Source organism: Streptomyces sp. ISL-10 (assembly GCF_018614575.1).
In the GTDB taxonomy this organism is placed as follows: Bacteria; Actinomycetota; Actinomycetes; order Streptomycetales; family Streptomycetaceae; genus Streptomyces.
On record NZ_JAGGOJ010000016.1, the window covers coordinates 111557 to 274916 of the forward strand.

The window sequence follows — 163360 nt, forward strand, 5'->3', positions numbered from 1 at the left end:
GTGTACCGCAGGGCACCGGGCGCGGTCCGCACCGCGCCGAGGAGCGACAGCAGCACGGCGAGGACCAACTGCCAGCCCACCGCGACGTGGTACGGCAGATCGAGGACCACGGGCAGGATCAGCAGTGCGGCCCAGGCCAGGACCAGGGAACCGCAGGCGGCCGCAGGACGGACCCAGGCGGGGAGCGGGACCGGGGCTCCGGCGGCCGCCGGACGCGGACCGGCTTCCGCGTGCTCGGGATCTGGCGTGGCCCGGCCCGGGGTGGTCTGTGTGCCGTTGCCGTCAGGCCCCGCCGGCAGACGGCGGGACACCAGGGCCGCAGTCGCCGCGAGGACCGCGAGCACCAGCGGACTCGCCGCGAGGGCGGGCAGGGGGACGTCCAGGTCCAGCGCCTCCCGCGCCCCCGTCGGTGCCGCCGACCAGATGTCCGTCAGCCGCGTCACGGGGCCCGCCAGGGACACGAGCACCGCCGGCAGAACCGACACCGCGGCCGCCGCCTGCACCGCGACCGACGCCCAGGCCAGGCCCCGTACCACGCGGCCCGGCAAGGAGGCACGAACGGCCGCGAGCAGGGCCGTGGCGCACAGGAGATAACCCAGCGCCGCCCAGCCCTGCGGCACCGTCGTACGGATCACACCGCCGACGGCCGCGACCGCCGCCAGGCCGGCGGTCACCGACACAGCCACCGCGGCGGCCGGCGAACGCCATGCCGCGAACAGGGCCACCGCCGCTGCCGTGAGCAGTAGCAGCGCCGGCTCGGCGGCACCCGCCGGCGAACCGGCGGCCAGCGACTGCCAGAGCCCGGTCAGCACCGCGAGACCGCCCGTGACCGAGGCAGCCACCCCGGCGAACCGGCGGACCACCACCGGCCGGGTCCACAGCGCGGATGCGACATCCAGCACCGCGGTCAGCAGCAGGGCCCACTCCATCGACGGCGCGGCGGCGCCGCCGGCCAGCGCCCACAGCGGCAACGGCAGCTGAGCCGCCACGACCGCCGCCGGCAGCGGAGTGCGCAGCCGCGGCAGGGCCAGGCCGTACGCGGACCACAGCCCGGCCAGCACGGCCGACACACCAGCCGCGTACGCCAGGGCGCCCATGTCCGCCAGGGCCACGCGGTGCAGCGCATACGCGTCGAGGACGAGCAGCACCAGGCCCACCACGCCCACCGACTCGCCCGTCGCGACCAGGCCGCGGCGCAGCAGGACGACCGGCGTGGCCAGGGCCGCCAGGGTCACCGCGCCCAGCACCGCGCCGCGGCCGCCGATGCCCATATGGCCCCAGCTGACCAGTGTGAAGGCGATCGCCGCGACGGCCAGCAGGATGCCCCCGAGCGTCAGCAGCACGTTCTGCACGCTCGGCGCGGATGCCTCGGCCTGCGGCCTCGGGCCCGCCGGCCAGGTGCCCGGTGGTGGGAAGGGCGGTGCCGCGGACGCGGCGACGGGCGGCCGCATCGCGGCCAGCAGCCAGGTGCGCCGCGCCAGCAACTGGCCCCGGCGGGCGTCCAGTTGACGCAGCTCACGGTCGATGACCGCCAGCTCGTCGGCGGGTGTCGGGACGTTCTCCATGGCCGAAGTGTGGCGGGCACCACATGAGCCGGCCATGCGCGCAGGTACTCAGATCCGCCCTGAGTACGCCCAGGACCAGGCCCATGGGGACAGACTGCTCCCATGGACTGGTGCCGCTACCGCTTTCGCAGCGTCTGGGACCTGCCCGCCGCCCCGGAGACCGTCTACCGGGTGCTGGAGCGGGCCGAGGAGTATCCGCGGTGGTGGCCGCAGGTGCGTGAAGTGGACGCGACCGGGGAGGAGTCCGGCACCGCACGCTTCCGCTCCTTCCTCCCGTACGACCTCCGCGTCACCGCCCACGTCCGGCGCCGCGACCCGGACGCCGGCGTACTGGAGATCGCGCTCGACGGGGACCTCGTGGGCCGGCTGCGCTGGACCGTGCGGGCGTCCGGCGACGGAACGCGCGCCCTGTTCGAGCAGGAGGTGGAGGTGCGCAAGCCGCTGATGAGAATGCTGGCGGTGCCGTGCCGCCCGGTCTTCAGGGCCAACCACGCCCTGATGATGCGCGGCGGAAGGCGCGGTCTCGCCGCCTGCCTGGAAGCGGTTTGAAGGAAGGCCGCGACGCCCTGTATGGTTCAGTGCGTTCCCGGGCGATTAGCTCAGTGGGAGAGCGCTTCGTTCACACCGAAGAGGTCACTGGTTCGAACCCAGTATCGCCCACCGGGAGAGGCCGGTCCGTCAGCAGACGGACCGGCCTCACACGTATGTGCGGGCATTGTCCCTACGCGGCGGCGGGCATCTCCGGACGCAGCGGCCACGCCGGATCGACAGGCTCCGGAGCGCCGCTGCGCGCGAACCACGCCTGCAGCCCGCGTGCCTGCGCCGCGTGCCACACCGCCTGCAAGGTGTGCAGCTCTGCCACGGACAGCCGATCGAGCCGGGACGCGAAACGCCGCCCCACCGCCCGTACGACCTCCATCGCCGCCAGCGCGTCGGCGGCCGCGTCATGCGCGCCGTCCAACGTGACCTCGTACTGCGCGCACAGATCGGTGAGCGTGCGCCGGCCCTTGCGGTAGCGGTCCAGATGCTTGTCCAGCACTCGTGGATCCAGCACGCACAGCGGCACGTTCGCCAGGTAGCGCGCCAGAGACGAAGCCCGGTGGCGGCGCAACTCCCGGTCCAGGATGGTCAGATCGAACGGCGCGTTCATCACCACCAGTGGGCGGGAGGCCGCGCACTGCTCGGCCAGCGACCTCGCTATCTCCTCCATCACCGGCGCCGGCCATCGGCCGTTGCGCTGGAGGTGATCCTCCGTCAGGCCGTGCACCTCGGTGGCGGCCGGCGGCACCGGCACTCCCGGATTCACCAACCACCGTGTGATGCGCGGCCGTCCGCCCGGAGTGTCCTGGACGACCACCGCGGCAGACACGATCCGGTCCGCCTCGACGTCCACTCCGGTTGTCTCTGTGTCAAATGCGGCCAGTGGGCCGTCGAACCAGTGCGTCATCCCCGAACTCCTCGCGCGAGCCTGGCAGATGGGCGAAGCGCCCTGCCCGAATCGGTGATACCCGGGCTGTTTGCGCCGTACGCCGCGCGGTGACAACACAGGTGACGGGGAAGGACATTGCCATGGCGCTCGCCCAGCCCGAATCGGGAGGGCTGTCCCCCGCAAGCGGGAGGTGCCCCCAGCCCCAGCGGACCGTTCCGCTGCGCGGAGCGCTCGCCACCACCGCCTGCATGGAGACGCTCCAGGTGGGCTATCTGCACGCGGTCTCCGCCGCGGCCGGCTGCTCACTGTCCCAGCCGTTCCCGGACAACGGCATCGACTGGCACGTCAGCCACAGCTCCGCCCGGCACACGGTGGACGACGAAGTGACCATCAAGGTGCAGCTCAAATGCACCTACCAGATTCCGCCGCACCCACCGGGACCCGCGTTCTCCTTCACCCTCGACAACGACCATCTGGTGAAGCTCGCCCGCACACCGGTCTCGGTGCACAAGATCCTGGTCGTCATGCTCGTCCCCCGGACACAGGACGACTGGCTGCGTGCCGGTCACGACCGGCTCGACCTGAGGCACTGCTGCTACTGGACCAATCTGGCAGGCCACCCGGTGACGGGCAGGCGCCGGACCACCGTGCGGATCCCGACCACGAGGATCTTCGACGACCGCGCGCTCTGCGAGATCATGGCGCGCGTCGGGGCGGGAGGGAAACCCTGATGCACCGGCCCTTCGACGAGCACCTCCACCAGTCCCTCCAGCCCGGCAGCCGCCCCCATCCGACGACCGATCCGCCCGGCCCCTGGGGTGCTCCCGCGGAGCCGGACCCGGCCCGGATCGACCCGGCCGTCCTCGGGGCGCTCCTCGACCGGCACGGCTGGCGCCGCCGCGGCGGGGCCGCCGGGCGCTACACGCGCTGGACCCCGCCCGGCCCCGCCGCCGGCGGTACCAGCCTGCTCGTGCCCGAGAGCCGGGCCTTCCCGGACTACGAGGACCTGCTCGGCGAAGCGCTCACCGCGCTCGCGCGCAGCGCCGTGCCGTCCGCCCGCGACGTCCTCGTCGGGCTCACCGTCCCCAGCGACGAGATCCGCTGGTGGCGCGACGTGCCCCAGGGCGTGTCCGGCACGGCCTCCTGGACCGCACAGGAACAGCTGCGTTCGGCGGCCCGCCAGATGCTGCTGGCCGGTGCCCTCGCCGTACGGGAGCGCGCCGGGTACCACGGCGCGCGCCACCGCAGGCAGGCGCAGGCGTCCCTCGGCGGGGTCCTCGTCGGCCCCGCGCCCGGCGGCCGCACGCTGACCGCCTTCCTTCCCGTGCAGAGCGGCCGGGCCGTCGCCGTGCGGCTGGCCCATGCGCTGCAGGCAGCGCGGGAGGCCATCGACTACCAGCGGGCGGCCGGCGGCATGGACGCGTTCGACACCGCGATCCGGGCCGGCGTCAGCCGGGAGCTGACCGAGGCCCTGGTCGCGCTGGTCCGCGGCTCCGAAGGGGCCCGCATCGCGCTGGCGTGGTCACCGGCGGCCGGGGTGCCGCAGGGCTGCGCCGCCCGGATGGAGCCGGTGGAGTTCTCGGCCGGGGACCTGCCCGCGCTGCGGCAGGCGGGCGCGCGCTATCTCCAGGACGAGCCGTCCGTCCCGGTGCGCATCACGGGCACCGTGGTGCGGTTGCGCCGCTCGGGGCCGCGCGGCTCCGGGACCGTACGGCTGCGGGTGCTGGCCGGGGCCGAGGTGCCGCACGTACGGGTGGCGCTGGAGGAGGAGGCGTACCGCACGGCGGGTCAGGCCCATCTGATGGGGCTGCCGATCCGGGTCGTGGGCCGGCTGGAGAGCCGGGGCGGTTTCCGGCGGCTGACCGGCGCCGCCGGCGTGACCCCGGTGCCGGTCGACGACGCGGAGCGGGACCGGCTGATGAAGTCGCTCCAGGAGAACCTGGACTTCTTCGGGGAAGCGTGCGACGAGGAGGACTGACGGCGGCCCCGGCAACCGTTTCGCGAGTGGCCCCTCCGGCTCGGTACGATTCTGGGTGCGTGCGCCGTACCAGGCCGCGCATCCACCTTCAGTCAGGAGAGACCGGTGTCAGACGTCCGTGTGATCATCCAACGCGATTCCGAGCGGGAAGAGCGCGTGGTGACGACGGGCACTACGGCCGCCGATCTCTTCGCCGGCGAGCGCACCGTCGTCGCCGCCCGCGTCGCCGGAGAGCTGAAGGACCTCGCGTACGAGATCAGGGACGGCGAGGAGGTCGAGCCCGTCGGGATCTCCTCCGAGGACGGCCTGAACATCCTGCGCCACTCCACCGCGCACGTCATGGCCCAGGCCGTGCAGGAGCTGTTCCCCGAGGCCAAGCTCGGCATCGGTCCGCCGGTGAAGGACGGCTTCTACTACGACTTCGACGTCGAGAAGCCGTTCACCCCCGAGGATCTCAAGGCCATCGAGAAGAAGATGCAGGAGATCCAGAAGCGCGGTCAGCGTTTCTCGCGGCGTGTGGTGACCGACGAGGCCGCCCGCGAGGAGCTCGCCGACGAGCCGTACAAGCTGGAGCTCATCGGTATCAAGGGCTCCGCCTCCAGCGACGACGGCGCGGACGTGGAGGTCGGCGCGGGCGAGCTGACCATCTACGACAACCTGGACGCCAAGACGGGCGACCTGTGCTGGAAGGACCTCTGCCGCGGTCCCCATCTGCCCACCACCCGCAACATCCCGGCGTTCAAGCTGATGCGCAACGCCGCCGCCTACTGGCGCGGCAGCGAGAAGAACCCGATGCTCCAGCGCATCTACGGCACCGCCTGGCCGTCCAAGGACGAGCTGAAGGCGCACCTGGACTTCCTCGCCGAGGCCGAGAAGCGCGACCACCGCAAGCTGGGCAACGAGCTGGACCTCTTCTCCGTCCCGGACCAGATCGGCTCCGGCCTCGCGGTCTTCCACCCCAAGGGCGGGATCATCCGCCGGGTCATGGAGGACTACTCGCGCAAGCGGCACGAGGAGGAGGGCTACGAGTTCGTCTACACCCCGCACGCCACCAAGGGGAAGCTCTTCGAGACCTCGGGCCACCTCGACTGGTACGCCGAGGGCATGTACCCGCCCATGCAGCTCGACGAGGGCGTGGACTACTACCTCAAGCCCATGAACTGCCCGATGCACAACCTGATCTTCGACGCGCGCGGCCGGTCGTACCGTGAACTGCCGCTGCGCCTCTTCGAGTTCGGCACCGTGTACCGGTACGAGAAGTCGGGCGTCGTGCACGGTCTGACCCGTGCGCGCGGCTTCACCCAGGACGACGCGCACATCTACTGCACCAAGGAGCAGATGGCGGACGAGCTCGACTCGACCCTCACCTTCGTGCTCAACCTGCTGCGCGACTACGGTCTGACCGACTTCTACCTGGAGCTGTCCACCAAGGACCCGGAGAAGTTCGTCGGCAGCGACGAGGTCTGGGAGGAGGCCACCGAGACGCTGCGGCAGGTGGCCGAGAAGCAGGGGCTGCCGCTGGTCCCGGACCCGGGCGGCGCCGCCTTCTACGGCCCGAAGATCTCCGTCCAGGCCAAGGACGCGATCGGCCGGACCTGGCAGATGTCGACCGTGCAGCTCGACTTCAACCTGCCGGAGCGCTTCGATCTGGAGTACACCGGCCCCGACGGGACCAAGCAGCGGCCGGTCATGATCCACCGCGCGCTGTTCGGCTCGATCGAGCGCTTCTTCGCGGTGCTGCTGGAGCACTACGCGGGCGCGATGCCGCCGTGGCTGGCCCCGGTGCAGGCCGTCGGCATCCCGATCGGCGACGCGCACGTCGAGTACCTGCAGCAGTTCGCCGCCGACGCGAGGAAGAAGGGGCTGCGGGTCGAGGTCGACGCGTCCTCGGACCGGATGCAGAAGAAGATCCGCAACCAGCAGAAGCAGAAGGTGCCGTTCATGATCATCGTCGGTGACGACGACATGAACGCCGGCACGGTCTCCTTCCGCTACCGCGACGGCTCCCAGGAGAACGGCATCCCGCGCGACGAGGCGCTGGCCAAGCTCGTGGACGTGGTGGAGCGCCGGGTCCAGGTCTGACCCCAAAGAGGTGGCGAGGGGCGGTCCCGCGAGGGGCCGCCCCTCGCGGCATGGCGCTTCCGGCGGCGAATATGCTGGCTGGCATGACGACTGAGCCGGAGCAGCAGATCGGAGTCGGCACGCCTGACTCGTTCCAGCGCCTGTGGACGCCTCACCGCATGGCGTACATCCAGGGCGAGAACAAGCCGACCGGCCCGGGGGCCGACGACGGCTGCCCGTTCTGCTCGATCCCGGCGAAGTCCGACGAGGACGGCCTGATCATCGCCCGCGGCGAGAGGGTCTACGCCGTGCTCAACCTGTACCCCTACAACGGCGGCCACCTGATGGTCGTGCCCTACCGCCACGTGGCCGACTACACCGAGCTGGACGAGGCCGAGACCGTCGAGCTCGCGCGGCTGACGAAGCAGGCCATGACCGCACTGCGCGCGGCCTCCGGCGCGCACGGGTTCAACATCGGTCTCAATCAGGGCAGCGCCGCGGGCGCCGGAATCGCCGCCCATCTGCACCAGCACATCGTGCCCCGCTGGGGCGGCGACACCAACTTCATGCCCGTCATCGGCGCGACCAAGGTGCTGCCGCAGCTGCTGGCCGACACCCGCGCGATGCTCGCGGACGCCTGGCCCGTCTGAGCCTCACGCCCTCACGCCCCACGCTCTTCACGCCCTCACGCGTCGTAGAGGTCGGCGTTGCGCGGAGTGGGGTCCTGGACGAATCCGCTGACGACCATCGAGCGGTTGTCGAACTTCTCGGTGCTGACGCCGTTGTCGGCAAGGACCTTCATCGCGGCGGCGTGGGCCACGCGCAGCACCGGCGTGGCGGCGCGCATCGCGTCGTCCGCCATGAACCGGTGCCGCCAGGGCTTCTCCGCCCAGGCGTGCCGCAGCCCGAACGGCTCCGGCAGCACCAGCTTGCCGCCGAGGAAGTCGAGCAGCGGCGGGTACCAGGTGAACGGGGCGCGCACCGCGAGGCGTACCACCTCCGGTGCGTCCACGAGCGGCAGCACCCGGTCGACGGTCTCCCAGAACCTGACGGTCTTGCTGACGGTGACGGTCTTGGGCTCGGGCTTGGTGGTGAACAAGGAGTGCACCGGGCCGAGCGCATGCCCGGTGACCTCCACACGCAGGGTCTCGTGGAGCACGGTCACCGTGATCATCATGGTGATGACCAACTGGCCGTCCCACAGGGTGAACTGGACGCCGAGATAGTGCCGGTTGCCGCCGCCGAACTGCTGGTGGTTGCAGATGCGCTGTATCTCGTGCCCCTTGACCTGGAAGGTCTCCACGTCCTGGCCGTCGGGCCTGGTGACCGCCGCTGCGTTCTCGCCGACCGGGGAGACGATCCAGTGTTTGACGGACGGGGTCGGGAAGCCGCCGGAGTTCAGCGGGCCGCGCTCCAGCAGTTTGAGTTTGTCGTGGATGGCCCTTATGACGTCCCAGCTGCGGAACTGGTTGATCTCCTTGCCCGGTTCACCGGAGACGAGCTCCTCGGCCATCTGCCAGCTGCCCCAGCGGGTGCCCATGCCCAGTATTCCCTTGGGGCCCGCGTAGAAGACGACGTTGGAGTGCTGTTCTGCGGTGAGCTTCTGCAGTCCCTGGCGCAGCTGCTCGCGGGCAGTCTCGTCGGGGTTGCCCGGCACGGCCTCGGGGATCTTGGCGCCGATGCCGCCTCCGGACAGGAGACTGTCCCAGCGCTGGCGCATGTCCCTCGCGGTGGACTCGCAGATCCTCTTGGCGAGCACCCAGCCGACGACGGGGGCGACGATCATGCCGCGGATGTAATAGCCCCAGAAACCGCTGAACGGCAGCCGCAGCAGCACGATCACGGCGAGGGCGCCGATGCCGACGAGCAGAAGCGTGCCGAGGGCTCCGGCGCGCCTGTTCGCGGCGCCGGCGAGGGTGCGGCGCAGCTGGAACACGCCCAGCCACAGCAGGAGTCCGGGCAGGAAGAGCAGTCCGCACAGGGCCATGACCGCGGTGAGCTTGGCGTCCCGTTCCTTGCGGATGCGGGTGGCGGCCAGGCAGTGCTCCACCACGGCCTGGGGCTCGGTGCCGAAGGACTGGATCAGCGCGTTGCGGGCGCCGCCGAGCATCCGCACCTGGACGGCACGGGCGAACGCCTCGCCGAGGTTCGGTTCGAAGAGAGAGAACTTGCCCGGCGTCACCTGGGACTTGTGCCACTCGCTGTTGGCCTTGAGGATGTCGGCGACCGGACTGTCGCGGTACGCCGCCGAGGCGAGCGCATGGGTCGCCGCGGTCTGCCCGGCCGACCCCATGAGCGGGACCTGGGCCCCGGGTGTGAAATCGAATCCGTCTGTCACTACCGCCCCCATCGCCGCAAGCATCCGCACTGCGGCCTGTTCCCAACTACCGTGTCCCGCACACCTGGTGAGCTGGACACCTCAGCGTATCGGGGGTCGGGCCGCCGCGGCAGTGGACATCGCACGTGCCGTCCGCCGGCGATGTGCGCCGGCGGACGGCCCCCGGCAGCTCAGACCTTCTCCGCCGCCATTTCGCGCATCCGGTCGGCGACCTGCTGCGGCATCGGCTCGTGCCGTGCGTAGGTGCGGCCGAACCGGCCCGTGCCGTGCGAGATGGAGCGCAGATCCACCGCGTAGCGCCCGATCTCGATCTCCGGCACTTCCGCCCGCACCAGGGTGCGGCCCCCGCCGGCCTGTTCGGTGCCGATCACCCGGCCGCGCCGGCCCGACAGGTCGCTCATCACCGGGCCCACATATTCGTCCGGGACGAGCACCTGCAACTCGGCGACCGGCTCCAGCAGGTTGATCCGTGCCCCGGCCGCCGCCTCGCGCAGGGCGAGGGCGCCTGCCGTCTGGAAGGCCGCGTCGGAGGAGTCCACCGAATGCGCCTTGCCGTCCCGCAGGATGACCCGTACGTCGACGAGCGGATAGCCCGCGGCGACACCGCGCGCGGCCTGGGCGCGCACCCCCTTCTCCACGGACGGGATGAACTGGCGTGGCACCGCTCCGCCGACGACCTTGTCGACGAACTCGACTCCGGAGCCGGGAGGCAGCGGCTCGACGTCGATCTCGCAGATCGCGTACTGCCCGTGCCCGCCGGACTGCTTCACATGGCGGCCGCGCCCCGCGGAGCCGGCGGCGAACGTCTCGCGCAGCTGCACCTTGTGGGGGACGACGTCGACCTGGACCCCGTAGCGGGTGCGGAGCCGTTCCAGGGCGACGTCGGCGTGCGCCTCGCCCATGCACCACAACACCACCTGGTGGGTGTCCTGGTTCTGTTCGAGCCGCATCGTCGGGTCCTCGGCGGCGAGCCGGGTCAGCCCCTGGGACAGCTTGTCCTCGTCCGCCTTGCTGTGCGCCTGGATGGCGAGCGGCAGCAGCGGGTGGGGCATCGTCCAGGGCTCCATCAGCAGCGGGTCGTCCTTGGCCGACAGGGTGTCGCCGGTCTCGGCGCGCGACAGCTTCGCGACGCAGGCCAGGTCCCCGGCCATGGCGTGGGGGAGCGGTCGCTGCTGTTTGCCGAAGGGGGCGGACAGGGCGCCGATGCGTTCGTCGACGTCGTGGTCCTCATGCCCCCGGTCGGCGAGGCCGTGACCGGAGACGTGCACGGTCTCGTCGGGCCGCAGGGTCCCGGAGAAGACGCGGACCAGGGAGACACGGCCGACGTACGGGTCCGAGGCGGTCTTGACCACCTCGGCGACGAGCGGGCCCGCCGGGTCGCAGCTGATGGCCGGCCCCGGGGAGCCGTCGGGGGTCGTGACGTCGGGCGGGGCCGTCTCGAGCGGGGTCGGGAAGCCGCCGGTGATCAGGTCCAGGAGCTCGACGGTGCCGAGCCCCTGCCGGCCGCCGTCGGCCGCCGGGGCTGCGGCGAGGACCGGGTGGAAGGTGCCGCGTGCGACGGCCTTCTCCAGGTCGTCGACGAGCGTCTTGAGGTCGATCTCCGCACCGCCGAGATAGCGGTCCATCAGGGTCTCGTCCTCGCTCTCCGCGATGATGCCCTCGATGAGCCGGTTGCGGGCCTCATCGATCAGAGAGGTCTGCGAGGGGTCGGGTGGCAGCTCCTTCCGTTCGCCCGCCGAGTAGTCGAAGACCTTCTGCGTCAGCAGTCCGACGAGGCCGGTGACCGGTGCGTGGCCGTCGGGCTGCGGGGGCCCGTACTGCGGCAGGTACAGCGGCAGCACGGCATCGGGGTCGTCGCCGCCGAAGATGCGCCCGCAGACGGCGGTCAGCTCCTCGAAGCCGGTGCGCGCGGTCTCCAGATGCGTCACGACGATGGCGCGCGGCATGCCGACCGCCGCGCACTCCTCCCACACCGCGCGGGTGGCGCCCGCCACGGCGTCGGCCTCCTGCGCGGCCGAGACGACGAAGAGGGCCGCGTCCGCTGCTCGCAGACCGGCCCTCAGCTCCCCGACGAAGTCGGCGTAGCCGGGAGTGTCGAGAAGATTGATCTTGTACCCGCCCCATTCGAGAGGGACGAGGGACAGCTGTACGGAACGTTGCTGGCGGTGCTCGATCTCGTCGTGGTCCGAGACCGTGGCGCCGTCCTCGACCCGGCCGGCCCGGTTGACCGCCCCCGCGGTCAGTGCCAGTGCCTCGACCAGTGTCGTCTTGCCCGACCCGCTGTGGCCGACCAGCACCACATTCCGTATGGATGCGGGATGGTCGGCCGTCACTGCTCTGCCGGCGGCTCCGGGGTGTGCATGCGACTTGTCGCCCATGATCGTGCCTCCCGATCGATTGCGCGGCGAGGAGGGTTGTCCGCGGGCGCGGGAAGCCGGGACGGTGTCCCGAATCGTCGTCCGGGGCAGCTCCGGCGATGCCCGCGGTGGTCTTTCGAGCTTTCCACTGTCGTCATGGTGCGTCCATACGTCGGACGCCGCAGCACCTGTCCGGGTCCCGACGGTACGCCGCGACGGTCGTGGCTACGATGGGCCAGCCGGTGGCCGTAGGGGCCACTCGGCCCACCGAACCCTCGGGAAGGCCATGCTGAACAAGTACGCGCGTGCATTCTTCACGCGTGTTCTCACACCGTTCGCCGCATTTCTGCTCCGCCGCGGGGTGAGCCCCGACGCCGTCACCCTCATCGGCACGGCCGGAGTCATGGCGGGAGCGCTGGTCTTCTATCCCAGGGGCGAGTTCTTCTGGGGCACGATCGTCATCACACTGTTCGTCTTCTCCGACCTCGTCGACGGCAACATGGCCCGGCAGGCGGGGATCTCCAGCCGCTGGGGCGCGTTCCTGGACTCCACTCTCGACCGGGTCGCCGACGGGGCGATCTTCGGCGGCTTCGCGCTCTGGTACGCGGGCAAGGGCGACGACAACCTGCTCTGCGCCGTCGCGATCTTCTGCCTCGCGAGCGGTCAGGTCGTGTCGTACACCAAGGCCCGCGGAGAATCGATCGGACTGCCCGTCGCCGTCAACGGACTCGTCGAGCGCGCCGAGCGGCTCGTCATCTCCCTGGTGGCCGCCGGCCTCGCCGGTCTCCACGGCTTCGGTGTGCCCGGCATCGACGTCCTGCTGCCGATCGCCCTGTGGATCGTCGCCGTCGGCAGTCTGGTGACGCTGGGGCAGCGGGTAGTCACCGTCAGGCGGGAGTCCGCCGAGGTGGAAGCCGCGACGGGCCCGGCCGGCGAGACCGCGCCGTCGGAGCCCGCGACCGGCCTGCCCGGCGAGACCGCGCCGTCGGAACCCGGGCAGCGGGAGGCGGGGGCATCGTGATGCGCGACCGTCTGACCGACGCCCTGTACGGACTGGGCTGGGGAGCCGTCAGGATGCTGCCCGAGCCGGCGGCCGCCGCACTGGGCCGCACCATCGCCGACGCCGCCTGGAAGCGGCGCGGCAAGGGCGTGCTGCGGCTGGAGTCCAACCTCGCACGCGTGGTGCCCGGCGCGGGCCCCGAGCGCCTGGCCGAACTCTCCAAGGCGGGCATGCGCTCGTACATGCGCTACTGGATGGAATCCTTCCGGCTGCCGAGCTGGACCCAGGAGCGGGCGCAGCACAGCTTCGACCCCAAGGACATCCACCTCCTCACCGACGCTCTCGCCGCCGGCCGGGGCGTCGTCCTGGCCCTGCCGCACCTGGCCAACTGGGACGTCGCCGGGATCTGGGTCACCCGGGCGCTCGGCATCCCGTTCACCACGGTCGCCGAACGCCTCAAGCCGGAGTCGCTGTACGACCGGTTCGTCGCCTACCGCGAGAGCCTCGGCATGGAAGTGCTGCCCCACACGGGCGGGTCGGCCTTCGGCACGCTGGCCCGGCGGCTGCGGGACGGGGGCCTCGTCTGCCTGGTGGCGGACCGCGATCTGTCGGCCTCCGGCGTCGAGGTGTCCTTCTTCGGCGAGACCACCAGGATGCCCGCCGGGCCCGCGCTCCTCGCCCAGCAGACCGGGGCGCTGCTGCTCCCGGTGACGCTCTGGTACGACGAGACGCCCGTGATGAAGGGCTGGGTCCATCCGCCCGTCGAGGTGCCGGAGTCAGGCACGCGCGCCGAGAAGACGTCCTCCATGACGCAGGCCCTGGCGGACGTCTTCGCCAGGGGCATCGCCGAGCATCCGGAGGACTGGCACATGCTGCAGCGCCTGTGGCTCTCGGACCTCGAAGCCCGGGAGGACCACGCGTGAGAATCGGCATCGTCTGCCCGTACTCCTGGGACGTGCCCGGCGGGGTGCAGTTCCACATCAGGGACCTGGCCGAGCATCTGATCCGGCTCGGGCACGACGTCTCCGTCCTCGCGCCGGCGGACGACGAGACGCCGCTGCCGCCGTACGTGGTCTCCGCGGGCCGCGCCGTGCCCGTGCCGTACAACGGCTCGGTCGCCCGGCTCAACTTCGGCTTCCTGTCGGCGGCCCGGGTACGGCGCTGGCTCCACGACGGCACCTTCGACGTCATCCACATCCACGAGCCGGCGTCGCCGTCCCTGGGACTGCTCTCCTGCTGGGCCGCGCAGGGGCCGATCGTCGCCACATTCCACACGTCGAACCCGCGCTCCCGTGCCATGATCGCGGCGTACCCGATCCTGCAGCCCGCGCTGGAGAAGATCAGCGCCCGGATCGCCGTCAGCGAGTACGCCCGCCGCACGCTGGTCGAGCACCTCGGCGGGGACGCGGTTGTCATCCCGAACGGCGTGGACGTCGGCTTCTTCGAGAAGGCCGAGCCGAAGGCGGAGTGGCAGAACGGCACGATCGGCTTCATCGGCCGCATCGACGAGCCCCGCAAGGGCCTGCCGGTGCTGATGAAGGCGCTCCCCGCCATCTTCGAGGCCTGCCCGGACGCGCGGCTGCTGGTCGCGGGGCGCGGCGACGAGGAGGAGGCCGTCGCCTCACTGCCCGAGGAGATGCGTACCCGGGTCGAGTTCCTCGGCATGGTCAGCGATGAGGACAAGGCGCGGCTGCTGCGCAGCGTGGACGTGTACGTGGCTCCCAACACGGGCGGCGAGAGCTTCGGCATCATCCTCGTGGAGGCGATGTCGGCGGGTGCGCCGGTGCTGGCCTCCGACCTGGACGCGTTCGCGCAGGTGCTGGACAAGGGCGCGGCGGGGGATCTGTTCGCGAACGAGGACGCGGACGCGCTGGCGGCGGCGGCGATCCGCCTGCTCGGCGACCCGGACCGGCGCCGCGAGCTGCACGAGCGGGGCAGCGCGCACGTGCGGCGGTTCGACTGGTCGACGGTCGGCGCGGACATCCTGGCCGTGTACGAGACGGTGACGGACGGCGCGGCCTCGGTGGCGGCGGACGACCGCCCCGGGCTGCGCGCCAGATTCGGCCTGGCGGCACGCGACTGACGCCGCTGAGGGGGGCCGGGGGGCCGGGGCTCTGCTTCCCGGCCGGGTCCGGCACCGGAGCCAGCCCCCGCACAGCACCCTGCCCGGTGCCCGCCGGGCGGCCCGGTAGCCTTGCCGCCCGTGACCACCCTGATCTGGATCGTCGTCGCCCTCGTGGCCATCGGCATGTACCTCAGCTGGACCGCCGGGCGACTCGACCGGCTCCACACGCGGATCGACGCCGCCCGCGCCGCGCTCGACGCGCAGCTCCTGCGGCGCGCGTCGGTCGCACAGGAGCTCGCGACCTCCGGGGTGCTCGACCCGGCCGCCTCGATCGTGCTGTACGAGGCCGCGCACGAGGCCCGGCAGGCGGAGGAGGAGCACCGCGAGGTCGCCGAGAGCGAGCTCAGCGCCGCCCTGCGGGCCGTGTTCGGGGAGCCCGAGCAGATGGAGGCGCTGCGGGCGGTGCCGGGCGGCGAGGAGGCCGCGGGGGAGCTCGCGCAGGCGGTTCGCCGGGTGCCCATGGCGCGCCGGTTCCACAACGACGCCGTCCGCGCGGCACGCGCACTGCGCCGGCACCGCACGGTGCGCTGGTTCAGGCTCGCGGGCCACGCCCCGTTCCCCCTGGCCTTCGAGATGGACGACGAGCCCCCGACAGCGCTCGCGGACCGGCCCGCTTGAAACGATCAACGGCAATGGCAACGGCAACGGCCCACGGCAACGACGCACGGCGACGCGCGGGGAACGATGCACGGGGAACGATGCACGGGGAACGATGCACGGGGAACGATGCGGGACCCAAAACGGTCCATGGCGACGATCACGCCAACCATCCGCGACCCAAAACGATCCACGGGGTGAATATTGGCCCTTGATGTGGACTGGTCCGGCGATGTTCCATCGGTGACGCATCACAACGTCGTCATCGAGTGAGGTCCATCCGTGTCCAGCACCACCACCCCACAGACCCCCGAGACCGGTACCGCCCGCGTCAAGCGCGGCATGGCCGAGCAGCTCAAGGGCGGCGTGATCATGGACGTGGTCAACGCCGAGCAGGCGAAGATCGCCGAGGATGCCGGCGCCGTGGCCGTCATGGCCCTGGAGCGCGTGCCCGCCGACATCCGCAAGGACGGTGGCGTGGCCCGGATGTCCGACCCGAACATGATCGAGGAGATCATCGACGCGGTCTCCATCCCGGTGATGGCCAAGTCCCGCATCGGCCACTTCGTCGAGGCCCAGGTCCTGCAGTCCCTCGGCGTGGACTACATCGACGAGTCCGAGGTCCTGACCCCGGCCGACGAGGTCAACCACTCCGACAAGTGGGCCTTCACCACCCCGTTCGTCTGCGGCGCCACCAACCTGGGCGAGGCCCTGCGCCGTATCGCCGAGGGCGCGGCCATGATCCGCTCCAAGGGCGAGGCCGGCACGGGCAACGTCGTCGAGGCCGTCCGCCACCTGCGCCAGATCAAGAACGAGATCGCCAAGCTGCGCGGCTTCGACAACAACGAGCTGTACGCCGCCGCCAAGGAGCTGCGCGCCCCGTACGAGCTCGTCAAGGAGGTCTCCGAGCTCGGCAAGCTGCCGGTCGTGCTGTTCTCCGCCGGTGGCGTGGCCACCCCGGCCGACGCCGCGCTGATGCGCCAGCTCGGCGCGGAGGGCGTCTTCGTCGGCTCCGGCATCTTCAAGTCGGGCGACCCGGCCAAGCGCGCCGCCGCCATCGTGAAGGCCACGACCTTCTACGACGACCCGAAGATCATCGCGGACGCCTCCCGCAACCTGGGCGAGGCCATGGTCGGCATCAACTGCGACACCCTGCCCGAGGCCGAGCGCTACGCGAACCGGGGCTGGTGATGACGACCCCGGTGATCGGTGTCCTGGCCCTCCAGGGCGACGTACGGGAGCACTTGATCGCCCTGGCCGCGGCGGACGCCGTGGCCAGGCCGGTGCGGCGGACCGAGGAACTGGCCGAGGTCGACGGCCTGGTGATCCCCGGCGGCGAGTCCACGACCATGTCCAAGCTCGCCACGCTGTTCGGCGTTCTGGAGCCGCTGCGGGAGCGCATCGCGGCCGGCATGCCCGTCTACGGCACCTGCGCCGGACTGATCATGCTCGCCGACAAGATCATCGACCCGCGGTCGGGCCAGGAGACGCTCGGCGGCATCGACATGATCGTCCGCCGCAACGCCTTCGGCCGGCAGAACGAGTCGTTCGAGGCGACCGTCGAGGTGTCCGGGGTCGGACCCGTCGAGGGCGTGTTCATTCGCGCCCCGTGGGTGGAGTCCATCGGCGCCCAGGTCGAGGTGCTCGCCGAACACGACGGCCACATCGTCGCGGTGCGGCAGGGCAATGCGCTCGCGACCTCGTTCCATCCCGAACTGACCGGTGACCACCGGGTGCATGGCCTGTTCGTCGACATGGTGCGCACGGTGGGCTGAGACGATCCCGGTAGGATCTCTGGGGTTCGTTGAAGAAATTGGTTACGCGAAGGAGACAGGCAGATGTCCGGCCACTCTAAATGGGCTACGACGAAGCACAAGAAGGCCGTGATCGACGCCAAGCGCGGCAAGCTCTTCGCGAAGCTGATCAAGAACATCGAGGTCGCGGCCCGTACCGGCGGTGCCGACCTGGATGGCAACCCGACCCTCTTCGACGCCGTGCAGAAGGCCAAGAAGAGCTCGGTTCCGAACAAGAACATCGACTCGGCGATCAAGCGCGGCGGCGGCCTTGAGGCCGGCGGCGTCGACTACGAGACGATCATGTACGAGGGCTACGGCCCGAACGGTGTCGCGGTGCTCATCGAGTGCCTCACCGACAACCGCAACCGCGCCGCCTCCGACGTGCGCGTCGCCATGACCCGCAACGGCGGCTCCATGGCCGACCCGGGTTCGGTCTCGTACCTGTTCAACCGCAAGGGCGTTGTCATCGTCCCCAAGGGCGAGCTGACCGAGGACGACGTCCTGGGCGCCGTGCTCGACGCGGGCGCCGAGGAGGTCAACGACCTCGGTGAGAACTTCGAGGTGCTCAGCGAGGCCACGGACCTGGTCGCCGTCCGCACGGCGCTCCAGGAGGCCGGAATCGACTACGACTCGGCCGAGGCCAACTTCGTCCCGACCATGCAGGTCGAGCTGGACGAGGAAGGCGCGCGCAAGATCTTCAAGCTGATCGACGCGCTGGAGGACAGCGACGACGTGCAGAACGTCTTCGCCAACTTCGATGTCTCGGACGACGTCATGGAGAAGGTCGACGCCTGAGCCACGCTCGTACGACGGGCAGACAGGGCCGACGGGGACACATCCCCGTCGGCCCGTCGCGTTGTCGGTGGCAGCCGATAGCCTGCACAAACAGCTGAGCGAAGGAGGGGTGGGGCGCGTGCGCGTTCTCGGCGTGGACCCTGGACTGACCCGGTGCGGTGTGGGCGTCGTGGAGGGCGTGGCCGGCCGTCCGCTGACGATGCGTGGCGTCGGAGTCGTCAGGACCCCGTCGGACGCCGAGTTGGGCCACCGGCTGGTCGCGATCGAGCAGGGCATCGAGCAGTGGCTCGACGAGTACCGCCCCGAATTCGTCGCGGTGGAGCGGGTGTTCAGCCAGCACAATGTGCGTACGGTGATGGGCACGGCCCAGGCCAGCGCCGTCGCCATGCTCTGCGCGTCCCGGCGCGGGATCCCCGTCGCCCTGCACACGCCCAGCGAGGTCAAGGCGGCAGTCACGGGCAGCGGACGGGCCGACAAGGCGCAGGTGGGGGCGATGGTCACCCGACTGCTGCGGCTCGACGCACCGCCGAAGCCGGCCGACGCGGCCGACGCGCTCGCCCTTGCCATCTGCCATATCTGGCGCGCCCCCGCGCAGAGCCGCCTCCAGCAGGCGGTCGCCGCCCATCACGCAACGAAAGGCCGGACCGCATGATCGCCTTTGTGAGCGGCACAGTGGCCGCCCTCGCCCCGACCACGGCCGTGATCGAGGTCGGCGGCGTCGGCATGGCCGTGCAGTGCACACCGAACACTCTGTCGGAGCTGAGGCTCGGTCAGGAAGCCCGACTGGCCACCTCCTTGGTGGTCCGCGAGGACTCACTGACGCTGTACGGCTTCGCCGACGACGACGAGCGCCAGGTCTTCGAGCTGCTCCAGACAGCGAGCGGGGTGGGACCGCGTCTGGCCCAGGCGATGCTCGCCGTGCACACACCGGACGCGCTGCGCATCGCCGTCTCGGCGGGGGACGAGAAGGCGCTGACGGCGGTGCCGGGCATCGGCAAGAAGGGCGCGCAGAAGCTGCTCCTCGAGCTGAAGGACCGCCTCGGCTCGCCGATCGGCTCCGCACCCGCCGTCGGCACCCCGGTCAGTCAGTCCTGGCGGGACCAGCTGCACGCCGCGCTGATCGGCCTTGGCTACGCCACGCGCGAGGCGGACGAGGCGGTCGGCGCGGTGGCTCCGCAGGCGGAGACGATGGGCCCGTCCCCGAAGGTGGGCCCGCTGCTGCGGTCAGCGCTCCAGACCCTGAACCGCACGCGGTGACGTGTCCCGTAACCGGGGCCCTGCGCCCCCGGACCGCCGCTACGGCCCGGCGGCCGTTTGGGAGGGCTCCCCAGCTACGGTCGGGCTGGCGTGGGGACCCCCAACGACGGCCGGGCGGCCGTCGCTGGGGGTCCCCCGGCTACGGCCGGGCGGCCGCGTGAGGAACCTCCAGCCTCTACGGCCCGGCGGCCGTAGAGGTGCCCGCGGCCACGGCCCGGCGGCCGTAGAGGGTGCCCGCGGCTACGGCCCGGCGGCCGTGGAAGGGGCCTCACCTACGCCCTGCGGGCTCGGGGACCCCAGCGCCTCAACCTCCTCCCTACGACCTGGCGGCCGTGGGAGGTACCCCCGCCGGGGCTGGATTTCGCTGCGCGAGAATCAGCCCGTCTGGGCCCGGGCGGAGTCCAGGCGGCGGTTGAGGACACTCCCCGTACCGCCTGGCGGCCGTGGGCGGGGGTCCGCCGGGGCGAAGCCAGGGGGAATCCCCCCAGGCGGGTACGGAGTCTGGGGCGAAGCCCCGGTTTCGGAAGTGGGCGTCCCCCACGACCGCCAGGCCGTAGGGGCGTGTAGCGGAACGGGCCCGCCCCGGCCCGACGCCCCCGCCCCACCACCCACCCGCACCGACCCACCCAAGAAGGCAGACACCACGTGAACTGGGACGACGAGACCACCGCCGAGGCGGAACCGCGGCTGGTCGGCGGGGCCGCCGACGGCGAGGACCAGGCCGTCGAGGCGGCCCTGCGGCCCAAGTCGCTGGACGAGTTCGTGGGCCAGGAGCGCGTGCGCGAGCAGCTCGACCTCGTGCTCAAGGCGGCCCTCGCCCGCGGCGCCACCGCCGACCACGTCCTGCTCTCCGGCGCCCCGGGCCTCGGCAAGACCACCCTTTCGATGATCATCGCCGCGGAGATGAACGCCCCGATCCGCATCACCTCCGGCCCCGCCATCCAACACGCGGGCGACCTCGCCGCCATCCTCTCCTCGCTCCAGGAGGGAGAGGTCCTCTTCCTCGACGAGATCCACCGCATGTCCCGGCCCGCCGAGGAGATGCTCTACATGGCGATGGAGGACTTCCGCGTCGACGTGATCGTCGGCAAGGGCCCGGGGGCCACCGCCATCCCGCTGGAGCTGCCGCCGTTCACCCTGGTCGGCGCCACCACCAGGGCCGGTCTGCTGCCGCCGCCGCTGCGCGACCGCTTCGGTTTCACCGCGCACATGGAGTTCTACGAGCCGGTCGAGCTGGAGCGCGTCATCCACCGGTCCGCACAGCTGCTCGACGTCGACATCGAGGCGGAGGGCGCCGCCGAGATCGCCGGCCGCTCGCGCGGCACGCCGCGTATCGCCAACCGTCTGCTGCGCCGCGTGCGCGACTACGCCCAGGTCAAGGCGGACGGGTTCATCACCCGGGAGGTGGCCGCGGCGGCCCTTGGTGTGTACGAGGTCGACACCCGCGGCCTGGACCGGCTGGACCGGGCCGTGCTGCAGGCGCTGCTGAAGCTGTTCGCCGGCGGCCCTGTCGGCCTGTCCACGCTGGCTGTGGCGGTGGGGGAGGAGCGCGAGACGGTGGAGGAGGTGGCCGAGCCCTTCCTCGTACGGGAAGGTCTGCTGGCCAGGACGCCCCGGGGACGGGTGGCCACGCCGGCGGCATGGGCGCACCTCGGGCTCGTGCCGCCGCGGCAGGGCGCAAGTGGACAACCGGGCTTGTTCGGGGCGTGACGGCGAGGAGACTCGTCCATGAGGAACCACGGTGGGATGCTGGGCGTTGTTCCAGTGATGCGGACTCGCTTAGACTCCGCCGATGCCGCCCTTCCAGGGCCGGCGTGCCCACCCCCGTAGACCAGGCCGTTCATCAGCGCGGTCGTGCGAAGGAATTCCCCGCCGTGGATATCTTGACCCTCCTCCCCTTCATCGTCCTCATCGGGGCCATGTTCCTGATGACCCGCTCCGCCAAGAAGAAGCAGCAGCAGGCCGCGCAGATGCGTGACCAGCTCCAGCCCGGTACCGGCGTGCGGACCATCGGTGGCATCTACGCGACCGTCAAGGAGGTCAACGACGACACGGTCCTCGTTGAGGCCGCTCCCGGCGTCCACCTCGTGTTCGCGAAGAACGCCATCGGCGCGGTCCTCGCCGACGACGAGTACAACCGCATCGTCCACGGTGACGACGATGTCAAGGTCGACGGTTCCACCGTCGTTCCGGAGGACGCCGGCTCGCTGAGCGGCGACGCCGCGGCCGATGAGGCCACGGACTCTGACAAGATCGATCTCGGCAAGAAGGCCGAGGCGAAGGACGCCGACGCGGACGACGTCGAGGCGAAGGACGCCGACGCCAAGGACGCCAAGGACGGCAAGACCGACGGCGAGGCCGACGCGAAGTAGTCACGATCGGGGACCGCGGCGGCGCCCACCGGCGCCGGGCGGTCCCCCGGTTGTGCCGACTGACCTTCGGGGGCAGGTCCCCACAACACTTCGTGGCCGCCTCGGCGCACACCCGGCGCGGGCGGTTGGACAGGGAGAAACGAGAAGGTGGCAGCACCGAACAGGGGCCGAAGGCCCGCGGGGGCTCAGGGCAAGCCGGGGCGTGCCCTGGCTCTGATCCTGATCGCCATGGTCGCGCTCACGGGCGGCATGTTCTGGGCGGGGCAGCTCACGCCGCGTCTGGGCATCGACCTGGCGGGCGGTACGACCATCACGCTCGAGGCCAAGAGCGAGCCCGGCAAAGAGAGCGCCGTCAACGAGACCAACATGAACACCGCGGTCGGCATCATCGAGCGCCGTGTCAATGGTCTGGGCGTCTCCGAGGCCGAGGTTCAGACCCAGGGCGACCGGAACATCATCGTCAACATCCCCAAGGGGACGAATTCCGAGCAGGCCCGTGAGCAGGTCGGCACCACCGCCCAGCTCTACTTCCGGCCCGTGCTGACGGTCGCCCCCGGCGCCCCCATCGCCCCCCAACCCTCCCCGAGCGCTTCCCCCAGCGGCAAGCCCAAGGGCGACAAGGCGACGGACAATCCGGAAGCCAACGCGCCGTCCGGCTCCCCTTCCGCCACCCCGTCGGCGAGTGCGACCACACAGGGACGCGCCGTGACCGAGGGTCTCAAGGCCCCGGCGGCGAGCCCCACGCCGTCTGCCTCGGACAAGCCGAAGGCCTCCGAGAGCCCCAAGCCGTCGGGCAGCCCCGAGCCGACGCCGTCCAGCGACCCGGCCTCGGCCGCGCTGGAGAAGCAGTTCACCGCTCTGGACTGCTCGGACGCCAAGGCCCGCGGCAGGCTCGGTGACAACGTCAAGCCGGCCGACACCACGGTCGCCTGCGGCAAGAACAGCGCGAACGAGTGGGAGAAGTACATCCTCGGCCCGGCCGAGGTGGACGGCAAGGACGTCGACGACGCCAACGCCACCATCGACCAGCGCAACGGTCAGTGGATCGTCCAGATGGAGTTCACGGACAAGGGTTCCAAGAAGTTCCAGAAGATCACGGGCCGTCTGTCGGCGCAGCAGGCGCCGATGAACCAGTTCGCCATCGTGCTCGACGGCGAAGTGGTCTCCGCTCCCGCGGTCCGCACGACGCTGAGCGCCAACGCCGAGATCTCCGGCAACTTCACCCAGGAGTCCGCCCAGGAACTGGGCAACATCCTGTCCTACGGTGCGCTGCCGCTCTCCTTCGAGGAGCAGAGCGTCACCACGGTCACCGCCGCCCTCGGCGGCGAGCAGCTGAGGGCCGGTCTGATCGCCGGTGCGATCGGCCTCGCGCTCGTGGTGATCTACCTGGTCGTCTACTACCGTGGTCTGTCGCTCATCGCGATCGTCAGCCTCATGGCCTCGGCGCTCCTGACCTATACGATCATGGCCCTGCTCGGCCCGGGTATCGGCTTCGCGCTGAACCTGCCCGCCGTCTGCGGTGCCATCGTGGCGATCGGTATCACCGCCGACTCGTTCATCGTCTACTTCGAGCGCATCAGGGACGAGATCCGCGAGGGCCGCACTCTGCGTCCGGCCGTGGAACGTGCCTGGCCGCGCGCGCGGCGCACCATCCTGGTCTCCGACTTCGTGTCGTTCCTCGCCGCCGCCGTGCTCTTCGTCGTCACCGTCGGCAAGGTCCAGGGCTTCGCGTTCACGCTGGGTCTGACGACCCTGCTCGACGTGGTGGTCGTCTTCCTGTTCACCAAGCCGATCATGACGATCCTCGCCCGCAAGAAGTTCTTCGCGAACGGCCACTCCTGGTCCGGACTGGACCCGAAGCGGCTCGGCGCCAAGCCCCCGCTGCGCCGCTCCCGTCGCGTCTCCGCCCCCACCGACCCGAAGGAGGCGTGAGATGTCACGACTCGGAAACCTCGGTGCCCGGCTGTACCAGGGCGAAGTCGGCTACGACTTCGTCGGCAAGCGCAAGATCTGGTACGGCGTCTCGATCCTGATCACCATCACGGCGATCCTCGGCCTGGTGGTCCAGGGCCTCAACATGGGCATCGAGTTCAAGGGCGGTGCCGTCTTCACCACGCCGAAGACGAGCGCGTCGGTCGCCCAGGCCCAGGACGCTGCCGAGGAGGCCTCCGGGCACCCCGCGATCGTCCAGGAGCTCGGCACCGGCGGTATGCGCATCCAGGTCAGCGAGCTGGACACGCAGCAGGCCGACAAGGTCGCGACCGAGCTCTCGAAGACGCTCGACGTCGACGCCGACAAGATCAATGCCGAGCTGGTCGGCCCCAGTTGGGGTGAGCAGATCGCCAACAAGGCGTGGACCGGTCTCGGGGTCTTCATGATCCTCGTGGTGATCTACCTCGCGATCGCCTTCGAGTGGCGCATGGCCATCGCGGCCCTGATCGCGCTCATCCACGACATCACGATCACCGTCGGTGTCTACGCCCTCGTCGGCTTCGAGGTCACGCCGGGCACCGTGATCGGTCTGCTCACGATCCTCGGTTACTCGCTGTACGACACGGTCGTCGTCTTCGACTCCCTCAAGGAGGGGTCGAAGGACATCACCAAGCAGACCCGCTGGACCTACAGCGAGGTCGCCAACCGCAGCATCAACGGCACCCTGGTGCGATCGATCAACACCACGGTCGTCGCGCTGCTGCCGGTGGCGGGCCTGCTGTTCATCGGTGGCGGTGTCCTCGGCGCCGGCATGCTGAACGACATCTCGCTGTCCCTGTTCGTCGGTCTCGCGGCCGGTGCGTACTCCTCGATCTTCATCGCCACTCCGCTGGTCGCCGACCTCAAGGAGCGCGAGCCGCAGATGAAGGCCCTGAAGAAGCGGGTGCTCGCCAAGCGCGCGGCCGCCGCGGCCAAGGGCGAGTCGGGCGAGGCGGGGGAGCCGGAGCAGACCGACGGCGCCGACGACGTGGCTCCCGCGGCGGCCCCGGCGGGTGCCGTGGTGGGCCCGCGCGGGCGCGGGCGCGGCCGGCCCTCGAGCAGGCGCCGGTGACCGCCGCCGACATCCGGGAGCTGCTGCTCAGCCGCATCCGTGACGTGGCCGACTATCCGCAGCCGGGAGTGATGTTCAAGGACATCACGCCCCTGCTCGCGGACCCGGTCGCCTTCACGGCGCTGACGGACGCGCTCTGTGAGCTCACCGTCCGCCATGGGGCGACGAAGATCGTCGGACTGGAGGCGCGCGGCTTCATCCTCGCCGCACCGGTCGCCGTCCGCGCCGGCATCGGGTTCATCCCGGTGCGCAAGGCGGGCAAGCTGCCCGGGGCGACGCTGGGACAGGCGTACGAGCTGGAGTACGGCACCGCCGAGATCGAGGTGCATGCCGAGGACCTGAGCGCGGGCGACCGCGTCATGGTCATCGACGACGTCCTGGCCACCGGCGGAACCGCCGAGGCCTCGCTGGAGCTCATCCGGCGGGCGGGCGCGGAGGTCGCCGGCATCTCGGTCCTGATGGAGCTCGGCTTCCTCGGCGGCCGTTCGCGGCTGGACTGCTCCCTGCGAGGGGCGCCGCTGGAGGCGCTGATCACGCTCTGACGGCCTGCGGCCGCAGGCAGGACGACGGCACACGACGGGTGCCCCGGAATCACTCCGGGGCACCCGTTCCGTCGTTCCGGGCGCCGCGACGGTTCCGGCGGTCCGGTGCTGCAGTTCCGCCGCCTGACCGCCGCCGGGTTTCCGCCGCCGGTGCCGCGACCCTCCCGCGTCCTCCGGTGCCGCGACGGCTCGGCGTTCGCCGGTGCCGTTCCGGCGTGTGACCGCCCGGTGCCCGGTGCCGCGACCGCTCAGGCGTCGGTTGCTGTCGTTTCCACTGCGTCGCCGCCGCGCCCCGTGGTCCGCCGGTGCCGCGACGGCTCCGTCGGTCCGGTGCTGCCGTTCCCGGCGCGGGACCGCCCCCGGCGTTCACGGTGCCGCGATCCGCGTCCCCCCGGTGCCGTTACCGGCGCGCAACCGCCCCCGGAGTCTGGCGGTGCCGTGATCCCTCCCGCGTCGCGATCGCCCCGGCGCGGGCCCCGTGTGGCACATGCCTCTCCACCGCCTCGTGCGCACCGGGACAGCCAGGTCGATACCATGGGCTTTCCGGGCCTGACCGGGGGACCCGGAACCGCACGAGGAGTGCTCTTGCCAGACGAGGCCCAGTCCGCCGCCGCGCAGCCCGACCAGAAGGCCGAAAAGGCCGCGGCAGCCCCTGTCACGCCCGAGCCGAAGCCGGCCGAGAAGCCGCAGCCCCCCGCGCCCGAGCGCGTGAGTCCGGTGCCCGTTTCCGCGCCCAAGCCCGTGCCGTCCGTCGCACCGCGGTCCGGCGGCTCCTCGAACCGCGTACGCGCCCGCCTCGCCCGTCTCGGAGTGCAGCGCTCCTCGCCGTACAACCCGGTGCTCGAACCGCTGCTGCGGATCGTCCGCGGCAACGACCCCAAGATCGAGACGTCCACGCTCCGCCAGATCGAGCGTGCCTACCAGGTCGCCGAGCGCTGGCACCGCGGCCAGAAGCGCAAGAGCGGCGACCCGTACATCACCCACCCGCTGGCGGTCACCACCATCCTCGCCGAGCTCGGTATGGACCCGGCGACGCTGATGGCGGGCCTGCTGCACGACACGGTCGAGGACACCGAGTACGGGCTCGACCAGCTGCGCCGGGACTTCGGCGACCAGGTCGCCCTGCTCGTCGACGGTGTCACCAAGCTGGACAAGGTCAAGTTCGGAGAGGCCGCGCAGGCGGAGACCGTGCGCAAGATGGTCGTCGCCATGGCCAAGGACCCGCGCGTCCTGGTCATCAAGCTCGCCGACCGCCTGCACAACATGCGCACCATGCGCTATCTCAAGCGGGAGAAGCAGGAGAAGAAGGCCCGCGAGACGCTGGAGATCTACGCCCCGCTGGCACACCGGCTGGGCATGAACACCATCAAGTGGGAGCTGGAGGACCTCGCCTTCGCGATCCTCTACCCCAAGATGTACGACGAGATCGTGCGCCTCGTCGCCGAGCGTGCACCCAAGCGCGACGAGTACCTCGCCATAGTGACCGACGAGGTCCAGTCCGACCTGCGCGCCGCCCGCATCAAGGCCACCGTCACCGGCCGTCCCAAGCACTACTACAGCGTCTACCAGAAGATGATCGTCCGCGGCCGTGACTTCGCGGAGATCTACGACCTGGTGGGCATCCGCGTCCTCGTCGACACGGTCCGCGACTGCTACGCGGCCCTCGGCACGGTGCACGCGCGGTGGAACCCGGTTCCCGGCCGGTTCAAGGACTACATCGCGATGCCGAAGTTCAACATGTACCAGTCGCTGCACACGACGGTCATCGGCCCCAACGGCAAGCCCGTCGAGCTGCAGATCCGCACCTTCGACATGCACCGCCGCGCCGAGTACGGCATCGCGGCCCACTGGAAGTACAAGCAGGAGACCGTCGCCGGCGCGTCCAAGATCCGCACGGACGTCCCCAGGGCGGGCAAGGGCACCGCGGGCCAGGACACGGTCAACGACATGGCCTGGCTGCGCCAGCTCCTGGACTGGCAGAAGGAGACCGAGGACCCCAGCGAGTTCCTGGAGTCCCTGCGCTTCGACCTGTCCCGCAACGAGGTCTTCGTCTTCACGCCCAAGGGCGACGTCATAGCGCTTCCCGCGGGCGCCACCCCCGTCGACTTCGCCTACGCCGTTCACACCGAGGTCGGTCACCGCACCATAGGCGCGCGGGTCAACGGGCGGCTCGTGCCGCTGGAGTCGACGCTCGACAACGGCGACCTGGTGGAGGTCTTCACCTCCAAGGCCGAAGGCGCCGGCCCTTCCCGCGACTGGCTGGGCTTCGTCAAGTCGCCGCGGGCACGCAACAAGATCCGCGCCTGGTTCTCCAAGGAGCGCCGCGACGAGGCCATCGAGCAGGGCAAGGACGCCATCGCGCGCGCCATGCGCAAGCAGAACCTGCCGATCCAGCGGATCCTCACCGGGGACTCGCTGGTCACCCTCGCGCACGAGATGCGCTACCCCGACATCTCGTCGCTGTACGCGGCGATCGGCGAGGGCCATGTCGCCGCACAGGGTGTCGTGCAGAAGCTGGTGCAGGCCCTCGGCGGCGAGGAGGCCGCCAACGAGGACATCGCCGAGTCCACCCCGCCCTCGCGCAGCCGCGGCAAGCGCCGCAAGAGCACGGACCCGGGCGTGGTGGTCAAGGGCGTCGAGGACGTGTGGGTCAAGCTGGCCCGCTGCTGTACGCCCGTCCCCGGCGACCCGATCATCGGCTTCGTGACCCGCGGCAGCGGGGTGTCCGTGCACCGCGCCGACTGCGTCAACGTCGACTCGCTCTCGCAGCAGCCCGAACGGATCCTCGACGTCGAGTGGGCGCCCACCCAGTCGTCGGTCTTCCTCGTCGCCATCCAGGTCGAGGCCCTGGACCGCTCCCGGCTGCTGTCCGACGTGACACGCGTCCTGTCCGACCAGCACGTCAACATCCTGTCGGCGGCCGTGCAGACCTCCCGCGACCGGGTGGCCACCTCGCGCTTCACCTTCGAGATGGGCGACCCCAAGCACCTCGGCCATGTGCTGAAGGCGGTACGGGGTGTGGAGGGCGTCTACGACGTCTACCGCGTCACCTCGGCCCGGCGGCCCTGACGGCCCAGGCAACCGGAACCCTCCGCGCGGCAGTCCCGCGCACGGCCCGCGCACGGGCGCAGCAGCACGCGGGCCGACATGGTGAAGGGCTCCCCGCCACCGGCGGGGAGCCCTTCACCATGCGACACGGCAGGGAAAATCAGCCGCCGAACTCCTCCAGGCCCTTCAGCGCCTGGTCCAGCAGCGCCTGACGGCCTTCGAGCTCCCTCGCGAGCTTGTCGGCCCTGGCGTTGTTGCCCGCCGCGCGCGCCGCGTCGATCTGCTCACGCAGCTTGTCCACGGCCGCCTGCAGCTGGCCCGTCAGACCCTCGGCACGCGCACGCGCTTCCGGGTTCGTACGGCGCCACTCGTTCTCCTCGGACTCCTGGATGGCCCGCTCCACCGCGTGCATCCGGCCCTCGACCTTGGGCCGGGCGTCGCGCGGCACATGGCCGATGGCCTCCCAGCGCTCGTTGATGGCCCGGAAGGCGGCGCGCGCCGCCTTGAGGTCCGTCACCGGCACCAGCTTCTCGGCCTCGGCCGCGAGCTCCTCCTTGAGCTTGAGGTTCTCCGCCTGCTCGGCGTCGCGCTCGGCGAACACCCCGCTGCGCGCGGCGAAGAAGACGTCCTGGGCACCGCGGAAGCGGTTCCACAGGTCGTCCTCGGCCTCGCGCTGCGCCCGGCCGGCCGCCTTCCACTGCGTCATCAGGTCGCGGTACCGGGCGGCGGTGGGCCCCCAGTCCGTCGAGCCCGACAGCGCCTCGGCCTCGGCCACCAGCCGTTCCTTGGTCCGGCGGGCCTCCTCGCGCTGCGCGTCCAGCGACGCGAAGTGCGCCTTGCGCCGCTTGGAGAACGCCGAGCGGGCGTGCGAGAAGCGGTGCCACAGCTCGTCGTCGGACTTCCGGTCGAGCCGGGGCAGGCCCTTCCAGGTGTCCACCAGGGCCCGCAGCCGCTCACCCGCGGCCCGCCACTGCTCGCTCTGGGCCAGCTCCTCGGCCTCGGTGACCAGGGCCTCCTTGGCGTGACGCGCCTCGTCGCTCTGCTTCGCGCGCTGCGCCTTGCGCTCCTCGCGGCGCTTCTCGACCGTCGCCGCGAGCGCGTCCAGACGGACACGCAGCGCATCGAGGTCGCCCACGGCATGGTGCTCGTCCACCTGCTGACGCAGATGGTCGATCGCCGCATGGGCGTCCTTGGCCGACAGATCGGTGGTCTTCACCCGCCGCTCGAGGAGGCCGATCTCGACCACCAGGCCCTCGTACTTGCGCTCGAAGTAGGCCAGCGCCTCCTCGGGAGAGCCCGCCTGCCACGATCCGACGACCTTCTCGCCCTCGGCAGTACGCACGTACACGGTGCCCGTCTCGTCGACGCGGCCCCACGGGTCGCTGCTCACAGCGCCTCCTCAACCTGATGCCCGCGAGGGAGTTCGTCCCCGGGCATCGTCCACAGTTTCCTGGGACGGGCCTCGCCCGTCCTGAGCAACGCGAAGCCGGCCCGCGCTGCACAACGCCAATCTAGGCGACCGGCTGCCTGACTGTCCGCACTCAGCGCGGCCGAAATTGCCCGGCTCACACCTTCGGGACGGTGGCCTTCTCGATGGTGACGGCCTTCTTCGGAGCGCCGTCGCTCGCGCCGCCCTCCACACCCGCCTTGCCCACGGCCTCGACGGCCTTCAGGCTCTTGGCGTCCATGGTGCCGAACGGCGTGTAGGTGGGCGGGAGTTTGCTGTCCTTGTACACGAGGAAGAACTGGCTGCCGCCCGAGTTCGGCTGGCCGGTGTTCGCCATCGCGACAGTGCCCGCCGGGTACGTCACCGTGCCGTCGGCGCCCGCCTTGCCGAGTGCCGTGAGGTTCTCGTCCGGGATCGTGTAGCCGGGACCGCCGGTGCCGTCCCCCTTCGGGTCGCCGCACTGAAGCACGAAGATGCCCTGCGTAGTGAGTCGGTGACACTTCGTGCCGTTGAAATAACCCTTGTCCGCCAGCGACTTGAACGAGTTGACCGTGCGCGGGGTCTTCGCAGCGTCCATCGCGATCGTGATGTCGCCCTCGTTCGTCACAAGCGCGAACGAGTACTTCGCCTTCTTGTCGATCGACATGGCCGGCTCGGGCTTGCTGCTCTCGGACGGCGACGGGGTCGCGCTGGGCGAGGCGTCGGACGAGGCGCTGTCGTTCTTGTCGCCGCCGCCCAGTGTCACGCCCGCGTAGGCGGCGCCGCCGGCGGCGAGCACGACGGCGAGGGCCGCCGCGATGATCGCGTTGCGCTGCTTCGCCTTCTTCCGCGCCTGCTCCCGACGCTGCTGCTGGCGCTCGAACTTCTCCCTGGCGAGCTGCCGCCGCCGCTGATCGCTGCTGACCACCGGGTCTTCTCCTTGTGGGTCGTGAACGTGAGGTCGTGAACGTCGAAAGTGTCGTGTCCGTCGAGGGTGCCGTGCACACGGCGTGATGCCGACCGTTGAGCCTTGCCCCGTACCGTATACGGGTTGGCTGTGCGGTGAGCAGCGCCGGTAGGCTCTGAACTGCTGTGATCGGGGCGGCAGTGCCGCCCGCCGATCCGCCGCATGCCTCTCGACGACCGAACTGAGGACGATCGTGCTTATTGCCGGGTTCCCCGCCGGGGCCTGGGGGACCAACTGTTACCTGGTCGCCCCGGCCGCGGGTGAGGAGTGCGTGATCATCGACCCGGGCCACCAGGCCGCCGAAGGGGTCGAGGAGACACTCAAGAAGCATCGGCTCAAGCCCGTCGCCGTCGTGCTCACCCATGGCCACATCGACCATGTCGCCTCCGTCGTCCCCGTCTGCGGCGCCCACGACGTGCCCGCATGGATCCACCCGGCAGACCGCTACATGATGAGCGACCCGGAGAAGGCCCTCGGCCGCTCCATCGGTATGCAGCTCATGGGCGAGCTGACCGTGGGGGAGCCCGACGACGTCAAGGAGCTGACCGACGGCGCCGCGCTGAGCCTCGCCGGCCTCGACTTCTCCGTCTCGCACGCACCCGGCCATACCAAGGGGTCGGTGACCTTCCGGATGCCCGAGTCCGCGGACGTTCCGTCCGTCTTCTTCTCGGGCGACCTGCTGTTCGCCGGCTCCATCGGACGCACGGACCTGCCCGGCGGCGACATGGACGAGATGCTCGAGTCGCTGGCCCGGGTGTGCCTGCCGCTCGACGACTCGACCGTGGTGCTGTCCGGCCACGGCCCCCAGACGACCATCGGCCGTGAGCGCGCCACCAACCCGTATCTGCGCGAGGTGGCGGCCGGCCTCGGGAGCACCCAGGACGCTCCCCGACGAGGAATGTGACGAGACCTTCCGTGAGTGTTTTCCAGGCCCCCAAGGGCACGTACGACCTGATCCCGCCGGACTCCGCGACGTTTCTCGCGGTGCGCGAGGCGATCTCCGCACCGCTGAAGAACTCCGGCTACGGCTACATCGAGACGCCCGGCTTCGAGAACGTGGAGCTGTTCGCGCGCGGTGTCGGCGAGTCCACCGACATCGTCACCAAGGAGATGTACGCCTTCGAGACCAAGGGCGGCGACCGGCTCGCGCTGCGCCCCGAAGGCACCGCTTCCGTGCTGCGCGCGGCCCTGGAGGCCAACCTCCACAAGGCCGGAAACCTGCCCGTCAAGCTCTGGTACTCGGGCTCGTACTACCGCTACGAGAAGCCGCAGAAGGGTCGCTACAGGCACTTCTCGCAGGTCGGCGCCGAGGCGATCGGAGCGGAGGACCCCGCGCTGGACGCCGAGCTGATCATCCTGGCCGACCAGGCCTACCGCTCGCTCGGTCTGCGCGACTTCCGCATCCTGCTGAACTCCCTGGGCGACAAGGAGTGCCGTCCGGTCTACCGCGAGGCGCTCCAGGGCTTCCTGCGGGACCTCGACCTCGACGAGGACACCCGCCGCCGGGTGGAGATCAACCCGCTGCGGGTCCTCGACGACAAGCGCGCCGACGTGCAGAAGCAGCTGGTGGGAGCGCCGATGCTGCGCGACTATCTGTGCGACGCGTGCAAGGCGTACCACGAGGAGGTGCGGGCGCTGCTGACGGCGGCAGGTGTCTCCTTCGAGGACGACGAGAGGCTGGTGCGCGGCCTCGACTACTACACGCGCACCACCTTCGAGTTCGTCCACGACGGCCTCGGCTCGCAGTCGGCGGTGGGCGGCGGCGGCCGCTACGACGGTCTGTCCGAGATGATCGGCGGCCCGGCGCTGCCGTCCGTGGGCTGGGCGCTCGGCGTCGACCGCACGGTCCTCGCCCTTCAGGCGGAGGGCGTCGAACTGGACCTGCCCGAGTCCACCAGCGTCTACGCGGTCCCGCTCGGCGAGGAGGCGCGCCGCGTGCTGTTCGGCGTGGTGACCGAGCTGCGCAGGGCGGGTGTCGCCGCGGACTTCAGCTACGGCGGCAAGGGCCTCAAGGGCGCGATGAAGAACGCCAACCGCTCGGGGGCGCGGTACGCGCTCGTCGCGGGCGAGCGTGACCTGGCCGAGGGCGTGGTCCAGCTCAAGGACATGGAGTCCGGCGACCAGCAGCCGGTCGCGCTGGAGACCGTGGTCACGGAGCTGCGCTCAAGGCTCGGCTGACGGCAGGACGTATCGGGGGCTCGCGGCATCAACTGCCGCGGGCCCCTTCGCTGTTGGGCGGGTCCGCGGCCCCCGCCCGCGGCGGTTCCTTATCCCGGTCGAACGGAGGAGACCGGCAGGCGTGCGGCAGAATGGCCGTGCCCAGCAGACCGGCGAACGATGGAACGGCGATATGACGACTGCAGCGGTTGACGACGTGTCCGCGGACCACGGCACGACAGGCGCGGGTCGTGCCTTCGCGTGGCTGCTGGTGGTCACGGGTGCGGCCGGGTTGCTGGCGGCCTGGGTGATCACGATCGACAAGTTCAAGCTGCTGGAGGATCCGGGGTTCACGCCGGGCTGCAGTCTCAACCCCGTGGTGTCGTGCGGGAACATCATGAAGAGCGAGCAGGCGGCGGTGTTCGGGTTCCCGAATCCGATGCTGGGGCTGGTCACGTACGGCGTGGTGGCCGCGATCGGGCTGGCGCTGCTGGCGGGGGCGCGTTTTCAGCGGTGGTACTGGCTGGGTCTGAACGCGGGGACGCTGTTCGGTGTCGGGTTCTGCATGTGGCTGATGCAGCAGTCGCTGTACGAGATCAACGCGCTGTGCCTGTGGTGCTGCCTGGCGTGGGTCGCCACCATCGTCATGTTCTGGTACGTGACCTCGCACAACGTCCGCCACGGGATCCTGCCGGCGCCGGCCGTGCTGCGGGGTTTCCTGAGCGAGTTCACCTGGGTGCTGCCGGTGCTGCACATCGGGATCATCGGCATGCTGATCCTGACCCGCTGGTGGGACTTCTGGACCGGCTGACCGGCACTCCGGCGGTGTCAGTGCTCTGACATAGGCTTCAGGACGTGGAGCCCGACCTGTTTACCGCCGCCGCCGAAGAACGCCAGGAGAAGGACCCGACCAGCAGCCCCCTGGCCGTCCGGATGCGTCCGCGCACCCTGGACGAGGTGGTCGGCCAGCAGCATCTGCTGAAGCCCGGATCACCGCTGCGCCGACTGGTCGGAGAAGGCGGAAGCGGACCCGCCGGCGTCTCCTCCGTGATCCTCTGGGGACCCCCCGGCACCGGCAAGACGACCCTCGCGTACGTCGTCTCCAAGGCGACCAACAAGCGTTTCGTCGAGCTTTCCGCCATCACCGCGGGCGTCAAGGAGGTCCGGGCGGTCATCGAGGGCGCGAAGCGCGCCGCCGGCGGCTTCGGCAAGGAGACGGTCCTCTTCCTCGACGAGATCCACCGCTTCTCCAAGGCCCAGCAGGACTCCCTGCTCCCCGCCGTGGAGAACCGCTGGGTCACCCTCATCGCCGCCACCACGGAGAACCCGTACTTCTCCGTGATCTCCCCCCTGCTCTCCCGCTCCCTGCTGCTCACCCTGGAGCCGCTGACCGACGACGACATCGGCGCCCTCATCGACCGTGCGCTCACCGAGGAGCGCGGTCTCAAAGGGGCGGTCACCCTCCCCGAGGACGCCAGGGCGCACCTGCTGCGCATCGCGGGGGGCGATGCCCGCCGGGCCCTGACCGCTCTGGAGGCGGCGGCCGGCGCGGCCCTCGACAAGGGCGAGGAAGAGGTCGCGCTCACGACCGTCGAGGAGACCGTCGACCGCGCCGCGGTGATGTACGACCGCGACGGCGACCAGCACTACGACGTGGCCAGCGCGTTCATCAAGTCGATCCGCGGATCCGATGTGGATGCGGCCCTCCACTACCTGGCACGCATGATCGAGGCGGGGGAGGACCCGCGGTTCATCGCCCGGCGGTTGATGATCTCGGCCAGCGAGGACATCGGTCTCGCCGACCCCACGGCTCTGCCCACCGCCGTCGCCGCCGCCCAGGCAGTCGCCATGATCGGTTTCCCCGAGGCCGCTCTCACGCTCAGCCACGCGACGATCGCCCTGGCACTCGCCCCGAAGTCGAACGCGGCCACGCTGGCCGTTCAGGCCGCCCAGCAGGACGTCCGCAACGGCCTCGCCGGACCCGTCCCCCCGCATCTGCGCGACGGCCACTACAAGGGCGCCACGAAGCTGGGGCACGCCCAGGGCTATGTCTATCCGCACGACGTCGCGGGCGGCATCGCATCCCAGCAGTACGCGCCGGACGCGGTCCACGGCCGCCGTTACTACGAGCCCACCCGCTACGGCGCCGAGGCGCGGTACGCGGACGTGGTGGAGAAGGTGCGCGAGCGGCTGCGCGGGGACGCCAAGTAGCCCGCCGGCGGCGCGGTCAGTGTGAAGCGGCCTCGAAGAGCGTGTGCATCGCCCGCCGCAGTCCGGTGACGTCCCGCACGGGCGCCGGGAAGTCGAAACGGGCGTCGAACGGCTTCCCGCCGGTGAACCGCACCCGCAGCCCGAAGCGGTCCAGCGCCAGCGGCACCGCCCGCCGCCCCGCGTCCACCGCTTCCTTGCCCCGGTCACCGAGCAGTGAGGCGAGCTCCTGCACCTGGTCGCTGTGGGCGGAGTGCAGGTGCTGGAGCAGCTCGGTCTCGTGGGCGACGAGCGGGTCGGCCGACGCCTCGGCGAGCTCATCCGCCTCGACGCCGCCCGCGCCCCACAGGTCGTCGACGCATCCCTCGCCGACCTCCAGGCGCAGCATCATGCAGCCGGGCTCGGTGGCGAGCCCCGGTGCGCAGGTCAGCCAGCCGGAGACCCAGGCACGACCGCGGATACGGTTGGGCACCGCGACCGGGGCGACATCGGTGATCTCCAGGACGGCCGCGAGCTCGTCGTCCTGGGCGTGGGTCGCGGCCCGCACGACAGGTGAGTCGGCGGAGAAGAGGAGGAACACCTCCCCGTCCGTTCCGAAAGCCCGGGCGGTGGGGCTGAGCTGGTCGGGCCGGGCCCCCTCCACTCCGGGAACGAGCAGGACCGCGGAGCATGTACTCTGTACGAGAGTTCGTGTGCGCTCGGCTGCTGACGGCATCCGAGTGATTTCAAGCCCGCTGGGACGCGGCTGACCATGAGCTGATCGGACCTCCGTCACCTCGACGCTCGAAGAAGCGTCGGCGTTCTTCGTGTTGTCTGTGATGCGCTTGGTGTTCCCAGGGCGAGACATGCGATCTCCTTGAGTAAGGTGAGCCTAACCTAACCTACAACGGAGGTCTGGAGAACGTGCCTAACCAGTCGCGTCCCAAGGTCAAGAAGTCCCGTGCGCTCGGTATTGCGCTGACGCCGAAGGCCGTCAAGTACTTCGAGGCCCGCCCCTACCCGCCGGGCGAGCATGGCCGTGGCCGCAAGCAGAACTCGGACTACAAGGTCCGTCTGCTCGAGAAGCAGCGTCTGCGCGCGCAGTACGACATCAGCGAGCGCCAGATGGCGCGTGCCTACGACCGCGCCAAGAAGGCCGAGGGCAAGACCGGTGACGCGCTCGTCATCGAGCTCGAGCGCCGCCTCGACGCCCTGGTCCTGCGTTCGGGCATCGCCCGCACCATCTACCAGGCCCGTCAGATGGTCGTCCACGGCCACATCGAGGTCAACGGTGGCAAGGTCGACAAGCCGTCCTTCCGTGTCCGTCCCGACGACGTCGTGATGGTTCGCGAGCGCTCCCGCGAGAAGCCCCTGTTCCAGGTCGCTCGTGAGGGTGGCTTCGCCGCCGACGGCGAGACCCCGCGCTACCTCCAGGTCAACCTGAAGGCCCTGGCGTTCCGCCTGGACCGTGACCCGCAGCGCAAGGAAGTTCCGGTCATCTGCGACGAGCAGCTGGTCGTCGAGTACTACGCCCGCTGATCAGGGCTGGTCTCCCAGCGTTTCAGCCCGCCGCTTCCCCGCCGTTTCCGGTGGGGAGCGGCGGGCTTCCGCGTTTCCGGGGTCGTGGGAGGCCATCGCGCTGCCGCACCGGGAACGGGCGTATGCGCGCCGGCGCCGCCGACGCGCGCCGCACCACGGTGTCCGGCGGCAGCGCCGATTCTGTACAGCCGCCGTTGGGTGCAGCGCCGGCCGGGGCTTGCCGATGCCCCCGGTGCGGACCACCGTCACCAGCCGCGCGCGGTCCAGCGCCTCGCAGGGTGCGGCGAGTTCACCGACCGTGTCCACGAACCGGTTCAGCTCCGCGGGGAGTCAGCCCTGAGGGCGCGTCGGGTCGCGGGAAGAGGAGCCGGCGCTCGGTGATCGTCGCGTGCGGCAGCGCAGCGTACCGATCCGTAAGCGATGTGTGACAATCCGCAGTCGTGGCCCCAGCTCGGCGACGGCTTATGCGGTATGGGGTGCCACCCCGGGCGCGATAGGGTCGGGATACGACTTTTCAGGTGCCAGACGACAGCAGAGAGCGGTGCGCAGTGACCGGTGGAGAGGTTGCCGGGATTCTGGTGGCCGTCTTCTGGGCGATCTTGGTCTCCTTCCTCGCCGTGGTATTGGTGAGGCTGGCGCAGACGCTCAGAGCGACCACCGAACTCGTGGCGGACGTGACCGAACAGGCAGTGCCCCTGCTGGCCGACGCCTCTGCGACCGTGCGCTCCGCGCAGGCTCAGCTCGACCGGGTGGACGCCATCGCGAGCGACGTCCAGGAGGTCACCTCCAACGCCTCGGCGCTCTCGACGACCGTCGCCTCGACGTTCGGCGGGCCGCTCGTCAAGGTCGCCGCCTTCGGTTACGGCGTACGTCGGGTCCTGAACCGCAAGGGCGAGGAGGACGCCCCGGCTGCTCAGCCGCGGCGCACGGTGGTCGTCGGCCGGTCCGTATCACCCGCACGACGCAAGAAGCGGAAGGGCTGAGGCGTCATGTTCCGCCGCACGTTCTGGTTCACGGCGGGCGCCGCAGCGGGCGTCTGGGCCACCACCAAGGTCAACCGCAAGCTCAAGCAGCTCACCCCCGAGAGCCTTGCCGCGCAGGCGGCGAACAAGGCGATCGACGCGGGCCACCGGCTGAAGGACATCGCCGTGGACATCCGCGCGCAGATGCTGCGGCGCGAGGCCGAGCTGGGCGAGGTCCTGGGACTGAACGCGGCCCCCGGCGGTGAACTCCCCGCCACCGGCCGCCGGCCCGCGATCGAGCCCGACCGGCCCGCGCAGATCACCTACCTGCACAGCAGGGCCCACGACTCGTACCGCAAGCACAAGGACACCACCGAAGGCTCGGACACCGAGACTTCGTACAACCGGAATGAGGACCACTGATGGAGTCGGCTGAAATCCGCCGCCGCTGGCTGAGCTTCTTCGAGGAGCGCGGGCACACCGTCGTCCCTTCGGCGTCGCTCATCGCGGACGACCCGACTCTGCTGCTGGTCCCCGCGGGCATGGTCCCCTTCAAGCCGTACTTCCTCGGTGAGGTCAAGCCGCCGGCCCCGCGCGTCACCAGCGTGCAGAAGTGCGTGCGCACGCCGGACATCGAAGAGGTCGGCAAGACGACCCGGCACGGCACGTTCTTCCAGATGTGCGGCAACTTCTCCTTCGGCGACTACTTCAAGGAAGGCGCCATCAAGCTCGCCTGGGAGCTGCTCACCAGCCCTCAGGACAAGGGCGGTTACGGCCTGGAGCCGGAGAAGCTCTGGATCACGGTCTACCTGGACGACGACGAGGCCGAGCAGATCTGGCGCGATGTCATCGGCGTGCCCGCCGAGCGCATCCAGCGTCTCGGCAAGAAGGACAACTTCTGGTCGATGGGCGTCCCCGGCCCCTGCGGACCGTGCTCCGAGATCAACTACGACCGCGGTCCGGAGTTCGGCGAGGAGGGCGGCCCGGCCGTCAACGACGAGCGCTACGTGGAGATCTGGAACCTGGTCTTCATGCAGTACGAGCGCGGCGCCGGAGAGGGCAAGGAGGACTTCCCGATCCTCGGTGACCTGCCGAGCAAGAACATCGACACCGGCCTCGGTCTTGAGCGTCTCGCCATGATCCTGCAGGACGTGCAGAACATGTACGAGACCGACACCCTGCGCGTCGTCATGGACAGGGCCACCGAACTGACCGGCGTCCGCTACGGCGCCGAGCACGGCTCCGACGTCTCGCTGCGTGTGGTCGCCGACCACATCCGCACCTCCACGATGCTCATCGGCGACGGTGTCACCCCGGGCAACGAGGGCCGCGGGTATGTGCTGCGCCGCATCATGCGTCGCGCCATCCGCAACATGCGACTGATGGGCGCCACCGGCCCGGTCGTCAAGGACCTCGTCGACGCCGTGATCGACACGATGGGGCAGCAGTACCCGGAGCTGATCACCGACCGCAAGCGCATCGAGACGGTCGCCATGGCCGAGGAGGCCGCCTTCCTCAAGGCCCTCAAGGGTGGCACCAACATCCTCGACACCGCCGTCACGGAGACCAAGGCCGCCGGCGGCACCGTGCTCCCCGGCGACAAGGCCTTCCTGCTCCACGACACCTGGGGCTTCCCGATCGACCTCACCCTCGAAATGGCCGCCGAGCAGGGCCTGAGCGTGGACGAGGACGGCTTCCGCCGTCTGATGAAGGAGCAGCGGGACCGGGCCAAGGCCGACGCCAAGGCCAAGAAGTCCGGCCATGCCGACCTCTCCGCCTACCGCCAGGTCGCCGACAACTCCGGCACCACCGAGTTCACCGGCTACAGCTCCACCGAGGGCGAGTCGACGGTGGTCGGCCTGCTCGTCGACGGCGTCTCCTCGCCGGCCGCCTCCGAGGGCGACGAGGTCGAGGTCGTCCTCGACCGCACCCCCTTCTACGCCGAGGGCGGCGGCCAGCTCGCCGACCAGGGCCGGATCAGGATCGACACGGGCGCCGTGATCGAAGTCCGCGACGTCCAGCAGCCCGTCCCGGGCGTCAGCGTCCACAAGGGTGTCGTCCAGGTCGGCGAGGTCACCGTCGGCGCCTCGGCCCACGCCGCCATCGACGTACGCCGCCGCCGCGCCATCGCCCGCGCCCACAGCGCCACCCACCTGACCCACCAGGCGCTGCGCGACGCCCTGGGCCCCACGGCCGCCCAGGCCGGCTCGGAGAACTCCCCGGGCCGCTTCCGCTTCGACTTCGGCTCGCCGAGCGCCGTCCCCGGCACGGTCCTCACCGACGTCGAGCAGAAGATCAATGAGGTCCTCGCCCGTGAACTCGACGTCCACGCCGAGGTCATGAGCATCGACGAGGCCAAGAAGCAGGGAGCCATCGCCGAGTTCGGCGAGAAGTACGGCGAGCGCGTGCGCGTCGTGACCATCGGCGACTTCTCCAAGGAGCTGTGCGGCGGCACGCACGTCCACAACACCGCCCAGCTGGGCCTGGTGAAGCTGCTCGGGGAGTCCTCCATCGGCTCCGGTGTGCGCCGTGTCGAGGCCCTCGTCGGTGTGGACGCGTACAACTTCCTCGCCAAGGAGCACACGGTCGTCGCCCAGCTCCAGGAGCTCGTGAAGGGCCGTTCCGAGGAGCTGCCGGAGAAGATCGCCGCCATGCTCGGCAAGCTGAAGGACGCCGAGAAGGAGATCGAGAAGTTCCGTGCGGAGAAGGTGCTCGGCGCCGCCGCCGGTCTCGCCGAGGGCGCCAAGGACATCCGCGGCGTCGCCCTGGTGACGGGCACGGTCCCGGACGGCACGTCCGCCGACGACCTGCGCAAGCTGGTCCTCGACGTCCGCGGCCGCATCCCCGGTGACCGCCCGGCCGTCGTCGCCGTGTTCACCACGGCCAACGGCCGTCCGCTCACGGTCATCGCCACCAACGAGGCCGCCCGTGAGCGCGGCCTCAAGGCCGGCGACCTGGTCCGTACCGCGGCCAAGACCCTCGGTGGCGGCGGAGGCGGCAAGCCGGACGTCGCCCAGGGCGGCGGCCAGAACCCTGCCGCCATCGGTGACGCCGTCGCCGCCGTCGAGCGCCTCGTCGCCGAGACGGCGTGACACCGGACGTGACGCAGATGCGCAGAGGACGTCGTCTCGCGATCGACGTCGGGGACGCCCGGATCGGGGTCGCCTCGTGCGACCCCGACGGGCTGCTGGCCACGCCGGTGGAGACCGTGCCGGGACGCGACATCCCGGCCGCCCACCGGCGGCTGCGCCAACTCGTCGAGGAGTACGAGCCGATCGAGGTCGTCGTCGGCCTGCCCCGCTCGCTCAGCGGCGGTGAGGGGCCGGCGGCCAAGAAGGTCCGCAGCTTCGCACAGACACTCGCCCAGGGCATCAAGCCGGTCCCGGTACGACTGGTCGACGAGAGGATGACCACAGTCACGGCCACCCAGGGGCTGCGCGCCTCGGGCGTGAAGTCCAAAAAGGGCAGGTCCGTCATTGATCAAGCTGCCGCTGTGGTGATCCTCCAGAACGCTCTGGAGTCCGAACGGGCGTCGGGTACTGCTCCAGGAGAGGGCGTCGAAGTGGTTGTCTGATCGCGATACGGTAACGTTCCGCGCGATGCGGCGGTGTTCGAACAGCTGCCGCACAGAAAAGAGGCGGATCGTTCCGCTCCGTCTCGCGGCCCTAGGGGATCGATGACTGAGTATGGCCGGGGCCCCGGCTCCGAACCGTGGCACCCCGAGGACCCCTTGTACGGGGACCAGGGATGGGGAGGCCAGGAGGCCGCGGCCGGCCACGCTCCGTACGGCGGTCAGCCGCAGCAGCAGTACCCGCAGGCGCAGCAGCAGTACGGCACACAGCAGAATCCGCAGGAGCAGCAGCAGTACGGCACGCAGCAGTACCCGCAGGAGCAGCAGTACGGCACGCAGCAGAATCCGCAGGCGCAGCAGTACGGTGCGCAACAGGACCCGTACCAGCAGCAGTACGCGACGCGGGACCCCTACCAGCAGCAGACACAGGACCCCTACCAGCAGCAGTACAACGGCGGCTGGGACACGGGTCAGCAGGCGGCCATGCCGTACGGCGCGGATCAGGCGGGGGGCTACGGCGGCCATCCCGCCGGCTACGGCAGCCCCCAGGAGTCCGACTACTACAGCACCCCCGAGGCGTACCCCCCGCCGCAGCCCCCCGGCCGCCGGCAGCCCGATCCCGAGCCGGTCACCGACTGGGACGCGGAGGCTGCGAAGGAGGAGACCCACCCGTTCTTCACGGGTGACGACGGCCGCGGTGACGACGGCCGCGACGACGAGTACGACGAGGAGCCGCGCGGCGGCGGTGGCCGCGACCGGCGTGGCAAAGGCAAGAAGAAGAGCCGCAACGGTCTGGCCTGCCTGGTGGTCGCGACGGTGCTTATCGGCGGCCTCGGCGGCGCCGGCTACTTCGGATACCAGTTCTGGCAGGGCCAGTTCGGCCCGGCGGCGGACTACGCGGGCGACGGCACCGGCTCGGTCCAGGTGGAGATTCCCAAGGGCGCCGGCGGCTACGAGATCGGCAACATCCTCAAGGAGGCCGGCGTCGTCAAGAGCGTGGACGCCTTCGTCTCCGCCCAGGAGCAGAACCCGAAGGGCAACACGATCCAGGACGGCGTGTACGTCCTGAAGAAGGAGATGTCGGCGGCGAGTGCCGTGGAGCTCATGCTGAGCCCCGCCAGCCGCAACAACCTGATCATTGCCGAGGGCAGGCGCAACGTTCAGGTCTACGCGGACATAGACAAGCGCCTCGAACTGAAGCCGGGCACGACGCAGGACATCGCCGAGAAGGAAGCCGGCAACCTGGGCCTCCCGGACTGGGCCAGGAACCACCCGGACGTCAAGGACCCGCTCGAAGGGTTCCTCTTCCCGGCCAGCTATCCAGTCGCCAAGGGGGCCAAGCCGGAGGCGGTCCTCAAGAAGATGGTCGCCCGTGCCAACCAGGAGTACGAGAAGGCCGGCCTGGAGGCGAAGGCCAAGGGCCTCGGTCTCAAGGACCCCTGGGAACTGCTCACGCTCGCCAGCCTGGTCCAGGTCGAGGGCAAGACGCACGACGACTTCCGCAAGATGTCCGAGGTCGTCTACAACCGCCTCAAGCCGACCAACACCGAGACGAACCAACTGCTCCAGTTCGACTCCGCGTTCAACTACCTCAAGGGTCAGAGCAAGATCGACATCTCTGAGGACGAGATCAACAGCAACCAGGACCCGTACAACACGTACACCCAGAAGGGCCTGACGCCCGGGCCGATCAGCAATCCGGGCAACGAGGCGATCGCGGCCGCGCTGAACCCGACGAAGGACGGCTGGATGTACTTCGTCGCCACGGACGGCATGAGCAAGACGGAGTTCGCCAAGACGCACGACGATTTCCTGAAGCTGAAGGACAAGTTCAATGACAGCTAGGACCGCGGCACGCCGGGCGGCCGTCCTCGGGTCGCCCATCGCGCACTCCCTGTCCCCGGTACTGCATCGTGCCGCCTACGCCGAACTCGGCCTCGACCACTGGTCGTACGACCGGTTCGAGGTCGACGAGGCGGCGCTGCCGGGCTTCGTCCAGGGACTGGACGCGACCTGGGCTGGCCTGTCGCTGACCATGCCGTTGAAGCGGGCGATCATTCCGCTGCTCGACACGATCAGCGACACCGCCGCCGCCGTGGAGGCCGTCAACACGGTCGTGATCACCGACGACGGCCGGCGCCTCGGTGACAACACGGACATCCCTGGAATGGTGGCCGCACTGCGGGAGCGCGGTGTGCGGAAGGTCGAGTCCGCCGCCGTCCTCGGCGCCGGTGCCACCGCGTCCTCGGCACTCGCCGCCCTGGCGCAGGTGTGCGCCGGGCCGGTCACGGCGTATGTGCGCAGCGCCGCCCGAGCCGATGAGATGCGCGGCTGGGGCGAGCGTCTCGGCGTCGACCTCCGCGTCGCGGACTGGTCCGCCGCCGCCGAGGCCATGCGCGCCCCGCTGGTCGTCGCCACGACCCCCGCAGGCACCACCGACGCCCTCGTGGCCGAGGTGCCGGAGCGGCCGGGCACCCTGTTCGACGTGCTGTACGAGCCGTGGCCCACGGCCCTGGCGGCCGCCTGGTCGGACAGGGGTGGCGCGGTGGTCGGCGGTCTCGACCTGCTGGTGCACCAGGCGGTGCTCCAGGTCGAGCAGATGACCGGCCGCTCGCCGGCCCCGCTGCGGGCGATGCGTATTGCCGGTGAACGCGCACTCGAAGCCCGCTAGTATCTCCGCGTTCGATCAGGAGCACGTCAACAGCACAGGGGGAGTCCGGCCATGGAAACCGGTCAGCCGCAGGCGTCGATAGCCAAGAACATCTTCGAGGGCATTGTCTCGTTCCTCCCCGACTGGCTGCAGATCCCGCTGCTGTGCCTGCTCGTCCTGCTGATCGTCCTCGGCTGGATCTCCTCCATCCGGAAGAAGATCGCCCAGCGGCGGGCCGCGAGGACGGGACAGCCCGTGGCCGCCCCGCAGTACAACCAGGGGAGCGGCGCCGACCACCTGGGTCCGTACGCACCGGCCCCGCAGACGCAGCAGCCCAGTGGCGCCGACTACCTCGGCCCGTACGCGGCCGCCCAGCAGGCCCCGCAGGCCGCGCCGCCGCAGCCCAGCGGCGCCGATTACCTCGGGTCCTACGCGCCGCAGCAGCGCCGCGACGGCGACTGACGGCCCGGCCCGGGCTGTCCACGGGCGTCCGTCTGCTGGACCGGCGACCGGGTGAAGGCCCGGGACGTGGGAGGATCGGGGGAGGCGGGCCAGGTCCGCGCTCCCCCGGCGGCCGCCGGGAGGTGCCCCAGGCCACGCCGCCGCAGTTCCAGGCGAGAGCATGAGGAGCACCGTTGAGCAGGTTGCGTTGGCTGACCGCGGGCGAGTCGCACGGACCCGCACTGGTGGCGACGCTGGAGGGTCTTCCCGCCGGTGTGCCGATCACCACCGAGATGGTGGCGGACCACCTTGCCAGGCGGCGCCTCGGCTATGGGCGCGGTGCCCGGATGAAGTTCGAGCGCGACGAGGTCACCTTCCTCGGCGGTGTACGGCACGGCCTCACCATGGGCTCCCCGGTGGCCGTCATGGTCGGCAACACCGAGTGGCCGAAGTGGGAGCAGGTCATGTCGGCCGACCCCGTCGACCCCGACGAGCTCGCCCAACTGGCGCGCAACGCGCCGCTGACCCGGCCCCGGCCCGGCCACGCCGACCTCGCGGGAATGCAGAAGTACGCGCTGGAGGAGGCCCGGCCGATCCTGGAGCGCGCCAGCGCCCGGGAGACCGCCGCCCGGGTCGCGCTCGGCGCGGTGGCCCGTTCGTACCTCAAGGAGACGACGGGCATCGAGATCGTCTCCCACGTCGTCGAGCTGGCGTCCGCCAGGGCTCCCTACGGCGTCGTCCCCGTCCCCGCCGACGAGGAGCGCCTGGACGCGGACCCGGTCCGCTGCCTGGACGCCGACGCGAGCAAGGCGATGGTCGCCGAGATCGACCAGGCCCACAAGGACGGCGACACCCTCGGCGGCGTCGTGGAGGTCCTCGCGTACGGCGTGCCCGTCGGTCTGGGCTCGCACGTCCACTGGGACCGCAGGCTCGACGCCCGGCTGGCCGCCGCGCTCATGGGCATCCAGGCCATCAAGGGCGTCGAGGTCGGCGACGGCTTCGACCTCGCCCGGGTGCCCGGATCCAAGGCGCACGACGAGATCCTGCCGACCGAGGACGGTATCCGCCGCGGCAGCGGCCGCTCCGGCGGTACGGAGGGCGGCATGTCCACCGGCGAGCTGCTGCGCGTCCGGGCCGCCATGAAGCCGATCGCGACCGTGCCGCGCGCCCTGCGGACCGTGGACGTCACCACCGGCGAGCCCGCGGCCGCCCACCACCAGCGCTCCGACGTGTGCGCCGTTCCCGCCGCCGGCATCGTCGCCGAGGCCATGGTCGCCCTGGTGCTCGCGGACGCCGTCGCCGAGAAGTTCGGCGGCGACAGCGTCTCCGAGACCCGCCGCAACGTGCAGTCGTACCTCGACAACCTCCACATCCGGTGAGCGCCCCGCTGATCGTCCTCATCGGGCCGATGGGCTCGGGCAAGTCCACGGTCGGTGAGCTGCTGGCCGGGCTCCTCGATGTCGACTTCCGGGACACCGACGCCGACATCGTGGCCGCGCAGGGCCGGGAGATCGCGGACATCTTCGTCGACGAGGGCGAGGCGTACTTCCGGGAGCTGGAGCGCGCTGCTGTCCGCGCCGCGGTCGCCGAGCACACCGGTGTCCTCGCCCTCGGCGGCGGCGCGATCCTGGACGAGGGCACCAGGGAGCTGCTGGCCGGACTGCCGGTCGCCTACCTGTCCATGGACGTGGAGGAGGCGGTGCGGCGCGTCGGGCTCAACACCGCCCGCCCGCTGCTCGCCGTCAATCCGCGGCGACAGTGGCGCGAACTCATGGACGCCCGGCGGCCCTTGTACACCGAGGTGGCGCGCGTCGTCGTCGCGACGGACGACCGCACACCTGACGAGGTCGCCCGCGCGGTCCTCGACGCGCTGGAGCTGAAGACGGTAATTCCCGGGGGTAAGACCCCGGACCCCCGGCAGGAGAAGAAGTGACTGACCAGGCAGTGACGCGTATCCAGGTGGGCGGCACGGCCGGCACCGACCCGTACGAGGTGCTGGTCGGACGGCAGCTCCTCGGCGAGCTGGGCGGGCTCATCGGACCGAGGGCCCAGCGCGTGGCCGTCATCCATCCCGAAGCGCTCGCCGAGACCGGTGAGGCGCTGCGCGCGGACCTCGCCGAGCAGGGCTACGAGGCCGTCGCCATCCAGGTGCCCAACGCCGAGGAGGCCAAGACCGCCGAGGTCGCCGCCTACTGCTGGAAGGCGCTCGGACAGACCGGCTTCACCCGCACCGACGTGATCGTCGGCGTCGGCGGCGGGTCCACGACCGACCTCGCCGGGTTCGTCGCGGCCAGCTGGCTGCGCGGAGTGCGCTGGATCGCCGTGCCCACGACCGTGCTCGCCATGGTGGACGCGGCCGTCGGCGGCAAGACCGGCATCAACACCGCCGAGGGCAAGAACCTCGTCGGCGCCTTCCACCCGCCGGCGGGTGTGATCTGCGACCTGGCCGCGCTCGACTCGCTGCCCGTCAACGACTACGTGAGCGGCATGGCCGAGATCATCAAGGCGGGTTTCATCGCCGACCCGGTGATCCTCGACCTCATCGAGGCCGACCCCGAGGGCGCGCGCACGCCCACGGGCCCGCACACCGCCGAACTCATCGAGCGCTCCATCCGGGTCAAGGCCGAGGTGGTCTCCAGCGACCTCAAGGAGTCCGGCCTGCGCGAGATCCTCAACTACGGGCACACCCTCGCCCATGCGATCGAGAAGAACGAGCGCTACAAGTGGCGGCACGGCGCGGCCGTCTCGGTCGGCATGGTCTTCGCCGCCGAACTGGGTCGTCTCGCCGGGCGGTTGGACGATGCCACCGCCGACCGGCACCGCGCCGTCCTGCAGTCCGTCGGGCTCCCGCTTACCTACCGCGGCGACCAGTGGCCCAAGCTGCTGGAGACGATGAAGGTCGACAAGAAGTCCCGCGGGAACCTGCTGCGCTTCATCGTCCTCGACGGCCTCGCCAAGCCGACCGTCCTTGAGGGCCCCGACCCGGCGGTGCTGCTCGCGGCGTACGGGGAGGTCTCCGCGTGAGCCGCCGGACACTGGTGCTCAACGGCCCCAACCTCGGCCGCCTCGGCTCCCGCGAGCCCGACGTGTACGGCGCGACGTCGTACGCCGGGCTCGTGGAGACCTGCCAGGCGCTCGGCAAGGAGCTCGGCCTCGACGTCGAGGTGCGGGAGACCAACGACGAGGGCGAGATGATCCGCTGGCTCCACGAGGCCGCCGACGGATCTATTCCGGTCGTTCTCAACCCCGGTGCGTTCACGCACTATTCGTACGCGATGCGCGACGCGGCCGCGCAGCGGACCGCTCCGTTGATCGAAGTGCACATCTCCAACCCGTACACGCGCGAGGCCTTCCGGCACACGTCCGTCGTCGCCTCGGTCGCCAGCGGGACCATTGCCGGTTTCGGCATCGGCTCCTACCGGCTCGCGCTGCGCGCGCTGGCCGACGAACTGGACGGCTGACGGCGGAGACCGGGCACTTCTCGCCGCCCCCGGCCGTTGTGACGACAGCGGCCGGGGGCGGTCGCACATCCGAACGGCTCCGGGAGGGTACCGTTCGGGAGATCAGCGTCAGTCGTACGAGACGGAGTGGCACCGGATGCAGCACGCAGTGGGGGCTCCGCTGCCGCCCCACCGCCCGGGGCAGGGACAACAACCGGCCGCATGGACACCCAGCGCCCACCGTCCGGGGCCGGTCCCCGGGCCTCCCGCCGGGCCGCCCGCTCCGCCGCCGCCTCCTCCGATGGCCGGACCGCCGATGCCCGCCCCCGCGCAGCCGGGGTGGAACGGGACCGTCCCGCAGCACCCGTCCGCGCCGCCGTCCCGTGAGACCACCGGGCACGTCCAACTGCCGCCCGGCCAGCCCGTTCCCCTGCCCGACCCGCCTCCCGCCGACAGCGGCACGGGGACGGCCATGCTCGCCGTGCTGCTGATCGGCCCGGCCGGCGCGGGCAAGACGACGGTGGCCCGCCACTGGGCCAGGCGCCGGCGGGTGCCCACCGCGCACATCAGCCTCGACGACGTCCGCGAATGGGTGTGCTCCGGCTTCGCCGACCCCCAGGACGGCTGGAACGACAACTCCGAGGCCCAGTACCGCCTCGCCCGACGCACCTGCGGTTTCGCCGCGCGCAACTTCCTGGCCAACGGCATCTCCTGCATCCTCGACGACGCGGTCTTCCCCGACCGCCCGGTCGTCGGCCTCGGCGGCTGGAAGCGCCACGTCGGCCCCGGGCTGCTGCCGGTGGTGCTCCTGCCGGGCCTGGAGATCGTCCTCGAACGCAACGCGGAACGCACGGGCAACCGCCGCCTCTCGGACGAGGAGGTCGCGGGCATCCACGGTCGGATGGCGGGCTGGTACGGCTCGGGCCTGCCGATCATCGACAACTCGAAGTACGACGTGGAGACGACCGCGCGCGTCCTGGACGACGTCCTGGCGCGCGCGATCGCCAGCCCCCCGAACTGGTGACGCGCTTCAGGCGTGGGCGCCCTGACCGGGGGCTGTGCCCGAGCCCCGCGCCTCGATCCCCCTGCGGCCCGGCGGCCGTGGGAGGTGGCCCCCGGCGGGGCTTGATGTGCCCGGCGGCTGCGCCTGAACGTGCTCGCGCTCGCGGGCTTGCCCGGGCCCGCGCGACCGGATCACCCACGGCCGCCTGGCCGCAGCACGGAGGCCTGGGGAGAGCCCCCGCTCGGCCGCGTCACCAGGCCGACCCGCCATCGGGCTCGTAGGCTCGGAGAATGTCCGAGGTGTTTGGCGCCCGACGCGGTCGGCTGCGCGACCGGTGCGCCGCCGCCGGCAGCGCAGCGGTCCTGATCTCCCGCCCCGCCAATGTCCGCTATCTCGCGGGCACCGCCCCGCCCGGCGCCGTGCTGCTGCTCGGCCCCGAGGAGGACGCCCTGCTGTGCCCCCGCACCCCCACAGGCGACCCCGCCGACGGGCGGCCCGACGAGGAGCTGCGGCTGACCGTACTGCCCACGTCCGCAGGCGACCCGGCCGTCGCCGCGGCCGAGCTGGCGCGCAGTGCCTCGGCCGAGGCTCTCTCCGTCGAGGAGCACCATCTGACCGTCGCGCGTCACCGGGCCCTGAAGTCCGCCGCACCGCACCTGCGCATCACCGACCTCGGTCTCGCCGTCGAGCAGCAGCGCATCGTCAAGGACGAGGATGAGATCGCCTGTCTGCGCATCGCCGGTGAGATCACCGACCAGGCCCTCGGCGAGCTCCTCGAGTCGATCCTCGTGGGACGCACGGAACGGCACCTCGCGCTGGAGCTGGAGCGCCGTCTCGTCGACCACGGTGCCGACGGCCCCGCCTTCCCCACCTCCGTGGCCACAGGACCGAACTCCGGACGACCCGGCCACCGCCCCAGCGACCGCCGCGTCGAGGAGGGCGACTTCCTGTCCGTCTGCCTGGGTGCCAACTACCGCGGATACCGCTGCGAGATCGGCCGCACGTTCGTGATCGGCACGTCTCCGGCGGACTGGCAGATCGAGCTGTACGAGCTCGTGTTCGCCGCTCAGCGCGCCGGCCGTGAGGCCCTGCTGCCGGGGGCCGCCTACCGCGAGGTGGACCATGCGGCCCGCCAGATCCTCGACGCGGCGGGCCACGGCGAGGCCCTTGCGCCCCGCACGGGGCACGGTGTCGGGCTCGAAATCGGTGAGGACCCGCAGCTCGCCCCTGCGGCCATGGGTAAACTGGACGCTTGCGTGCCGGTCACCGTCGAACCGGGGGTCCACCTCCCGGGCCGGGGCGGCGTCCGGATCGATGACACGCTCGTCGTACGCCAGGAGGCGGACGGCGGACCCGAGCTACTCACCATCACGACCAAGGAGCTGCTCGCGCTCTAACGCGCGCCTCCGCAGCCACTGGGTCGTCCACCAGCGTCAGTCCAGGAGATTCCGCAACCGTGGCTTCCACGAACGACCTCAAGAACGGCATGGTGCTCAAGCTCGACGGAGGCCAGCTCTGGTCCGTCGTCGAGTTCCAGCACGTCAAGCCCGGCAAGGGCCCGGCCTTCGTGCGCACCAAGCTCAAGAACGTGCTCTCCGGCAAGGTCGTCGACAAGACCTTCAACGCAGGCGTGAAGGTCGAGACGGCCACCGTCGACCGACGCGACATGCAGTTCTCGTACATGGACGGCGAGTACTTCGTCTTCATGGACATGCAGACCTACGACCAGCTGATGATCGACCGCAAGCAGGTCGGCGACGCCGCGAACTTCCTCATCGAGGGCTTCACCGCCAGCGTCGCGCAGCACGAGGGCGAGGTGCTCTACGTCGAGCTCCCGGCCGCCGTCGAGCTCACCATCCAGCACACCGAGCCGGGCGTGCAGGGCGACCGCTCCACCGGTGGCTCCAAGCCCGCCACCCTGGAGACCGGCTACGAGATCCAGGTCCCGCTGTTCATCACCACTGGTGAGAAGATCAAGGTCGACACCCGCTCGGGCGACTACCTCGGCCGGGTGAACAGCTAACCGTGGCTGCCCGTAACAAGGCCCGCAAGCGTGCCTTCCAGATCCTCTTCGAGGCCGACCAGCGCGGGGCGTCCGTGCAGACGGTCCTCGCGGACTGGGTCCGGCACGCCCGCTCTGACGACCGTCAGCCGCCGGTCGCCGAGTACACCATGGACCTCGTCGAGGGCTACGCGGAGCACGCGGCCCGTATCGACGAGCTCATCTCCACGTATGCGGTCGGCTGGACGCTGGACCGGATGCCGGTCGTCGACCGCAACATCCTGCGGCTCGGTGCGTTCGAGCTGGTGTGGATGGACGAGACGCCCGACGCGGTGGTGATCGACGAGGCGGTGCAGCTCGCCAAGGAGTTCTCCACCGACGAGTCTCCGTCGTTCGTGAACGGCCTGCTGGGCCGCTTCAAGGACCTCAAGCCGACCCTCCGCCGCGACTGAAGCGCGCGGCGGCGCGCCGGCTTCACCGGGCCCGGGGCAGAAGAAGACCGTCTTCTGCCCCGGGCCCGGTGCTTTTCGGCCACTCGGTGAAGCGACTGCTCCGTGCCGCGCACCGAAAGAATCCGGCCATTGATCGGCTCTGTGAGGATTCGGTGCACACGCGGGCGGCGCCCGCCCGGTGGCTGTGGCCATGCGCGCTGGGCTCTGCCGAGCCCGCGCCGCTTGCGGCGCAAGCCGCCACGCTGCGCGCGGTGCCTGCGCGGCACATGCGGGGCTGCGCCCCCCGGTGGCTGCGCGGCGACGCGCGCTGGGAGGGCACGTCGCAGACCTGCCCTCCGGCCCACCCTCGAACAGTGGTGCCTCAGTGCTGGATCAGGCCGTCGACCGGGACGGGAGCGACGTGGCCGGTCGCCGGAACGGTCTGTGCCAGGGCGAGACCGATGTCGACCAGCGATGACCGGCGCAGGCAAGCGACACCGGGGATCGGAGTCCAGACGGACTCGGCGACTTCACCGTTCGGCTCCGGCCGCAGCCGGCCGCCGGTGATACGGACCCGGTAGAAGATGCCGACATTCTGGTGCTCGACTCCTGCACGTGCGGCGGCCGCGGGGATCACCCTTGAGTCCACGCCCAGCAGGCGTTCAACCACCGCTTCGCAGCCGGTCTCCTCGGCGACCTCCCGGATCACCGCATCGAACGGATCCTCCCCGTGCTCGACTCGACCGCCCGGAAGAGTCAAGTTGCTCTCGCCCTTCGGGGGTATGTGACGGGCGAGCAGCACACGCCCGTCCTCGATGCACACGGCGTACGCCGCCAGCCGGAAACTCATCCCCCCGCACCTCCCACCGGACCCTATCCAACTCCAAGATCCGCTCATCGCCATGAGCGCAGAGTGGAGCCAGACCAACTTCTTGGGCCGTGGAGCCACTTCTGTTCCGTGCGGTGGAGCCCGAAGAAGTGCTTACCAGCACGGTGTCTGTGTGGCAGAGCGGGCCGGGCCCTGCCCGGTGCTGCGGGCCAGGCGGGCTGCGCGGCGACGCGCGCTGGGGTTCTGCCGAGCCCGTGCCACTCGCGGCGCAGGCCGCCGCGCTGCGCCCTTCCCGGCGCTGGCGCGGCATGCTGCTGGCCTGCGTCCGCCGGCCGATCAGTCTGCACGGGTGACGGGGCTTCCCCGGGAAGTCGACAGATCGCCCGTGCCCTCAGTGGGCCCGGTCGTGCGGCCCCACGAGTGCCAGGCCCGGCTCCCCCGCTCCGGTCCCGTCTGCCGAGCTGTGCGCCGTCCGGCCATGTCACCGGGCTTCCCCATGCCCACGCCATGCTCCTGGCTGCGCAATGACCTCTGCGCAGGCGGTCACCGCTGCTTCGACCTTGGCGAGGCTGCCTGCCCCGGGGCCGCGAGCCCGCTGTGCGGGATTCCCGTGCGCAGGGCTGCGGTACGCCGCGCGAGAGCTGCCGCGCACAGCGCCCGTGCGGGCCTCCGGGTCGGGTTGACCTGCCGCGCCCATATGAGGCCCGCCAGCCTGGGAGGTGCCCACTCACGGGGCCCGGGTCGGGCCATCAGTCCATGGAGCTGACGCGGCCCGTCGGGCCCCTGTGGCCCGCCCGCGCAGGGCCAGGGCTCCTAACCCGGCGGCCGCGCCTCCGGGGCCTCAGAAGCCCCCAGGCCGCCCAGGCGTACGCCCCTGGCCTCGTCCGCTGGGCGTCGCATGGCGAAGGGCGGGCCGGTCTCAGCCGGGCCCGCCCTTCGGTGTGACGTTTTTTCAAAAAGGAGAGGTCAGGCCTCTTCGTGTGCGACCGCACGCCGCGCGTCCGCGTCCAGGACGCCCCAGCTGATCAGCTGCTCCGTCAGGACCGAGGGCGACTGGTCGTAGATCACGGCCAGCGTGCGCAGGTCGTCCTGGCGGATCGAGAGCACCTTGCCGTTGTAGTCGCCGCGCTGGGACTGGATCGTCGCCGCGTAGCGCTGCAGCGGGCCCGCCTTCTCCTGCGGGACGTGGGCCAGGCGCTCCAGGTCGAGGACGAGCTTCGGCGGCGGCTCGGCGGCCCCGCCCGGCGTCGTGCCCGGAAGCAGCTCCTGCACCGGGACGCCGTAGAAGTCCGCGAGCTCGGCGAGGCGCTGTACGGTCACGGCGCGGTCGCCGCGCTCGTACGAGCCGACCACGACGGCCTTCCAGCGGCCCTGGGACTTCTCTTCCACGCCGTGGAGGGACAGCCCCTGCTGGGTGCGGATGGCGCGGAGCTTGGCCCCGAGCTGTTTTGCGTATTCGCTGGACATATAGCTCCCCGGACGCTGTGACAACGTGCGGCTCCGCCGCGCGACTGGTAACTCACTGTGAGGTTACGCAGCGTGACTTGGCTGAGTCAAGCCGAACGGTCCGGACCGGTTTCAGTCACGGGCCGGCGTACCCGGACCAGTACACCCATCAAGCACTGGTAACGTGGACGGCGCAATTCCGACGTCCTTTAAGGTCCGTCCCGTGAGGCGGAGAAGGAGGTCCGTTTCATATGGACACGCAGAAGAACTCCGATGCGGCCCGCCCCGTCCTCGAGGCGCCCGACATCGCGCGGGTACTGACCCGCATCGCCCACGAGATCGTCGAACGCGCCAAGGGTGCCGACGACGTGGTGCTCCTCGGCATCCCGACCCGCGGTGTGTTCCTCGCCCGCCGGCTCGCCGACAAGCTCGAAGGCATCACCGGCCGGAAGGTCCCGGTCGGCTCCCTCGACATCACCATGTACCGGGACGACCTGCGGCTCAAGCCCGCGCGTGCGCTCGAGCGCACCGAGATCCCCGGCGACGGCGTCGACGGTCGTCTCGTCGTCCTCGTCGACGACGTGCTCTTCTCCGGCCGCACGATCCGCGCGGCCCTCGATGCCCTCGGCGACCTCGGCCGTCCCCGGGCCGTGCAACTCGCGGTCCTGGTCGACCGCGGCCACCGTGAGCTGCCCATCCGCGCCGACTACGTCGGCAAGAACCTCCCCACGTCGCTGCGCGAGACGGTCAAGGTCCAGCTCGCCGAGGAGGACGGTCGCGACACCGTGCTGCTCGGGCTGAGGGAGACCGCCCCGGCCGGTGAGCGCTAGCACCGCTTCCGTACGCCCTTCTTCCCGTACGGCGTGCGTTGCTGCGCGCCCGCATGTCTCACGAACCTCCACAGACCTGGAGAAATCACCCAGATGATGCGTCACCTCATCTCGGCCGCCGATCTCACCCGCGACGACGCCGTTCTGATCCTCGACACCGCCGAGGAAATGGCCCGCGTGGCCGACCGGCCGATCAAGAAGCTCCCCGCCCTGCGCGGCCGCACGGTCTGCAACCTCTTCTTCGAGGACTCGACCCGTACCCGGATCTCCTTCGAGGCCGCCGAGAAGCGCCTGTCCGCCGACGTCATCAACTTCGCCGCCAAGGGCTCGAGCGTCTCCAAGGGCGAGTCCCTGAAGGACACCGCACAGACCCTGGAGGCGATGGGCGTCGACGCCGTCGTCATACGGCACAGTGCCTCCGGCGCCCCCTACCGCCTCGCCACCTCCGGCTGGATCGACGCCCCCGTCATCAACGCCGGTGACGGCACCCACCAGCACCCCACCCAGGCCCTGCTGGACGCCTTCACCATGCGCCGCCGCCTCGTCGGCAGAGACGCGGGCCTCGGCCAGGACCTGGCCGGCAAGCGGATCACGATCGTCGGGGACGTCCTGCACAGCCGGGTCGCCCGCTCCAATGTCGACCTGCTGCACACCCTCGGCGCCCAGGTGACCCTCGTCGCGCCGCCCACCCTCGTGCCGGTCGGCGTCGAGACCTGGCCCTGCGAGGTCTCGTACGACCTGGACAGCACCCTGACCAAGTCCGACGCCGTGATGATGCTCCGCGTGCAGCGCGAGCGCATGAACGCCGCCTTCTTCCCGACCGAGCGCGAGTACTCCCGCCGCTACGGCCTGGACGGCCACCGCATGGCCAAGATGCCCGAGCACGCCATCGTGATGCACCCCGGGCCGATGGTCCGTGGCATGGAGATCACCGCCGAGGTGGCCGACTCCGACCGCTGCACGGTCGTCGAGCAGGTCGCCAACGGCGTCTCCATCCGCATGGCCGTGCTCTACCTGCTGCTCGGCGGCAACGAATCCGACGCCCCCCAGTCCCGTACCGAGGAGAAGTAAGAACCATGAGCAAGATCCTGATCCGCGGTGCGAAGGTACTCGGCGGCGAGGCGCAGGACGTCCTGATCGACGGCGAGACGATCGAGGCCGTGGGCACCGGGCTGTCCGACGAGGGCGCCCAGGTGATCGAGGCACAGGGGCAGATCCTCCTGCCCGGGCTCGTCGACCTGCACACCCACCTGCGCGAGCCGGGCCGCGAGGACTCCGAGACCGTCCTGACCGGCACGCGTGCCGCCGCGAGCGGCGGCTACACCGCCGTCTTCGCCATGGCCAACACCTTCCCGGTCGCCGACACCGCCGGCGTCGTCGAGCAGGTCTACCGGCTCGGCAAGGAGTCCGGCTACTGCGACGTGCAGCCCATCGGCGCCGTCACGGTCGGCCTGGAGGGCAAGAAGCTCGCCGAGCTCGGCGCGATGCACGAGTCCGCCGCCGGCGTCACCGTCTTCTCCGACGACGGCAAGTGCGTCGACGACGCCGTGATCATGCGCCGCGCACTGGAGTACGTGAAGGCCTTCGGCGGCGTCGTCGCCCAGCACGCCCAGGAGCCGAGGCTCACCGAGGGCGCCCAGATGAACGAGGGCATCGTCTCCGCCGAGCTGGGCCTCGGCGGCTGGCCCGCCGTCGCCGAGGAGTCGATCATCGCCCGCGATGTCCTCCTCGCCGAGCACGTCGGCTCCCGCGTGCACATCTGCCACCTCTCCACCGCCGGTTCCGTCGAGATCGTCCGCTGGGCCAAGTCCCGCGGCATCGACGTCACCGCCGAGGTCACCCCCCACCACCTGCTCCTGACCGACGAACTGGTCCGCTCCTACAACCCGGTCTACAAGGTCAACCCGCCGCTGCGCACCGAGCGCGATGTGACGGCCCTGCGCGAGGCGCTGGCCGACGGCACGATCGACATCGTCGCCACCGACCACGCCCCGCACCCGCACGAGGACAAGGACTGCGAGTGGGCCGCGGCCGCCATGGGCATGGTCGGCCTGGAGACCGCCCTGTCCGTCGTCCAGCAGACGATGGTCGAGACCGGCCTGCTCGACTGGGCCGGCGTCGCCGACCGCATGGCGTACGCGCCCGCGCGGATCGGCCGGGCCCTGGGCCACGGGCGGCCCGTCTCGGCTGGTGAGCCCGCGAACCTCACCCTCGTCGATCCGGCATACCGTGGTGAGGTGGACCCCGCGGGCTTCGCCTCCCGCAGCCGCAACACCCCCTACGAGGGCCGCGAGCTGCCGGGACGCGTCACCCATACCTTCCTGCGGGGCCGGGCGACGCTCGTGGACGGGAAGCTGGCGTGACACCTGCACTCATCAACCTGGCGGCGGAGCAGAAGTCCGCGGAGGTGACCGACTGGGCGGCCCGCCTCGGCTGGGTCGCCGGACTGCTGCTGTTCATCGCCTTCGTCTACTGGCTGATGCGCCAGGGCTGGACATGGCGCGGCAGCCTCCAGTCGGACCTGCCCGAGCTGCCCACGGCGCCTGCGGAACCGGGCACGGCGAAACTGACGATGACCGGCCGCTACCACGGCTCCACCACCGCCGGGCAGTGGCTCGACCGGATCGTCGCCCACGGGCTCGGGACCCGCAGCCGGGTCGAGCTCACGCTCACCGACGCGGGACTGGCCGTCGTACGGCCCGGCGCACCGGACTTCTTCGTACCGAAGGACGCACTGCGCGAAGCCCGGCTCGACAAGGGCATCGCGGGCAAGGTCCTCGCCGAGGGCGGTCTGCTGATCGTCACCTGGGCGCACGGCGACCGGCTGATCGACTCCGGCTTCCGCTCCGACCGCGCGGCCGAGCAGAGCGAATGGGTCGAGACCCTCACCAACATGATCAACACGACGGAAGGCACCGCACGATGACGATCTCCACCCGGGGAGCCGCCAAAGCTCCCGCCGTACTCGTCCTGGAGGACGGCCGCACCTTCCGCGGCCGTGCCTACGGGGCCGTGGGGGAGACCTTCGGCGAGGCGGTGTTCAACACCGGCATGACCGGCTACCAGGAGACCCTGACCGACCCCTCGTACCACCGCCAGGTGGTCGTCATGACCGCGCCGCACGTCGGCAACACCGGCGTCAACGACGAGGACGACGAGTCGAAGCGGATCTGGGTCGCCGGGTACGTCGTCCGCGACCCCGCCCGCATTCCCTCCAACTGGCGCTCCCGCCGCTCCCTCGACGAGCAGCTGACCGCCCAGGGCGTCGTCGGCATCAGCGGCATCGACACCCGCGCGCTGACCCGCCACCTGCGCGAGCGCGGCGCCATGCGCGTCGGCATCTTCTCCGGCGACGCGCTGGCCGACGACACCAGCCTGCTCGCCCGGGTGCAGCAGGCCCCCGAGATGAAGGGCGCCGACCTCTCCGCCGAGGTCGCCACCACCGAGCCGTACGTCGTCCCGGCCATCGGCGAGAAGAAGTTCACCGTCGCCGCCCTGGACCTCGGCATCAAGGGCATGACCCCGCACCGCATGGCCGAGCGCGGCATCGAGGTGCACGTCCTGCCCGCGACCGCCACCGCCGACGACGTCTACGCGGTGAACCCCGACGGCGTCTTCCTCTCCAACGGCCCCGGCGACCCCGCCACCGCCGACCTGACCGTCATCAAGGCGGTCCTGGAGCGCAGGACCCCGCTGTTCGGCATCTGCTTCGGCAACCAGCTGCTCGGCCGCGCGCTCGGCTTCGGCACGTACAAGCTGAAGTACGGCCACCGCGGCATCAACCAGCCCGTGCAGGACCGGACGACCGGCAAGGTCGAGGTCACCGCGCACAACCACGGATTCGCCGTCGAGGCGCCCCTCGACAAGGTCTCCGACACCCCCTATGGCCGCGCCGAGGTCTCCCACGTCTGCCTGAACGACAACGTGGTGGAGGGCCTGAGGCTGCTCGACCAGCCGGCCTTCAGCGTCCAGTACCACCCCGAGGCGGCCGCGGGCCCGCACGACGCGGCGTACCTCTTCGACCGCTTCACGTCTTTGATGAACACAGCCCTGATGGAGGCCGAGCGTGCCTAAGCGCACCGATATCCAGTCCGTCCTGGTCATCGGCTCCGGCCCGATCGTCATCGGCCAGGCCGCCGAGTTCGACTACTCCGGTACCCAGGCCTGCCGCGTCCTCAAGTCCGAGGGTCTGCGCGTCATCCTGGTCAACTCCAACCCGGCGACGATCATGACCGACCCGGAGATCGCCGACGCGACCTACGTCGAGCCGATCACCCCCGAGTTCGTCGAGAAGATCATCGCCAAGGAGCGCCCCGACGCGCTGCTGCCCACCCTCGGCGGCCAGACCGCGCTCAACACCGCCATCTCCATGCACGAGCAGGGTGTGCTGGAGAAGTACGGCGTCGAGCTGATCGGCGCCAACGTCGAGGCCATCAACAAGGGTGAGGACCGCGACCTGTTCAAGGAGGTCGTCGAGGCCGTCCGGGAGAAGATCGGCCACGGCGAGTCCGCCCGCTCGGTCATCTGCCACTCCATGGACGACGTCATCAAGGGCGTCGAGACCCTCGGCGGTTACCCCGTCGTCGTCCGGCCCTCCTTCACCATGGGCGGCGCCGGCTCCGGCTTCGCGCACGACGAGGAGGAGCTGCGCCGCATCGCCGGTCAGGGCCTCACCCTCTCCCCGACCACCGAGGTGCTCCTGGAGGAGTCCATCCTCGGCTGGAAGGAGTACGAGCTGGAGCTGATGCGCGACAAGAACGACAACGTCGTGGTCGTCTGCTCCATCGAGAACTTCGACCCGATGGGCGTCCACACCGGCGACTCCATCACCGTCGCCCCCGCGATGACCCTCACCGACCGCGAGTACCAGCGCCTGCGCGACATCGGCATCGCGATCATCCGCGAGGTCGGTGTCGACACCGGCGGCTGCAACATCCAGTTCGCGGTCGACCCCGAAGACGGCCGGATCATCGTCATCGAGATGAACCCGCGCGTCTCCCGGTCCTCCGCGCTCGCGTCCAAGGCCACCGGTTTCCCGATCGCCAAGATCGCCGCGAAGCTCGCCGTCGGCTACACGCTGGACGAGATCCCGAACGACATCACGGAGAAGACCCCGGCCTCCTTCGAGCCGACCCTCGACTACGTCGTCGTCAAGGCCCCGCGGTTCGCGTTCGAGAAGTTCCCGCAGGCGGACTCCACCCTCACCACCACCATGAAGTCGGTCGGCGAGGCCATGGCCATCGGCCGCAACTTCACCGAGGCGCTCCAAAAGGCCCTGCGCTCCCTGGAGAAGAAGGGCAGCCAGTTCTCCTTCACCGGTGAGCCCGGGAACAAGGACGAGCTGCTGCGCGAGGCCGTGCGTCCCACGGACGGCCGCATCAACACCGTCATGCAGGCCATCCGCGCGGGCGCCACGCCCGAGGAGGTCTTCGAGGCCACCAGGATCGACCCCTGGTTCGTCGACCAGCTGTTCCTGATCAAGGAGTACGCGGACGAGCTCGCCGCCGCCGAGAAGCTCCACCCCGAGCTGCTCGCCGAGGCCAAGCGCCACGGCTTCTCCGACGCCCAGATCGCCGAGATCCGGGACCTGCGCGAGGACGTCGTGCGCGAGGTCCGCCACGCGCTCGGCATCCGCCCGGTCTACAAGACGGTCGACACCTGCGCCGCCGAGTTCGCCGCGAGGACCCCGTACTTCTACTCGTCCTACGACGAGGAGTCCGAGGTCGCGCAGCGCACCCGGCCCGCCGTGATCATCCTCGGCTCCGGCCCCAACCGCATCGGCCAGGGCATCGAGTTCGACTACTCCTGCGTCCACGCCTCCTTCGCGCTGCACGACGCCGGGTACGAGACCGTGATGGTCAACTGCAACCCGGAGACCGTCTCCACCGACTACGACACCTCCGACCGCCTGTACTTCGAGCCGCTCACGCTCGAGGACGTGCTGGAGATCGTCCACGCCGAGTCGCTCGCCGGCCCCATCGCCGGCGTCGTCGTCCAGCTCGGCGGCCAGACCCCGCTCGGCCTCGCACAGGCGCTCAAGGACAACGGCGTCCCGGTCGTCGGCACCTCGCCGGAGGCCATCCACGCCGCCGAGGACCGCGGCGCCTTCGGCCAGGTCCTCGCCGAGGCCGGGCTGCCCGCGCCCAAGCACGGCACCGCCACCACCTTCGCCGGCGCCAAGGCCATCGCCGACGAGATCGGCTATCCGGTCCTGGTCCGCCCGTCCTACGTGCTCGGCGGCCGCGGAATGGAGATCGTCTACGACGAGGCCCGGCTGGAGGCGTACATCGCCGAGTCCACCGAGATCTCCCCGACCCGCCCGGTCCTCGTCGACCGCTTCCTCGACGACGCGATCGAGATCGACGTCGACGCGCTCTACGACGGCCACGAGCTCTACCTCGGCGGCGTCATGGAGCACATCGAGGAGGCCGGCATCCACTCCGGCGACTCGGCCTGCGCCCTGCCCCCGATCACGCTCGGCGGCTTCGACATCAAGCGCCTGCGGGCCTCCACCGAGGCCATCGCCAAGGGTGTCGGCGTCCGAGGACTGATCAACATCCAGTTCGCGATGGCCGGGGACATCCTCTACGTGCTGGAGGCCAACCCGCGCGCCTCCCGGACCGTGCCCTTCACCTCGAAGGCGACCGCGGTCCCGCTCGCGAAGGCCGCCGCGCGCATCTCGCTCGGCGCGACCATCGCCGAGCTGCGCGAGGAGGGCCTGCTGCCGAAGAACGGCGACGGCGGCACCCTGCCGCTGGACGCGCCGATCTCCGTCAAGGAGGCCGTCATGCCCTGGTCGCGCTTCCGCGACGTGCACGGCCGCGGTGTGGACACCATCCTCGGCCCGGAGATGCGCTCCACCGGCGAGGTCATGGGCATCGACTCGGTCTTCGGCACGGCGTACGCCAAGTCGCAGGCCGCCGCCTACGGCCCGCTGCCCACCAAGGGACGCGCCTTCGTCTCCGTCGCCAACCGCGACAAGCGCTCGATGATCTTCCCCGCCCGCGAGCTCGTCGCGCACGGCTTCGAGCTGCTCGCCACGTCCGGCACGGCCGAGGTGCTCAAGCGCAACGGCATCAACGCCACCATCGTGCGCAAGCAGTCCGAGGGCCCCGGGCCGAACGGTGAGCGCACCATCGTCCAGCTCATCCACGACGGCGAGGTGGACCTCATCATCAACACCCCGTACGGCACCGGCGGCCGCCTCGACGGCTACGACATCCGTACGGCGGCGGTGGCCCGCTCCGTACCGTGCCTCACGACGGTCCAGGCGCTCGCCGCCGCCGTCCAGGGCATCGACGCCCTCAACCACGGGGGCGTGGGCGTCCGATCGCTCCAGGAACACGCGGAACACCTGACCGCGGCCCGCGACTAGTCACCCGAGGGGGACACCGGAAACGGTGTCCCCCTCCTCATGAGGACACCGCTGTGTACACATTCTTCTTCCGCCTCGTCTTCACCCGCATGGACCCCGAGAAGGCCCACCACCTGGCCTTCCGGTGGATCCGGCTCGCGGCCCGCATCCCTGTCCTGCGCACCTTCGTGGCCGCTGCCCTCGCGCCGCGCTTCAAGGAGTTGCGCACCGAGGCGTTCGGGCTGCGGATGCACGGCCCGTTCGGGCTCGCCGCCGGCTTCGACAAGAACGCCGTCGCCATCGACGGCATGGCCATGCTCGGCTTCGACCACGTCGAGATCGGCACGGTCACCGCGCAGCCCCAGCCCGGCAACCCCGTCAAGCGCCTCTTCCGGCTCGTCCCGGACCGCGCGCTGATCAACCGCATGGGCTTCAACAACGAGGGCTCGGCCGCCGTCGCCGCCCGTCTCGCCGCCCGCCGCGAGATCTTCCGTACGACCGTCGGCGTCAACATCGGCAAGACGAAGGTCGTCCCGGAGGCGGAAGCCGTCGCCGACTACGTCACCTCCACCGAGCGCCTGGCGGCCCAGGCCGACTACCTCGTCGTCAACGTCTCCTCGCCCAACACCCCCGGCCTGCGCAACCTCCAGGCCACCGAGTCGCTGCGCCCGCTGCTCACCGCCGTACGCGAGGCCGCCGACCGCACGGTCACCGACCGCCGCGTCCCGCTCCTGGTCAAGATCGCGCCGGATCTCGCGGACGCGGACGTCGACGCCGTGGCGGACCTCGCCGTCGAGCTCGGCCTCGACGGCATCATCGCCACCAACACCACGATCGCCCGCGAGGGCCTCGGCCTCACGTCCCCGGCCGAACTGGTGGCGGAGACCGGCGGCCTGTCCGGCGCGCCGGTCAAGGCACGCTCCCTGGAGGTCCTGCGGCGGCTGTACGCGCGCGTGGGCGATCGCATCACGCTCGTCGGCGTCGGCGGCATCGAGAACGCCGAGGACGCCTGGCAGCGCATCCTGGCGGGCGCCACGCTCGTCCAGGGCTACAGCGCGTTCGTCTACGAGGGCCCGTTCTACGCCCGCGCGATCCACAAGGGCCTGGCCGCACGCCTCGCGGCCAGTCCGTACACCATCCTCGCCGATGCCGTCGGCGCCGAGACGCGAAAGGCAGCCACCGCATGAGCCCTCTGGAGCCCTTCGGCACCCGACTGCGCCACGCCATGGACACCCGTGGCCCGCTGTGCGTCGGCATCGACCCGCACGCCTCCCTGCTGACCGCGTGGGGCCTGCACGACGACGTGAACGGCCTGGAGCGGTTCACCCGCACCACGGTCGAGGCGCTCGCCGACCGGGTCGCCGTTCTCAAGCCGCAGTCGGCGTTCTTCGAGCGTTTCGGCTCGCGTGGCATCGCCGTCCTGGAGAAGGCCGTCGAGGAGGCACGGGCCGCCGGTGCGCTGGTCCTCATGGACGCCAAGCGCGGCGACATCGGCTCGACCATGGGCGCGTACGCGGAGACCTTCCTGCGCAAGGACTCACCGCTGTTCTCGGACGCCGTCACCGTCTCGCCGTACCTCGGCTTCGGTTCACTGCGGCCGGCGCTGGACCAGGCCGTGCTGAGCGGCTGCGGTGTCTTCGTACTCGCCCTCACCTCCAATCCGGAGGGCGCCGAGGTGCAGCGGTCCACGGCCGCGAACGGGCAGTCCCTGGCGCAGTTGATGCTCGACCACATGGCCGCCGAGAACGAGGGCGCCGAGCCGCTCGGCTCCGTCGGCGCGGTCGTCGGCGCGACGCTCGGCGACGCCGGCGTGGATCTCGACATCAACGGGCCGCTGCTGGCCCCGGGCATCGGCGCCCAGGGGGCGACCCCGGCGGACCTGCCGGGCGTCTTCGGCGCGGCCGTCGGCAACGTCGTGCCGAGCGTCAGCCGCGGCGTGCTCAAGCACGGTCCGGACGCCGCCTCCCTGCGCGCGGCGGCGGAGCGGTTCGCGGACGAGGTGCGCGAAGCGGTGGCGTCCGCGGAGGCATGACCGCCTGCCGGGACCGGCGCGTGCGCTCTCGGGTACCGGGCCCGTGCTCTGCGTGACGGCCGGAGACCTGCGGCTCGGGCCCCTTGCAGGACTTCTTGGCCGAAAAGGCAGTCGTTATGTCAGAAATGTCCCGATCGGTCGATGCTGACCAGGACTTTTCGTCTGTTCTCGCTGACTGGAGCGGTGATGGCCGCTAGTCTCCGTCGAAGAGCGAACGTGCAGGCAGCGTCCGGCAAAGGCGTACTGCGTTGCTCGTTGCTCGCCTGGTGTGGGGCGACTAGGTTCCTCACCGGTCCGTATCCGACAGTTCGACATCCGAGGTGACGTAGGCGTGGCTCTTCCGCCCCTTACCCCTGAACAGCGCGCAGCCGCGCTCGAAAAGGCCGCCGCGGCTCGCCGGGAGCGGGCCGAGGTCAAGAATCGACTCAAGCACTCCGGCGCCTCCCTCCACGAGGTCATCAAGCAGGGCCAGGAGAACGACGTCATCGGCAAGATGAAGGTCTCCGCCCTGCTCGAGTCCCTGCCGGGCGTGGGCAAAGTCCGCGCCAAGCAGATCATGGAGAGGCTCGGCATCTCCGAGAGCCGCCGAGTCCGTGGTCTCGGCTCCAACCAGATCGCGTCCCTGGAGCGCGAGTTCGGCGGCGGCGCCGCCTGACGTTCTCGGACACCCCCGGGAACCTGGATAATCGCTGCATGGCAGCAGAGGTACGTCCGCGGCTGACCGTGCTCTCCGGCCCCTCCGGGGTCGGCAAGAGCACGGTCGTCGCCCATATGCGCAAGGTCCACCCCGACGTCTGGCTCTCGGTGTCGGCGACCACCCGGAAGCCGCGACCCGGCGAGAAGCACGGCGTCCAGTACTTCTTCGTCACGGACGACGAGTTCGACAAGCTGGTCGCGGGCGACGAGCTGCTGGAGTGGGCCGAGTTCGCGGGCAACCGCTACGGCACGCCCCGTCGCGCGGTCCTCGACCGCCTGGAGGCGGGCGAGCCGGTGCTGCTGGAGATCGACCTCCAGGGTGCGCGGCAGGTCAAGGAGTCCATGCCGGAGTCGCAGCTGGTCTTCCTGGCCCCGCCGAGCTGGGACGAGCTGGTCCGCCGGCTCACCGGTCGAGGCACCGAGTCCGCGGAGGTCATCGAACGCCGGCTGGCGGTCGCGAAGGTCGAGCTCGCCGCCGAGTCGGAGTTCGATACGACCCTGGTCAACACCTCCGTCGAGGACGTGGCGCGTGAGCTGCTAGCCTTGATGGCAGTTGTTTGATCTTTTGTCCGATCTTTCTGCAAGTTCTTCGGAAGGCATAGCGTGTCCTCTTCCATCACCGCGCCCGAGGGCATCATCAACCCTCCGATCGACGAGCTGCTCGAGGCCACCGACTCGAAGTACAGCCTCGTGATCTACGCGGCCAAGCGCGCGCGCCAGATCAACGCGTACTACTCGCAGCTCGGTGAGGGCCTGCTCGAGTACGTCGGTCCGCTGGTGGACACTCACGTCCACGAGAAGCCGCTGTCGATCGCCCTGCGCGAGATCAACGCCGGCCTGCTGACCTCCGAGGCCATCGAGGGTCCGGCGCAGTAAGGCGCGATTCGTTCTTCACCACAGGCCCGGCGGAGCATCCGCCGGGCCTGTGGTGTGTGATGGGGACAGCAACCGAGTGCGGGGAGGCGCGCAGTGGACGCAATGGACGCAGTGGACGCGGGTGTCAGGCCGAGGGTCGTCCTGGGGGTCAGTGGCGGAATCGCCGCGTACAAGGCGTGCGAGCTGCTGCGCAGGCTCACCGAGTCCGGCCATGACGTCCAGGTCGTGCCGACCGCGTCAGCCCTGAACTTCGTCGGCGCGGCGACCTGGTCGGCCCTGTCCGGCCACCCCGTCTCGACCGAGGTCTGGAACGACGTCCACGACGTCCCGCACGTCCGCATCGGCCAGCACGCCGACCTCGTCGTCGTCGCCCCCGCCACCGCCGACCTGCTCGCCAAGGCCGCCCACGGCCTCGCGGACGACCTGCTGACCAACACCCTGCTCACCGCCCGCTGTCCCGTCGTCTTCGCCCCGGCGATGCACACCGAGATGTGGGAGCACCCGGCCACCCAGGAGAACGTCGCCACGCTGCGGCGCCGCGGCGCCGTCGTCATCGAGCCGGCCGTCGGGCGCCTCACCGGCGTCGACACCGGCAAGGGCCGGCTGCCCGAGCCCGGCGAGATCTTCGAGGTCTGCCGCCGGGTGCTCGCCCGCGGTGCGGCCGCTCCCGACCTCACCGGCCGCCATGTCGTCGTCAGCGCCGGCGGCACCCGTGAACCCCTGGATCCGGTCCGCTTCCTCGGCAACCGCTCCTCCGGCAAGCAGGGCTACGCCCTGGCCCGCACGGCGGCCGCCCGGGGCGCCCGTGTCACGCTCGTCGCGGCGAACGCCTCCCTCCCGGACCCCGCGGGTGTCGACGTCGTCCACGTCGGTACGGCGGTCCAGCTGCGCGAGGCCGTCCTGAAGGCCGCCGCGGACGCCGACGCGGTGGTCATGGCCGCCGCCGTCGCCGACTTCCGGCCCGCCGAGTACGCCAGCGGCAAGATCAAGAAGAAGGACGGCATCGAGGCGCCGACCGTGTCACTGGTCCGCAATCCCGACATCCTCGCCGAGATCTCGGCCGACCGCGCCCGCCCGGGGCAGGTGATCGTCGGCTTCGCCGCCGAAACCGACGACGTCCTCGCCAACGGACGCGACAAGCTGCGCCGCAAGGGCTGTGACCTGCTCGTCGTCAACGAGGTGGGGGAACGCAGGACCTTCGGCGCCGAGGAGAACGAGGCGGTCGTGCTGGCCGCGGACGGCGCCGAGACGCTCGTTCCCCACGGCCCCAAGGAAGCGCTCGCCGACACGGTCTGGGACCTCGTCGTCCCCCGTCTCGGCTGAGGGCCCGGCGCGCATCTGACGAACACCGGGCGAACTTCCGGCGACGTCCTGGGCGCGAGAAACCTGTGAAATGTGGCGAATCGCTCAGTCCACAGGCGCTATGGTCATAGCGTCTCGGCCATGGACCACAGGTCAGGGGGCTCCCAAGCTGCGAGACGGGGTGTCCGGCGGTGGAACGCGACCGATAAACTGGGTCGTGGAACGTCGCGGGGCGCAGCCCCCTGCCGGTCCGTCAATGATCAGCCAGCAGCCGCTGCAACCCCAGGGAGCGATGTGTCCCGCCGTCTCTTCACCTCGGAGTCCGTGACCGAGGGCCACCCCGACAAGATCGCCGACCAGATCAGCGACACGATTCTCGACGCCCTTCTGCGGGAGGACCCGACCTCCCGGGTCGCCGTGGAGACCCTGATCACCACCGGCCTCGTGCACGTCGCCGGCGAGGTGACCACCAAGGCGTACGCCGACATCCCCACGCTCGTGCGCAACAAGATCCTGGAGATCGGCTACGACTCCTCGAAGAAGGGCTTCGACGGCGCTTCCTGCGGAGTCTCGGTGTCCATCGGCGCCCAGTCGCCCGACATCGCGCAGGGCGTCGACACGGCCTACGAGAAGCGCGTCGAGGGCGACGAGGACGAGCTCGACAAGCAGGGCGCTGGCGACCAGGGCTTGATGTTCGGTTACGCCTGTGACGAGACGCCCGAGCTGATGCCGCTGCCGATCCACCTCGCCCACCGGCTCTCGCGCCGCCTGTCCGAGGTCCGCAAGAACGGCACCATCCCCTACCTGCGCCCGGACGGCAAGACCCAGGTCACCATCGAGTACGACGGCGACAAGGCCGTCCGCCTCGACACCGTCGTGGTCTCCTCGCAGCACGCGTCCGACATCGACCTGGACTCGCTGCTCGCTCCCGACATCCGCGAGTTCGTCGTGGAGCACGTTCTGAAGCAGCTGGTCGAGGACGGCATCAAGCTCGACACCGACGGCTACCGCCTCCTGGTGAACCCGACCGGCCGCTTCGAGATCGGCGGTCCGATGGGCGACGCCGGTCTGACCGGCCGCAAGATCATCATCGACACCTACGGCGGCATGGCCCGCCACGGCGGCGGCGCGTTCTCCGGCAAGGACCCGTCCAAGGTCGACCGCTCGGCGGCGTACGCCATGCGCTGGGTCGCGAAGAACGTCGTCGCTGCCGGTCTCGCGGCCCGCTGCGAGGTCCAGGTCGCATACGCGATCGGCAAGGCGGAGCCCGTCGGCCTGTTCGTCGAGACCTTCGGCACCGCCACGGTCGACGTCGACAAGATCGAGCAGGCCATCGCCGAGGTCTTCGACCTGCGCCCCGCCGCGATCATCCGTGACCTCGACCTGCTCCGCCCGATTTACGCCCAGACCGCGGCGTACGGCCACTTCGGCCGCGAGCTCCCGGACTTCGCCTGGGAGCGCACGGACCGCGTGGACGCGCTGCGCGCGGCGACCGGCCTGTAGCCACACGCCCACCCGAGGGCCCCGGACCGTGCAGGTCCGGGGCCCTCGTGCGTGCCGGGCGGGTTGCGGGCCGGCGTTGCCGGACGGGTGCGTTGCCTGCGAGGGTGCGTGTGTCTGGGGAAGAGCCGATGTCGGGCTGCCGGCGGCGGTCTCGGCGTGCCGCGGGAAGCGCCTTGCGCGTGCCCGGTCGGGACGATGTCCAAGTCGCCGGCCCGTGGACCCGCAGGTGTGCCCGGGCACGGCCGCCGCCGGCGTTCGCGGGCCAGGGCCCTGTCAGTGGGCTCTGGTAGGAATGGGGCTGTGAGCAGCGACAACGAGCAGCCGGTGGAGACCGCGGCAGGCGGGCCCGAGCAGCTTGCGCTCATTAGGGAGACCGTGCGCAAGGCCAAGGTGCCCAAGGCCAAGCCGCGCACCTGGCGCGGGGCCGCGCTCGCCGAGGAGCTGCCCGTCGCGCGGGTCGTCGTGAACAAGGGCGTCCTGCACCTCGACCAGTTCTTCGACTACGCCGTGCCCGAGGAGCTCGATGCCGTCGCGCAGCCCGGTGTGCGGGTGCGGGTGAGGTTCGGGGCGGGCGCGCACCGGGTGCGCGAGGGGCGCCGTGAAGGCGGCGGGCTCATCGACGGCTTCCTCATCGAGCGCCTGGCCGGGACCGACTATGCCGGACCGCTCGCGGCGCTCGCCCACGTCGTCTCGCCCGAGCCCGTCCTCAGCCCGCAGATCCTCGGTCTCGCCCGCGCCGTCGCCGACCGGTACGCGGGCAGCCTCGCCGACGTGCTGCAGCTCGCCGTTCCGCCGAGGAACGGGCGTGCCGAGGCCAAGCCGTCGCCCGAGCCGTTGCCGCCGCCCGCGCCGCCCGGCGCCGGCATTTGGCAGCGGTACGGGCGGGGGCCCGCATTCATCGACGCCCTCGCCGCCGGCGGGTCCCCGCGTGCCGTGTGGACCGCGCTGCCCGGCCCGTACTGGCCGGAGGAACTGGCGCGCGCCGTTGCCGCGACGCTTGCGTCCGGGCGGGGCGCCCTTGTCGTCGTGCCCGACGGGCGTCGTGCCGCCCGGGTCGGCACCGCCCTCACCGCCCTGCTCGGCGAGGGCCGCCACGCGATGCTGACCGCCGAGTCCGGACCCGAGAAGCGCTACCGGGAATGGCTGGCTGTCCGCAGGGGTTCCGTGCGGGCCGTGGTGGGGACGCGGGCCGCGATGTTCGCGCCCGTGCGGGACCTCGGGCTCGTCGTGATCTGGGACGACGGAGACGCCAGCCACAGCGACGACAACGCACCCTTCCCCCACGTCCGCGAGGTCCTGGAGCTGCGAGCCGCCCACGACGGCTGCGGCTTCCTGCTGGGCGGTACGAGCTGCACGGTGGAGGCCGCCCAGCTCGTGGAGAGCGGCTGGGCCACACCGCTCGTCGCGGACCGCGCGCGCGTGCGGGCCGCAGCGCCCCTCGTGCGTACCGTCGGCGACCAGGACCTGGCGCGTGACGAGGCCGCGCGCGCGGCCCGGCTGCCGAGCCTCGCGTGGCAGGCCGTACGCGAGGGCCTGCGGACCGGGCCCGTGCTCGTCCAGGTGCCCCGGCGCGGCTACGTGCCCCGGCTCGCCTGCGAGCACTGCCGCACACCGGCGCGCTGCCGGCACTGTGCCGGGCCGCTGGAGGCGCCGGACGAGCGCGAGCTGCGCTGCGCCTGGTGCGGACAGGGCGCCCCCGACTGGCACTGTGTCGCATGCGGCTCGGTGCGTCTGCGGGCCCGGATCGTCGGCGCGCGGCGCACGGCGGAGGAGCTGGGCCGCGCCTTCCCAGCGGTGCCGGTGCGCACCTCCGGCCGTGACCATGTGCTCGACGCCGTGCCCGGACGCCCCGCGCTGGTGGTCTCCACGCCGGGCGCCGAGCCTGTGGCCGACGGCGGATATGCCGCCGCGCTGCTGCTGGACGGCTGGGCCATGCTCGGCCGGCCCGACCTCCGTGCGGGCGAGGAGGCGCTGCGCCGCTGGATCGCCGCGGCGTCGCTGGTACGGGGTCAGGAGGAGGGCGGCACGGTCGTCGTGGTCGCCGAGCCGACGCTGCGGCCGGTCCAGGCACTGGTGCGCTGGGACCCGGTCGGCCACGCGCTGCGGGAGCTCGCCGAACGGGCGGAGCTCGGCTTTCCGCCGGTCTCTCGGATGGCGGAGGTGGTCGGCCGCCCGGAGGACGTCGCCGCGTTCCTGCTAGCCATCGAACTGCCCGCGGAGGCCGAGGTGCTGGGACCGGTCCCGCTGCCGGTGACCGACGCAGCGCGGTCCCGCCGGCCTGGCGATCCGCCGGTCGGCGAGCGCTGGGAGCGCGCGCTGCTGCGGGTGCCGCCGGGCCGGGGGGCTGCGCTGGCGGCGGCGCTCAAGTCGGCGCAGGCGTCGCGCCTCGCCCGGGGCGGTACGACCCAGGTCCGCATCCGGATCGATCCCCCGGACATCGGCTGACGGCGTGGCCTGCCGGGGCGGGGCCGGGGGCTCTCGCCGCACACCGCGGGACGGGGCTGCGTCGTGACAGGTGTCGTTCCCACGGCGCGGTTGTGCGTGCCGCATACGGCGGGCGAAGCCGCCACCCGGGTCGGTGCGGGCCCCGCGGTGCGGTCGTGCGTGCGGCGGTCGCGGGAGGCGGCCTTGCGGCTGGTGGGTGGCCCGCGGCGGGACGGGGGCTGCGTCGTGACAGGTGGTGTCCCCCGGGGCGGTCGTGCGTGCGGCATATTGCGGGCGAAGGCCGCGCGCGGGTCGGTGTGGGGCCGCGCGGCGCGGTGTTGCGTGCAGCGCATCGCGGGGCCGCAGGTCGCACCAGTGCGGGTCCCCTCGGCGCGGTTGTGCGTGCCGCATAGGGCTGGCGAAGCCGCCACTCGGGTCGGTGCGGGCCCCGCGGTGCGGTCGTGCGTGTGGCGGTCGCGGGATGCGGCCTTGCGACTGGTGGGTGGCCCGCGGTGGGACGGGGGCTGCGTCGTGACAGGTGGTGTCCCCCGGGGCGGTCGTGCGTGCGGCATATTGCGGGCGAAGGCCGCGCGCGGGTCGGTGTGGGGCCGCGCGGCGCGGTGCTGCGTGCAGCGCATCGCGGGGACGCAGGTCGCACCAGTGCGGGTCCCCTCGGCGCGGTTGTGCGTGCCGCATAGGGCTGGCGAAGCCGCCACTCGGGTCGGTGCGGGCCCCGCGGTGCCGAGCACGACGGGGGAGTGGGGGCGTCGGCCCCCACGTCCCTTTCCCCTCGGCAGGTGGACGAAGCCCGCCCCTTCGGGCTCGCCCAAGGCTCAGCCGTTGCGCGGGCCCGGGAACGCCCCCTGCCGCGGGTCCGACGGCTGCGGTGGCATCGAGCGCGCCGCCGGTACAGCCGGTACAGCCGGTACAGCCGGCGGCAGCGTGCGCGTCGTCGTCGACTCCGGCTCCGCGGCGCCCTGCTGGGGCGGCGTCGCCCTGCGGGCGCCGTAACGGCGGTGCACCGCCTGCTTGGTGACACCGAGGGCCGAGCCCACCGCGTCCCAGGAGAAACCGAGGGACCGGTCGAAGTCCACGGCCGCGGTCACCAGCGTCTCGACGCTGTCGCGCAGCTCCTGCGCGAGACGGACGGTCGGGGCCGGAGCCCTGCCGTAGACGACGAAGCCCGTGGACGGGCCGGAGCGGCGCGGGCGGTAGACATTGCCCAGTTGGGCGGTGAGCGTGCGCAATGCGTCCACCTGCCGGCGGACCCGCTCGATGTCCCGCACCAACAGGTGCAGACTTGCCCGGGCTTGGGCGTCGTGGGTTGCGTGGTCGGCCATTGACAAGCCTCTCGAACCGGCGTTGAAAAGGGGCCGGGCCGCATCCGGCGCGGCCCGCTTGGTCAATCTCTCTTGACCAACGCTCCGGCGACCGATCTGGTCACGCTTCAGGGCGTATGTGTATATGCGCGGGGCGCACGGTCTCCCGTACGCCCCCTGTGGCGCCGCGCCATAGACTGGTGAGCTGCTCGTCCGACGGCGAACTGCCGTCACCCGTACGCACCGGCACACGTCCGAGAGGCAGTCAGCCACCGATGAAGCTCGTCTTCGCAGGTACCCCCGAGGTCGCCGTCCCCGCCCTGGACGCCTTGATCGCCTCAGGACGGCACGAGGTCGCCGCCGTGGTCACCCGGCCGGACGCGCCCGCGGGGCGCGGCAGGCGTCTGGTGGCCAGCCCCGTCGCGCAGCGCGCGGAGGATGCCGGCATCGAGGTGCTCAAGCCGGCCAGGCCGCGCGACGAGGCTTTCCTCACGCGGCTGCGCGAGATCGCCCCGGACTGCTGTCCGGTCGTCGCCTACGGCGCCCTGCTGCCCAAGGAGGCCCTCGACGTGCCCGCCCGCGGCTGGGTCAACCTGCACTTCTCGCTGCTGCCCGCCTGGCGCGGGGCCGCTCCCGTCCAGCACGCGATCATGGCCGGCGACGAGATGACGGGTGCCGCCACCTTCCAGATCGAGGAAGGGCTCGACTCGGGCCCGGTGTACGGCGTGGTCACCGAGCCGGTGCGGCCCACCGACACCAGCGGTGACCTGCTGACGCGTCTTGCGTTCGCCGGTGCCGGACTGCTCGCGGCGACGATGGACGGCATCGAGGACGGCACCCTGAAGGCGGTGCCGCAGCCGTCCGAGGGCGTCTCCCTGGCCCCGAAGATCAGCGTCGAGGACGCCCACGTCGACTTCGCCGCCCCCGCCCTGCGCGTCGACCGCGTCGTCCGCGCCTGCACGCCCGCCCCCGGCGCGTGGACGCTCTTCCGCGGCGAGCGGCTCAAGCTGATCCAGCTCGCGCTGCTGCCCGACCGTACGGACCTGGCGGCAGGTGAGCTGGACGTCGGCAAGAACAACGTCTACGCGGGCACCGGGTCCCACGCCGTCGAGCTGCTCTGGGTCCAGCCGCAGGGCAAGAAGCCGATGCGGGCCGCGGACTGGGCGCGCGGGGTGCGCATCGCCCCCGGCGAGCGGCTCGGCCGGGCGGACGTAGGCTGAGAGGGTTCAACCCTCATCGAACGCGGAGCACCTTTTGAGCGAGCAGTCCCGTCGCCGTCCCCCCAAGCCGTACCGCCGCCCCCAGAAGGATCCGGTCCGGATCCTCGCCTTCGAGGCGCTGCGGGCCGTCGACGAGCGGGACGCGTACGCGAACCTGGTCCTGCCGCCCCTGCTGAAGAAGGCGCGCGACAAGGGTGACTTCGACTCGCGCGACGCGGCGCTCGCCACTGAGCTCGTGTACGGCACGCTGCGCCGCCAGGGCACGTACGACGCGATCATCGCGGCATGCATCGACCGGCCGCTTCGCGAGGTCGATCCGCCGGTGCTCGACGTGCTCGCGCTCGGCGCGCATCAGCTGCTGGGGACGCGGATCCCGACGCACGCCGCGGTATCGGCGAGCGTGGAGCTCGCGCGGGTGGTGCTCGGCGACGGGCGGGCCAAGTTCGTCAACGCCGTGCTGCGCAAGATCTCGCGGGACGACCTGGACACGTGGGTGGAGCGCGTCGCTCCGCCCTACGAGCAGGACGCCGAGGACCACCTCGCCGTCGTCCACTCGCACCCGCGCTGGGTCGTCTCCGCGCTGTGGGACTCGCTCGGCGGCGGCCGCGCCGGCATCGAGGACCTGCTGGAGGCGGACAACGAGCGGCCGGAGGTGACCCTGGTCGCCCGGCCCGGCCGCTCGACCACCGGTGAACTGCTCGACTTCCTGGGCGAGGACTCCGCACTGCCGGGCCGCTGGTCCCCGTACGCCGTCCGGCTTGCGGAGGGCGGCGAGCCCGGTGCGATCGAGGCCGTGCGCCAGGGGCGGGCCGGCGTGCAGGACGAGGGCAGCCAGCTCGTGGCGATCGCCCTCGCCAACGCCCCGCTGGAGGGGCCGGACAAGCGCTGGCTCGACGGCTGCGCCGGGCCCGGCGGGAAGGCCGCACTGCTCGGCGCCATCGCGGCCGGCCGCGGCGCGACCCTGCTCGCCGCCGAGAAGCAGCCGCACCGCGCTCGCCTGGTGGACCGCGCGCTGACCGGCAACCCCGGCCCGTACCAGGTGATCGCCGCCGACGGCACACGCCCGCCGTGGCGCCCGGGCTCCTTCGACCGGGTGCTCGTCGACGTGCCCTGCACGGGGCTGGGCGCGCTGCGCCGCCGCCCGGAGGCCCGCTGGCGCCGCCGCCCCGAGGACCTGGACAGTTTCGCCCCGCTCCAGCGCGCCCTGCTGCGCGAGGCGTTGAGCGCCGTGCGGGTCGGCGGTGTGGTGGGGTACGCCACCTGCTCGCCGCACCTCGCCGAGACGCGGGTCGTCGTCGACGACGTGCTGCGCGGGCGCGGCGGGCCGGCCGTCGACGCGGAGCTGCTTGACGCGCGGCCGCTGATGCCCGGGGTCCCGGCGCTCGGCGACGGCCCCGACATCCAGTTGTGGCCGCATGTGCACGGGACCGACGCGATGTATCTCGCACTGCTGCGCCGCACCGCGTAAACCGCCGACGGACCGGCCGGCGCTCTCAGCCGGGCCGGTCCGCCGCCGTCCTGTGCGTCCCTGCGCGTCCCTGTGCATGCGCGCGAACCTGTGCGCCACCACACCGTCGGATGCCGCCTGTGCGGGGCGCACGCCGGGGTGCGATCTGCTGCTCTGCCTCCGCCATGGCGCACCCGGGCCCGTGCCGGCCGGTCGAATGCCCGGTATTGCGGTGGGCTGTGCGGATCCTGCCGGAGCCTGGTCCGTACCGAGTACCGTCCCGGGGAGGGGAAGTGCCCCGGAACATGGCAGGCTTGGCACATGGCCGTTCAGATCAACCCCAGTATCCTCTCCGCCGACTTCTCCCGTCTGGCGGAGGAGGCCAAGGCCGTCGAGGGCGCCGACTGGCTCCACGTCGACGTGATGGACAACCACTTCGTGCCCAATCTGACCCTGGGCGTGCCGGTCGTGGAGTCGCTCGCCAAGGCGACGGACACCCCGCTGGACTGCCACCTGATGATCGAGGCCCCCGACCGCTGGGCGCCCCAGTACGTCGAGGCCGGAGCCGGCTCCGTCACCTTCCACGTCGAGGCCGCCGCCGCTCCCGTGCGCCTCGCCCGCGAGATCCGCGCCAAGGGCGCGCGCGCCTCGATGGCGCTCAGGCCGGCCACGCCGATCGAGCCGTACGAGGACCTGCTCCCCGAGCTCGACATGCTGCTGATCATGACCGTGGAGCCGGGATTCGGCGGCCAGGCCTTCCTGGACATCATGCTGCCGAAGATCCGCCGCACCCGGGAGCTGATCGCCAAGCACGGGCTGGAGCTGTGGCTTCAGGTCGACGGGGGAGTGTCGGCATCGACGATCGAGCGGTGCGCGGAGGCGGGTGCTGACGTGTTCGTGGCCGGCTCCGCGGTGTACAACGCGGACGACCCGGCCGAGGCGGTGCGGCTTCTCCGTGACCAGGCGTCGCAGGCGACCGCCTCGGCGGCGTGGGCCTGCGGCCACTGAGAGCGAACGCTGCGATGGCCGCGGTTGTTCAACCGAAGTTGCCCCATCAGGGCCGATCGAGGACCGGCGCATCTGACAGGATGGCCGGATCCGGGAGTGTGTGTACGTGTGTACAGCAGTGAGGAGATCGCGGTGACTGCTAGGCCGGCGGGACGGTCCGCCCTGCGGATGGGGCCCGCTGAGCTCGTGCAGGCGGCGGCCATGGCGCGTCGCTTCTATCTCGAGGGCAAGTCCAAGATCCAGATCGCGGAGGAGTTCGGCGTCAGCCGCTTCAAGGTCGCGAGGGTCCTGGAGACCGCGCTCGAACGTGATCTGGTACGCATCGAGATCCGCGTCCCCGCCGAGCTCGACGCCGAGCGCTCGGACGCGCTGCGCGCCCGCTTCGGCCTGCGGCACGCGGTCGTGGTCGAGTCCCCCGCGGAGGCAGAGGAGTCGCCCGACCCGGAGAACCTGGGCGAGGTGGCCGCGGACCTGCTCGGCGAGCTCGTGAACGAGGGCGACGTCCTCGGTCTGGCCTGGGGCCGGTCCACCATCCACATGGCGGCAGCCCTGGACCGGCTGCCGCCGTGCACGGTCGTGCAGCTCACGGGCGTCTATGACGCGGGGACCGCCGAGCGCGGTTCGGTGGAGGCGGTACGGCGTGCGGCCCAGGTCTCCGGCGGCGAGGCCCACCCCATCTACGCGCCGATGCTGCTGCCGGATCCGGCGACCGCGGCGGCGCTGCGGCACCAGACGGGGATCGCCCGCGCCTTCGACTACTTCGACAAGGTGACCGTCGCCTGCGTCTCCATCGGCTCGTGGGAGCCGGGTATCTCGACGGTGCACGACATGCTCTCCGACGAGGAGCGCGCGCACTACGCCTCGCTCGGCGTGGCGGCGGAGATGTCCGCGCACCTCTTCGACACGCAGGGCCGCCGCGTCGGGCGCGACCTGGGGGAGCGGTGCATCACCGTGGAGGCCGACCGGCTGCGGCGCATCCCCGAGGTCGTGGCGATCGCGGGCGGCCAGCGCAAGGCGGAGGCGATCGCGGCAGTGCTGCGCTCCGGCCTGGTGACCAGCCTGGTCACGGACACAGCGGCGGCCGATCAGCTGCTGACGTCGCAGCCGGGCCAGCGGCCCGCCCTCGAGCGCGCGGACCCGGACGACTGACGGGGCCGGCGGGCCTCGCTCTTCGTTCCGCACGGGGAGTGTCCGCTGTCGCTTTCCGTGCTCCGGCCCCGCGAGGCTCCGCTTGCCCTTACCGTGCAGCCCGCGCCGCCTTGCCGTCCCCTGCCGTCCCCTGCCGTACAGCTCCGCGCGGCCTCGCCGTCCTCTGCCGTACGGCCCCGCTGGCCCGCGCGGCCCCGGACCGGTGGCGCGCTCCGCGGCGTGCGGGCCGTGCGGTGCTCTCCGCGGGCGGGGCCGGCCCGGCCCTTTTGGAGGATCTGCTCGGACAGCGGCGCCGTGACTGGAGCTTTCGCCGGGGCATGACAACGGATGCGTCATGGGAGAATGAAGTACGTGCGTTTTCCCCGGCTGCAATGCCCGGGGATCCTCCGATCGACTGGGATGTTCAGCACGTGCGTTTCCTCAATGACCAGAAGCCGTCGTACGACCTGACGTACGACGATGTGTTCATGGTGCCGAGCCGTTCGGCCGTGGGTTCCCGCCAGGGCGTGGACCTCTCCTCCCCCGACGGCACCGGCACGACCGTCCCGCTGGTCGTCGCCAACATGACGGCGATCGCCGGCCGCCGGATGGCCGAGACCGTCGCCCGCCGCGGCGGACTCGTCGTGATTCCCCAGGACATCCCGATCGACGTCGTCACCGACGTGATCTCCTGGGTCAAGACGCGCCACCACGTGCTCGACACCCCGATCGTGCTCGCGCCGCACCAGACCGTCGCCGACGCCCTGTCGCTGCTGCCCAAGCGGGCCCACGGCGCAGGAGTCGTCGTCGATGAAGGGCACCGGCCGGTCGGCATCGTCACCGACCACGACCTGGCCGGTGTGGACCGCTTCACGCAGCTGTCCGAGGTCATGTCCAGGGACCTCCTGCTCCTCGACGCGGACATCGACCCGCGTGAGGCGTTCAACCGGCTCGACGGCGCCAACCGCCGCTACGCCCCCGCGGTGGACTCCGACGGCAGGCTCGCCGGCGTCCTCACCCGCAAGGGCGCGCTGCGCGCCACGCTGTACACCCCCGCGGTCGACTCCGACGGCAAGCTGCGCATCGCGGCGGCGGTCGGCATCAACGGCGATGTGGCGGGCAAGGCCAAGCAGCTGCTCGACGCGGGCGTCGACACGCTCGTCGTCGACACCGCGCACGGCCACCAGGAGTCGATGATCAGCGCGGTCAAGGCCGTACGGGCGCTCGACCCGCAGGTACCGATCGTCGCGGGCAACATCGTGGCCGCCGAGGGAGTGCGCGACCTCGTCGAGGCCGGCGCCGACATCGTCAAGGTCGGTGTGGGACCGGGCGCCATGTGCACGACCCGCATGATGACCGGTGTGGGCCGCCCGCAGTTCTCGGCCGTCCTCGAGTGTGCCGCCGAGGCGAAGAAGTACGGGAAGCACGTCTGGGCCGACGGCGGCATCCGCCACCCGCGCGATGTCGCCATGGCGCTCGCCGCAGGTGCGTCGAACGTCATGATCGGCTCCTGGTTCGCCGGGACGTACGAGTCCCCGGGCGACCTTCAGCAGAGCCCCGACGGGCGGCTCTACAAGGAGTCCTTCGGCATGGCGTCCAAGCGCGCCGTGCGCAACCGCACCAGCGAGGAGTCCGCGTACGACCGGGCCCGCAAGGCGCTGTTCGAGGAGGGCATCTCCCACTCGCGCATGTACCTCGACCCGACCCGCCCGGGGGTCGAGGACCTGATCGACTCGATCATCGCGGGTGTGCGCTCCTCCTGCACCTACTCCGGTGCCGGCTCCCTGGAGGAGTTCGCCGACAAGGCGATCGTCGGCGTCCAGAGCGCCGCCGGTTACGCGGAGGGCAAGCCGCTGCACGCCAGCTGGAGTTGATGAACTCCCGGCCCAACTCATCCGGTCTCCGCGCCTGTCGCGGAGGCCGGATGTCGTCGTTCGTGCGCGACGCGTTCAGCTCTTCGTGAATCCGCGGGCATGCGCGCGGAGATCCGGGGTAGGCGCGCCTTCGCACTGACATCGGAGCAGGGGAGGACGAAGTGTCCACGGCGAGCACGGTCCCGACCGAACTCACGCAGCCTGGAGTCCAGCGCCCGGACAGGGTGGGGCTGGACCTTCCAGATGTGCGGAATCCGGGGGAGGTTGCACCGAAGGACGCACGAGAGATCTCCAGGATCTTCTTCGAGCGGCTCGACTCGCTCGAGGAGGGAACCCATGAATACCAGTACGTTCGCAACACCCTGATCGAGCTCAACCTGGCGCTGGTCAAGTACGCGGCCGGCCGCTTCCGCAACCGGGCCGAACAGATGGAGGACATCGTCCAGGTCGGCACCATCGGCCTGATCAAGGCGATCGACCGCTTCGAACTCAGCCGCGAGGTGGAGTTCGCGACGTTCGCCGTCCCGTACATCGTCGGTGAGATCAAGCGGTTCTTCCGCGACACCAGCTGGGCCGTGCATGTGCCGCGCCGGCTCCAGGAGTTGCGGATCGATCTGGCCAAGGCTGTCGACGAGCTCTCCCAGAAGCTGGACCACACGCCCACCACCGCCGAACTCGCCGACCATCTGGGGCTGGACGAGGAGGAGATCATCGAGGGCGTCGTCGCGAGCAACGGCTATACGGCCGGGTCGATCGACATGCCCATGGACGATGCCTCCGACCACGCGGGGGTGCCGCTGTCCGACCGTCTGGGCGCACCGGACGCCGATCTGGAGACGGCGGAGAACGTGCAGGCACTCAAGCCGCTGATCGAGGAGCTCGACGACCGCGACCGGCGGATCCTGCGGATGCGCTTCGGCGAGGAGATGACGCAGTCGGAGATCGGCGAGGAACTGGGCGTGTCCCAGATGCATGTGTCGCGTCTGCTGTCCCGCATCACGGGGCGGCTGCGTGCGGGGCTGCTCGCGGTGGAGTGACACCACGAGGATGACGGGCGTGGGGGCTCCGCCGCCCCCGCCCGTCCCGGACCACATTCCCCCCACGGCAGAAACGGCGTCCTGGCCGCCCAGGACGCCGTTTCTGTTTCCGGCCCGGCTGCGGCGCTGTCTCGCCGCTTCGGCCGTTCGGCCGTTCACGCCGCACCTTCGGCCGATGCCGCCCGAGTGCCTGAGCCGCCGGGCCGCAGAGCTGCATCGCCGCCTGAGCGCCCGGGCCGCTGGGCTGTACCGCTGGTGGGCTGCTGGCCCGTGTCGGCCGTGCAGCCGCGTGGGCGGCTGGGCCGCCTGGCCGCAGAGCCGTACCGCACGTCTGGGCCGGGTGGGCTACTGAGCCGCATCGCCGCCTGAGCGCCCGGGCCGCTGAGCAGTACCGCCAGTGGACTGTGGGCCTGCGTAGGCCGTGCAGCCGCATGGGCGGCTGGGCCGCCTGGCCGCTGAGCCGTACCGCACGTCTGGGCCGGGTGGGCTACTGAGCCGCATCGCCGCCTGAGCGCCCGGGCCGCTGAGCAGTACCGCCAGTGGACTGTGGGCCTGCGTAGGCCGTGCAGCTGCGGCGCTGCCTCGGCCGTCTGGGAGCCCGCGGGCCGATGGGCTGTACCGCCGGTGGGCTGCTGGCCTGCGTCGGCCCTCTGGGCCGCGTGCTGAGCCGCATGGCCCGGGGCTGCGTCGGTGAGCTGTTGGCCTCCCCCGGCCGTCCAGCTGCGGCGCTGCTGCTGGCCGGCGTCGGCCGTCCAGGGTGCGGAGTTGCATCGCCCGCCTGGGCCACGTGGGCTGCTGGGGCCGCCCGTGTCGCGGGCCGCTGGGTGGGCCGCATGGCCGGTGAGCCGCCCGGGCCGCTGGGCAGACCGCCGGTGAGCCGCTGGCCTGCGTCGGTCGTGCAGCCGGGGAGCTGTATCGGCGGCCTTGGCCGGTTGGGCTGCTGAGCCCCCTGAGCGCGGGCGCCTCCCCGGCCCGCCGCACCGAGCTGCGTCGCAGCCTCAGCCGACGTGGGCTGCACCGGGCCGCCTGAGCCCTGGGCCGGGTGGGCTGCTGAGCCGCATCGCCGCCGCAGCGGCCCCCAGCCGCCCAGGCCGCCGAACCGCACCCGCCGGTAGGTGCCGGCCTGCCTCGGGCGTCCAGCCGCCGAGGCCTTCAGCAGGAGGCCGCTGCCGGGCGCACCCAGGTCGCCTGTACCCGCTTGCCGTACGGCTGGGGGCGGACCTCCACCGTGCCCGCGAGCCGTTGCACCATGTGCCAGCCGAATCCGCCGCCGCCCGTCAGCGAGGGCAGCCGTGCGACAGGCGGCAGGGGGCTCGAGTCCTCGATGCCCACCACCAGCGTGTCCGCGCCCGCCGTCAGATGCAGGCGCCACCAGCCCGCCGTGTGCCGTATCGCATTGGAGACCAGCTCGGACACGACGAGCAGCACAGCGTCCGGGTCGGCCCAGGGGCAGTGCTGCAGCAGGAACTCCGCGGTCGCCCTGCGGGCCCCCGCGCTCTGCCTGCCCCCGGTATGCGGCGACTCCTCGATCACCACATGGGGCTGTGCGTTCATCACGGTGCTCGCATACCCGCTCCGCGCGCATTCATGAGCGGCGCCTCGGACCCCCTTACGACGCCCTCCATGACGCTCTCGTGCGCCCGGGCGCAATGTTTCCCCGCGCGGCGCTTGAGCGCGCAATGATCGGCCGCTGATGCGCAACAACGATGCATTACGGCTGTGAGCTGCGGACTCGTAGGCTCGGGCCCCGTACCAGGAGTGGCGGTGACCGTCTGCTCGGCGGTCCCTTTCCCAGCGCGGGTTGTCACGTCACGCGCTTCGGCCGCCGTAGGTCCCCCTCGCCGATCCCCGCAGCGATGAAGGAGCCCCGACGTGCTGGACCACGGAGCAGCGCCGCCCGCGACCAAGCCATCGTCCTCCCCGAGCCCCACCCGGACCCCCGCACTGGGCACCCGCCTGATGCGGCGCAAGCCCGTCGAACTGCTGGTCGCCGAGGGTGGCCAGGGGGAGGGCGGAGCGCTCCGCCGCTCGCTGACCATGTGGCAGCTGACCATGATCAGCATCGGAGCCACACTGGGCACCGGCATCTTCGTCGTACTCGGGGAGGCCACGCCGCTCGCAGGCCCCGCGGTCGCGATCTCGTTCGTCGTCGCGGGCCTGACCGCGCTGTTCTCCGCTCTGTCGTATGCGGAGCTCGCCGGCTCCATCCCGGTCTCGGGCTCCTCGTACTCCTACTCGTACGCCACCATGGGCGAGCTCGTCGCCTGGATCTGCGGCTGGTGTCTGGTCCTGGAGTACGGGGTCTCGGTCGCGGCCGTCGCCGTCGGCTGGGGCGAGTACGTCAACGAACTGCTCGACGGCACGATCGGCGTCACGATTCCCGACGCGGTCGCGGCGCCCCTCGGCGAGGGTGGCTTCATCAACCTGCCCGCGCTCGTCGTCGTCCTGCTCGCCATGGTCTTCCTGATGGGCGGCGCCAAGGAGAGCGCCCGCATCAACACGATCATGGTCGTCATCAAGATCGCGACGCTGCTGCTCTTCTGCGGCATCGGCTTCCTCGGCATCAAGGCCGGCAACTACACCCCCCTCGCCCCCCTCGGTGTCACGGGCATCAGCGCCGCGGCGGCGACGCTGTTCTTCTCGTACATCGGCTTCGACGCCGCGTCGACCGCCGGCGAGGAGGCGAAGAACCCCAAGCGGGATCTGCCGCGCGCGATCATGCTCTCGCTGCTGATCGTCACGGTCCTGTACTGCCTCGTCGCGCTGATCGCCGTCGGCGCCATGCCGTGGCAGGACTTCGAGGGCACCGAGGCCGCGCTCGCCCAGATCATGAAGGACGTCACCGGACACAGCTTCTGGAGCGTGGTGCTCGCCGCGGGCGCCGTCGTCGCCATCGCGAGCGTCGTCTTCGCCGTGCTGTACGGCCAGACCCGCATCCTCTTCGCCATGTCGAGGGACGGCCTCATGCCCAAGGCGTTCGCCAAGGTGGACAAGCGCACCGGAACGCCGCGCGCCAACACCTTCATCGTGTCCGCCTTCTGCGCGGTGCTGGCCGCCACGATCCCGCTCGGCGAACTCGCCAATGCCACCAGCATCGGCACGCTCTTCGCGTTCGCGCTGGTCAACGTGGCCGTCATCATCCTGCGCTACACCCGGCCCACCATGAACCGGACCTTCCGCGTCATGCTGTTCCCGGTGACGCCGCTGCTCGGCTTCGGCTTCTGCGTCTGGATGATGTTCAGCCTGCCCGGCGTGACATGGGCGGTCTTCGGTGGCTGGATGGCCGCGGGCATCGTGTTCTACTTCCTGTACGGCCTTCGCCGCTCCCGACTCGCCACCGCAGAGAAGTGATCCACCCGCAGTGCGACTGAACGATCTCGACGAACGCATCGTCCACGCCCTCGCCGAGGACGCCCGCCGCTCCTACGCCGACATCGGAGCGATGGTCGGCCTGTCCGCCCCGGCGGTGAAGCGCAGGGTGGACAGGCTCCGCGCGGAGGGCGCCATCACCGGCTTCACCGTACGGGTGGACCCGGCGGCGCTCGGCTGGGAGACCGAGGGCTTCATCGAGATCTACTGCAGTCGCAACACCTCGCCCGAGGCCATCGAGCGCGGGCTGAAGCGCTACCCGGAGATCGCGTCCGCCTCCACCGTCACCGGTGAGGCGGACGCGATCGTCCAGGTCTTCGCCGCCGACATGCGCCACTTCGAGCGGGTGCTGGAACGGATCGCCGGCGAGCCGTTCGTGGAGCGCACCAAATCCGTGCTGGTGCTCTCGCCGCTGCTGCGCCGATTCTCCTCGGGCGCGCCCGCGTAGCCCCTGGGCTCGGGCACGCAACGAATCACCGCACTGGACCCGTACGACGCAACGGATCGACCGTCGGCGCGCAACGCTCGCGCCTTGTCCGGGTCGAATCCCGGACCGTACCGTATTGGACGTATCCCGTTAACCCGCCCTACGCCGAGGTCAGCCATGCCGTCGTTGCGCACCGCCCTGCTCCAGAGCTCCGGACGGCCCGGTGACGTCGCCGAGAACCTGAAGGTGCTCGACGAGGCCGCGGGCCGCGCCGCCGCCGCCGGTGCGCGGCTCCTGGTGTGCCCCGAGATGTTCCTGACGGGATACGCGATCGGCGACGACGTGCCGAGGCTCGCGGAGCCTGCCGACGGCCCGGGCGCTCGCAACGTCGCCGAGATCGCCGTACGGCACGGCGTCGCGATCCACTACGGCTACCCCGAGCGTGCCGGTGACCTGATCCACAACAGTGCGCAGCTGATCGGCCCGGACGGCGAGCGGCTCGCGAACTACCGCAAGACCCATCTCTTCGGCTGCTTCGAGCAGCAGTGGTTCGCCCCCGGTGACACCGCCGTCGTCCAGGCCGAGCTCGACGGCATCCGGATCGGGCTGCTGATCTGCTACGACGTGGAGTTCCCGGAGAACGTGCGGGCCCATGCGCTGGCCGACACCGACCTGCTGCTCGTGCCCACCGCGCAGATGCACCCGTTCCAGTTCGTCGCCGAATCCGTTGTCCCGGTCCGGGCCTTCGAGAGCCAGATGTACATCGCGTACGTCAACAGGACGGGCCCGGAAGGCGAGTTCGAGTTCGTCGGGCTCAGCTCGCTCGCGAGCCCCGACGGCACCGTCCGCACCCGCGCCGGTCGCGGCGAGGAGCTCGTCGTCGGCGAGGTCGACCCCGTCCTGCTCGCCGCCTCGCGCGAGAACAACCCCTATCTGCACGACCGGCGGCCCGCCCTCTACGGCTCCCTGGTCTGACGCCGCCCTCTCCCGCTCCCCCGCTTCATCGTTTTTCGTGCAAGGAGTCCGTACCCCATGACGTCCACGGTGCCCACCACCGCCGTCCAGCACAGCGACGCGCAGCCGCCGATCACCATGTTCGGTCCGGACTTCCCGTACGCCTACGACGACTTCCTCGCCCACCCGGCGGGGCTCGGCCAGATACCCGCGACCGAGCACGGCGCCGAGGTCGCCGTCATCGGCGGTGGCCTGTCCGGCATCGTCGCCGCGTACGAGCTGATGAAGATGGGCCTCAAGCCGGTCGTCTACGAGGCGGACCGGATCGGCGGGCGGCTGCGCACCGTCGGGTTCGAGGGCACCGGCACGGACGAGCTGAGCGCGGAGATGGGCGCGATGCGCTTCCCGCCGTCCTCCACGGCGCTGCAGCACTACATCGACCTGGTGGGTCTGACGACCAGGCCGTTCCCGAACCCCCTTGCCCCGTGCACCCCCTCCACCGTCGTCGACCTCAAGGGCGAGTCGCACTACGCCGAGACCATCGACGACCTGCCGCAGGTCTACCGCGATGTGATGGACGCCTGGAACGCGTGCCTGGAGGAGGGCGCGGACTTCTCGGACATGAACCGCGCCATGCGCGAGCGTGACGTCCCGCGCATCCGCGAGATCTGGGCGAAGCTCGTCGAGAAGCTGGACAACCAGACCTTCTACGGCTTCCTGTGCGAGTCGGAGGCGTTCAAGTCCTTCCGGCACCGCGAGATCTTCGGCCAGGTCGGCTTCGGCACCGGAGGCTGGGACACCGACTTCCCGAACTCGATCCTGGAGATCCTGCGCGTCGTCTACTCCGAGGCCGACGACCACCACCGCGGCATCGTCGAGGGCAGCCAGCAACTCCCGCTGCGCATGTGGGAGCGCGAGCCCGAGAAGATCGTCCACTGGCCGCTCGGCACGTCGCTGTCCACGCTGCACGACGGCGAGCCGCGGCCCGCCGTCACCCGGCTGAACCGCACCTCGGGCAACCGGATCACGGTCACGGACGCCTCCGGTGACATCCGCACGTACCGGGCGGCGATTTTCACCGCGCAGTCCTGGATGCTGCTGTCGAAGATCGCCTGTGACGACTCGCTCTTCCCCATCGACCACTGGACGGCGATGGAGCGGACCCACTACATGGAGTCCTCCAAGCTGTTCGTGCCCGTCGACCGGCCGTTCTGGCTGGACAAGGACGAGATCACCGGTCGCGACACCATGTCGATGACGCTGACCGACCGCATGACCCGCGGCACGTACCTGCTCGACGACGGTCCCGACAAGCCGGCCGTGATCTGCCTGTCGTACACCTGGTGCGACGACAGCCTGAAGTGGCTGCCGCTGTCCGCGAACGAGCGGATGGAGGTCATGCTCAAGTCGCTGGGCGAGATCTACCCGAACGTCGACATCCGCAGCCACATCATCGGCAACCCGGTGACTGTGTCGTGGGAGAACGAGCCCTACTTCATGGGCGCGTTCAAGGCGAACCTGCCCGGTCACTACCGCTACCAGCGCCGCCTGTTCACCCACTTCATGCAGGACCGGCTGCCCGAGGACAAGCGCGGCATCTTCCTCGCGGGCGACGACATCTCCTGGACGGCGGGCTGGGCCGAGGGCGCCGTGCAGACCGCGCTGAACGCCGTCTGGGGTGTCATGACCCACCTCGGCGGCACGACCGACCCGTCCAACCCCGGTCCCGGCGACCTCTACGACGAGATCGCCCCCGTCGAGCTGCCGGAGGACTAGCCGGAGGACCGTGAGCCCGGCGCGCGCCGATCCGCTCCCTTGGGGGCGGGTCAGCGCCAGGGGGTCAGCAGACAGCGGCTCACCAGTCCGACGCCCGCGTCGAGACGCTCGGTGAACTCCTCGGCGAGGTCCGGCAGGTCACGCAGCCCCCACAGCAGGCGCGCCGCCGACCACGCGCCGTCCCTGGCGCGGTCCAGGCTCCACGAGCCGACCAGATGTGTCAGGGGGTCGGCGATCTGCAGCAGATCGGGTCCGGGCATCACGTCCTCGCGGATGCGTTCCTCCAGCAGGACGAGGATGTCCCCGACCCGCTCGAACTCACGCTCCAGGTCAGCGGGTGCGCAGCCGAGCGCACGGCAGGTCTCCACGACGGCGAGCGGCAGGTCGTGCCCGATGTGCGCGTTGATCCCGGCGAGCGCGAACTGCAACGGCCGTACACCGGGATGGCGGCGGTACTGGAACAGCGGCCGCCAGCAGGCCGGCGGCCGAAGCCCCTCGGCCGCGGCGTCGACCGCCGCCAGATAGCGCCCGGCGAACAGCACGTCGAGCGTGACGGCGGCCCGCCGGTCCGTGAACCGGCCCTCGTCGATGTGCCGGTCGATCTCCTGGGTGACCGCGAGATAGACGCGGTTGAACACCCCGAGACCGTCCCCGGCCGGCCATGCGGAGCCGTACGCGAGCATCCGCTGCACCACGGAGTCGACTGCGGTCGTGCCGGGGCCCGGCCGCACTGCGAGCTGTTCACTCTGCGCCATGGAGGCAGGGTTTCAGGCCGCGGCCGGGCGGCGCGGTGACGGGCCGTGTCTTCCCCGGAAAGGGGGACGCGACGGCGCTGCCGCGGCGGCCCGGTGCCTGCCGGGTGCCTCCTGCGCGCCGAGGACGTGCCCGGGTCCAGGAGCGGGCCGGTCACCTCGACGACCTCGACGCGCTGGGACTCCTGCGCAACGCCCCGCTGTGCGCTGCTCGTCGAGCGGGCCCGGGCGGCATACCGGCAGGAGCGGGGCGCCGGCTACGACAGCGACCGGGCCGTGGCCGGTGACGCCTGCAACGCCGTCGGGGAACTGCGCATCGGCAACGAGCAGCCGGTGACGCCCGGCGGGGGAGTACGCCGTGCACCTGTGGCTGGACCGGCTCGGCCGCACCGGGCTGACGTACGGCTTCCGCCCGTGCTCGGCCGACGGCACGCCGACGTACGCGCACGGCGCCCGGGTGCTCGTGCGGCTGGACGTCGCCACTTTGCGGCCCGCCCCCTGGAGCGAGTGCTTCAGGGACGCCGGCCGGGCACTGCCGCGTCCTGCGGAGTGACCTTCAGGCTCTCCCGGCCGGCCGTCCGCAGCACGCCCGCGCCGACGACCAGGCCGAGCGCGAGCGCGGTCACCAGGCCGAAGGAGACCACCAGACTGGTCGCGTCGGCGACCGCGCCGATCGCCGACGGCGCGATGAGCCCGGACGTGTAGGTGATGGTGGCGACGCCCGCGATCGCCTGGCTCGGGTTCGGCCCGCTGCGGCCCGCTGCGGCGAACGCCAGCGGCACGACGACCGCGACCCCCAGGCCGATCAGCCCGAAACCGCCCATCGCCGCCGCAGGATGCGGCGCGAGGACCACCAGCAGGCCGCCCGCGGTGGCCAGCACGCCGCCCACGCGCACCGTGCGCACCGCCCCGAACCGGTCGACGATCCGGTCGCCCGCGAGCCGGGCCACCGCCATCGTCAGCGCGAAGGCCGTGGTCGACGCGGCGGCGAGGCCCGGCGACGTGTCCAGCACGTCCCGCAGATACACCGCCGACCAGTCCAGGCTCGCGCCCTCCGCGAACACCGCGCAGAACCCGATCGCGCCGATGACCAGAGCCGACCTGGGCGGCAGCGCGAAGCGCGGCGGCGGCTCCTCCTCAGGGGTGCTGCGCAGGTCCAGCACGCCCTGGCAGGCGATCAGCCCGAGCGCGGTCAGCGTCGCTGCCGCGATCAGGTGGTGCAGCCGGGCGTCGCTGCCCAGGTGGGCGGCGAGCGTGCCGCCCGCCGAGCCGATCAGCGCGCCCGCGCTCCACATGCCATGCAGCCCGGACATGATCGAGCGGTCGAGGCGGTTCTCGATCTCCACGCCCAGCGCGTTCATCGCCACGTCCGACATGCCCGCGGTCGCGCCGAACGCGAACAGCGCGGCGCACAGGGTGAGCAGGTTCGGCGCGAGGGACGGCAGGACCAGGCTCAGCGTCCACAGCGCGAGCAGTCCGCGCAGCGCCGTCCGTGCCCCGAAGCGGTGACTGATCGCCCCCGCCAGCGGCATCGCGACGGACGCGCCGAGCGCCGGGAACGCCAGCGCCAGCCCCAACTGGCCCGCGCCGACGCCCGCATGGTCCTGGATCCAGGGAATGCGGGTGGCGAAGCTGCCGGTCACCGCGCCGTGCACACAGAAAACGGCGGCGACTGCCATGCGGGCGCGCTTCAGCTGCCGCAGCCCGGCGGCCATTTCGCTCGACATGCGGATATCCCTCCCCGAGAACGTGAGCCGTAAACTATCAGGGTCCCTTCCTGATAGATACGGGATTTCAGCGCTCCTCGTCCTGAGCGGCCAGGGGCCGTCTGGAAGGATTCCGGCATGCCCGCATCCCCGAGTACCGCCCGGGCCATCAACGACCGCCTCGCCCTGGAACTGCTCCAGGACGGGGGCCCGTTGACGGCAGGTCAGCTGAAGACCATGACCGGCCTGTCCCGGCCCACCGTCGCGGACCTGGTGGAGCGGTTGCAGGGCTCGGGCCTCATCCGGGTGGTCGGCGAGGCGGGCGCCGACCGGCGCGGGCCCAACGCCCGCCTCTACGGGATCGTCGCCGACCGTGCGCATCTCGCCGCTCTGGACGTCCGCACGCAGAGCGTCACCGTCGTGGTCGCCGACCTGGTCGGCATGATGCTCGCCGAGGCCGCCCTGCCCATCGGCGGCGACACCGGCACCGAACCGGCCGTCGAACTGGCCGTCGGGCTGCTGGAGCGGACCGTGCGCGAAGCCGGCGCGGTCCGCCTGCACAGCGTGGGCATCGGGGCACCCGGCCTGATCGACCCCGTCGCCGGGGAGCTCCGTGAGTCGAATGGTCTGCCCGCCTGGCACCGGCGTCTCGTCACCGCGCTCCAGGAACGGCTCCCCGCTCAGGTCGTCGTGGAGAACGAGACCAATCTCGCCGCGCTCGCCGAGCAGCGCGCCGGTGCGGCCCGAGACCGCGAGACATTCGCCTTCCTCTGGCTCGGTCACGGCGTCGGCGCGGCGCTGTTCCTCGACGGGCGGCTGCGCAGGGGCGCGTCCGGCGGCGCGGGCGAGATCGGCTTCCTGCCCGTGCCGGGCACGACGGGCCTTCCGTCGGCGCTCGACTGCCGCGGCGGCTTCCACTCGCTGGCCGGGTCGGCGGCGATCTGCGCGCTGGGGGAGCGCCATGGGATCGCGGCGCCGGTCGACGGCCCGGAACCGCGGGCCGCCGCGGTGGTCGAGGCAGCTGTGTCCGCGGGCCGCGCCGACTTCCTCGACGCGCTCGCCGACCGCCTCGCGGTGGGCGCTGCGGCCGTCGTGTCGGTGCTGGACCCGGGCTGTGTCGTACTCGGCGGAGAGGTGGGCCACGCGGGCGGACCGGATCTGGCGTCCCGTGTGGAGACACGGCTCGCGAGGATGTCCCCGCTGCGGACGGAGGTGCGCGCGGGGGAACTGGGCGGGTCGGCGGTCCTGAGCGGCGCGCTGCGGGTGGCGCGTGAGACGGCGCAACGGGAGCTGTTCGCGGGTGCGTAGCGGGGGTGCGGGGCGTCTTCCCCGCCCCGTCCCGTAACCCGGGGCTCCGCCCCCGGCCCGCCGCGCCTCAATCTCCCGCGGGGCTTGATTTGCCTGCGGCAGGATTCAGCCTGTCCGGCGCTTGAGGACACCGCGCCAAGCGAGGTACGGGTCCGGGGGTGGAGCCTTTGGAAAGCGCCCGGCGGCGGCAAGGGCCTGGGACCGCCGCCGGGCTGCAGGGGATGGGTCAGCAGGCGCCGAGGTCCTGCCAGACGCCCCACTCACCCGTCGTACCGGGCTCCTCGCCCTTCGTCCACCACTTGGACTTCCAGATGTGCGACCGGTGGGAGACGGTCGTCCCGCCGCCGTACTCCGCCGACGCGGACCACGCCGGCGTCGTGCACGCCCCCGGCGTCGGAGTCGAGGTCGGGGACGGGGACGGGGTCGGGGACGGGGACGGGGACGTGCCGCCGCCCGGTTCCACCACCGCCGTCCCGCGCGCCAGATCCCCCGCGAGCGCGTACGTCTTCCCGCCGAACGACACCGTCCAGTTCGACGGCGTCGACGTCGGCAGGTAGTACACGAAGTCCAGCTCCACCGACGCCCCCGGCGCAAGCGTCTGCCACGCCGGCAGCTTCAGCGCGACCCGGTGGAAGTCGCCGTCGAGGCCGCCCACGTTGTTCCCGCTGTGGTCGCTGCGGACGACCGTCGTGCCGAAGCCGGACTGGTCCTTGGCGTTCGCCGGTGCCGAGGTGGCGTAGTCGAACCGGAACTCCGTCCCGCCGGGCAGCGTCGCCTTCGAGTTGTTCGTGATCTTCAGCTTGGGGCTGATGGGGTAGTTGGAGTCGCCGAGCGGGAACTGCCCGAAGTCCACGTCCACCTTGATCGCCTCGGTAGGCAGGACGGTGTTGGACCGCTTGGCGCCGTATGGAGAGGCCGACTTGAACCTGTCGTACATGGCGGTGGTGAGCGTGTCGCCGGTCTCGTACTGCCCCTTGGCCGCGTTCCAGCCGTAATCGCCGGCCAGTTCCCACACCATCGTGCCGCCGATGCCGCGGTCGACGACGTAGTCCGCCTTGGCCGCGACCGACTGCTCGTCCTCCGTGGACAGGAAGACCTTCTTCTCCGCGTTCCACAGCCACGGCGCGACCAGCGTCGAGTCGTACTTGCGCACATAGGCGCCGGTCAGCTTCGTGTCGGCGGGGAAGCCGTAGCGGGTGACGTAGTCGCCGACGATCCCCTTCTCCAGGTTCTTGGCATGCCACATCGGGTTCGAGCCCGCCGGCGACTCGTTGCCGGCGGTGTCCTTGTCGTGCCAGAGGTTGTCGATGCCGACCGCCCCGTCGCCGCACTTGGTCAGGCCCGCTCCGGCCGGGCAGGTGGTCGACGGCGCCCTGCCCCACAGGCCGTCGGTGCCGCCCTGCACGTTCTTGAAACCGCGGGTGTAGTACGGCAGCCCGATGTTGATCCGGCCGGCCGGCATCGAGCCGCGGAAGTAGTGGTACGCCCAGTCGGTGTTGAGGTAGCCGATGCCGCCGTACTGGGAGGTCGAGTAGACCCCGGCCGCCGCGAGCTCGGCGTCCTTGCCGTCGTCGAACAGCGAGGCGTTGGGGCCGACGTACTCGTTCCACGCGCCGTGCAGGTCGTACGACATGATGTTGACGTAGTCCAGGTACTTCTGCACCTGGAACGTCTCCATCCCGCGCAGCAGATAGCCGGACGAGGGAGCCGCCACCGTGAGCAGGTAGTGCCGGCCGTCCGCCGCGCCGGCGCGGTCGAGCTTCTCGCGCAGGGTCTTCATCAGTGCCGCGTAGCCCTTGACGAGCCCGGCCCTGCGGGCGTTGGAGATCGAGTGGTCGAGGGGGTTGCCGGCGTCCTTCATGGTCGTCGGGTACTCGTAGTCGATGTCCACGCCGTTGAAGCCGTACTTCTTGACGAAGGCCACGGCCGAGTCGGCGAAGGTGTCGATGCCCGCCTGGTTCACCGAGCCGTCCGCGTGGGTGGCCATCGAGTAGAAGCCGCCGGAGGGGACCCGGTCGCCGCTGTCGTCGAAGTACCCGCCGGTCTCCGCCCAACCGCCCACGGAGATCAGCGCCTTCACATCGGGGTGCTGCTTCTTGTACTTCGTCAGCAGGTTGAAGTGGCCCTTGTACGGCAGGGCGGGGTCCATCTCCGCCCCGGCCACGCCGGGCCAGGTCATGCCCGTGGCGGCGTTCTTCTCGCCGTCCGCGCCGACCGAGAGTCTGTTGGCGGCGTCGATGTGGGCGAAGGCGTAGTTGATGTGGGTGACCTTGTCCCACGGGATGTCGGAGACGAGGTACGCGGGCGCGCCGTCCTTGCCGGTGCGCCAGCCGGTGAAGTAGCCGATGACGCGGCGCTGGTGGTCGGCGCCCATCTTCTCGCGGCCGTCGGTGTCGTAGACGGAGCAGTACGGGACGTCGACGCCCGGGGCGGAGTACAGCCCGTCGGGGCGGCAGGACTCCGGCGCGGCGTGGGAGACGCCGGTCGAGAGCGAGCCGGCCAGCAGTGCGGCGGCGGCTGCGCCGACTGCGAGCAGCGACGCTCGTCGGTGGGTGGGGGACTGCACGGTCAGTTCCTCCTGGTGGGGCCCCGGTGGCCCCGCCAGGGGCGACCAAGGGGAGTTCGGCTCAGCTCAACTGGCATGGGGATGACGTGCTTTGGCCCGCCGGTGTGCGCACGCCGGCGGGCCGGTCCGCGGAGGTGACGCAGAGGTTAAAAGGACTAGACCAGTACGTCAATAGGTCTGGACCATTCCAGGGGACTGTGTCATCTGTGAGTCACCCCACAGCATTCACCCCCATGGCCGAGCGTCCGGCGTGGCAGACTGGCCCTGTATCAGCAGCAGCGCACTCCGGGGTCGGTGCAATTCCGAACCGGCGGTTACAGTCCGCGACCCGTCCGCAGCCAGCGGTCGGTTGACCAGGTGAAATTCCTGGACCGACGGTTAAAGTCCGGATGGGAGGCAGTGCGCGGCGGGCGACCCTCATGGGTGTGCCGGCCGAATGGGAGCGGATCGACGTCTCGCGGCGATCCGGCGCAATCGGCCTCGGCGTTCCCCGTGCGGTGCCGTTTCCCGCTTTCTGTCGTCATCGACAGGCCCCGGAGTCCGTGCCCGAATGAGGCAGGAGGACCCGGTGGCCACCGCAGCCGACATGGACGCCATGCGACGAGCGATCGCGCTCGCTGCCCGCGGACTCGGCTCCACCAGCCCCAACCCGGTCGTCGGGTGCGTCGTCACCGACGCCGCCGGACGCGTCGTCGGCGAGGGCTTCCACCAGCGCGCCGGCGGTCCGCACGCCGAGGTCCACGCCCTGCACGCCGCAGGCGACCGCGCCCGCGGCGGCACCGCGTACGTCACCCTCGAACCCTGCAACCACACCGGGCGCACCGGCCCTTGCGCCCAGGCCCTGATCGAGGCCGGTGTCGCCCGCGTGGTGTACGCGGTCGCCGACCCCGACCCGCAGGCCACCGGCGGGGCCCACACCCTACGCGCCGCCGGGATCGAGGTCGGCCAGGGCCTCCTTCAGGACGAGGCCGAGGCGGGCAACATCGCCTGGCTCACCTCCGTACGCCTCGGCCGCCCCCACGTGACCTGGAAGTACGCCGCCACCCTCGACGGACGGACCGCCGCGGCCGACGGCACCAGCCGCTGGATCAGCTCGCCGGACTCCCGCGCCGACGTACACCGACTGCGTGCCGAGTCCGACGCCGTGCTCGTCGGCTCCGGCACGCTGCGCGCCGACGACCCGCACCTCGCGGTCCGCGGCATCGAAGGCGCGACGCAGCCCCTGCGGGTCGTGCTCGACAGCCGCGCCACGATCCCGCCGACCGCCAGGGTCCTCGACGCCGCCGCGCCCACCCTCGTCGTCGTCCGCGAGGGCGCCGACACGGGGCACCTGTCCGGCGTCGACGTGGCCCGACTGCCCCACGACGACAACGGCATCGGCGTCCACGCCGTCCTCGGCGAGCTGTACGGACGCGGCGTCCGCTCCGTCCTCCTCGAAGGGGGCGCGACGCTCGCCGGAGCCTTCGTCGCCGCGGGCGCCGTCGACCGCGTGGTCGGCTACCTGTCGCCCGTACTTCTCGGCGCGGGCCCCGCGGCCCTCGCCGGTGCCGGAATCACCACCATCACCGAAGCGTTGCGGCTCGACGTCACCGAGACCGTGCGCATCGGCCCCGACCTGCGCATCACCGCGACCGTCCCCAAGGGAGCTTGAGTGTTCACCGGAATCGTCGAAGAGCTGGGTGAGGTCACCGCCGTCGAGGACCTCGGCGACGCCTCACGCTTCCGCCTGCGCGGGCCTGTCGTGACCGAAGGGGCCAAGCACGGCGACTCGATCGCCGTCAACGGTGTCTGCCTCACCGTCGTCGAGACCGGCGACGGCGAGTTCACCGCCGACGTGATGGCCGAGACGCTGAAGCGCTCCAGCCTCGGCGCACTGACCACGGGCTCCCGCGTCAACCTGGAGCGGCCCATGGCCGTCGGCGGCCGGCTCGGCGGTCACATCGTCCAGGGACACGTCGACGGCACCGGCACGATCATCGACCGCACGCCCTCGGAGAACTGGGAGATCGTCAAGGTCTCGCTCCCCGCCGAACTGACCCGGTACGTCGTCGAGAAGGGCTCGATCACCGTCGACGGCGTCAGCCTCACGGTCGTCGAGGCGGGCCCCGACCACTTCACGATCAGCCTGATTCCGACGACCCTCGCCCTGACCACGCTCGGCACCAAGCAGAGCGGCGACCCGGTCAACCTCGAGGTCGACGTCATCGCCAAGTACGTCGAGCGGCTGCTCGGCGACCGCGCCGGTCAGGAGCCCGGCCGGTGAACACCTTCTCCTGGCTCAACGGCGAGGCGTTCACCGCGTTCGGGCAGCACATCAAGTGGTCCGACATGATCGGCAACGTCATCGGCCTGATCGCCCTGGCCCTCGGCTGGCGCCGCTCGATATGGACCTGGCCCGCCCAGTTCCTCTCCGGAGCGATCCTCTTCACCGCCTTCGCCGCCGGGCACCTCTCCGGCAGTGCGGGCAAGCAGGTCGTCGTCATGCTCGTGGCCGCCTGGGGCTGGACGCAGTGGAACCGCGGCCGGCAGACACAGGACGGCACCCTGGCCGTCCGCTTCGCCACCTGGACCGAGCGCGCCCTGCTGGTCGGCGCCGCCGCCCTCGGCACCGTCGCGGTCGCCCTGCTCTTCACCGCCTACCCCTCGCTCTCCTGGGACCCCTGGCCCGACGCCTACATCTTCGTCGGCACCGTCGTCGCCATGTACGCCCAGTCGCGCGGCATGGTCGAGTTCTGGTTCGCCTGGCTCCTGGTCGATCTCGTCGGCGTACCGCTGAACTTCGCCAACGGCTACGCCTTCTCCGGCTTCGTCTACGTCATCTACGGCGCGCTCGTCCTGTGGGGCATGCGCGACTGGTGGCTGCGCTCGCGCACCAACACCGCCCCCGCCCCGGAAGGAGCAACCGCATGATCCCCGACACGATCCCCGCAGAGATCCTCGGCCTCGACCCCGTCGAGCAGGCCATCCGGGACATCGCGGCAGGCCGGCCGATCGTCGTGGTGGACGACGAGGACCGTGAGAACGAGGGCGACCTCGTCATCGCCGCGGAGAAGGCCACTCCCGAGATCATCGCCTTCATGATGAGCGAGTGCCGCGGCCTGATCTGCGCGCCCATGGAGAGCGACGAGCTGGAGCGCCTCGAGCTTCCGCAGATGGTCGACAACAACACCGAGTCGATGCAGACCGCCTTCACCGTCTCGGTCGACGCCACCCCCGCGCACGGCGTCACCACGGGCATCTCCGCCGCCGACCGCGCCACCACCCTCCGGCTGCTGGCCGACGGCGTCAGCGAGCCCTCCGACTTCGTCCGGCCCGGTCACATCTTCCCGCTGCGGGCCCGGCCCGGCGGTGTGCTGACCCGCCCCGGCCACACCGAGGCCGCCGTCGACCTCGCCCGCCTCGCCGGGCTCCGCCCGGCCGGCGCGATCGTCGAGATCGCCGGCGAGGACGGCGTCATGCTGCGGCTGCCCGAACTGATCCCGTTCGCCCGCAAGCACGGCCTGACGATCATCTCCATCGAGGACCTGATCGCCTACCGCCGCAGCGCCGAGCCGACCGTGAAGCGTGAGGCCGAGGTCAAACTGCCCACCGCCTTCGGCGAATTCACCGCGTACGGCTACCGCTCCACCGTGGACGGCGTCGAGCACATCGCCCTGGTGCACGGGGAGATCGGTGACGGCGATGACCTCCTGGTCCGGATGCACTCCGAATGCCTGACCGGCGACATCTTCCACTCGCTGCGCTGCGACTGCGGCCCCCAGCTGCACGCCTCCATGGAGCGCATCCGCGAGGCCGGCCGCGGTGTCGTCGTCTATCTGCGCGGCCACGAGGGCCGTGGCATCGGGCTGCTGTCCAAGCTGCGTGCGTACGAGCTCCAGGAGCGCGGCCGCGACACCCTGGACGCCAACCTGGAGCTGGGCCTGCCCGCCGACGCCCGCGACTACGGCGCCGGCGCCCAGATCCTCACCGACCTCGGCGTCCGCAGCGTCCGCCTCATGACCAACAACCCCGAGAAGTCCGCCGCCCTCATCCGGCACGGCGTCCTGGTCGCCGACCGCGAGCCGATGCCCGTCGAGGCGGGCGAACACAACCTCCAGTACCTGCGCACCAAGCGCGACCGCATGGGGCACGACCTGCCCTGGCTGGACGGGGCCCTGGTCACGTCGGCCTGCGGCAACCAGTAAGACCCCCCTGTATCCCTGATCCGTACCGAACGCACCACGCACCAAGGAGAACGATGAGCGGCAAGGGCGCGCCCGAACTGAGCGTGAAGAACTGCGGCGACCTGCGGGTGGCCGTGATCGCGGCCCAGTGGCACGAGAAGATCATGGACGGCCTCGTCGACGGCGCCCTGCGCGCCCTGCACGAACTGGGCATCGACGAGCCGACCCTGCTCCGTGTGCCCGGCAGCTTCGAGCTGCCCGTCGTCGCCAAGGTCCTCGCCGGCCGCGGCTACGACGCCATCGTGGCGCTCGGCGTCGTCATCCGCGGCGGCACCCCCCACTTCGAGTACGTGTGCCAGGGCGTCACCCAGGGCCTCACCCAGGTCTCCATCGACACGGGCGTCCCGGTCGGCTTCGGCGTACTGACCTGCGACACCGAGGAGCAGGCGCTCGACCGGGCCGGACTGGAAGGCTCGAACGAGGACAAGGGGCACGAAGCGGTCACCGCCGCGTTGGCCACCGCGACCATCCTGCGTTCAGTATCCGAACCCTGGCGCTGAGCAGACCCCACTTCCGCGTAGGGTGGGAGCACCATGTCCAAGAAGACTTTCGAGGAGCTCTTCACCGAGCTCCAGCACAAGGCCGCCAACGGCGACCCCGCCACCTCCCGCACCGCCGAGCTGGTGGACAAGGGTGTGCACGCCATCGGCAAGAAGGTCGTCGAGGAGGCCGCCGAAGTGTGGATGGCCGCCGAGTACGAGGGCAAGGACGCCGCCGCCGAGGAGATCTCCCAGCTGCTGTACCACGTCCAGGTGATGATGGTCGCCCGCGGGATCTCCCTCGACGACGTCTACGCCCACCTCTGAGCCCGCCCTGCCCCTCTCGTACAGATGAAGCGAACAAAGGAAGCCCGTCCCATGCTGCGCATCGCCGTCCCCAACAAGGGTTCACTGTCCGGACCTGCGTCGGCGATGCTCCATGAGGCGGGCTACCAGCAGCGCAAGGAGTCCAAGGAGCTCGTCCTCGTCGACCCCGAGAACGAGGTCGAGTTCTTCTACCTGCGCCCCCGCGACATCGCGATCTACGTCAGCTCCGGCCGCCTCGACATCGGCATCACCGGCCGTGACCTGCTGCTCGACTCCGGTGCGAACGCCGAGGAGATCCTCCAGCTCGGCTTCGCCCGCTCCACCTTCCGCTACGCCACCAAGCCCGGCACCGCGAAGGGCGTCGAGGACTTCGGCGGCATGACGATCGCGACCTCCTACGAGGGCATCGTCGCCAAGCACCTCGCCGACAGCGGCGTCGACGCCTCGGTCGTCCACCTCGACGGCGCGGTCGAGACCGCGATCGAACTGGGCGTCGCCCAGGTCATCGCCGATGTCGTCGAGACCGGCACCAGCCTGCGCAACGCGGGCCTCGAAGTCATCGGCGAGCCGATCATGACCTCGGAGGCCGTCGTCATCCGGCGGACCGGCTCGGACGCCGAGGACCCCCAGGTGCAGCAGTTCCTGCGGCGCCTCCAGGGCGTCCTCGTCGCCCGCAGCTACGTGATGATGGACTACGACTGCCGCGTCGAGAACCTTGAGCAGGCCGTCGCCCTTACTCCCGGGCTCGAGTCGCCGACCATCTCCCCGCTCCACCACGAGGGCTGGGTCGCGGTCCGCTCCATGGTGGCCGCCAAGGAGGCCCAGCGCATCATGGACGACCTGTACGCGCTCGGCGCGCGGGCCATCCTCACCACGTCCATCCACGCCTGCCGGCTCTGAGGGACGACCCGCACATGCCCACCGCCGCCCCCCGCGTCCCCGCGCTCCCGGTCACCTTCAGGCCGACCCGCACCCGGATCGTCCTGCTCTCCGTGGGCGCGGTGATGTGCACCGTCCTGATCGCCGTCACCCTCCTCCTCGAACGCCTCAGCGGGCCGGAGCGGGTCAGCTTCATCTTCACCGCGCTGCTCTTCTTCGGAGTGCTGGCGCTGCTCAGCAGGCCGAAAGTCGTCGCCGACGAGGACGGGGTGACCGTCGTCAACCTCACCCGGACGCGCCGCCTCGCCTGGCCCGAGATCCTGCGCGTCAATCTCCGGCCCGGCGACCCCTGGGTCTTCCTCGACCTCAGCGACGGCACCAGCCTGCCCGCCCTCGGCATCCAGCCGGGGATCGCCAAGGCGCAGGCCATCGACGACGCCCGCGCCCTGCGCGCCCTCGCCGAGTCCCGCGGCACCCGCCAGGACGAACGCTAGCGACACGCGCATTCGGAGCACCCGCGTGGACGAGACCGACGTCTCTCCTCTGCCCAGCCCGGCCGCGGCTTGATTACTCTGGTGGGCGGCGGCGCCCGGTGCGCCCCGCCCCGCACCACACGGCCCCGCGGCCGGCGGGGCTTTCCTACGACCCGAGGAGTGACTCCCTCCAGCAATGGACGGATCGTCCGGTAGTACCTGCGCCGCCCCCTCCCAGGAGGCGGCGGCATGATCACCCCGATTCTGCTGCTCGCCGCAGCGTTCCTTCTCATCCTCGCCAACGGCTTCTTCGTGGCCGCCGAGTTCGGCCTCGTCACCGTCGAACGCCCCGACGCCGAACGTGCCGCCGCCCAGGGCGACAAGCGTGCCCGCCGGGTCGTCGCGGCCCTGCGCCAGTTGTCCTTCCAGCTCTCCGGCACCCAGCTCGGCATCACCATCACCTCCCTCGTCGTCGGCATGCTCGCGCAGCCGGCGCTCGCCCGGCTGCTCGACGGACCGCTCACCGCGGCCGGACTTCCCGACGGGGTCGTCCCCGGTGCCGCCGTCGCGATCGGCATGCTGCTCGCCTCGGCCGTCCAGATGGTCATCGGCGAACTCGTCCCCAAGAACTGGGCGGTGTCCCGCCCATTGCAGGTCGCGCGCTTCGTCGCGGGCCCGCAGACCCTGTTCTCGACCGTCTTCCGCCCCGTGATCACCCTGCTCAATGCCGCGGCCAACCGTCTCGTACGGCTCTTCGGCGTCGAGCCCGCCGAGGAGCTGGCCTCCGCCCGCACCCCCGGTGAGCTGATGTCCCTCGCCCGCCACTCGGCCCAGGCCGGCGCGCTGGAGCAGGACACGGCCGATCTGTTCGTACGGACCCTGTCTCTCGGGCACCTGACGGCTCAGCACGTGATGACGCCGCGCGTGAAGGTGAGCGCGCTGCAGTCGGACGCCAGCGCCGCCGACGTCCTCAACCTGACCCGCGCGACGGGCCTTTCCCGGTTCCCCGTCTACCGTGAGCGCATCGACGAGATCGTCGGCATGGTGCACCTCAAGGACGCGCTCGCGGTACGGGCCGAGGAGCGGCAGCGGGTCCGGGTGACCGGTATCGCCGTCCCGCCCCTGCTCGTCCCCGAGACCCTGCCTGTGCAGCAGCTGCTCGAACGGCTGCGCAGCGAGCAGCCCATAGCCGTCGTCGTCGACGAGTACGGCGGCACCGCGGGCGTGGTCACCCTGGAGGACATCGTCGAGGAACTCGTCGGCGAGGTCCGCGACGAGCACGACGCCGAGGCCGACGACCGGCCCGATCTCGCGCCCGTCGCCCCCGAGGACGGACGGCCGGCCTGGGAGGCCGACGGCAGCTGCCGGGTCCTCACCCTGCGCCGGATAGGACTCGACGTCCCCGACGGCCCCTACGAGACCGTCGCCGGGCTCGTCGCCGACCTGCTGGGGCGCATTCCCGCCCCCGGTGACCGGGCCGAACTCCCCGGCTGGCGCCTGTCGGTGCGCCAAGTGGGCCGCTACCGCGCCGAGCGCGTGCGCCTGGTGCGCACCGCCGACGTACCGGCGCTGACGGAGGCGGCCCGATGAGCGCCCTCCAACTGCTGTTCGCCCTGCTCCTGGTTCTCGCCAACGGCTTCTTCGTCGGGGCCGAGTTCGCACTCGTCTCCGTACGCCGCAGCCAGATCGAACCGCTCGCCGCCGAAGGCTCCTCGCGCGCCCGCCAGGTCCTCCACGGGCTGGAGAACCTGCCGCAGATGATGGCGGCCGCGCAGTTCGGCATCACCGTCTGCTCGCTCACCCTCGGCGCGGTCGCCGAACCGACGGTCGCGCACCTCCTGGAGCCGGTCTTCCACGCCGCCCACGTCCCCGCGGGGCTGATCCACCCCCTCGGCTATGTGATCGCGCTGGCGGTCGTCGTCTTCCTGCACCTCGTCATCGGCGAGATGCTGCCGAAGAACCTGGCCATGGCGGCCCCCGAGAGAACGGCGCTGTGGCTCAGCCCCGGCCTCGTCGGCTTCGCCCGGCTGTGCCGTCCGGTGACCGCCGCTCTCGGCGCCTGCGCCAAGGTGGTGCTGCGGGCCTTCCGCGTCGAGCCGAAGGACGAGGTGGAGGCCGTCTTCACCAGCGATCAGCTCGGACAGCTCGTGGAGGACGCCGGCCAGGCCGGGCTGCTGGCGCCGGCCGAGCAGGAGCGTCTCGAGGACGCGCTGGAACTGGGCAGCAGGCCGGTGAGCGACGTGCTCATCGCCCGGTCCGCGCTGGTGACGGTGCCGCCTTCGGTGACGCCGCGGCAGGTGGAGGAGCTCACCGTCCGCACGGGCTACTCCCGTTTCCCCGTCTGCGCGGGGGGCTCCGACCCGTTCATGGGGTACCTGCACGTCAAGGACGTACTGGACCTGGAGGACGACGAGCGGGCCGTGCCCCAGCACATCTGGCGGCCCATGGCGACGATGCGCGCCGAGCTGCCGCTCGACGACGCGCTGTCCGTGATGCGCCGCGCGGCCACGCACCTGGCGCAGGTCGCCGACGCCTCCGGGCGGGTGCTCGGTCTGGTGGCCCTGGAAGACGTGCTGGAGATGCTGGTGGGCGAGGTCCGTGACCCGTCCCACCGCGTGAAGGCGCTGCCGCGGACACCGAGCACGTCCGCGAGCGCGGACTCGGCCCTGGTGGGCTGAGCCAAGACACCTCATTGGCCGAGGGGAGGCTCCTGCGGATCGCGGCCCGCCGGGCCGCGGCCCGACAGGACCTCCCCGTAGGCCTGCATGAGATCCGGAAGCCGCAGCGTCGACAGGTCCTCGCGGCCCAAAGTGCCCGGATACGTGGACAGCCGCAGGTCCCGGTACGCGCAGCTCTTCTCGTACAGCGTGCGCAGGAACCGCCCGTTGCCCAGCTCGTCGATCCAGCCCTGCTCGACGACATGGCCGTTGATCGAGCACAGCTCCTCGCGGGCCTCCTCGTCCCACACGTCGCCGTTCTCCGCGGCGAGCACGCCGCCGATCGCGGTCAGTTCGAGCGGGCGGTAGGACGGGAAGTCGACGCGGGTGGTGAAGCGTGACGACAGGCCGGGATTGGTGGCGAGCAGGCGGTCCATCCCCTCCGGGTAGCCCGCAAGGATGACCACCAGATGGTCGCGGTTGTCCTCGGCGCGCTTGAGCAGCACCTGCAGGGCCTCGTCGCCGTACGCGTCGCCCTTGCTGTAGCCGGAGTTGGAGAGGCTGTACGCCTCGTCCACGAAGAGCACCCCGCCGAGGGCCGAGTCGATCAGCTCATTGGCCTTCACCGCCGTCTGGCCGAGGAACTCGCCCACCAGGTCGGCTCGCTGGGCCTCGACCAGATGGTCGCCGCCGAGCAGGCCGAGCGCGTAGAAGACCCGGCCCAGGATGCGGGCGACGGTCGTCTTGCCGGTGCCGGACGGTCCTGAGAAGACGAAGTGCCGCTTGGGCGGCTGGACGGGCAACCCCTGACCCGCCCGCAGCCGGGCCATCTCCAGCTGCGCCGACAAGGCCTTGACCTGACGTTTCACCGGCTCCAGGCCGACCATGCGCTCCAGCTCCGCCAGCGCGTCGGCCAGGAGCACCGGGTCGGTGGGGCCCGCGGGGAAGTGCGGGGCAGCGGACTGCCGGGACACGGCCTTACGGCGCCGGAGCCCGTCCGCCGGGGCAGCCGGTACCGTGCCGGGCGCCTGGCCCCCCGGATCGCCGGGCAGGCGCTCGGTGGCGACCGGGCCCTCGCCCTCGGCCTGGGTGTCCACGGCGTCCGCGCCGAACCCGGTCAGCGAGACGGTGGCCAGCCCCGCCGTCTCGTCGTAGCCGTCGATGCCGTCGTACTCCGCGATGGCCGTGAGCCGTGCCGAGGTGTCCATGAAGGCCGGGTCGATCCGGTGCACCGCCCGGTACAGCGGCAGGGCCGCGGCGCTGCGGCCGGTGCCCTCGTGGGCCCGCGCCAGCCAGTACCTCAACTCCTTGCGCTGTGGCTGCTCGCTGCGGCAGCGCATCAGCGCGGCCGACAGCATGGGCTCGGCCTGGCCGAACATCTCCATCCGCACCCGGGCCATCCCGCCGAACAGGCCGGCCTCGATCCCCAGCAGCGGATCGTCCACCAGCGGCTCGGTGTGGCGCACGAGCTGTTCCCAGTCCTTGACCAGATACGCCCGGCAGGCGTGCAGGAAGCGCACCTGGGGGTCGGTGTCCACGGGCGGCAGGTCGGCCAGCGCCCGGTCGAGCTCCGGCACATGACGGCCGTCGAGCCAGTGGGAGGCGTGCGCCAGCAGCAGATCGCGCCGGCTCTCCAGCACGGGCTGCACCCACCAGCCCAGCCAGTACCAGGAGTTGAGGGTGCGGCGGTGGCGGGCCCGCTGCTCGCCGAACCGCTCGCGGTGGCGGTACATGCGCAGCAGGGCGGTGGTCGTGTCGACGCGCAGGGCGTGGAGCCCCAGCCACGCGTCGGCCATCCCCGGATCCAGCCGTACGGCCGTGCGGAACTCCTCCTCCGCCTGCGGGTAGGCGCCCATCGTGCACGCGTCCACCCCGCGCAGCCAGGCGAGCTCGGCCGGAGTCCGTGCCCCCTGCGTGCCGTCGTCCATAGGGTCCCCCACACTCCCCCCACAAACCGTGCACCAGTGTTGTCGCGCCAGGGGGCGCCCACCGGCAGCGTACGCAACGACCATGCCGCGGACGGGAATTGAGCCCACCGGAGTGCATCGTACCTGCGCGTGGGTGCTGCGCTAAGAGCGCCGTGAGGACCCGGCACCGGTGACCCAGGGTGAGCGAAATGGGGCGGAGGAGTGCGGGGGACCGGGGAGAGGAGCGGAACGAAGCCCCCGATCACGGGGGAACAACCGGGGGCTTCGTGTCCGCGGCGGCTCCGGAAAGCCGCACATTGAAAACGTAAGACTTGTACGCCCCGTCGGTCAAGCAGAGTTGAAGCACACTCTTGCGCCGGAAATCCGACTGTTCAGTATGCCTGGGTAGGGCGATCACCCTCAGTGATTGACCGGTCCGATTGCGCAGTCCCGGTAGCCACCGTGGACAACTCGTACCCCTCGGGACACTCACGCACCAGGATGTCGGCGTACGGACGGGACGGATCCGCGGCGAAATGGCGCATCTCCGCCGCCGTCCACCCGTCCCAGAAGTCGCTCAGACCCCTGCCGTCCCGCCGCCTGCCCCGCGACCAGGATTCCTCGGCCGCACGGTCCATCCACAGGATTCGGGCCAGATACGGCCGCAGCGCCCGCCTTCCAGCGCCGACTCCCTCGACCAGGACGACGGGGGCCGCCGGCAGCGGCCGCGCCGGAAGAAAACGCCTCAGATTCCAGTCGTACGGGTGAAAAGAGGCCGATCTGCCCCGGGACAGCGGAGCGATCACCTCCTCCAGCATCCGGCCGGTCCACGCGAACAGTTCCTCGTGCGTGGCCAGATCGTCCAGATGCAGCACCGGCACGTCCTCGCCGCCGAACGCGGCGGCGAGCCGCGCGCTGAACGTGCTCTTGCCCGAACCGGCATGTCCGTCCACCGCGATCAGCCGCACCGGACCACAGGAGGGGGCCAGAGCGCGCAGGCGGGCGGCGAGCCGGTCGAGATCGTCCATGGGGCAAGGGTAGGAGGTGGCTGCGCACAGCCGCGGCGCACCCGCGGGCGACCCACGGGTCCCCGGCGGGGACCACCAGTGGACCAGACCGATATTGCCCCGCCGACGCGGTCCGAGGTGCTGGCCGAAGCCCTGCGGCAGCCGGGATAGTTGGCCCACTGCCGCGCACCTGACTTGGGGGTCCCATGGCCAGACCTACTTCGCGCAGAACCGTTCTGGGAGCCGCGATCGCGGCCGCCGCGAGTGCCGGACCGCTGTCCGCCGCCGGACCCGCGGCCGCCGCGCCCGCGCCGGAGCGGGCCGCCTCCGCACCGGCGCTCATCGACAACCGCTTCTGGTCCACCTATACCGACTGGCGCTGCGGCGAAGCTTCCGGCACCGCTGCCGTATCCGGGCGCCGCCCCGGCGTGGTGATCGCCACCCCCACCGGCATCGTCGACTACACCGACCCGCACACCGGACGCGCTGCCCGCTGGGAGTACGCGACCTGGACCTCGCCGGTGCACCGCTCCACGGTGCCCGCGACCGAGGTCATCGCCTCCTGGAACGCCCACACCCCGGCCGGCACCTGGCTCCAGGTCGAGCTCGCGGGCAGTTACTCGGACGGCACCGGCACCCCTTGGTTCGTGATGGGGCGCTGGGCCGCGGGCGACGGGGACATCCTGCGCACCTCCGTCGACGGCCAGAGCGACGGGAAGGCGAGCATCTGGACCGACACCCTCGCCGTCGACGACGCGGCCGGCGGGCTGCGCCTGACGTCCTACCGGCTGCGGCTGACGCTGTACCGCAGGCCGGGCACCAGCCTGACGCCGACCGTATGGCGGCTCGGTGCGATGGCCTCGGACATCCCGGACCGCTTCGGCGTACCTGCGTCGGTGCCCGGTCTCGCCCGCGAGCTCACGGTGCCGCGGTACTCGCAGAACACCCACATCGGCCAGTACCCGGAGTACGACAACGGCGGCGAGGCCTGGTGCAGCCCCACCTCGTCCCAGATGATCATTGAGTACTGGGGCCGCCGACCCACCGCCGATGACCTGGCCTGGGTGAACCCCGACTTCGCCGATCCGCAGGTCTGCCACGCGGCCCGCTTCACCTATGACCACCAGTACGAGGGCTGTGGCAACTGGCCCTTCAACGCCGCCTACGCGGCGACCTACCGCGACATGAGCGCCGTCGTCACCCGGCTCTCCTCGCTCACCGCCCTGGAGACCCTGATCGGCGCGGGGATCCCGGCCATAACGTCGCAGTCGTTCCGCGAGGAGGAGCTGACCGGGGCCGGCTACGGGACCGCCGGGCACCTGATGACCGTGATCGGCTTCACCGCCGACGGCGATGTGATCGCCAACGATCCGGCGTCGCCCAGCAATGATGCCGTGCGACGTGTCTACCGGCGTGCCGAGTGGGAGAAGATCTGGCTCCGCACCAAGCGCTACAACGCGACGGGGAAGGTGGTCTCCGGCACCGGCGGCGTCTGCTACCTGTACTGGCCGGCCGATGCCACGCCCGTCCAGCGCCGGGCCCTCGCGGCGGTCGGCATCCGCTGAGCCCGTCCAGCGCCGGGCCCTCGCGGCGGTCGGCATCCGCTGAGGCGCCCGGCCGGGCCCCGGGAGCGTGACGAACGTCTCTACCCCGGGGCCCGGCGAGGCTGGCACTGTGGTGGGGTCACGGGGGGACGCCCATCTGCCAGCCGACCGAACGAGACCGCCATGACTTCGACCGCAGCCACCGCCGACCACGCCCGGATCCGCACCCGCACCGGGGGCCCCGACGACGAGTCGCCGGTGCTGGAACACGTCCTCGGCTGGACGCTGGTGGTCGTCGTCTCCATGCTGATCACCCAGCTCGGACTGCTCTAGGCCTCTGGGCCAAGGCGTCGACTCCCGCCGCCTGCGGGCTGCTTGACGGCTTCGATCAGCTCTCCGTCCTCTGTGTCGCCGCTCAGCTCCCAGAAGAACGTGCCGCAAAGGCCCTGCCGGTTCCTGCAGTCCGTCTTTCCGGCGATGGTGGCGGGGCGTCGTAGCTCCACCACTGGTCGCCGCAGTGCGCGTACGCCGTGGCGTCGACCGTTCCGTGCGCCGGGCTCCTGGTCCGGAGCTCCTCGCGGTCGTCGATGGCCTGTTTGTGCGTACCGGGCGCGGGGTCGGTCGCCGTGCACCCGGCTCCTTCTGCGTCACACCGGTCCAGCCGGGGCCGTAGATCCATGGTTCGGGCCGATTACGCCGCTTCCGGCAACGTCGAGGCATCGCCGCGCGCGCTGTCGGGCACCCCGTGACGGGAGCCGTCCGATCGGGCATACTCAACGCGCCAACAGCCGCCAACCAGCCTCTTTCGTGATCCGGAAGGGCACCATCGGCCTGGCAGAAGACCCGGCGCCGCGCCCACACCCTGCCCGCGCGAACGCCGCAGCGCCCGACAGGGAGGAGAGCGCCGCAATGCCCGACCGCGCCCCGCAGCCGGTGGACCGTCAGCTGCCCACCGAGGAGGCCAGGGACCTGATCGCCCTGGTCCGCGACATCACCGAGCGGGAGATCGCTCCCCACGCGGCCGAGGAGGAGGAGGCCGGGCACTTTCCGCGCGAGGTCTTCCGGCTCCTGTCCGACTCCGGTCTGCTCGGCCTGCCGTACGGCTCCGAGTACGGCGGCGGCGACCAGCCGTACGAGGTCTACCTCCAGGTGCTCGAAGAGCTGGCGGCCGCCCGCCTCACCGTCGGCCTGGGGGTCAGCGTCCACTCCCTCGCCTGCCACGCGCTCGCGGGCTACGGCACCAAGGAGCAGCGCGCGGACCATCTGCCCGCGATGCTCGGCGGCGGCCTGCTCGGCGCTTACTGCCTCTCCGAGCCCGCCTCCGGCTCCGACGCCGCCTCGCTGCGCACCAAGGCGGTGCGTGACGGCGACGACTGGGTCATCACCGGCACCAAGGCCTGGATCACACACGGCGGCATCGCCGACTTCTGCACCGTGCTCGCCCGCACCGGCGGCGAGGGCGCCCGCGGCATCACCGCGTTCCTGGTGCCGGGCGATGCGCCGGGGCTGAACGCCGCCCTGCCGGAGAAGAAGATGGGCATGAAGGGCTCGCCCACCGCCCAGCTCCACTTCGACGGCGTCCGCATCCCCGACTCCCGCCGCATCGGTGACGAGGGTCAGGGCTTCGCCATCGCCCTGTCCGCGCTGGACTCCGGACGCCTGGGCATCGCGGCCTGCGCCATCGGTGTGGCCCAGGCGGCCCTCGACGCGGCGGTCGGCTACGCCACGGACCGCAAGCAGTTCGGCCGCCCGATCGCGGACTTCCAGGGCCTGCGCTTCATGCTCGCCGACATGGCGACGCGTATCGAGGCCGGACGCGCGCTCTACCTGTCCGCCGCGCGGCTCAGGGACGCGGGCCGGCCGTTCTCCCGGCAGGCCGCCATGGCCAAGCTGTTCTGCACCGACGCCGCCATGAGCGTCACCACGGATGCCGTCCAGGTGCTCGGCGGCTACGGCTACACGCAGGACTTCCCGGTCGAGCGCTACATGCGCGAGGCCAAGGTGCTCCAGATCGTCGAGGGCACCAACCAGATCCAGCGCATGGTCATCGCCCGTCACCTGGCCGGGCCCGAGACCCGCTGACCCGTCCCTCCCACGCCAGGGGCGCCGCGAGCCTGCTCCACTCGGGATCCCGGCGCCCGGGCAGGGTCCTGCCCCGGCTCGCCCACAGGGCGAGCAACTCGCGGTAGATGGGCGGATCCGCCGGATGAGGAACCGATTCTTCAGAGACGGGCACGACGAGCCGCCGTCGGCCGCGTCTCGCGGTCGTGGAGTACAGGTTCATGCCCGGGCCAACGGCTGCGCCCGGGTGGGGGTTACCGCCGGGCCGATTCGCGCGCCAGTCCAGGGCGTACGTACGACGCCTTCATGAACCGCACGGGGGGCCGGGACGGGGGATCGGAGTGCTCCCGCCGGCCGGTCGCAGGCGGGATCCCGGGGGCGGCGTGATGCAGGGCGTCCGCCGCCGTGTCCTGCCGGACGGGGCCGCGGCCCGCCTGCGGGGGGTTGCAGGATCAGGCCGCGCGCCCGACGGGCCTGCGGCGGTCCGCACGCCGGCGGCGCAGGGTAAGGCTGCGTGGCGCACGCCGGATCCGAGGGTCAGACCCGGGTCGGCGTCGTGCGCCCGTATGCCCGGGGGCCCGCCGCGTACAAGGCAGGCCCGCCGGGTCACGCTGCAACCGATCAGCACGCCCAGAGGGCGCGCGGCCAGGCCCGGCATCCGCACGCCGGGCGGCGGTCAGCCCTGCGGGGGACGCGGCGTCAGGTGGCGCATCCGACGGGGTTACGGGCGGTCGCCGCACGCTGGGGCGCCGGGGGTCACGCCCCGCCCCCGTGCGTCGGGAACAGGACCGCCGCGGGGAGCGGCGTCAGGCCGCGCGCTCCCACGACGGGGCAAGCAGTGCCGGGGGGAGCGGCGTCAGGCCGCGCGACGCATCGGCGGCACCTTCAGCGGCCGCGAACCCGGACCGCCGACGTGCGAGAACGGCTGGGTGCGCCAGTCGAGCCCCTGGGGCAACGTCAGCAACAGGGCCGTCTCCTGCTCCTGCACCTCGAGCGACTCGTCGGCGGGGCGGGCCTGACCGGCGGGACGGCCGGTGCCCGAGCACACCGTCAGCCCGAAGGGGTTCCACGGGGTGGGGCACAGGGCGTGCTCCGGCAGGACGTCCTCGTCGGCGAGGAGGGCGATCGGCTGGGCGCAGTCCGGGCAGATGACCCGGTACATCCCGAAGGTGTCGTACGCGTCGAACTCGTCGCTGTCGGCCGATTCGGCCGGATCGACAGGCTCCGGTTCGGTGCGGGCGTCGTTCTTGACGATCTGCATGGAGAATCTCCCCCTCGGATGGGCCGACCAGGCGCTGATGGCCTCGACCACAGCAAGCAATGCCCACCGCGCGGGGCAGGTAACCGCGAGGTCACGGCGGACACCGGCGCAAACCTGTGGTGTTCGTCACACGGCCGTCGCCCAGGGCCCCTCGCGGCCGTCGTGGACTGTGCCGGAGCGGCTCGGGGCAATAGGTTGATCCGCATGGAGGAGCTGGATCGTCAGATCGTGGAGTTGCTCGTCAAGGATGGGCGGATGAGCTACACCGACCTGGGCAAGGCCACGGGCCTGTCCACATCGGCGGTGCATCAGCGCGTCCGCCGTCTGGAGCAGCGGGGCGTCATCCGCGGCTACGCCGCCGTCGTCGACCCCGAGGCCGTCGGCCTGCCTCTCACCGCGTTCATCTCGGTGAAGCCGTTCGACCCCAGCGCCCCCGACGACATCGCGGACCGGCTCGCCGGACTCCCCGAGATCGAGGCCTGCCACAGCGTCGCGGGCGAGGAGAACTACATCCTCAAGGTGCGCGTCGCCACGCCGATCGAACTGGAGCACCTGCTGACCCGCATCCGCTCCCTGGCCGGAGTCTCCAGCCGCACCACGGTGGTCCTGTCGACCCCGTACGAGGCCCGCCCGCCGCGTATCTAGTCTTGGTCCCATGACCGAGCGCACCGCCCCCCGAAGCGACCACCGCACCGTGCTGCTGCGCGGTGGAGAAGTGCACAGCCCCGCCGACCCCTTCGCCACCGCGATGGTCGTCGAGAAGGGACATGTCGCCTGGGTGGGCTCCGAGGGCGCGGCCGCCGCCTTCGCCTCCGGCGTCGACGAGGTCGTCGACCTCGAAGGCGCCCTTGTCACTCCCGCGTTCACCGACGCGCACGTCCACACCACGGCGACCGGCCTCGCGCTCACCGGACTCGATCTGTCCGGCGCCGCTTCGCTCGCCGACGCCGCCGCGCTCCTGCGCGCGTACGCGGCCGCCCGCCCCGGCGACCGCATCCTGATCGGACACGGCTGGGACGCCTCCCGCTGGCCCGAGGCCCGAGCGCCGCGGCGCGACGAACTCGACGAGCTCACCGGCGGGCGACCCCTCTACCTCACCCGTATCGACGTCCACTCCGCGGTCGTCACCACGGCCCTGCTGGACCTCGTCCCGGGCGTCCGCTCACGGTCCGGCTTCCGAGACGGCGAGCCGCTGACCGGTGACGCCCACCACGCCGTCCGTGCCGCCGCCTACGCTGCCCTCTCACCCCGCCAGCGCACCGAGGCGCAGCGCGCCGCTCTGCGGCATGCCGCATCCCTCGGCATCGGCACCGTTCACGAATGCGGCGGCCCCGACATCTCCTCCGAGGACGACTTCACCGGGCTGCTGACGCTCGCGCGGGACGAACCGGGCCCGCGCGTCGTCGGCTACTGGGCCGACCGGGACGTGGAGCGGGCGCGGGCCCTCGGCGCGCTGGGCGCGGCCGGCGACCTGTTCGCCGACGGCTCCCTCGGCTCGCACACCGCCTGCCTGCACGAGCCGTACGCCGACGCCGACCACACCGGCGCCGACCACACCGGCGCCGGCCACCTCGACGCCGCCGACGTCGCGTCCCACGTCGTCGCCTGCACCGAGGCCGGGCTGCAGGCCGGGTTCCACGCCATCGGCGACGCCGCCCTGACCGCTGTCGTCGACGGGATGCGCGCCGCAGCGGACAAGCTGGGCCTCGCACGGATCCGCGCCGCCCGCCACCGGGTCGAGCACGCCGAGATGCTCACCCCCGAAACCATCGCGGCCTTCGCCGAGTTCGGGCTCACCGCCTCCGTCCAGCCCGCCTTCGACACGGCCTGGGGCGGCGAAGAGGGCATGTATGCCCAGCGGCTCGGCGCCGAACGCGCCCGCACCCTCAACCCGTACGCGGCGCTGCTGCGCGCCGGAGTGCCGCTGGCCTTCGGCTCCGACAGCCCGGTGACGCCCCTGGACCCGTGGGGGACCGTCCGCGCAGCCGCCTTCCATCGCACGCCCGAGCACCGCATCTCCGCCCGGGCGGCCTTCACCGCCCATACCCGAGGCGGTTGGCGGGCCATCGGCCGCGACGACGCCGGTGTGCTGGTCCCGGGAGCCCCCGCGGACTACGCGGTCTGGCGCACCGGCGAACTCCTCGTGCAGGCTCCTGACGACCGCGTCGCCCGCTGGTCCACCGACCCCCGTTCGGGCACCCCCGGCCTGCCGGACCTCACTCCGGGCGCCGACCTGCCCGTCTGTGTGCGGACGGTGGTGCGCGGCCACACCGTCTTCGCGGGACCGAACGGGTGACGTACGGACATTTCGTACCGCCGATCGATGCCCGCACCGCTCGGCCACGACCTGTGGATCTTCGCCTCTGACCTGGGGGCAAGGCCGATTTCTGCTGGTCGCACGACTGTTGACAGCGAGCGCCCACCGGCCGGTAGGTTCGGCCGGGTCCACCACAGGACGTCCGACCGGCACCTTCCACGCAGTCGTCGAACGCCGCTGGGCCATGGGGTGGTGTGCCGCACCGGCGCACCGCCGCTGGGAGCCAGGTTCAGCGCCCGCGCCTCGGGGGCAGAGGGAGGGTTTCAGCCGGCCGGCAGGTGCGACCCGGGTGGGGCCCGGCGTTCAGTAGACAACGGCTCTCGGTCGACCCGCAGCCAGCGGGCCCCAGGTCGGCCCGAAGGACGCCGGGTCCGATCCGTTGCCGTCGCCGACCCTCCCGCGGTACAACAGCCCCGGTCCCGGGCTCCTCGCGCTCCCGCCCGGCGACTCCCTTTCATGATCCGCTGCCTCCCGGCGGTGCGATCCGGGCGCTCGCTATGGTGGGGCTCTGCGTACGGACTTTAAGGGGCAGCAGTGAACGACGGTGGTGCGGTTCCCCATGGTGGACCCCAGGGGAAGCGGTACGGCCCGCTCGGCAGAACTTTGGTGATCATCCCGACCTACAACGAGGCCGAGAACATCAACGCGATCGTCTCGCGGGTGCGCGCTGCCGTGCCCGACGCCGACGTCCTCGTCGCCGACGACAACAGCCCCGACGGCACGGGCAAGTCCGCCGACGAGCTCGCCGCCGTCGACGAGCAGGTGCGCGTCCTGCACCGCAAGGGCAAGGAAGGGCTCGGCGCCGCGTACCTGGCGGGGTTCCGCTGGGGCATCGAGCACGACTACGGCGTGCTCGTCGAGATGGATGCCGACGGCTCCCACCAGCCGGAGGAACTGCCCCGGCTGCTCACCGCGCTCAAAGGCGCGGACCTGGTCCTCGGCTCGCGCTGGGTGCCGGGCGGCCGCGTGGTCAACTGGCCCGCGCACCGGAAGCTGCTCTCCCGCGGCGGCAGCACGTACTCCCGCATGCTGCTCGGCGTGCCCATCCGTGACATGACCGGCGGCTACCGGGCCTTCCGCGCCGAGACGCTCCAAGGGCTGGGCCTCGACGACGTCGCGTCGCAGGGCTACTGCTTCCAGGTGGACCTCGCACGCAGGGCCGTGGCCGCCGGCTTCCATGTCGTCGAGGTCCCCATCACCTTCGTGGAGCGAGAGCTGGGCGACTCGAAGATGAACCGGGACATCGTGGTCGAGGCCCTGTGGCGGGTCACGGCCTGGGGTGTGCGGAACCGGGCGAGCCGCCTGCTCGGCCGCAGGCCCTGAGCTTCCTGATCGACTCCTTACACCGCCTTGGCGGGCGCCCAGGCACACTGGGGGCATGACGACCGGCGCACAGAACCCGACCGCTCCCCGGCGCTCACGCGCCCGCACCTTTGTCCCCCTCGCCATTGCCGCGTGGCTGGTCCTGGAGATCTGGCTGCTGACGCTCGTGGCCCGGGAAGCGGGCGGCTTCGCCGTGCTCGGACTGCTGGTCGGCGGGGCAGTGCTCGGCGCGGTGGTGATCAAGCGGGCGGGACGCCGCGCGTTCACCAACCTCACGGCGACGCTTCAGCAGCAGCCGGGCGCGGCCGCGCCGACTGGCAGCGGCAAGGGCAACGGACTGCTGATGCTCGGCGGGCTGCTGCTGATGCTGCCCGGCCTGATCTCGGACGCGCTGGGCCTGCTGCTCCTGCTGCCGCCCGTGCGCACCCGCCTCGGCCGGTACGCGGAGCGTTCGCTGGAGAGCCGGATGAGGGCGGCGTCGTCGGGCACGCTGGGCCATGCCTTCCAGCAGGCCAGGATCCACCGCCCCGACGGCAAGGTGGTCCAGGGAGAGGTCATCCGCGACGACGCGCCCCCGTCCGATCGGGAAGCGGGGAGCCCGCGGCCCCCGCTGACGCCCTGAACCAGCAAGGGCAGGGGCGCCCCGGACCCGGTCGTGCGCCTGTAGCCCGAACGAGGGGGGCGGGTGAAGACGGCAGCGGGCATGTGCCTTCGGTCGGAGACGAGCGGACCCCGGCCGGTGCCCGCCGGCACAGCCGGGACCCGGCCCGTGCATGCCGATACACATGAACCCCGTGGATGCCTACAGACATGAACGGAGCCGCGGGCTGTGCCACACCGATGGTGTGGCACAGCCCGCGGCTCCGTAATGTGCGCGGACCCGCGCGCTTTGCGCGCTTACGCGGACTTGCGGCTGTCGCGCGGGTGCACCGCGATGTTCATGGCGCCGGAACGCAGGACCGCCAGCCTCTCGGCCAGCACTTCCTCGAGCTCCTCGCGGGTACGCCGCTCCATCAGCATGTCCCAGTGCGTACGCGCCGGCTTGCCCTTCTTTTCCTCGGGGCCGTCCCCGTCCACCAGGAGCGCCTGGCTTCCGCAGACCTTGCACTCCCACTCCGGCGGAATCTCCGCCTCGACCGAGAACGGCATCTCGAAACGATGCCCCTTCTCGCATGCGTACTCCACCGCCTGGCGCGGGGCCAGATCGATGCCGCGGTCGGTCTCGTAGCTGGTCACCACGAGGCGCGTGCCGCGAAGAGCTCGCTCACTCATGAATCGTGCCTCCCGGGCTTGTCGCCCACAGGACAGGTGTCGCTGTCGTCGTCATCCGGTCAACGTCCGGTCGGCGGTAAAGATTCCCGTTGCGGGTCATGCGTCGCCCGTCGTGCCGCCCCTTGTTCTACCCACCAGTGCCCGGTTTGTCACATCTGGCATTAGATGTCACCCAGCGTCTTTGCTACTTGAGCACGCAGTAACGGTCCGCCTGGCGGGCCAAAGGCGTACACTACCGCCCTTTCACTTCCGCGTCTAAATCCGGTCCGGAACGGGGTTGCCCGCGGCGGCCACGGCGCGCCGCACCGGCACCCGGGCGAGCAGTACGAATCCGAGGACGAAGAAGATCACCAAGGAGATGATGGCATCCCTGTAGCTGCCGGTCAGCTGATACGCGAGACCGAACACCAATGGGCCGAGCCAGCTCAGGCCCCGGTCGCTCATCTCGTAGGCGGAAAAGTACTCCGCCTCCTTGCCCCGCGGCACCAGATGGGAGAACAGCGAACGCGACAGCGCCTGACTGCCGCCGAGCACCAGCCCGATCGCCGCGGCCAGGCAGTAGAACCACACCGGCGCACCCGCGGGCAGGAAGTATCCGGCGGCGAGGATGAGGGTCCACACCGCCAGTGAGCCGAGGACGACGCGCTTCGCGCCGTGCGTCCTGGCCAGTCGGCCCATGCCCAGCGCGCCCGCGACCGCGAGGACCTGGACGAGCAGCACCGCCGTGATCAGCGTCGCCTGGTCCAGGCCGAGCTCCTCGGAGCCGTAGACCGAGGCCTGGGAGATCACGGTCTGCACGCCGTCGTTGTAGACGAGGTAGGCCAGCAGGAACGACAGCGTCAGCGGATGGCGGCGCATGTCCTTCAGCGTGGCCGTCAACTGGCGCCAGCCGGAGCCGACCCTGCCCTCGCCGCTCGTCGCCGGCCGGCGGTCCCGCAGCCGGCGCAGCGGCACGAGCGTGAAGGCACCCCACCACAGTCCGGCGGACGCCAGGCAGATCCGCACCGCATCGCCCTCGGACAGGCCGAAGGAGTCGTGGCCGGAATACACGGCCAGATTGAGCACCAGCACCAGCGCGCCGGAGGTGTAGCCGAAGGCCCAGCCCCGCGACGAGACCGCGTCCCGTTCATGCGGCTCCGCGATCTGCGGCAGATACGCGTTGTACAGGACCATCGACACCGCGAGCGAGGCGTTCGCCACGATCAGCAGGAGGGCGCCGAGCAGATAGCGGTCGCCGTCCAGCAGGAACATGCCGGTCGTCGCCGTGGCGCCCAGATACGCGGAGAAGGCGAGGAGGGGCTTCTTGCGCCCGCTGCGGTCCGCCGCCGCGCCCGCGAACGGCATCACCAGCACCGCGACGACGACCGATGCCGACACCGCGTACGGGAACACCGAACCGGCCCGCACCGCGATCCCCAGCGGATGGACGAAACCGTCGGCGTCCGCGGCGGCCTTGGCCACCGACGTCAGATACGGCCCGAGGAACACCGTGAGCACGCTCGTCGAGTACACCGAGCACGCGAAGTCGTAGAAGTACCAGCCCTGTTGCTGGCGTCTTCGCTCGCGGGCGCTGTCCGCGCCGTCCGTGCGGTCGGCGGTGCCGGCCGTCATCCGCGCCCCCTCGCTCGTGCTGTCGGCAGATGTGCCGGGTCAGCCCCACAGTCCACGGTCGGTCAGCACCGTGCGCAACGTCTGTAGATGATCGGTCATGATGCCATCCACGCCAAGGTCCAGGAGCGCGGCCATCCGCTCGGGGTCGTTGACCGTCCAGACGTGGACCTGCAGTCCCCGCGCGTGCGCCTCCCGCACGAACCGGCGGTCCACCACGCGGACACCGCTCTGGGACTGAGGAACCTGGACGCACACCGCGCCTCTGCGTACTGCGGCCGGAATCCCCACCGACGCGAGCCGCAGGCCGAGGACGCCCCTGACCCCGTACGACGTCGCGAGCCTCGGACCGGCCCGGCGCACGGCCCGCGCCACCCGGCCCTCGGAGAAGGAGCCGACGCAGACCCGGTCCCAGGCGTCGGCCCTGCGGATCAGATCCACGAGCGGCTCCAGTGCCAACTCCGTCTTGAGGTCCACGTTCCAGCGGGCCTCGGGGAATTCCTCCAGCAGCTCCTCGAAGAGCGGCAGCGGTTCCCGGCCCGCCACCCGGGCCCGGCTCACCTCGCTCCACGGCAGCTGCGCTATCCGCCCTCCCGCGTCGGTCACCCGGTCCAGCGTCGCGTCGTGGAAGGCGACCAGCCGTCCGTCCGCAGTGGTGTGCACATCGGTCTCGAAATAGCGGTACCCGGCGTCGGCCGCGCGGCGGAAGGCGGCCGCGGTGTTCTCGATGCCGTCGGCGGCACCCCCGCGGTGGGCGAAGGCGAGCGTTGCCGGGTGGTCCAGATAGGGGTGGCGTATGGCGGTCACCGCGGCAGTATGGCCTGCCTCGGTGACGAGCCGGCGACCACGGTGCTGCCTTCGCCCGCACCGGGGATGGCGAAGACGCGCAGGAACAGCTGTGCCAGAGGTCCGATCGCCAGCGCGTACACGACCGTGCCGGCGCCCACTGACCCGCCGAGCACGAACCCTGTGGCCACGACCACCACCTCAAGTGCCGTGCGCACCAGCCGGATCGACCGGCCCGTGCGGCGATGCAGACCGGTCATCAGACCGTCCCGGGGACCGGGGCCGAAGCGGGCCGAGATGTAGAGGCCCGTCGCGGCACCGTTCAGCACGACACCGGCGGCCAGCAGCGGAACCTGCGACGCGAGCCCGTGGGCACCGGGTACGACGGCGAGCGTCGCGTCCATGGCGATGCCGACGACGAACACGTTGGACACCGTCCCGAGGCCGGGCCGCTGCCGGATGGGGATCCACAGCAGCAGCACCACGGCGCCGACGATGATCGACACCACGCCGATCGAGATGCCGGTCAGCTCCGACAGCCCCTGGTGCAGCACCCCCCACGGTTCGAGCCCGAGTCCGGCACGCACCAGGAGCGCGGAACTCACCCCGTACAACGCCAGGCCGACGTACAGCTGCAGCAGTCTGCGGGTGAGATGTCCGGACACGATGGCGTCCCCCTGTGGTGGTAGTGGACCGATGCATGACACTCTGTGGCTACGGAACAATGGGCAACCATGGCCAATTCGAGGAAGGTGGACTGACTTCCATGTCGCAGTGGACTTCGGCGGTGGGGGCGGCGCAGCTCGCCAGGCAGCTCACCTCCCAGCAACCGCACCCCGCCGGGCCGGGCACCCGCAAGCCGCCCGCGTACCGCGCGCTCGCCGACGGCATCCGGCTTCTCGTCCTCGAAGGCCGGGTCCCCGTCGCCGCACGGCTGCCCGCCGAACGGGAACTGGCCCTCTCGCTCTCCGTCAGCCGCACCACCGTCGCCGCCGCGTACGAGGCCCTGCGTGCCGAGGGGTTTCTGGAGTCCCGCAGGGGAGCGGGCAGCTGGACCGCCGTCCCGGCGGGCAATCCGCTGCCCGCCCGCGGCCTCGAACCGCTGCCGCCCGAGTCGCTCGGCTCCATGATCGATCTCGGCTGCGCGTCCCTGCCGGCTCCCGAGCCCTGGCTGACCAGGGCCGTCCAGGGCGCCCTGGAGGAACTGCCGCCCTACGCCCACACCCACGGCGACTATCCCGCGGGCCTGCCCGCGCTGCGCCGGATGCTCGCCGAGCGCTACACCGAGCGCGGCATCCCGACCATGCCCGAGCAGATCATGGTCACGACCGGCGCGATGGGTGCGATGGACGCCATCTGCCATCTGTTCGCCGGGCGCGGTGAACGCATCGCCGTCGAGTCGCCGTCGTATGCCAACATCCTCCAGCTGATGCGCGAGGCCGGGGCCCGGCTGGTGCCGGTGGCCATGGCCGAGGGGCTGACCGGCTGGGACCTGGCCCGCTGGCGCCAGGTCCTGCGCGACGCGGCGCCCCGGCTCGCGTACGTCGTGGCCGACTTCCACAACCCGACGGGCGCGCTCGCCGACGAGGACCAGCGCCGTTCCCTGGTGGAGGCGGCCCGCTCGGCGGGCACGGTGCTCGTCGTCGACGAGACCATGTCCGAGCTCCACCTCGACCCGGACATGGAGATGCCCCGTCCCGTCTGCGCCTTCGACCCCGCAGGCGCCACCGTCCTGACCGTCGGCTCGGCGAGCAAGGCCTTCTGGGCGGGCATGCGGATCGGCTGGGTGCGCGCCGCCCCCGACGTCATCCGCTCCCTCGTCGCCGCCCGCGCCTATGCCGACCTCGGCACACCCGTGCTGGAACAGCTGGGTGTCAACTGGCTGATGCACACCTCCGGATGGGACAGTGCCGTCTCCATCCGGCGCGAGCAGGCCCGGGAGAACCGTGACGCGCTCGTCGCCGCGGTGCGCAAGGAGCTGCCGGACTGGGAGTTCGACGTGCCCTCCGGCGGTCTGACGCTGTGGGTGCGCACCGGTGGCCTGTCCGGCTCCCGGCTCGCCGAGGTCGGCGAGCGGGTCGGGATCCGGGTGCCGTCCGGCCCGCGTTTCGGGGTCGACGGCGCGTTCGAGGGATACGTACGGCTGCCGTTCACGGTGGGCGGGCCCGTCGCCGAGGAGGCCGCCACGCGGCTGGCGGCGGCGGCACGGCTGGTGCGCACGGGAGCGAGCGCGGGCACGGAAGCGCCCCGCACGTTCGTCGCGTAAGGCCCAGGCCTGGGCGGGTTCGCGTAAGGCCCGGCCTGGGCAGGGCGGCCTCAGCCCTCGGCGGGAACCGCGGCGGCCGGCGGCGCGGGGGAGGCCACGGGTGCGGCCGCCGTGGGAACCGCAGGCGGCTCCGGCTCGCCCGGACGCGGGGGCAGCAGGTCGACCACCGCCTGCCGGTGCGCCTCGCTCGTCGCGTCGTCGAACGGGTCCGGCGTCGCCGGCACCTGCAGCCTGAGCACCGGACCCGTGCCCAGCCGTGCGTATCCGCGCCCGGGCGGGATGTCCGCGGTCGGCGTGGTGCGCGGGGTGGCGCCCAGCACGGCCTCGACCCGGCCGAAGTCCGCCGGGCCGAGCGTGACGCGGGCACGCGTGTGCGAGCGCACGGACTCGGTCAGGGCGTCGGTGCTGTCGAACTGTTCGGCAACGACGACCGTGACCTGCGCCGCCCGCCCGTGCCGCAGCGGCACCTGGAGCAGCTCCTGCGGGTCCATGTGGCCGTCCGCCGCGGCCAGATGGCCGAGGACGCTCGGCCGGTCCAGCAGGATCCACAGGGGCCGCTTCGTGTCGTCGGGAGCCGGAAGCCCCGCCTGCCGCGCCCGGTTTGCGGCGATCAGGCGCCGCTCCGTCTCGTGGGCGGCCCATTCGAGGCTCGACAGCGCTCCGCCGAGACCGCACTCGACGGCGAGCACGCCCGTGCGGCCGGTGAGGCAGGCGTATTCGCCGGTGCCGCCTCCCTCGACGATCAGCACGTCGCCGTGCTGGAGGGCCTGCAGGGCGATGGAGCGCAGCAGCGTCGTGGTGCCGCTGCCGGGCTCGCCGACGACCAGCAGATGCGGTTCGGTGGAGCGGGGGCCGGTGCGCCAGAGAACCGGCGGCGCCTGCTCCGTGGTGCCGCCTCGGGTGACGGGCAGCGTGCGCCGGACGGCGTCGGCGTCGGTGAAGCCGAGGACGGTCTCGCCGGGGGAGGTGACGAAGCGCTGGGCGGCGATGGAGGTGGAAAGAGCGGGCAGCACGCTCATCTCGAGCTCGTTGCCCTCCTCGTCCCAGCTGAAGCGGTACTCCCGGCCGCGGCCGGACTTCGCGTGCAGCAACTGCTCGATCCGGGCCCGGGAGTCGGCCTCGGAGTCGGTGAAGTACGCCGGGTAGGCCAGGCGGAGACGAGTGAGCCGGCCGGTGTCGTCGAACGCGTACTCGCTGAAGGCTTTGCTCCACTCCCCGCCGTGGGTGAAGAGCGGAGCCGGGTCCTCGGGGACCGAGAAGTACGGCACCAGGGCCTCGTACAGAGCGCGCAACCGGGCGATTTCGGCGTCGTTCGGTCCGGTTCTGACCGGCACCCTGACGCGGCCGGCCCAGGCGGCCGCGGCCATCACGGTGATCAGGGCGATCAGCGGCCCGTACGGGATGACCGCGACGACCAGGACGCAGGCCGCCACGAAGAACAGGGTGGGACCACGCCGTTCCTTGGGAGTGGCGGCCCACTTGCTCCGGCCCATGGCGGCCAGCTTCCCCAGACCGCGGGTGACCGTGATCAGCGGATGGAGGACATCGGTGGCGCTGTCGGCGGCCGTGCGCGCGATCTCACGACTACGGGCGATCTGAGCGCTGCCGCTGGTCAGAATGCGAGGGAGTGGTCGCCGGGCCACATCTGTCTCCTGAAGGTGCTCGTCGGTGGTTCGGGGGGGTCAGAACTTGATCCCGCCCAGCAGCCCGGCGAGGCTCGTGGTGCCTGCCGTGATGCTCGGCGCGATCGCGGTGCCCGCGAGGAAGAAGCCGAAGAGCGCGGAGACGAATGCGTGGGACGCCTTGAGCCCGTCTTTCCGGAAGAAGAGGAAGACGATGATGCCGAGCAGCACGACGCCTGACATGGACAGGATCATGAGGTTCTCCTGGGTGAGGGGGACATTCACCTTGAGTTCTTCCATGCTTACAGAAAGTGTCTATACGATAAAAGCTGCAAATGGGTGAAATCGGATGTAGTTCACTTCACTGGGGGAGAGTCGCCCCTTGATCGGCGTGCCCGCGGCCCGGCGGAGCCGCACAGTGCCCTCCCGCTCCCGCGGAACCGCGTGGTCCATTTCCCCTCGCCAGGCCCGTCCCGGCAGGCGCCTGGCAGTAACCTGTCGGTTCACTCGTACGGCTGCTTCTGCCGTGCGGCCCAGGTCAACGTGGTGAAAGGCGGTCCGCCCGATGAGCGAAGTCCCGGACTCCGAGGTGATCGAACTCGCGACCAAGGTCTTCGACCTGGCGCGCCGTGGGGAGACCGAGAAGCTCGCCGCGTATCTCGACGCCGGCGTCCCGGCCAACCTCACCAACGACAAGGGCGACACCCTCGTCATGCTCGCCGCCTACCACGGGCACGCCGCCACCGTCGAGGTACTCCTCGCCCGGGGCGCCGAGCCGGACCGGGCCAACGACCGCGGCCAGACGCCTCTCGCCGGCGCGGTCTTCAAGGGCGAGGACGCCGTCATCCGCGCCCTGCTCTCCGGCGGTGCCGATCCGCAGGCCGGTACTCCCTCCGCCGTGGATACGGCGCGGATGTTTGGGAAGACGGACCTTCTGGAGCTGTTCGACGGCCGCTGAGCGGCCGTCGCGTACGTTCCGGTCGGCGCCGCGCATGCTCCGACCAGCCACGACGAGGCCGCCGGCGGGGGAGGGCACCTCCTACGGCCGCATGGCCCGAGAAGACGCCGTAAATGTGGTCGCGGTGGCGAAATGCGTGGGTCATCATGACGTCAGCCCTGTCCCGGACCCATCATCCGGGAATTCCCCTGGGGCCACCGAAGAGAGGCAGAAGGACATGCTCACCACCAAGCAGAAGACGCGTATGACGACGGGCGGCCCGACATGCTGCTGCGCGGCCTAGGCATTCCAGTCCCCCGGTTGCGTCGACAGCTTGATGTGAGGCTTTCCCCATGTTCGATCCAGTCATAGCGCCGAGCGGCACCCTGCTCGGCCTGCTGCAGAGAGGCCGCGGCGACGGCACCCTGCATGCGCTCGCAGCGCCACGGGCCGAAGCGCTCGCGGCGCTCAACCACTGCGTTCTGAGCGACCCCCGCCATGACTGGCAGGTCGAGAACCGCTCCCTCTACTACGCACGCCTGTACCTGGACCTCCACGGCAGCCTGGAGGAGATCGAGCGGCACCTGTGCGACGCCGATGACCTCCTCGATGCCGACGAGACCCGGACGGGACTCGCGCTGGCCGTTCTCGGGCACCTCGCCTCCTACGGCCGGGGTGACGCCCTCGCACTGCTGCGGCGGTACGCCGCGCAGGGCGCCAACTGGGCATGGGCCCTGGACGAACTGGCCCTGCGCGACGACGACGCGGGCCTGCGGTCCCTCGCGGCCCCGGTCCTCGCCCGCTTCCCCGCCACCCCCGAGGGCGACGCCGACCTGGCCGTCGCCGTGCGCGACTCCTTCGAACCGCGGCCGTGGCGCCTGTGGGCGGAGGACCGCCGGGAGTTCATCGGCGCCCGGGTACGTGCCGCGCAGGAAGCCGGCTCCTTCGACCGCTGGCAGCGCCAGATGCGTCCGTCGGGCCCCCGCCCCGGCTGGAGCGTCCAGGCCGTCCTCGACTGGGCCGATCAGGGGCTGGAGCGCGGCAGTGCACTGCACGTGCCCGCCGCCCGCTGCCTCGGCGCCGTCGCCGGACCCGAGGACCGGCCCGAGATCGTCCGCGCGGCGCACACCGGATCCGACGGAGCCCGCTGTACCGCCCTGCACTACCTCGCCGAGTCCCGGGATCCCGTGGTCCTCGACCTGATCGAGGCGGCGGTCGCAGGCGGCTCGTCCACCGTCGCCGACGCCGCGATCTCCGCGTTCGAGCGGATGTGCGGCGACGAGGCCGTGGACCGGGCCCGGGGCTGGATCCACCGTCCCGACGCCCTCGGCGCGGCCGCGGCCGGAGTCCTCGCCTGCCGCGGGGCCGCGCTGGACGCCCCGCTGGTTCTCGGCGCCCTCCGCGAGACCGTCCGCGCCGACGGGCCCGACGCCCCGCTGCTGTGGACCCTCGTCGATGGCACCGGCCGGCTCGGCATCAGCTGCGCCGCCCCCGTACTGCGCCACATCTACCGCGAGACGGCCTCCTCCCATCTCCGCGGCCGTGCCGCCCGGGCGCTCGCCGCCACCGACCCCTCCTTCGCCACCGGATTCGCCGTCGAATGCCTGTGGGACTGCGAGGAGACCACCAGAGAGGTCGCCGCTCGCCACGCCGAGACCGGTGATGTGCGCGTTGCCGAGCGATTGCGCCGGCTCGCCGCGGACCCCGCCGAGGAGGCGGAGGTGCAGACCGCCGTACGCAGCAGGATGGGGCCCGACATGCCCGCTGTGTGACGACTCGCGGCCCACGAGCCGGGCGGGGCAACGCAACGCTCATGGGACGTTCCCCGGCCGGAAAGATCCACGTTGGCGCAGCCACCCCGGGCCCGACGACAACTCGGGTATGCGTGTCGTCATCGTCACCGAATCCTTTCCGCCCGACGTCAATGGTGTGGCGCACTGCGCCCTGCAGACCGCCCGGCACCTCGCCGCCCGCGGTCACGAACCGCTCGTCATCGCCCCGGCCGCCGCCGGGGCGATGAGCGCCGACCCTCACGCGCCGTGCCCCGTCGTGCGGGTGCCCTCCCTGCCGCTGCCCGGCTATCCGCAGGTGCGGGTCGCACTCCCCAGCCGCAGGGTGGCGGCGGCGATCACCGCGCACCGTGCCGACATCGTCCACCTCGCCAGCCCTTTCGTGCTCGGTGTGCGCGGGATGGCCGCGGCGGCCCGGCTGGGCCTGCCTGCCGTCGCCGTCTACCAGACGGACCTGGCCGGCTACGCCCGTACCTACGTCGGAGCGGGGGAGGGCACGGCCTGGCGGCGTATCAAGGCGGTCCACACCGCCGCCGACCGCACCCTCGCGCCGTCCACCGCCGCCCGGCGCGACTTGGAGGAGCACGGCGTCGAGCGCGTGCGGCTGTGGCCGCGCGGCGTGGACACCGCCCGCTTCCGGCCCGCACTGCGCGACGAGGGCGTGCGGCGCGAGCTCGCGCCCGGCGGGGAACTCGTCATCGGCTACGTCGGCCGCCTCGCCCCCGAGAAGCACGTCGAACTGCTCGCGGGCGCCTGTGCCCTGCCCGGCGTGCGGGTGGTCGTCGTCGGCGACGGACCGAGCGAGACCTCGCTGCGCGGGGCGCTTCCCGGTGCCCTCTTCCTCGGCCGCCGCACCGGGGACGACCTCGCGCGGATCTTCGCCTCGCTCGACGTGTTCGCGCACACCGGCCCGTACGAGACCTTCTGCCAGACCGTGCAGGAGGCCATGGCGAGCGGTGTCCCGGTCGTCGCGCCCGCCGCAGGCGGCCCGCTCGACCTCGTCGACCACGGACGGACCGGACTGCTCGTGCCACCGCACAGCACCGACGCCGTGCGCGACGCGGTCCGTGCCCTGGCCGACGGCCCCGGCCTGCGGGCCGACTTCGCCCGCGCCGGGCGCGCCGCGGTCGAGGGCCGCACATGGACCGCGGTCGGGGACATGCTGCTGGACCACTACGCCGACGTCCTCGGCACACGCACGGCGGTGGCGGCATGAGCGGACTGCGCATCGTACGGCTCGCGAACTTCGTCACCCCCTCGTCGGGCGGGCTCCGCACCGCACTCGACCAACTCGGCCGCGGCTATCTGGCCGCCGGACACGAGCCCGTGCTCGTCGTGCCCGGCGATGCCGAGAGCGACCGGCACACCCCGCAGGGCCGCGTCATCACCCTGCCCGGTCCCGAACTCGTCGGCACCGGCGGCTACCGGGTGCTCGCCGGGCGGCGACGGCTGCGCCGCCTCCTTGAGGACCTCGGGCCCGAGCGTCTGGAGGTCTCCGACCGCACCACCCTGCGCTGGACCGGCGAATGGGCGCGGCGCCACCGGGTCCCGTCGGTGATGGTCTCGCACGAGACCGCCGACGGTGTGCTGCGCACCTGGGGCCTGTCGGCCGCGTTCGCCGCCCGCACGGCGGACCGGCTCAACCGGCGCAGCGCCTGGGCCTATTCGAAGATCGTGTGCACGACGGAGTGGGCGGAGCGTGAGTTCGTCCGTATCGGCGCGCAGAACGTCGTGCGGGCGCCGCTCGGCGTCGACCTCGTGCGATGCCGGCCCGGGCGGCGCAGCACGGCACTGCGCGCCCGGTACGCCTACGGCGCGCAGGTCCTGCTGCTGCTCTGCTCCCGCCTGTCGGTGGAGAAAAGACCCGGCACCGCCCTCGACGCTCTGGCGGAGCTTCGCGCACGGGGCGTGCGGGCGGCGCTGGTGGTCGCCGGGGACGGGCCGCTCAAGCCCTCGCTCGTCCGCAGAGCGGAGGGCGAGCGCCTGCCGGTCCGGTTCCTCGGCCACGTCGCCGACCGGGAGGCCGTGGCCGACCTCCAGGCCGCGGCGGACGTCTGCCTGGCGCCCGGTCCTGCGGAAACGTTCGGCCTGTCCGCGCTGGAGGCGCTGGCCTGCGGCACGCCCGTCGTGGCGAGCGCGTCGTCGGCGCTGCCGGAAGTGATCGCCGACGCAGGCGTCGCAGCGGCGGACACGGGCCCGGATTTCGCGGACGCGATCCTGACGATCTTCGGCCGACGGGAGCCGGTGCGCCGTGAGGCGGCCCGGGCGCGGGCCGAGCTCTTCGACTGGAACAGCTCGGTCACGGCGTTCCTGGCCGCGCACGACGCACTGCCGGTACGCAACGGGGCGAAGGAACCGGGAGCGCGGGGATGAGGACCGGGGGCGTCGACGACGTACGCGGCGAGGATGCCACGGTGGGCGACGGGCTCGGGGGCTTGAGGGAGGTGGGTGGCTCTGCGGTCGGGGGCGGCGTTGGGGAACAGGCCGCCCCTGCGACGGCTCCGGCACGTGTCTCGGCCGCGGTGGTCGGCGCGCCGGGAGCCCGTGGCGAGGCGGGCCTCGCGGCGGTGCCTCCGGAGGAGACGGCCCGGCAGCCCGGCGGTGGCGAGCCCGCTCGCATGAGGCCGGGGCTCGCGGGCGAGGCGGGCCCATCCCCCTGGGGTGGTGTGGCCGGTCCGGCGCAACGGGCGCTCTTTCCCGGAGCCGGCGGGGAGTCGGAGGGGGTCGGCGGGGAGCCGGACGGCGACGGCCTCCCAGGGGGACATGCCTTGCGGCCCGCAGGGCGCTGCGCCGTGCCCGCGCAGGGGGCCTGCCGGGCTCGGGGCCGGGGCCGGCTCGTCGGCACCCGGCCGGTTCGGTTCGTCGCGCTCGGCGACTCGCTCACCCAAGGCGTCGGCGACCCCGTCGACGGCGGGTGGCGTGGATGGGCCGCGCTGCTCGCCGACGGCGTCGGGAGCGACGAACAGCCCGCCGTCTTCCGGAACCTCGCCGTCAGCGGCGCCCTCAGCCGCGACGTCGCCGAGGACCAGACGCCGCGGGCCCTCGACTTCCGGCCGGACATCGCGTCCGTCGTCGTCGGCGTCAACGACACCCTCCGGCGCACTTTCGACATCGGGCGGCTCACGCGCCACCTCGACGAGGTGTGCGGTGCGCTCGCCGCCCGCGGCGCCGTACTGCTCACCGCCTGCCTGCCCGATCCCGGCGCCATGTTCGCTCTGCCCGCGCCCCTCGCCCGGCCGCTGGCCCGGCGCCAGCGAGCCGTCAACGCCGTCGTCCACGCCCTCTCCGACCGCTACGGCGCCGTCCATCTGCACGCCGCCGATCCAGTCTGGGTCGCCGACCGGTCGATGTGGAGCGCCGACCGGCTGCACCCCGGCGAGCGGGGACACCGCATGCTCGCCCGCTCCTTCCACGACCTGCTCGCCGCCCGCGGACTCGTCCACGGCCGGCCCCCCTCGACCGAACCCCAGCGGCCGCGCCCCACCCGCGCCGAGGCGCTGCTGTGGCTGGCCACGGCAGGCACCGGGTGGGTGGCGCGCCGGTGCACCGACCTGGTGCCGCAACTGCTGCGGCTCGCGGGCGACGAGATGCAGCACTGGGCCCGCGGCACCAGCGCGCGCCTGGACCGCTCCGCCGAGCACGCCCTGTCCGCCGCTCTCGCCGCCGTGTCGCCGGAACCCTCGTTCCGCCCCGCCGGGGCAAGAATGGGGGGATGAGCGGGCGCTGGGAATTCTGGATCGACCGTGGCGGCACCTTCACCGACATCGTGGGCAAACGCCCCGACGGACGGCTCGTGACGCGCAAACTGCTCTCGCACAACCCCGAGCGGTACCGCGACGCCGCCGTCGCGGGCATCCGCCTGCTACTCGGCACACCCGACGACGAGCCCGTCCCGCCCGACCGCGTCGCCGCCGTCCGGATGGGCACCACCGTCGCCACCAACGCCCTGCTGGAGCGCCGCGGCGAGCCGACCGTGCTCGTGATCACCCAGGGCTTCCGGGACGCGCTGCGCATCGCGTACCAGAACCGGCCCCGGCTCTTCGACCGCCACATCGTTCTTCCCGAGGCGGTGTACGACCGGGTCGTGGAGGTCCCCGAACGCATCGACGCCCGCGGCGCCGTCGTCGGACCGCTCGACATCGACGCGGTCACCGAGCAGTTGATGGCCGCCCGAGCCGACGGCCTGACCAGCGCCGCCATCGTCCTGATGCACGGCTACCGCCACCCCGACCACGAGCGGCGCATCGCCCGCGTCGCCCGCGACCTGGGCTTCGCACAGGTCAGCTGCTCGCACGAGGTCAGCCCGCTCATCAAGCTCGTCCCCCGCGGCGACACGACGGTCGTGGACGCGTACCTCTCACCGATCCTGCGGCGCTACGTCGACGAGGTCGCCGCCGAACTCGCCGGAATCCGCCTGATGTTCATGCAGTCCAACGGAGGGCTTCGCGAGGCCACCCATTTCCGCGGCAAGGACGCCGTGCTCTCAGGGCCCGCGGGCGGTGTCGTGGGCATGGCCCGTACGTCGGAGCAGGCCGGGTACGGGCAGGTCATCGGCTTCGACATGGGCGGTACGTCCACCGATGTGTCGCACTACGCGGGCGAGTTCGAGCGGGAGCTCGGCACCCAGGTGGCGGGCGTCCGGATGCGTGCGCCGATGATGAGCATCCACACCGTGGCCGCCGGCGGCGGGTCCGTGCTCCACTTCGACGGTCGCCGCTACCGCGTCGGTCCCGACTCGGCGGGCGCCGCCCCCGGCCCCGCCTGCTACCGGCGCGGCGGCCCGCTGACCGTCACCGACGCCAATGTGATGCTCGGCCGCATCCAGCCGGCGCACTTCCCCGCGGTCTTCGGACCGAACGGCGACCAGCCCCTGGACGCCGGCACCGTGCGTGAACGCTTCACCGCGCTCGCCGAGGAGGTCACGCGCGCCACCGGCACAGCGCGCACACCCGAACAGGTGGCCGCCGGCTTCCTGGAGATCGCCGTCCTCAACATGGCCAACGCCGTCAAGAAGATCTCCGTCCAGCGAGGCCACGACGTCACCCGCTACGCGCTGACCTCCTTCGGCGGTGCGGGCGGCCAGCACGCCTGCGCCGTCGCCGACGCCCTGGGCGTCGACACCGTGATCGTGCCGCCTCTCGCCGGAGTGCTGTCGGCGTACGGCATCGGCCTCGCCGATGCCACTGCCATGCGCGAGCAGTCCGTGGAGGCCCCGCTCGACGAGGACACCGTCGCCCGCGTCCGTACCCTGTGCGACGAACTCGCCGACCGCACCCGCGCCGAACTGCGGGCCGACGAGGTCCCCGACGACGCGATCACCACGCACGCACGCGTCCTGGTGCGGTACGCGGGAACCGATGCGAGCCTTCCCGTCACCCTGGACTCCGCCGAGGCCATGAAGGCGCGGTTCACAGCGCTCCACCGCACCCGCTACGCCTTCACCATGGACAAGCCGCTCGTCGTGGAGGCCGTCTCCGTCGAGGCCGTGGGCGCGGCAGGCGAGCACGCGGAGACCTTGGTGGAACAGGCCGGCGACCAGGGGGAGACCGCGCCATCCGCGCGCGTCCCCGTGTTCGTCGGCGGCGAGCGGCGGACCGTACCGCTCCACCGGCGCGGCGAGCTGCGGCCGGGACGCGCGATCCCCGGCCCCGCCATCGTCGCCGAGGCCGACGCGACGACGGTCGTCGACCCGGGCTGGCAGGCCGCCGCCGGCGACACCGGACACCTGCTGCTGACCCGCGTGCTGCCGAGGCCCGGACGGGTCGCGGTCGGCACGGACGTGGACCCCGTGCTCCTGGAGGTGTTCAACAACCTCTTCATGGCGATCGCCGAGCAGATGGGCGTACGCCTGGAGAACACCGCCCACTCCGTCAACATCAAGGAACGGCTGGACTTCTCCTGCGCCCTGTTCGACGCCGTCGGCTACCTGATCGCCAACGCGCCGCACATCCCCGTGCACCTCGGCTCCATGGGGGAATCGATCAAGGAGGTGCTGCGCCGCAACGCGGGATCGATGCGGCCCGGCGACGTGTACGCGATCAACGACCCGTACCACGGCGGCACCCACCTGCCCGATGTCACCGTCGTGACACCGGTGTTCGAGGGCGAGGAGCTGCGCTTCCTGGTGGCGTCGCGCGGACACCATGCCGAGATCGGCGGCATCACCCCGGGCTCCATGCCCGCGTTCAGCCGGACCGTCGACGAGGAAGGGGTGCTGTTCGACAACTGGCTGCTCGTACGTGACGGACGCCTGCGCGAGACCGAGACCCGCGAACTGCTGACCAGCGCCCGCCATCCTTCCCGCGCCCCTGACACCAACCTCGCCGACCTGCGGGCCCAGATCGCGGCGAACGAGAAGGGGATCGCCGAACTGCGCCGGATGACCGACCAGTTCGGCACGGATGTCGTCCAGGCCTATATGCGCCACGTCCGGGACAACGCGGAGGAGTCCGTACGCCGCATCGTCGCCCGCCTCGGCGACGGCGAGTACCGCTACGAGACGGACGGCGGCGCGGTCATCCGCGTCGCCGTCCGCGTGGACCGTGAACGGCGCAGCGCGCTCATCGACTTCACGGGTACGTCGCCGCAGCAGCCCGGCAACTTCAACGCACCCACGTCGGTGGTCATGGCGGCGGTGCTGTACGTCTTCCGGACGCTGGTCGGCGAGGACATCCCGCTCAACAGCGGCTGTCTGGAGCCGCTCGAAGTGAGGGTCCCCGAGGGGTCCATGCTCGCGCCGTCCTACCCGGCGGCCACGGTCGCGGGCAATGTGGAGACCTCGCAGGCCGTCACGGGCGCGCTCTACGCGGCGCTCGGGGTGCAGGCGGAAGGCTCCGGCACGATGAACAACGTGACGTTCGGCAACGACCGCGTGCAGTACTACGAGACCGTCGCCAGCGGCTCGGGCGCGGGCGACGGTTTCGACGGCGCGGACGCCGTGCAGACCCATATGACCAACTCGCGGCTGACCGACCCGGAGGTGCTGGAGTGGCGCTACCCGGTGCGGGTGGACTCCTTCGCCGTACAGGAGGGCAGCGGCGGGCGCGGACGGTGGCACGGCGGCTGCGGGGCCGTACGCCGGATCCGGTTCCTGGAGCCGATGACCGTGGCGCTGCTGACCGGACACCGGCGGATCGCGCCGTACGGGATGGCCGGCGGCGAACCGGGCGCCCTCGGCGAGAACCAGGTCGTACGCGCGGACGGGAGCGTGGAGCGGCTGGCGGGAGTCGACTCCGTGCATGTCGGGCCCGGCGACGTGCTGGTCCTGAGGACTCCCGGGGGCGGCGGCTACGGCACACCCGACCGGTGAGCGCGTGCGTTCCCCGGGCCGCCCGGTTGCCTGGTGCCCGCACCGCGCCGGCCGAGCCCGCCGAGCCCTCGGGGTCATAGAACCGGCGTGAAGCGCACCGGGGTGCCCGGCACCGCCTGCGCCGCCGCTGCGAGGTCACGGCCGTCGACAACACCCACCACGGGATAGCCGCCGGTCGTGGGATGGTCGGCGAGGAACACCACCGGCCGGCCGTCCGGCGGCACCTGCACCGCGCCCAGCACCATGCCCTCGCTGGGAAGTTCACGAGCGACGGCACGCTCCAGGGGCGGACCCTCGGTGCGCAGCCCGATGCGGTTGCTCGCCGACGACACCCGGTACCCGGGCCCGGTCAGCAGTCCGATGGCCTGGCGGGTGAACCAGTCGTCGCGCGGCCCCAGCCGTATCCGCAGGACCAGCTCGGCCGGGGGAGCGCACCAGGGCAGCGCGCCGTCGACACGGCCCGGCGGACCGCAGGGCTCCCCCAATGGCAGCACGGCACCGACCGTGAGCGGCTCCGGCCCCAGGCCGGAGAGCAGATCGGTGGAGCGGCTGCCCAGCACCGGATGGACGAAGATGCCGCCCGTGAAGGCGACATAGCTCCGCACGCCCCGCACGGCCCGTCCGACCTCCAACAGCGCACCGGCCGGCACCCGCACGGGCGCGCCCCATGCCACGGGGCGGCCGTCGACGGCGACCGCGCACGGCGCACCGCCCACAACGGTCACGACCGCGCACCGGGGCCGCAGCGCACACCCGTCGAGCGTCGTCTCCAGAACGGCCGCGCCCTCGTTGTTGCCCACCAGACGGTTCGCGAGGTGCGCGGCCCGGGCGTCCAGAGCTCCCGAACGCGGGACCCCGAGATGGGCGTGCCCGGGACGGCCGCCGTCCTGCACCGTGGTCAGCGCCCCTGCCCGTACGACCGCGAGGGCCCGGTCGGTCATCGCGCCTCCGGTACGAAACGCACCCGCGTCCCGGGGGAGAGCAGGGCCGCCGGCTCTCGCGCCGGGTCCCACAGCGCGGCGTCCGTCGAGCCGATCAGCTGCCAGCCGCCGGGTGACGAGCGGGGGTAGACCCCGGAGTACACCCCCGCGAGGGCGAGGGACCCGGCCGGGACCGTGGTGCGCGGAGTGGCCCGGCGAGGGACCGCGTACCGCTGGGGAAGGCCCGTCAGATAGCCGAAGCCGGGTGCGAAACCGCAGAAGGCGACGCGGAATCGGGCCGAGGCGTGGATCCGCACGGCCGCCTCGACGGACACGCCCCAGAGGGCGGCGACGTCCGGCAGGTCCGGGCCGTCGTAGCGGACCGGAATCTCGACCGAGCGCTCCGTGCGCGGGTCGAGGTCCGGTATCACCCAGCCTGCCAGCTCCCGGGCGAGAGCCCGCGGATGGTCCACGCCGTCCAACAGCACCGTCCGGGCGGCCGGCACGATCTCCCGCACCGGCGGAAGCAGGCCCGCCGCTCGCCGGCGCAGCAGCTCCGCGTGCAGCGCCTCCGCCTCCCTGCCGCCGGGCAGCTCGACCAGCAGCGCCCGGTCGCCGACGGGCAGGACGCGCAGATCGCGCGCCGGGGCGGTGGCGCTCATACGAAGGCCTCCACGCGCACGCCGGACGTCTCCAGCTGCTGCCGGACCTCGCGGGCGAGCGCCACGGCGCCCGGTGTGTCCCCGTGCAGGCACAGGGAACGCGCACGCACCCCGACGGGACGTCCGCACCGCGAGAAGATCACTCCGGAACGGGCCATGCTCACGGACCGTTCCACGACGGCCGCCGCGTCACTGATGACGGCCCCGTCCTGACCACGCGGCACCAGGGTGCCCTCGGCCGTGTAGGCGCGGTCGGCGAACGCCTCGGCAACCACGGGCAGTTGGGCCTTCTCCGCCATGACGTGCAGCGTGGATCCGGGGAGCCCGAGGACCGGCAGCCGCTCGCCCGACAGCAGCACACCCTCGACGACGGCCGCGGCCTGCTCCTCGTCGTGCACGACGCGGTTGTACAGGGCGCCGTGCGGCTTGACGTACGACACCCGGGAGCCGGCCGCACGCGCGAATATCTCCAACGCTCCTATCTGGTAGGCGATCTCGGAGGCCAGCTCGTCCGGCGGGACGTCCATGGAACGCCGCCCGAAGCCGGCCAGGTCGCGGTACGAGACCTGGGCGCCGATCCGCACCCCGCGCGCGGCCGCGAGCTCGCAGACACGGCGCATCGTGGCCGCATCGCCGGCGTGGAAGCCGCAGGCGACATTGGCGCTGGTGACGACGGAGAGCAACTCCTCGTCGTCGGTCAGCCGCCAGCGGCCGAAGCCCTCGCCGAGGTCCGCGTTCAAGTCGATGGACGGCCAGGTCATGTGCTGCTCCTGTTCGGTCAGGCCGCTCGGTACTGCTCGTCAAGGGTGCCCGTGACGCATACCCGGCCCGGTGCATGGGTGGGGGTGATGGGCGGGAGCGAGACGGTCACGCTCACACCAGCTCCTTTCCGCGTGTCTCCGGCAGGCCCACCAGCGCCAGCACCGCGAGGCCGTAACCCGCTGCACCGAGGACCAGGGCGCCGCCGACGCCCCAGCTGTCGGAGAGGAATCCGACGAGGGTGGGCAGAAAGGCGCCCACCGCCCGGCCGCTGTTGTACGTGAAGCCCTGGCCGGTCCCGCGCACGGCGGTCGGATACAGCTCGCTCAGGTACGAGCCGAAGCCGCTGAAGATCGCGGACATGCAGAAACCGAGCGGGAATCCGAGGACGAGCAGCAGGCTGTCGGCCCCCGACGGGATGCCCGTGTAGGCCACGATCCCGGCCGCCGAAAGGACCGCGAACAGCGTGATGTTGTTCTTGCGGCCGATGCGGTCGGTCAGATATCCGCCGGTCAGGTAGCCGATGAAGGCACCGGATATCAGGAACGCGAGATAGCCGCCCGTACCCACGACGGTGAGACCGCGTTCCGTCTTGAGGTACGTCGGCACCCATGTCGCGAGCGTGTAGTAGCCGCCCTGGACGCCGGTGGACAGCAGGGTGGCGAAGACGGTGGTGCGCAGCAGGTCCTTGTTGAAGATGGTGGAGAACGATCCGCGCTCAGTGCTCCTGCGGCGCTGCTCCGCCGCCTCCGGCGCGTCGCTGACATTGCGCCGAACGTACACGACCAGCAGGGCGGGCAGGGCGCCCGTCCAGAACATCACCCGCCAGGCGGTGTCTGCGTCGAGGAACGCGAAGACCAGCGTGTAGACGATGACCGCGAGCGCCCAGCCGGCCGCCCAGGCGCTCTGTACCGCGCCGAGTGTGCGCCCCCGGTGCTTCGCCGTCGCGTGCTCGGCGACCAGGATCGCGCCGACGGCCCATTCGCCGCCGAAACCGAGGCCCTGGAGCGCGCGGAACACCAGCAACGTCTCGTAGTTCGGAGCGAAACCGCACAGAACGGTGAAAACCGCATAGGTGATCACGGTGATCATCAGAGCCTTCACCCGGCCGATGCGGTCGGCGAGCACCCCGGCCAGCGCGCCGCCGATCGCCGAGACGACCAGCGTGACCGTGGTGAGAAGCCCGGTCTGTCCGTTGTCGAGGCTGAAGTACGCGGAGATCGCCACCATGCTCAGCGGCAGCGTGAAGTAGTCGTAGGAGTCGAGGGCGTAGCCGCCGAACGCGCCGCCGAAGGCGCGCCGGCCCTGCGGGCCGAGGGAGCGGAACCACGCGAAGGCGCCGGTGTGCTCCGGCAGTTCACCTTGCTTCGGCTGGGCCTGGGTCGTACTCATCTGCACCTCGCTGGGGTGAGGGAGTGCCTTCGGATGCCTGGGGAAGTGCCGTGGGGCGTGCGCTGGGAAGTGCGTTCGACAGGGTGCTGGGGCGTGCCTCGGGGAGGGTGCTGGGAACTGCGTTCGGGAGTCTTGCCGGGCCGTGTGGATGCTGCGCGAGTGCCCATGCGGGCCGAGCGGTCACGCCAACGTAGAGGATTGTTGAACGATCCGACAAGGGGCGCGTTGAGACGTTCGAGCTTCTACGATGGATCCCGTGCGCCGGTGTGAGCCGCCCGGCGAGGGAGAGAGGGCGTTGTGGGGACGACGGAGCCCGCGATCGGCGGACTGGCGGACGACCGCCCGCTGTTGGGGCGCACGAGCACGGCCGAGCGGGTGGCCGACATCCTGCGCACCCGCATCGCCGAGGGCTATTTCCCGCCCGGCGAGCGGCTGTCGGAGGACGGCATCGTCAAGGCGCTCGGCGTCTCGCGCAACACGCTGCGCGAGGCGTTCCGGCTGCTCACCCATGAACGGTTGCTCGTCCACCGGCTCAACCGCGGCGTCTTCGTGCGCATGCTCGCCGTTAGGGACGTCGAGGACATCTACCGCACCCGGCAGCTCGTCGAATGCGCCGTCGTGCAGGGCCTCGGCGAGCCGCCCTACGACCTCGCCGAACTCGACGCGGCCGTCACCGGTGGCGAACGCGCCGCGCGCGCACGCGACTGGAAAGGCGTGGCGACCGCCAACATCCACTTCCACCGCGAGCTGGTGGCTCTGGCAGGCAGCGCGCGCACCGACGAGCTGATGCGCGGCGTCCTCGCCGAGCTCCGCCTCGCGTTCCACGTCGTGGACGACCCCCGCGGGCTGCACCAGCCCTATCTCGTGCGCAACCGGGAGATCCTGGAGGCGCTGCGCGCCGGCGAGCGCACCAAGGCCGAACGGCTCCTCGCCGACTACCTCGACGACTCGCGGGCCCGGCTCGTCGAGACGTACTCAGGAGCCGTCCCCGACGTGGACGAGACGTAGCAGGCCACGGCGCAGGCGGCGGGACCTGCGGGGGCGGAGCGTGCGGAGCGGTCGCTTCTGCGCCGTTTTCTCCGTTGTCGGTGCGAGGACCTAATCTGTGCACCGTGACTTCGCCTGCCCCGACGGAATTCGTTCCGCCCCAGCTCAGCGCGGGGCCGCGGCCCGCGCAGGGCCCGGCCGCCGACGAAGGACTGGCGCGGCGTCTTCGCGCGCTCGCGTGCACCGCTCCGCTGCACGACCTCGACGCCCGCAAGGCCAACCTCGCCGGGGAGTACACGGTCTACGCGATGGCCGAGGTCGCCCTCGCCGCGATCGACCTCGTCACTCTCAACATGGACTTCGACACCGGAGCCGACCACGATCAGATAGTGGCCAGACTCCTCCCGCGCGTCGCGGCCCAGGCGCCGGACCGCCCGCAGGCCGAGCACGAGCGCGTCGCCCGCTGGGTCCTGGAGAACCTGATCAACGTCGGCAGCGTGGACCGCGGGTTCCGCGCCGTGTACGGCACCTTCGGCACGGACGGTGTCTACACCCGCCGCGACTACGACTTCAAGCTCATCGAGGAAGTCCCCGGATACGACGGCAGCGTCTATCTGCGCACGACCGACGAAGCGGTCAACGTCCTCGTCGGCGCGCTCGACACCGACGTCACCAGCGCACAGATCGCGGCCGAGGTGAAGCTGGAGGTCCTCATCAGCAGGGGTCGCCTCGCCGACGCCCAGCTCGCCGCCGAGCAGGCGCGCTACCGCACCGTGCAGTACTCGGAGAGCCTGCGCCGGACCCTGGAGGCCACCCGGCGCAACGTACGCGCGGTCGACTGGCTCAATGCCGTCCCCGACATGATCGCGGAAGCCCTCGACCACGTCGCCGACCGCTACCGCCACGAGAACGCCATTCTGACCAACATCCGCAAGGCCCGCGACGAGGCCGAGGACCCCGAGCACAAGCGCCGCGCCGCCGAGCTCGTCGACATCGTCAAGGACTGCATCCGCCGTCACACCCAGCTGCAGTCCCGGCTCCTCGAAGCCGGCCCGCTCTTCCGCGCCGAGCAGGACCGCCAGGCGTTCGCCCGCCCCACCGCCCGGACCGGACTCGACCTGTACGGCCAGCTGGTGGCGCCCCTGCTCCCCCTGCCCGTCGCCTCGGCGACCCGCGTCACCGACGCCTTCTTCGCACGCGGTACCGGACTGCGCACCCCCGCCTCCGTCCGCGTCGGCGACCTGATCGACCTCCTGCTCACTGCGCCGCCGGAGCGCGAGCACCTCGGCGCGGAGATGCCGGAGCCCGACCTGATCGCCACCCCCGACGACAGCCGCTTCAGCGAGGAGCAGCTCGCGAGCGCCATGGAGCTGCTCGACCTGGAGCACGACGCACCCCGCCGGCTGTCCGGTCTGCTCGCCGATGCCCGCCGGACCGATCCCGAACTGCCCTACCTCGTCGCCCTGCTGGCCGTCCACGCGGCGAGCCCGCCGGTCGGCACGGCGTACCGGCAGGGTGAGCAGCGCCTGCTCTTCGCCGTCGACGACGGTACGGAGCTGGACGACCGAGAGTTCGGCGGAGCGGACCTGATCGTGGGCACGGCGCTGCTGGACGCGGCGGGCATGGCGGCGGACCGGACGGAGGGAGCGTGACGTCTCCCCGGCCCGCCACAGGCGGCCCCCGCTCGCACCCGCACCACCACCGCACGAAGGAGCAGCGACCGTGACCGAGCAGCACGCAGAGCACGCCACGCCGTGGCGTGAGGCCGACGCGCCGCTCGGCCCCCCGACCGGCCCCATCTCCGCCCCCACCGGACCCGTACCCGGCCGGGGCACGGGCGCCGTCACCCCCGCCGACGCAGCAGACGCCGCCCGTCTCGTCTCCTTCGGCCTCCAGCCCAAGCTGCTCCCCGCCCGCGACGCCGAATACGCCGACCTCCTGCGCCGCTACCGCGAGGACACCCTCTTCGCACGCCTCGCGGACGCCGTCGCCACCGGCCTCGGCCTCGTCGTGCTGGAGGTGTCGCCCCGCGCGGGCATGGCCGTCACCGCGGCCGAGGACTCCGTCTTCGCCGTCCGCATGGGCGACTACGCGCGCCGGGCAGCGCCCGACTCGGCAGACCGCTTCCTGCACGGGCTGGCCCATCTCGCCGTCGCCGCGATGGCCTTCCCGCGCCCCGAGGACCTCGCCGACGACGGCTACATCGGCCGGATCACCGTCAACGGCGTGGACGCCTTCGTCCGGCAGGCCTGCCGCCGGCTGGAGGAACGCGCCGAGGAACAGGGCGAGAACAGCGACCCGGCCAGCGACGCCCCGGGCCTGGAAGCGGCCTGGCGGGTGTACGCGCGGCGCAGCGCGACAGGCGCCACCAAGGACGCCCGCCGGCTCGCCGGATCCACCACCGGCATCGTCGGCAAGGCGGTCGCCTTCCTGACCGACTCCGGCTTCCTCCAGCGGACCGGCGACGACGCGGGCGGCGCCTACCGCACCACCGCCCGGTATCAGCTGCAGGTGCGCGACATGGCCGGGAGCGCCGCGATGGCCGAGTTGTTGGAGCTGGGCGTCGTCGCGGTCAGCGACGGCACGGCGACGCTCGTCGCTCCGCCCGACGGCGAGGACCTGGAGCTGGTGGCCGACGCGGGGCTGCCGTTCCACACGTGACCGCCTCCGCCTCGCCGTTCCGCGTGGCCGCCCCCGCTCCGCCGTTCCGTGTGACGGCCCCCGTCCCGCGTTGCGGCCGCCGCGCAGCCGCCTCCCACGCGTCAGACGCCACACCGCTGACGAAGCCAGCAGAAGACTGAGAGTCCGCCGCCATGTACGAGTTGTCCCGGGTCCGCCTCTACTCCATCGGTCCTGCCGGTGCGCGCTACGCCGACACCGTGCTCGACCTGCGCGGAGTCGGCGAGCCGGTGCCCCACCCCGCTCCCGCGCAGGCGGAGTTCTTCGAGGAGGAGCCGGTCGGTCCGCCCCGCCGCCCCGCGCCCGCCGGCGTGCTCTTCCTGGAGAACGGCGGCGGCAAGTCCGTCCTCCTCAAGTTGATCTTCTCCGTGATGCTGCCCGGCCATCGCAACACCCTGGGCGGCGCGAGCTCCGGTGTGCTGCGCAAGTTCCTGCTCGCGGACGACTGCGGACATGTGGCCCTGGAATGGCAGCACACCCAGACCGGTGAGCTGGTCGTCGTCGGCAAGGTCAGCGAGTGGCGCGGACGCCAGGTCTCCAACGACCCGCGCAAGTTCGCCGAAGCCTGGTACTCCTTCCGTCCCGGCCCCGGACTCAGCCTCGACTCCCTCCCCGTCGCCGAGTCCACGGCCGTGCGGCCGCCCGTCGAAGGAGCCTCCGGAGCACGCGGCCGCCGCCGCACCATGAAGGGCTTCCGCGACGCCGTCACCGAGGCCGGCAAGGTGTATCCGCACCTCGACGTGTACTGGGAGGAGATCCACGACCGCTGGAACGAGCACCTCGGCGACCTCGGCCTCGATCCCGAACTGTTCCGCTACCAGCGGGAGATGAATGCCGACGAGGGCGAGGCCGCGGGTCTCTTCGCGGTCAAGAAGGACTCCGACTTCACCGACCTGCTGCTGCGCGCCGTCACCGACACCCGCGACACCGACGGCCTCGCCGACCTCGTCAGCGGCTTCGGCAACAAGCTCGGCCGCCGCGCCGAGCTCACCGCGGAGCGCGACTTCACGGCGGGCTCGGTCGACCTCCTCGGCCGGATCGTCGAGGCCGCCGAGGCGCGTGCGCGAGCGCGCGACATCCACGCGGGCGCCGAGCGCCGCACTCGCACCCTGGCGCGCCGCCTCTCGGCCCGCGCCGTGGAGGAGCGGGTCCGTGCCGCCGATCTCGCCCAGCAGGTCACGGCCGCCGCGCACACGGTCACCGAAGCCGAACAGGCACGCAGCCGCAGCTCACTGATCGCCGCCGAACTGGCCTACCGGCATGCCTCCCTGGCCCTGACCGCCGCAGAGAAGGGCGCCGCGGCACAGCGCCGTGAGCTCATCGACGCACGCACGCTGCACTCGGCCTGGCAGGCCGCCGAGAACGTGCTGCGCCACCGCGCCGCCGCCGACCGCTCCGCCCGCGTCGCTGCGGCCATCCGCGAGGCGGAACGGGACGCGGCACCCGCCCTGGCCGCGCGCGCCAAGGCCGCAGGAGATCTCGTCCGCGCCCTGCACAAGGCCGCCGAGGAGGGCGAGCGGGTCGCCAACGAGGAGGAGGAGCGCTCGCGCGCTCTCCAGGAGACCGGCGAGGCCGCTCATCGTGACGCCACGGTCGCGGCCACGGAGGCCCAGCGCGCCCGCAGCGAGATCGGCCACCTGCGCCAGCGCCTCGCCGAGGTCGAGCACGAGACGGCGGAGGCCGTGCGGGCCGGCTGGCTCGACGACACCGCGCCCGATGCCGACCCTGCCCGCGCCGCCCTCGCGGCGAGTGACGCGGAGAAGACCGCTGTCGCCGCGTGGGACAGCGCCCGGGAGACCGCGCGCAGCACGGCCGAGCGCGCCAAGGAAACGGCGGCTGCGGAGTCGCGCGCAGAGCTGACCGCCGCGCGCGCGGCGGATGCGGCGCAGGCCGCGGAGAACGCGTACGAGGCGGAGCGCCGCGCGGCCGAGTCCATCGCGGAGGACGGTCGGCTGGCGGATCTGCTGAGCACTCCGGCCGTGGAACTGCCGGGCCCGGCGGTCCCGGTGCCGCGCGGCCCGGGCGCAGCCCCCGCGGATCACGCCCCCGGCGACCAGGCCACAGCTCAGGTGCCACGCCCGGGTGCCGCCGTTTCGACCGAGGGTGCTCACTCAGGCCACGGCCCTGAGGCCGACGCCACGTCGGGACCGTCCGCCGCCGGAGCGCCGATCGCGGGGGGCGCCGCTGTCTACGGCGGGCACGCCCAGAGCGACGCCACGTCGGGGCATGGCGCTGCCGGATCCGCCAGCGAGGCGGGCGCCGCAGCGCAGGACGATGCCGGCCACGCCCAGGGTCACGCAGCCCGTCCCGGGCACGGAGGCGCCGGGGCCGACGCGGCAGCGCACGCCGGGGCTCCCGCGCACGCCCAGCGCGACGGCGCTGCCGTCCGCGGGCGCGGCGCCACGCCGCGACCGGCCGGCGAGGGCCCCCTCAGCGCTGCCGAGCTCGACGGATTCGCGGACGAACTCCGCGAGTTGCTGGAGCAGTCCGTCGCCTCCGCCGAGCGGCAGCTCTTCGACCTGCGCACCGCCGCCGCCGCCGACGCCCGTATCCTCGGCGCGCTCGGTGACGGCGGGCTGCTGCCGCCCGCACCGGACGTGCTCGCCACCGTCGAGTACCTCGGCGAACACGGCATCCCGGCGCTGCCCGGCTGGCGCTACCTCGCCCAGTCCGTCGACCCCGCCGACCACGCCGCCGTACTGTCCGCACGGCCCGAGCTCGTCGACGGAGTCGTGATCACCGACCCCGCTTCGCACGCCCGGGCGCGCGAAGCGCTCGCCGGCGCGGCGCTGCTGCCGCGCTCGGCCGTCGCCGTCGGCACCGCCGCCGCGCTGCTCGCCCCGGTGCCTGCGACGGGGACCGGCACCGAGGAAGACGTCTTCCTCGTCCCGCCGAACCCCGCCATGCACGACGAGGCCGCCGCCGACGAGGAGCGGCACGCACTGCGGGCCAGGGCGACCGCCCGCGACGAAGAGATCCGTGCGCTCGCAGCCCGCCTCGCGGGCGACCGCTCCCTTTCCGCCCGCCTCGCCGCCTGGCGCGACGACTGCCCGCCTGGCGGGCTCGCCGAGCTCGCCACCGCCGCGCGCACCGCCCGCACCGCCGCCACCAAGGCCCAGGAGGTGCTCGCCGAGGCCCGTACGGCACGGGCCGAGGCCGACGAGGCGGCCGCCGAGGCCGCGCGTGTGCGGGACGAGCGGCAGGAGGCCGCGCAGCGCGCCCGGCGCGCCGCGGACGCGCTCGCCGGCCTCGCGTTCCGGCTGCGTGAACGCGCAGGCTGGCAGGCCAAGCTGCGCGAACTCGCCGACGAGGCCGCAGAGTGCGAGGCACGCGCCGCCGCTTGCCTTGAGCGCGCCAAGGCCGCCGACGAGGACCGCCGTGCCGCGCAACGCGCCGGTGACGACGCCCGCCGCACCGCCCGCGCCCTGCGCGCCGAGCGCGCCGAGATCGCCGGAGCCCCGGAGAACCTGTCCGAGGACGACGGCGACACCCCGCGCGCCTCCCTGCCCGCACTCCGCGAGGCGTATCGTGCGGCCTCCCAGCTCTACGAGAAGGTGGGCGTCGGCGCCGACCTCCGCGCCGAGCAGGCCCGCGCCGAGAGCGACGAGAGCGCCGCACTCGCGGAGCTCGACCGGCTCACCAACAAGGTCCGCACCCGCGCCGCCCAGCTCCTCGAAGGCACCGACGGCGCCGACGGTCCCTCCCGCCAGGCAGCCGCCGCCCGCGCCGAATCGCTCGTGCAGATGCTGGAGTCACGGGCGACCGAGGCGAGCGAGAAGCTCGGCCGCCTCCGAGGCGAGGCCGAGCGGCTGGCACCGGCCGACGGCGCGGCGCACACCGACCTCCCCGACGACCTCGTGCCCGCCGACGCCGGGCACGCCCAGGCGCTGCTGCGCACGGCCGGCGGCGAACTGGCGGCCCGCACCGAGGCGCTGGAGACCGCCCGCACCACACATGCCGAGCTGCTCCGGGCCCACCGCGCCGCCGAGGACGCCGCCGGCGGATTCGACGAGACGGCCGCGCTCCTGCGCGACCTGCTCCGCGACCACCAGCAGGACGACGAGACGGCCCGGGCTCCGGAGCCCTTTCCGGGCACGCTGGAGGAGGCCCGCAACTCCGCGGCCGAGGCCCGTCGTTCGCTCCGGGCATGCGCGACGGACCTGTCGGCCGCGGAGTCGGCGGTACGCGAGGCGAGCGACGTGCTCGTACGGCATGCGAACTCCACGCGGTACGAGCAGGTGCGCACCCCCGCGCGCCAGCAGATCCGCGAACTGCCCGCGGCCGCGCTGCCCGAGCACGCGGCGAAGTGGGCGGAGGCGTTCGCGCCCCGGCTGCGCGTGCTCACCGACGAACTCGCGCAGCTGGAGCGCAATCGCGACACCATCGTGGACAGGCTGCGCGGCCTGGTGGAATCGGCGCTGGCGACCCTGCGTTCGGCCCAGCGGCTGTCCCGGCTGCCGGAGGGGCTCGGGGAATGGTCCGGACAGGAGTTCCTGCGGATCCGCTTCGACGAACCGGACCAGGCCACGCTCGCCGAGCGGCTCGGCGAGGTCATCGACGAGGCGACCCGCGCCGCGGTGCGGAAGAACGCCTCCGCCGCGTACGGGGAGAGTCGCCGGGACGGCATGTCTCTGCTGCTCCGGGGTGTTCAGGCTGCCCTGGAGCCGAGGGGCGTCGCGGTGGAGATCCTCAAGCCGGACGCCGTGCTCCGGGCGGAGCGGGTGTCCGTCGGGCAGATGGGCGACGTGTTCTCCGGCGGCCAGCTGCTGACGGCGGCGATCGCGCTGTACTGCACGATGGCGGCGCTGCGCAGCAACGACCGCGGCCGGGACAAGCACCGGCACGCGGGCACGCTCTTCCTGGACAACCCCATCGGCCGGGCCAACGCGACGTATCTGCTGGAGCTCCAGCGTGCGGTCTCCGACGCCCTCGGCGTACAGCTGCTGTACACGACGGGTCTGTTCGACACGACGGCGCTTGCCGAGTTCCCTCTGGTGATCCGGCTGCGCAACGACGCCGACCTGCGGGCGGGCCTGAAGTACATCAGCGTCGAGGAGCACCTGCGTCCCGGGCTTCCCCAGGTCGAGCCCACGGGGGAGACGGTGCACGGCGAGATCACGGCCACGCGGATGTTCAGGCGGGCGGCGGTCCCGGAGCAGGCGACACCGGAGCCGCACGGGGCCGGGAAGCAGGCGACACCGGAGCCGCACCGGGTGCCGCACCGGGCCCGGGAGCGGGCGGTGTCGGAGCCGCACGGAGCCGGGGGGCAGTCAGCACTTGAGCCGTCCGCGGTCCGGGAGCCGACGGTATCGGAGCCCCCGGCAGCGGAGGAACGGACAGTTTCTGACGCTCCCTGACGCGCCGTTGCCCCCGTACCCCGTGGCACCTCAAGCGCCGCGGCGGCAGTCCTGCCGGGGCGGTGGGGCCCGTGGCCCGTGCGGGTCAGGCCCGGGACAGCCCGCCGGTGCCGCGCCTCCGTGGCGGGGCCGCCTCGCGCGCGGACGCGCGGGCCGCCCGGCGCGCCCGGCGGCGCTCGCGGCGCAGCTGCCGCGCGGTGCTGCTCGGCTCCGACACCACACCATGGCGCTGGTTCCACGCCTGGCGCGTCACCCATACGTCCAGCACGGCCCAGGTCGCCACCACGGTGCTCGCCACACTGCTGATCACGGTCGGGAAGGCCAGCCAGGACCCCGTCAACGACAACAGGAACGCCGCCATCGCCTGAATCAATGTCAGCGAGGTGATGATGACGGCCCGGACCGCGGCCGTACGCACCGGGTCCGCCATACGTCGCCTGGCCTTCGGTTCCTCGACCCAGAGCGGGCGCGGCGGATATGCCTCGTCGTATGCCGGCGCCGCTTCCGGCGCGGAGACCGGTGTCTCCGCGCGACGCTCGTGCGTGTCCATGGATCCTGTCACTCCCCACCTCTGTCCATCTTCTGGGTGGCTGCCCGGAATCCGTCGTTCTACTCCGGCCGGTCCGGCTCAGGTCCTTGCACGTCCCTGCATGTCCTTGCACGGACACCGGCCCGCGATCCCCGGAATGCGGTGCCGGCCGACGCGTCGGCTGCTGACGTCAGTGAACCCCCGCGGCTCCCCGTACGTATGGACGATCGAGGAGCCGTGAAGATTCCCGACCCCGTCCGTCCACGGCTCGGCCGTGGCACTCCCGTGCCCTGACGCGCACCCAGGTGCACTCCATGGCCGAAGAATTCCGGCCAACTGGCCCGGTCCGAAAGGAGACGCGTTGTCGCTGCCCTGCGGCACAAAGGGGAATGCCAACACTGCGAATACCAGAAAATCCCGTAATCAGGGTCACTTGCGTCGGCCGAAAATCGCCCGGACGCTCCTTCGAGTTGCCTGGGTGACAGTAGTAGGCTCACGCCGTTTGTTGACCTAACACCCGCCGGAACGGGCCGGGTTGAGCAGGGGGAGGCCATGCGCTTTCGCGGGAAGTCCATCCGCCGGAAGATCGTGGCGCTGCTGCTCGTGCCGTTGTTCTCCCTCACTGCCTTGTGGGGGTTCGCCACCGTCCTGACCGGCCGGGAGGCCGCCGAGCTCCTGGACGCCAGCTCCGTCGCCGAACAGGTCGGCACACCCGTCGAGAACACCGTCGACGCCCTCCAGAAGGAGCGTCGCCAGACCCTCGTCTACCTGGCCGACCGCCGCGCCTCCGACGCGCTGCCCGCCCTGAGTGCCCGGCGCGACGAGTCGGACGGTGTCATCACCGCCCTGCGCGACAAGGCCCGGACGCAGTCCGTGCGCGACGACATGACGCCCGCGACCGCCCAGCAGCTCACCTCGCTCCTCGACGCGCTCGACGGCCTCGGCGCACTGCGCCGCTCCGTCGACACCAACACGATCACCCGGGTCCAGGCGCTCGAGTTCTTCAACCGCCTCGTCGACCCCTCCTACACCTTCCTGCTGACCCTGCACGGCCTGGGCGACGCCGAACTGGAGCGGCAGGGGGCCGGCCTGGTCGGCCTGCTCCGGGCACGCGAGATGCTCGCCCGCGAGGACGCCCTGGTCGCTTCCACGCTCACCACCCGCAAGGTCACCGGTGAGGAGATACGCACGCTCACCGACCTCGTCGCCCAGCGCAATCTGTACTACGAGCTCAACCGCGCGAGCCTGCCCGCCAAGGACCGCGAGATCCTCGAGCAGTACTGGCGCAGCCCCGAGACCGTGCCGCTGCGCGAGGCCGAGGAACGCCTCATCACCGAGGGCCCCGTGGACCGGCTCGCCTCCGCGGAGGTCGGACGCTGGGAGGAGGCCGCGACACCCGTCCTCGACGATCTGGCGCGCCGGAGCAAGGAGGCCGGCGCCCGCCACGAGGACCGCATCGAGCCGGCCGCGTACAGCGTCTTCGTACAGGCAGGGGTCGCCGGAGTGCTCGGCTTCCTCGCCGTCCTCATATCCGTGATCGTCTCCGTCCGCATCGGCCGCGACCTGGTCCGCGCCCTGACGCGGCTGCGCAAGGAGGCTCACGAAGTCTCCGGCGTACGCCTGCCCAGCGTGATGCGCCGCCTCGCCGCAGGCGAGCACGTCGACGTGGAGACCGAGGCGCCGCGCCTGGAGTACGACAAGGACGAGATCGGGCAGGCGGGACAGGCGCTCAACACGCTGCAGCGCGCCGCCGTCGAGGCCGCCGTCCGTCAGGCCGACATGCGGCGCGGCGTCTCCGACGTCTTCGTCAACCTCGCCCGCCGCAACCAGGTCCTGCTCCACCGGCAGCTGACCCTCCTGGACGCGATGGAGCGGCGCACGGAGGACACCGAGGAACTGGCGGACCTCTTCCGCCTGGACCACCTCACCACCCGTATGCGCCGCCACGCCGAAGGTCTGGTGATCCTGTCGGGCGCAGCGCCCTCCCGCCAGTGGCGCAAGCCCATCCAGCTGATGGACGTCGTACGGGCCGCCGTCGCCGAGGTCGAGGACTACGAGCGCATCGAGGTGCGCCGACTGCCCCGTATCGGGGTCGGCGGCCCCGCCGTCGCCGACCTGACCCACCTCATCGCCGAACTCCTTGAGAACGCCACGGTGTTCTCGCCCCCGCACACCGGTGTCCAGGTCCACGGCGAACGCGTCGCCAACGGCTTCACCCTGGAGATCCACGATCGCGGTCTCGGCATGGCACCGGACGCGCTCCTCGACGCCAACCTCCGGCTGGCCGAGACGCCCGAGTTCGAGCTGTCCGACACCGACCGGCTCGGCCTGTTCGTCGTCAGCCGGCTCGCCCGGCGCCAGAACGTGCGGGTCTCGCTCCAGCAGTCCCCGTACGGCGGCACCACGGCCGTCGTGTTCATCCCGGCCGCACTCCTCACCGACGCGCCCGAGACCGAGGGGGCGGGCTTCCGGCTCGACCGCAAGACCGAGAGCGCGGCCGGACGGCGTGATCACGGCAGGCTCGCCCTGTCGAAGGCCTCCTCCGGCCTGACGGGGTCCGCCCTGCTCGACGGGCCCGTGGAACTGGAGGCGCCCGTCGGCGCCCTGGGGCCGGACGACCGCCGCGGGGACCGTGAGCGGACCGGTGCCGACGACCGCGCGGGCATCGTCGACGATGCCCTCGCCGACCTGGAGGACACCGAGAGCGAACGCGGCGGCATTTTCCGCCCGCGATCCCGCAACCGCCGCGAGGACACGGGCAGGGGCCGGCAGGTGCCGGTTACCGGACCGGAGCCGCTCGCCGGACCCCTCCCGCTGCCCCGGCGCAGGCCCCCGACGCTGGTCGCCGACCACGGCCGCCGCGTCGACGAGCGCGGCGCCGCCGGGCGGCACCATCCCGGCACCGGCACCGGCACCGGCACCGACACCCGCGGCGGGGCGCAGCCCGCGCCGTTCGGCCGCGGCACGCCGCTCACCGGTGGCTCTACCGCGCCCTCCGCGCCGATTCCGCTCGCCGGGGACCGCCGCGACCGGTCGGGGCAGCGGCGGGAGCCCGGGCCTCCGGATCAGCGACAAGCACCCCGCGACCCGGCACCCGCTCCCGAAGGGACCCCCGCCGCACCGCCGCTGCTGGAGGGACTGCCACGGCGGGTCCGGCAGGCGAGCCTGGCCCCTCAGCTGAGGGAAGCGGCCGCGGCGCCCGCGCGGCCGCTCAGGGGCACGGCCGCCGGGGACGAGGTCGAGCGTGACGCCGACGAGGTCCGCCGGCGCATGGCGTCCATGCAACGAGGGTGGCAGCGCGGCCGGAGGCACAACGCCGACGAAGCCGCCGCCGAGAACGGCACGGACCAGGCCACCGGCCCTGGCCGGAACGCACCGGGAACGACATCGGAGGGGGACGGTCGATGACCGCACCGCACGCCACAGCATCCAGCGCCACCGGCGCACAGCTCGCCGCGAGGGGTTCCGGCGAGCTCAACTGGCTCCTCGACGAACTGGTCGACCGCGTCGCCAGCATCCGCAAGGCGCTCGTGCTCTCCAGCGACGGCCTCGCCACCGGAACCTCCCGGGAGCTGACCCGCGAGGACAGCGAGCACCTGGCAGCGGTGGCCTCCGGTTTCCACAGCCTCGCCAAGGGCGTCGGCCGGCACTTCGACGCCGGCGCGGTCCGCCAGACGGTCGTGGAGCTCGACGAGGCGTTCCTCTTCGTCACCGCGGCGGGCGACGGCAGCTGCCTGGCCGTTCTCGCCGACGCGGACTCCGACGTGGGCCAGGTCGCCTACGAGATGACGCTCATGGTCAAGCGGGTGGGCGTCCACCTCGTCACCGCACCACGGACCGGTCCGGCCGCCGGGGGGTGAGCGGCTGCCATGAGTGATTCACTCCGCAACAGCCGCAGCCTGCACCACTGGATCGACGCGGACGCCGGTCCCGTGGTCCGTCCCTACGCCATGACCCGCGGCCGCACCACGCACGACAGCCGCCACCGGCTCGATCTGATCGCTCTGGTCGTGCCCGAGGTGTCGGCCGACGACCCGCTCCACGACCACTCTCTGTCCCCGGAGCATGTCGAGATCGTCGAACGCTGTGGCGGCACACCTCAGTCGATCGCCGAGCTCGCCGCCGGACTGGACCTGCCCGTCGGTGTGGTCCGGGTCCTCGTCGGTGACCTCGTCGACGACGAGCTCGTCCATGTAACCCGTCCCGTACCCCCGGCCGAACTGCCGGACGTGAGCATCCTGCGCGAGGTGATCAATGGCCTTCGGGCGCTCTAGCCGCCGAGAGGCACCGATCGAACCGGTGACTCTGAAGATCCTGGTGGCCGGCGGCTTCGGCGTCGGCAAGACCACCTTGGTCGGCGCCGTCAGCGAGATCAGACCCCTGCGCACCGAGGAGACGCTGAGCGTGGCGGGGCGTCGCGTGGACGACCTCTCCGGTGTGGAGAGCAAGTCGACGACCACGGTCGCCATGGACTTCGGACGTATCACCCTCCGCGAGGACCTGGTGCTCTACCTCTTCGGCACGCCCGGACAGGACCGCTTCTGGTTCCTGTGGGACGAGTTGGCGCAGGGGGCGCTCGGGGCGGTCGTCCTCGCCGACACCCGCCGCCTGGGGGACTGCTTCGCGGCCATCGACTACTTCGAGCGACGGGGCATTCCGTTCGCCGTTGCCGTCAACTGCTTCGATGGGGCGAACCGCTTCCCCGCCGAGACCGTACGGGCCGCACTGGACCTGGACCCCGAAGTGCCGCTGCTGATGGGCGACGCGCGCGAACGCGAGTCGGTGAAGGCGATCCTGGTCGCCGTCGTGGAACACGCGCTGGCCCGCGCCGACCAGGCCCGCGAAGCCGTGGTGACCTGAGACGGGCCGCCATCGTGGAAATGGCGTCGGCCCGCGCCGACCGGATCCGCGAGGCCGTGCACGACCGCCTCCGCGAGTTCGTGACCATGTGAGCCGGCACCGGCGGACGCGGCCCGTACCGCCCGTGACCATGTGAGCCGGCACCGGCGGACGCGGCCCGTATCCCCACCGACCGGGGGTACGGGCCGTGCGTCCTGCGCAGCGGCCCCGCAGAGCCTGCGCCTCACCGTGTCAGCTCGCGGTCGGCGGCTCCTCTTCCCAGCCGAAGCTCTTCTCCACCGCCTTGCGCCAGTTGTGGTACTCGCGCTCCCGTGCCTCCGCCTCCATACGCGGTGACCACTCGACGTCGCGCCGCCAGTGCGCCTTGAGTTCGTCCAGGTCGGACCAGACGCCGGTGGCGAGCCCTGCCGCGTACGCGGCGCCCAGGCACGTCGTCTCGGACACCTTCGGCCGGATCACTGGTACGGCCAGCACGTCCGCCTGGTGCTGCATGAGCAGATTGTTGGCGGTCATCCCGCCGTCGACCTTCAGCGTGGTGATGCGCACCCCGGAGTCCTGGTACATCGCGTCGACGACCTCGCGCGTCTGCCAGCTCGTCGCTTCCAGCACGGCCCGCGCCAGATGCGCCTTGGTGACGTACCGGGTGAGCCCGGTGATCACACCGCGCGCGTCGGAACGCCAGTACGGCGCGTAGAGGCCGGAGAAGGCCGGCACGATGTACGCGCCGCCGTTGTCCTCGACGCTCGCGGCCAGTGTCTCGATCTCGCCGGCCGACCGGATGATCCCGAGCTGGTCGCGGAACCACTGCACCAGCGCACCGGTGATCGCGATCGATCCCTCCAGGCAGTAGACGGGAGCCTCGTCGCCGATCTTGTAGCCGAGCGTGGTGATCAGCCCGCTCTTGGAGGGCACGGGCCGGTTGCCGGTGTTGAGCAGCAGGAAACTGCCGGTGCCGTACGTGTTCTTGGCTGTGCCCGTGTCGTAGCACGCCTGCCCGAAGACGGCGGCCTGCTGGTCGCCCAGCGCGGAGGCCACCGGGACGCCGGAGAGCTGGCCGACGGCCGTGCCGTACACCTCGGCGGACGACCTGATCTCCGGAAGGATCGGCTCGGGCAGGTTCATCGCGGACAGGATGGCCGGATCCCACCGCAGGGTCTCCAGGTCCATCAGCATGGTGCGCGAGGCGTTGGTGACGTCGGTGACATGGACGCCGCCGTCGGTGCCGCCCGTGAGGTTCCAGATCAGCCAGGAGTCGATGGTGCCGAAGGCGATCTCGCCGCGCTCGGCCCGTGCGCGCAGCCCGGGCACGTTGTCCAGCAGCCAGGCGGCCTTCGGTCCGGAGAAGTAGCTGGCGAGCGGCAGGCCGGTGGTGTCGCGGAAGAGGTCCTGGCCGTCCGCGCCGCCGAGTTCACGGCAGAGCGCCGCGGTGCGGGTGTCCTGCCAGACGATGGCGTTGTGCACCGGCTTGCCGGTGGCCCGATCCCACAGGACCGTTGTCTCACGCTGGTTGGTGATGCCGAGCGCGCTCAACCGGTCCGCGCGCAGCCCGGCCTTGGCGAGGGCGCCCGCCACGACCGCCTGCACCTTGGACCAGATCTCGGTGGCGTCGTGCTCCACCCAGCCGGGCCTGGGAAAGATCTGGCGGTGCTCGCGCTGGTCGACGGCGACGATCTCGCCGTCCTGGTTGAAGACGATGCAGCGGCTGGACGTGGTGCCCTGGTCGATTGCGGCGACGAACCTGTCGGTCATGACGTCCCCTTACGTCCCTTGTCGAGGCGGCCGGGAGGCCGGAGGGATGCGGCTAGAAGGCAGCGTTGAAGATCAGCCCCGCCAGCAGTCCGCCGACGAGGGGCCCGGCGACCGGCACCCAGGAATAACCCCAGTCGGATGTCCCCTTGTTGGGGATCGGCAGCAGGGCGTGCACGATGCGCGGGCCGAGATCGCGGGCCGGGTTGATGGCGTATCCGGTGGGGCCGCCGAGCGAGAGGCCGATGCCGACGACCAGGAGCGAGACCAGCAGGATGGAGATGCCGGAGCCGTAGATGCCGGCGTCCTGGCCCGGTATCTGGCCCACACCGATGCCGTCGTTCTTCCCGAAGGCGAGGATCGGCAGCACCAGGCCCACCGTGGCGATGATCTCCGTGACGACATTGGCGGCGGGCTTGCGGATCTCGGGGCCGGTGGAGAAGATCCCGAGCGTCGGCTGCGCGGTGCCGATGTCGTCGTTGGCCTGGAACTGGGCGTAGTAGACGAGATAGGCGAGTACGGCGCCGATGATCGCGCCCACCATCTGCGACACGATGTAGAGGGGCACCTTGCTCCACTCACCGGTGTCGACGGCGACGCCCACGGTCACTGCCGGGTTGAGGTGCCCGCCGGACAGGGGAGCCGCGGTGTAGGCACCCGCCAGGACACCGAAGCCCCAGCCGAAGGCGATGACGACCCAGCCGGCTGCCCTCGCCTTGGAGTGGTGCAGCGTGACGGCGGCGCAGACGCCCGCGCCGAAGAGGATGAGGATCGCTGTGCCGATGACCTCACCGAGGAATATGTCTCCGTTGCTCATGGCTGCTCCTTTGCCCTGGCCCGGGGCCCGGCCCCGGTCCTTCGTGCAGGGTGCGTGCTCCATGGCGTGCCATGGCTGCGGACCCGGAGGCAGGGGGAGGTCCCCGGCCCGCCCGGCGTCCGTGACGAGCATGGTGAGCGTGCCGAAGTGCGGCGATGCCGATGAGGACGCAGTTTTCCCCTGCCGTGTTGGGGCGTCAAGGTCGCGGGCAGCACGCGCAGTTCAGGGTGGGTGCGCTGGACACGACGGGCAGGAACGTCAAGGCCGCGCCGCCCACCGGTCCCCGGCCCCCGGCTGCCGCGGCGCTCGCGCGGGGCGTGGCCGCGCCGTTCCCAGGACAGGGCACCGCCGCTTCCAGCGCACGGCGACGGAAGCCTCAGGGTGTGGTCACTGCTGCCTCAGCGCACGACCACAACAGCCGAACCGTGCCCGAAAAGCCCTTGGTTCGCCGTGATCCCGACGCGTGCGCCCGGCACCTGCCGTGCCCCCGCCGTGCCGCGCAGCTGCCAGGTCAGTTCGCACACCTGGGCGATCGCCTGGGCGGGTACGGCCTCGCCGAACGAGGCCAGCCCTCCGCCGGCGTTCACCGGTGTCCGGCCGCCGAGGGAGGTGCCTCCGGACCGTAGGAGTGAGGCGCCCTCACCCTCCTTGCAGAGCCCGATGTCCTCGTACCACTGCAGTTCCAGCGCCGTGGACAGGTCGTACACCTCGGCCAGCGAGAGGTCATCCGGGCCGATCCCCGCCTCCTCGTACGCGGTCCGTGCGATGGACTCCCGGAACGAGTGCGGGGGAGGAGGCACCGCGGCCGCCGAGTCGGTCGCGATGTCCGGCAGGTCGAGCGCATCACGCGGATAGACCGGGGTCACCGTGGAGACGGCGCGGATCCGGACGGGATCGGCCGCTCCGTGCCGCCGGGCGAAGTCCGTGCTCGACAGCACCAGCGCCGCGGCGCCGTCGGAGGTCGCGCAGATGTCCAGCAGGCGCAGCGGATCCGCTACCACCGCGGAGGCGGCCACCTCCTCGGGCGTGACGGCCCTGCGGTAGCGGGCGTACGGATTGAGTGCGCCGGCGGCGGCGTTCTTCACCTTCACCAGCGCGAAATCCTCCGGCGTGTCCCCGTGGACGGCCATGCGGCGCCGGGCGTACAGGCCGAAGTACGCGGGGTTCGTCGCCCCCAGCACCCGGAAGCGCAGCCAGTCGGGATCGTCGGGACGCTCTCCGCCCGCGGGTGCGAAGAACCCCTTGGGCGCCGACTCCGCGCCGACCACCAGCACCACGTCCGCCTGCCCGGCGAGGATCTGCGCGCGCGCCGTGGCGATCGCCTGCGCGCCCGAGGCACAGGCCGCGTAGACACTGGTGACCCGCGCGCCCTGCCAGCCGAGCGCCTGCGCGAAGGACGAGCCCGCCACATGGCCCGGATAGCCGCCGCGCAGGGTGGCCGCCCCGACCACCGACCGCACCTGCCGCCACTCCACACCGGCGTCGGCGAGGGCCTCCAGCGCCGCGACCCTCCCGTACCGGACGAAGCTCCGGCCCCACTTGCCCCACGGGTGCATCCCGGCACCGAGCACCGCCACGTCCGTGCTCACCACGCCTCCACGGGACGCCAGTGCCAGGTCGCCGGACCGGTGCCGTCGCCCTCGTCGAGCACACCCGGTACGACCTCGACCTCCGTTCCGACGGAGAGGTCGCCGGGGGTGACACCGGGCGCCGCCCTGCCGAGCACAACCATCCGCTCGGCCTCCAGTTCCACGGCGACCAGGGTGTACGGCCGCCACGGGACGTCCGGGTCGAAGACATAGGGTGCCGGGGGCCGGTAGCGGCAGTCGGTGTACGACCACACCCTGCCCCGTTTGGACAGAGGCACTTCGGTCTGGTCGCCGCCCCCGCAGGCAGGATTGCGGCAGAAGGCGTCCTCGCGGGGGAAGGAGACCGACGAGCAGGCGGTGCAGCGTGTGCCCAGCAGCCGGAATTCCTCCTCGCCGCCCTCTTCGGTGAACCATCGGGCCACCACGGGTGTGCGTGTCACGAACCCCTCCCCGGCACCGCGAACTGACGGATCGTCAGAAGTCTGCCATGCCCGGCCCGGGCCGTCAGCGGTTCTCGGCGAGCCACTTCGCGGCGATCTCCGCGAGCTCCCCGTCCCGGCCCGCCAGCATCATCCGGATCATCTGCGCGTCACCACGCAGGGACCAGGCCGGATGCCCGAACGTGGCCGGGTTGTTCTTCTCGATGAGGAAGTGGGCCGGCCAGGCCGTCCCGTAACCGATCAGCGGGAGGGCGGCCGCATACCGCAGCCGCCCCCGCGCCATGCCGTACGCGCTGATAGCGAGCCCCGTCAGGGTGCCTGCCAGGTGCACCCACCGAGTAGCGGCCCGCGAGTGCATCGCCACGTAGTACGGCCAGAACTCCTCGTACGAATCAAACGTCTGCTGCGCCATGACCGCACGGTAACGGCCAGGCGCTCCCGCGTCAGCCCGCCCGGTGCCCCGCGACCGAGCGCCGCGCAACGGGGAAATCGAAGTACGTGTCAGGGAACGGCTCCGGCTTGTACGTGAAGTGCCACCACTCCTCCGGCAGATTCACGAACCCCTGCGCGGCGAGCGTGTCCTTCAGCAGCCGGCGGTTGGCTCGCTGGGCCTCGGTGATCCGCGGATCGTCGGTGTGCGACAGCGTGTCGAAGCAGTCGTAACCGGTCCCCATGTCGACGGAGTTGTCCGGGAAACGCTCCGACTGGGGCGCGTAGCACGCCGTCAGCGGCTCACCCGGCACATACGACCGCGTCGGCGCGGCCGGCAGTTTCACGATCGTCAGGTCCACCGTGCTGCCACGGCTGTGTCCGGACTTCTCCGCGATGTAACCGTCCGCGAACAGCCGCGACTTGTCGACCTGCGGATAGAACTCCTCCTTCATCGCCTCGTCGTCGAGATCCTTCGCCCAGCGCACGAAGTGGTCGACCGCCCGCTGCGGCCGGTAGCAGTCGTACACCTTCAGCGAATAGCCCTGCCGCAGCAGCCGCGACTGGGCCCGGCCCAGCGCCTCGGCGGCCGGCCCGGTGAGGATGCACAGCGGCCGGCGGTATCCGTCGATGGGCTCACCGACGAAATTGTGGTCCGTCGTGTAGCGCATCTCCTGGATGATCGTCGGCGCGACCGTGCGCAGGGCCACGAACTCACGCGGCGCCTTCGGTTCGGGCGTCGCCTGCGCGGCGGGGGCGGCCGAGGTGACGGCGAGCAGCCCGGCGGCCGCCGCGGTCAGAGCACGGAAAGCAAAACCAAGTCGTGTCATGCGCACACCGTTTATCACTTCCCGCCCTGACGGGAAAGAATGATCGGATACAGTCCGCCCGTGTCCAAGGACTCCCACTGCGGCCATTGCGGAACGCCGTACGGTGCTCCCGCCGGCTGGCCCCGCACCTGCCCTGCCTGCGGGGAGACCGCCTACCGCAACCCCCTGCCCGTCGCCGTCGCGCTGCTGCCCGCGTACGACGACCGGGGCACCGGACTCGTGGTCGTCACCCGCACCATCGAACCCGCCCGCGGCGGCACCGCGCTGCCCGGCGGCTTCATCGACCACGGCGAGGACTGGCGGGACGCGGTGGTACGCGAAGTCGCCGAGGAGACCGGCATCGAGGCAGGGCCGCAGGACGTGCGCCTCGCCGATGTCCTCAGCTCACCGGCCGGGCACCTGCTGCTCTTCGGACTGCTGCCGACGCGGGACGCCGGCGCGCTGCCGCCGTCCCGGCGCACCGACGAGACCGAGGGCTGGCACCTGCTGCGCGCCCCCGCCGAGCTGGCGTTCGAGCTCCACACCATCGCGGCACGCAACTGGTTCGCGGGCACATACGCCTCCCGCTGACCAGCACCGCCGTCAGTCCAGCCCGCGCACGCGCACCGGCCCCTCCACCGGCACCCGCCCTTCGTCCGTGACCCGCTCCACCACCACACGACCGTCCACCAGCCGCGTCGCGTACCGCTCGATCTCCGACAGCGCCCAGCCGTCGCCGGTGTCCCGAACCACCAGACCGCCGCCCTTGCGCCCCGGCGCGGGCGCCCACGCCTCGATCTCCACCCGGCCGTCATCGGCCCGCACCGCGAGCACCGTCCCCGCCCGCGCCAGCACCGGGATCCTGGCCAGCGGCGCCTCCACCAGCACCTGGGCGGGACCCTCGTACGCGCGGCCCGTCGCGGTGTCGTACCAGCGGCCACGGGGAAGCCGGACCGCCCGCCGGTCGGCTCCCGGCTCCAGCACGGGCGCCACCAGCAGCGAATCGCCCAGCAGGAACGCGTCCTCGCAGTCCCGCAGCACCCGGTCACCCGGGCTGCCCCACCACAGCGGCCGGGCACAGGGCGCACCGGTCAGCCGGGCGAGATGCGCGAGCCCGATCAGATACGGCCGCAGCCGATCACGTTCCCGCAGCGCCGCCCGCGCATGCGCCAACACCTCGGGCCCGAACTCCCACGGCTCCGCCCCCTGCCGCCCGATCGGCGCCCCGGTCCGCAGCAGCGGCAGATACGCGCCCAGTTGCAGCCGGCGCAGATACAGCTCCGCCGACAGAGGGGCCCCGGACCCACCCGCCTCCGCGCCCGAGAACGGCACCCCGCACACCCCGAGCCCCAGCACCCGCGCCAGCGTGGCACGCAACGCCGGCCAGCCCTCCGGCTCCTGCCCCGGCCACACACCGCCGTACCGCTGCACGCCGGTCCAGCCCGAGCCGGAGACGAGGAACGGCCGCTCTTCGGGACGCAGCCGGCACAGCCCCTCGTACGCGGCGCGCGCCATCGCCAGACCGTTCACGTTATGCGCCTCCTGGTGATCGCCGCCACGGCCCTCCAGCACATGCCGTGCCGAACGAGGCAGCGCCATGGCGCCGAACAGCGATGTCGCCCACGGAGCCTCGCCCTCGTGCCACATGCCCGAGAAACCCTGCTCCAGCAGCTCCTCGTACCGCTCGCCCCACCACACCCGGGTGCGCGGATCGGTGAAGTCCGGATGCACACGGTCGCCGGAAGCCGCCACGCCCCGCACCTCCCTGCCCCGCGCGTCCCGCACGAACGCCCCCGCGCGCACCCCGGTCTCGTACACCTGCTCACCCGGCCGTGCCGCTACGGTCGAACCGACCACACGGACCAGCCGCACCCCTTCCTCCCGCAGGTCCTTCGCCAGCGCGGGCAGATCGGGGAACCGCGCCTCGTCCACGCCGAACGGTCCCGCCGCATCTTCGGGGAGCGTCTCGCGGGACCTCCGGCGCCCCGGTACGGCCGGACCCGCCGCACGTCCCCGTCCTCCGGCCGACGGCACCGGGTTCCCGCCAAGATGCACCGCCGACAACGGCAGCCCACGCTCCCGGTACGCGGCCACCAGTTCCCGCACCGCCTGCTCGTCGTCCGATCCGCCCCCCGCGTGCTGAAGGCCGAGCGCCCACGAAGGGGGCAGCGCGGGCGCACCCGTGAGCTGCGCGAAACCGCTCAGAACACGTGCGGGAGTGCCCACCAGGACCCAGCTGCGCAGCGGCCCGCCGTCCATCCGCAGCTCGATGGTCCCGGGCCGGTCGTGCCCCGAGCCCGCACCCTCTTCGCCCTCCCGAACGGTCACCCGGCCGTCCCACGAGGTGTCGTGAAACGCCAGATGCGTCCCCGCGTCGGCCACCACCATCTGCACCGGCATCGTGATGTGTGCGGCATCCCCCTCCGGCCCCGCGCCCCGACCCGTACCTCCGTTCCACAGCCGGTACACACCCCCACGCAGCCGAGGCCCCGGCACACGGCCGCCCAGGCCGAACATCCGCGCGTCGGCTCCCACCTCGCAGCGCTGCGACCAGCGCGCCGGGCCGCCGCCCGCGACGGGCTCCCACCAGCGCGGCGGCAGATCACGGCGCAGCACCACACCCCCCGGGGTACGGATCTCCACCGCACCGTGCCGCGACACCTCGACGGTCACCCGCTCCGACACCACCCGCCAGCCGCCGTCCTTGTCCGGCTCCAGACCGGCCCGCGGGTCCGGCTCCGGAGGCGGACCGGCCAGCCCGTACGACGGCAGCGGCTGCGCACCGTCCCAGCCGCGGAACACCGCGCCGCCCGTCGCGACCACGACGCGCAGCTCGGAACGGGCGAACCGGACGATCCCACCGCCCGGCAGCGGCTCCGCCTCCACCACGGGCCCCGGCACCCTGGCCCGCTCCGTGCCCCGGTCGGACAGCCCCCGTGCGTCCGCACGACTACGGCGCCACGCCGAGCGCGCCGCCCGCAGCCCCTGAACCGAGCCGACATTCCGCACCGCGCGCACCAGGTCACGACCGTCCATGCGGCTCACCCTGCCATTCGGCCGACACATCCGGGGTTCTGTTCAACTGCCGTTCACCCATGGTCAGACCACATATTCACCAAGCCGGACATGGGCGGGGAGCCCTGGTGCGAAAGACGATCACATGGCATCGTCCCTGTCAGCCCGCGTCCGCGCACACCCCGCCCGACCGCGGGCCGCGCAGACACCGCGCACCGAACCGCGTAGAGACAGCCCGGGAGCCGACCCATGACCTCAGCAGCGAACCCCGCCCCGCTCTGGCAGCCGGACGCGGACCGCATCGCGGCCGCCCGCGTCACCCACTTCCAGTCCTGGGCCGCCGAGCGCTACGGAGCACCGGCCGAGGGCGGCTACCCGGCGCTGCACCGCTGGTCCGTGGCAGAGCTCGAGACGTTCTGGCAGGCAGTCGCCGACTGGTTCGACATCCGCTTCACCGCCCCCTACGACCGCGTACTCGGCGACCGGTCCATGCCCGGCGCCCAGTGGTTCCCCGGCGCCACACTCAACTACGCCGAACACGCCCTGCGCACTGCCGAAGATCCGGCACGTGCACACGAGCCCGCCCTGCTCCATGTGGACGAGACACACGAGCCCACGCCCATCAGCTGGGCCGAGCTCCGTCGCCAGGTCGGAGCACTCGCCGTCGAACTGCGCGCCCTCGGCGTACGCCCCGGCGACCGCGTCAGCGGTTATCTCCCCAACATCCCGCAGGCCGTCACCGCCCTGCTGGCCACGGCGGCTGTCGGCGCCGTCTGGACCTCCTGCGCCCCCGACTTCGGCGCCCGCAGCGTCCTCGACCGCTTCCAGCAGGTCGAGCCGGTCGTCCTGTTCACCGTCGACGGCTACCGCTACGGCGGCAAGGAACACGACCGCACCGAGACCGTCGCCGAACTCCGCCGGGAACTGCCCACACTCCGCGCCGTCGTCCACATCCCGTTGCTCGGCACCGAGGCCCCCGAAGGCGCCCTCGAATGGTCCGCCCTCACCTCCGGCGACGCCGACCCCGTCTTCGAACAGGTCCCCTTCGACCACCCCCTGTGGGTCCTGTACTCCTCCGGCACCACCGGACTGCCCAAGGCCATCGTCCAGTCCCAGGGCGGCATCCTCCTCGAGCACTTCAAGCAGCTCGGCCTCCACTGCGACCTCGGCCCCGGCGACCGCTTCTTCTGGTACACCTCCACCGGCTGGATGATGTGGAACTTCCTCGTCTCCGGCCTCCTCACCGGCACCACCGTCGTCCTGTACGACGGCAGCCCGGGCTACCCGGCCACCGGCGCCCAGTGGAGCGTCGCCGAACGCACCGGCGCCACCCTCTTCGGCACCTCGGCCGCCTACGTCATGGCCTGCGCCAAGGCCGACGTCCACCCCGCCCGCGACTACGACCTCTCCAAGGTCGCCTGCGTTGCCACCACCGGCTCGCCCCTGCCGCCGGACGGCTTCCGCTGGCTGCACGACGAGGTGGCCGACAACCTCTGGATCGCCTCCGTCAGCGGCGGCACCGACGTCTGCAGCTGCTTCGCCGGAGCTGTTCCCACCCTCCCCGTCCACATCGGCGAACTCCAGGCCGCCTGCCTCGGCACCGACCTCCAGTCCTGGGACCCCCAGGGCAAGCCGCTCATCGGCGAGGTGGGTGAACTGGTCGTCACCAACCCCATGCCCTCCATGCCCATCCGCTTCTGGAACGACCCCGACGGCAGCCGCTACCGCGAGAGCTACTTCGAGACGTACCCGGGCGTCTGGCGGCACGGGGACTGGATCACCATCACCGAAACCGGCTCCGTCGTCATCCACGGCCGCTCCGACTCCACCCTCAACCGCCAGGGCGTACGGATGGGATCCGCAGACATCTACGAAGCGGTCGAACGGCTCCCGGAGATCCGGGAATCCCTCGTCATCGGACTGGAGGAACCCGACGGCGGCTACTGGATGCCCCTGTTCGTCCACCTCGCCGAGGGCGCCGTACTCGACGACGACCTGAAGACCCGCATCACCCGCACCATCCGCGAACAGCTCTCCCCGCGCCACGTCCCCGACGACATCATCGAGGTGCCCGGCGTACCGCACACCCTCACCGGCAAGCGCATCGAGGTCCCGGTCAAGCGCCTGCTCCAGGGCGCGGCGCTCGAAAAGGCGGTCAACCCCGGATCCGTGGACAACCTCGAACTCCTGCGCTTCTACGAGGAGCTGGCCCGCACCCGCATGTAGCCCCCGGCCCCGGGCGCCCATCAGCGGCGTCCGGGGCGACCGGCCGCCGATGTCAGTGCCCTCACCTACCGTGAGTGAGCAGTGACCACAGCGCTCAGGGGGAAATCAGCATGGCGCACACCAGCAGGTCCCGGCGGCCCGGCACCCACGCATCGATGCGGCGCATCCTGCGCCGCGAGGTCCCCAGCACCGTCGGCATCCTCGCCGACGTCCGCGACTTCACCGCGATGCGCCGCTACCGCAGCTTCACCTTCGACGACCACGCCACCTATCTACGCCAGTCCGAGCAGCTGCTGAAGACGCTCTCCACCCGGCAACTGCACACGACGATCGCCCTGTTCGACCCCGACGAATACGCGGAGTTCTGCACCGACGCGGGGCTCGACGCCGACACGGCACAAGCCCGCAGCCGCTTCACCGCCGAGCTCGCCGGCCGCGGTCCGACCGTCCCCTACACCGGACAGCCGCTCGCCGAGCTGCTGCCCCGGCTCATCGACAAAGCCGTCCGCCAGGCCACCTGGCAGTACGCGACCCTGCTCCTCGCCGACCTCGGTATGTGCGCCGACTGCGGCGAGGACATCGGACGGTCCGCCTTCGACCGGGCCTCGCGGATCCTCATGAGACTCCTCGACGTCGCCGGACCCGGCACCCACCATCTCGTCTGCAGCGTCCCCGGCCCCGACGAACAGCTCTTCGCCGTGCTGCACGCCGATGGTTCCGCCACCGCATCCGCCGAGCTCGACGCGGAGGAAGGCGCCGAGTTCGTCAGCGTCCTCGCCGCGGGGATCGCCCTGGAGACCACCGGCGGAGTCGTGCTGCGCACCAGCGTCCCGGGCGCCCCCGACCACCTCCACGGCTGGCGCCTGGAGAACGGCAGGCTGATCCCGCTCACTGCGGGCGAGGTCTTCAGCGCCTACTGCACCGACGCCGCCACCGGCGAACCGCTGTCACCCGAGCCCGGCGTCGAGTACTGCGCCGGCTTCCCCCTCGCCTCCGACGACCCGGACACCCACCACTGACACCGAAGGGGGCCCTCCGCCACACGGTGAAAGGCCCCCTCCACACATCTCTCCCGACGGACTACTCGCCGGACAGCACCGCCTGGGCGGCCAGCCGCGCCTCCTCGGCGGTGTCCGTGGCACGCGCCGCCGCCGCGGCCCGCTCGCACTGCCCGAGCGTGTACTTCGCCAGCATCGCCCGCACATACGGGATCGACGCGGCACCCATCGACAGCGACGTGACACCCAGACCGGTGAGCACACAGGCCAGCAGCGGATCGGAGGCAGCCTCACCGCACACACCACAGCTCTTGCCCTCGGCCTTCGCGGCGTCGGCGGACAGCGCCACCAGGTCCAGCAGCGCCGGCTGCCACGGATCCTGCAGCCGCGACACCGCACCCACCTGCCGGTCGGCGGCGAAAGTGTACTGAGCGAGGTCGTTGGTCCCCAGCGAAAGGAACTCCACCTCCTGCAGGATCGAACGCGCCCGCAGCGCGGCGGACGGAATCTCCACCATCGCCCCGAACTTCGCCTGCAGTCCCGCTTCCCGGCACGCGTCCGCGAACGCCTTCGCGTCCGTACGGTCCGCCACCATCGGCGCCATGACCTCGAGATACACGGGCAGCCCCTGCGCCGCCTTCGACAGCGCGGACAGCTGCGTCCGCAGCACGTCGGGGTGGTCCAGCAGCGAGCGCAGCCCGCGCACACCCAGCGCAGGGTTCGGCTCGTCGGCCGGCGTCAGGAAGTCGAGCGGCTTGTCGGCGCCCGCATCGAGCACACGCACCACGACCCGGCCCTCGGGAAACGCCTCCAGTACCTGGCGGTAGGCCTGGATCTGCTTCTCCTCCGACGGCGCCTGCTTGCTGTCGTCGAGGAACAGGAACTCGGTACGGAACAGCCCGACGCCCTCGGCCCCGGCCTCCACCGCCGCCGGCACGTCCGCGGGACCGCCCACGTTCGCCAGCAGCGGCACCTTGTGCCCGTCCGACGTGGCACCCGGACCGCTCGACGCCGCGAGCGCGGCCTTGCGCTCGGCAGCGGCCCGCTCCATCTCGGCCCGCTTCTCCTCGCTCGGCTCGACGAAGATCTCGCCCGTGCTGCCGTCCACCGCGATCAGCGTGCCCTCGGCCAGCTCCCCCGCGCCCGGCAGAGCCACGACAGCAGGGACACCGAGCGCCCGCGCCAGGATCGCGCTGTGACTCGTCGGCCCGCCCTCCTCGGTCACGAAACCGAGCACCAGCGCGGGGTCGAGCAGAGCGGTGTCGGCCGGCGCCAGGTCGCGCGCGATCAGTACGTACGGCTCGTCGCTGTCCGGCACACCCGGCATCGGCACCCCGAGCAGCCGGGCCACGATCCTGTTCCGCACGTCGTCCAGGTCCGCGACCCGGCCCGCGAGGTACTCACCTGCACCCGCCAGCAGGGCCCGGTAGGCGGCGAACGCGTCGTACACGGCACGCTCGGCCGTGCTGCCGACGGCGATACGACGGTCCACGTCCGCCATCAGTTCGGGGTCCTGCGCCATCATCGCCTGCGCCTCGAGCACGGCCTGCGCCTCGCCGCCGGCGAGATTGCCCCGCGCGATCAGATCGGCGGCGACGGCCTCGACGGCCTTCCTCGCCCGCATCTGCTCGCGCTCCGCGTCCTCTGCCGGTATCTGCTTGGCCGGCGGTTCGAGAACCGCCGTGCCCATGTGCCGCACCTCGCCGATCGCCACTCCGTGGCTCACGCCGACGCCTCGCAGCGTTGTCTCCATGTCACCGTCTCCGATTGAGCGGCGGCCCGTGCCGCCGCGGTGGATGTCCGACTCGCCAGTTACCGGCGTGCGGCGGTCACTGCCAGCCGAAGAGGCTGTCGCCGGCCTTCACGTCGCCGTCCTCACGGACGTCGGAAAGAGCGTCGGGAGTGGCCTCGAGCGCCACCACCGGGCAGATCGCAGACTTTCCGGCCGCCTCGACGGCCGCCGGGTCCCACCGGACCACGGCCTGTCCGCGCTGCACGGTGTCGCCCTTTTTGACGAGGAGTTCGAACCCCTCGCCGTTGAGCTGCACGGTGTCGATGCCGAGGTGCGTCAGCACGCCGTGTCCCTGATCGTCGACAACGACGAACGCGTGCGGATGCAGCGAGACGATGATGCCGGCGACGGGGGAGACGGCTTCCGATGCCCCGCGATCGGGATCGATGGCAGTCCCAGGACCGACCATCGCGCCGGAGAACACGGGATCGGGCACGGCTGCGAGCCCGATGGCCCGTCCGGCGAGAGGGGACGTCACTGTGGTCATGGAGCCTCCCAGAGCGGGGATTTCGTGCTGCGTCGTCACTGCTTGTACCGGACGACACACTGTTCAGCAGGGTATGTCACATGAAGTCCTAGTTCCGCATAACAGCTACCAGTTGACGGACCTAGGGGGTGCCGCAAGCGATTTGCCTCGTCTGCGGCAGACCTGTACTCTCGTACCCCTGCCTGACCCCAACGCGACATCGAGTCGGAGGTCGGCAGCGCCTATCAAGCCGAGATCCTAACTGGTCTAAACCACTGCTTGTCCGCAGGGTGGTGGTCAGAGAGGCCGAGAAAGCCTGATAGTGTTTGAAAGACCGAAGGGAAGCGCCCGGAGGAAAGCGTCGGACAGTGTCCGGGGTGAGTACAAAGGAAGCGTCCGTTCCTTGAGAACTCAACAGCGTGCCAAAAATCAACGCCAGATATGTTGATACCCCGTCTCCCTCGGGAGATGAGGTTCCTTTGAAAGTCCTGCCGGCCCATGTGGTCGACAGGCAATACACAGCGAGGACGCTGTGAACGGTCGGGACTATTCCTCCCGGCTGTTCCGCTCTTCGGATG

Annotated in this window: 137 protein-coding genes, 1 tRNA gene, 2 pseudogenes and 1 riboswitch (1 of these 141 only partly in view); of the genes and pseudogenes, 102 read left to right on the top strand and 38 right to left on the bottom strand. The window is 71.7% G+C overall.

The window, feature by feature from the left end; genetic code table 11:
* Nucleotides 1–1565, bottom strand: the 5' portion of a protein-coding gene (locus J7E88_RS20250) for an SCO7613 C-terminal domain-containing membrane protein (RefSeq protein WP_215183052.1). The gene continues 961 nt to the left of window position 1, outside the view; only the first 1565 of its 2526 coding nucleotides appear in the window; the start codon lies at nucleotides 1563–1565; the stop codon falls past the left edge of the window.
* 102 nt (nucleotides 1566–1667) lie between these two features.
* On the opposite strand from J7E88_RS20250, the gene J7E88_RS20255 reads away from it, so the two are divergent.
* Nucleotides 1668–2114, top strand: a complete 447-nt coding sequence (locus J7E88_RS20255; protein WP_215183054.1) for an SRPBCC family protein — start codon at nucleotides 1668–1670, stop codon at nucleotides 2112–2114.
* 39 nt (nucleotides 2115–2153) lie between these two features.
* Nucleotides 2154–2225, top strand: a tRNA-Val gene (locus J7E88_RS20260).
* A gap of 61 nt (nucleotides 2226–2286) precedes the next feature.
* Here J7E88_RS20260 and J7E88_RS20265 read toward each other — a convergent pair.
* Nucleotides 2287–3012, bottom strand: a complete 726-nt coding sequence (locus tag J7E88_RS20265) for a 3'-5' exonuclease (protein ID WP_215183056.1) — start codon at nucleotides 3010–3012, stop codon at nucleotides 2287–2289.
* A gap of 122 nt (nucleotides 3013–3134) precedes the next feature.
* Between J7E88_RS20265 and J7E88_RS20270 the strand changes: the two genes are divergently transcribed.
* The 4 genes from J7E88_RS20270 to J7E88_RS20285 all read left to right on the top strand — a co-directional run bounded on the left by J7E88_RS20270 (nucleotide 3135) and on the right by J7E88_RS20285 (nucleotide 7683).
* Entirely contained in the window at nucleotides 3135–3725 is a 591-nt protein-coding gene (locus J7E88_RS20270) for a DUF4365 domain-containing protein (RefSeq protein ID WP_215183058.1), read from the top strand.
* Nucleotides 3725–4972, top strand: a complete 1248-nt coding sequence (locus tag J7E88_RS20275) for a hypothetical protein (protein ID WP_215183059.1) — start codon at nucleotides 3725–3727, stop codon at nucleotides 4970–4972. The genes J7E88_RS20270 and J7E88_RS20275 overlap by 1 nt, the downstream gene beginning before the upstream one ends.
* 105 nt (nucleotides 4973–5077) lie before the next feature.
* The gene (gene thrS / locus J7E88_RS20280; RefSeq protein WP_215183061.1) at nucleotides 5078–7054 is read left to right on the top strand and encodes a threonine--tRNA ligase; all 1977 of its coding nucleotides are present in this window, start codon (nucleotides 5078–5080) and stop codon (nucleotides 7052–7054) included.
* Nucleotides 7055–7125: 71 nt separating this feature from the next.
* Complete coding sequence (locus J7E88_RS20285) at nucleotides 7126–7683, top strand: HIT domain-containing protein (protein ID WP_215183063.1); 558 nt, start codon at nucleotides 7126–7128, stop codon at nucleotides 7681–7683.
* 35 nt (nucleotides 7684–7718) lie between these two features.
* Here the strand turns inward: J7E88_RS20285 and J7E88_RS20290 are convergent, their stop codons facing one another.
* Both J7E88_RS20290 and J7E88_RS20295 read right to left on the bottom strand, forming a co-directional pair.
* Complete coding sequence (locus J7E88_RS20290) at nucleotides 7719–9383, bottom strand: hypothetical protein (protein WP_215183065.1); 1665 nt, start codon at nucleotides 9381–9383, stop codon at nucleotides 7719–7721.
* Between the two features lie 158 nt (nucleotides 9384–9541).
* Nucleotides 9542–11749 (bottom strand): elongation factor G-like protein EF-G2, encoded by a 2208-nt coding sequence (locus J7E88_RS20295; RefSeq protein ID WP_215183067.1) that lies wholly within the window; start codon nucleotides 11747–11749, stop codon nucleotides 9542–9544.
* 265 nt (nucleotides 11750–12014) lie between these two features.
* Between J7E88_RS20295 and pgsA the strand changes: the two genes are divergently transcribed.
* The 15 genes from pgsA (at nucleotide 12015) to J7E88_RS20370 (ending at nucleotide 28324) form a co-directional block, all read left to right on the top strand.
* Entirely contained in the window at nucleotides 12015–12749 is a 735-nt protein-coding gene (gene pgsA / locus J7E88_RS20300) for a phosphatidylinositol phosphate synthase (RefSeq protein ID WP_251022917.1), read from the top strand.
* A complete protein-coding gene (locus J7E88_RS20305; RefSeq protein ID WP_215183069.1) occupies nucleotides 12749–13651 on the top strand; it encodes a phosphatidylinositol mannoside acyltransferase in 903 nt (300 codons plus the stop codon). The genes pgsA and J7E88_RS20305 overlap by 1 nt, the downstream gene beginning before the upstream one ends.
* Nucleotides 13648–14811: a glycosyltransferase family 4 protein gene (locus J7E88_RS20310; RefSeq protein ID WP_215183070.1), complete on the top strand. Its 1164-nt coding sequence runs from the start codon at nucleotides 13648–13650 to the stop codon at nucleotides 14809–14811. The genes J7E88_RS20305 and J7E88_RS20310 overlap by 4 nt, the downstream gene beginning before the upstream one ends.
* 165 nt (nucleotides 14812–14976) lie before the next feature.
* Complete coding sequence (locus J7E88_RS20315; RefSeq protein ID WP_215183310.1) at nucleotides 14977–15471, top strand: hypothetical protein; 495 nt, start codon at nucleotides 14977–14979, stop codon at nucleotides 15469–15471.
* A gap of 261 nt (nucleotides 15472–15732) precedes the next feature.
* Entirely contained in the window at nucleotides 15733–16641 is a 909-nt protein-coding gene (gene pdxS / locus J7E88_RS20320; protein WP_177153221.1) for a pyridoxal 5'-phosphate synthase lyase subunit PdxS, read from the top strand.
* Nucleotides 16641–17225 carry a pyridoxal 5'-phosphate synthase glutaminase subunit PdxT gene (pdxT, locus tag J7E88_RS20325; RefSeq protein ID WP_215183072.1) on the top strand — a complete coding sequence of 195 codons (585 nt, stop codon included), beginning with the start codon at nucleotides 16641–16643 and terminating at the stop codon, nucleotides 17223–17225. The genes pdxS and pdxT overlap by 1 nt, the downstream gene beginning before the upstream one ends.
* A 63-nt stretch (nucleotides 17226–17288) precedes the next feature.
* Nucleotides 17289–18041, top strand: a complete 753-nt coding sequence (locus J7E88_RS20330) for a YebC/PmpR family DNA-binding transcriptional regulator (protein ID WP_215183074.1) — start codon at nucleotides 17289–17291, stop codon at nucleotides 18039–18041.
* 118 nt (nucleotides 18042–18159) lie between these two features.
* Entirely contained in the window at nucleotides 18160–18693 is a 534-nt protein-coding gene (gene ruvC / locus J7E88_RS20335; protein WP_215183076.1) for a crossover junction endodeoxyribonuclease RuvC, read from the top strand.
* Nucleotides 18690–19298, top strand: a complete 609-nt coding sequence (gene ruvA, locus J7E88_RS20340) for a Holliday junction branch migration protein RuvA (RefSeq protein WP_215183078.1) — start codon at nucleotides 18690–18692, stop codon at nucleotides 19296–19298. Before ruvC ends, ruvA begins: the two co-directional genes overlap by 4 nt.
* A 645-nt stretch (nucleotides 19299–19943) precedes the next feature.
* The gene (gene ruvB, locus J7E88_RS20345; RefSeq protein ID WP_215183080.1) at nucleotides 19944–21008 is read left to right on the top strand and encodes a Holliday junction branch migration DNA helicase RuvB; all 1065 of its coding nucleotides are present in this window, start codon (nucleotides 19944–19946) and stop codon (nucleotides 21006–21008) included.
* 164 nt (nucleotides 21009–21172) lie between these two features.
* Nucleotides 21173–21670 (top strand): preprotein translocase subunit YajC, encoded by a 498-nt coding sequence (yajC, locus tag J7E88_RS20350; RefSeq protein WP_215183082.1) that lies wholly within the window; start codon nucleotides 21173–21175, stop codon nucleotides 21668–21670.
* Between the two features lie 147 nt (nucleotides 21671–21817).
* Nucleotides 21818–23602 carry a protein translocase subunit SecD gene (gene secD / locus J7E88_RS20355; RefSeq protein WP_215183084.1) on the top strand — a complete coding sequence of 595 codons (1785 nt, stop codon included), beginning with the start codon at nucleotides 21818–21820 and terminating at the stop codon, nucleotides 23600–23602.
* A 1-nt stretch (nucleotide 23603) separates the two neighbouring features.
* Entirely contained in the window at nucleotides 23604–24713 is a 1110-nt protein-coding gene (secF, locus tag J7E88_RS20360; RefSeq protein ID WP_215183086.1) for a protein translocase subunit SecF, read from the top strand.
* On the top strand, nucleotides 24710–25255 hold the full coding sequence (locus J7E88_RS20365) for an adenine phosphoribosyltransferase (RefSeq protein WP_215183088.1): 546 nt from the start codon (nucleotides 24710–24712) through the stop codon (nucleotides 25253–25255). Before secF ends, J7E88_RS20365 begins: the two co-directional genes overlap by 4 nt.
* 585 nt (nucleotides 25256–25840) lie before the next feature.
* Entirely contained in the window at nucleotides 25841–28324 is a 2484-nt protein-coding gene (locus J7E88_RS20370; protein ID WP_215183090.1) for a bifunctional (p)ppGpp synthetase/guanosine-3',5'-bis(diphosphate) 3'-pyrophosphohydrolase, read from the top strand.
* Between the two features lie 139 nt (nucleotides 28325–28463).
* Here J7E88_RS20370 and J7E88_RS20375 read toward each other — a convergent pair whose 3' ends face one another.
* The gene (locus J7E88_RS20375) at nucleotides 28464–29693 is read right to left on the bottom strand and encodes a DUF349 domain-containing protein (RefSeq protein ID WP_215183092.1); all 1230 of its coding nucleotides are present in this window, start codon (nucleotides 29691–29693) and stop codon (nucleotides 28464–28466) included.
* 175 nt (nucleotides 29694–29868) lie between these two features.
* Nucleotides 29869–30657, bottom strand: a complete 789-nt coding sequence (locus J7E88_RS20380) for a peptidylprolyl isomerase (protein ID WP_215183094.1) — start codon at nucleotides 30655–30657, stop codon at nucleotides 29869–29871.
* Between the two features lie 232 nt (nucleotides 30658–30889).
* Here J7E88_RS20380 and J7E88_RS20385 point away from each other — a divergent pair, with 232 nt between their 5' ends.
* The 4 genes from J7E88_RS20385 to J7E88_RS20400 all read left to right on the top strand — a co-directional run bounded on the left by J7E88_RS20385 (nucleotide 30890) and on the right by J7E88_RS20400 (nucleotide 35064).
* Nucleotides 30890–31600 (top strand): MBL fold metallo-hydrolase, encoded by a 711-nt coding sequence (locus tag J7E88_RS20385; RefSeq protein ID WP_215183097.1) that lies wholly within the window; start codon nucleotides 30890–30892, stop codon nucleotides 31598–31600.
* An 11-nt stretch (nucleotides 31601–31611) separates the two neighbouring features.
* Nucleotides 31612–32874 (top strand): histidine--tRNA ligase, encoded by a 1263-nt coding sequence (gene hisS / locus J7E88_RS20390; RefSeq protein ID WP_215183099.1) that lies wholly within the window; start codon nucleotides 31612–31614, stop codon nucleotides 32872–32874.
* 172 nt (nucleotides 32875–33046) lie between these two features.
* Nucleotides 33047–33664, top strand: a complete 618-nt coding sequence (locus tag J7E88_RS20395) for a vitamin K epoxide reductase family protein (RefSeq protein ID WP_215183101.1) — start codon at nucleotides 33047–33049, stop codon at nucleotides 33662–33664.
* A gap of 44 nt (nucleotides 33665–33708) precedes the next feature.
* Nucleotides 33709–35064, top strand: coding sequence for a replication-associated recombination protein A (locus J7E88_RS20400; RefSeq protein WP_215183103.1), 1356 nt, complete (start codon nucleotides 33709–33711; stop codon nucleotides 35062–35064).
* A 16-nt stretch (nucleotides 35065–35080) separates the two neighbouring features.
* Here J7E88_RS20400 and J7E88_RS20405 read toward each other — a convergent pair whose 3' ends face one another.
* Nucleotides 35081–35776, bottom strand: a complete 696-nt coding sequence (locus J7E88_RS20405; RefSeq protein WP_215183104.1) for a DUF2470 domain-containing protein — start codon at nucleotides 35774–35776, stop codon at nucleotides 35081–35083.
* 188 nt (nucleotides 35777–35964) lie between these two features.
* On the opposite strand from J7E88_RS20405, the gene rpsD reads away from it, so the two are divergent.
* The 16 genes from rpsD to nusB all read left to right on the top strand — a co-directional run bounded on the left by rpsD (nucleotide 35965) and on the right by nusB (nucleotide 51100).
* Nucleotides 35965–36579 (top strand): 30S ribosomal protein S4, encoded by a 615-nt coding sequence (gene rpsD / locus J7E88_RS20410; protein ID WP_215183106.1) that lies wholly within the window; start codon nucleotides 35965–35967, stop codon nucleotides 36577–36579.
* A 548-nt stretch (nucleotides 36580–37127) separates the two neighbouring features.
* Nucleotides 37128–37562 (top strand): DUF948 domain-containing protein, encoded by a 435-nt coding sequence (locus J7E88_RS20415; RefSeq protein ID WP_215183108.1) that lies wholly within the window; start codon nucleotides 37128–37130, stop codon nucleotides 37560–37562.
* Nucleotides 37563–37568: 6 nt separating this feature from the next.
* Nucleotides 37569–37964 (top strand): hypothetical protein, encoded by a 396-nt coding sequence (locus J7E88_RS20420; protein WP_251022918.1) that lies wholly within the window; start codon nucleotides 37569–37571, stop codon nucleotides 37962–37964.
* Nucleotides 37964–40633, top strand: coding sequence for an alanine--tRNA ligase (gene alaS / locus J7E88_RS20425; RefSeq protein ID WP_215183110.1), 2670 nt, complete (start codon nucleotides 37964–37966; stop codon nucleotides 40631–40633). Before J7E88_RS20420 ends, alaS begins: the two co-directional genes overlap by 1 nt.
* Nucleotides 40634–40641: 8 nt before the next feature.
* The gene (gene ruvX, locus J7E88_RS20430; RefSeq protein WP_215183312.1) at nucleotides 40642–41115 is read left to right on the top strand and encodes a Holliday junction resolvase RuvX; all 474 of its coding nucleotides are present in this window, start codon (nucleotides 40642–40644) and stop codon (nucleotides 41113–41115) included.
* A 102-nt stretch (nucleotides 41116–41217) separates the two neighbouring features.
* Nucleotides 41218–42957 (top strand): endolytic transglycosylase MltG, encoded by a 1740-nt coding sequence (mltG, locus tag J7E88_RS20435; RefSeq protein WP_215183112.1) that lies wholly within the window; start codon nucleotides 41218–41220, stop codon nucleotides 42955–42957.
* A complete protein-coding gene (locus tag J7E88_RS20440) occupies nucleotides 42947–43783 on the top strand; it encodes a shikimate dehydrogenase (protein WP_215183114.1) in 837 nt (278 codons plus the stop codon). Before mltG ends, J7E88_RS20440 begins: the two co-directional genes overlap by 11 nt.
* Nucleotides 43784–43834: 51 nt before the next feature.
* A complete protein-coding gene (locus J7E88_RS20445) occupies nucleotides 43835–44224 on the top strand; it encodes a hypothetical protein (RefSeq protein WP_215183116.1) in 390 nt (129 codons plus the stop codon).
* Nucleotides 44225–44397: 173 nt separating this feature from the next.
* Entirely contained in the window at nucleotides 44398–45582 is a 1185-nt protein-coding gene (gene aroC, locus J7E88_RS20450; RefSeq protein WP_215183118.1) for a chorismate synthase, read from the top strand.
* Entirely contained in the window at nucleotides 45579–46136 is a 558-nt protein-coding gene (locus J7E88_RS20455) for a shikimate kinase (RefSeq protein WP_308307555.1), read from the top strand. Before aroC ends, J7E88_RS20455 begins: the two co-directional genes overlap by 4 nt.
* Nucleotides 46133–47227, top strand: a complete 1095-nt coding sequence (gene aroB / locus J7E88_RS20460; RefSeq protein ID WP_215183120.1) for a 3-dehydroquinate synthase — start codon at nucleotides 46133–46135, stop codon at nucleotides 47225–47227. The genes J7E88_RS20455 and aroB overlap by 4 nt, the downstream gene beginning before the upstream one ends.
* Nucleotides 47224–47664, top strand: coding sequence for a type II 3-dehydroquinate dehydratase (gene aroQ, locus J7E88_RS20465; protein ID WP_215183122.1), 441 nt, complete (start codon nucleotides 47224–47226; stop codon nucleotides 47662–47664). Before aroB ends, aroQ begins: the two co-directional genes overlap by 4 nt.
* 136 nt (nucleotides 47665–47800) lie before the next feature.
* The gene (locus tag J7E88_RS20470; protein ID WP_215183124.1) at nucleotides 47801–48667 is read left to right on the top strand and encodes a Pro-rich N-terminal domain-containing protein; all 867 of its coding nucleotides are present in this window, start codon (nucleotides 47801–47803) and stop codon (nucleotides 48665–48667) included.
* Nucleotides 48668–48936: 269 nt separating this feature from the next.
* Nucleotides 48937–50043: an aminopeptidase P family protein gene (locus tag J7E88_RS20475; RefSeq protein ID WP_215183126.1), complete on the top strand. Its 1107-nt coding sequence runs from the start codon at nucleotides 48937–48939 to the stop codon at nucleotides 50041–50043.
* A gap of 59 nt (nucleotides 50044–50102) precedes the next feature.
* A complete protein-coding gene (gene efp / locus J7E88_RS20480) occupies nucleotides 50103–50669 on the top strand; it encodes an elongation factor P (protein WP_177153303.1) in 567 nt (188 codons plus the stop codon).
* Between the two features lie 2 nt (nucleotides 50670–50671).
* Nucleotides 50672–51100 (top strand): transcription antitermination factor NusB, encoded by a 429-nt coding sequence (gene nusB / locus J7E88_RS20485; RefSeq protein WP_215183127.1) that lies wholly within the window; start codon nucleotides 50672–50674, stop codon nucleotides 51098–51100.
* Nucleotides 51101–51461: 361 nt separating this feature from the next.
* On the opposite strand, the gene J7E88_RS20490 is transcribed toward nusB, so the two are convergent.
* Nucleotides 51462–51929: an NUDIX hydrolase gene (locus J7E88_RS20490; protein WP_215183129.1), complete on the bottom strand. Its 468-nt coding sequence runs from the start codon at nucleotides 51927–51929 to the stop codon at nucleotides 51462–51464.
* A gap of 945 nt (nucleotides 51930–52874) precedes the next feature.
* A complete protein-coding gene (bldD, locus tag J7E88_RS20495) occupies nucleotides 52875–53375 on the bottom strand; it encodes a transcriptional regulator BldD (RefSeq protein WP_093608484.1) in 501 nt (166 codons plus the stop codon).
* Between the two features lie 230 nt (nucleotides 53376–53605).
* Here bldD and pyrR point away from each other — a divergent pair, with 230 nt between their 5' ends.
* The 14 genes from pyrR to J7E88_RS20565 all read left to right on the top strand — a co-directional run bounded on the left by pyrR (nucleotide 53606) and on the right by J7E88_RS20565 (nucleotide 70392).
* Nucleotides 53606–54184 carry a bifunctional pyr operon transcriptional regulator/uracil phosphoribosyltransferase PyrR gene (gene pyrR / locus J7E88_RS20500; protein ID WP_215183131.1) on the top strand — a complete coding sequence of 193 codons (579 nt, stop codon included), beginning with the start codon at nucleotides 53606–53608 and terminating at the stop codon, nucleotides 54182–54184.
* A gap of 93 nt (nucleotides 54185–54277) precedes the next feature.
* Nucleotides 54278–55255: an aspartate carbamoyltransferase catalytic subunit gene (locus J7E88_RS20505; RefSeq protein ID WP_215183133.1), complete on the top strand. Its 978-nt coding sequence runs from the start codon at nucleotides 54278–54280 to the stop codon at nucleotides 55253–55255.
* A 5-nt stretch (nucleotides 55256–55260) separates the two neighbouring features.
* On the top strand, nucleotides 55261–56547 hold the full coding sequence (locus J7E88_RS20510) for a dihydroorotase (protein WP_215183135.1): 1287 nt from the start codon (nucleotides 55261–55263) through the stop codon (nucleotides 56545–56547).
* Entirely contained in the window at nucleotides 56544–57110 is a 567-nt protein-coding gene (locus J7E88_RS20515; protein ID WP_215183137.1) for a hypothetical protein, read from the top strand. The genes J7E88_RS20510 and J7E88_RS20515 overlap by 4 nt, the downstream gene beginning before the upstream one ends.
* Nucleotides 57107–58258 carry a glutamine-hydrolyzing carbamoyl-phosphate synthase small subunit gene (gene carA, locus J7E88_RS20520; protein ID WP_215183139.1) on the top strand — a complete coding sequence of 384 codons (1152 nt, stop codon included), beginning with the start codon at nucleotides 57107–57109 and terminating at the stop codon, nucleotides 58256–58258. Before J7E88_RS20515 ends, carA begins: the two co-directional genes overlap by 4 nt.
* Entirely contained in the window at nucleotides 58251–61559 is a 3309-nt protein-coding gene (carB, locus tag J7E88_RS20525; RefSeq protein ID WP_215183141.1) for a carbamoyl-phosphate synthase large subunit, read from the top strand. Before carA ends, carB begins: the two co-directional genes overlap by 8 nt.
* Before the next feature lie 53 nt (nucleotides 61560–61612).
* A complete protein-coding gene (locus tag J7E88_RS20530; RefSeq protein WP_215183143.1) occupies nucleotides 61613–62725 on the top strand; it encodes a quinone-dependent dihydroorotate dehydrogenase in 1113 nt (370 codons plus the stop codon).
* Nucleotides 62722–63570, top strand: a complete 849-nt coding sequence (gene pyrF, locus J7E88_RS20535; RefSeq protein WP_215183145.1) for an orotidine-5'-phosphate decarboxylase — start codon at nucleotides 62722–62724, stop codon at nucleotides 63568–63570. The genes J7E88_RS20530 and pyrF overlap by 4 nt, the downstream gene beginning before the upstream one ends.
* Nucleotides 63571–63901: 331 nt before the next feature.
* The gene (locus J7E88_RS20540; protein ID WP_005319887.1) at nucleotides 63902–64225 is read left to right on the top strand and encodes an integration host factor; all 324 of its coding nucleotides are present in this window, start codon (nucleotides 63902–63904) and stop codon (nucleotides 64223–64225) included.
* Nucleotides 64226–64263: 38 nt separating this feature from the next.
* Entirely contained in the window at nucleotides 64264–64827 is a 564-nt protein-coding gene (gene gmk / locus J7E88_RS20545) for a guanylate kinase (RefSeq protein ID WP_215183146.1), read from the top strand.
* 42 nt (nucleotides 64828–64869) lie between these two features.
* The gene (gene rpoZ / locus J7E88_RS20550; RefSeq protein ID WP_005319902.1) at nucleotides 64870–65142 is read left to right on the top strand and encodes a DNA-directed RNA polymerase subunit omega; all 273 of its coding nucleotides are present in this window, start codon (nucleotides 64870–64872) and stop codon (nucleotides 65140–65142) included.
* Between the two features lie 102 nt (nucleotides 65143–65244).
* A complete protein-coding gene (gene coaBC, locus J7E88_RS20555) occupies nucleotides 65245–66465 on the top strand; it encodes a bifunctional phosphopantothenoylcysteine decarboxylase/phosphopantothenate--cysteine ligase CoaBC (protein WP_215183316.1) in 1221 nt (406 codons plus the stop codon).
* 273 nt (nucleotides 66466–66738) lie between these two features.
* A complete protein-coding gene (gene metK, locus J7E88_RS20560; protein ID WP_215183149.1) occupies nucleotides 66739–67947 on the top strand; it encodes a methionine adenosyltransferase in 1209 nt (402 codons plus the stop codon).
* Between the two features lie 300 nt (nucleotides 67948–68247).
* Nucleotides 68248–70392 (top strand): primosomal protein N', encoded by a 2145-nt coding sequence (locus J7E88_RS20565; RefSeq protein WP_215183151.1) that lies wholly within the window; start codon nucleotides 68248–68250, stop codon nucleotides 70390–70392.
* Nucleotides 70393–71204: 812 nt separating this feature from the next.
* On the opposite strand, the gene J7E88_RS20570 is transcribed toward J7E88_RS20565, so the two are convergent.
* Complete coding sequence (locus J7E88_RS20570) at nucleotides 71205–71711, bottom strand: hypothetical protein (RefSeq protein WP_215183153.1); 507 nt, start codon at nucleotides 71709–71711, stop codon at nucleotides 71205–71207.
* Nucleotides 71712–71965: 254 nt separating this feature from the next.
* Here J7E88_RS20570 and fmt point away from each other — a divergent pair, with 254 nt between their 5' ends.
* From fmt to J7E88_RS20600, 6 genes are all read left to right on the top strand, one after another.
* Entirely contained in the window at nucleotides 71966–72910 is a 945-nt protein-coding gene (fmt, locus tag J7E88_RS20575; protein WP_215183155.1) for a methionyl-tRNA formyltransferase, read from the top strand.
* A 34-nt stretch (nucleotides 72911–72944) separates the two neighbouring features.
* Nucleotides 72945–74378: an RsmB/NOP family class I SAM-dependent RNA methyltransferase gene (locus J7E88_RS20580; RefSeq protein WP_215183157.1), complete on the top strand. Its 1434-nt coding sequence runs from the start codon at nucleotides 72945–72947 to the stop codon at nucleotides 74376–74378.
* Between the two features lie 300 nt (nucleotides 74379–74678).
* Nucleotides 74679–75365 carry a ribulose-phosphate 3-epimerase gene (rpe, locus tag J7E88_RS20585; protein ID WP_215183159.1) on the top strand — a complete coding sequence of 229 codons (687 nt, stop codon included), beginning with the start codon at nucleotides 74679–74681 and terminating at the stop codon, nucleotides 75363–75365.
* A gap of 108 nt (nucleotides 75366–75473) precedes the next feature.
* Entirely contained in the window at nucleotides 75474–76514 is a 1041-nt protein-coding gene (locus J7E88_RS20590; RefSeq protein ID WP_215183161.1) for a sugar-binding transcriptional regulator, read from the top strand.
* A 371-nt stretch (nucleotides 76515–76885) separates the two neighbouring features.
* Nucleotides 76886–78367: a GuaB1 family IMP dehydrogenase-related protein gene (locus tag J7E88_RS20595; RefSeq protein ID WP_215183163.1), complete on the top strand. Its 1482-nt coding sequence runs from the start codon at nucleotides 76886–76888 to the stop codon at nucleotides 78365–78367.
* A 161-nt stretch (nucleotides 78368–78528) separates the two neighbouring features.
* Nucleotides 78529–79404, top strand: a complete 876-nt coding sequence (locus J7E88_RS20600; RefSeq protein ID WP_215183164.1) for an RNA polymerase sigma factor SigF — start codon at nucleotides 78529–78531, stop codon at nucleotides 79402–79404.
* A gap of 1152 nt (nucleotides 79405–80556) precedes the next feature.
* On the opposite strand, the gene J7E88_RS20605 is transcribed toward J7E88_RS20600, so the two are convergent.
* Nucleotides 80557–80958, bottom strand: a complete 402-nt coding sequence (locus J7E88_RS20605; RefSeq protein WP_215183318.1) for an ATP-binding protein — start codon at nucleotides 80956–80958, stop codon at nucleotides 80557–80559.
* A gap of 318 nt (nucleotides 80959–81276) precedes the next feature.
* Between J7E88_RS20605 and J7E88_RS20610 the strand changes: the two genes are divergently transcribed.
* The 4 genes from J7E88_RS20610 (at nucleotide 81277) to J7E88_RS20625 (ending at nucleotide 85930) form a co-directional block, all read left to right on the top strand.
* Nucleotides 81277–82755 (top strand): amino acid permease, encoded by a 1479-nt coding sequence (locus J7E88_RS20610; RefSeq protein WP_215183166.1) that lies wholly within the window; start codon nucleotides 81277–81279, stop codon nucleotides 82753–82755.
* 10 nt (nucleotides 82756–82765) lie between these two features.
* Complete coding sequence (locus J7E88_RS20615) at nucleotides 82766–83221, top strand: Lrp/AsnC family transcriptional regulator (RefSeq protein ID WP_215183168.1); 456 nt, start codon at nucleotides 82766–82768, stop codon at nucleotides 83219–83221.
* Between the two features lie 156 nt (nucleotides 83222–83377).
* Nucleotides 83378–84175 (top strand): carbon-nitrogen hydrolase family protein, encoded by a 798-nt coding sequence (locus tag J7E88_RS20620; RefSeq protein ID WP_215183170.1) that lies wholly within the window; start codon nucleotides 83378–83380, stop codon nucleotides 84173–84175.
* 57 nt (nucleotides 84176–84232) lie between these two features.
* Nucleotides 84233–85930, top strand: coding sequence for an NAD(P)/FAD-dependent oxidoreductase (locus J7E88_RS20625; protein ID WP_215183172.1), 1698 nt, complete (start codon nucleotides 84233–84235; stop codon nucleotides 85928–85930).
* A gap of 50 nt (nucleotides 85931–85980) precedes the next feature.
* Here J7E88_RS20625 and J7E88_RS20630 read toward each other — a convergent pair whose 3' ends face one another.
* Nucleotides 85981–86685 (bottom strand): DUF5995 family protein, encoded by a 705-nt coding sequence (locus J7E88_RS20630; RefSeq protein WP_215183174.1) that lies wholly within the window; start codon nucleotides 86683–86685, stop codon nucleotides 85981–85983.
* 104 nt (nucleotides 86686–86789) lie between these two features.
* On the opposite strand from J7E88_RS20630, the pseudogene J7E88_RS20635 reads away from it, so the two are divergent.
* Nucleotides 86790–87235 (top strand): annotated as a pseudogene (locus J7E88_RS20635) (acyl-CoA thioesterase).
* Here the strand turns inward: J7E88_RS20635 and J7E88_RS20640 are convergent.
* Entirely contained in the window at nucleotides 87195–88409 is a 1215-nt protein-coding gene (locus tag J7E88_RS20640) for an MFS transporter (protein WP_215183176.1), read from the bottom strand. The pseudogene J7E88_RS20635 and the gene J7E88_RS20640 sit on opposite strands and share 41 nt — an antisense overlap.
* Before the next feature lie 117 nt (nucleotides 88410–88526).
* Between J7E88_RS20640 and J7E88_RS20645 the strand changes: the two genes are divergently transcribed.
* Nucleotides 88527–89696 (top strand): ROK family transcriptional regulator, encoded by a 1170-nt coding sequence (locus J7E88_RS20645; protein ID WP_215183178.1) that lies wholly within the window; start codon nucleotides 88527–88529, stop codon nucleotides 89694–89696.
* Between the two features lie 226 nt (nucleotides 89697–89922).
* Here the strand turns inward: J7E88_RS20645 and J7E88_RS20650 are convergent, their stop codons facing one another.
* Nucleotides 89923–92262, bottom strand: coding sequence for a chitinase C-terminal domain-containing protein (locus J7E88_RS20650; RefSeq protein ID WP_215183180.1), 2340 nt, complete (start codon nucleotides 92260–92262; stop codon nucleotides 89923–89925).
* 276 nt (nucleotides 92263–92538) lie between these two features.
* Nucleotides 92539–92669, top strand: a riboswitch (FMN riboswitch).
* A gap of 161 nt (nucleotides 92670–92830) precedes the next feature.
* On the opposite strand from J7E88_RS20650, the gene ribD reads away from it, so the two are divergent.
* The 10 genes from ribD to J7E88_RS20700 all read left to right on the top strand — a co-directional run bounded on the left by ribD (nucleotide 92831) and on the right by J7E88_RS20700 (nucleotide 101321).
* Nucleotides 92831–93913 carry a bifunctional diaminohydroxyphosphoribosylaminopyrimidine deaminase/5-amino-6-(5-phosphoribosylamino)uracil reductase RibD gene (ribD, locus tag J7E88_RS20655; RefSeq protein ID WP_215183182.1) on the top strand — a complete coding sequence of 361 codons (1083 nt, stop codon included), beginning with the start codon at nucleotides 92831–92833 and terminating at the stop codon, nucleotides 93911–93913.
* Entirely contained in the window at nucleotides 93914–94525 is a 612-nt protein-coding gene (locus tag J7E88_RS20660) for a riboflavin synthase (protein ID WP_215183184.1), read from the top strand.
* Entirely contained in the window at nucleotides 94522–95172 is a 651-nt protein-coding gene (locus J7E88_RS20665; RefSeq protein WP_215183186.1) for a nicotinamide mononucleotide transporter family protein, read from the top strand. The genes J7E88_RS20660 and J7E88_RS20665 overlap by 4 nt, the downstream gene beginning before the upstream one ends.
* The gene (locus J7E88_RS20670; RefSeq protein ID WP_215183188.1) at nucleotides 95169–96446 is read left to right on the top strand and encodes a bifunctional 3,4-dihydroxy-2-butanone-4-phosphate synthase/GTP cyclohydrolase II; all 1278 of its coding nucleotides are present in this window, start codon (nucleotides 95169–95171) and stop codon (nucleotides 96444–96446) included. Before J7E88_RS20665 ends, J7E88_RS20670 begins: the two co-directional genes overlap by 4 nt.
* A 53-nt stretch (nucleotides 96447–96499) precedes the next feature.
* Nucleotides 96500–96985 (top strand): 6,7-dimethyl-8-ribityllumazine synthase, encoded by a 486-nt coding sequence (gene ribH / locus J7E88_RS20675; RefSeq protein ID WP_215183190.1) that lies wholly within the window; start codon nucleotides 96500–96502, stop codon nucleotides 96983–96985.
* 33 nt (nucleotides 96986–97018) lie between these two features.
* On the top strand, nucleotides 97019–97291 hold the full coding sequence (locus J7E88_RS20680; RefSeq protein WP_011027788.1) for a phosphoribosyl-ATP diphosphatase: 273 nt from the start codon (nucleotides 97019–97021) through the stop codon (nucleotides 97289–97291).
* Between the two features lie 51 nt (nucleotides 97292–97342).
* Nucleotides 97343–98191, top strand: coding sequence for an ATP phosphoribosyltransferase (gene hisG / locus J7E88_RS20685; protein ID WP_215183192.1), 849 nt, complete (start codon nucleotides 97343–97345; stop codon nucleotides 98189–98191).
* A gap of 14 nt (nucleotides 98192–98205) precedes the next feature.
* Entirely contained in the window at nucleotides 98206–98664 is a 459-nt protein-coding gene (locus J7E88_RS20690; RefSeq protein WP_215183194.1) for a PH domain-containing protein, read from the top strand.
* 228 nt (nucleotides 98665–98892) lie between these two features.
* Nucleotides 98893–100233, top strand: a complete 1341-nt coding sequence (locus tag J7E88_RS20695; RefSeq protein ID WP_215183196.1) for a hemolysin family protein — start codon at nucleotides 98893–98895, stop codon at nucleotides 100231–100233.
* Nucleotides 100230–101321, top strand: coding sequence for a hemolysin family protein (locus J7E88_RS20700; protein ID WP_215183198.1), 1092 nt, complete (start codon nucleotides 100230–100232; stop codon nucleotides 101319–101321). Before J7E88_RS20695 ends, J7E88_RS20700 begins: the two co-directional genes overlap by 4 nt.
* An 11-nt stretch (nucleotides 101322–101332) precedes the next feature.
* Here the strand turns inward: J7E88_RS20700 and J7E88_RS20705 are convergent, their stop codons facing one another.
* Both J7E88_RS20705 and J7E88_RS20710 read right to left on the bottom strand, forming a co-directional pair.
* Nucleotides 101333–103228 carry an AAA family ATPase gene (locus tag J7E88_RS20705; protein ID WP_215183200.1) on the bottom strand — a complete coding sequence of 632 codons (1896 nt, stop codon included), beginning with the start codon at nucleotides 103226–103228 and terminating at the stop codon, nucleotides 101333–101335.
* A gap of 371 nt (nucleotides 103229–103599) precedes the next feature.
* On the bottom strand, nucleotides 103600–104235 hold the full coding sequence (locus tag J7E88_RS20710; protein WP_215183202.1) for a uridine kinase: 636 nt from the start codon (nucleotides 104233–104235) through the stop codon (nucleotides 103600–103602).
* 185 nt (nucleotides 104236–104420) lie between these two features.
* Here J7E88_RS20710 and J7E88_RS20715 point away from each other — a divergent pair, with 185 nt between their 5' ends.
* A complete protein-coding gene (locus tag J7E88_RS20715) occupies nucleotides 104421–105779 on the top strand; it encodes a peptidase C39 family protein (RefSeq protein WP_215183204.1) in 1359 nt (452 codons plus the stop codon).
* Between the two features lie 162 nt (nucleotides 105780–105941).
* A complete protein-coding gene (locus J7E88_RS20720; RefSeq protein WP_215183206.1) occupies nucleotides 105942–106091 on the top strand; it encodes an SCO1431 family membrane protein in 150 nt (49 codons plus the stop codon).
* On the opposite strand, the pseudogene J7E88_RS36035 reads toward J7E88_RS20720, so the two are convergent.
* Nucleotides 106088–106430: pseudogene (locus J7E88_RS36035) on the bottom strand (glycosyl hydrolase family 18 protein); the annotation flags it as partial. The gene J7E88_RS20720 and the pseudogene J7E88_RS36035 overlap by 4 nt on opposite strands.
* A gap of 237 nt (nucleotides 106431–106667) precedes the next feature.
* On the opposite strand from J7E88_RS36035, the gene J7E88_RS20725 reads away from it, so the two are divergent.
* Entirely contained in the window at nucleotides 106668–107840 is a 1173-nt protein-coding gene (locus J7E88_RS20725) for an acyl-CoA dehydrogenase family protein (protein ID WP_215183208.1), read from the top strand.
* Nucleotides 107841–108675: 835 nt separating this feature from the next.
* Here the strand turns inward: J7E88_RS20725 and J7E88_RS20730 are convergent.
* The gene (locus tag J7E88_RS20730; protein ID WP_215183210.1) at nucleotides 108676–109080 is read right to left on the bottom strand and encodes a hypothetical protein; all 405 of its coding nucleotides are present in this window, start codon (nucleotides 109078–109080) and stop codon (nucleotides 108676–108678) included.
* A gap of 204 nt (nucleotides 109081–109284) precedes the next feature.
* Between J7E88_RS20730 and J7E88_RS20735 the strand changes: the two genes are divergently transcribed.
* From J7E88_RS20735 to fxsA, 4 genes are all read left to right on the top strand, one after another.
* Complete coding sequence (locus tag J7E88_RS20735) at nucleotides 109285–109725, top strand: Lrp/AsnC family transcriptional regulator (protein ID WP_215183213.1); 441 nt, start codon at nucleotides 109285–109287, stop codon at nucleotides 109723–109725.
* Between the two features lie 10 nt (nucleotides 109726–109735).
* Complete coding sequence (locus J7E88_RS20740) at nucleotides 109736–111376, top strand: amidohydrolase (protein WP_215183215.1); 1641 nt, start codon at nucleotides 109736–109738, stop codon at nucleotides 111374–111376.
* A 555-nt stretch (nucleotides 111377–111931) separates the two neighbouring features.
* Nucleotides 111932–112720, top strand: a complete 789-nt coding sequence (locus J7E88_RS20745; RefSeq protein WP_215183217.1) for a polyprenol monophosphomannose synthase — start codon at nucleotides 111932–111934, stop codon at nucleotides 112718–112720.
* Between the two features lie 55 nt (nucleotides 112721–112775).
* Nucleotides 112776–113342: an FxsA family membrane protein gene (fxsA, locus tag J7E88_RS20750; protein ID WP_215183219.1), complete on the top strand. Its 567-nt coding sequence runs from the start codon at nucleotides 112776–112778 to the stop codon at nucleotides 113340–113342.
* Nucleotides 113343–113617: 275 nt separating this feature from the next.
* Here the strand turns inward: fxsA and J7E88_RS20755 are convergent, their stop codons facing one another.
* The 4 genes from J7E88_RS20755 to J7E88_RS20770 all read right to left on the bottom strand — a co-directional run bounded on the left by J7E88_RS20755 (nucleotide 113618) and on the right by J7E88_RS20770 (nucleotide 117051).
* Nucleotides 113618–113992, bottom strand: a complete 375-nt coding sequence (locus tag J7E88_RS20755; RefSeq protein WP_026278069.1) for an RNA polymerase-binding protein RbpA — start codon at nucleotides 113990–113992, stop codon at nucleotides 113618–113620.
* Nucleotides 113993–114247: 255 nt separating this feature from the next.
* On the bottom strand, nucleotides 114248–115603 hold the full coding sequence (locus tag J7E88_RS20760; protein ID WP_215183221.1) for an MFS transporter: 1356 nt from the start codon (nucleotides 115601–115603) through the stop codon (nucleotides 114248–114250).
* Between the two features lie 39 nt (nucleotides 115604–115642).
* Entirely contained in the window at nucleotides 115643–116407 is a 765-nt protein-coding gene (locus J7E88_RS20765) for a glycerophosphodiester phosphodiesterase family protein (protein ID WP_215183223.1), read from the bottom strand.
* A complete protein-coding gene (locus J7E88_RS20770; protein ID WP_308307556.1) occupies nucleotides 116404–117051 on the bottom strand; it encodes a hypothetical protein in 648 nt (215 codons plus the stop codon). Before J7E88_RS20770 ends, J7E88_RS20765 begins: the two co-directional genes overlap by 4 nt.
* A 101-nt stretch (nucleotides 117052–117152) precedes the next feature.
* On the opposite strand from J7E88_RS20770, the gene J7E88_RS20775 reads away from it, so the two are divergent.
* A complete protein-coding gene (locus J7E88_RS20775) occupies nucleotides 117153–118652 on the top strand; it encodes a PLP-dependent aminotransferase family protein (protein ID WP_215183225.1) in 1500 nt (499 codons plus the stop codon).
* A 50-nt stretch (nucleotides 118653–118702) separates the two neighbouring features.
* Here J7E88_RS20775 and J7E88_RS20780 read toward each other — a convergent pair whose 3' ends face one another.
* Entirely contained in the window at nucleotides 118703–120295 is a 1593-nt protein-coding gene (locus J7E88_RS20780) for an ATP-binding protein (protein ID WP_215183227.1), read from the bottom strand.
* A 39-nt stretch (nucleotides 120296–120334) separates the two neighbouring features.
* Nucleotides 120335–120529 (bottom strand): hypothetical protein, encoded by a 195-nt coding sequence (locus tag J7E88_RS20785; RefSeq protein WP_147990831.1) that lies wholly within the window; start codon nucleotides 120527–120529, stop codon nucleotides 120335–120337.
* Between the two features lie 310 nt (nucleotides 120530–120839).
* Here J7E88_RS20785 and J7E88_RS20790 point away from each other — a divergent pair, with 310 nt between their 5' ends.
* The 6 genes from J7E88_RS20790 to J7E88_RS20815 all read left to right on the top strand — a co-directional run bounded on the left by J7E88_RS20790 (nucleotide 120840) and on the right by J7E88_RS20815 (nucleotide 130310).
* A complete protein-coding gene (locus tag J7E88_RS20790) occupies nucleotides 120840–121232 on the top strand; it encodes an ankyrin repeat domain-containing protein (RefSeq protein WP_215183229.1) in 393 nt (130 codons plus the stop codon).
* Nucleotides 121233–121564: 332 nt separating this feature from the next.
* Complete coding sequence (locus J7E88_RS20795) at nucleotides 121565–122983, top strand: HEAT repeat domain-containing protein (RefSeq protein WP_215183231.1); 1419 nt, start codon at nucleotides 121565–121567, stop codon at nucleotides 122981–122983.
* A 109-nt stretch (nucleotides 122984–123092) separates the two neighbouring features.
* On the top strand, nucleotides 123093–124217 hold the full coding sequence (locus tag J7E88_RS20800; protein ID WP_215183233.1) for a glycosyltransferase family 1 protein: 1125 nt from the start codon (nucleotides 123093–123095) through the stop codon (nucleotides 124215–124217).
* A complete protein-coding gene (locus J7E88_RS20805; RefSeq protein WP_215183235.1) occupies nucleotides 124214–125374 on the top strand; it encodes a glycosyltransferase in 1161 nt (386 codons plus the stop codon). Before J7E88_RS20800 ends, J7E88_RS20805 begins: the two co-directional genes overlap by 4 nt.
* A 419-nt stretch (nucleotides 125375–125793) precedes the next feature.
* Nucleotides 125794–126717, top strand: a complete 924-nt coding sequence (locus J7E88_RS36045; protein ID WP_308307557.1) for an SGNH/GDSL hydrolase family protein — start codon at nucleotides 125794–125796, stop codon at nucleotides 126715–126717.
* Nucleotides 126714–130310, top strand: a complete 3597-nt coding sequence (locus J7E88_RS20815) for a hydantoinase B/oxoprolinase family protein (RefSeq protein WP_215183239.1) — start codon at nucleotides 126714–126716, stop codon at nucleotides 130308–130310. Before J7E88_RS36045 ends, J7E88_RS20815 begins: the two co-directional genes overlap by 4 nt.
* Nucleotides 130311–130384: 74 nt before the next feature.
* Here the strand turns inward: J7E88_RS20815 and J7E88_RS20820 are convergent, their stop codons facing one another.
* The 4 genes from J7E88_RS20820 to J7E88_RS20835 all read right to left on the bottom strand — a co-directional run bounded on the left by J7E88_RS20820 (nucleotide 130385) and on the right by J7E88_RS20835 (nucleotide 134043).
* On the bottom strand, nucleotides 130385–131251 hold the full coding sequence (locus J7E88_RS20820) for a biotin-dependent carboxyltransferase family protein (protein ID WP_215183241.1): 867 nt from the start codon (nucleotides 131249–131251) through the stop codon (nucleotides 130385–130387).
* Nucleotides 131248–131892 carry a 5-oxoprolinase subunit PxpB gene (gene pxpB / locus J7E88_RS20825; protein WP_215183243.1) on the bottom strand — a complete coding sequence of 215 codons (645 nt, stop codon included), beginning with the start codon at nucleotides 131890–131892 and terminating at the stop codon, nucleotides 131248–131250. Before pxpB ends, J7E88_RS20820 begins: the two co-directional genes overlap by 4 nt.
* Nucleotides 131889–132653: a LamB/YcsF family protein gene (locus J7E88_RS20830; RefSeq protein ID WP_215183245.1), complete on the bottom strand. Its 765-nt coding sequence runs from the start codon at nucleotides 132651–132653 to the stop codon at nucleotides 131889–131891. The genes pxpB and J7E88_RS20830 overlap by 4 nt, the downstream gene beginning before the upstream one ends.
* A gap of 112 nt (nucleotides 132654–132765) precedes the next feature.
* Entirely contained in the window at nucleotides 132766–134043 is a 1278-nt protein-coding gene (locus J7E88_RS20835) for an MFS transporter (RefSeq protein ID WP_215183247.1), read from the bottom strand.
* Nucleotides 134044–134340: 297 nt separating this feature from the next.
* On the opposite strand from J7E88_RS20835, the gene J7E88_RS20840 reads away from it, so the two are divergent.
* The 4 genes from J7E88_RS20840 to J7E88_RS20855 all read left to right on the top strand — a co-directional run bounded on the left by J7E88_RS20840 (nucleotide 134341) and on the right by J7E88_RS20855 (nucleotide 143066).
* Entirely contained in the window at nucleotides 134341–135051 is a 711-nt protein-coding gene (locus J7E88_RS20840; protein ID WP_215183249.1) for a GntR family transcriptional regulator, read from the top strand.
* 104 nt (nucleotides 135052–135155) lie between these two features.
* A complete protein-coding gene (locus J7E88_RS20845) occupies nucleotides 135156–136682 on the top strand; it encodes a hypothetical protein (RefSeq protein WP_215183251.1) in 1527 nt (508 codons plus the stop codon).
* 70 nt (nucleotides 136683–136752) lie between these two features.
* On the top strand, nucleotides 136753–137691 hold the full coding sequence (locus J7E88_RS20850; RefSeq protein WP_215183253.1) for a hypothetical protein: 939 nt from the start codon (nucleotides 136753–136755) through the stop codon (nucleotides 137689–137691).
* Nucleotides 137692–137843: 152 nt separating this feature from the next.
* Nucleotides 137844–143066: a hypothetical protein gene (locus J7E88_RS20855; protein WP_251022922.1), complete on the top strand. Its 5223-nt coding sequence runs from the start codon at nucleotides 137844–137846 to the stop codon at nucleotides 143064–143066.
* 85 nt (nucleotides 143067–143151) lie between these two features.
* Here J7E88_RS20855 and J7E88_RS20860 read toward each other — a convergent pair whose 3' ends face one another.
* Complete coding sequence (locus J7E88_RS20860) at nucleotides 143152–143616, bottom strand: hypothetical protein (protein WP_215183255.1); 465 nt, start codon at nucleotides 143614–143616, stop codon at nucleotides 143152–143154.
* Between the two features lie 531 nt (nucleotides 143617–144147).
* On the opposite strand from J7E88_RS20860, the gene J7E88_RS20865 reads away from it, so the two are divergent.
* The 4 genes from J7E88_RS20865 to J7E88_RS20880 are packed head-to-tail and all read left to right on the top strand — an operon-like array spanning nucleotide 144148 to nucleotide 148455.
* Nucleotides 144148–147003, top strand: a complete 2856-nt coding sequence (locus tag J7E88_RS20865) for a nitrate- and nitrite sensing domain-containing protein (protein WP_215183257.1) — start codon at nucleotides 144148–144150, stop codon at nucleotides 147001–147003.
* Nucleotides 147000–147455: a roadblock/LC7 domain-containing protein gene (locus J7E88_RS20870; RefSeq protein WP_215183259.1), complete on the top strand. Its 456-nt coding sequence runs from the start codon at nucleotides 147000–147002 to the stop codon at nucleotides 147453–147455. Before J7E88_RS20865 ends, J7E88_RS20870 begins: the two co-directional genes overlap by 4 nt.
* A 9-nt stretch (nucleotides 147456–147464) precedes the next feature.
* Nucleotides 147465–147869 (top strand): DUF742 domain-containing protein, encoded by a 405-nt coding sequence (locus tag J7E88_RS20875; protein ID WP_215183261.1) that lies wholly within the window; start codon nucleotides 147465–147467, stop codon nucleotides 147867–147869.
* Complete coding sequence (locus J7E88_RS20880; RefSeq protein ID WP_215183263.1) at nucleotides 147850–148455, top strand: ATP/GTP-binding protein; 606 nt, start codon at nucleotides 147850–147852, stop codon at nucleotides 148453–148455. The genes J7E88_RS20875 and J7E88_RS20880 overlap by 20 nt, the downstream gene beginning before the upstream one ends.
* 231 nt (nucleotides 148456–148686) lie before the next feature.
* Here the strand turns inward: J7E88_RS20880 and glpK are convergent, their stop codons facing one another.
* The 6 genes from glpK to J7E88_RS20910 form a co-directional block, all read right to left on the bottom strand.
* A complete protein-coding gene (gene glpK / locus J7E88_RS20885; RefSeq protein ID WP_215183265.1) occupies nucleotides 148687–150204 on the bottom strand; it encodes a glycerol kinase GlpK in 1518 nt (505 codons plus the stop codon).
* Nucleotides 150205–150256: 52 nt separating this feature from the next.
* Nucleotides 150257–151018, bottom strand: a complete 762-nt coding sequence (locus J7E88_RS20890; RefSeq protein ID WP_215183267.1) for an MIP/aquaporin family protein — start codon at nucleotides 151016–151018, stop codon at nucleotides 150257–150259.
* 398 nt (nucleotides 151019–151416) lie between these two features.
* Nucleotides 151417–152607, bottom strand: coding sequence for a lipid-transfer protein (locus J7E88_RS20895; protein ID WP_215183269.1), 1191 nt, complete (start codon nucleotides 152605–152607; stop codon nucleotides 151417–151419).
* Complete coding sequence (locus J7E88_RS20900) at nucleotides 152604–153032, bottom strand: Zn-ribbon domain-containing OB-fold protein (protein WP_215183322.1); 429 nt, start codon at nucleotides 153030–153032, stop codon at nucleotides 152604–152606. The genes J7E88_RS20895 and J7E88_RS20900 overlap by 4 nt, the downstream gene beginning before the upstream one ends.
* Before the next feature lie 79 nt (nucleotides 153033–153111).
* Nucleotides 153112–153459: a DUF962 domain-containing protein gene (locus tag J7E88_RS20905; protein WP_215183271.1), complete on the bottom strand. Its 348-nt coding sequence runs from the start codon at nucleotides 153457–153459 to the stop codon at nucleotides 153112–153114.
* A gap of 31 nt (nucleotides 153460–153490) precedes the next feature.
* Nucleotides 153491–154306 (bottom strand): M15 family metallopeptidase, encoded by an 816-nt coding sequence (locus tag J7E88_RS20910; protein WP_215183273.1) that lies wholly within the window; start codon nucleotides 154304–154306, stop codon nucleotides 153491–153493.
* 39 nt (nucleotides 154307–154345) lie between these two features.
* On the opposite strand from J7E88_RS20910, the gene J7E88_RS20915 reads away from it, so the two are divergent.
* Complete coding sequence (locus tag J7E88_RS20915; protein WP_215183275.1) at nucleotides 154346–154876, top strand: NUDIX domain-containing protein; 531 nt, start codon at nucleotides 154346–154348, stop codon at nucleotides 154874–154876.
* A gap of 12 nt (nucleotides 154877–154888) precedes the next feature.
* Here J7E88_RS20915 and J7E88_RS20920 read toward each other — a convergent pair whose 3' ends face one another.
* Nucleotides 154889–157321 (bottom strand): glycoside hydrolase family 31 protein, encoded by a 2433-nt coding sequence (locus J7E88_RS20920; protein WP_215183277.1) that lies wholly within the window; start codon nucleotides 157319–157321, stop codon nucleotides 154889–154891.
* A gap of 228 nt (nucleotides 157322–157549) precedes the next feature.
* Between J7E88_RS20920 and J7E88_RS20925 the strand changes: the two genes are divergently transcribed.
* Together J7E88_RS20925 and J7E88_RS20930 are read left to right on the top strand one after the other, a co-directional pair.
* Nucleotides 157550–159526 (top strand): acetoacetate--CoA ligase, encoded by a 1977-nt coding sequence (locus J7E88_RS20925; protein WP_215183279.1) that lies wholly within the window; start codon nucleotides 157550–157552, stop codon nucleotides 159524–159526.
* 110 nt (nucleotides 159527–159636) lie between these two features.
* Complete coding sequence (locus J7E88_RS20930; protein WP_215183281.1) at nucleotides 159637–160545, top strand: hypothetical protein; 909 nt, start codon at nucleotides 159637–159639, stop codon at nucleotides 160543–160545.
* Nucleotides 160546–160606: 61 nt separating this feature from the next.
* Here J7E88_RS20930 and ptsP read toward each other — a convergent pair whose 3' ends face one another.
* Nucleotides 160607–162277, bottom strand: a complete 1671-nt coding sequence (gene ptsP, locus J7E88_RS20935; RefSeq protein ID WP_215183283.1) for a phosphoenolpyruvate--protein phosphotransferase — start codon at nucleotides 162275–162277, stop codon at nucleotides 160607–160609.
* A 76-nt stretch (nucleotides 162278–162353) separates the two neighbouring features.
* Complete coding sequence (locus tag J7E88_RS20940; RefSeq protein WP_215183285.1) at nucleotides 162354–162803, bottom strand: PTS glucose transporter subunit IIA; 450 nt, start codon at nucleotides 162801–162803, stop codon at nucleotides 162354–162356.
* Between the last annotated feature and the right edge of the window lie 557 nt (nucleotides 162804–163360).

Coding starts and splice junctions, on each gene's coding strand:
- J7E88_RS20720 (WP_215183206.1), top strand. CDS start 105,942: ATGACTTCGACCGCAGCCACCGCCGACCACGCCCGGATCCGCACCCGC.
- J7E88_RS20640 (WP_215183176.1), bottom strand. CDS start 88,409: ATGTCGAGCGAAATGGCCGCCGGGCTGCGGCAGCTGAAGCGCGCCCGC.
- J7E88_RS20330 (WP_215183074.1), top strand. CDS start 17,289: ATGTCCGGCCACTCTAAATGGGCTACGACGAAGCACAAGAAGGCCGTG.
- J7E88_RS20505 (WP_215183133.1), top strand. CDS start 54,278: ATGATGCGTCACCTCATCTCGGCCGCCGATCTCACCCGCGACGACGCC.
- J7E88_RS20875 (WP_215183261.1), top strand. CDS start 147,465: ATGAGTGATTCACTCCGCAACAGCCGCAGCCTGCACCACTGGATCGAC.
- pyrR (WP_215183131.1), top strand. CDS start 53,606: ATGGACACGCAGAAGAACTCCGATGCGGCCCGCCCCGTCCTCGAGGCG.
- J7E88_RS20700 (WP_215183198.1), top strand. CDS start 100,230: ATGAGCGCCCTCCAACTGCTGTTCGCCCTGCTCCTGGTTCTCGCCAAC.
- J7E88_RS20620 (WP_215183170.1), top strand. CDS start 83,378: ATGCCGTCGTTGCGCACCGCCCTGCTCCAGAGCTCCGGACGGCCCGGT.
- carA (WP_215183139.1), top strand. CDS start 57,107: ATGACGATCTCCACCCGGGGAGCCGCCAAAGCTCCCGCCGTACTCGTC.
- alaS (WP_215183110.1), top strand. CDS start 37,964: ATGGAGTCGGCTGAAATCCGCCGCCGCTGGCTGAGCTTCTTCGAGGAG.
- J7E88_RS20255 (WP_215183054.1), top strand. CDS start 1,668: ATGGACTGGTGCCGCTACCGCTTTCGCAGCGTCTGGGACCTGCCCGCC.
- J7E88_RS20695 (WP_215183196.1), top strand. CDS start 98,893: ATGATCACCCCGATTCTGCTGCTCGCCGCAGCGTTCCTTCTCATCCTC.
- bldD (WP_093608484.1), bottom strand. CDS start 53,375: ATGTCCAGCGAATACGCAAAACAGCTCGGGGCCAAGCTCCGCGCCATC.
- J7E88_RS20740 (WP_215183215.1), top strand. CDS start 109,736: ATGACCGAGCGCACCGCCCCCCGAAGCGACCACCGCACCGTGCTGCTG.
- ribH (WP_215183190.1), top strand. CDS start 96,500: ATGAGCGGCAAGGGCGCGCCCGAACTGAGCGTGAAGAACTGCGGCGAC.
- J7E88_RS20420 (WP_251022918.1), top strand. CDS start 37,569: ATGTTCCGCCGCACGTTCTGGTTCACGGCGGGCGCCGCAGCGGGCGTC.
- fmt (WP_215183155.1), top strand. CDS start 71,966: ATGAAGCTCGTCTTCGCAGGTACCCCCGAGGTCGCCGTCCCCGCCCTG.
- pyrF (WP_215183145.1), top strand. CDS start 62,722: ATGAGCCCTCTGGAGCCCTTCGGCACCCGACTGCGCCACGCCATGGAC.
- J7E88_RS20805 (WP_215183235.1), top strand. CDS start 124,214: ATGAGCGGACTGCGCATCGTACGGCTCGCGAACTTCGTCACCCCCTCG.
- ruvA (WP_215183078.1), top strand. CDS start 18,690: ATGATCGCCTTTGTGAGCGGCACAGTGGCCGCCCTCGCCCCGACCACG.
- J7E88_RS20305 (WP_215183069.1), top strand. CDS start 12,749: ATGCGCGACCGTCTGACCGACGCCCTGTACGGACTGGGCTGGGGAGCC.
- J7E88_RS20680 (WP_011027788.1), top strand. CDS start 97,019: ATGTCCAAGAAGACTTTCGAGGAGCTCTTCACCGAGCTCCAGCACAAG.
- J7E88_RS20625 (WP_215183172.1), top strand. CDS start 84,233: ATGACGTCCACGGTGCCCACCACCGCCGTCCAGCACAGCGACGCGCAG.
- J7E88_RS20760 (WP_215183221.1), bottom strand. CDS start 115,603: ATGACGGCCGGCACCGCCGACCGCACGGACGGCGCGGACAGCGCCCGC.
- J7E88_RS20855 (WP_251022922.1), top strand. CDS start 137,844: ATGTACGAGTTGTCCCGGGTCCGCCTCTACTCCATCGGTCCTGCCGGT.
- secF (WP_215183086.1), top strand. CDS start 23,604: ATGTCACGACTCGGAAACCTCGGTGCCCGGCTGTACCAGGGCGAAGTC.
- J7E88_RS20800 (WP_215183233.1), top strand. CDS start 123,093: ATGCGTGTCGTCATCGTCACCGAATCCTTTCCGCCCGACGTCAATGGT.
- J7E88_RS20815 (WP_215183239.1), top strand. CDS start 126,714: ATGAGCGGGCGCTGGGAATTCTGGATCGACCGTGGCGGCACCTTCACC.
- J7E88_RS20275 (WP_215183059.1), top strand. CDS start 3,725: ATGCACCGGCCCTTCGACGAGCACCTCCACCAGTCCCTCCAGCCCGGC.
- J7E88_RS20595 (WP_215183163.1), top strand. CDS start 76,886: ATGCCCGGGGATCCTCCGATCGACTGGGATGTTCAGCACGTGCGTTTC.
- J7E88_RS20445 (WP_215183116.1), top strand. CDS start 43,835: ATGGAAACCGGTCAGCCGCAGGCGTCGATAGCCAAGAACATCTTCGAG.
- J7E88_RS20510 (WP_215183135.1), top strand. CDS start 55,261: ATGAGCAAGATCCTGATCCGCGGTGCGAAGGTACTCGGCGGCGAGGCG.
- J7E88_RS20315 (WP_215183310.1), top strand. CDS start 14,977: ATGTACCTCAGCTGGACCGCCGGGCGACTCGACCGGCTCCACACGCGG.
- J7E88_RS20730 (WP_215183210.1), bottom strand. CDS start 109,080: ATGCAGATCGTCAAGAACGACGCCCGCACCGAACCGGAGCCTGTCGAT.
- J7E88_RS20630 (WP_215183174.1), bottom strand. CDS start 86,685: ATGGCGCAGAGTGAACAGCTCGCAGTGCGGCCGGGCCCCGGCACGACC.
- J7E88_RS20795 (WP_215183231.1), top strand. CDS start 121,565: ATGTTCGATCCAGTCATAGCGCCGAGCGGCACCCTGCTCGGCCTGCTG.
- J7E88_RS20290 (WP_215183065.1), bottom strand. CDS start 9,383: ATGGGGGCGGTAGTGACAGACGGATTCGATTTCACACCCGGGGCCCAG.
- J7E88_RS20295 (WP_215183067.1), bottom strand. CDS start 11,749: ATGGGCGACAAGTCGCATGCACACCCCGGAGCCGCCGGCAGAGCAGTG.
- J7E88_RS20940 (WP_215183285.1), bottom strand. CDS start 162,803: ATGACCACAGTGACGTCCCCTCTCGCCGGACGGGCCATCGGGCTCGCA.
- J7E88_RS20755 (WP_026278069.1), bottom strand. CDS start 113,992: ATGAGTGAGCGAGCTCTTCGCGGCACGCGCCTCGTGGTGACCAGCTAC.
- J7E88_RS20715 (WP_215183204.1), top strand. CDS start 104,421: ATGGCCAGACCTACTTCGCGCAGAACCGTTCTGGGAGCCGCGATCGCG.
- J7E88_RS20670 (WP_215183188.1), top strand. CDS start 95,169: ATGATCCCCGACACGATCCCCGCAGAGATCCTCGGCCTCGACCCCGTC.
- J7E88_RS20915 (WP_215183275.1), top strand. CDS start 154,346: ATGATCGGATACAGTCCGCCCGTGTCCAAGGACTCCCACTGCGGCCAT.
- J7E88_RS20870 (WP_215183259.1), top strand. CDS start 147,000: ATGACCGCACCGCACGCCACAGCATCCAGCGCCACCGGCGCACAGCTC.
- J7E88_RS20925 (WP_215183279.1), top strand. CDS start 157,550: ATGACCTCAGCAGCGAACCCCGCCCCGCTCTGGCAGCCGGACGCGGAC.
- J7E88_RS20920 (WP_215183277.1), bottom strand. CDS start 157,321: ATGGACGGTCGTGACCTGGTGCGCGCGGTGCGGAATGTCGGCTCGGTT.
- J7E88_RS20265 (WP_215183056.1), bottom strand. CDS start 3,012: ATGACGCACTGGTTCGACGGCCCACTGGCCGCATTTGACACAGAGACA.
- pxpB (WP_215183243.1), bottom strand. CDS start 131,892: ATGAGCGCCACCGCCCCGGCGCGCGATCTGCGCGTCCTGCCCGTCGGC.
- coaBC (WP_215183316.1), top strand. CDS start 65,245: ATGGACGCAGTGGACGCGGGTGTCAGGCCGAGGGTCGTCCTGGGGGTC.
- J7E88_RS20785 (WP_147990831.1), bottom strand. CDS start 120,529: ATGATCCTGTCCATGTCAGGCGTCGTGCTGCTCGGCATCATCGTCTTC.
- J7E88_RS20705 (WP_215183200.1), bottom strand. CDS start 103,228: ATGGACGACGGCACGCAGGGGGCACGGACTCCGGCCGAGCTCGCCTGG.
- J7E88_RS20270 (WP_215183058.1), top strand. CDS start 3,135: ATGGCGCTCGCCCAGCCCGAATCGGGAGGGCTGTCCCCCGCAAGCGGG.
- J7E88_RS20880 (WP_215183263.1), top strand. CDS start 147,850: ATGGCCTTCGGGCGCTCTAGCCGCCGAGAGGCACCGATCGAACCGGTG.
- J7E88_RS20490 (WP_215183129.1), bottom strand. CDS start 51,929: ATGAGTTTCCGGCTGGCGGCGTACGCCGTGTGCATCGAGGACGGGCGT.
- J7E88_RS20835 (WP_215183247.1), bottom strand. CDS start 134,043: ATGAGTACGACCCAGGCCCAGCCGAAGCAAGGTGAACTGCCGGAGCAC.
- J7E88_RS20440 (WP_215183114.1), top strand. CDS start 42,947: ATGACAGCTAGGACCGCGGCACGCCGGGCGGCCGTCCTCGGGTCGCCC.
- pdxT (WP_215183072.1), top strand. CDS start 16,641: ATGACGACCCCGGTGATCGGTGTCCTGGCCCTCCAGGGCGACGTACGG.
- J7E88_RS20820 (WP_215183241.1), bottom strand. CDS start 131,251: ATGACCGACCGGGCCCTCGCGGTCGTACGGGCAGGGGCGCTGACCACG.
- hisG (WP_215183192.1), top strand. CDS start 97,343: ATGCTGCGCATCGCCGTCCCCAACAAGGGTTCACTGTCCGGACCTGCG.
- J7E88_RS20905 (WP_215183271.1), bottom strand. CDS start 153,459: ATGGCGCAGCAGACGTTTGATTCGTACGAGGAGTTCTGGCCGTACTAC.
- J7E88_RS20910 (WP_215183273.1), bottom strand. CDS start 154,306: ATGACACGACTTGGTTTTGCTTTCCGTGCTCTGACCGCGGCGGCCGCC.
- J7E88_RS20285 (WP_215183063.1), top strand. CDS start 7,126: ATGCTGGCTGGCATGACGACTGAGCCGGAGCAGCAGATCGGAGTCGGC.
- J7E88_RS20395 (WP_215183101.1), top strand. CDS start 33,047: ATGACGACTGCAGCGGTTGACGACGTGTCCGCGGACCACGGCACGACA.
- J7E88_RS20645 (WP_215183178.1), top strand. CDS start 88,527: ATGCCCGCATCCCCGAGTACCGCCCGGGCCATCAACGACCGCCTCGCC.
- J7E88_RS20405 (WP_215183104.1), bottom strand. CDS start 35,776: ATGCCGTCAGCAGCCGAGCGCACACGAACTCTCGTACAGAGTACATGC.
- pgsA (WP_251022917.1), top strand. CDS start 12,015: ATGCTGAACAAGTACGCGCGTGCATTCTTCACGCGTGTTCTCACACCG.
- fxsA (WP_215183219.1), top strand. CDS start 112,776: ATGACGACCGGCGCACAGAACCCGACCGCTCCCCGGCGCTCACGCGCC.
- J7E88_RS20710 (WP_215183202.1), bottom strand. CDS start 104,235: ATGGACGATCTCGACCGGCTCGCCGCCCGCCTGCGCGCTCTGGCCCCC.
- J7E88_RS20860 (WP_215183255.1), bottom strand. CDS start 143,616: ATGGACACGCACGAGCGTCGCGCGGAGACACCGGTCTCCGCGCCGGAA.
- J7E88_RS20775 (WP_215183225.1), top strand. CDS start 117,153: ATGTCGCAGTGGACTTCGGCGGTGGGGGCGGCGCAGCTCGCCAGGCAG.
- J7E88_RS20830 (WP_215183245.1), bottom strand. CDS start 132,653: ATGACCTGGCCGTCCATCGACTTGAACGCGGACCTCGGCGAGGGCTTC.
- glpK (WP_215183265.1), bottom strand. CDS start 150,204: ATGACCGACAGGTTCGTCGCCGCAATCGACCAGGGCACCACGTCCAGC.
- J7E88_RS20690 (WP_215183194.1), top strand. CDS start 98,206: ATGCCCACCGCCGCCCCCCGCGTCCCCGCGCTCCCGGTCACCTTCAGG.
- J7E88_RS20470 (WP_215183124.1), top strand. CDS start 47,801: ATGCAGCACGCAGTGGGGGCTCCGCTGCCGCCCCACCGCCCGGGGCAG.
- J7E88_RS20890 (WP_215183267.1), bottom strand. CDS start 151,018: ATGAGCAACGGAGACATATTCCTCGGTGAGGTCATCGGCACAGCGATC.
- rpe (WP_215183159.1), top strand. CDS start 74,679: ATGGCCGTTCAGATCAACCCCAGTATCCTCTCCGCCGACTTCTCCCGT.
- J7E88_RS20865 (WP_215183257.1), top strand. CDS start 144,148: ATGCGCTTTCGCGGGAAGTCCATCCGCCGGAAGATCGTGGCGCTGCTG.
- J7E88_RS20570 (WP_215183153.1), bottom strand. CDS start 71,711: ATGGCCGACCACGCAACCCACGACGCCCAAGCCCGGGCAAGTCTGCAC.
- J7E88_RS20930 (WP_215183281.1), top strand. CDS start 159,637: ATGGCGCACACCAGCAGGTCCCGGCGGCCCGGCACCCACGCATCGATG.
- J7E88_RS20725 (WP_215183208.1), top strand. CDS start 106,668: ATGCCCGACCGCGCCCCGCAGCCGGTGGACCGTCAGCTGCCCACCGAG.
- J7E88_RS20790 (WP_215183229.1), top strand. CDS start 120,840: ATGAGCGAAGTCCCGGACTCCGAGGTGATCGAACTCGCGACCAAGGTC.
- J7E88_RS20735 (WP_215183213.1), top strand. CDS start 109,285: ATGGAGGAGCTGGATCGTCAGATCGTGGAGTTGCTCGTCAAGGATGGG.
- J7E88_RS20475 (WP_215183126.1), top strand. CDS start 48,937: ATGTCCGAGGTGTTTGGCGCCCGACGCGGTCGGCTGCGCGACCGGTGC.
- J7E88_RS20605 (WP_215183318.1), bottom strand. CDS start 80,958: ATGAACGCACAGCCCCATGTGGTGATCGAGGAGTCGCCGCATACCGGG.
- ptsP (WP_215183283.1), bottom strand. CDS start 162,277: ATGGAGACAACGCTGCGAGGCGTCGGCGTGAGCCACGGAGTGGCGATC.
- mltG (WP_215183112.1), top strand. CDS start 41,218: ATGACTGAGTATGGCCGGGGCCCCGGCTCCGAACCGTGGCACCCCGAG.
- gmk (WP_215183146.1), top strand. CDS start 64,264: ATGGCAGCAGAGGTACGTCCGCGGCTGACCGTGCTCTCCGGCCCCTCC.